General features: G+C 65.3%; 212 protein-coding genes and 4 pseudogenes (1 of these 216 running past the window's edge). 147 read left to right on the top strand and 69 right to left on the bottom strand.

The features are described from left to right. Positions 1-497: 497 nt before the first annotated feature. The 14 genes from KR541_RS29445 (at position 498) to KR541_RS29380 (ending at position 17,204) form a co-directional block, all read left to right on the top strand. A complete protein-coding gene (locus KR541_RS29445) occupies positions 498-1,496 on the top strand; it encodes an XdhC family protein (protein ID WP_089489186.1) in 999 nt (332 codons plus the stop codon). Between the two features lie 57 nt (positions 1,497-1,553). Further along, entirely contained in the window at positions 1,554-2,561 is a 1,008-nt protein-coding gene (locus KR541_RS37085) for a winged helix-turn-helix transcriptional regulator (protein ID WP_089489187.1), read from the top strand. 590 nt (positions 2,562-3,151) lie between these two features. Then, the gene (locus KR541_RS29435; protein ID WP_124638257.1) at positions 3,152-4,303 is read left to right on the top strand and encodes an iron-containing alcohol dehydrogenase; all 1,152 of its coding nucleotides are present in this window, start codon (positions 3,152-3,154) and stop codon (positions 4,301-4,303) included. A gap of 11 nt (positions 4,304-4,314) precedes the next feature. Further along, positions 4,315-4,737 carry an acyl-CoA thioesterase gene (locus KR541_RS29430; protein WP_050011242.1) on the top strand — a complete coding sequence of 141 codons (423 nt, stop codon included), beginning with the start codon at positions 4,315-4,317 and terminating at the stop codon, positions 4,735-4,737. 38 nt (positions 4,738-4,775) lie between these two features. After that, positions 4,776-6,317, top strand: coding sequence for an enoyl-CoA hydratase-related protein (locus tag KR541_RS29425; protein ID WP_080334129.1), 1,542 nt, complete (start codon positions 4,776-4,778; stop codon positions 6,315-6,317). Positions 6,318-6,328: 11 nt separating this feature from the next. Beyond that, entirely contained in the window at positions 6,329-7,207 is an 879-nt protein-coding gene (locus KR541_RS29420; RefSeq protein ID WP_050011241.1) for an FAD binding domain-containing protein, read from the top strand. Then, a complete protein-coding gene (locus KR541_RS29415) occupies positions 7,177-7,737 on the top strand; it encodes a (2Fe-2S)-binding protein (RefSeq protein ID WP_425542636.1) in 561 nt (186 codons plus the stop codon). Before KR541_RS29420 ends, KR541_RS29415 begins: the two co-directional genes overlap by 31 nt. Beyond that, positions 7,734-8,495 (top strand): N-acyl homoserine lactonase family protein, encoded by a 762-nt coding sequence (locus KR541_RS29410; protein WP_050011239.1) that lies wholly within the window; start codon positions 7,734-7,736, stop codon positions 8,493-8,495. The genes KR541_RS29415 and KR541_RS29410 overlap by 4 nt, the downstream gene beginning before the upstream one ends. After that, positions 8,488-10,932, top strand: coding sequence for a xanthine dehydrogenase family protein molybdopterin-binding subunit (locus KR541_RS29405; protein WP_216089979.1), 2,445 nt, complete (start codon positions 8,488-8,490; stop codon positions 10,930-10,932). The genes KR541_RS29410 and KR541_RS29405 overlap by 8 nt, the downstream gene beginning before the upstream one ends. After that, positions 10,916-11,668, top strand: a complete 753-nt coding sequence (locus KR541_RS29400) for an SDR family NAD(P)-dependent oxidoreductase (RefSeq protein WP_089489190.1) — start codon at positions 10,916-10,918, stop codon at positions 11,666-11,668. Before KR541_RS29405 ends, KR541_RS29400 begins: the two co-directional genes overlap by 17 nt. 83 nt (positions 11,669-11,751) lie before the next feature. Beyond that, positions 11,752-13,317: a class I adenylate-forming enzyme family protein gene (locus KR541_RS29395; RefSeq protein ID WP_216089978.1), complete on the top strand. Its 1,566-nt coding sequence runs from the start codon at positions 11,752-11,754 to the stop codon at positions 13,315-13,317. Positions 13,318-13,352: 35 nt separating this feature from the next. Next, positions 13,353-14,834, top strand: coding sequence for an NADP-dependent succinate-semialdehyde dehydrogenase (gene gabD, locus KR541_RS29390; protein ID WP_216089977.1), 1,482 nt, complete (start codon positions 13,353-13,355; stop codon positions 14,832-14,834). A gap of 140 nt (positions 14,835-14,974) precedes the next feature. Beyond that, the gene (locus KR541_RS29385) at positions 14,975-16,630 is read left to right on the top strand and encodes an MFS transporter (protein ID WP_216089976.1); all 1,656 of its coding nucleotides are present in this window, start codon (positions 14,975-14,977) and stop codon (positions 16,628-16,630) included. Between the two features lie 34 nt (positions 16,631-16,664). Beyond that, positions 16,665-17,204 carry a gamma carbonic anhydrase family protein gene (locus KR541_RS29380; protein ID WP_216089975.1) on the top strand — a complete coding sequence of 180 codons (540 nt, stop codon included), beginning with the start codon at positions 16,665-16,667 and terminating at the stop codon, positions 17,202-17,204. 178 nt (positions 17,205-17,382) lie between these two features. Here KR541_RS29380 and KR541_RS29375 read toward each other — a convergent pair whose 3' ends face one another. Together KR541_RS29375 and KR541_RS29370 are read right to left on the bottom strand one after the other, a co-directional pair. Continuing rightward, positions 17,383-17,970, bottom strand: coding sequence for a hypothetical protein (locus KR541_RS29375; RefSeq protein ID WP_216089974.1), 588 nt, complete (start codon positions 17,968-17,970; stop codon positions 17,383-17,385). A 23-nt stretch (positions 17,971-17,993) separates the two neighbouring features. Next, entirely contained in the window at positions 17,994-18,839 is an 846-nt protein-coding gene (locus KR541_RS29370; RefSeq protein WP_216089973.1) for a hypothetical protein, read from the bottom strand. A 185-nt stretch (positions 18,840-19,024) separates the two neighbouring features. Here KR541_RS29370 and KR541_RS29365 point away from each other — a divergent pair, with 185 nt between their 5' ends. The 21 genes from KR541_RS29365 (at position 19,025) to KR541_RS29265 (ending at position 42,120) form a co-directional block, all read left to right on the top strand. Continuing rightward, positions 19,025-19,906, top strand: a complete 882-nt coding sequence (locus tag KR541_RS29365; RefSeq protein ID WP_226238130.1) for a sugar-binding transcriptional regulator — start codon at positions 19,025-19,027, stop codon at positions 19,904-19,906. A gap of 388 nt (positions 19,907-20,294) precedes the next feature. After that, the gene (locus KR541_RS29360) at positions 20,295-21,623 is read left to right on the top strand and encodes an NAD(P)H-dependent oxidoreductase (RefSeq protein ID WP_050011230.1); all 1,329 of its coding nucleotides are present in this window, start codon (positions 20,295-20,297) and stop codon (positions 21,621-21,623) included. A 10-nt stretch (positions 21,624-21,633) separates the two neighbouring features. Beyond that, complete coding sequence (locus KR541_RS29355) at positions 21,634-22,662, top strand: thiamine pyrophosphate-dependent dehydrogenase E1 component subunit alpha (RefSeq protein ID WP_249746008.1); 1,029 nt, start codon at positions 21,634-21,636, stop codon at positions 22,660-22,662. Beyond that, positions 22,649-23,650 (top strand): alpha-ketoacid dehydrogenase subunit beta, encoded by a 1,002-nt coding sequence (locus tag KR541_RS29350; RefSeq protein WP_269465695.1) that lies wholly within the window; start codon positions 22,649-22,651, stop codon positions 23,648-23,650. Before KR541_RS29355 ends, KR541_RS29350 begins: the two co-directional genes overlap by 14 nt. Before the next feature lies 1 nt (position 23,651). Then, a complete protein-coding gene (locus KR541_RS29345; RefSeq protein ID WP_089489193.1) occupies positions 23,652-24,962 on the top strand; it encodes an acetoin dehydrogenase dihydrolipoyllysine-residue acetyltransferase subunit in 1,311 nt (436 codons plus the stop codon). A 12-nt stretch (positions 24,963-24,974) separates the two neighbouring features. Next, positions 24,975-25,718 carry an SDR family NAD(P)-dependent oxidoreductase gene (locus KR541_RS29340; RefSeq protein ID WP_062885853.1) on the top strand — a complete coding sequence of 248 codons (744 nt, stop codon included), beginning with the start codon at positions 24,975-24,977 and terminating at the stop codon, positions 25,716-25,718. Positions 25,719-25,878: 160 nt separating this feature from the next. Next, on the top strand, positions 25,879-26,295 hold the full coding sequence (locus KR541_RS29335) for a transcriptional regulator GutM (protein WP_050011227.1): 417 nt from the start codon (positions 25,879-25,881) through the stop codon (positions 26,293-26,295). An 83-nt stretch (positions 26,296-26,378) separates the two neighbouring features. Next, complete coding sequence (srlA, locus tag KR541_RS29330; RefSeq protein WP_062885851.1) at positions 26,379-26,933, top strand: PTS glucitol/sorbitol transporter subunit IIC; 555 nt, start codon at positions 26,379-26,381, stop codon at positions 26,931-26,933. A 44-nt stretch (positions 26,934-26,977) separates the two neighbouring features. Further along, entirely contained in the window at positions 26,978-27,994 is a 1,017-nt protein-coding gene (srlE, locus tag KR541_RS29325; protein ID WP_050011226.1) for a PTS glucitol/sorbitol transporter subunit IIB, read from the top strand. Positions 27,995-28,013: 19 nt separating this feature from the next. After that, on the top strand, positions 28,014-28,391 hold the full coding sequence (locus KR541_RS29320; protein ID WP_089489194.1) for a PTS glucitol/sorbitol transporter subunit IIA: 378 nt from the start codon (positions 28,014-28,016) through the stop codon (positions 28,389-28,391). A gap of 48 nt (positions 28,392-28,439) precedes the next feature. Further along, a complete protein-coding gene (ptsP, locus tag KR541_RS29315) occupies positions 28,440-30,416 on the top strand; it encodes a phosphoenolpyruvate--protein phosphotransferase (RefSeq protein WP_080334128.1) in 1,977 nt (658 codons plus the stop codon). Between the two features lie 841 nt (positions 30,417-31,257). Next, positions 31,258-32,688, top strand: a complete 1,431-nt coding sequence (locus KR541_RS29310) for an APC family permease (RefSeq protein WP_160300488.1) — start codon at positions 31,258-31,260, stop codon at positions 32,686-32,688. A 54-nt stretch (positions 32,689-32,742) separates the two neighbouring features. Further along, on the top strand, positions 32,743-34,032 hold the full coding sequence (locus tag KR541_RS29305; RefSeq protein ID WP_124638251.1) for an MFS transporter: 1,290 nt from the start codon (positions 32,743-32,745) through the stop codon (positions 34,030-34,032). Between the two features lie 160 nt (positions 34,033-34,192). After that, complete coding sequence (locus KR541_RS29300) at positions 34,193-35,179, top strand: threonine ammonia-lyase (RefSeq protein ID WP_050011222.1); 987 nt, start codon at positions 34,193-34,195, stop codon at positions 35,177-35,179. Between the two features lie 51 nt (positions 35,180-35,230). Then, positions 35,231-36,298, top strand: coding sequence for a DUF4392 domain-containing protein (locus KR541_RS29295; RefSeq protein ID WP_089489196.1), 1,068 nt, complete (start codon positions 35,231-35,233; stop codon positions 36,296-36,298). Continuing rightward, positions 36,295-36,768, top strand: a complete 474-nt coding sequence (locus tag KR541_RS29290) for a RidA family protein (RefSeq protein ID WP_050011221.1) — start codon at positions 36,295-36,297, stop codon at positions 36,766-36,768. The genes KR541_RS29295 and KR541_RS29290 overlap by 4 nt, the downstream gene beginning before the upstream one ends. 70 nt (positions 36,769-36,838) lie before the next feature. After that, positions 36,839-38,155 (top strand): MFS transporter, encoded by a 1,317-nt coding sequence (locus KR541_RS29285; protein WP_200891608.1) that lies wholly within the window; start codon positions 36,839-36,841, stop codon positions 38,153-38,155. Between the two features lie 79 nt (positions 38,156-38,234). Continuing rightward, positions 38,235-39,128, top strand: coding sequence for a LysR family transcriptional regulator (locus KR541_RS29280; protein ID WP_050011220.1), 894 nt, complete (start codon positions 38,235-38,237; stop codon positions 39,126-39,128). A gap of 130 nt (positions 39,129-39,258) precedes the next feature. Beyond that, complete coding sequence (locus tag KR541_RS29275; RefSeq protein WP_160300487.1) at positions 39,259-39,429, top strand: hypothetical protein; 171 nt, start codon at positions 39,259-39,261, stop codon at positions 39,427-39,429. Further along, positions 39,426-40,415: a lipoyl synthase gene (gene lipA / locus KR541_RS29270; protein WP_060733614.1), complete on the top strand. Its 990-nt coding sequence runs from the start codon at positions 39,426-39,428 to the stop codon at positions 40,413-40,415. Before KR541_RS29275 ends, lipA begins: the two co-directional genes overlap by 4 nt. A gap of 241 nt (positions 40,416-40,656) precedes the next feature. Then, positions 40,657-42,120, top strand: coding sequence for an APC family permease (locus KR541_RS29265; protein WP_160300486.1), 1,464 nt, complete (start codon positions 40,657-40,659; stop codon positions 42,118-42,120). Positions 42,121-42,193: 73 nt separating this feature from the next. Here the strand turns inward: KR541_RS29265 and KR541_RS29260 are convergent, their stop codons facing one another. Then, the gene (locus KR541_RS29260; protein WP_200891607.1) at positions 42,194-43,132 is read right to left on the bottom strand and encodes a LysR family transcriptional regulator; all 939 of its coding nucleotides are present in this window, start codon (positions 43,130-43,132) and stop codon (positions 42,194-42,196) included. Positions 43,133-43,636: 504 nt separating this feature from the next. On the opposite strand from KR541_RS29260, the gene KR541_RS29255 reads away from it, so the two are divergent. The 24 genes and pseudogenes from KR541_RS29255 to KR541_RS29140 form a co-directional block, all read left to right on the top strand. Beyond that, positions 43,637-44,614: a thiamine pyrophosphate-dependent dehydrogenase E1 component subunit alpha gene (locus KR541_RS29255; protein ID WP_050011217.1), complete on the top strand. Its 978-nt coding sequence runs from the start codon at positions 43,637-43,639 to the stop codon at positions 44,612-44,614. A 12-nt stretch (positions 44,615-44,626) separates the two neighbouring features. Continuing rightward, positions 44,627-45,634 carry an alpha-ketoacid dehydrogenase subunit beta gene (locus KR541_RS29250; RefSeq protein WP_048985726.1) on the top strand — a complete coding sequence of 336 codons (1,008 nt, stop codon included), beginning with the start codon at positions 44,627-44,629 and terminating at the stop codon, positions 45,632-45,634. Between the two features lie 6 nt (positions 45,635-45,640). Continuing rightward, positions 45,641-46,762 carry an acetoin dehydrogenase dihydrolipoyllysine-residue acetyltransferase subunit gene (locus KR541_RS29245; protein ID WP_050011216.1) on the top strand — a complete coding sequence of 374 codons (1,122 nt, stop codon included), beginning with the start codon at positions 45,641-45,643 and terminating at the stop codon, positions 46,760-46,762. A 77-nt stretch (positions 46,763-46,839) separates the two neighbouring features. Then, complete coding sequence (locus KR541_RS29240; RefSeq protein WP_050011215.1) at positions 46,840-47,595, top strand: SDR family NAD(P)-dependent oxidoreductase; 756 nt, start codon at positions 46,840-46,842, stop codon at positions 47,593-47,595. A gap of 27 nt (positions 47,596-47,622) precedes the next feature. Next, entirely contained in the window at positions 47,623-48,036 is a 414-nt protein-coding gene (locus tag KR541_RS29235) for a GlcG/HbpS family heme-binding protein (protein WP_050011214.1), read from the top strand. A 25-nt stretch (positions 48,037-48,061) separates the two neighbouring features. Beyond that, positions 48,062-48,856, top strand: coding sequence for a putative hydro-lyase (locus KR541_RS29230; protein WP_089489199.1), 795 nt, complete (start codon positions 48,062-48,064; stop codon positions 48,854-48,856). A gap of 16 nt (positions 48,857-48,872) precedes the next feature. Further along, positions 48,873-49,190 carry a hypothetical protein gene (locus KR541_RS29225; protein WP_216089972.1) on the top strand — a complete coding sequence of 106 codons (318 nt, stop codon included), beginning with the start codon at positions 48,873-48,875 and terminating at the stop codon, positions 49,188-49,190. Between the two features lie 72 nt (positions 49,191-49,262). Further along, on the top strand, positions 49,263-49,712 hold the full coding sequence (locus KR541_RS29220) for an OsmC family protein (protein ID WP_050011211.1): 450 nt from the start codon (positions 49,263-49,265) through the stop codon (positions 49,710-49,712). 54 nt (positions 49,713-49,766) lie between these two features. Next, positions 49,767-50,063: a putative quinol monooxygenase gene (locus tag KR541_RS29215; protein ID WP_050011210.1), complete on the top strand. Its 297-nt coding sequence runs from the start codon at positions 49,767-49,769 to the stop codon at positions 50,061-50,063. Positions 50,064-50,128: 65 nt separating this feature from the next. Continuing rightward, positions 50,129-50,914: a LamB/YcsF family protein gene (locus KR541_RS29210; protein WP_050011209.1), complete on the top strand. Its 786-nt coding sequence runs from the start codon at positions 50,129-50,131 to the stop codon at positions 50,912-50,914. Beyond that, entirely contained in the window at positions 50,907-52,505 is a 1,599-nt protein-coding gene (locus KR541_RS29205; protein ID WP_124660024.1) for a 5-oxoprolinase subunit B/C family protein, read from the top strand. Before KR541_RS29210 ends, KR541_RS29205 begins: the two co-directional genes overlap by 8 nt. Beyond that, a complete protein-coding gene (locus KR541_RS29200; protein WP_050011208.1) occupies positions 52,502-54,214 on the top strand; it encodes an acetyl/propionyl/methylcrotonyl-CoA carboxylase subunit alpha in 1,713 nt (570 codons plus the stop codon). Before KR541_RS29205 ends, KR541_RS29200 begins: the two co-directional genes overlap by 4 nt. 165 nt (positions 54,215-54,379) lie before the next feature. Beyond that, entirely contained in the window at positions 54,380-55,546 is a 1,167-nt protein-coding gene (locus KR541_RS29195) for a Gfo/Idh/MocA family protein (protein ID WP_216089971.1), read from the top strand. 216 nt (positions 55,547-55,762) lie between these two features. Beyond that, positions 55,763-56,743 (top strand): Gfo/Idh/MocA family protein, encoded by a 981-nt coding sequence (locus tag KR541_RS29190; RefSeq protein ID WP_050011207.1) that lies wholly within the window; start codon positions 55,763-55,765, stop codon positions 56,741-56,743. A 49-nt stretch (positions 56,744-56,792) separates the two neighbouring features. After that, a complete protein-coding gene (gene iolG, locus KR541_RS29185) occupies positions 56,793-57,785 on the top strand; it encodes an inositol 2-dehydrogenase (protein WP_050011206.1) in 993 nt (330 codons plus the stop codon). Between the two features lie 60 nt (positions 57,786-57,845). Next, positions 57,846-58,811 (top strand): Gfo/Idh/MocA family protein, encoded by a 966-nt coding sequence (locus KR541_RS29180; RefSeq protein WP_216089970.1) that lies wholly within the window; start codon positions 57,846-57,848, stop codon positions 58,809-58,811. Continuing rightward, entirely contained in the window at positions 58,732-59,904 is a 1,173-nt protein-coding gene (locus tag KR541_RS29175; protein ID WP_311767832.1) for a Gfo/Idh/MocA family protein, read from the top strand. Before KR541_RS29180 ends, KR541_RS29175 begins: the two co-directional genes overlap by 80 nt. A gap of 591 nt (positions 59,905-60,495) precedes the next feature. After that, positions 60,496-61,428 (top strand): LysR family transcriptional regulator, encoded by a 933-nt coding sequence (locus tag KR541_RS29170; RefSeq protein ID WP_050011390.1) that lies wholly within the window; start codon positions 60,496-60,498, stop codon positions 61,426-61,428. A gap of 267 nt (positions 61,429-61,695) precedes the next feature. Further along, positions 61,696-62,400 (top strand): response regulator transcription factor, encoded by a 705-nt coding sequence (locus KR541_RS29165; RefSeq protein WP_060067741.1) that lies wholly within the window; start codon positions 61,696-61,698, stop codon positions 62,398-62,400. A 510-nt stretch (positions 62,401-62,910) separates the two neighbouring features. Next, positions 62,911-63,684, top strand: coding sequence for an SDR family NAD(P)-dependent oxidoreductase (locus tag KR541_RS29160; protein WP_048985709.1), 774 nt, complete (start codon positions 62,911-62,913; stop codon positions 63,682-63,684). A gap of 78 nt (positions 63,685-63,762) precedes the next feature. After that, on the top strand, positions 63,763-64,647 hold the full coding sequence (locus KR541_RS29155; RefSeq protein WP_089489203.1) for an alpha/beta fold hydrolase: 885 nt from the start codon (positions 63,763-63,765) through the stop codon (positions 64,645-64,647). 178 nt (positions 64,648-64,825) lie between these two features. Continuing rightward, a complete protein-coding gene (locus tag KR541_RS29150) occupies positions 64,826-65,950 on the top strand; it encodes a porin (RefSeq protein WP_050011200.1) in 1,125 nt (374 codons plus the stop codon). 106 nt (positions 65,951-66,056) lie between these two features. Next, on the top strand, positions 66,057-67,385 hold the full coding sequence (locus KR541_RS29145; protein WP_124660028.1) for a purine-cytosine permease family protein: 1,329 nt from the start codon (positions 66,057-66,059) through the stop codon (positions 67,383-67,385). A gap of 85 nt (positions 67,386-67,470) precedes the next feature. After that, a pseudogene (locus KR541_RS29140) lies at positions 67,471-67,689 on the top strand (transposase); the annotation flags it as partial. Positions 67,690-68,447: 758 nt separating this feature from the next. On the opposite strand, the gene KR541_RS29135 reads toward KR541_RS29140, so the two are convergent. Next, a complete protein-coding gene (locus tag KR541_RS29135) occupies positions 68,448-69,146 on the bottom strand; it encodes a response regulator transcription factor (protein WP_050011198.1) in 699 nt (232 codons plus the stop codon). A gap of 422 nt (positions 69,147-69,568) precedes the next feature. On the opposite strand from KR541_RS29135, the gene KR541_RS29130 reads away from it, so the two are divergent. From KR541_RS29130 to KR541_RS29105, 6 genes are all read left to right on the top strand, one after another. Continuing rightward, positions 69,569-71,068: an APC family permease gene (locus tag KR541_RS29130; protein ID WP_050011197.1), complete on the top strand. Its 1,500-nt coding sequence runs from the start codon at positions 69,569-69,571 to the stop codon at positions 71,066-71,068. A gap of 104 nt (positions 71,069-71,172) precedes the next feature. Next, positions 71,173-72,426, top strand: coding sequence for a ferredoxin--NADP reductase domain-containing protein (locus tag KR541_RS29125; RefSeq protein WP_063772873.1), 1,254 nt, complete (start codon positions 71,173-71,175; stop codon positions 72,424-72,426). A 24-nt stretch (positions 72,427-72,450) separates the two neighbouring features. Next, positions 72,451-72,906, top strand: a complete 456-nt coding sequence (locus tag KR541_RS29120) for a flavodoxin domain-containing protein (RefSeq protein WP_050011195.1) — start codon at positions 72,451-72,453, stop codon at positions 72,904-72,906. Between the two features lie 10 nt (positions 72,907-72,916). Then, positions 72,917-74,113 (top strand): cytochrome P450, encoded by a 1,197-nt coding sequence (locus KR541_RS29115; RefSeq protein WP_185731861.1) that lies wholly within the window; start codon positions 72,917-72,919, stop codon positions 74,111-74,113. 25 nt (positions 74,114-74,138) lie between these two features. After that, positions 74,139-75,593, top strand: a complete 1,455-nt coding sequence (locus KR541_RS29110) for an MFS transporter (RefSeq protein WP_216089969.1) — start codon at positions 74,139-74,141, stop codon at positions 75,591-75,593. Positions 75,594-76,049: 456 nt separating this feature from the next. After that, entirely contained in the window at positions 76,050-77,180 is a 1,131-nt protein-coding gene (locus tag KR541_RS29105) for a porin (RefSeq protein ID WP_080334124.1), read from the top strand. Between the two features lie 80 nt (positions 77,181-77,260). Here the strand turns inward: KR541_RS29105 and KR541_RS29100 are convergent, their stop codons facing one another. The 5 genes from KR541_RS29100 to KR541_RS29080 form a co-directional block, all read right to left on the bottom strand. After that, positions 77,261-77,956, bottom strand: coding sequence for a GntR family transcriptional regulator (locus KR541_RS29100; RefSeq protein ID WP_050011193.1), 696 nt, complete (start codon positions 77,954-77,956; stop codon positions 77,261-77,263). A 146-nt stretch (positions 77,957-78,102) separates the two neighbouring features. After that, positions 78,103-79,716, bottom strand: a complete 1,614-nt coding sequence (locus tag KR541_RS29095; protein ID WP_050011192.1) for a bifunctional 3-(3-hydroxy-phenyl)propionate/3-hydroxycinnamic acid hydroxylase — start codon at positions 79,714-79,716, stop codon at positions 78,103-78,105. A 90-nt stretch (positions 79,717-79,806) separates the two neighbouring features. Further along, positions 79,807-81,240: an aldehyde dehydrogenase family protein gene (locus tag KR541_RS29090; protein ID WP_216090019.1), complete on the bottom strand. Its 1,434-nt coding sequence runs from the start codon at positions 81,238-81,240 to the stop codon at positions 79,807-79,809. Positions 81,241-81,317: 77 nt separating this feature from the next. Then, a complete protein-coding gene (locus KR541_RS29085; protein ID WP_050011190.1) occupies positions 81,318-81,881 on the bottom strand; it encodes a VOC family protein in 564 nt (187 codons plus the stop codon). Between the two features lie 28 nt (positions 81,882-81,909). Then, positions 81,910-82,764: a fumarylacetoacetate hydrolase family protein gene (locus KR541_RS29080; protein ID WP_050011189.1), complete on the bottom strand. Its 855-nt coding sequence runs from the start codon at positions 82,762-82,764 to the stop codon at positions 81,910-81,912. Positions 82,765-82,884: 120 nt separating this feature from the next. Here KR541_RS29080 and KR541_RS29075 point away from each other — a divergent pair, with 120 nt between their 5' ends. The 4 genes from KR541_RS29075 (at position 82,885) to KR541_RS29060 (ending at position 85,965) form a co-directional block, all read left to right on the top strand. Next, positions 82,885-83,466, top strand: coding sequence for an amino acid synthesis family protein (locus KR541_RS29075; RefSeq protein ID WP_050011188.1), 582 nt, complete (start codon positions 82,885-82,887; stop codon positions 83,464-83,466). 134 nt (positions 83,467-83,600) lie between these two features. Beyond that, complete coding sequence (locus KR541_RS29070) at positions 83,601-84,710, top strand: alcohol dehydrogenase catalytic domain-containing protein (RefSeq protein WP_216089968.1); 1,110 nt, start codon at positions 83,601-83,603, stop codon at positions 84,708-84,710. Between the two features lie 80 nt (positions 84,711-84,790). Continuing rightward, entirely contained in the window at positions 84,791-85,327 is a 537-nt protein-coding gene (locus tag KR541_RS29065) for a cupin domain-containing protein (RefSeq protein ID WP_124630493.1), read from the top strand. A 44-nt stretch (positions 85,328-85,371) separates the two neighbouring features. After that, positions 85,372-85,965, top strand: a complete 594-nt coding sequence (locus KR541_RS29060) for a malonic semialdehyde reductase (RefSeq protein WP_050011388.1) — start codon at positions 85,372-85,374, stop codon at positions 85,963-85,965. An 88-nt stretch (positions 85,966-86,053) separates the two neighbouring features. Here KR541_RS29060 and KR541_RS29055 read toward each other — a convergent pair whose 3' ends face one another. Then, complete coding sequence (locus KR541_RS29055) at positions 86,054-87,004, bottom strand: LysR substrate-binding domain-containing protein (protein WP_050011185.1); 951 nt, start codon at positions 87,002-87,004, stop codon at positions 86,054-86,056. Between the two features lie 129 nt (positions 87,005-87,133). Here KR541_RS29055 and KR541_RS29050 point away from each other — a divergent pair, with 129 nt between their 5' ends. The 6 genes from KR541_RS29050 to KR541_RS29030 all read left to right on the top strand — a co-directional run bounded on the left by KR541_RS29050 (position 87,134) and on the right by KR541_RS29030 (position 92,465). Then, entirely contained in the window at positions 87,134-88,321 is a 1,188-nt protein-coding gene (locus KR541_RS29050; RefSeq protein ID WP_216089967.1) for an acyl-CoA dehydrogenase, read from the top strand. Positions 88,322-88,327: 6 nt separating this feature from the next. Then, on the top strand, positions 88,328-89,566 hold the full coding sequence (locus KR541_RS29045) for a CaiB/BaiF CoA transferase family protein (RefSeq protein ID WP_050011183.1): 1,239 nt from the start codon (positions 88,328-88,330) through the stop codon (positions 89,564-89,566). Between the two features lie 4 nt (positions 89,567-89,570). Further along, on the top strand, positions 89,571-89,837 hold the full coding sequence (locus tag KR541_RS29040) for a hypothetical protein (protein ID WP_050011182.1): 267 nt from the start codon (positions 89,571-89,573) through the stop codon (positions 89,835-89,837). Then, positions 89,740-90,219 carry a phage integrase central domain-containing protein gene (locus tag KR541_RS37110; RefSeq protein ID WP_482830548.1) on the top strand — a complete coding sequence of 160 codons (480 nt, stop codon included), beginning with the start codon at positions 89,740-89,742 and terminating at the stop codon, positions 90,217-90,219. The genes KR541_RS29040 and KR541_RS37110 overlap by 98 nt, the downstream gene beginning before the upstream one ends. Before the next feature lie 475 nt (positions 90,220-90,694). Beyond that, positions 90,695-91,183 (top strand): HrpB1 family type III secretion system apparatus protein, encoded by a 489-nt coding sequence (locus KR541_RS29035; protein ID WP_050011181.1) that lies wholly within the window; start codon positions 90,695-90,697, stop codon positions 91,181-91,183. A 154-nt stretch (positions 91,184-91,337) separates the two neighbouring features. Next, positions 91,338-92,465: a hypothetical protein gene (locus KR541_RS29030; RefSeq protein WP_216089966.1), complete on the top strand. Its 1,128-nt coding sequence runs from the start codon at positions 91,338-91,340 to the stop codon at positions 92,463-92,465. Between the two features lie 156 nt (positions 92,466-92,621). Here the strand turns inward: KR541_RS29030 and KR541_RS29025 are convergent, their stop codons facing one another. Both KR541_RS29025 and KR541_RS29020 read right to left on the bottom strand, forming a co-directional pair. Next, positions 92,622-93,476, bottom strand: coding sequence for a methionyl-tRNA formyltransferase (locus KR541_RS29025; RefSeq protein WP_124630489.1), 855 nt, complete (start codon positions 93,474-93,476; stop codon positions 92,622-92,624). Positions 93,477-93,674: 198 nt separating this feature from the next. Further along, positions 93,675-95,393, bottom strand: coding sequence for a hypothetical protein (locus tag KR541_RS29020; protein WP_216089965.1), 1,719 nt, complete (start codon positions 95,391-95,393; stop codon positions 93,675-93,677). A 283-nt stretch (positions 95,394-95,676) separates the two neighbouring features. On the opposite strand from KR541_RS29020, the gene KR541_RS29015 reads away from it, so the two are divergent. Together KR541_RS29015 and KR541_RS29010 are read left to right on the top strand one after the other, a co-directional pair. Then, a complete protein-coding gene (locus tag KR541_RS29015) occupies positions 95,677-95,982 on the top strand; it encodes a hypothetical protein (protein ID WP_050011177.1) in 306 nt (101 codons plus the stop codon). Between the two features lie 22 nt (positions 95,983-96,004). Further along, positions 96,005-96,361 carry an HrpB1 family type III secretion system apparatus protein gene (locus KR541_RS29010; RefSeq protein ID WP_252996693.1) on the top strand — a complete coding sequence of 119 codons (357 nt, stop codon included), beginning with the start codon at positions 96,005-96,007 and terminating at the stop codon, positions 96,359-96,361. Between the two features lie 194 nt (positions 96,362-96,555). Here the strand turns inward: KR541_RS29010 and KR541_RS29005 are convergent, their stop codons facing one another. Both KR541_RS29005 and KR541_RS29000 read right to left on the bottom strand, forming a co-directional pair. Beyond that, positions 96,556-97,374, bottom strand: coding sequence for a phage tail tip lysozyme (locus KR541_RS29005; RefSeq protein ID WP_050011175.1), 819 nt, complete (start codon positions 97,372-97,374; stop codon positions 96,556-96,558). A gap of 260 nt (positions 97,375-97,634) precedes the next feature. Then, complete coding sequence (locus tag KR541_RS29000; protein ID WP_252996692.1) at positions 97,635-99,722, bottom strand: hypothetical protein; 2,088 nt, start codon at positions 99,720-99,722, stop codon at positions 97,635-97,637. Positions 99,723-99,918: 196 nt separating this feature from the next. Here KR541_RS29000 and KR541_RS28995 point away from each other — a divergent pair, with 196 nt between their 5' ends. Further along, positions 99,919-100,719, top strand: a complete 801-nt coding sequence (locus KR541_RS28995) for a hypothetical protein (protein WP_235356130.1) — start codon at positions 99,919-99,921, stop codon at positions 100,717-100,719. A gap of 206 nt (positions 100,720-100,925) precedes the next feature. Here the strand turns inward: KR541_RS28995 and KR541_RS28990 are convergent, their stop codons facing one another. Together KR541_RS28990 and KR541_RS28985 are read right to left on the bottom strand one after the other, a co-directional pair. After that, positions 100,926-101,393, bottom strand: coding sequence for a lytic transglycosylase domain-containing protein (locus KR541_RS28990; RefSeq protein WP_050011174.1), 468 nt, complete (start codon positions 101,391-101,393; stop codon positions 100,926-100,928). A 182-nt stretch (positions 101,394-101,575) separates the two neighbouring features. Further along, complete coding sequence (locus KR541_RS28985) at positions 101,576-103,009, bottom strand: helix-turn-helix transcriptional regulator (protein WP_050011173.1); 1,434 nt, start codon at positions 103,007-103,009, stop codon at positions 101,576-101,578. Between the two features lie 243 nt (positions 103,010-103,252). Between KR541_RS28985 and KR541_RS28980 the strand changes: the two are divergent. The 10 genes and pseudogenes from KR541_RS28980 to pilV all read left to right on the top strand — a co-directional run. Continuing rightward, positions 103,253-103,571 (top strand): annotated as a pseudogene (locus tag KR541_RS28980) (transposase); the annotation flags it as partial. Positions 103,572-104,100: 529 nt separating this feature from the next. Then, on the top strand, positions 104,101-105,198 hold the full coding sequence (locus tag KR541_RS28975) for a toxin co-regulated pilus biosynthesis Q family protein (protein ID WP_124630555.1): 1,098 nt from the start codon (positions 104,101-104,103) through the stop codon (positions 105,196-105,198). Beyond that, positions 105,198-106,937: a PilN family type IVB pilus formation outer membrane protein gene (gene pilN, locus KR541_RS28970; protein ID WP_176015400.1), complete on the top strand. Its 1,740-nt coding sequence runs from the start codon at positions 105,198-105,200 to the stop codon at positions 106,935-106,937. Before KR541_RS28975 ends, pilN begins: the two co-directional genes overlap by 1 nt. A gap of 25 nt (positions 106,938-106,962) precedes the next feature. Next, complete coding sequence (pilO2, locus tag KR541_RS28965; RefSeq protein WP_050011170.1) at positions 106,963-108,279, top strand: type 4b pilus protein PilO2; 1,317 nt, start codon at positions 106,963-106,965, stop codon at positions 108,277-108,279. Next, positions 108,269-108,856, top strand: a complete 588-nt coding sequence (gene pilP / locus KR541_RS28960) for a type IV pilus biogenesis protein PilP (RefSeq protein ID WP_124554036.1) — start codon at positions 108,269-108,271, stop codon at positions 108,854-108,856. The genes pilO2 and pilP overlap by 11 nt, the downstream gene beginning before the upstream one ends. A 4-nt stretch (positions 108,857-108,860) precedes the next feature. Continuing rightward, on the top strand, positions 108,861-110,645 hold the full coding sequence (locus tag KR541_RS28955; RefSeq protein ID WP_216089964.1) for a GspE/PulE family protein: 1,785 nt from the start codon (positions 108,861-108,863) through the stop codon (positions 110,643-110,645). Beyond that, entirely contained in the window at positions 110,635-111,711 is a 1,077-nt protein-coding gene (locus KR541_RS28950) for a type II secretion system F family protein (protein WP_176015396.1), read from the top strand. The genes KR541_RS28955 and KR541_RS28950 overlap by 11 nt, the downstream gene beginning before the upstream one ends. 102 nt (positions 111,712-111,813) lie before the next feature. Then, on the top strand, positions 111,814-112,368 hold the full coding sequence (locus KR541_RS28945) for a type 4 pilus major pilin (RefSeq protein WP_204384179.1): 555 nt from the start codon (positions 111,814-111,816) through the stop codon (positions 112,366-112,368). A gap of 52 nt (positions 112,369-112,420) precedes the next feature. Further along, positions 112,421-112,900: a type IV pilus biogenesis protein PilM gene (gene pilM, locus KR541_RS28940; protein WP_050011165.1), complete on the top strand. Its 480-nt coding sequence runs from the start codon at positions 112,421-112,423 to the stop codon at positions 112,898-112,900. Continuing rightward, positions 112,893-114,596 (top strand): shufflon system plasmid conjugative transfer pilus tip adhesin PilV, encoded by a 1,704-nt coding sequence (gene pilV / locus KR541_RS28935; protein ID WP_216089963.1) that lies wholly within the window; start codon positions 112,893-112,895, stop codon positions 114,594-114,596. The genes pilM and pilV overlap by 8 nt, the downstream gene beginning before the upstream one ends. 106 nt (positions 114,597-114,702) lie before the next feature. Here pilV and KR541_RS28930 read toward each other — a convergent pair whose 3' ends face one another. After that, positions 114,703-115,809 (bottom strand): type IV pilus twitching motility protein PilT, encoded by a 1,107-nt coding sequence (locus tag KR541_RS28930; RefSeq protein ID WP_425542635.1) that lies wholly within the window; start codon positions 115,807-115,809, stop codon positions 114,703-114,705. 103 nt (positions 115,810-115,912) lie between these two features. Here KR541_RS28930 and sctC point away from each other — a divergent pair, with 103 nt between their 5' ends. The 4 genes from sctC (at position 115,913) to KR541_RS28910 (ending at position 121,208) form a co-directional block, all read left to right on the top strand. Beyond that, on the top strand, positions 115,913-117,676 hold the full coding sequence (gene sctC / locus KR541_RS28925) for a type III secretion system outer membrane ring subunit SctC (RefSeq protein ID WP_124554039.1): 1,764 nt from the start codon (positions 115,913-115,915) through the stop codon (positions 117,674-117,676). Between the two features lie 40 nt (positions 117,677-117,716). Beyond that, positions 117,717-118,925, top strand: a complete 1,209-nt coding sequence (locus KR541_RS28920; protein ID WP_080334123.1) for a sensor histidine kinase — start codon at positions 117,717-117,719, stop codon at positions 118,923-118,925. Between the two features lie 88 nt (positions 118,926-119,013). Then, the gene (locus tag KR541_RS28915; RefSeq protein WP_050011163.1) at positions 119,014-119,784 is read left to right on the top strand and encodes a response regulator transcription factor; all 771 of its coding nucleotides are present in this window, start codon (positions 119,014-119,016) and stop codon (positions 119,782-119,784) included. Continuing rightward, a complete protein-coding gene (locus tag KR541_RS28910; protein WP_216089961.1) occupies positions 119,781-121,208 on the top strand; it encodes a secretin N-terminal domain-containing protein in 1,428 nt (475 codons plus the stop codon). The genes KR541_RS28915 and KR541_RS28910 overlap by 4 nt, the downstream gene beginning before the upstream one ends. 133 nt (positions 121,209-121,341) lie before the next feature. Here KR541_RS28910 and KR541_RS28905 read toward each other — a convergent pair whose 3' ends face one another. The 11 genes from KR541_RS28905 to sctU all read right to left on the bottom strand — a co-directional run bounded on the left by KR541_RS28905 (position 121,342) and on the right by sctU (position 130,986). Beyond that, positions 121,342-121,797, bottom strand: coding sequence for a type III secretion system chaperone family protein (locus KR541_RS28905; protein WP_089489224.1), 456 nt, complete (start codon positions 121,795-121,797; stop codon positions 121,342-121,344). 123 nt (positions 121,798-121,920) lie between these two features. Next, positions 121,921-122,130 carry a hypothetical protein gene (locus tag KR541_RS28900; RefSeq protein ID WP_006765597.1) on the bottom strand — a complete coding sequence of 70 codons (210 nt, stop codon included), beginning with the start codon at positions 122,128-122,130 and terminating at the stop codon, positions 121,921-121,923. A 173-nt stretch (positions 122,131-122,303) separates the two neighbouring features. Further along, complete coding sequence (locus tag KR541_RS28895) at positions 122,304-122,564, bottom strand: hypothetical protein (RefSeq protein ID WP_011660757.1); 261 nt, start codon at positions 122,562-122,564, stop codon at positions 122,304-122,306. Between the two features lie 23 nt (positions 122,565-122,587). Continuing rightward, positions 122,588-123,625, bottom strand: a complete 1,038-nt coding sequence (gene hrpD5, locus KR541_RS28890; protein ID WP_216089960.1) for an HrpD5 family protein — start codon at positions 123,623-123,625, stop codon at positions 122,588-122,590. Positions 123,626-123,739: 114 nt separating this feature from the next. Continuing rightward, positions 123,740-124,933: a hypothetical protein gene (locus KR541_RS28885; protein WP_050011160.1), complete on the bottom strand. Its 1,194-nt coding sequence runs from the start codon at positions 124,931-124,933 to the stop codon at positions 123,740-123,742. Beyond that, on the bottom strand, positions 124,930-125,193 hold the full coding sequence (sctS, locus tag KR541_RS28880) for a type III secretion system export apparatus subunit SctS (protein ID WP_050011159.1): 264 nt from the start codon (positions 125,191-125,193) through the stop codon (positions 124,930-124,932). The genes KR541_RS28885 and sctS overlap by 4 nt, the downstream gene beginning before the upstream one ends. A gap of 10 nt (positions 125,194-125,203) precedes the next feature. Beyond that, complete coding sequence (gene sctR, locus KR541_RS28875) at positions 125,204-125,860, bottom strand: type III secretion system export apparatus subunit SctR (protein ID WP_006750699.1); 657 nt, start codon at positions 125,858-125,860, stop codon at positions 125,204-125,206. Continuing rightward, positions 125,847-126,971 carry a type III secretion system cytoplasmic ring protein SctQ gene (sctQ, locus tag KR541_RS28870; protein ID WP_050011158.1) on the bottom strand — a complete coding sequence of 375 codons (1,125 nt, stop codon included), beginning with the start codon at positions 126,969-126,971 and terminating at the stop codon, positions 125,847-125,849. The genes sctR and sctQ overlap by 14 nt, the downstream gene beginning before the upstream one ends. Before the next feature lie 7 nt (positions 126,972-126,978). Further along, positions 126,979-127,983: a type III secretion system protein SctP gene (gene sctP / locus KR541_RS28865; RefSeq protein ID WP_252996690.1), complete on the bottom strand. Its 1,005-nt coding sequence runs from the start codon at positions 127,981-127,983 to the stop codon at positions 126,979-126,981. Further along, positions 127,946-129,922 (bottom strand): FHIPEP family type III secretion protein, encoded by a 1,977-nt coding sequence (locus KR541_RS28860; RefSeq protein WP_050011156.1) that lies wholly within the window; start codon positions 129,920-129,922, stop codon positions 127,946-127,948. The genes sctP and KR541_RS28860 overlap by 38 nt, the downstream gene beginning before the upstream one ends. A 5-nt stretch (positions 129,923-129,927) precedes the next feature. Beyond that, positions 129,928-130,986 carry a type III secretion system export apparatus subunit SctU gene (sctU, locus tag KR541_RS28855; RefSeq protein ID WP_050011155.1) on the bottom strand — a complete coding sequence of 353 codons (1,059 nt, stop codon included), beginning with the start codon at positions 130,984-130,986 and terminating at the stop codon, positions 129,928-129,930. Between the two features lie 378 nt (positions 130,987-131,364). On the opposite strand from sctU, the gene KR541_RS28850 reads away from it, so the two are divergent. The 9 genes from KR541_RS28850 to KR541_RS28810 all read left to right on the top strand — a co-directional run bounded on the left by KR541_RS28850 (position 131,365) and on the right by KR541_RS28810 (position 138,328). Continuing rightward, on the top strand, positions 131,365-131,934 hold the full coding sequence (locus tag KR541_RS28850; RefSeq protein ID WP_089489228.1) for an HrpB1 family type III secretion system apparatus protein: 570 nt from the start codon (positions 131,365-131,367) through the stop codon (positions 131,932-131,934). A gap of 28 nt (positions 131,935-131,962) precedes the next feature. Beyond that, positions 131,963-132,361, top strand: a complete 399-nt coding sequence (locus tag KR541_RS28845) for a serine kinase (protein ID WP_124554048.1) — start codon at positions 131,963-131,965, stop codon at positions 132,359-132,361. 43 nt (positions 132,362-132,404) lie between these two features. Continuing rightward, the gene (sctJ, locus tag KR541_RS28840; protein ID WP_204384185.1) at positions 132,405-133,199 is read left to right on the top strand and encodes a type III secretion system inner membrane ring lipoprotein SctJ; all 795 of its coding nucleotides are present in this window, start codon (positions 132,405-132,407) and stop codon (positions 133,197-133,199) included. After that, complete coding sequence (locus tag KR541_RS28835) at positions 133,196-134,008, top strand: type III secretion protein HrpB4 (protein WP_245170387.1); 813 nt, start codon at positions 133,196-133,198, stop codon at positions 134,006-134,008. Before sctJ ends, KR541_RS28835 begins: the two co-directional genes overlap by 4 nt. Beyond that, on the top strand, positions 134,002-135,060 hold the full coding sequence (gene sctL / locus KR541_RS28830) for a type III secretion system stator protein SctL (RefSeq protein WP_216089959.1): 1,059 nt from the start codon (positions 134,002-134,004) through the stop codon (positions 135,058-135,060). The genes KR541_RS28835 and sctL overlap by 7 nt, the downstream gene beginning before the upstream one ends. Positions 135,061-135,111: 51 nt before the next feature. Next, a complete protein-coding gene (sctN, locus tag KR541_RS28825; RefSeq protein WP_080334121.1) occupies positions 135,112-136,503 on the top strand; it encodes a type III secretion system ATPase SctN in 1,392 nt (463 codons plus the stop codon). Positions 136,504-136,518: 15 nt separating this feature from the next. Continuing rightward, entirely contained in the window at positions 136,519-137,004 is a 486-nt protein-coding gene (locus KR541_RS28820; protein ID WP_050011150.1) for a type III secretion system protein, read from the top strand. 52 nt (positions 137,005-137,056) lie between these two features. Next, complete coding sequence (gene sctT / locus KR541_RS28815) at positions 137,057-137,863, top strand: type III secretion system export apparatus subunit SctT (RefSeq protein ID WP_050011149.1); 807 nt, start codon at positions 137,057-137,059, stop codon at positions 137,861-137,863. A 75-nt stretch (positions 137,864-137,938) separates the two neighbouring features. Then, positions 137,939-138,328, top strand: coding sequence for an HrpB1 family type III secretion system apparatus protein (locus tag KR541_RS28810; protein WP_089489734.1), 390 nt, complete (start codon positions 137,939-137,941; stop codon positions 138,326-138,328). 82 nt (positions 138,329-138,410) lie between these two features. Here the strand turns inward: KR541_RS28810 and KR541_RS28805 are convergent, their stop codons facing one another. Beyond that, complete coding sequence (locus tag KR541_RS28805; RefSeq protein ID WP_050011148.1) at positions 138,411-139,229, bottom strand: response regulator transcription factor; 819 nt, start codon at positions 139,227-139,229, stop codon at positions 138,411-138,413. 176 nt (positions 139,230-139,405) lie between these two features. On the opposite strand from KR541_RS28805, the gene KR541_RS28800 reads away from it, so the two are divergent. From KR541_RS28800 to KR541_RS28790, 3 genes are all read left to right on the top strand, one after another. Then, positions 139,406-140,251 carry a carbon-nitrogen hydrolase family protein gene (locus KR541_RS28800; RefSeq protein WP_050011147.1) on the top strand — a complete coding sequence of 282 codons (846 nt, stop codon included), beginning with the start codon at positions 139,406-139,408 and terminating at the stop codon, positions 140,249-140,251. A 139-nt stretch (positions 140,252-140,390) separates the two neighbouring features. Beyond that, the gene (locus KR541_RS28795) at positions 140,391-141,731 is read left to right on the top strand and encodes an APC family permease (protein ID WP_050011146.1); all 1,341 of its coding nucleotides are present in this window, start codon (positions 140,391-140,393) and stop codon (positions 141,729-141,731) included. 224 nt (positions 141,732-141,955) lie between these two features. Then, positions 141,956-142,168: a hypothetical protein gene (locus tag KR541_RS28790; RefSeq protein ID WP_050011377.1), complete on the top strand. Its 213-nt coding sequence runs from the start codon at positions 141,956-141,958 to the stop codon at positions 142,166-142,168. A gap of 61 nt (positions 142,169-142,229) precedes the next feature. Here KR541_RS28790 and KR541_RS28785 read toward each other — a convergent pair whose 3' ends face one another. The 3 genes from KR541_RS28785 to KR541_RS28775 form a co-directional block, all read right to left on the bottom strand. Further along, positions 142,230-142,655 (bottom strand): NUDIX hydrolase, encoded by a 426-nt coding sequence (locus KR541_RS28785; protein WP_050011145.1) that lies wholly within the window; start codon positions 142,653-142,655, stop codon positions 142,230-142,232. Positions 142,656-142,723: 68 nt separating this feature from the next. Beyond that, complete coding sequence (locus tag KR541_RS28780; protein WP_089489232.1) at positions 142,724-144,112, bottom strand: nucleobase:cation symporter-2 family protein; 1,389 nt, start codon at positions 144,110-144,112, stop codon at positions 142,724-142,726. Between the two features lie 142 nt (positions 144,113-144,254). Beyond that, positions 144,255-145,232 (bottom strand): LysR family transcriptional regulator, encoded by a 978-nt coding sequence (locus KR541_RS28775; RefSeq protein WP_050011143.1) that lies wholly within the window; start codon positions 145,230-145,232, stop codon positions 144,255-144,257. Between the two features lie 134 nt (positions 145,233-145,366). Here KR541_RS28775 and KR541_RS28770 point away from each other — a divergent pair, with 134 nt between their 5' ends. The 3 genes from KR541_RS28770 (at position 145,367) to KR541_RS28760 (ending at position 147,818) form a co-directional block, all read left to right on the top strand. After that, positions 145,367-146,086, top strand: a complete 720-nt coding sequence (locus tag KR541_RS28770; RefSeq protein WP_050011142.1) for an SDR family oxidoreductase — start codon at positions 145,367-145,369, stop codon at positions 146,084-146,086. Between the two features lie 242 nt (positions 146,087-146,328). Then, positions 146,329-146,664, top strand: coding sequence for a putative quinol monooxygenase (locus tag KR541_RS28765; protein ID WP_050011141.1), 336 nt, complete (start codon positions 146,329-146,331; stop codon positions 146,662-146,664). Beyond that, positions 146,661-147,818: an iron-containing alcohol dehydrogenase gene (locus tag KR541_RS28760; protein WP_050011140.1), complete on the top strand. Its 1,158-nt coding sequence runs from the start codon at positions 146,661-146,663 to the stop codon at positions 147,816-147,818. Before KR541_RS28765 ends, KR541_RS28760 begins: the two co-directional genes overlap by 4 nt. Before the next feature lie 37 nt (positions 147,819-147,855). Here the strand turns inward: KR541_RS28760 and KR541_RS28755 are convergent, their stop codons facing one another. Beyond that, positions 147,856-148,377, bottom strand: coding sequence for a hypothetical protein (locus KR541_RS28755; RefSeq protein WP_050011376.1), 522 nt, complete (start codon positions 148,375-148,377; stop codon positions 147,856-147,858). 59 nt (positions 148,378-148,436) lie between these two features. Then, positions 148,437-150,617, bottom strand: coding sequence for an ornithine decarboxylase (locus KR541_RS28750; protein ID WP_216089958.1), 2,181 nt, complete (start codon positions 150,615-150,617; stop codon positions 148,437-148,439). A gap of 527 nt (positions 150,618-151,144) precedes the next feature. On the opposite strand from KR541_RS28750, the gene KR541_RS28745 reads away from it, so the two are divergent. Beyond that, a complete protein-coding gene (locus KR541_RS28745) occupies positions 151,145-153,424 on the top strand; it encodes an Orn/Lys/Arg family decarboxylase (RefSeq protein ID WP_050011138.1) in 2,280 nt (759 codons plus the stop codon). A gap of 110 nt (positions 153,425-153,534) precedes the next feature. Further along, a complete protein-coding gene (potE, locus tag KR541_RS28740; protein WP_216089957.1) occupies positions 153,535-154,920 on the top strand; it encodes a putrescine-ornithine antiporter in 1,386 nt (461 codons plus the stop codon). Positions 154,921-154,924: 4 nt separating this feature from the next. Here the strand turns inward: potE and KR541_RS28735 are convergent, their stop codons facing one another. Further along, the gene (locus KR541_RS28735; RefSeq protein WP_124630469.1) at positions 154,925-155,833 is read right to left on the bottom strand and encodes a LysR family transcriptional regulator; all 909 of its coding nucleotides are present in this window, start codon (positions 155,831-155,833) and stop codon (positions 154,925-154,927) included. Positions 155,834-156,040: 207 nt separating this feature from the next. Between KR541_RS28735 and KR541_RS28730 the strand changes: the two genes are divergently transcribed. Then, positions 156,041-156,625, top strand: a complete 585-nt coding sequence (locus KR541_RS28730) for a putative glycolipid-binding domain-containing protein (protein ID WP_124593796.1) — start codon at positions 156,041-156,043, stop codon at positions 156,623-156,625. A gap of 4 nt (positions 156,626-156,629) precedes the next feature. Here KR541_RS28730 and KR541_RS28725 read toward each other — a convergent pair whose 3' ends face one another. Both KR541_RS28725 and KR541_RS28720 read right to left on the bottom strand, forming a co-directional pair. After that, positions 156,630-157,625 carry a sulfonate ABC transporter substrate-binding protein gene (locus tag KR541_RS28725; RefSeq protein WP_050011135.1) on the bottom strand — a complete coding sequence of 332 codons (996 nt, stop codon included), beginning with the start codon at positions 157,623-157,625 and terminating at the stop codon, positions 156,630-156,632. 513 nt (positions 157,626-158,138) lie between these two features. After that, positions 158,139-158,546: a DUF427 domain-containing protein gene (locus KR541_RS28720; RefSeq protein ID WP_050017347.1), complete on the bottom strand. Its 408-nt coding sequence runs from the start codon at positions 158,544-158,546 to the stop codon at positions 158,139-158,141. A gap of 357 nt (positions 158,547-158,903) precedes the next feature. Here KR541_RS28720 and KR541_RS28715 point away from each other — a divergent pair, with 357 nt between their 5' ends. Continuing rightward, complete coding sequence (locus KR541_RS28715) at positions 158,904-160,565, top strand: ABC transporter substrate-binding protein (protein WP_216089956.1); 1,662 nt, start codon at positions 158,904-158,906, stop codon at positions 160,563-160,565. 45 nt (positions 160,566-160,610) lie between these two features. On the opposite strand, the gene KR541_RS28710 is transcribed toward KR541_RS28715, so the two are convergent. The 6 genes from KR541_RS28710 to KR541_RS28685 form a co-directional block, all read right to left on the bottom strand. Continuing rightward, positions 160,611-161,558, bottom strand: a complete 948-nt coding sequence (locus KR541_RS28710; protein WP_089489239.1) for a TauD/TfdA dioxygenase family protein — start codon at positions 161,556-161,558, stop codon at positions 160,611-160,613. A gap of 149 nt (positions 161,559-161,707) precedes the next feature. Beyond that, positions 161,708-162,661, bottom strand: a complete 954-nt coding sequence (locus tag KR541_RS28705; RefSeq protein ID WP_216089955.1) for a TauD/TfdA dioxygenase family protein — start codon at positions 162,659-162,661, stop codon at positions 161,708-161,710. 148 nt (positions 162,662-162,809) lie between these two features. Continuing rightward, the gene (locus KR541_RS28700) at positions 162,810-163,655 is read right to left on the bottom strand and encodes an ABC transporter ATP-binding protein (protein WP_050017351.1); all 846 of its coding nucleotides are present in this window, start codon (positions 163,653-163,655) and stop codon (positions 162,810-162,812) included. Positions 163,656-163,695: 40 nt separating this feature from the next. Then, the gene (locus KR541_RS28695) at positions 163,696-164,511 is read right to left on the bottom strand and encodes an ABC transporter permease (RefSeq protein ID WP_050017352.1); all 816 of its coding nucleotides are present in this window, start codon (positions 164,509-164,511) and stop codon (positions 163,696-163,698) included. Between the two features lie 24 nt (positions 164,512-164,535). Continuing rightward, positions 164,536-165,378: an ABC transporter permease gene (locus tag KR541_RS28690; RefSeq protein WP_050017353.1), complete on the bottom strand. Its 843-nt coding sequence runs from the start codon at positions 165,376-165,378 to the stop codon at positions 164,536-164,538. A gap of 13 nt (positions 165,379-165,391) precedes the next feature. Beyond that, positions 165,392-166,459, bottom strand: coding sequence for an ABC transporter substrate-binding protein (locus KR541_RS28685; protein ID WP_216089954.1), 1,068 nt, complete (start codon positions 166,457-166,459; stop codon positions 165,392-165,394). Between the two features lie 218 nt (positions 166,460-166,677). Here KR541_RS28685 and KR541_RS28680 point away from each other — a divergent pair, with 218 nt between their 5' ends. Further along, the gene (locus KR541_RS28680; RefSeq protein WP_089489243.1) at positions 166,678-167,052 is read left to right on the top strand and encodes a phage protein NinX family protein; all 375 of its coding nucleotides are present in this window, start codon (positions 166,678-166,680) and stop codon (positions 167,050-167,052) included. Positions 167,053-167,074: 22 nt separating this feature from the next. On the opposite strand, the gene KR541_RS28675 is transcribed toward KR541_RS28680, so the two are convergent. Both KR541_RS28675 and KR541_RS28670 read right to left on the bottom strand, forming a co-directional pair. After that, complete coding sequence (locus KR541_RS28675) at positions 167,075-168,061, bottom strand: ABC transporter substrate-binding protein (protein WP_089489736.1); 987 nt, start codon at positions 168,059-168,061, stop codon at positions 167,075-167,077. A 162-nt stretch (positions 168,062-168,223) separates the two neighbouring features. Beyond that, positions 168,224-169,102, bottom strand: coding sequence for a LysR family transcriptional regulator (locus tag KR541_RS28670; RefSeq protein WP_089489244.1), 879 nt, complete (start codon positions 169,100-169,102; stop codon positions 168,224-168,226). 100 nt (positions 169,103-169,202) lie between these two features. Here KR541_RS28670 and KR541_RS28665 point away from each other — a divergent pair, with 100 nt between their 5' ends. After that, positions 169,203-170,774, top strand: coding sequence for an MFS transporter (locus KR541_RS28665; RefSeq protein ID WP_176015383.1), 1,572 nt, complete (start codon positions 169,203-169,205; stop codon positions 170,772-170,774). Positions 170,775-170,810: 36 nt separating this feature from the next. Here KR541_RS28665 and KR541_RS28660 read toward each other — a convergent pair whose 3' ends face one another. Then, positions 170,811-171,995: a LysR family transcriptional regulator gene (locus KR541_RS28660; protein WP_124651047.1), complete on the bottom strand. Its 1,185-nt coding sequence runs from the start codon at positions 171,993-171,995 to the stop codon at positions 170,811-170,813. A gap of 61 nt (positions 171,996-172,056) precedes the next feature. After that, on the bottom strand, positions 172,057-172,785 hold the full coding sequence (locus KR541_RS28655; RefSeq protein WP_216089953.1) for an aspartate/glutamate racemase family protein: 729 nt from the start codon (positions 172,783-172,785) through the stop codon (positions 172,057-172,059). A gap of 119 nt (positions 172,786-172,904) precedes the next feature. On the opposite strand from KR541_RS28655, the gene KR541_RS28650 reads away from it, so the two are divergent. After that, complete coding sequence (locus tag KR541_RS28650; protein ID WP_060733736.1) at positions 172,905-173,957, top strand: RNA-guided endonuclease InsQ/TnpB family protein; 1,053 nt, start codon at positions 172,905-172,907, stop codon at positions 173,955-173,957. On the opposite strand, the gene KR541_RS36820 is transcribed toward KR541_RS28650, so the two are convergent. Continuing rightward, positions 173,954-174,085, bottom strand: coding sequence for a hypothetical protein (locus KR541_RS36820; protein WP_235356212.1), 132 nt, complete (start codon positions 174,083-174,085; stop codon positions 173,954-173,956). The two genes, KR541_RS28650 and KR541_RS36820, sit on opposite strands and share 4 nt — an antisense overlap. Before the next feature lie 457 nt (positions 174,086-174,542). Continuing rightward, a complete protein-coding gene (locus tag KR541_RS28640) occupies positions 174,543-174,884 on the bottom strand; it encodes a hypothetical protein (protein WP_080334247.1) in 342 nt (113 codons plus the stop codon). Positions 174,885-174,971: 87 nt separating this feature from the next. Here KR541_RS28640 and KR541_RS28635 point away from each other — a divergent pair, with 87 nt between their 5' ends. After that, on the top strand, positions 174,972-175,526 hold the full coding sequence (locus tag KR541_RS28635) for a DUF3005 domain-containing protein (RefSeq protein ID WP_050013744.1): 555 nt from the start codon (positions 174,972-174,974) through the stop codon (positions 175,524-175,526). 108 nt (positions 175,527-175,634) lie between these two features. Here the strand turns inward: KR541_RS28635 and KR541_RS28630 are convergent, their stop codons facing one another. After that, entirely contained in the window at positions 175,635-176,396 is a 762-nt protein-coding gene (locus KR541_RS28630; RefSeq protein ID WP_050013745.1) for a DUF4397 domain-containing protein, read from the bottom strand. Positions 176,397-176,904: 508 nt separating this feature from the next. On the opposite strand from KR541_RS28630, the gene KR541_RS28625 reads away from it, so the two are divergent. Then, complete coding sequence (locus KR541_RS28625; RefSeq protein ID WP_050013746.1) at positions 176,905-177,237, top strand: hypothetical protein; 333 nt, start codon at positions 176,905-176,907, stop codon at positions 177,235-177,237. 115 nt (positions 177,238-177,352) lie between these two features. Here KR541_RS28625 and mmsB read toward each other — a convergent pair whose 3' ends face one another. From mmsB to KR541_RS28610, 3 genes are all read right to left on the bottom strand, one after another. Beyond that, positions 177,353-178,243 (bottom strand): 3-hydroxyisobutyrate dehydrogenase, encoded by an 891-nt coding sequence (gene mmsB / locus KR541_RS28620; RefSeq protein WP_050013747.1) that lies wholly within the window; start codon positions 178,241-178,243, stop codon positions 177,353-177,355. Positions 178,244-178,260: 17 nt separating this feature from the next. Beyond that, positions 178,261-179,787: a CoA-acylating methylmalonate-semialdehyde dehydrogenase gene (locus KR541_RS28615; protein ID WP_204384208.1), complete on the bottom strand. Its 1,527-nt coding sequence runs from the start codon at positions 179,785-179,787 to the stop codon at positions 178,261-178,263. Positions 179,788-179,899: 112 nt separating this feature from the next. Continuing rightward, complete coding sequence (locus KR541_RS28610; RefSeq protein ID WP_089489248.1) at positions 179,900-181,219, bottom strand: MFS transporter; 1,320 nt, start codon at positions 181,217-181,219, stop codon at positions 179,900-179,902. A 155-nt stretch (positions 181,220-181,374) separates the two neighbouring features. Here KR541_RS28610 and KR541_RS28605 point away from each other — a divergent pair, with 155 nt between their 5' ends. Both KR541_RS28605 and KR541_RS28600 read left to right on the top strand, forming a co-directional pair. Further along, a complete protein-coding gene (locus KR541_RS28605; protein WP_050013750.1) occupies positions 181,375-182,334 on the top strand; it encodes a LysR family transcriptional regulator in 960 nt (319 codons plus the stop codon). Positions 182,335-182,428: 94 nt separating this feature from the next. Next, complete coding sequence (locus KR541_RS28600; protein WP_216089952.1) at positions 182,429-183,220, top strand: uracil permease; 792 nt, start codon at positions 182,429-182,431, stop codon at positions 183,218-183,220. 57 nt (positions 183,221-183,277) lie between these two features. Here the strand turns inward: KR541_RS28600 and KR541_RS28595 are convergent, their stop codons facing one another. After that, a complete protein-coding gene (locus KR541_RS28595; protein ID WP_050013752.1) occupies positions 183,278-184,000 on the bottom strand; it encodes a haloacid dehalogenase type II in 723 nt (240 codons plus the stop codon). Between the two features lie 490 nt (positions 184,001-184,490). Here KR541_RS28595 and KR541_RS28590 point away from each other — a divergent pair, with 490 nt between their 5' ends. After that, complete coding sequence (locus KR541_RS28590) at positions 184,491-186,740, top strand: putative bifunctional diguanylate cyclase/phosphodiesterase (RefSeq protein ID WP_124630461.1); 2,250 nt, start codon at positions 184,491-184,493, stop codon at positions 186,738-186,740. 40 nt (positions 186,741-186,780) lie between these two features. Here KR541_RS28590 and KR541_RS28585 read toward each other — a convergent pair whose 3' ends face one another. Both KR541_RS28585 and cheB read right to left on the bottom strand, forming a co-directional pair. Then, the gene (locus KR541_RS28585; RefSeq protein ID WP_050013754.1) at positions 186,781-187,842 is read right to left on the bottom strand and encodes a diguanylate cyclase; all 1,062 of its coding nucleotides are present in this window, start codon (positions 187,840-187,842) and stop codon (positions 186,781-186,783) included. A gap of 67 nt (positions 187,843-187,909) precedes the next feature. Further along, positions 187,910-188,914, bottom strand: a complete 1,005-nt coding sequence (cheB, locus tag KR541_RS28580) for a chemotaxis response regulator protein-glutamate methylesterase (protein WP_050013755.1) — start codon at positions 188,912-188,914, stop codon at positions 187,910-187,912. Between the two features lie 314 nt (positions 188,915-189,228). On the opposite strand from cheB, the gene KR541_RS28575 reads away from it, so the two are divergent. Beyond that, positions 189,229-189,657: a hypothetical protein gene (locus KR541_RS28575; RefSeq protein ID WP_050013756.1), complete on the top strand. Its 429-nt coding sequence runs from the start codon at positions 189,229-189,231 to the stop codon at positions 189,655-189,657. Between the two features lie 49 nt (positions 189,658-189,706). Here the strand turns inward: KR541_RS28575 and KR541_RS28570 are convergent, their stop codons facing one another. Continuing rightward, the gene (locus KR541_RS28570; protein WP_050013757.1) at positions 189,707-189,931 is read right to left on the bottom strand and encodes a hypothetical protein; all 225 of its coding nucleotides are present in this window, start codon (positions 189,929-189,931) and stop codon (positions 189,707-189,709) included. Positions 189,932-190,206: 275 nt separating this feature from the next. On the opposite strand from KR541_RS28570, the gene KR541_RS28565 reads away from it, so the two are divergent. From KR541_RS28565 to KR541_RS28540, 6 genes are all read left to right on the top strand, one after another. After that, complete coding sequence (locus tag KR541_RS28565; RefSeq protein ID WP_124638563.1) at positions 190,207-190,896, top strand: DUF969 domain-containing protein; 690 nt, start codon at positions 190,207-190,209, stop codon at positions 190,894-190,896. Further along, entirely contained in the window at positions 190,893-191,843 is a 951-nt protein-coding gene (locus KR541_RS28560; RefSeq protein WP_204384214.1) for a DUF979 domain-containing protein, read from the top strand. Before KR541_RS28565 ends, KR541_RS28560 begins: the two co-directional genes overlap by 4 nt. A 19-nt stretch (positions 191,844-191,862) precedes the next feature. Continuing rightward, a complete protein-coding gene (locus KR541_RS28555; protein WP_050013760.1) occupies positions 191,863-192,885 on the top strand; it encodes a DUF2891 domain-containing protein in 1,023 nt (340 codons plus the stop codon). Positions 192,886-193,001: 116 nt separating this feature from the next. Then, a complete protein-coding gene (locus KR541_RS28550) occupies positions 193,002-193,325 on the top strand; it encodes a hypothetical protein (RefSeq protein WP_050013761.1) in 324 nt (107 codons plus the stop codon). 387 nt (positions 193,326-193,712) lie between these two features. Then, positions 193,713-193,991, top strand: a complete 279-nt coding sequence (locus KR541_RS28545; RefSeq protein ID WP_235356213.1) for a hypothetical protein — start codon at positions 193,713-193,715, stop codon at positions 193,989-193,991. Between the two features lie 282 nt (positions 193,992-194,273). Then, positions 194,274-195,335, top strand: a complete 1,062-nt coding sequence (locus tag KR541_RS28540; RefSeq protein ID WP_050013762.1) for an asparaginase — start codon at positions 194,274-194,276, stop codon at positions 195,333-195,335. A 57-nt stretch (positions 195,336-195,392) separates the two neighbouring features. On the opposite strand, the gene KR541_RS28535 is transcribed toward KR541_RS28540, so the two are convergent. Beyond that, entirely contained in the window at positions 195,393-196,367 is a 975-nt protein-coding gene (locus KR541_RS28535; protein WP_050013763.1) for a LysR family transcriptional regulator, read from the bottom strand. A 142-nt stretch (positions 196,368-196,509) separates the two neighbouring features. Between KR541_RS28535 and aspA the strand changes: the two genes are divergently transcribed. Both aspA and KR541_RS28525 read left to right on the top strand, forming a co-directional pair. Continuing rightward, complete coding sequence (aspA, locus tag KR541_RS28530) at positions 196,510-197,916, top strand: aspartate ammonia-lyase (RefSeq protein WP_050013764.1); 1,407 nt, start codon at positions 196,510-196,512, stop codon at positions 197,914-197,916. Positions 197,917-197,993: 77 nt separating this feature from the next. Continuing rightward, entirely contained in the window at positions 197,994-199,499 is a 1,506-nt protein-coding gene (locus KR541_RS28525; RefSeq protein ID WP_050013765.1) for an amino acid permease, read from the top strand. 85 nt (positions 199,500-199,584) lie between these two features. Here KR541_RS28525 and KR541_RS28520 read toward each other — a convergent pair whose 3' ends face one another. Beyond that, positions 199,585-200,268, bottom strand: coding sequence for an alpha/beta hydrolase (locus tag KR541_RS28520; RefSeq protein WP_050013766.1), 684 nt, complete (start codon positions 200,266-200,268; stop codon positions 199,585-199,587). A 144-nt stretch (positions 200,269-200,412) separates the two neighbouring features. On the opposite strand from KR541_RS28520, the pseudogene KR541_RS28515 reads away from it, so the two are divergent. Next, positions 200,413-200,577, top strand: a pseudogene (locus KR541_RS28515) (PIN domain-containing protein); the annotation flags it as partial. A 56-nt stretch (positions 200,578-200,633) separates the two neighbouring features. On the opposite strand, the gene KR541_RS28510 reads toward KR541_RS28515, so the two are convergent. Further along, positions 200,634-200,975, bottom strand: a complete 342-nt coding sequence (locus KR541_RS28510; RefSeq protein WP_216089951.1) for a hypothetical protein — start codon at positions 200,973-200,975, stop codon at positions 200,634-200,636. On the opposite strand from KR541_RS28510, the gene KR541_RS28505 reads away from it, so the two are divergent. The 6 genes from KR541_RS28505 (at position 200,974) to KR541_RS28480 (ending at position 206,679) form a co-directional block, all read left to right on the top strand. After that, entirely contained in the window at positions 200,974-203,361 is a 2,388-nt protein-coding gene (locus KR541_RS28505) for an MCP four helix bundle domain-containing protein (protein WP_176015370.1), read from the top strand. The genes KR541_RS28510 and KR541_RS28505 overlap by 2 nt on opposite strands. 22 nt (positions 203,362-203,383) lie before the next feature. Next, entirely contained in the window at positions 203,384-204,112 is a 729-nt protein-coding gene (locus tag KR541_RS36980) for a methyl-accepting chemotaxis protein (RefSeq protein ID WP_050013790.1), read from the top strand. Beyond that, a complete protein-coding gene (locus tag KR541_RS28495) occupies positions 204,109-204,690 on the top strand; it encodes a hypothetical protein (protein ID WP_050013768.1) in 582 nt (193 codons plus the stop codon). Before KR541_RS36980 ends, KR541_RS28495 begins: the two co-directional genes overlap by 4 nt. Before the next feature lie 22 nt (positions 204,691-204,712). After that, entirely contained in the window at positions 204,713-205,672 is a 960-nt protein-coding gene (locus tag KR541_RS28490) for a chemotaxis protein CheX (RefSeq protein ID WP_216089950.1), read from the top strand. A 37-nt stretch (positions 205,673-205,709) separates the two neighbouring features. Beyond that, positions 205,710-206,075, top strand: coding sequence for a response regulator (locus tag KR541_RS28485; protein WP_050013770.1), 366 nt, complete (start codon positions 205,710-205,712; stop codon positions 206,073-206,075). 145 nt (positions 206,076-206,220) lie between these two features. Next, a complete protein-coding gene (locus tag KR541_RS28480) occupies positions 206,221-206,679 on the top strand; it encodes a DUF3592 domain-containing protein (protein WP_216089949.1) in 459 nt (152 codons plus the stop codon). 22 nt (positions 206,680-206,701) lie between these two features. Here KR541_RS28480 and KR541_RS28475 read toward each other — a convergent pair whose 3' ends face one another. Then, positions 206,702-207,580 (bottom strand): LysR family transcriptional regulator, encoded by an 879-nt coding sequence (locus tag KR541_RS28475; protein ID WP_050013772.1) that lies wholly within the window; start codon positions 207,578-207,580, stop codon positions 206,702-206,704. 137 nt (positions 207,581-207,717) lie between these two features. On the opposite strand from KR541_RS28475, the gene KR541_RS28470 reads away from it, so the two are divergent. Both KR541_RS28470 and KR541_RS28465 read left to right on the top strand, forming a co-directional pair. Continuing rightward, entirely contained in the window at positions 207,718-209,145 is a 1,428-nt protein-coding gene (locus KR541_RS28470) for an MFS transporter (RefSeq protein WP_124630453.1), read from the top strand. 188 nt (positions 209,146-209,333) lie between these two features. Continuing rightward, on the top strand, positions 209,334-210,128 hold the full coding sequence (locus KR541_RS28465; protein WP_050013774.1) for an enoyl-CoA hydratase: 795 nt from the start codon (positions 209,334-209,336) through the stop codon (positions 210,126-210,128). Positions 210,129-210,218: 90 nt separating this feature from the next. Here the strand turns inward: KR541_RS28465 and alr are convergent, their stop codons facing one another. Then, positions 210,219-211,340, bottom strand: a complete 1,122-nt coding sequence (gene alr, locus KR541_RS28460) for an alanine racemase (RefSeq protein WP_050013775.1) — start codon at positions 211,338-211,340, stop codon at positions 210,219-210,221. A 313-nt stretch (positions 211,341-211,653) separates the two neighbouring features. Between alr and KR541_RS28455 the strand changes: the two genes are divergently transcribed. Further along, a complete protein-coding gene (locus KR541_RS28455; protein WP_050013776.1) occupies positions 211,654-212,025 on the top strand; it encodes an MAPEG family protein in 372 nt (123 codons plus the stop codon). A 46-nt stretch (positions 212,026-212,071) separates the two neighbouring features. On the opposite strand, the gene KR541_RS28450 is transcribed toward KR541_RS28455, so the two are convergent. Beyond that, positions 212,072-213,019, bottom strand: coding sequence for a LysR family transcriptional regulator (locus tag KR541_RS28450; RefSeq protein WP_124630451.1), 948 nt, complete (start codon positions 213,017-213,019; stop codon positions 212,072-212,074). 119 nt (positions 213,020-213,138) lie between these two features. Between KR541_RS28450 and KR541_RS28445 the strand changes: the two genes are divergently transcribed. The 6 genes and pseudogenes from KR541_RS28445 (at position 213,139) to KR541_RS28425 (ending at position 221,058) form a co-directional block, all read left to right on the top strand. Beyond that, the gene (locus tag KR541_RS28445) at positions 213,139-216,678 is read left to right on the top strand and encodes an ABC transporter ATP-binding protein/permease (RefSeq protein WP_216089948.1); all 3,540 of its coding nucleotides are present in this window, start codon (positions 213,139-213,141) and stop codon (positions 216,676-216,678) included. A 155-nt stretch (positions 216,679-216,833) separates the two neighbouring features. Beyond that, positions 216,834-217,049, top strand: a pseudogene (locus KR541_RS36810) (hypothetical protein); the annotation flags it as partial. Between the two features lie 45 nt (positions 217,050-217,094). Beyond that, positions 217,095-218,429 carry an aspartate aminotransferase family protein gene (locus tag KR541_RS28440; protein WP_050013779.1) on the top strand — a complete coding sequence of 445 codons (1,335 nt, stop codon included), beginning with the start codon at positions 217,095-217,097 and terminating at the stop codon, positions 218,427-218,429. A 25-nt stretch (positions 218,430-218,454) separates the two neighbouring features. Further along, a complete protein-coding gene (locus KR541_RS28435) occupies positions 218,455-219,009 on the top strand; it encodes a carboxymuconolactone decarboxylase family protein (RefSeq protein WP_050013780.1) in 555 nt (184 codons plus the stop codon). 199 nt (positions 219,010-219,208) lie between these two features. Next, on the top strand, positions 219,209-220,108 hold the full coding sequence (gene lpxO, locus KR541_RS28430; RefSeq protein WP_050018011.1) for a lipid A hydroxylase LpxO: 900 nt from the start codon (positions 219,209-219,211) through the stop codon (positions 220,106-220,108). A 164-nt stretch (positions 220,109-220,272) separates the two neighbouring features. After that, entirely contained in the window at positions 220,273-221,058 is a 786-nt protein-coding gene (locus KR541_RS28425; RefSeq protein ID WP_216089947.1) for an extensin, read from the top strand. Between the two features lie 96 nt (positions 221,059-221,154). On the opposite strand, the gene ahpF is transcribed toward KR541_RS28425, so the two are convergent. The 4 genes from ahpF to KR541_RS28405 form a co-directional block, all read right to left on the bottom strand. Then, positions 221,155-222,756, bottom strand: coding sequence for an alkyl hydroperoxide reductase subunit F (gene ahpF / locus KR541_RS28420; RefSeq protein WP_216089946.1), 1,602 nt, complete (start codon positions 222,754-222,756; stop codon positions 221,155-221,157). Between the two features lie 123 nt (positions 222,757-222,879). Next, entirely contained in the window at positions 222,880-223,443 is a 564-nt protein-coding gene (ahpC, locus tag KR541_RS28415; protein WP_034179823.1) for an alkyl hydroperoxide reductase subunit C, read from the bottom strand. Positions 223,444-223,622: 179 nt separating this feature from the next. Next, positions 223,623-223,832 (bottom strand): CopG family ribbon-helix-helix protein, encoded by a 210-nt coding sequence (locus KR541_RS28410; protein WP_050018032.1) that lies wholly within the window; start codon positions 223,830-223,832, stop codon positions 223,623-223,625. 115 nt (positions 223,833-223,947) lie between these two features. Then, the gene (locus tag KR541_RS28405; protein WP_050018014.1) at positions 223,948-224,844 is read right to left on the bottom strand and encodes a LysR substrate-binding domain-containing protein; all 897 of its coding nucleotides are present in this window, start codon (positions 224,842-224,844) and stop codon (positions 223,948-223,950) included. 178 nt (positions 224,845-225,022) lie between these two features. Between KR541_RS28405 and KR541_RS28400 the strand changes: the two genes are divergently transcribed. Genes KR541_RS28400 through KR541_RS28390 form a run of 3 tightly spaced genes read left to right on the top strand, consistent with a single transcriptional unit; the run spans position 225,023 to position 227,994 of the window. Then, positions 225,023-226,189 carry a branched-chain amino acid ABC transporter substrate-binding protein gene (locus KR541_RS28400; protein WP_176015364.1) on the top strand — a complete coding sequence of 389 codons (1,167 nt, stop codon included), beginning with the start codon at positions 225,023-225,025 and terminating at the stop codon, positions 226,187-226,189. Positions 226,190-226,220: 31 nt separating this feature from the next. Next, complete coding sequence (locus KR541_RS28395; protein ID WP_124630448.1) at positions 226,221-226,745, top strand: L-2-amino-thiazoline-4-carboxylic acid hydrolase; 525 nt, start codon at positions 226,221-226,223, stop codon at positions 226,743-226,745. After that, complete coding sequence (locus tag KR541_RS28390; protein ID WP_216089945.1) at positions 226,738-227,994, top strand: Zn-dependent hydrolase; 1,257 nt, start codon at positions 226,738-226,740, stop codon at positions 227,992-227,994. Before KR541_RS28395 ends, KR541_RS28390 begins: the two co-directional genes overlap by 8 nt. Positions 227,995-228,030: 36 nt before the next feature. Here KR541_RS28390 and KR541_RS28385 read toward each other — a convergent pair whose 3' ends face one another. Then, a complete protein-coding gene (locus KR541_RS28385) occupies positions 228,031-228,867 on the bottom strand; it encodes a c-type cytochrome (RefSeq protein ID WP_050018018.1) in 837 nt (278 codons plus the stop codon). A gap of 278 nt (positions 228,868-229,145) precedes the next feature. Next, positions 229,146-230,173, bottom strand: the 3' portion of a protein-coding gene (locus KR541_RS28380) for a hypothetical protein (protein ID WP_050018019.1). The gene runs 238 nt beyond the window's last position; the window shows 1,028 of its 1,266 coding nt (coding positions 239-1,266); its start codon lies off the right edge, out of view; the stop codon is at positions 229,146-229,148.

The raw sequence follows: 230,173 nt of genomic DNA, 5'->3' as shown, positions 1-230,173 counted from the left end.
TTAATCATCATCGGTTGATGAAACCGCTCGGCTATACCCAGGCCGCCAAAACCGGGACAAACTGCCATCGCCAACTTGGAACAGCCACCGCTGAATCGGCATCAAGTTAAACCAACCAGCCTCCCCGGTTTCCCGGGGCGGTTCAGGCCGTGTGGAACATCCTGGAAAATAAAGACACCTACCAGAGCCGCACGACTTTATTCGAGCTGCAGGCGCGAACTTCATTGAGGCGGGGGGGGCGGTCCTTAAAACGACGCTGGATAGAGCAGGGCAAGCCAACATGGCATCAACCTTCAGGGGTTGTAAAACTGGGGCGGACCATAGATTTATTTTCGCTTACGGTTGCCCGAACTGTCGCAGCAACTCGAAGCCTGTCCCTCCGCCCCAAGGGCTATCAAGGTCGAATCCAGTGGCAAACTTTCTAACGTCTGTCGGTTCATAACTTGCATAAATGAACTGATTGGCGTACTGTGGAAGGGCCGTTGAGGGAAACTGCGTTGGACAGCACGGATCGAGACGTACAGGAAACTGCCATCATGTGGCATTGCGCTGGGCCCGCGGTGATGCTCGGCACGGTTCTGAAGACGTGGGGCTCGGCGCCTCGCCCGATCGGCGCGATGGTCGCGCTGCGTGACGACGGTGCAGTGAAGGGTTCCGTATCGGGCGGGTGTCTCGAGGACGATCTGATCGAGCGCGTGTGGCGCGTCGGATTTTCGGGCTCGACGCCGACTGTCGTAACCTACGGCCTCTCGGCGGACGACGCCCATCGCTTCGGCCTTCCGTGCGGCGGCACGCTGATGATTCTCGTGGAACCGGTCCGGGTATCGTCGCGCCTTGACGAGGCGCTGGAATGGGTCAGGCGTGGCCGGGTAGTGATCCGCAACGTGAATGCCAATACCGGCGAAGCCGACGTGAGGCCGACCGATTCGGCGGCCCCGACCTCGTTCGACGGCGTGTCGTTGCGCGCATGTTACGGACCGAGCCATCGCCTGCTGATCATCGGTGCAGGGCAACTGTCCGAATATGTTGCGCGGGTGGCGGTGGCGCTGGGCTATCGCGTCATCGTTTACGACCCGCGTGAAGAGTACCTCGGGGAATGGTCTGTGGCTCATACCGAAGTATTTCGCGAAATGCCCGACGACCTGATCGAGCGAGTCGGCCTGGATCCGAACACGGCCGTGGTTGCGCTGACGCATGATCCGAAGATCGACGACCTGGCGTTGATAGAGGCGCTCAAATCCCCGGCATTCTATGTGGGAGCGGTCGGCTCGCGTGCGAATAACGCGAAGCGTCGGGAACGGCTCAAGCTGTTTGACTTGACCGACACACAGGTTGCAGCGCTTCATGGTCCGATCGGGCTTCACGTCGGTGCCAGAACGCCGCCGGAGATCGCGGTGGCTATCATGGCGGAGATGACTTCGCACCGGGACGGTGTGCTGGTCGTGCAGGCGCACGCGCTGCGCGATGCGCCGTCGGTGCCGCAACGGAGCGAATAGGCACGCGCGTACCTGTGTGGCGTTGTGTGAATGGCAGATAAAATTTTCGATGAACTTATGGCTAAACCCACCATGCTCGAATCGTCGAGCCACAGTGCGTCGGATGCACGTTTTGCATCGATCGAGCGCTATTCATCAGTTGCGAGAACAGTCGAGATACTGTCGGATGCGTGGGGATTTCTGGTTCTGCGGGAGTGTTTTTTCGGCGTCAGGCGATTCGAGCAGTTCCAGAGCATCCTGCAGGTGCCGCGTACCACGCTGGTGGAGCGGCTCAAGAAATTCACGACCCTGGGCATCCTGAAGAAACAGCTTCCGTCGACCGGCGGTGCCCGCTACGAGTACCGTTTCACGGAGCAGGGCCGCGACTTGTACGCGACGATGATCGCGCTGCTCGCCTTCGGCGACCGTTGGCTTGCGGGCGGCGCGCAGCCGCCGTTGAAACTGATTCACAAGACCTGTCAATGCGATTGCGCACCGCGCGTCGTGTGCTCGCACTGCCGCGCCGGCATTGACCCGAGGTCCGTCCACTATCGCGACGGGCCGGGAGCGGGCGGCGAGGAGCGTAGCATCGAACGCAAGCGCTCGCGCCGGAGTTCGGACGTGCGTGTCCTCGAGCGTATTCGGCCATGCTCGGTCGCGCGAACGTTGCAGATCATCGGTGACCGCTGGAGCTTCCTCGTGATCCGGGAATTCTTTTACGGTGTTCGACGCTTCGACGAGTTTCAGTCGCGCCTGGGTATCGCCACCAACATCCTGTCGGACCGACTGCAGCGACTCGTGGAGCAGGGTATCGCGGAGAAGCGGCTGTATCAGGAGAAGCCGAAGCGTTACGAGTACCGGCTGACCGAAATGGGCCGCGACTTGTATGGGCCGCTGCTGGTGATGATGGCCTGGGGTGACAAGTGGCTTTCGGGTGGCAAAGCACCGTTGAAACTTCGGCACCGGGAGTGCGACCACGATTTTCATGCAATCGTCGCATGCGACAAATGCGGTGCCGAACTCGATCCGCGTGAAATGTCATATGTGCTGCGATATGCGTTGCCGGTAGAGCTCGACGTCGCCTGACTCGCGCTTCTCGATGCCGCGTGGCGCCGGGGCGCGCGTACCGCGGCAGATCGATTCAACAGCATCGCGGTGGCTGTCTTCTTAGCCGGCCGGCCTGGCAGCCGGCTATGCGTCTCGTTCAAATCGCGCCGGGGGACCGCGCGCGTGGCGATTTGCCTCGTCATCTCCTTTTTCCCTTCGTCATGGTTTGGTGCGACTGGTCGACCGCACGTGTCGCCGGACGCATCCGGTCGCGCGCGGACTTGCCGCGTCCCGATTCGACCTTGCAGCAGACGTTAACCGTGTAAGCGTGCCCGGTACACAACCAAGAAGGTATCGGAAATGCAAGCGATATCTGCGCTGATGAATCCCTATTGGCACGGCCGCTCCTCCATGCGAAAGAGACGGCTGCATCCGCGCGGAATGCTTCAATACATCAGCCAATAACGGCTGGATAGCCGCGCGGCGTCATACATGACAGGTTGTCGAACAAGGGACTTGCAAATCAGAATTTCGCTCACTATAGTCCACTTATGCAAGTTAGTTTGTCGTCACGACATCGTTGTCGATTTCGTGATTCCGTGATTCCGTGATCGGGTGGAGGAGCAAAATTGAACGCATTTGAGTTTCAGTCGAACAGGTCTACGATCGTCGAGGCCGGCGCTTCGGCCCGCCTTGGGGAAATCGTCGGCCGGCTGGGCTGTCGCGCGGTCTTTCTCGTGACCGACCGCGGCATCGTCGATAACGGTCTGCTGAAACCGGCGCTTGATAGCCTCGAGGCAGCCGGCACGGCCGTTACGGTGTATGCGGACGTGCAGGCCGATCCGCCGGCTCACGTTGTGAATAGTGCGGCCGATGCGGCGGTGTCCGCCCGGGCCGACTGCGTGGTCGGTATCGGCGGCGGTAGCTCGCTCGACGTCGCGAAACTGGTGGCGCTTCTCGCGCGACGGACGGAAAAGCTCGACGCCGTTTACGGCGTGGGCGTCGCGAAAGGGCCGCGGCTGCCGCTGGTGTTGCTCCCCACGACTGCGGGAACTGGATCCGAGGTCACGCCGATTTCGATCGTGACAACCGGAGACGGAGAAAAGAAGGGTGTTGTCTCGCCGATACTGCTGCCGGACATCGCGGTGCTCGACGCGGATCTGACGTTGAGCTTGCCGCCCGCGGTCACGGCGGCGACGGGCATCGACGCAATGGTTCATGCGATCGAGGCGTACACCAGCAAGCGCCTGAAGAATCCGGTCTCCGATTGCCTCGCGAAGGAAGCGCTTCGCTTGCTCGGCGCCAACATCGGCGAGGCTTGTGCCAACGGCACCAATCGCGACGCACGCCAGGCAATGCTGCTCGGCGCAATGCTGGCCGGCCTGGCGTTTGCTAATGCTCCCGTAGCAGGGGTGCACGCGCTGGCCTATCCGGTGGGTGCACGCTTTCATGTTCCGCACGGGCTGTCGAACTCGCTCGTTCTGCCGGCGGTCATGCGTTTCAACCTCGATGCCGCGGCCGACTGGTATGCGGAGCTTGCCGCCGTTCTGATGCCCGACGTCACGGGAAATACCGGTGCGCGTGCGAACGCACTGGTCGAGCGGCTGACTGCACTGCCGAAGGCGCTCGGCTTGCCGACGCGGCTGTCTGACGTCGGTATCAGCCGCGGCGATATCGCGACACTGGCGGAAGACGCGATGCGTCAAACCCGTCTGCTCGTGAACAACCCGCGCGAGATTTCCCTTCAGGATGCGGCTGCGCTCTACGAGGAGGTTCTGTGACCCAGAAAAAAATGCCGTCGCGTCGCGCCCAATATCCGCACTTCAGCGCCATTCAGACGCGCTGGTCCGACAACGATTCCTACGGGCACGTGAACAACGTCGTCTATTACGCGTACTTCGATACGGCGGTCAATCGGCATTTGATTGAACGTGGCGTGCTCGATATTGCAACCAGCCCGATCATCGGGCTCGTGGTCGACACGCGTTGCACGTACTTCTCGTCGATCGGCTTTCCCGACGTCGTCCATGTCGGCATGAAGGTCGTGCATCTCGGCAACAGTAGCGTGCGCTACGAGATCGCGCTGTTTCGCAACGATGCCGACATGGCTTCGGCGATCGGCGAGTTCGTACACGTCTATGTCGATCGGGCAACGAACGGTCCGGTGCCGATTCCGAACGATGTCCGGCAAGTCTTGCGGTCGTTGATGGCCTGACGCGCCGGTCACAACAGGTGTCCTGGAGGAGAGAACAAATGGAAATGGCAGGAGAGGCACGGTTGCAGGCATCCCGCGAGACCGTGTGGAACGCGCTCAACGATCCGGCGGTGCTGCAGGCCAGCATCCCGGGGTGCGAAGTGCTCGAGAAGAGTGCCGACAATGAATTTACCGCGACGGTGGTGTCGAAGGTCGGGCCGATCAAGGCGCGGTTCGCCGGCAAGGTGACTTTGTCTAATATCGCCGCCCCCGTCAGTTACACGCTGACGGGTGAAGGGTCCGGCGGCGCGGCAGGCTTCGCGCGTGCTGACATCGACGTGGCGCTCGAAGCGCTGGAGCAGGATGTCACGCTGCTTCGATACGGCGTCAAGGCGAACGTCGGCGGCAAGCTGGCGCAGTTGGGCTCGCGAATGATCGATGCGGCGGCGCGCAAGTCGGCCGATGATTTCTTCGATCTGTTCGCGAGGCAGGTCGGCACGAAAGTGGCCAATGGCGAACAGGAGGCGTCGTCATCGACGATGGGCGTCGATGCACTGATGGCGGCTGTGTCGATCGAGCGTCCGCTCGTTGCGCCGGCTCACGCGGAATTGGCCATCGCCGCCGAACCCGCGGCGCCGCGGCAACGCGTGGAATCCGTCGGCAGCGCTGCGCCGCAGGCTCGCTCCTCCGGGGCGGACGGCGCACCCGCGATCCCGTTGGCCGATCTTCAGTCGGAGGTGACGGATGCGTTGATGACCGAGAAGATCAAGGTGTGGATCTCCGATCAGATCGCGGTCGTCACCTTGAACCGACCGCGCAGCCGCAACGCGATGACATACGGGATGTGGCTCGCGATGCCATCGATTATGGCCGCGCTCGAACGAAATCCCGAGGTGCGGGCCGTGTTGCTGACAGGCGCGGGCGACGACTTCTGTGCAGGCGCCGACATCTCCGAGTTCGAGAAAGTGCGCGCCGACGCTGGCCAGGCGAACGCGTACGAGATTGCGGTGGATGCGTGCTGCGATGCGATCGCGAACATCTCGAAGCCGACCATTGCCGTATTGCGGGGCTACTGCCTGGGCGGAGGCGCGCATCTGGCGATGTCGTGCGACTTCCGCTTCGCGGCACCAGACGCCACGTTCGGCATTCCTGCGGCGCGCCTTTCCATCATCTACGGCGTGCGTGGGACGCGCAAGCTGTTGTCGCTGGTGGGGCTGTCGCAAGCGAAGAAGATTCTGTACGGCGCAGAGCGATTCGATGCGCGTGCGGCGCGCGACATCGGATTCGTGGACCGGATCGCCGGAGACGACGCGCAGGTCGCGCCGCTCTCATGGTGGCAGCGTGTGAGCGGCGCTAAGCCGCGCGCAAGGACGAGCGATCCGATGGCCGATGCGCGCGCGTTTGCGAGAACGATGGCGGCGAACGCGCCGCTGAGCCTGGCGGGTGCGAAATACCAGCTGAACGGGATGGCGATGGGCACCGGCGCGCTCGATCTCGATCGAGCCGAGGCGATGATCGCGGCGGCAGCCAGCAGCGACGACTATCGGGAAGGCCGGGCCGCGTTCGCGGAAAAGCGCTCGGCGAAATTCCAGGGACGTTGACGGAGGAACCGATGAAACCGGCACCGTTTGACTATTGTTGCCCGGACTCCGTCGACGAGGCGATCGCCGCGCTGGCGGCCTGCCGCGGCGATGCGAAATTGATGGCCGGCGGCCAAAGCCTGATGCCGATGCTGAATTTTCGGGTGGTGCGTCCCGCGCTGATCGTCGACATCCGCAAACTGGTCGAGCTCGACTACGTGCGCGAGCGTGAGGACGGCGGACTCGCGGTGGGTGCGCTGACGCGTCACCGCGTGCTCGAGACGTCGCGCCAGGTTGCCCGACATTTTCCGATCATTCCTGACACGATGCGCCATGTCGCCCACCTCGCGATCCGGAATCGCGGCACGATCGGCGGAAGCCTGTCGCATGCCGATCCGGCCGCGGAGTTGCCGATGCTGGCGCGATTGCTGGATGCGACGATCGTCACGCGTTCGCCCCGCGGCGAGCGCAGGATTGCGGCGGCCGATTTCTTCATCGCGCCACTCACGACGATGCTCGACGATGACGAGATGGTCGTTCGCGTCGATTTTCCGGGCGTGAAGCCCGGGACCGGCTGGTGTTTCGAGGAATTCTCGCGTCGCGCAGGCGACTTTGCGCTGGCCGCCGTGGGCGTACTGCTGGATGTCCGCGACGGCGTGATCCACGATGCGCGCGTCGCGATGATGGGAGTAGGCGACACGCCGTTGCGGCGCAGTGACTCGGAAGCGATCCTGCTCGGCAAGCCGTTGTGCGACGCGCTCGTGGATGAGGCGGCGGAAATCGCGTGTGACGGACTGTCTCCCGCCATGGATCTGCATGCTTCGCCGGCGTACCGCCGCCATCTCGCGGGGGTGCTCGCGCGGCGCGCGATACGCAGCGCATGGCGCCGTGCTTCAGGAGTCGCGCAATGAACGAACATCACATTGCCCGCAAGCCCGTCTGGATGATCGTCAATGGCACGGTCGTCGAGCGCAGCATCGAACCGCGCCTGCTTCTGTCCGATTTCTTGCGACACGACCTGTCGCTGACCGGCACGCACGTCGGTTGCGAGCACGGCGTATGCGGGGCTTGCACGGTGATCGTCGACGGCGATAGCGTGCGGTCCTGCCTGATGCTGGCGATCTCGGCCGACGGTTGCGACGTGCGTACCGTGGAGAGCATGGGCACGCCCGATTCGCTGAGCCCGCTGCAGGAGGCGTTCCGTGAACATCATGGCCTTCAGTGCGGGTTCTGTACGCCCGGCATGCTGGCGACCTGCACCGATGCGTTGCAGAAATACCCGCTCGACAGCGATGACGAGATTCGCGATGCGCTGTCCGGAAATCTTTGCCGCTGTACCGGCTACCAGGGCATCGTCGAAGCCGTCCGTGTTTGCGTAACGGCGCGCGACGCATTGCGGCAGGCCGCCGGATCCGAGCCAACCGAGGATAACCAACGATGAAGATGCATGTTCTGAATGGCGGCCGGCTCCGGATGCGCAAGAGTGTCTATCTGCCGGAAGCCGAGCGAAGCGAAACGATCGATCTGCCGGTGGCATGCATGCTGTTTCGGCATGGTCAGGGAAACGTATTGTTCGACACCGGATGCCACCCGCAGGTCGTCGACGATGCCGCCGCTCGCTGGGGGGCGATGGCGAAGGCCATGACGCCGATCGCCGGACCGGAAGACAACGTCATCTCGGAGTTGAAAACGCTCGGGCTCGGGCCGGACGATGTCGATGTAGTCGTCAACTCCCATCTGCACTCCGATCATTGCGGCTGCAATGCGTTCTTCAAGAGAGCGACGTTCTTCTGTCATGCGAAGGAGCTGGCGGCCGCCCAGGGAGAGGAGGCACTGCAACGCGGCTACATTCCCGCCGACTGGCAGCATCCGATGCCGACCGAACTCATCGACGGGGAGCGCGACGTCTTCGGCGATGGAAAGATGCTGCTGGTCCCGTTGCCGGGGCACACGCCAGGGAGCATGGGCATGCTCGCGACACTGGAGCGTGACGGCGCCTTCCTGCTTGCTGCCGACGCCGTTGCGCTGCGCGAGAATCTGACGCGCGAAGTGATGCCGCGCAACACGTGGGACTCGGATGCCGCGTTGTCAACTCTCAACGAGGTCCGGAGGCTCGAACGAGATGGCGCGAGCGTGATCTTCGGCCACGATCCGCAGCAGTGGGAGACGCTTCGCAAGGGGGCTCACGCGTATGAGTAAGCCGCGTCGTGATCCTGGCGCGCCGCCGGACGCCGATGTCGGCATCGACGAACAGCCGCGCGGCGGTTTTGTCGGGCAGCCGGTGCGCCGATTCGAGGACGCGAGACTGCTCACCGGACTCGGACGTTATGTCGATGATCGGCCGGCCGGAAATGCACTTCATCTCGCGATCGTGCGCAGCGACCAGGCGCATGCGCGCATCCGCGCCGTGCGTGCCGACGCTGCACGCGGCATGGAAGGTGTATTCGGCATCTATGCGTGGGCCGATCTGGCTGGCCTCGTCAAGCCGGCTGTCGCGGTATCGCGCATGGCGGATTATCAGCCCACGCCGATTCATGCGCTGGCGGACGGTGTCGTGCACTTCGTCGGCGAACCGGTCATCGCGGTGCTCGCTGATAGCCGCTATCTGGCCGAGGATGCGCGGGATGCGATCGAGATCGAATACGAACCGCTGCCGGTCGAGACCGATGCCGAGGCGGCGGCACAGCCCGGCGCGCCACTGCTGCACGAAGGATTGACGAGCAACGTGCTGGTCGAACGTCGGTTCGTGCGTGGCCAGATCGACGAAGCGTTCGCGAACGCGCCTGTCACCGTTGGCGGCCGGTTCCGGTTTCACCGGAAGATGCCGACCGCGATGGAGCCGCGCACCTATATCGCGGAAGTGGATCCGGGCCGGGACGCCCTGACGCTCTACACGTCGAGCCAGATACCGGGCATCGTGCGCGACGCGATGGCGGATCTGCTCGACATGCCGGGCAACCGGCTGACGGTCATCGCGCCCGATGTCGGGGGCGGATTCGGCGGCAAGACCTCGGTCTATCAGGAGGAGATGCTCGTATGCGTGCTCGCGCGAAAGGTCGGGCGCCCGGTGCGCTGGAGCGGTGATCGGCTCGAGGACATGCTGTCGACGAGCCAGGCCTTCGACGAACGGGTCGATGCCGAACTCGCACTGGATAGCGATGGCCGGATTCTGGGGCTGCGTGCCGAAGTGATCGGCGACGTGGGCGCGTATTCGATCTATCCGTGGACTGCCGGTATCGAGCCGGTTCAGGTCATCAGTTTTCTGCCCGGGCCGTACCGGGTCCCTGCCTATCACGGACACGTGCGTGGGGTGACGACACCCAAGGCGCCGACCGGGCCCTATCGCGGCGTCGGACGCCCGACGTCGACATTCGCGATGGAGCGCCTGATGGATCTGGCGGCAAAGCGGCTCGACATGGATCCGACGGAGTTGCGGTTACGCAACCTCGTGCGTCCGGAGGAGTTTCCGTATCGCACGCCGGTCGGCATCGTGTGGGATCAATCGGCGTTCATCGAAGGACTCGAGGCAGCGAAGGAACGGTTCGACTACACCGCCGCGAGGCAGGCCCAGGCGCACGCGCGTGCCGAAGGGCGCTGGGTCGGTATCGGCGTCGCCTGCTATGCGGAACTGTCCGGCATCGGCTCGCGCATTTCCGCGTCGCCAGGCATGCCGATCAACACCGGCACCGATACGTGCGTGATCCAACTCGATTCGACCGGAGCGGTCACGGCATCGTTCGGCTGCGCATCGCATGGTCAGGGGCACGAGACGACACTCGCTCAGGTGCTGGCCGACGAACTCGGCGCGCGCATCGAAGATCTGCGCGTGATCACCGGCAATAGTGCCGCCGTGCCGCACGGTACCGGCAGTTATGCCAGCCGCACGGCCGTCATCAGCAGTGGGGCTGGAATGCTGGCAGCGCGCGAACTGCGCGCACGGATGCTGCGCGTCGCCGGTCATCTGCTCGACGTGTCGCCGGGCGATCTCGACGCGGTCGAGAGCGTCATTCGCGTGCGCTGGAGCGACGCGTGTCTGTCATTCGCCGATCTGGCAAAGGCGCTCTATTCGCAGATGGGACGCGTGCCGCCGGAGTTCCGGGAGGATCTTTGCGTCAGTCGGGCTTACGACCCGGTGGTAGGCACGACAAGTTCGTCTACGCATCTCGTTCAGGTGGAAATCGATCCCGAAACGTATGGCGTTCACGTTCGGCAATACGTGATCGCGGAGGACTGCGGACGGGTGATCAATCCGTTGATCGTCGCGGGGCAGACGCGTGGCGCCGTGGCGCAGGGCATCGGCGCTGCACTGCTCGAGGAAGTTGTGTACGACGCCGAGGGGCAATTGCTGACCGCGAGCCTGGTCGATTACCTGCTGCCGTCGGCACCGGAAGTCCCGACGTTGGATCTCGTGCACCTCGAGAAACTGGCACCCAACACGCTGGGCGGCTTTCGCGGCATGGGCGAGGGCGGGACGATCGGCTCGCCCGCGGCCATTGCGAATGCGATCGCCGATGCGCTGTCGCCGCTGAACGTCGACATATCGGAATTGCCGGTGACGCCCGAGCGCCTGTATCGCCTCATTCATTCATCCCCCATTGAATCAATCAAGGAGCAACAAGATGGAATTCAGACTTGACGGAAAGGTCGCGCTCGTCACCGGCGGCGCCCGGGACGTGGGCCGTGAAATCGCACTGGGCCTGGCTGCCGAGGGTGCGAGTGTCGTCGTCAACTATCACGGATCGAAGGCCGCGGCGGAAGCGGTCGTGGACGAGATCCGCGCGCAAGGTGGGCGAGGGCGGGCGATCGGCTGCGACATCTCGGACCGTCGGGCCGTGGATCAGATGATCGACGAGACCGTCGAGGTCTTCGGCGGTCTCAACATCCTTGTCAACAATGCCGGGCTCGTCATCCGCAAGCGCTTTCTCGATTCCCACCCGGACGAATGGCGCAAGCAGATCGACGTCTGCCTGTACGGCACGCTGAACTGCACGCATGCGGCGTTGCCTCATCTGGAGCGTCAGAAAGGCAGCGGCCGAATCATCACGATCACGGGCGATTCGTCGCGGGTCGGCGAATCCGGCCTGGCGATCGGCGCGGCCGCGCGCGCGGCCAATATCGCACTGATGAAGTCGATCGCACGAGAAACGCGCTCGGGCACGACAGCCAATGCGCTGGCGCTCGGGTTGATCGAGACCGCACACGATCCGGAATTTCTCGAGGCGAATCTGGAACGGCTGGTCAAGCTCTATCCGCTTCGACGTCTCGGTCAGCCGAATGATGTTGCGCCCATGGCGGTCCTGCTTGCATCGGAAAAGGGAAGCTGGATTACCGGTCAGGTGATCAGCATCAGCGGCGGCTTCAGTATGGTCTGACGGCGCAACCCACGGCGTTCTTCCGACAACTGACACATCAGCGCCGCCGACCGAATCCGACGGCAGCGCTCCAGGAGACAAACGTGATTCATACCGAGCTTATTGTGCCTGTCCACGAATTGCTCAAGCGCCATAAGGAGCGCAATCCGGACAAGGCGGCATTCGAGGACGCACGGACGTCCGTCACTTATGCGGAACTGGACGCGATGACCGCACGCCTGGCGACGCACTTCCAGCGGGCGGGCGTGCAGGCCGGCGATCGTGTCGCCGTCGTGCTGCCGAACTCGGTCGAATGGGTGGTGAGCTGCCTCGCCTGCGTTCGTGCCGGTGCGATCGCCGTGCCAATCAACCACGAGGCCACTTCGCCGGAGATCGAGTATCGGCTGGATGATGCAAGCTGCACGGCACTCGTGACGAGCGACGTGCGCGAGCGGGAATTGCGCGCGGTCGGTGCTTCTGTCGGTACGGTCACGGAATACGTGACCGTGTCGTGGTCGTCGCAGCCCGTCGTCGGTACGCCATTTGCAGTCGCGACGGCGCGCGGCACCGCGAGTGAGCCGTTGGATCCGGACACGATCGACGATCCCGCATTCGTGATCTACACGTCGGGAACGACCGGCAAGCCCAAAGGCGTGCTACTGTCGACGCACGGCATGCTGTGGGTCGCCGCCGCATGCTGGGCCCCGATTGCCGGCCTGACGGGCAGCGATCGCGTGCTGAGCGCACTTCCGCTGTATCACTCGTATGCGCTGAACTTCTCCGTGCTGAGCGTGCTCGCAGTCGGTGCGACCGCGTATCTGATGGAGAAGTATTCGTCGAGCGAAATCCCGCGGCTGCTGTCGGACGGGCGCTTCACGGTCATGCCGGGCGTGCCGACGATGTTCCACTACCTGCTCGAATCCGCGCGGGCGAACGGGCGCGGCTCGCTGCCCGGGCTGCGATTATGCGTGTCGGCCGGCGCGATACTGCCGGGCACGACGAATCGCGAATTCGAAAACATGTTCGGCCTGAAGCTGCTCGATGGCTACGGCATTACCGAAACCTCGACGATGGTCACGATGAACTGGCCGACCGGTGCGCGCGTATTCGGCTCGTGCGGCCTGCCGCTGCCGGGCGTAGCGGCGCGCGTCGTCGATCCTGTTGCGCTGCGCGATGTTCGGGTCGGGGAAGAAGGCGAGTTACTCGTCCGCGGCCCCAATGTGATGAAGGGATACCTGAACAAGCCAACGGAAACCGATGCGGCATTGATCAACGGCTGGTATCGCACGGGCGACTTGGCACGCTTTGATGCGAACGGCTATATCACCATCACGGGGCGCCTCAAGGAAGTAATCATTCGGGGCGGCCAGAACATCTCACCGGCCGAAATCGAAGAGGTGGTCTGCGAGTACGACGGCGTTCACGATTGCGCAGTCGTCGGCATGCCGCATGCGCATCTCGGCGAGGTGCCGGTGGTGTTCGTCGTCGAGCGAGCCGAGGGCGCTGTGGATGTCGCGGCGCTGCTCGCGCACTGCAGTCTCCATCTGTCGGCTTACAAGGTACCGTTCGTGATTCATGTGACGACGGAAATTCCGCGGACCGGATCTGGGAAGGTCATGCGGTTCAAATTGCGCGAAGCCGTACAACCGGCCGAGCACGGTGACGTCTGACACGTTACGCCTATCCTCTGACTGGAGAAGTATTGATGTCGACAATTTCATTGAACGGGCAGGTAACGATTCGGAATCCTGAACTGCTAAGGCATGTGTGCCTCATCGCAGGTGAATGGATTCACGCTGACCAAGGGGGCACTATCGACGTGCGCAATCCGTCGACGGGGCAGTCGCTTGGGACCGTGCCGCGCATGGGGCGAGATGAAACATTGCGCGCGATCGACGGCGCCAATGCCGCGCTGACCGAATGGCGCTCGCGTACCGGGAAGGAACGTGCGGTGGTTTTGCGTCGCTGGTATGAATTGATGATCGAGAATCAGGATGATCTGGCGGCGATCATGACGGCTGAGCAGGGCAAGCCGCTTGCGGAAAGCCGCGCGGAGATCGGCTATGCCGCGTCGTTTCTGGAATGGTTCGGCGAGGAAGCCAAGCGCGTCTATGGCGATACGATTCCGGGGCATGCGCGCGACAAGCGCATCGTCGTGCTGAAGCAACCCATCGGCGTGTGCGCTGCGATCACGCCGTGGAATTTCCCGGCGGCGATGTTGACGCGCAAGATCGGGCCGGCGCTCGCCGCCGGCTGCACGATGGTATTGAAACCCGCGAGCCAGACGCCATTCTCCGCGCTTGCGCTCTGCGTGCTGGCCGAGCGTGCCGGCGTGCCCAAAGGGGTGATCTCGTGCGTAACTGGCGCGGCGGCGCAGATCGGCGAAACGTTGACGACCAGTCCGATCGTCCGCAAGGTCTCGTTCACCGGATCGACGGAAATCGGCAAGATTCTGCTGGCGCAATGCGCGTCGACCGTCAAGAAGGCATCGATGGAACTGGGCGGCAACGCGCCGTTCATCGTATTCGACGATGCCGATCTCGACGCGGCAGTGAAAGGTGCGATCGCATCGAAGTATCGCAATGCGGGGCAGACCTGCGTATGCGCGAACCGTCTGCTGGTTCAGGACGGTGTGTATGACGCGTTCATCGAAAAACTGTCGGTGGCCGTGCAATCCATGCGTGTCGGCGACGGATTCGAGGAAGGTGTCGCGATCGGTCCTCTGATCGATGAGCATGCCGTCGCGAAGGTTGTGGAGCACGTCGACGACGCGATATCGAAGGGCGCGCGTGTCGTAGTCGGCGGAAAGCGGCATCAGAAGGGCGGCAACTACTACGAGCCGACGATTCTTGCCGATGTGACTCCGTCGATGCGGATCTTTCGCGAGGAGACATTCGGTCCCGTTGCCCCCATTTTCCGGTTCAGTACCGATGACGAGGCAATCGCGCTCGCGAACGACACCGAATTTGGTCTCGCTTCTTATTTCTACAGCCGGGATATCGGCCGCGTGCTCAAAGTGGCCGAGGCGCTCGAGTACGGCATCGTAGGCATCAACGAAGGCCTGATCTCGACCGAAGTCGCACCGTTCGGCGGTGTCAAGGAGAGCGGGCTCGGACGCGAGGGATCGAAGTACGGCATCGAGGACTACCTCGAGCTCAAGTATCTGTGCGTGGGCGGAATCGCCTGACGCTCGGGGCGGCACCTGGGTGCATCGATGCTTCGGTGCCGGTTCATCGTGAATTCTTCGATGGAGGTATCTCGCGCAATAAAGTCCAGTAATGAAAGTTAGACAACAACGATGAATCCATTGGTTTGGAGGAGCTAGACATGTCAACAGTCAATGTGGCAGTGCCTGCGTCGCGGATGTCCCGTGACGAAAAACGGGTGGTTTTCGCATCTTCGTTAGGTACGGTGTTCGAGTGGTACGACTTCTTTCTCGCGGGCTCGCTGGCGACGTTCATTGGCAAGCACATTTTCTCCGGTGTCAACCCGACCGCGGGATTCATCTTTACGCTGCTGAGCTTTGCTGCGGGTTTCGCGGTGCGACCTCTCGGGGCGATCGTATTTGGACGTCTGGGCGACCTGGTAGGCCGCAAGTACACGTTTCTCGTGACGATCGTCCTGATGGGCGGCTCGACGTTTCTCATCGGGTTGCTGCCGGGCTTTGCCACTATCGGGATCGCTTCGCCGATCCTGTTTGTCGCGATGCGGATGATTCAAGGTCTCGCGCTTGGCGGCGAATACGGCGGCGCGGCGACTTATGTCGCGGAGCATGCGCCGAATGACCGGCGCGGTGCATGGACCGCCTGGATCCAGATGACGGCGACGCTCGGGCTGTTCCTATCGCTGGTGGTCATTCTGGGTGTTCGAACCACGACAGGAGAAGGCGTGTTCGCATCGTGGGGATGGCGAATGCCGTTCCTGATGTCGATCGTGCTGCTCGGGATATCGGTGTGGATCCGCCTTCAGTTGCACGAGTCGCCGGCATTCGAGCGCATGAAGGCCGAGGGCAGTCGCTCGAAGGCACCCGTAGCCGAGGCATTCGGGCAATGGAAGAACCTCAAGCTGGTGTTGGTCGTGTTGTTCGGGCTGACGGCGGGGCAGGCAGTCGTCTGGTATACGGGGCAGTTCTACACGCTGTTCTTTCTGACGCAGACGCTCAAGCTCGAGGGTTCGACGTCGAATGTGATCCTTGCCATCGCACTCGTGATCTCGGCGCCGTTCTATGTCGTGTTCGGTTCATTGTCCGACCGAATCGGACGCAAGCCGATCATCCTGATCGGTTTCGCGCTGGCGGCCGCCACGTATTTTCCGCTGTTCAAGGGGCTCACACACTTTATCAATCCCGCGCTGGAGACGGCACAACGGAATGCGCCGATTGTGGTGAAGGCATTTCCTCGCGAGTGTTCGTTCCAGTTTAATCCGGTCGGTACGGCGACCTTTACCAGTTCATGCGATATCGCCAAGAGTGCGCTCTCGAAAGCTGGGCTGAGCTACCGTAACGATCCGGCGGCGCCGGGCGAGAGGGCAGCGATCGTCGTCGGCGGCAGCGTCATTTCGTCATACGATGGAAAATCCGCCGACGCAGCCATGCAAGGGCGTGATTTCGATCGGGCGCTGCAGCGTGCGCTGCATGATAACGGCTATCCGGCGAAGGCCGATCCGGGCAAGATCAATTGGCCGATGGCGATCCTTCTGCTGGCGATCCTGATGATCTACGGCACGATGGTCTACGGGCCGATCGCGGCCATGCTCGTCGAGTATTTTCCGACACGGATCCGCTACACGTCGATGTCGTTGCCATATCACATCGGCAACGGATGGTTCGGTGGATTCCTGCCGGCTTCCGCATTCGCGATCGTCGCGGCAAACGGGAACATCTATTCCGGCCTCTGGTATCCGATCGTCATTGCGACCGCTTCGCTGATCGTCGGGATCTTGTGCGTGCGCGAGACGCGCGGCACCGATATCTGCGCAAACTGACCAGACAACATATCGATACGGAGTCGAGCGGATCATGGCGTTATACGAATATCGAGGCGTGGCCCCGCGCGTTCATGCGTCCGCTTACGTACACCCGAGTGCGAGCATCATCGGTGACGTGATCGTCGGCGCCGGTTGCTATATTGGGCCCGGAGCCTCGCTACGTGGGGATTTTGGCGCCATTCGTGTCGGCGAGGACAGCAACGTACAGGACAACTGTACGTTGCATGTCGGGCACGGAATGACATGTTTGCTTGGCGAACGGTCTCATGTCGGCCACGGCGCCGTGATACATGGCGCACGTCTGGAGCGCAACGCGCTGATCGGGATGACCGCCATCGTGATGGACGACGCGATAGTCGGAGATTCCGCCATTGTGGCGGCGTGCGCGTTCGTCAAGTCGGGAATGGAGGTGCCGGCGCGAACGCTGGTCATGGGCGTGCCGGCCCGTATCGTCCGCGTACTGACCGAAGCGGAACTGCGTGAGAAGGTCGAAGCGACGAACCGCTACTGCGAACTCGCGGCAGCGAGTTTGGCAACGATACGCCGGATCGATATGCCGATCGGTGGATGAGCCGAGTGATATTGCCGGAATTCGACAGACCCCCGACCGTCGCGAATGGAATACGGCGATCGACGATTGTCGCGATCGGCTTTTGCGGCGGAGCGCCGCAATCGTTCGTTGTCGGCACTACCGACGTAGCCGTGCAGTGCGCCGTCGACGTGCGCGCACTGCACGATTCACATACGAATCAATCGATCCCTCCCGTGCGGTGACCAGCATAGTACGGGGTGCGCCAGTTTGGCGTTATGCCCATGAAGTCGTCGAAATATGCAATGGCCAGCATCGGCTCTTCGAGCAAATTCTCGCGATACGATTGCCAGATCTTGAGCTGTCCGATTTTTTCGGACGATTCGACGACTTTTCCACATTCCTGCCGTGATACTTTTTTGACGAGCTCAACGCAAAAATGAGTCAGTGCGAATCCGGTCGGCCACCAGTCTGCAATTTCGCTGCTCGGTTTCTTATGTGGAATGACGGTCACCGATGTGTCTCGGACGGCTTTGAATTTCAATAGTTCGGCGAGCAGCGCGCCGATGCAGAACTGGAAATAGTCAGCCGCGTTCTTGTGTAGGTAAAACTCGCTATCTTCGAGGATTTGAGTCCACGCGACGAACGCTTGTGTGAACTGTCGATCATCGAGCTCGAGCAACACGCCGGAATTTTTTGAGTAGTCGTTGCAATACTGCTGAAGAAGCAGTCTGCAAGATGACAGTTTGGTGAGAGCCGGCCATACGCGATGTATGGACCTTGCGATCGGTTCGTGTTCGTCTACCAAGATGCTTCTCCGGCGCATTGACTTCACAGGTAGCTGACAATTCTGGAAAACTCGCGCTGCATCGCGTCGTCCGGATTTTTCGATCGCAATGCCGCTCGAATTCGCGACTCGGACGCGCCTACGAGATCGGCCGCGAAGCGAAGCAGCGTGTCGGGATTGGACGGAAGCGCTGCAGGCTGAACAATTCTTGCGCACCCGGTGATACCGAGTAATAGAAAAACATATACGTTCGGCTCGGATACCAGCCACCACGGCGCGACGACATCAGGCAATTCATCGAATCGTGCGCTTCGAATCGGATGGCGGTCGATGAGCGATAACGTGAGCCGGGAATACGCGCGACAGATATCGTCGGAAAATTCATCCAGCGACGCCTCGGCCTGGATTTCCGCTATGCCTTTTAACACGTTGTGCGCGCCTCGCAGGCTGCTGAATGCGTCATTGATGCGGTGTTCAAATATAAGGACGTCCGTCGCACCCGCGTGCAGGATGAATCGCTTCGCGGCTGCGTAATAAAGTGCCGAGCAGTGGCGGATCAGCTTTGTATCCGCGGATTCGCGAATGATGCGTTCCAGGCCGCCGTCGAAGCTGACAGGCGCTTTCCAATGATCCTGCAGTGGGGGAATCGCATGACCTGCATACGTTTCGGCCGTTTCGAGCAGTGTGTCCGCGATATGGCCGACGGAGCCAAGAAATTGCGGCAACGGCGGCAAGTTCGCGCGGCGGGCAGCGGTTCGCTGAGAATCGGACCCAGAGCCGGGGACGTTTCGCGCCGCGTATCGAAGTTGCCGCGCACAATCCATCAATGCAAGGCGAACCTGACTGAGATCCTGGACGATGTGCGATGGCGTCAATGACTTGGGTTCCATGGCTGCCTCGAGGCTGAAACATTTGAAGTTAAGATAGCACATTTGTTCAGTGTCATTGATCACGTTAATTTAGGGGAGGAAGCGTGCCGAGAGCCCGAACCAAGCACCGAGAAGAGGCCATCGACGAACAAAGCCCAGCGCGCAGACTGCGGCTGCGCGCGGCGTGGATGTACTTCGTGGAGGAGATGACGCAACACGAGATCGCACAGAAACTCGGCATCGGTCGGGTGACGGTCGTGCGCCTGCTGGCCGCTGCGCGCGAGAGAAACGAGGTAAAAATTTCGATTGGGGATCGCCTGGTCGAATGCGTGGATCTCGAACGGCAACTCGAGGAGCGATTCGGGATCGCGGAAGCGATCGTCGTACCGCTGTCAGCGCGAGACGCGGATGCCACCGCGCCAGTGAGCGCGGCTGCTGGCGAATATGTGTCGTCGATGGTGCGGTCGAACATGAAAATCGGCGTCGGTTGGGGGCGCACCCTTGTCAGTTCGCTGTCGTACATGGGTGAGCGTCCCGTCGAAAACGTCTCGGTGGTTTCACTGCTGGGCGGCATCATGAAAGCCCGACATTTCAACCCGGCGGAGTTCGCTTGGCGTTTCGCGACGTTGTATCAGGCGGACTGCTACCTGATGACCGCGCCGTTGGTGGTCGACAGCCCGGAGACCCGGCGCACGCTCATCGAGCGCTGCGGCCTCCGGGATATTTTCGATCTGGCGAGATCCCTGGATGCGGTCGTGCTCGGCGCTGCGGGCACTGGCCCGGAGGCAACGGCGCACCGATCGCGGTTCATCAGCGATGCTGATCGCGAATCAGTGATCAAGGCGGGTGCCGTGGGCGATCTGCTCTTCAACTTTTTCGACGCCAACGGACAACTGGTTGACCATCCCATCAACGAGCGTGTGATGTCCGTGCCGCTCGACATCGTCAAGCAAGTACCGGTGCGCGTGCTTGCAGCGGGCGGCGTCAGCAAGGTGCCGGCGCTCGGGGGGGCTCTGAGGTTATTGCGACCGTCCGTATTGATCACCGATCAATACGCCGCAGCGGACTTGCTGAAACTAGCGGACTGACCTTCGCGCGGAAAGGTCCCCGTCACCTTTCCGTACTCCGCGCTCGTCCCCACTGCCGAGAGAAGCGCGCTCTCGCACCTCCCCCCATTCGCAGCGACGGCAGTGATGCTGCGCCGCATCAATTTCTGTATCAGTGCCCGCCGCTGGGTTGTCGCTCGCGTCAACGAGCCCTTGGCGCGGCTCCTCCTTTTTCCGTCCCCAAATTTCCATGCGCTAGGAATAACCCTAGATGCGCTCTTTTTGCCGCTCGGTTGCTTGTACCTTTAGTGAACAAAGTGATATTGTAAAAAACAAATGTGCACTGAACGTCGCGGCGATCCAGGTTGCAGACGCGGGTTAAGGGCACATGCCTGCGCAAGCGCGCGTCACTACCCAGGAGACATCGTCGATGCTCAACATCATTCCCAGCGGCCTGGCGGCCGACCTCAAAGCCCGCGCCCAATCGGGCAGACCTATCCGAATCGGCTTGATCGGCTCCGGCGAAATGGGCACGGACATCGTGACCCAGGTCCGGCAAATGGAAGGTCTCGAGATCGGCGCGATCGCGGACCTCCGTGTCGACGCCGCATGCGAAGCGGTTCGAGTCGCCAATCAGGCGGACGACGGCTATCGCGTCGTCGAGACTGGCTCGGGGATTTCGCAGGCGATCGAGGCCGGATCGATCGCCATCACGCAAGACTCGAATGCGATCTGTACCAACGATCAAATCGACGTGGTTATCGATGCGACCGGCAAACCGGCGGTGGGCGCGCAGATCGGGCTGCTTGCCATGGAGCATGGCAAGCATCTCGTGATGATGAACGTCGAAGCCGATGTGACCATCGGCGCATACCTGCGTCGTGAAGCGGAGCGGCTGGGCGTGGTGTACACGCTCGGCGCCGGCGACGAGCCGAGCTCGACGATCGAGTTGATCGATTTCGTCAGCGCGCTCGGTTATCCGATCGTCGCCGCGGGTAAGGGCAAGAACAACCCGCTGAATATCGACGCGACACCGGACGACTACATGGCGGAAGCCAAGGCGCGCAACATGAATCCGCGCATGCTGGTGGAGTTTGTCGACGGTTCGAAGACCGCGGTCGAAATGGCGGCGATCGGAAATGCGACCGGGCTGATTCCGGATGTGGCAGGCATGCACGGTCCCGCGGCCACGCTCGACCAACTGCATGAGGTGCTTTGTCCGGTGGCGGACGGAGGGATCCTCACCCAAAAGGGCGTAGTCGATTACACCATCGGAAAGGGCGTCGCGCCCGGGGTGTTCGTCGTTGCCGAACTTGCACATCCTCGCCTGCGCGAGCGCATGGCAGACCTCAAGCTCGGCAAGGGGCCGTATTACACGTTCTATCGCCCGTATCACCTGACGAGCCTCGAAGTACCGCTCAGCTGCGCGCGCGCTGTCCTGTACGGCAAAGCCGACATGCGGCCGCTCCCCGTTCCGGTGGTCGAGGTTTGCGCGGTGGCGAAGCGAGACCTGAAAGTCGGTGACCGCCTCGACGCGATCGGCGAATTCACGTACCGCGCGTGGGCCATCGCGGCGGACGACGCGCTTGCGGAGCGCGCGGTTCCATGCGGCTTGCTGGAAGGCGGCATCGTCACCCAAGCAATCCGAAAGGGCGAATTGCTGACGTACCAGAACGCCGCGGTCGACGCGAACGCACCGATTGTCAAACTGCGCCAGCGTCAGGACGAGATGGTCCGTGGCGCGCGTGCCGCCGCTTGAGGAGAGGATGATGGGATTCGTTGCAGAGAAGATCGAAGGAATGCCCGAAGTCTATCGGCACGTCTCCGCGCAAGCGTTGCGTGACGCGCTGAAAAAGATGCAACTCGTGCGTCGATTCGAGGAGAGTGCGGAACAGGCGTACATGCGCGGCCTGATTCACGGCACGATGCACCTGTCCATCGGGCAGGAAGCCTCCGCGATCGCGATGACGATGCTTCTCACCGATGAGGACTACATCACGTCGACGCATCGGGGACACGGCCACTGTATCGGCAAAGGTGCGGATCCGAAACGCATGTTCGCCGAATTCTTCGGTAAGGAGACGGGGTATTGCCGGGGGCGGGGCGGTTCGATGCACATCGCGGATGTGAGCCGCGGAAATCTCGGCGCCAACGGTATCGTGGGCGGGGGCTTGCCTATCGCGGTCGGCGCGGCGCTTTCGATCAAGAAGCGGCGCAAGGACTCGGTTGTCGTGTGTTTTTTCGGCGATGGCGCGAACAATGAAGGTGCGTTCCATGAATCGCTGAATTTCGCCGCGATCTGGAAGCTGCCGGTGATTTTCGTCTGTGAAAATAACCGGTACGGCATGTCGATGTCGGTCGAACGTTCGACGGCCGTCAGTCGGATTTCGCAGCGCGCGGCTGCGTATGACATGCCCGGCGTAACTGTCGACGGCAACAGCTTCGGCGACGTGCTGACGGCGGCTGAAGGCGCGATCGAGCGTGCGCGAAAAGGCGAGGGGCCGACACTCATCGAGTGCGAGACATACCGCATTCGCGGCCACTCCAAGAGCGACCGGAACCGCTATCGCACCCGCGAAGAGATCGAGTCCTGGGGCGCAAGGGATCCCATTGCGAAATTCGAGCGGCAGTTGGTGGAGCTTGGACTGATCGACGCCGCAGCGGCGCAAGCAATCCACGCGGAAGTCGAGGAAGAAATCAAGGCGGGGCTGGACTACGCGCAGAACAGCCCGGCACCGGACATCGCCGAGTTGACGCGCTATGTATATACGGAGAACGGGGGGAATGACCATGAGTGACCAGCGCGAACTGACTTACGCTCAGGCGATTCATGAGGCAATGGGCATCGCAATGGAGCGAGACGAGCGCGTGTTCCTGATGGGCGAGGATATCGGAGTCTACGGCGGTGCGTTCCAGGTGACCGGTGACCTGTTTCAGCGCTTTGGTGCGGAACGTGTCATGGACACGCCCATCGCGGAGCTGGCAGGCGCCGGCATTGCGGTCGGCGCGGCGATGACCGGCTGCCGGCCGATCTACGAATTCCAGTTTTCGGACTTCGCAACGCTTGCGATGGAACAAATCGTGAACCAGGCCGCGAAGATGCGTTACATGCTGGGCGGTGAAGTCTCGGTGCCGGTCGTGATGCGCTTTCCCGCCGGCTCGGGGACAGGCGCCGCAGCGCAGCACAGCCAGAGCCTCGAGGCCTGGTTCGCGCACGTTCCTGGGTTGAAGGTAGTGCAACCCAGTACGCCCCATGACGCGAAGGGATTACTGCTTGCCGCGCTCGAGGATCCCGATCCGGTGATGATCTTCGAACACAAGCTCCTGTACAAGAGCAAGGGCATCGTGCCGGAGGGATACTATGTCGAGCCGATCGGCAAGGCCGTCGTTCGCCGCGAGGGGCGGGATGTCACGATCGTCGCGACTTCGATCATGACCGTGCGTTCGCTGGAAGCGGCAGACGCGCTGCAGCAGGAAGGCATCGACGTGGAAGTGATCGATCTGCGCAGCATCCGGCCAATCGACCGCGAGGCGATCATCGCCAGCGTACGCAAGACTTCGCGTCTGGTATGTGTGTACGAAGGTGTTCAGCAACTGGGCATAGGCGCCGAGATCGCGTCGATCGTATGCGAAAGCGACGCCTTCGATTATCTGGACGCACCGATCGTCCGGCTGGGCGGCTCGGATTGTCCGCTGCCTTACAACCCGCAGCTCGAGAAGGCTGCCGTGCCGCAGGTGCCCGACATCGTCGAGGCGGTTCGGCATATTGTCGGTCGGAGGGGCTGAGATGGCGACCGAAGTGATCCTTCCCCGCGTCGACATGGACATGACCGAGGGCACGATTACCGCCTGGTATGTCAAGGATGGCGACACGATCAGGCAGGGCGAGCCGATCTTCGACATCGAGACCAGCAAGGCCACGATGGAAGTGGAGGCCCCGGCGAGTGGCACGGTCCGGCAGATTACCGCCAGCGTCGGCGATACGGTCCCCGTCGGAACCGTGATCGCATGGATCTATGCCAATGGCGAGACCGTCATCGAGCAGGACGCCGGCACAACCGCATCAGGCGTTGCCGAGCTTGACGCCGAGGCTGCACCCTCGGTCCATCGTCGCGCGGACGTCGCAGCCGCGGCATCGTCGGGCCATATCGGCGATAGCCGGATTCGTGCAACGCCCGCCGCTCGTCGGGCTGCTCGCGAAAGCGAAATCGACCTGGGCAGCCTGCAAGGATCCGGTCCGCATGGCCGGATCGTCGAGAATGACGTGCGCGCCGTCGCCGTCGGCAACGGTGGTTCACGTGAAGTGCCGGCCGGCGCGAGCCGGCAAGGCGCGCTCAATCGGGTCTGGCTGCAGCGCGGCGGTCCGGCGACGCTGGTGCTTCTGCATGGATTCGGGGCCGAGGCGAACAGCTGGCGCCCGTTCTTCAATGCATTGCGCGACGCCGGCCTTGCCAAGAATCTCGGTGTCCTGTCGATCGATTTGCCCGGACATGGAAAATCGCCGGCTGACGCTGCCGCATCACTGGAGAAAATCGTCGACGCGATCGGCGCTACGCTGGCGGCCGAAGATGTCGCAAACTGCCATCTCGTCGGGCATTCTTTCGGCGCGGCTGTCGCGATCGCATTGAGCGCGTCGCGCCAGGTGCGTGTGTCGTCGTTGACGCTGGCCGCACCGGCCGGGCTGGGTACCGAATGCAACGGTGCGTTCTTGCGCGGGCTGACGCAAGCTGCTGATCGAACCAGTCTTACGCCATGGCTGCGGGAATTGGTCGCGCGTCCCGGTGTGATCGACGAAGCGTTCATCGCGACGGCGGAGCAGCAATTGTCGAGTGAGGCAAAACGTGTGACGCTTGCGTCAATCGCGGAGACGTTCTTTCCGGGCGGCCGGCAGAAGATCGATCTGCGAGAAGCCATCGCGTCGCTGACGATGCCTGTTCGCGTCGTCTGGGGGGCGTCGGATAAGATCATTCCGATTACGCACGCGAACGGCCTGCCTGGCCGGATTGCGCAGCACCGCTTCGCAGACGTCGGTCATTTGCCGCACGTCGAAGCGCTGGCTGATGTGGTCGGTATCGTCGGCGAGCAACTGTCACGGTAGGCGGAGCCATTCATGAACCTGGAGCTTGACGGCAAGATCGCGCTGGTTACGGGGCTATCGTCCCCCGTCGGCGACGAGGTGGTCCGTGCGTTGCGTACCGCCGGCGCAACGGTGCTTACGCAGCGGGCACGCGTTCTCGAACTGGTGGGTGAAACGGGAGACGGTCAAGCCAATGTCGACAGTACGCCGGCGGAAATCTTCACGGCGCGACGTGCGGTTGAACTGGTTGAACGGACCGTGCTTGAATTCGGGAGACTCGATATCGTCGTCCATAACGGCTGCGCGCGCCTGGATGCGGGAAACGATCTCGAGATTCACGAACGAGAGATCGATCACGCGTACGCCGAGTGCGTCAAGGCTGCGTTTTACATCGCCCATGCCGCAGCTTTGCAGTATCGGCGAGTCAAGCGAGGCGTGATCGTCAATATCGCGCCAACTGCCGAAGCGGATTCCTGGTGCGTGCCGTGGCAGAGCGCCTGTGCCGCGGCGCTCTGTCAGCTGTCCCAAGCAATGGGGCAACGATTGAAAGGTGACGGGATCCGTGTCAATGCCGTCTGTCCAACGGTACCCTCATATGACGAGTTTCGCCGCGCCTCACATGGTGTGACGCTGCAGCCGACCCCGCTGCCGTCGATCCCGAGGCGAGATGACGGCATGTCCGCCGCAGTGCGTGCCGCTCTATTCCTGGCTTCGGAGGCGTCACACTACATTTCGGGTCTCGTGTTCCCGATTGAGGTCAATTCGGGTTTTTGTTAGAAGAATCGTTGCTGCGGGCTTCGTGTCGCGTTTTCCCGTATTTACCTGAAAATGAACAATTGTATTATTGCGATAAACATTTGTTCAAAATGGCGGCGCGAAATAACCGCCGGATTCGTCTCGTTTGTTAAAGCAGTTCGTGCGAGGCAGGAGACATGCAATGGAACTCGTTCGGTTCGGTTTACTGGCATTGGCTGTTACGTGGGCGCTGCAGCTCATCGCCGGGTGGGCCCATATGCGCTACTACCGGGACACGCTCAGAAAGACTGCGCGAACGTGGGGCGACGGCTTTCTCGGCGTGGGGACGTTCAAGCCGCGGATCGGGCGCGGCGCAGTTGCGATCGTCGTCATCGGTGACGATTGCATTGTCAGACAAGTATTGGCCATGTCTGGACTGACTGTGTTCGCTCGTTTCGAGGCGCTTTCCGGATTCAATGGCGGGTCGATCGGCGAGTTTCAACACAATTTGGAGTCCTTGGCGCTTGCACCTCGTCTTAGGCACGCGCTTCGCAACGCACTCGACATGGCTTGCAGAACCGCGAACGCGAACCGTCCTATCGGTGCCGTGATTGAGTAGACGAACGCCGTACAGCACGCAGGTCGCGGCACTGTTTTGATTGACGCATCTGTCGCACATCACAACTTCATCAGGAGACAACCATGAATCCGCTGGATTTTCTTACTCATGCCGCCGAGGCATTTATCGGTGTATTCAACGCAGGCGGAAAGACGTTCGTCGGCTTTGTTACAGGTATTTTGCCGACACTGATTGTGCTGCTCACCGCGGTCTACACGATCATCGCGCTAGTGGGCGAGCAGCGGATTCAGGGATTGGCTCGTTTCCTTTCGAAGAACATCGTGACGCGATATTCGCTGTTGCCGTTGCTCGCGATGTTCTTTCTGACCAATCCGATGGCCTACACGTTCGGCGTCTTCCTTGAAGAGCGTCACAAACCAGCGTTCTACGATTCCGCAGTGTCCTTGTGTCACCCCATTACGGGCTTGTTTCCGCACTGCAATCCGGGCGAGCTTTTCGTCTGGCTTGGTGTGGCAGCAGGTATCACGAAGCTCGCTGAAACCCATGCCGCACCGTTCTCATTGCCGAAACTCGCGCTCTTCTACCTGGGCGTCGGCCTTTTCGTCAATCTCCTGAAAGGGGTGCTGACCGAAGCGATCACCCGCATGATCGCGAAGCGCGAAGGCCTCACGCTTTGAACTCGACACGATAAAACACGAGAAATCACCTGGAGGAGAACGAAATGGATGCGCGTACGTACAAGGCGGTTGAGGTACGAAAGGGGGCCAACGGCTGGGGCGGCCCACTCGTCATCGCACCGACGGTGGAGCGCAACAAGATCGTAGCCGTGACCGGAGGAGATATTCCGAAGGTGGCACAGCGGTTGGCTGATCTGACCGGAGCAACGGTCGTGGACGGTTTTCGCAATCCGCCGCTCGAATCGGAAATCGCGGCTGTCGTGATCGATTGTGGGGGAACCGCGCGGTGCGGCGTATATCCGCGAAAGCGCATCCCTACCATCAATCTGAGTCCGGTTGGACAGTCGGGCCCGCTTGCGCAGTTCATTACCGAAGATATCTACGTGTCCGGCGTCGAATTGAACAGCTTGCGGTCCGTTGACGACGACGCGTCGAACGCCGACGCGCATTGCGCCGCCGTGACGAACGGCGACACCTCATCCGCCGCAACGTCGTCGCCGGCGGAACCGCGAACCGGGGCAAGCCATGGCGGCTTCGTCGGGATGATCACTTCGGTTGGCCGCGGCATGGGTGGCGTCGTGAACGTGCTGTTCACGAGCGGGCGCAAGTCGATCGATACCGTTATTCGCAACGTGCTGCCATTCATGGCGTTCGTGACGATGCTGATCGGCGTGATCAATTCAACCGGGGTGGGGACCGGGCTCGCTCATCTGCTTTCGCCGCTGGCCGGTAATATCGTCGGGCTCGTGATCCTGTCGGCGATCTGCGGTCTTCCGTTCCTGTCGCCCGTACTCGGACCGGGTGCCGTGATCGCGCAGGTCATCGGCGCGGCAATCATCGGGCCGGCCATCGGCAATGGCACGATTCCGCCGCATATGGCGCTGCCGGCGCTGTTCGCGTATGACACCCAGGTCGGTTGTGATTTCGTGCCGGTCGGGATGGCACTCGGCGAAGCGAAACCGGAGACGATTCGCGTCGGCGTGCCGGCCGTACTGATCAGCCGCCAGATCATGGGGCCGGTCTCGGTGTTGATCGCCTGGGTGGTCAGCTTTGCTCTCTAAAAACATCTTGAGGTCACGCATGCATTACTACAAGACAATCATTTCCAGTATCGGCGAAGAGGTGGAGTCCCTTCTCGAAGGTGGCGTGCTGATTTTGTATTCGGATGGCGCGCCTTCCGAACTGGCAGAGGTGTCGGTTCTTCACCGCGTAGAGCAGGCGCACAGCCACGCGCCGCGTATCGGTTCCGTGCTGCGCATCGGTGAAATTTCCGCGGTCGTGACCGCAGTGGGGCCGACGGCCTGGAACAAGGTGAGCGAACTGGGCCATGTCGTCATCACATTCAATGGAGCCCATTCGGCAGAGCGCCCAGGCGAGATCTGTGCGTCGATGGTCGATTGTGAACGGCTCTTCAAGAGCATGCAGAAAGGGGCCGTCATCGAGATCGTTGACGCCTGAATCGCGCCGACGTCAATCGTCATCCACGGAATACGAAAAGGCATCGTCATGTTGGAAACTCAGGTTGTTGTCAAGGTACACGAGGGTCTGCACGCACGCCCCGCGACGCAATTCGCCAAGCTCGCGAAGGAGTTCAATAGCGCGCTGAAAATCGGGAGAGGCGATGCATGGGCGGACGCGAAGAGCGCTGTGAAGCTCATGTTGCTAGGTGTGAAGCAGGACGAGCAGATACTTCTCCGAGCGGACGGCGAAGACGAATGCGAGGCGCTCGACAGGTTGACGCAATTTCTGTCGAATGTCAGCGCAATCGTGCAGGGCGCCACCGTGCCAGACGGCCATCGCGGGTCGGACGGCTCAGCGACGGCTCCGCGAGCGTTCGAACACACGGCTGTGGTGCGATCCGCCGACGATGCTGAATCTCCGGGCGCACTGAGAGGTGTTCCGGCGAGTGAAGGCTTGGCATTTGGCAGTGCGCTCGCGTATGTTCGTGACGAGCTCATGGTCGATCGCCAGTTCGTGTCGGAACACGAGGTAGCAGACGAGGTCATGCGATTCACCGCGACGCTCGAGTCCACTTTGGCTGCGATGCTCGAGCCGGGCGACGGGACGATGGGAAACGAGATCATCGAGGCGATCGCCGATGTCGCAAGGAGCGACGACTATGCGGGCACGATCCGCGAGCTCATCGCAACGCGGTGGAGCGCGGCAGCGGCTACGCTGAAATGCGGGCAGGATCTGGCGTTCGCGTTCGAATCGATGACGGACGAGTATCTTCGCAGCCGCGCCGACGACATTCGCGGCCTGACGCGCGAGATCGTGGCCGTGCTTCTTGGCAAGCAGCAGAAGTCGCTGCGAGAACTCGACGTACCGAGCATCATCCTTGCCGAAGAACTGTCCGCGCCGGATCTTGCGCGCGCGAACCTCGCCAATATCCTCGGGATCGTCTGCACATCCGGCAGTGCGACGTCTCATGTCGCGATCATCGCGCGCTCGCACGGCATTCCGGCAGTTCTAGGTCTGCCGATCGACAAGGACAGGCTGCGATCCGTCAAACGTATATCGATTGACGGTACGACCGGGGAGGTCTGGCTCGACCATTCCGACGCGCATGAAAAGGAACTGTCGCGCCGTATCGACGCGCAGCGCGAACAGCAATCGGCGCTCCTTGCTTACCGGGACGTCGAGCCCTCCACGCGCGACGGACGCAAGATACTGATCGCCGCGAACATGGGTTCTCTGTCGGAACTTGACTCGGCCCTGCAAGCCGGCGCGATGGGCGTGGGACTATTCCGTACCGAGCTTTTGTTCATGGACCATCAGCGCGTGCCTACGGAGGACGAGCAATACGAAGTTTATGCCACGCTCGCACAGCGCTTTCACCCGTGGCCTGTCGTCATTCGGACGCTCGATGCTGGCGGCGACAAGCCGCTGCCGGGCATTCGCTTCCCGAAGGAGGAGAATCCATTTCTGGGGTGGCGAGGCATCCGGATGTGTCTTGACAGCCCCGAAGTGTTCGAGCCGCAACTGCGAGCGCTACTGCGTGCCACCGCGCACGGAAACATCTGCGTGATGTTGCCGATGGTCGACGATGTCGACGAGGTTCGCCGTACGAAGGCGATCATCGAGCGCATCGCTGCGGAACTCACCGACGCGGGGGTGCCGTTTGCAGTTCCAAAGCTCGGCATCATGATCGAGACGCCGGCTGCGGTTCTCACTGCCGATTTACTGGCGCAGGAGGTCGAGTTCTTCTCGATCGGTACCAACGACCTTACGCAATACATCATGGCCGTCGATCGCATGAATCCCAGCCTTGCCTCGCTCTACAAGACCGAGCACCCGGCTGTCATTCAGGCGATCAAGATGGTATGCGACGCGGCGAAGCGGGCGCACATCAGTGTCGGCGTGTGTGGGGAAGCTGCGTCTCGGCCAAACATGATTCCGGTGCTCGTGAACCTCGGAGTCGACGAACTCAGTATGAGTCCCAACTCGGTACTGCGCGCAAAGAAACTCGTGACGGAAATCTGATTTCCGATCGGGAAACGACAGGGGCGTGGCATCGACGATCCACAAGATTCGTATTTGCCACTGCTTCGCGGGGCCGGCTTGATACACGGAGGGGCGGGCGATCTGTCTCGCCGCGCAGGTATCCGGTCTTGTCGGGCAATTTCGCTATGCCTCCCGAGCTGCTTACCGGCCGACACGGCGCGATTCGAGGAGGCGATTTTACCGGATGGAACTGCCGTCCGGTCTTCTCGAACACGCGCAGCCTTCACACCCGAAAGCCGTCGAGCTTTCTCCAAAATTGCCTGGTTTCCTTCCACGGCTCGTCCAGTCGGGCGGTGTGTATCAAGAACGCGCGACGAGCCGCGAGGCTGCTCGTCGCGCTGAATCGGTTTTCCAGCGTCCGGCGCGTGCGGTCTCTCACCCCAGCTGCGTTTCAGTCAGGCATCCCGGGCGATGTCCGCGTGATCCCTGATCGTCATTTTGCCTTGTATTACCTCCCGGATGGTTGCCATCGCTACAGCCCTGTCTGACAGCGGGTGACGGCATGCGCAACAGATTCACGGCGATTGCGACGAACGGCGTGGCCAAGTATCGGACGCAGGGCCGGCCTACTGTCGCGTTGATAAATTTTGGCGATCAGCGCAAATCGCGAATCGCAATTGGACCGCTTCAATTTGGAGGTGGACGATCGTTTCACTTGCCGTGAACAAAGAGCTTCTTGAAGCGAAATCGTGAGACAAATGTAGCGAAATAAACCGACAAATACCAGTCGTTGCTGCATTTCCCAGTGTTTTCGTATGGCGAAGATTCACATAATGACGGAGGTGGGACGGAGATGGAGATGAACATGCAAGAGATTCGCATGAGCGAATCTGCACCCAAAAAGTTATCCGGAAACATGGGGCCGATCGGCCTGGCGCTGATGGTGCTCGCGTTCTCGGCACCTTTGACAACGGTGTCCGGTTACATCCCGTTCGCGCTGATGTTCGGAGGCGTCAGCAGTCCGATCCTGTTCGTCGTCGTTACGATCGTTCTGCTGTTCTTTTCCGTCGGCTACGTGACGCTCAACAACATCGTCAAGCGCCCGGGCGACTTCTACGCATTCGTCAGTTTCGGCATCGGGAAGTCGACAGGCCTCGGCTCGGGCATCCTCGCGGCGGTGTCGTATTTTCTGCTGCTCGCCGGGGTGACGTCGTTCTTCGGCGTGTCCTGTTCCGATCTCCTTCATGAAACGACCGGCGCCGTGCTCCCGTGGTACATCCCGACGATCGCATGCTGGATGGCGTGCGGGATCCTCAGCTACCTGCATGTCGAGTTGTCGGCGAAGGTGCTGACGTGGATCATGCTGCTCGAGATCGCGGTATGTCTCATCTTCTCGTTCTTCGTGCTGGCGAAGGGCGGGGCGGCAGACATCTCGGCAACCGCGCCGTTTGCGCCGAGCCAGTTGTCGAAGAGCGCGAGCGTGCCGTTCTCGGTACTGTTCATCGTCGGTTTCTTCATGGGATTCGAGGCGACCGCGCTGTTCCGGGATGAAGTCCGGATGCCCGACCGGACGATTCCGGTAGCCACGTATGGTGCGGTCATCTTCATCGGCGTCGTCTATACCATTTGTGCGTATGCGCTGATCATGGCCTATGGGTCGCATGTCCAGGACATCGCTACCAAGACCCCTGCCGCAATGTTTCCCGACGCATTCTCGAAGTTCGTCAGCGGCCGTCTCCATGTCGTGATCTCGCTGCTGGTGCTGACGTCGGCGTTCGCATCGGCGCTGTCCACGCAGAACGTGCTGGCCCGCTACATGCACAACCTCGGCACCGACGGCGCGCTGCCGCGATTCCTCGGCAAGGTTCATCCGAAGCACGAGTCGCCCTATCTCGCGTCGATCACGGTGTCGGTGATGGTGCTCTGTGTGCTGATCCCCTTCATCGCGATGGGCGCCAAGCCCGATCTGCTGTACGGGCAACTCTCCGGAGTTGGTACGTCGGGGATCGTCGTTCTGATGGCCATCGTCAGCATCTCGTCGCTGGTATGGTACGGCCGGAGCGGCAGACACCAGGGCGTCAGCTTCTTCAAGTCGGCGGTCGCGCCCGCCATTTCCTCGGTGTTCTTCATCGCGCTCGTCGTGCTGATCGCGCAGCACTTCGATGTTCTGGCAGGTGGCGATCCGGGGCAGTACGTGTGGATGTTCTACTGCCTGATTGGTGTGCTGCTCGTCGGCATCGCACTGGCACAATACTTCAAGTACCTGCGCCCGGAAATTTTCGAAAGACTCGGCCGCAGCCACAAGGACTGAATCGTTGAGCGACCGGGGCGGACACGTTCAGCCTCATCCCGGGTCGTTTCTCCTTTGATCCCGAGCACTTTCGGGATCTTTTTTTATTTTCCGGCTCGTTGCATCAGATGCGCCCGGCTGCCAGTCACGGCCGGTGCGGACACGTCACGACCGGATCATCCGTTCATCCAGAAGATGTCCGAGTTGTCGGACACATCCCAAACCATGGTCGTCGAGACTGCAAGCGAAAGCAACAAGCGGGCTGCAACACGCGCATCATTCTTTCTCGCCGGAATCAGCGTCGCGACGTGGGCGCCGCTGGTGCCGTATGCGAAGGCGCGGCTTGACGTCGACGAAGCGAAATTCGGCTTCCTGCTGCTGTTCCTGGGAATCGGCGCCGTCGGATGCATGCCGCTCTGTCAGCGCGCGGTTGAGCGATTCGGTTGCCGCAAGGTCATCGGCGCGGGCGCCGCGATGATCTGCGCATCGCTTCCGCTCCTGGCGACGCTGTCCGGCATGCCCGCGATGGCGATCACGCTGTTGATCTTCGGCGCCGGCCTGGGATTCGTCGACGTCGCGATGAACATCCAGGCCACGCTCATCGAGCGGCAAAGCGGCGAGCAACTCATGTCCGGCTTCCACGGCCTGTTCAGCGTCGGCGGAATCGCGGGCTCGCTGGTCGGCGGATCGCTGCTGTCGGCCGGCGCGAATCCGCTTGGGGTAGCGGGTGCGATGGTCGCCGTCATCGCCGTGCTCATGTTTCGTTACGCGCGATACCTGGAGTCGGCGGGGCCCGGCGAGCGCACGGCGTCGGCGTTGATCTTGCCGCAGGGGATCGTGGTCATGATGGGCGCCATTGCGATCGGATGCTTTCTCGTCGAAGGCGCGATGCTCGACTGGAGCGCGCTGTTCCTGACATCGGTGAAGAATTATGCGCAGGACCGCGCGGGCTTCGGATACACCGCGTTCGCGATGACGATGGCGATCGGTCGACTCTTCGGCGACATGTTGATTACCCGATTCGGTTCGCGCGCAATGATTGTATCGGGCGGGAGCCTCGGCGCGGTCGGGATGTGCATCGCGATCGTTTCGCCATCGGGCACGGGCGCGATCGTCGGGTTTGCTGTATGCGGGGCCGGGTGCGCGAACATCGTACCCATCCTGTTCGCCGCTGCCGGGCGGCAAACGGCAATGGATCCTTCTGCCGCAATTTCGTCGATCACGACATTAGGCTACGGCGGCAATCTGGTCGGACCGGCAATTGTCGGCTTCTTTGCGCATGCGATCGGTTTGCATCTTGCATTTGCGTTGCTCGCCGGGTTGCTGCTGCTCGCCGCGTTCGGCGGCCGAAAGATCGAGTCGTGACGCATGCGCGCCGCGAATGCGTCGAGGCGCGCGATTGAACGCCCGGCATGCGTTGTCAATCGATTACGAATTTCGATCAGTGATCATTTTTGTTCTTCATTGGATTGAATCGGTCGAGGTTGATGTAATGCGCTGACGTCTTTCACCGTGAGCGAATGCCATGACCGATCTCTCATCCGGCGATTTCTCGGTCGCCGACATCGAAGCCGCCTCTGTGCGCATCCTGCCGTTCGTCGTGCGAACGCCTCTGCTCGAGAGCGAGGTGCTCAACCGTGCGACAGGGGCCCGTGTGCTCGTCAAGGCGGAAAGCCTTCAGAAGACGGGGTCCTTCAAGTTCCGGGGCGCGTGCAATCGCGTGCTGCAAATTCCGGCAGCCCTGCGGCCGCGCGGCGTCGTCGCCTTCTCGTCGGGAAATCACGCGCTGGCGATCTCGGCGGTTTGCGCGCGGTTCGGCATGCCGGCCACCATCATCATGCCGGCGGACGCACCCAAGGCAAAAATCGAAGGCGCACGGGCCTACGGTGCGACCGTGCGTCTCTATGACCGACAAACGGACGACCGGGAAGCAATCGGCCGGGATATCGCGGAGCGCACCGGCGCGGTGACCGTTCCCCCCTACGACGATCGTCAGGTGATGGCCGGACAGGGCACCGTCGGTCTCGAGATCGTGCAGCAAACTCAGGCCCTGTCCGTGGTCCCTGATGTGGTTCTTGCGGCCGCCAGCGGTGGGGGACTGGTCGCTGGGGTCGCGACGGCGATCAACGCGTATTGCAGGCAAGCGCGCCTCTACGCTGTCGAGCCCAAGGGGTTCGACGATCACGCACGATCGCTTGCGAAGGGCGAGCAAGTTACCAATGCCGCGGGCGCCAGATCCATCTGCGACGCTCTGCAGGTCGCATCTCCCGGCAAGCTGACGTTCCCGATCAACAAGAGGCTGCTGGCCGGAAGTCTCGTCGTCGACGATGACGAGGTGCGTCGGGCGATGCGCGTGGCGTTCGAGACACTGAAGCTCGTCGTGGAGCCCGGTGGCGCAGTACCGCTCGCGGCGGTACTTGCCGGGAAGCTCGCCATAGCCGGAAAGACCGTCGTGCTGGTACTGAGCGGCGGTAACGTGGACCACGACATCTTCGTCAGTGCGTTGGCCTGATCATCCGGCATTCATCTACCCAGAGCGCATTTCTGCCAGGAGGTAATTGTCATGCTGCAGCAAGACAGCAAACAGTATCAACGCGTTGCGCGCACGATCGACGAATTCATGACGCTCGACTACACGGGTGTCGGGCTCATCGGCAACATCTACGAGGCGCTGCAGAAGCGACAACCCGGATTCGCATGCATGGGCGCGGCCGAACGAATTGTCGAGGTGGTAAGGCGACAAGGCGGCCCGGTGCTCATCGCCACGGGATTCCCTGAGGGCGGCGGTGCACCCGAAACCGATGGTCCGGTGGGCGCTGCGCTGATGGCGCGCGCATTTTTCCTCGGCCTGGGGGTGCCGACCGTCGTCGTGATCGACGAAGACTGGGAGGAGATGATGGTGCAGACCTGCCGCGGCGCAGGGCTGGCACCGATGCCGTTCCCGGATGATGGCGTGGTGAAACGGATCGAGTACTTGCGGCCCGTCTACATCCGGACAGTCCCCAAGGACAAGGACGGCAGTCGTCGTGTTTGTGATGATCTGCTCGAGCGCACCCGGCCCAGCGTGATGATTTCGATCGAGCGCCCCGGTTGCAACGCGCTAGGACTCTACCACGGGCTGGGCGGCCGTCCGCTCGACGGACTCGTCGCTGACCTTGATTACCTGTTTTATCAAGGCAAGGAGCGCGGCATCCTGCATATCGGCGTGGGCGATGGGGGTAACGAACTCGGCATGGGGGTAATCGCGGCAGATCTGCCCGCGTTTTCGCCGAAGGCCGCGTCAACCGGTGTTGCTGGGCGTGGAGGCGTTGCGGCGGTCAATGCAGCTGATCACCTCGTCGTCGCGAACGTGTCGAACTGGGGTGCAACGGGCATCATCGCGGCGCTTTCGGCGCTGCTGGAGAACCCTGTCGTGTTTCACGATCCCGAACTCGAGATTCGCTGCATCGAATGCTGCGTCAATTCGGGTGGTGTGGACGGCATGTTCATGGCCCCCGAGCCCGCCGTGGATGGCATCAGCGCGCTCGAATGGGAAGGCTTGCTTCGTACGCTTCGCGCGAGTGTTCGACGCACGCTGGGCGACTCGATCAACTGGCAGGGGGAACGTGGCGACTGGAGGCAATTGAAATGACGGACAAGACCACGATTGACGCGCGCCTCGCCGAACTGGGCCTCGAACTGCCGCCTGCGAGCGTGCCGCGCGGTAGTTATCTGCCTGCAGTGCGGTCGGGAAACTACCTTCAGATCGCCGGCCAGGGGCCGCGCCTGAACGGTAAGCTTCTCTACGCAGGAAGAGTGGGCGCCGACCTCAGTGTGGATGACGGGCAGCGCGCGGCCCAGCTCTGCGCCCTCAATATCCTGAGCCACATCGGACGCATGCTGGACGGGGATTTTTCGCGCGTCGTTCGCATCGTTCGCGTCGCTGGCGTCGTGCGGTGCGACGCGGACTTTACCGACCATGCGACCGTGCTGAATGGCGCTTCGGACCTGTTCTTCGCCGTCCTTGGCGAAGCAGGGCGGCACGCACGCATTGCGACCGGCGCCACCGCCTTGCCGTCCGGCATGGCGGTGGAAGTAGAAGCCACCGTAGAGGTCGTTTGAGGACAGCGTATGGGCGGCCTTGTCACGAGTCGACCAAGACGGCACGAAATCTTAAGGGGTAGAGGTGATCATGCAATACGATTCAGCTGTTGATCCGGTCCGCGGTGATATGCATTCCGAAGGTACGTACCGGACGGTCGCCCTCCGGATCATGCCTTTCCTGATGCTGTGCTATGTCACTGCATATCTCGATCGCATCAACATTGGCTTCGCGAAGCTGCGGATGCTGTCGGATCTCGGGTTGACGGACGCGGCGTACGGGCTGGGGGCCGGTCTGTTCTTCATCGGCTACTTCCTGTTCGAGGTGCCGAGCAACGTGCTGATGGCGAAGATCGGCGCGAAAAGAACCATCTCGCGCATCATGATCCTCTGGGCAATGATTTCCGCGGCCTTTGCGTTCGTATCGACGCCTGTTCAGTTCTACGTTCTTCGCTTTCTGCTTGGCGTGGCCGAGGCAGGCTTTTATCCCGGCATCATTCTGTACTTGACGTACTGGTTTCCATCCGCACGCCGCGCGAAGATGGTGGCGCTGTTCGTCGGCGCGGTGCCTTTGTCCGGCATGATCGGGGCGCCGGTATCGGGTGCGATCATGTCGGCGCTCGAGGGAGCACATGGATTGGCCGGCTGGCAATGGCTCTTTGTCATCGAGGCAGTTCCGTCGTTTGTGCTCGGTCTGCTGACGCTCGTGTTTCTCGACGATGGTCCCGAGTCTGCTCGCTGGTTGCGGGATCGTGACAGGCGTGTCATCGAGCGCGAACTGGAGGCGGATCGTCGAGCGATAGACGGACACTGCGCCGGGATGAACTTGAGGCAGACGGTGACGAACCGCAAGGTCTGGCACATGACACTCATCTGCTTCTGCTCGGCGATCTGTTCGTACGGCGTTTCGTTCTGGTTGCCGACGCTGGTCGCACAGCTTGCGCCAGGTGACGTCTTGCGTATCGGATTCTACACGTCGTTGCCGTTCAGTGCGGCGTTCGTCGGGATGTATCTGATTGGTCGAAGCTCCGATAAACTTCGCGAACGCCGCTGGCATCTCGTCGTGCCGTTCTTGTGCGTGATCGCGGGGCTCGTCGCCAGTGTATTCACCCGTGGCGCGCCGGCCGTTGCATTGGTGGCGTTGTGTGTCGCAGCCGTGGGTGCGTACAGTACGACGTCGATGCTGTTCTCGATTCCTGGACTGTTTCTGACTGGGATCGGCATGGCCGCCGGTGTTGCCTTCATCAACTGCGTCGGCGGATTGGGCGGGTTCGTCAGCCCCTATGTCGTGGGCGTCGTCAAGGACATGACCGGGAGCACCGATTACGGCGTTTTCTTTATTTCGTTGATGGCTGCAATCGGCGTGACGCTGACTTTGTGCCTTCCCAAGAAGCTCGTCAATCGCTGAGGTCGACGGCCACTGATCCTGTTGTGTCTGAACGATTGCGGGCCGGCAATATTCTTTATGTTCGACGTGAACAGAACAGATGATCAATCTGAAAAGCCTCGAAACCTTCTACTGGGTCGCAACGCTCAACAGCTTTCATAAGGCGGCGACCAAGCTGCACACGACGCAATCCGCGGTGTCGCACCGGATTTCCGGCCTGGAGGACGATCTGGGTGTGCTGCTGTTCGAACGCGCGGCACGTACAATCCGGTTGACACCCTGCGGCCGGACTCTACTGGAATATGCGGAGCGGTTCCTGGCGCTCGAGTCCGAACTGATTTCGGCGATCGCAAGCCCTCAGACGCTGTCCGGTGTGGTTCGTCTGGGCGTCGCCGAAACGATCGTTCATATGTGGCTCACCGAGTTCATTGAGCGTGTGCATCGCGAACATCCGGGTATCGTCATCGACATCGTGGTCGACATCACACCGGCGCTTCGAGACGGGCTTAGGTCCGGCGAGATCGACATGGCGTTTCTGTTGGCCGGGCCCGTGGTGGATCCCGATTTTGTCGAAGCACCCTTGTGCAGATATCCGGTCGACTTCCTCGTGTCCCCTGACCTCGATGTCGGCGACAGCCCTTTGACGCCAGAGACCCTGGCGCGCTTCCCGATCATCACGCTGCCGAAGCGGACGCATCCGTACATCACGCTGAGGGACGCCATTGCGACGCGGGACAAGCCTTCTCCGCGCATTTTCGCGAACGGGTCCCTGTCGACGATCGTGAAGATGGCGGTCGACAGGATCGGCATTGCCGTGATGCCAGGCGCAGTCGCGCGGCACGAAATCGAGGTGGGCTCACTCGTCGTAAAGGAATCAACGCTCACGCTCGACGATTTCGTATTCAGTGCGGCATACGCCCGCGGACTCGACGTTCGCATCTACGAAATCCTGACCGGATTGGCGCTCGTCGCAGCCAAGCCGACGTCCGGGTAAACGCGTATCCCGATGCGCGGCGGTGGTCGCGATTAATGGGTTCGCATCGTGGTGAGCCCTCCTGCCTGACGAAGTTTGGCGATTTTTATCATCCTTTGGGTGGACGAGGGATACACGCGTCATTTCTAGAATGAAATCGATTGCCGGCACATGCGATATCACCGTCCGGCTTGACGCGATGCGCACGTTGCGCGCTTTCGACAGGGCTTCAGGGAAGAGCGGCATGGCGATCATTTCGACCGACAAACAGGCTGTTGACCACCGGTTTTCGCAAGAGCGCCGGATAGGAGGGCGCAAATGACCGATGTGAGCGAGAAGCGGACGACCTCGACAAACCCGACGGTGCGCTACGACGCATCGGAAAAACAGAAGGCGCACGCGAAAACGGCGCGCATTCCGATCAAAATCGTCCCGATCGAGCCGCTTAGCAAGCCACGATGGATCCGCGCCAAAGTCGCGACGCCCAACACGCGCTTTTTCGAGATCAAGACGATCCTGCGCGAGCACAACCTGCACACCGTGTGCGAGGAAGCGAGCTGCCCGAACATCGGCGAATGCTTCGGCAAGGGCACCGCGACGTTCATGATCATGGGCGACAAGTGCACGCGCCGCTGCCCGTTCTGCGACGTCGGCCACGGCCGTCCCGATCCGCTCGACGCGGACGAGCCGAAGAACCTCGCGCGCACGATCGCGGCGCTTAAGCTCAAGTACGTGGTGATCACGAGCGTCGACCGCGACGACCTGCGCGACGGTGGCGCCGCTCACTTCGTCGAGTGCATCCGCGAAGTGCGCGAGCAGTCGCCGGAAACGCGCATCGAGATCCTGACGCCGGACTTCCGCGGCCGTCTCGATCGCGCGATCTCGATCCTGAACGCGGCGCCGCCCGACGTGATGAACCACAACCTCGAAACGGTGCCGCGCCTGTACAAGGAAGCGCGTCCGGGTTCGGACTACGCGCACTCGCTGAAGCTGCTGAAGGACTTCAAGGCGCAGCATCCGGACGTCGCGACGAAGTCGGGCCTGATGGTCGGCCTCGGCGAGACCGAAGAGGAAATCCTGCGGGTGATGCGCGACCTGCGCGCTCACGACGTCGACATGCTGACGATCGGCCAGTACCTGCAACCGTCCGAGCACCACCTGCCGGTGCGTGCTTACGTGCATCCGGATACGTTCAAGATGTACGAGGAAGAGGCGTACAAGATGGGCTTTACGCACGCGGCCGTTGGCGCGATGGTGCGCTCGAGCTATCACGCCGATCTGCAGGCGCATGGGGCCGGCGTTGCGTGAGGGGCAAAGCCGGTGCGCGTGATAAAACGCGATTATCAAAAAACATCGCCAACAGCAATTGGACCCGATCAATTTGGCGGCCGACGATGGCGGCGATACGGACCGAACTGAACCGAACTGAGTACCGTACAGGCTCGAAACCGATGAATGGTGCTCAGACACATGAACGATCGCGGCGCGATGCGGCGAAAGTTCGATCATGCTGACGATATGTTGGAGGCGTAAGGAGATGGAGGCGAAGATGGATATGAAACTGAGTGTGGAAGACGCGCAAATAGAAACGCCTCCACATAAGAAGCTGTCGGGCAGCATGGGCGCCGTCGGTCTGGCGCTCACCGTGCTGGCATTCTCGGCGCCGTTGACGACCGTGTCGGGTTACATCCCGTTCGCGCTGATGTTCGGCGGAGTCGGCAGCCCCGTGATATTCGTACTGACGACGTTGGTATTGCTGCTGTTTTCCGTCGGCTATGTGACGCTCAACAATATCGTGAAGCGCCCGGGCGACTTCTATGCGTTCATCAGCTATGGCATCGGAAAGTCGACCGGCCTCGGCTCCGGCATACTCGCGGCGGTTTCGTACTTCCTGCTCCTCGCCGGCGTCACGTCGTTCTTCGGCGTCTCGTGCTCGGATCTCGTGCACGACATGACCGGCATGGCGATTCCGTGGTACTGGCCGACGCTCGCGTGCTGGCTGGTGGTCTCGATGCTGGGATATCTTCATGTCGAGCTGTCCGCGAGGGTGCTGACGTGGGTGATGATTCTCGAGATCGTCGTCTGTCTGGTATTTTCGTTCGGTGTGCTGGCAAAAGGCGGCGTGCCGGGTGTTTCCGCATCCGCTCCGTTCATGCCGAGCCAACTGGCGAACAGTACCAACGTACCGTTCTGCATGCTGTTCACCGTGTCGTTCTTCATGGGGTTCGAGGCGACCGCCTTGTTTCGCGACGAGGTGAAGATGCCGGACCGGACGATTCCGCGTGCAACCTATGGTGCGGTCATCTTCATCGGTGTGATCTACACGCTGTGTGCGTATGCGATGATCATGGCTTACGGGCCGCAGGTTCAGTCGATCGCGGCCAAGACGCCCGCGGCGATGTTCCCTGACGCCTTCGCGAAATTCGTGAGCCCTGGCCTGCACCTGATCGTTTCGGTGCTGGTGATGACGTCAGCGTTCGCGGCGAGCCTGTCCACGCAGAACGTGCTTTCGCGCTATATGCACAACCTGGGAACGGACGGCGCGCTGCCCCGCTTCCTCGGAAAGGTGCACGCGAAGCACGAGTCTCCGTATCTTGCCTCGATGACTGTCTCGGTCATGGTGCTGTGCGTGCTGTTGCCGTTCATTCTGATGGGCGCCAAGCCCGATCTGCTTTACGGGCAGCTCTCCGGAGTCGGAACGTCGGGCATCATCATTCTGATGACCATCGTCAACATCTCGTCGCTGCTCTGGTACGTTCGCCGAGGCAGGCAACAGGGCGTGAGTTTCGCCAAGTCGTTTCTGGCACCGGCGATTTCGTCAGTATTCTTCATCGCGCTGGTTTATCTCGTGGCCGCACACTTCGACGTGCTTGCGGGCGGTGACCCCGGGCAGTACGTGTGGATGTTCTACTGCCTGATCGGCGTGCAGGTCGCGGGCATGGCACTTGCCCAATACTTCAAGCACCGGCGCCCCGAGGTCTTCGAATGCCTGGGACGCAGCCAGAACGGTTGACGATGACGACAAGCCAGGACTCGCCGAGTCCTGGCTTTTTTTGCGCTTGCGCCAAGCAAGCGCGGCGTGGCGCCTAGCGCCCTTCGTAATGCGCGGCGACGTTTTGCGCGAGCCCGGCAACGATCGCACTCAGCGGCATGTCGACGCGGCGGACAAAACTGGCGGTGAACGGCATCACCGGCATCTCGTGGCCGGTGTCGATTCGGCGCAGCCGGCCGCTCGCCAGATGTTCGGCCACGACGTGGTGTGGAATCGCCGCGATGCCGATGCCGTCGAGCGTCATCCGGACGATCGACGACAGCGACGAGTTGCCGAAGATTCTCACGTGATGCAGATGCGACCGATCGAACATCTCCTTTAGCTGCATGTACGGACGTGTCGATCTCGAGAACGTGATGATCGGATGCCGCGCAAGATCGCTCAGCGTGAGGTGAGCCGTGTCGCATTCAAAATCCGACGAGACGATCCAGCTGATCGGATAGCTGCACAACGGCAGATTCTCCGCGTTGCTCGCGTTCACGGGGCCCATCAGGAGCGCGACGTCGATCGTGCCGTCGGCGAGCCCCGCGGTCAGGTTCGGCGTGGCGTCGACATTGACCTCGAGCGTGATCTCCGGGTATTCGATGCTGAGCCGCTTGAGCAGCGCGGACAGCCATGTGTGCACGATCGTGTCGGACGCGCCGAGCTGAACCGTCCCTCCCAGGGCCGTCCGGCCAGCAACTGCCTCGACCATTTCGGCGCTCAGCGAAATCATTTGTTCCGCGTAGACGAGCAGTTGCCTGCCCTTGATGGTCAGGAAGCAACCCCGCTTGTCTCGCTCGAACAGGCGTCCCTTCAGTTGCTGTTCGAGTTGCGCGATGCGCGCGGATACAGCGGGCTGTGTCGTGTGCAACCTTTCCGCGGCACGGTGAAATCCCCCTAGTTGGGCGACGGCGTAAAAGGTCTCCAGGTTTCGAAGATCGATCATGTGGCGAACTCCACCCGCGTGGGGAAAAGCGATTCGATCGCGCATATCCGAATGTCGACCGGCGATCGGACGAGGCGACGCATATCCCCGGTGCGGGGAAGGTTCGATCGATCATAGCGACGAAGGGTGGGGTGCTCAACATAGAACACCCGATTCCCGGGGAGAGCGGACGCGCTGCGATTTCTTTCTCCACCTTTAGGTGGACGAACCTCATCAGGCGCATCACTAGAATTTCAACAACGCTGAAACGAAAAGTGCAATCGTGGCGGTTGAAGCGAGCAGTCGATGATCGATCGCGATCGCACGGTTCGAGTGTCGACGTGAATTCATGATCGGGGTGCGGACTGGCGCTCACGCACTGATAAGAATCGGTGATCGCGCGAAATCGCCAATCACAATTGGACCGGACGAAATTGAACGGTGACGATTGAAATGGCATGTCGGCACTGCTGTCGCGATATTCGTGGGGCGAGCCGGATTTGCAACACGGTCGAGTGTGTCGCGTCGAAGCGCACAGCCACGCACACCATTTAAATTAAGGAGATTGGAATGTCCGCCTTGAAGTTTCCCAGTGAGCGGCTCGTGGACGCTTATCGCGCCATGCGAACGATTCGCCGCTTCGAGGAGCGCGTGATGGACGAGATGGCGACCGGCGACATTCCGGGCAACACCCATCTTTGTGCCGGGCAGGAGGCGAGCGCCGTCGGCGTGTGCCTGCACCTGACGGACAAGGACTACATTTCGTCGACCCATCGCGGGCATGGTCACAGCATTGCCAAGGGATGCGATATCGGCGCAATGATGGCCGAGCTGTTTGGGCGTGCGACGGGAACGTGCGGCGGCAAAGGCGGCTCGCAGCACATCGCCGATCTGCGCAAGGGGATGCTGGGCGCGAACGGCATCGTGGCCGGCGGCGCGCCGATCACGTGCGGCGCCGCGCTCACGGCGAAGTTGCTCGGCACCGGTGGCGTGGCGGTTGCGTTCGCGGGTGACGGTGCGATGAACGAAGGCGTGATGTCGGAGAGCTTCAACCTCGCGAAGATCTGGATGCTTCCGATCGTCTTCGTGATCGAGGACAACGGCTTCGGCGAAGCGACGGCAAATTCGTTCGTCTCGGCCGGCAGCTTCACCCGGCGCGCGCAGAGCTACGACATTCCCGCTGCGGAAGTCGACGGCACCGACTTGTTCGCGGTCTACGAGGCCGCCGGCCAGGCGATCGATCGTGCCCGCAATGGCGGCGGCCCGAGCCTGCTGCAGATTCACGTGCCGCGCTACTACGGTCACTACAGCGGAGACCCCGACAACTATCGCACGCCGGAAGAAAAGAAGGCTATGCGCCAGGAGCGCGATTGCGTCGCCAATTTCCGCAGGCAGGTGCAGGAAGGATCGCAAGTGGCCAGCGGCGAGCTGGACGCGGTCGATGCGCAGATCGAGACCGAGATCGACGCCGCCGTGAGTGCTGCGCGCGCAGCCCCGTTCCCGCCGCTTTCGGCACTGACCGCCGACGTTTACGTGAAGTATCTGTAAGGACCCACAGCAATGGCAAAGAAATCGTTCCGTCAAGCGCTGAATGACGCGCTGCACTCGGAGATGGCGCGTGATCCGCGCGTGATCATGATGGGTGAGGATCTGACCGGCGGCGCGGGCGCCAACGGCGTCAAGGATGCGTGGGGCGGTGCTTTCGGCGTGACGCGCGGGCTGCTCGACGCCTACGGCCCCGAGCGCATTCGCGATACGCCGATCAGCGAGGCCGCATTCGTTGGCGCGGCCGCCGGGGCGGCCCTCACGGGTTTGCGTCCGATCGCCGAACTGATGTTCGTCGACTTCGCCGGCGTATGTCTCGACCAGATCATGAATCAGATCGCGAAGTTCCGGTACATGTTCGGCGGCCGTGCCAAGACGCCGCTCGTGATTCGCGCGACGTACGGGGCCGGCACGCGCTCGGCCGCGCAGCACACGCAGGCGTTCTATCCGATCTTCACGCACATTCCCGGCCTCAAGGTCGTGATCCCGTCGAATCCGTACGACGCGAAAGGCCTGCTGCTCCAGGCGATCCGCGACGACGATCCGGTGATCTTCCTCGAAAACAAGATGCTGTACGACACCGTGGGCGAAGTGCCCGACGGCGCATACACGATTCCGTTCGGCGAGGCGCGGGTGGTGCGGGACGGGAAAGACGTGCTGATCGTTGCGCTCGGCCGCATGGTCGGCGTGGCGGAGACGGCCGCTCGCCTTCTCGCGGCGGACGGCGTGTCGGCGTGCATCATCGATCCGCGCACGACGTCGCCGCTCGACGAGGACACGCTGCTCGAATACACCGAGGACATCGGACGGGTCGTGATCGTCGATGAGGCGAATCCGCGCTGCAGCGTCGCGACGGATATCTCCGCGCTGCTGGCCGACAAGTGCTTCGACTCGCTGAAGGGGCCGATCCGGCTCGTGACGGCGCCGCACACGCCGGTGCCGTATGCACCGAACCTGGAAGACGCGTACGTGCCGTCGCCGGAAGCCGTCGTGAATGCCGTCAAGTCGATTCTGAAGGGGTAATCAATCATGTCGTTCATTGAAGCCGTCACCATCCCCAAGTGGGGGATGACGATGACCGAAGGCACCGTGCTCGAATGGCACGCGAAGGAGGGAGACAAGGTCGAACGCGGCCAGGAACTCCTCGAGGTCGAATCCACGAAGGTCAACAACGTGGTGGAGGCGACCGTGTCCGGGATCCTGCGGCGCATCGTCATCGACGAGGGCGAAATCGCGCCGGTCGGCGCGCTGATCGGCGTCATCGCCGATGAAGCGGCGACCGAGGAGGAAATCGACGCGCTCGTCGCAAGCTACGCGCATCGCCTGAATGCGGACGACGGCGAGGCGGGTGGTGTGGTCGCACCGAAGGCGGTCGCCGTGTCCGGCGGCAGCGTGAACGTGCTGGAGCTCGGCCCCGAAAGCAACGAAACCGTGTTGTTCATTCACGGCTTCGGCGGTGACCTGTCGACCTGGCTGTTCAACCAGGGCGCGCTCGCCGAGCAGTTCCGGACGATCGCGGTGGACCTTCCCGGGCACGGCGCGTCGACGCCGATTACCGGTGGTGGCGTGATCAAAAAGATCACTATGGCGGTCGAGGAAGCGGCGAGCGCGATCACGTCCGGGAAACTGCACCTGGTCGGTCACTCGTTCGGCGGCGCGATCGCCGCGGCCTTCGCGGCCGCCAACCCGTCGCGTGTCGCATCGGTGACGCTCATCGCGCCAATCGGTCTGGGCAAGGAGATCAACCGCTCGTTCGTGACCGAATTCGTCGCCGCGGAGCGCCGCCGTCCGCTTCAGGCCGCGCTGGAGAAGCTGTTTGCCGATCCGTCGAAGATCACGAGCGAAATGGTCGAGGGCACGCTTCAGTTCAAGCGGCTGGAAGGCGTCCAGGAGGCGCTGTCCGCGATCGCCGACACCATTGCCGACGAAAACGGTCAGGTTCAGACGATCGGTGCGATGCTGGCTGGACTCACCTGCCCCGTGATGCTGCTCTGGGGCGAGCGCGACGCCATCATTCCGGTCGCGCAGGCCAACGACCTGCCGTCCACGGTGCAGTTGCGCGTGATTCCGGACGTCGGCCATATGCCGCAAATGGAGGCAGCGTCTGTTGTGAACGATGCGCTGCTGGAGAACATCCGTCGCGCCCGATAACCGCTCGTGCCGGGCGGCGGGACGCCGATTCGGCGATGTGAAGCGGTTATCGGCGCAGTGATCTTGAGGAAACAGTCATGTCAGGACGTTTGACAGGCAAGCGGGTACTTCTGACCGGCGGCGTTGCCAATATCGGTCTCGCCATTCTGGAGTCGTTCGTTGCCGAAGGTGCGACCGTATCGGTCGTCGATATCGATGAGGTCAAGGGCCGCGCGCTCGAATCCCGGTTCGGCGATAAGGTGCGTTTTTTTCGAACCGACATCTCGAGCGAAGACGAGATCAAGGCCGTCATCGAGAAGTCGTCGGAATGGATGCGCGGCATCGACACGTTGTGTCTGAATGCCGGCGTCCAGCTCTCCGGGCGGATCGAGCAGTTCAGCACCGAGAGCTGGGACAAGGTCTTCGGGATCAACGTGCGGGCCAACTTCATTTTCGCGCGCGAGTCGCTCCGTCACCTGAGAGCCGCGCAGAAGTCGTCGATCGTGATGATGTCGTCGCTCGCGGGCAAGCGCGGCGGCACCGGCCTCGCATGCTACTCGGCGTCCAAGGCGGCCATCATCGGTCTGACGACCACGCTTGCAATCGAGCTCGCGCCGGACGGCGTGCGTGTCAATGCCGTGTGTCCCGGCTGGATCGATACGCCGTTCAATCAACCGGTGATCGATTTCATGGGTGGCCGCGACAAGCAGGAGTCGGCGGTTCGGACGGCTATCCCCCTTGGCCGACAGGCGACGCCGGACGAGGTCGCGCCGCTGTTTGTCTACCTCGCATCGGACGAGTCGTCTTACGTCACCGCGCAGGCAATCAATGTCGATGGCGGCGCGTACAACTGACTGCCGTGCAGAATCGGGAAGAAACCAATGAGCAAGCAGATCACAAATGAAGCCGCACGGCGGGCGATCGAAGCGGGCGTCGCGAAGGCGAACGAACTGGCGCAGCGCTCGTCGTTGTCGATCGTGGATGCGGGCGGCCACCTTGTTGCGTTCACACGCGTGAACGACGCGGCGTTCGGCACGATCGAAATTGCGCACAACAAGGCGTATACCGCCGCAGCACTGCGGTTCCCTACCGATTACTGGATGAATTTCGTCCAGCCCGGAGCCGAGCTCTACGGGCTCGAGCGCGCGGCGTCCCGCCCGCTGGTCGTGTTCGGCGGCGGCCTGCCGGTGAAGCACGGCGACGAGGTCATCGGTGGGGTAGGCGTGTCGGGTGGTCCGGAGGAAGCGGACGTGGCGATTGCGCGTGCGATGGTTGCTGCGCTCGGCGAGAACTGAACATCTTCCTGCAAGGGTACTTTCAATGGAATCGACTGCAGGTACGCGGACGATGTCGGCCGACCAGGTTCGGCTGCTGATTCGCGACGGCAAGCTGCGTGCGCCGACGACGGGATACGCCGATGGCTTCATGCAGGCAAATCTGGCAATTCTGCCGAAGATGTACGCAGATGATTTTCGCGAGTTTTGCCGAATCAACCCCAAGAGCTGTCCGCTGGTGGGAGTCGGGCAGCCCGGCAACCCGGGGCTGGATGGACTGGGCGCGATCGACATTCGCACCGACGTGCCCCGCTACCGCGTGTACCGGAACGGGGTTCACACCGATACGGTCGACGATCTGGTCGATCTGTGGCGTGACGATCTCGTGACGTTTGCGCTCGGTTGCTCGTTCTCGTTCGAGAGCGCGATTCTGCAGGCGGGGATCGACATTCGCCACATCAGTGCGAACCGGAACGTACCGATGTACGTGACGAACATCCAGACGGCGGCCGCGGGGCCGTTTCATGGCCCGATGGTCGTGTCGATGCGCGCGTTCAAGCCCGCAGATGCAATCCAGGCAATCGTGCTGTCGGAACGGTTTCCGCTCGCGCACGGTGCACCGGTTCATATCGGTGACCCGGCGGTCATCGGGATTCGCGACGTAACCCGGCCGGAGTTCGGCGATCCGCCGGTGATCGAGGACGGTGACATCCTCGGTTTCTGGGCTTGTGGGGTCACGCCGCAGATGGCTCTTCAGGCGGCGAAGCCGGATTTTGCGATCACGCATGAACCGGGATACATGCTCGTCACCGATTTGCCGGCGCACACCGCGGCCGTATGAGCCAGGAGTCGTTGCAATGTTCGATGCAGAAATCGCCGCGAAGCTGCTCAATCGCGGAACGTCGCAGGCGTCGGACGAATGTGGCATGCAACACCTTGACGTGTTGCGCGAAGGGTTGCTCGATTTTTCTCACCGGATCGAGCGTCTGGCCGTGCAGGACGCCGGTTCCGAGGTTCCTCGCGAGATCGAATGGCTGATATTCCGCGACGGCTCCCGTGCGTTGCGCATTCGTGCCGATGATGCACATACGTGCTGGAGCGAATGGGTTTCGATTGCGAAATCCGGTACCGTCAAATCGATAGAGAGTGCGAACAAATATATTGTGACGGAATGAAGCGGCAAGGCCGTCGAAGCTTGTCCGCAATGGAAATGACTGATTGGCGAGGAAGCTCGCCGGGAGAAGCCGATGTCCGAGCATGGAGTCCGACTGGAATGGACTGTCGATAAGCACCACGAGCGAGAAGGGACCTATAGCCGGGACCACCGCGCGATCATCAGCCCGACGGTGACGATCCCCGTCTCTGCGGCTCCCGATTATCTCGGGAACGAAAGCCTGGCCGACCCGGAGCAGTTGCTCGTCAACGCGCTCGCGAGCTGCCACATGCTGTACTTCCTTGCGCTCTGCGAGGGAAGCGGGTATGCGGTCGAATCGTACTCCGACAACGCAGTGGGGAAAGTCGAGAAAAGTGCTGACGGATTTCACTGGGTATCCGAGATCGTGCTTCGACCGCGCGTGACGTTCCGGTCCGAAAAGCAGCCGAACCTTGCGCAACTCGAGCGACTGCATCACCGCGCCCACAAGGGGTGCTTCATCGCCAATTCGATCAAGTCGAAAGTGGACATTGAACTCGGCTGAGTTCTGACAGGGAAGTGCCAGCAGCAAATCAACAACCGCAAACAGGAGAGTGAGATGAAGAAGGATGGTCTGGTCGTGGTCGCAACCGTCGTGGCTCGAGCCGGTAACGAAGACGTGCTGCGCGAAGCATTGAAGGAGCTGGTGCCGTATGCGAAGACGGAGCCGGGGTTCATTCAATACGATCTCCACGAATCGACCGAGACGCCGGGGCAGTTCGTTTTCTATGAAGTCTGGGAAGACGAAGCCGCCCTCGAAACCCATTCGAATACCGAGTTCGCGAAGGCGTTCGGCGCACGGGCGGGACAATGGATCGAATCCGTCTCGCTCAGCAAGTTCCGGAAAATCGCGTGAATCCCGCGCGAACACCCGAGCAGCATCGCGTGTTCGCGCACTGAAGGAATCCTGTAGGCAGCGTCATGTTAAGCATTGATTTGAACTGCGATCTCGGTGAGAGCTTCGGCGCGTGGAGCATGGGCGACGATGCGGCGATGCTCGACATCGTGACGAGCGCAAATGTTGCCTGCGGTTTTCACGCCGGCGATCCGGTGGGCATCTATACCGTGCTGCGTGAAGCGGCGCGGCGTGGTGTTGCCGTCGGTGCACACGTCGGCTATCGCGACCTGGTGGGCTTCGGGCGTCGCAACATGCAGCCGTCACGCGAAGAGTTGATGGGCGACGTGATCTACCAGATCGGCGCGCTTCAAGGGCTCGCGAAGGCGGCGGGCACGTCAATTCGCTACGTGAAGCCACACGGCGCGCTGTACAACACGATCGCGCGCGACACCTACCAGGCGGCGGCCGTCATCGACGCGATTCTCGCGATCGATTCCACGCTCGTGTTGATGACGCTGGCCGGTGCGCCGATTGCGGATCAGGCGCGCGAAGCAGGCATCACCGTAGTCAGCGAGGCGTTTGCGGACCGTGCGTACAACGGGGATGGAAGTCTTGTGAGTCGCCGCTTGGAAGGTGCGGTCATTCACGATCCGACTGCCGTTGCGCGTCGCATGTTGCGGTTCGTGCAAGAGGGTGTCTTGACTGCAATCGACGGAACGGACATTACGGTTGATGCGCAGTCGATCTGCATTCACGGAGACAACCCGTCGGCCGTTGCGACCGCTCGTGTGCTGCAGACGCAACTCACCGCGCGCGGCGTTGCGCTTCGGCCATTTGCCAGTGCGTGCGGGGGAGGGAACCGTGCCTGAGCAGATGCGCATCCTTTCGGCTGGTTCTACCGGCGTCCTGGTCGAGCTTGGAAGTCTCGAGACGACGCTGGCGCTCCTCGACAGGCTTCTCGCAAGCGAAGTGGACGGTGTCGACGAGGTCGTCCCGGGCGCGCGTACCGTACTGGTTCGCCTCGATCCGGCTGTCGTCGATCGCGCGGCGCTGATCGAGCGGCTCGGGCGGCTGGACGTGTCCGTTCGCCGGGAGCGCGGCGGGAGCATGTTCGATATCCCGGTTTCCTACGGCGGAGAAGATCTGGGCGAGGTCGCCGAACTGTTGGGATGGTCCGTGGCGGAGCTTGTCCAGCGACATCTGGATGCAGTCCACTCGGTCGCGTTCACCGGATTCGCACCGGGGTTTGCGTATATGACCACCGACGATCCGGGATTCGATGTCCCCAGACGTAGAACCCCCCGTGTGCGTATCCCGGCGGGTTCGGTCGCGATCGCGGGGAAATTCAGCGGGATTTATCCGTCCGACAGCCCTGGAGGCTGGCAGCTTCTCGGCACGACGCAAGTGCCCATGTGGGACGCGACGCGCCCGCGTGCGGCATTGCTCGCGCCCGGTGATCGGGTCCGCTTCCGCGATGCGAGTAAAGGTGCGGTCGTTCCGGTATCGGCACGACTGGAGCCGACGCGGGTGCGCCGGGTTTCGGGCAGCGGCATCGCGGTGACGCGTGCGGATCGCCCAGTGCTGTATCAAGATCTCGGCCGACCCCGTCAGGCTGACCAGGGTGTCTCCGTGTGTGGTGCCGTCGACCGCGCCGCGCTACGACTCGCGAACGCCTGTGTTGGCAATCCCGAGCGTAGCACCGTGCTCGAAGTGACGTTCGGCGGTCTTTCGCTGGTGCCTGATCGTCCGGTGACCCTGGCTGTAACGGGGGCGCCGTGTCCGATTTCGATTCGCGACGCAAATGGCCGCGTGACGGTTGTCCCCCATTCGCGTCCGTTTGCCGTCGATGCGGGCGAGGAAGTCTCGCTCGACATTCCCGGCCGCGGCATGCGGAGCTACGTCGCACTGCGTGGCGGGTTTGTCGTGGAGCGCACGTTGGGGTCCGCGTCGACCGATACGCTTTCGAGGATCGGCCCGTTGCCGATCGCCCGCGGCGATGTTTTGGTTCCGGCCAACGAGGCGGCGACGTTCGTCGAGCCGGAACCTCTGGTCGGACGGATGCTCCCGCGTGCTGGCGACGTCATCGATGTCGACGTCGTCCCGGGGCCTCGCACCGACTGGTTTACCGACGATAGCGTCGCACGTTTTTTCTCGCAGGAATGGCGCGTCACACCCGAGTCGAGCCGGGTCGGCATGCGACTGTCGGGCGACCTGGCGCTGGCGCGGCGCGACGACGCGGAGCTACCGTCGGAAGGCACGTTGTTCGGATCGATTCAGGTGCCGCACAGCGGCCAGCCGGTGGTGTTCCTGACCGATCACCCCGTCACCGGCGGGTACCCGGTGATTGCCGTCGTCGCGGCCCATCATCTCGGCATGCTCGGGCAGATTCCGATCGGCGCCCGTATCCGCTTCAACCCGATATCCGCATTCGATCCGCAAGTGAAGGAACTCGTTCGATGAAGAAGCTGCTCATCGCCAATCGCGGCGAAATCGCCATTCGCGTCATTCGCGCCGCGCGCGACTACAACGTGACATCGGTCGCAATCTACTCGGACGCGGATGCCGGTTCGCTGCATGCCGAATTGGCCGACGAAGCATACGGGCTGGGTGCGGGCCGCCCGGCGGAGACCTATCTCGACATCTCGAAGATTCTGGCGATCGCCCGTCGCGCCGGTGCCGATGCGGTCCACCCGGGCTACGGCTTCCTGTCCGAACGCGCGGAGTTCGCCCAAGCGGTAATCGATGCCGGACTGATCTGGGTCGGCCCGTCGCCGGCGGTCATCACCGCGCTCGGCGACAAGGTGCAGGCCCGGCGTATCGCATCGAAGGTCGGCGCGCCGCTGGTCAGGGGATCCGACGGGCCGTTGAACAGTGCGTCCGACGCGGTCGCCTTTGCGCGGGAAGTTGGCCTGCCGCTGGCGATCAAGGCGGCGTTCGGGGGCGGCGGCCGCGGCATGAAGATCGTCCGACGCATCGAAGACGTCGCGGAGATGTTCGATTCGGCCGTCCGCGAGGCGACGGAGGCGTTCGGCCGGGGCGACTGCTACGCCGAACAGTTTCTCGACCGTCCGCGCCATATCGAGGCGCAGATCATGGCCGACCATCACGGCAACACCGTCGTGCTCGGCACGCGCGACTGTTCGCTGCAGCGCCGAAACCAGAAGCTCGTGGAAGAGGCTCCCGCGCCTTTCATCACCGTCGAGCAGCGCGCGCGCATTCATGACGCGGCGCGAAGGATATGTGCCGAGGCCGGCTATACGGGGGCGGGCACGGTCGAGTTTCTGCTTTCTCAAGACGGGGTCATCTCGTTTCTCGAGGTGAACACGCGGTTGCAGGTCGAGCATCCGGTGACGGAGGAAACCACCGGTGTCGACATCGTGATCGAACAACTGCGCATCGCGGATGGCCTTCCTGTGTCGATTACGGCGACGCCGGAGCCCCGCGGTCATGCGATCGAATTCCGTATTAATGCGGAAGATCCGGGTCGTGGTTTCTTGCCGACACCTGGCGCGATCACGCGCTTTCGTCCGCCCGCAGGTCCCGGTGTGCGGCTCGACTCCGGTGTCGAATCCGGCTCGCAGATTCCGGGACTGTACGACTCGCTGATGGCCAAGCTGATCATTACCGGCGATACGCGCCAACAAGCGCTCGCTCGCGCCCGTCGTGCGCTTGCCGAATTCGATATCGAGGGAGTGGGTTCGGTGCTGCCATTCCATCGGGCGGTACTCGAGGAAAAGAGCTTCAGCGGCGAAGATGGATTCAAGGTTCATACCAACTGGATCGAAACGGAGTTTGGCGGGGTCGAACCTTCCGGACGCGTCACGCCGGCTGAGGGCGGGCTGCTGAAAAGCTTCATCGAGATCGATGGAAAGCGTCACACGATCGGTCTGCCTGCGTCGCTGTTTGCGAATGTCGGCGTCCCGCGAGCATTCGACGATTCGGCGAAGGCGGAAGCGGGCGCCGACATCGTGACGGCGCCGGTTCCTGGAACGCTGCAGAAGTGGCTGGTGGGGGAGGGTGCGACGGTGGCCGAGGGCGATGCCGTCGCCATCATGGAAGCGATGAAGATGGAAATGCGTGTCGTCGCACCGAAAGGTGGTCGAATCCGCATCCATGGGGAAGCCGGACGTCCGGTCACGGCGGGCGAAAAGATCGCGGTTATCGAGTAAGGAGCGAAGGGGACATTGAATCGAATTTGAGTTGTCGAGATGTAGAAGGTGTACGTCATGTGATTCGGGATCCTGAGTGACTGGCGAACAATCAAATTGATGTCGGAAGAGTCAAGGAATCGGCTGAGTGCGTCACGAGTACGACAGCCTTATTGGAGGAAAACCGTGAAAAAACTGAATGTCGCTCTGGTGGGCACTGGCTTCATGGGCAAGGCCCACTCCATCGCTACTGCCGTGGTGCCGATCCTGTTCGGCTCGCCGGTGGAAATCGAACGCAAGGTCGTGGTCGACATCGACGACGAACTCGCACGCAATGCAGCTGCGCAATATGGGTTCGCCGAGCACGCGACGGACTGGCGCGAAGTGGTGTCGCGCCCGGATATCGACATCGTCGACATCTGCACGCCGAACGACACGCACGCGGCGATCGCGATCGCCGCCGCGAAGGCGGGCAAGCACGTGATGTGCGAGAAGCCGATGGCCATGACGGTAGCCGATGCGGAAGCCATGCATGCGGCCGCGAAGGAAACGGGCGTGGTCACGATGATTTCGTACAACTATCGCCACACGCCGGCGCTGCAGATGGCCAAGCGGTTGATCGACGAAGGGCGTATTGGCGAGATCCTGACGTTCCGCGGCTACTACCTGCAGGACTGGGGCGCGGATCCCAGCACGCCGCTGTCGTGGCGCTTCAACAAGGAGAAGGCCGGCTCGGGCACGCTTGGCGATATCGGCACGCACGTCATCGATGCGGCGCGCCTGCTCGTCGGCGAGTTCGAATCGGTGAACTCGATCGTCAAGACCTTCATCGTCGAGCGGCCGCTGCCGGCGGGCCGTTTCTTCGGCCCGGCAGGTCAGGCATCGTCGGAGAAGGGCAAGGTCGACGTCGACGACATGGCCATGACGATGATCAAGTTCAGCAATGGCGTGTGCGGAACGATCGAAGTGACGCGCAATGCGTGGGGCCACCACAACCAGCTCGGCTTCGAAATCCACGGTACCCGTGGCTCGATTGCGTTCGACTATCAGCGCCTGAACGAACTGCGTGTGGCGTTCGCGGACGATCCGTCGGACGCGTTCGGCTTCCGCACGATCTACTCGGGCCCGCATCAACCGTTCGGCGACAAGCTGTGGCCGGTTGCCGGGATGGGCCAGGGCTACATCGATATCAAGTCGATCGAGTGGTACAACTTCCTGCAGGCCATCGCCGGGAACCAGCCTGCCGCGCCGAACTTCGAGGACGGCGTCCAGATCGAGCGCATCGCCGACGCGATCCTCGTGTCGGGGCAAAGCGGCGTGTGGGAACACATCCAGCAGCCGGCTCGCGGATAACACGGCCGCCGCCTGAAGTCGTGCGGAGGCGGTGAGCTCCTCGGTGAGTGGCGAATCGGTAACGCGGCTCGTCGGTAATGGATCCGGCGAGCGCCTCCTCATCTGCGGCCAACGTCGAAGCATCACCGTCCCGGCGGCGAACTGCGATAGATCCGGATGCGGCCTCCACTACGGCCGCGTTCGAACGATAGCGTGTCAATAGATCGGAGGCAGGGGATGACCTTGGCAATTGGGGTGATCGGTGTCGGCGTAATGGGATCGGAGCACGCGCGCATTCTGCGTGAGGAGACGTCGGGTGCGGAGTTGGTCGCGGTCTGCGATGCCGATGAAGGGCGCGCGCGGACCGTGGCGGGCGGCGCGAGAGTCTATACGGACCCGCGGCAGCTGATTCGCTCCGAGCATGTCGACGCCGTTCTCGTTGCCGCACCGGACACGCTGCACGGCGACCTCGTACTGCAGTGCATCGAGGCCGACAAGCCGGTTCTGTGCGAGAAGCCGCTGGCCGGTACGGCGGCCGAGGCACTCAAGGTCGTCGACGCGGAAATTGCGAAGAGCCGACGGCTGGTCCAGGTCGGTTATATGCGTCGTTTCGACCAACCGTACATCGAGATGAAGCGTGCTGTCCGGGAGGGCGACATTGGCGCACCGGTTGTCGTGCACAACGTCCACCGAAATCCCATCGCGCCGGACTGGTTCAACGGCCCGATGTCCATCACCAATGCGTTCGTTCACGAAATCGATGCAAGCCGCTGGTTGCTCGATTCCGAACCTGTTGGCGCACGTGTCTACAGTGCTGGAAACGGCGATCCGCTGGTCGTCGTGATGGAAATGGCCGGCGGCGTAATCGTGTCGTCGGAGGTGTTCATGAATTGCCAGTATGGCTATCACGTGCACGTACAGGTCGTCGGGCGAAACGGAACGATCGAGACTGCTCCGCCCGGATGTGTCGGCAGGAATGCCGGCGGCTACGGCATGACGGCCCATGCCGGAAACTGGATCGACCGATTCAGGTCGGCCTATGTGAAGCAGCTCAACGAGTGGGTCCGATCGATCGGCGCCGGCACGTCAAGCGGTGGTGCAAATGCCTGGGATGGCTATGTCACGACGGCAGTCGCAGAGCAGATCGTCGCTGCGATGGGGCGCGGAACATCATTGACGTTCGCGGCCGGGCGTTACCGTCCGACGATGTACGCGTAGTCATGCCAATCCGCGGAAATGCAGAGGTTTGCGCCACTCAGGAGGAAAAATGATCAGAATTGGAATTCTCGGATGTGGGCGCATTGGTCAAGTTCATGCACTCGGTATCAAGCAGATTCCATCGGCAACGCTAGTCGCGGTAGCTGACGTCAACGAGAGCGCCGCAGCGGCCTGTGCTGACCGATTTGGGGTTGACGCACGCGATGCATCGGACATTCTCGAAGGGAATGACATCGATGCGGTGGTGATTGCGACACCGTCATCGACGCATTTCGATCTCGTTCACGCGGCGGTGGTTGCGCGAAAGGCCATCTTTTGCGAGAAGCCCATCGATCTGTCGTCGGAGCGGGTAAGGGCATGCATGGATGCCGTCGAGAATGTGGGCGTGCCCTTCATGACGGCGTTCAACCAGCGGTTCGACCCGCACTTTGGTGAGTTGGCGCGTCGCGTGCACGAGGGTGAGATCGGAAATGTCGAGACCATCACGATCACATCTCGTGATCCGGCGCCGCCGCCGCTGTCGTATCTGAAGACGTCCGGTGGTCTCTTTCGCGACATGATGATTCACGATTTCGACCTCGCGCGATTCCTGTTGCAGGAAGATCCAGTGCGAGTGTTCGCCACCGGATCGGTGCTGGTTGAGCTGTCCATTGCGGAGGTCGGCGACGTGGATACGGCGGCAGTCATCCTGACGACGAAGTCGGGGCAGATCTGCCAGATCTCGAATTCGCGCCGCTCGACCTACGGCTATGACCAGCGACTCGAGGTTCACGGATCGCGCGGCATGCTACGTGTCAAGAACGTTCTCGAGTCTCAGGTGGAGCATGCCACGGAAGTCGGGTTCGCCATGCCGGTCGCGCAACCGTTCTTTCTCGAGCGCTTCGGCGCCTCCTATCTGGCCGAAATGCGCTACTTCGTCGACACCGTGTCGGCAGGAAAAATGCCGCAACCGGATGCCGGCGATGGCCTGAAGGCCCAGTTGATCGCCGATGCGGCCACGCTTTCGTGGCAGCGCGGGCAGCCGGTGGACATCGCTGGCTGATCGACATGACCGGCATGGGCAGGCCAGCCGGTGGGCATTTCACACATATCGGGTGCTCTCATGAAGATCGGTATCATCGGCCTCGGCAACGTAGCAGAGTTGCACGGAACGGCTCTCGCCGAAATGGATCCGCAGTTGTTTTGTGGCGGCTGGAGTCGCACTTACAGGAAGGCGCGGGAATTCGTCGACAGGTTCGGGGGGCGCGCATACGAAACCGTTGACGAACTGCTGGGCGACAACGCGGTCGATGCGGTTGTCGTGTGCACGAATACCGCGTCGCACTTCGACATGGCCAGGCGTGCGCTACTGGCAGGCAAACACGTATTGCTTGAGAAGCCGTTGTGCGCGCACGCGACGCAGATTCGCGAGCTTGCGGAGATTGCACGTTCGCAATCGAGGATCTGCATGCCTTCCCACAATTACGTCTATGCAGAGAGCATGCGGCGACTGCGTGCGCATGTTGCTTCCGGGAAACTGGGAAGGATCGTCAGTTTCTGGGCGATCTACAACAAGCAACATGACGCTTCGATCGGCGCGCCGGATCTGACGATGCGCGAGCTGATGGTGCATCACGCGTACTGCATGCTGTATTTCGTCGGTCGCCCGTCGTCGGTATTCGCGACCGGTTCCAATGTGCACTTTGACGATCCGAACGCCGACGATCAACTGGTGATCACCGCGGAATATCCTAATGGAACGATTGCGAATCTGTGGGGAAGCTTTTCAGCCGACGATCGCAGTCGGGAGCCCTGGTCCGTCTATTTCAAGATCATCGGCTCCGACGGAAGCGGCGTGATCCCGTGGGATGTCACGAAGTTTGGCGACGCGAGACTTCCGTTCTGGGATGACGCGACCTACTGGGACAGCTTTCTTCAGGTCGAAAGCTTCTTCGTGAACGAATGCGTCGCGAAAGGTACGACCCCGTTGTCGACGCTCGACGACGCATATGACGCAGCCGTCGTGCTGGATGCGGCGCGTCGGTCTCTGCGCGAGCGGAGCGCCGTGCCGGTCGTCTACGGTTCCTGAGCAACGCATAGAGGCAAACATGATCAGATACGCTGTTGTAGGTGCTGGATGGATATCGCAGGAGGCGTTCATGCCGGCTGTTGCCCAGACAGGAAATTCGGTGATCGGCGCGTTGGTTTCCGGAAATCCTGACGGCGCGCGGAAGCTCGCGAGATTCCACGGCGTCGATACGATCGTCGGGTACGACGACTACGACCGGATGTTGAACAGCAATGTCGTCGACGCGGTCTATATCGCCGTCCCCAACCCGCTCCACGCCGACTATGCGATTCGCGCAGCGCGAGCCGGAAAGCACGTATTGGTCGAGAAACCGATGGCGACCAACGTCGCGGATGCCGAGGCGATGATTGGGGCGGCAGCCGAGGCCGGCGTGTTGTTGAGCACCTGTTACCGCTTGCATCACGAGGCAGGGACGATCGCGGCACTGGAAGCGATCCGGGAAGGCCGCATCGGTGATCCGAAGTACTTCTGCGGGATGTTCGGATTTCAGTCCGCGACGGGCAACCACCGGCTGGACAGCAAGAACTGGGGCGGCCCGCTTCAAGACATCGGGATTTACTGCGTCAACGCGGCGCGGCATGTCTTCTCCGACGAACCCGTCGATGCGTCGGCGATCACGACGCGCCGGCCCGGAGATTCCCGCTTCTCGGACATCGACGACGCCATTGCTGTCACGTTGCGTTTCCCTCGCGATCGAATCGCGCAGTTCTATTGCAGTTTTGGCACGGCGTCGATCGATATGTACAGGGTGCTGGGAACCGAAGGGGACCTGACCATGGAGCCCGGTTTCAGGTTCGAAACGCCGACGCGAATGGTACTGAACGCGAAGGATGCTTCGGAGACGATGCATTTCCGGCACTGCGATCACTTCGGCGGGTTGATTCAGCAGTTTTCCGAATGCATTCAGAAACGCAGCAAGCCTGCGTCGAGTGTCGAAGAGGGCCTGGCTGACCTGAGGGCCTTGCTGGCGATCGAGGCGTCTGCTCGCACGGGAACGGTGGTGTCCATCGAACCGACGCGTTTCGTCCGCCGAAACCTGACGCTCGATGATGTGCGCGCCGTACCGAGAACGGAAAAGCGGCTGCTGTTGTAGGCGTTCAAGTCGAGAGAACTTGCGCGACACACTATCCGAGGCTCGCTCGGCGTGCCTCGAATTCCTGTCGCGGATGCAGATCCGTGGCGCGAGACTTAGTTGTAGCCGAGGATCGATACCGACCGGAGATCGGGCCGATCGGGAACATTCGCCGCGATGGAAGACATCGGTTCACGCAGAAGGGCGGTGTACGGAGAGACGTTTCGCTGGTCCGTGGCGGGTACGTTTCGATGGTTCGTGCGGGTGACCGAGGCAGCGTTGAGAAGGGCGGTGCCGAGAACTTTCCGTAGCGTCATGGGGCGAGGGTCCAGATATATCCGTCGTTTCGAGATTCGCGGTTTGCCGAATGGCTTTCGCACTCTACGTCATAAAGAAGGAATGCGAATAAATAATAGGATCGGAAATGATCTTGAGCCAACGAGAAATTCTGCACACGGCTGTCAACATTTTCCTGACAAGCAGAGACGAACGTAGCGATGTTCGACGCCAATGTGCTGTCTTCGCCGTGTTGACTCGAGAAGATCGACGGACGCAGGCAGGTGTTCTGTGGCGTATGACGGGACGGAAACCTGCATCCTCGATGGTGAGGCAATGAATACACGCTTTCTGGAGACGTTCGTGACGCTCGCGCAACAAGGCAGCTTCCGGGCTACGGCGCGTCTTCTTCATACTTCGCCCGCGACGATATCGACACGTATCAAGGCGTTGGAAGACGAGTTGAGGACCGAGCTCGTCGATCGAACGGCGGCGGATTTTCGTCTCACCCTGTCTGGGCAGAGCTTGTTGACGCTGGCGATGAACGTGGTAGACGCGACTCGTGCGCTCAAGAAGGCAGCCGGTCTCGATCTCGCGTTACGCGGACCGATACGTTTCGGCGTGATAGACACGATTGTTCACAGCTGGCTTTCCTTGTATGTGACGCAGTTGAGGGAGCGCGTCCCGGGCTTGGTGGTCGAGCTGACCGTAGATTCGAGCCCGGCACTGAACAAGAAAATCTTGCAGGGCGAGCTCGACATGGCTGTCTGCGCAGAGGTTGTTGGGAGCGACAAGGTCACGTCGAGCAGGATTGCAAGCTATCCGGTTCGATGGATTGTCAGCCGGGAGCTGCTTTCCGGTTCGGACATGGATCCGGTTCGCCTCGCCCTGGCGCGGCCGATACTGACATTCGGAAGGGGCACCACGTCGCACCTGGCGGTGGAACGCATCGTCCGAACACTGGCCGGTGGAGCCGGCATCCCGGACGAGGCGATACGCATAACCTGTGCCTCTTCGGTCGCTGCGATCGTGCAATTGGTGCGTGATGGATACGGTGTCGGGGCAGTCCCGCACCTGTTCGTGCACGACGAACTGGAGAACGGGCGAATCGCCGAGCTCGCGCTGGAGCCGCAGCCGCCGTCGATCGACGTGTCGTTGTGCATGCCGGTCAATGCATCACCGGCCGTCGTAGCGGCAGCCGACGCGGCCCGGGATGTGTGCGCTACATACTGCCGAGGAAAACCGGAGACGCTGATTCGGGCCGCGTGACCGATCATCCCGATTGAGGTCGTTCGGGCAGTGGGGGTGTACCGATTGACTTTCGGATTATGGTCGCCGGCGGGTATATGACTTCCCTAGTATGATTCGGCGGCGCGTTGCGGTAGCCTGTCCCATTAGGTATCAGATGTTAGTCTGGTGCGAATTTCATGCTCTCCGCTCGTGAGGCTTTCGGTTTCGGTGCTGGCGCACTTGTCGGGCCGCTGATTTCGGGCGATCGGCGCTCGCGCTCATCCCTACCGGCAAAGAGAATTGGCGATGTTAGTCGAAGTCAGCAAATTCAGGGAATCGCAGGAGTTCGCTCTTCAGACCGTTAACTTTGCACGGTCGATGCTCAATTGTTCGGCCGCCGTGTTCACATGGCTCGATTCGCACGACCAGCTATTGCCGCACACCCAGATGGGATGGCCCGAAGAGACCATCAAGGACTATTACACGGTATTCGCCTCGGCCGATCCGCTGAACGTCTATCGTCTGATCAAACAGCGTGCGACCGTAGTGACCCTCAAAGGGGCAAAGCGCGACGACCAGCACTCCAGTTGGTCGGATTACCAGCGGAAGTACGGGCTCGTGGACGAAGTCGGGTTCCTGTTTTGGGCGGGAGATACGCCACTAGCATGCCTCTCCGTCATCAAGAAGCAAGGCGATAGCCCGTTCTCGACTCCCGAACCCTTCGGACAGATGTACGACTATATGCAGCACAGCTTCTCGATGCTTGCGTCCGTCAAGAAGGTCCAGGCAGACCACGCGCTGCGAAACGAGTATTTCCTGACGGAGCGGGAGCTCGCAGTCGCGTCTCTGATGACCGCCGGCCTGTCCAACAAGGATATCGCCGAGACGCTGGGCATCGAGCTTGCCACCGTCAAGTCGCATGTCATTCGAATCCTGGGCAAGCTGGGCATCGAGAGCCGAACCCAGCTTGCGGCATTCTCCGCCGACCTGGGCACACCGACCACGAAATAGCCTGGGTGCACCGGGGCGGTGCGTTCGTCCTCGTCACCGGTTGCATCAATGGAAATTTTTCTCATCCTTTGGATGGACGAGCGGCGTCTTGGCCATACATACAATGGTTTCAAGGCCGCCGGACATCATTCAGACGGTCGTAACGCTCGCATTGGTTCATGCCTGTTGCGTGGCCTGACAGCTCACTTCATCGATCACGATCTACAACCTTGAGGATGGTGCGCGTTACACATGGCTTGAGCGGCGTCCGGCTGTCAATTCGCATAACGAATTAACTTCCGATGCGTGACGGGTGTTTGCCGAGTGCCGGTTGATGGTGGACCGTCTTCGGTCCAGCTCGCCGAACTGATAGAAATTCGTGATCTGCATGCATCGAGAATCACAATTGGACCTCGTCTAATTGGCGCAAGACGATGCATGCACGCGAATCCTGGAAACAGAAAGCGCACGATTCGCCGGCTCAGTGAGCAGCGCACGTGCTGGTCAAAGTGAAGTCAAGGAGACGTTTCAGTGAATGATTATTCCGGGCGCGTGGTTGTCGTAACCGGTGCTGGTTCCGGCATGGGGCGAGCAATGGTTCGCGAGTTCGTTTCGAGAGGGGCGAACGTAGCCGCACTCGACATCAATCTCAAGAATGCCGTTGCCACCGTCGAAGCGTTGGCGAATCCGTCGATGGCGTACGCACATCAAGTGGACGTCAGCGACCCGCGTAGCGTCGAGGCCGCTGTCAAGGCGGTGATCGAGCGTTGGGGGCACATCGATCTTCTGTGCAATAACGCCGGCATTCTGGATGGACACGCGACGGCTCACGAGGTGAGCGTCGAAGAGTGGGACCGCGTCATTGCCGTTAACCTCACGGGACCGTTCCTGATGGCCCGAGCGGTCATTCCGCAGATGCTGAAGCAAGGCAAAGGGGCGATCGTGAACACGTCGTCCACCTCGGGCTTCAGTGCTGCGGGTGGCGGGACCGCCTACACGGCGTCCAAACACGGTGTGATCGGTCTGACTCGACAACTCACGTTCGAATACGGCGCGCGCGGCATTCGCGTCAATACGATTTGCCCGGGCGCAACCGCAACCCCGCTGGCGATGTCGGAGCACACGACGGCGAATTCGCCCGATATGGAGGCGGCCCTTCAGAAATTCCCGGCCCGCCGCTGGTGTCAGCCGGAAGAAATTGCCAAGCTCGCTGCGTATCTGGGCGGCGACGATGCCGACTTCGTGCATGGCAGCGAGTACGTGATGGACGGCGGCTGGCTTGCTGCTGCCCGGGATCCCTTCTGAGCGGGCGTTTGGCTACACGCGTGGCGCGGCGCAGGTGCCCGCGCCTGCACATGTCGGTGGAACAACAGGAGCTTGTGAATGTTTTCGAATCGTGAATGGCCGGAGACCGGCATCGAAGGTTTCAAGCGGGGCTTTCAGACGGTTGATGGCGTGCGGATGCATTATGTGAGCGGCGGCAAGGCGGACGGCGACGTGCTGGTTCTGATTTGCGGTTTCCCCCAAAGCTGGTATGCGTGGCGCAAGGTTTTGCCGCTGCTTGGGGATCGGTACCGTGTTATTGCTCCGGATCTTCCCGGGCAAGGTGACTCGGACCGTCCCGCGGGTACGCTCGACACGGTCAAGGCCGCCAGGCTCCTTCGTGGCCTGGTCGAGAAACTCGGTGTCGATCGACATGCACTTGTCGTACACGACATCGGTGGATGGGTCGGTTATCCCTATGCGGCGATGAATGGCGACAAGGTCACGGCCCTCGCGATCCTCGACACGGGTATCCCGGGCATCAGTCTTCCGGATACGCTGCCGTGGGCTTCCGACGTTGCGTGGCGGACGTGGCACGTCGCATTCCACAACATCCCGGATCTTCCCGAAGCGCTCTTGGCCGGCCGCGAGCACATCTATCTCGAGTGGTATTTGCAACGGAAGGCGGCAAACCCGCAGGTGTTCTCCCAAGCGGACTTCGAGGAATACCATCGCGTGTTCCTGACGAATGGCCTGAAAGGTGGCCTCGCTTACTACCGTGCTATCTCGGTGTCGGCCGAGCAGAATCGCGAATTGAGCGCGAAGGGCAAGCTCAAGATGCCGGTTCTTGCGGTCCGTGCAGATCAGGGATCAATGCCCGACCTGGTTCCGCAGCTGCAGCAGGTCGCGGCGGACGTTCGCGGCACGATGGTCGCTTCCGGACACTATATCCCGGAAGAGGCGCCCGAGGCGCTTGCAAAGGAACTCGAGAGTTTCTTCGGCTAGTACGAGCGGATAAGCAGGCGCCGCATGCTGCCGAGCGATGTCAGTGCGTCGTGGGCGCTGCACTCCGTTCGACGAGAGATTGTTGATCTTGAGACGGAAACGGCTGGTATCGAAGCAATTCGATAGTTTGTTTGATCAGTATTCCTAGTGAAATTAACTTTGGTGATTTGGGGGGGGAATGAACAAAAAAGTCATTGCAGTCGCCGCACTGAGCATCGTAGCTTACTCGCAAGCAAAGGCTCAAAGTTCCGTGACGCTCTATGGGATCGTCGACACGGGTGTGGGCTATGTGCACAACAGCGGCGGACAGAGTTCGCAAGTAAGGATGTTGCCCAGCAATCTTTCGGCTTCCCTGTGGGGATTGAAGGGAACGGAGGATCTGGGTGGCGGGCTCTCGGCCATCTTTACAGTAGAGAGCGGCTTTGACGGCACGAACGGCGCGCTTGCGACACCGGGCAAGTTGTTCAGCCGACAAGCGTTCGTGGGCATTTCGAGCCAGTACGGCACCCTGACGTTCGGTCGTCAGTACGATCCGCTGACCGACCTCGAACAGCAGTTGACCGCCGATGTCTACAGCGGCTGGTTCGCTACGCCGGGTGACGTCGACAATTACGACTCGAGTGCTCGATTCAATAACGCCGTGAAATGGGTGAGTCCGTCGTGGGGCGGCGTTTCGGCCGAGGTCATGTATGCGCTCGGCGGCGTCGCTGGATCCACGGGGTCGGGGCAGACGTGGAGCGCAGCAGTTGGCTATCAAAGCACGTCGTTCAGCGTCGGCGGCGGCGTTCTCCACATCGACAACGGCAACGCGACGTTGGGCAATCGCGGCACTTCCTCGTCCGACTCGCTGTTTAATTCGCCGGTGAATGCGGCTTATGCGTCAGCCCGGTCGATCAATATCGCCCGGATCGGTGCCAATTACGTTGCGGGCCCGTTCACGGTGGGCGCGGCGTATGGCTATGCCCAGTATTCGGCCGATTCGGCATCGACGTTCACGGGGTCGGAGAAGTATCACAACGGTTCGGTCTTTGCCCAGTATCAGGTGACGCCTGCGTTCCTGCTCATCGCCGGCTACAACTACACGCGCGCACTGGGGGATTCGTCTGCCAAGTACCACCAGGTGAATATCGGGGCCGACTACAGCTTGAGCAAGCGCACCGACGTCTATGCGCTCGCAGGGTATCAGCATGCAAGCGGGCAGAACGGGCAAGGCGCCGCCGAGGCTTCCATCGGGTCGTACGGAATTGCGGCGGGCAAAGGTACTCAGGAAGTTGTAGCCGTCGGCCTGCGGCACAAGTTCTGAAGCAATCTGTATGAGGTGCCGCGGACCGATACGAGGGTGATTCCTTCGTGAGTTCCGCGGCGCCGTGTTGCTCATTTTCCTGACACGAAGGTATTGGGATTTCTGTATGCCGGCATCAACTCACTCCGATGATGATTACGCGTCCAGTCCGGTTCCTGAAGATGCAAGGACCGGTTGGCAGGGCATATTCTTCGCTACGTTAGGTATTGCGACCGCGCTTTTCTTTGCTCAGATTGCGTCGATCATTACCGTGAGGTTTGGCGTAGCAGCCGCGCTGATCGGACTGGCCTACGGATACTGCGTTTCGACATTCGTCGGTGTGCTGCTCGTTCGTCGATCCATTCAGACAGGGTTTGGCATCAATATCTGGGCCAGAACCGTGCTCGGATATCGTGGAGCGGGATTATTCAGCCTGGCCTACGGAGTGGCCTGCCTCACTTACTTCGTCGCAGAAGCCAACATCATGGGGGCTTCGCTGCAGGCTCTCTTTCCGCAAGCTCCTCATGCGTTGATATACATCTGCCTTGTCTTCGTCATGTTGCCGCTCGTGTGGTCGGGCATGAAGGTTCTTGCAAGATTCCAGACGATGAGTCTGGTGCTGTTCGTTGTGTTTGTTGTGTGGGCGATAAGAAACGCGCTTGATGTTCCCGTGGCTGGCGCTCCGCTCCCGGAGATTCGGCTTGCGGCAGCCCCCTTCACCAGCCTGCTTGAAGTATTGGGCATCGTTAACGGTCTCGCCTTCATCATTGGTCTTGTGACGGCCGACTATGCAAGATTTGTGCGCAAACGGGAACTCCGAGCAGGGACGGTGTTTGTTGGCGCGTTGTTTCCAGCGTTCTGTTACGGGATCACCGGGATCTTGGGGATCTGGTTCGCTGTCCAGATGCGGGAAAGCAATCCTGGCGTCTATTTCGTTTCGTTGCTGGGTGCGGGGGGGATCATTTTCGCGTGTACGACGCAGCTCAGAATCAATCTCGGGAACATCTACTCAGGCACCGTTGCTTTCGTCAACGCACTCGAGCATCTATTTGGCGTTTCCGTCAGCAGAAGAGTCGTCATCGTTGCTTTCTGCGCGGTTGCGGCCGCTGTGCTGATTTCAGATGGTACGCACTTGCTCGCGAGTGCCCTGAACTATATCGGTATGTCCATGGCTTGCTTCGTCACGTTGCTTCTCGTCGATCAGTTCTGGGTTGGACGATCCCGAGATGTGCCCGATGTCATGCCTCAAGTGATCAAGAACTGGCGATGGACGGGATTGAGCTCATGCCTGATCGCAACCCTATGTGGAGTGTGCATCGGTAACGCATCGCTCTTCCCATCGTTGTACCAGTGGGCGACACCGGTGTCGGTGCTTGTCCAGGCGATCCTCTTTGTTGGTATCGAATCGTACTGCAATCGACGAAGGGAACTGTCGTCACATGCTGCCTCGAGTTAGAGGGACCACTTGAGAAACGGACCTGTTTTCTGGAGCGCGAGGCTACCTGACGCCAGCAAAGGTCACTTTCGAGGAAGGTTTGAGAATGCGGAAGCGCTTTACGGACGAGCAAATCATCGGCTTCTTGAGAGAGGCCGAAGCTGGCGAGGCGGTCCAGTATCTGTGCAGGACGTACGGTTTCAGCGATACCTCCTTCTACTCCTGGCGGGCGAAGTTTGGTGGCAACGACGGCGTTGAATCGCAAAGGTTGAAGTACCTTGAGGGCGAGAATGATCGACTAAGGGAGCTATTGGCGGAGGCCTTGGCCAAGCAAGGGGCATCGGGTATCGCTAGAGACGATGTATAGATCGTCCACGTCGCCTGGGTCGTCGTCGTTCCGATGTCGTTGTGATTGGCGTCGAGCGATCCGGCGTGGACTTGAACAGATCATGATGCTTCACGCTTTGTCGATTGTAACCACCTCTGCGCTTCAATGTCGGGTTGGCGCGCAGACCTCAGTAGTGGACCCAACAGGGAACCGAGGCATGCGAAAGATATTCCTGCGATCGCTGCATAGCCGTCATCCGATTGACTTAGCAGAGGTCTCTGCTTGTCAGACGGATTCCGATGCTGGAATCCGTAACATTGAGTCAGACCGAAGCAGCTTCGTTACGTACTACAGCCTCGGACAAGTGGTTGCGCACCTGCGTTTCGACGCGCGGCATGGAGAGCAGAGTCCGGCCGAGCGTAGCCGAAAGTAAAAAAACCGGTCCAACGTCAGATCACGGCATGGAAGCGGCCACCGCGAGAGTACGCGGTGGAAACGCCACTGAACGTGCCAATTCGGCCCCGATCTTTCCTCTGTACCTTTGACGAAGCTGTCGAAACCATGGCGTGTCAAGCTGATGGTATTGCGAAAGCTTGCAGGCTCAGCGGGCCGCGTGCGTTCGTATGGTGCCTGGAGCGGGGCGCACGTCGTTTCGACGGCCTGGTTGAGGGCGGCGTCGGTTCGCCCCGCCTGCAACTGAACTGCAATGGACCGCACGCATCACACTTCGCTTCCACGAGGCGGGACTGCAACGGTCAATCCGCGGTTATCGAGTGCAGAAATGACGCGACTTGTGACCGCGTATTCAATCCGAGCTTTGCCAGAACCCTTCCCACGTGCGTTTTGACCGTCACCAGCTCGATCTGGCATTCGTGGCAAATTTCCTTGTTGGAAAGTCCACTCGCAATCAAATTGGCGATCGCTAGCTCGCGGGCTGTCAATAGATGTTGCTCGGTGAGTTTCCGATTGCGTCGATGGGTTTTTATTGAATCCAATCCGAGAAGGTTGTACTGGATATAGCTATGCATTTCCTGGAGTACGGATTCATTGTCGAGCGTTTTGTCGTGTCTGCCTTTTAGAACATTGAGAAAAGCGATGGCTCGGTTGTCCTGCCAAAAGACAAAGGCGGCCTCGTCCACGAACCCGTACCGCGCCATAAACTGTGCGTATGGGATGTGGCAATCTCTAAATCTATTGTCTGCGATCTTTCTTAGAGTAACGACCGAAGATCTGTTTGATAAAAGGAAGTCGGGGGAGATCGGATCGAACTCTCTGAAGTCTCGGTAATAGTCGCGAATCATCACGTCGCCGAGGCCGTGTTCCGTGCACGGTGGAATCTTCTGGGTAGCGTCAAACCAGGTAAAGATTGCGGCAGACGATTCCAGAAGGGTTTGGGAAAACGCAATGGTCCGCTTGGCGAAGTCCTTGCAATCGTCGTTCAGATGATATCGCATGGTTTATCCAAGTGGAATAGACAAAGGATCCTTTTCCGAACCTGTCTGACGGAGGCTGGAACGCTGGCGGCCTACGCGAAAAGGCTGCTAGCGCGATGTTCGACGATTGGATGCAAGAACCGAGCCAAGGCGACTGGCGGGTCACACGCTCCCGTATATGGCGACGGTGGCGACGAATCCGGCCAAGTGCCAGGGTGCCGTAGAGGTAGAAGCACGATCTGGAAGCGCGTCATTGCACGTTGGTCGTGCATGGCGCACCACGCGCGATCGGCGCTCCATCTTGAAGCGACGCATAGATACTTTCGGAGGATGTTGGCCAGAAATTCGCTGAATATAGTTCGACTACCAAGTCAACGGGTTCTGCGGTACACGCATCACAGTGCGATACCGAGAGAACCGCGTACAGAAAAGAGGTGGCTCGAATGAAGACAAGCGGTTACATGGCGATTGCAGAGAAGGGAAATAAACTTACCGGGAACATGGGCGCCTTTGGGCTTGCGCTGAGCGTTCTGGCTTTTTCGGCCCCTCTCACGACCGTATCGGGATATGTGCCGGTCGCGTTGATGTATGGCGGTGCAGCCAGCCCTACCATCTTCATCGCGACGATGGTTCTGCTGATGCTGTTCTCGCTGGGGTATCTGACACTCAACCATGCTGCGAAGCGACCAGGCGACTTCTACGCATTCATCACGCATGGATTGGGCAGGAGTGCCGGGCTTGGAGCCGGAATGCTCGCCACGATTACGTACTTCATCATCCTTGCCGGTGTTCCGGCGTATTTTGGCGTTGCGTCCGCTGATCTGCAGCGGACGCTCACGGGATGGGCATTCCCCTGGTACTACTTTACGCTCGCATGCTGGCTTGCCATCGCGATTTTCGGATATCTGCACATCGAAGTATCCGCGAAGTTCCTGACTTGGGTAATGGTCGCCGAAGTCATCGTTTGCATCGCGTTCTGCACTGGAGTTATTGGCAGCAATCCCCCGAGCGACTTGCCGCCGAACGCCATTTTTTCCCCATCCGGATTGTTCAACGCGAACAGCCCGTTTGCCATGCTGTTTGCCGTCTCTTTCTTTATGGGGTTCGAGGCGACAGCATTGTTCCGTGATGAGGTGCGCGACCCGGATAGAACCATTCCGCGAGCAACTTATGGTGCGGTTATCTTCATCGGTCTGTTGTATACGTTCTGCGCATATGCACTGATTCGCGTGTATGGACACGACGTGATCTCCGTCGCAACGCAATCGCCCGCCACCATGTTTCAGAATGCCTTCGACAAGTTCGTCAGTGCGCGGATGCGCACGCCGGTCGCGATCCTGGTTTTGACCTCGGCGTTTGCGTCCAGCTTGTCCATTCATAACGTGCTGACGCGTTATCTTCACAACCTCGGCATCGACGGCGCATTTCCGCAGTACCTGAGTGCGATCCATCCGAAGCATTTGTCACCGCACCGCTCGTCCGTTACGGTTTCGACGCTGACGCTGCTTGTTCTTCTGCCGTTCATCGTGACCGGGGCCCAACCGGAATTGCTTTACGGTCGACTGTCTGGCGTCGGTACCGCAGGAGGACTGATCCTTATGACCGTCGTGAATGTTTCATGTCTCGTCTGGTATTTCCGCGAGGGGCGGTTCATCGGTGCAGGCGTTTTCAAAGCGTGTGTTGCGCCCGGCATCTCCGCAGTCCTGTTTGTTGCGCTCGTCGTCCTCGTTGGCAAGCACTTCGAGCTTCTCGTTGGCGGCGAACCGGGCCAAAGCACGTGGATGCTCTATAGCCTGTGCGCAGTGCAGATTTTCGGGATGGCATTGGCCGTTTATTTCAGGAAGGCCAAGCCGGAAGTGTTCCGGCGGTTGGGGCGCAATCGTGACGTCGAGCCGCGAGATGGTGGCACGGACGACGAGGCCGTTCTCGCCGTCACGCAATGACATATCCATGCTTCGGATGTGAATCTCGATAGCTTCGGCTTCAGTCGCGAAGCAACTCGGCATCCGATTCATCTCCGTTTCAAGAGACCAGTCCAGGTACGTTCATGCGCATCATTAATCCATCCATTGCCGTTGTGGGAAGCGGACCGTCCGGGTGCTACCTGGCTCAATCGTTGATAAAGGTTTGGCCGGATTCTGCAGTGTCGGTGTTTGAATCGGAGCCGGTACCATTCGGTCTGTTGCGTTACGGCATCGCGGCCGATCATCAGGGTTCGAAATCCGTGGCGATGCAGTTCGATCGTCTGTTTAGACGCGATGGGGTCAATTTTTTCGGGAATGTAACTATCGGAAAAGACCTGTCGTTTGAGCGATTGACAGAGAGTTTCGACATTGTGGCGCTCGCGACTGGTTTGGCAACGGATTCGGTACTTCCGGTTCCACAACACCCGAAAGCAAACGTCGTTGGGGCAGGCGAAATACTGCGGGCGCTGAACGGCTATCCCGAGCCTCGGTTGCCCCATGACAGAGGGCGATTTTGCTCCTTGGGTGAATCGTTGGCGATTGTCGGGCACGGGAACGTCGCCATAGACGTTGCCCGGTTGCTGGCCAAACGCATCGAGCAATTCGATAACTCCGATATCGACGACGAGCGGCTATCGATGCTTCGCTCGAATCATCTCGAGCGGATTCATCTTGTCGGAAGATCCAGCGCAGGCGACGCGAAATTTGACCTTGCCATGCTGCGTGAACTTTGTGATCTGGGACATGTAAAGGTATCTGCATCGGGTCTTTCGGACGACGATCAGAGCGAAAAGGCACAAGTGCTGCGGAATGCCGCGAGGCGCATCGTATATGCCAAACCGCTGGTGGAAATTGTTTTCCACTTCGAATGTACGCCGGTGCAGGTCGACGCACTGCTGACGAAAAGCGTTTTGCGCGGACACTCGAAAGCGGAAGGTATCGTGAGTTTTCACGTCGACACGATCGTTACTGCGATTGGTTTTACGAACGAGGTCGGCGATATCGGCGCGCGATGCGGGCCGTGGCGTTCGTTCAATGTATTCGAGGTCGGTTGGGCGAAGAACGGCGGAAAGGGCGGGGTTGCCGCGAATCGCAGAGACGCACAAGCCGTGGCCGCGCAGATCGTTGCGATGGTGCAAGACGGAGCGCTGCCGATCGGCCGGCCTGGACTGGCCGCGCTCGGAGACCAGTTTCCAGCCGATTTCGTGAATTACGCCGGCTGGCTGGAGGTGGACCGGTATGAACGGGATGCGGCGGGGCCGAACAGGCTCCGCAAGAAAATTGCAGATCGCAGGCGCCTGCTGGAAGTGGCAAGGCAGATCGTGAGCGTGGGGTAATCGTCTAAATATGAGCAAAAAGAAATGAATGCATCGATTCTGATTCTGTTTGGCACGGAGAGCGGTAACGCAGAGATGGTTGCCGATGATATTGCGATGTGCTTCGCCGAGAAAGATATGCCGAGCGTCGTCAAATCGATGGCGGATCAAGCCGTGGACGAACTGGAGGCTGTCAGTTTCGCGATCGTTGTTACTTCTACGTACGGCGAGGGCGATATGCCGGAGACGACCGAGCCGTTCTATCGCGCGCTCATCGCGAAGCGTCCCGATCTGGCTTCGATGAGATTTGCCGCGTTTGGGCTCGGGGATTCCAGCTACGAGAATTACAACCGTGCAATCGATCTATTGACTGAGATGCTCGCTTCGTGCGGCGCCACGCAAATTGGCGAAACGGGACGACACAATGCATCGAAAGGCATGCCTGCAAACCAGATGGCGGTGGCATGGTCCCAGGGCATCCTTTCGATTTTGGGCAAATAAGGGGGTTTCGATGAAAAATCAAACGGGCGATTTCATGAACGATCCTTACCTTCCGTGGGCGGACCTCGCGTTTCGCGACAACCCGTATCCGTGGTATGAGCGATTGCAACGCGAGGCACCGGTGTATCGGATTAGCGAACGTGAGTTCGTCGTCTCGAAGTATTCCGACTATGTGGAGTTTGCCAAGCATCCAGCGATGAGCATGGAGGAGCCGAACTGGGTGAAACCCCATCCGTGGCACGTGTTCAAGGAAAGTGTGCTGTTCTACGACCCGCCACGGCAGACGCTATTGCGGCGGCACTTCAACAAGTGGTTCACGCCGAAGATGGTCGCGGAGTGGGCGAAGCATACAAAGGCGCTTGTGAGCGACGCACTGGACAATATCCCGCAAGATGGCATTGTCGAGGCTCATCACACTATTTGTGTCGTACCCACCCACGTCACGATGTGCCGCATCTTCGACATACCGGAAGACGACATCGAAGGTGTGATGGAGAACGGGTTGCGTATTGTCATGGCTCAGTCTCCGGCTTCAACGAAGGCGCAGCTGGACGATGCGGTAGAGGGGTTCAAGTATCTGTTCGACCGGTGCAACGCGTTTGTTGCCGAGAAGCGCCGAAATCCTGGAAACGGTCTTGCGGACGCACTAATCGAGGCACAAGCGCGAGGCGAACTATCCGAGGCTGAAGTCGTCCAGGCCATGGTCAATTTTTTCTTCTCCGGTGCACCTAATCCGGCTTACGTGCTCGCGTCGACGTTGGAGCATTTCACGCGCGAGCCTGAACTCTTCGACCTCTACAAAGCCGATCGCGAAAACCGCCAGGCGATGATCAACGAATTCTTGCGTCTGTATCCGCCAGAGATGTCCTTCACTCGGTACAACAAAGCCGCGGTTACGATCAGAGGCACGGTGATCCCGGAAAATAGCGTCATTCGCTTCATGACTGCGGCAGTCAATCGGGATCCTGATGTGTTCGAGGATCCGAACACATTCGACCATACTCGTTCGATGCGTGAAAGCCAGATGCTGTCGTTCGGCATCGGAACACACAGCTGCGCGGGGCAATTGATCAGCCGTGTCGAGATCGAGGTGATCTTGTCAGCCATAGCGGAACGCTATTCACGCGTGGAGCTCGCCGGCTCTCCCGCGGTTCAGCACGACGATCGCATTCGCAACTATTTGACTTTGCCGTTGCGCTTTTCCTGAAGCGACCGAGGACGGGAAACGGGGGATGCGCGCTGATCGGGGGTATTCCGGATTAGCGCTCAAGGAGCGTCTCGCGAGCAACAACTGCTCGGGGCGCTCCCTTCATTCCGCTATCGGCGACCCGCCCGGTGTCGTCATGCGTACGCTGTCGACCGTATCGTCCGTTGCTTCCATCATTCCACATCCGCGCTCCGATAGCATGCCTTCCAAAAGCCGCTCGTCCGGGAAGTTTCCCGGCGATGTCCCAACCTCACGACATCAATGGTTCGCCGTATTTGCCGTCGCGGTCAGCGCATTTGCGTTCGTCACTTGCGAATTTCTACCGGTCGGCCTTCTGGCGCACATCGCTCTGGATCTGCATGTCACGTCCGGGACGGCAGGCTTGATGATGACTTTGCCCGGTGTGATGGCTGCCTTGGCCGCGCCGACCTCGGTGGTTGTTGCTGGAAAATGGGATCGCAGGTACATACTTTTGATATTAACCGGATTGCTGACGTGCTCAAGCTTCGTCAGTGCGTACTCGACGAACTTCACGACGATGCTTGCCGGCAGGGCACTGTTGGGGATCGCATTGGGAGGGTTCTGGACGCTCGCGACCGCGGCGGCGGGGCGCATGGTGCAAGCCCGGGATACGGCGCGTGCGATCGCATGCATCCTGGGCGGGGTTGCATCGGCTACTGTCATTGGTGTGCCGCTCGGGACCCTGATCGCTACGCTCGCGTCCTGGCGGGAATCGTTCGTTGCGACCGGTGTCCTCGCAACGGTAGCGCTTTTTGCGCAGGTCGCCTTCGTGCCGAAGCTGACAGCTGAAACCACCGTGGGCGTTCAGGACTTCATTTCGCTGCTGCGCCGGCCGCACGTGCGTCTGAGCCTGATGATGGTGGCGTTCGTATTCGGCGCGCATTTTTCCACCTATACGTACCTGGAACCTCGTCTCGGAGAGGACTTTTCGGTATCGGAGATTTCAAGCCTGCTGATGGTGTTTGGTATTGTCGGCTTCATGTCGAACGTGACGCTTTCGGCGGTGATGGATGGCCACGTGAAAGTCGCCACCGCGATCGCGACGGCTCTGCTGTTCTTCGCATTGTTGCTGATGGCGGTACTGGATCATGCGCGAATCGGCGAGGCCGCAGCATTGTCGCTCTGGGGCGTAGCGTTCGGTGCAATCCCGTTGTGCTTCAGCATCTGGACTCAGCACGATGCCGCTGACTGCCCCGAAGTCGGTTCGGCGCTCTTCATTTGCGTTGTTCAAGTCGCCATCGCGATTGGGTCCGCCGTGGGAGGGCTGATCGTCGATCATATGGGCATACGAGCAGATTATTCTATCGGGTGTATTTCCTCCGTGCTCGGGTTGGTGACCCTATGCACACTGAAGGCCCCATCGTGCGGGCAGCGGGCGTTTTTGCCTGCTACGGGTAGAACCGCAGTCGGCCAATATCCTGGCTCGTCACGCCGAGATAGCCCGCCAGTCTCTGAATAATCGCCATCCAATCCAACGATTCGCCTAACCATTTCCCGCTTCAGATCGCGGTCTGGAGTTGATGGGGTCGTGCGACATGGTGTCCCCACCGCAACCGCGAGGACGTACTTGCCGCGATCGGGGAATACGAACTCGCCGCCATCGTGACCGTTATGAAAGTGCAGCGTTGAAAGACCATCACGGTTCGAAGCGAAGCCTCGCTTCTCGGCCTTCGTCCCCCGGATGCTGATCGCTGACCCTTTGCAACTTCATTTACGTGCCACGTAGCGACCGCCGCAGCGTGTGGAGTAGCTGCAGCTTCGACATCGGCGTGCGTCTTCATGCTGCAGCGCACTCACGCGTAAACACGGAGTTTTGCGTCTTGCAAAGCCGTGTAGAGTGTGCGCAAAGAATATAAATATGCACAAAAAATCATCTTAGGCATTTCTTGTGCACATTGGCGACTTCGTAAACGGTATGGAGGAGACGACGGTGAAAAGGTGGGTCATTACGTCAATTGCCTGCGCGACCGCGGGTCTGGGCCCGGTATCGTGTGCCTATGGGCAAAGCAGCGTGACGCTCTGGGGCTTGCTCGATGCAGGTGTGTCATACATCAGCAATACCTCGGGCCACCCTGCATGGCGGCTCGACGACGGCATCGCGTTGCCCAACCTGCTGGGATTTCGCGGGACCGAGGATCTCGGTGGCGGCACCCGCGCGGTGTTCCAACTGGTGACGCAGTTCACGCTGCAGGGCAATCTCGTCGCTCAGAAGAGCAACGGGAGCGGTACCGGAACCGGGCTTTTCGCGCGCAATGCATGGGTCGGCCTCGATAACGCGCGCTTCGGCAAGCTCACGCTCGGACGCCAGTACGACTTCATGGTCGACACGCTGTTCGCCGATGTCGGGGCCGATATGGCGATGTACGGCGGCGGATTCTACGGCTTCCGGGATGGTCCGTTTGCGAAGCTCGGCATTCCCGATTCTCCACCGAACGAGGCGTTCGACTTCGACCGCATGAACGGCGACACGCCTCTTGGCAACGCGGTCAAGTACACGAGTCCTTTGCTGGGAGGATTCCGGTTCGGCGGAATGTACGCATTCGGCGGCGTGGCCGGGGATTTCCGCCAAAACAGCGCGGAAAGCTTCGGTGCCAGCTACAGTGCCGGCGCGTTTGCATTCGGCGCGGCCTATACGGACGTGCGTTATGCGTCATTGCTCGGTGACAGCATCAGGAACTACGGGCTCGGCGCGAAATATCGCGGCGACAAACTGCTGCTGACGGCGCTGTTCACTGACACGCGCAATACGCACAACGGCGCGGTTGTCAACGCGGCGGAGGTCGGCGCACTGTATCAGTTCACGCCGGTGTTCTCGACGAGCCTCGCCTATACCTACATGTGGGGGAATGAGGTTGTCGACCGCAATCACGCCCATCAATGGGGGGCCGTTGCGAAGTACCATCTGTCGAAGCGGACGGCCGTCTATCTGCAATCGATGTATCAGCTGACGAACGGGGGGGCGAATGCGTCGATCAACGGGACGTTCGGCCCGTCGAGCAATCGCTCGCAGTTCATCGGCCGGATCGGCATGCAAACGATGTTCTGATTGGTTCTTGCGACGGCGGCGCGCGTCGTCGTCGCAATGGAATTCATCCGCGCGCGGCAGTATCGGATACTGCGCTCGACTTACTGTACCGATGCCAATTGCCGTTCCAGTGCGGCGGCAACACGCGTCAACGTCCCTTCGATATGCTTGCGCAGCAATTTCGCTGCCTTGTCCTTTTCCCGCCCGATCGCCGCTTTCATCAGCGCCTCGTGTTCCGCGCCCTTGTGGCGTTCCTCCGTCCGATGGAGCGCCGAGTAGCGCCGATAGCGTTCGGCGCGGTCGAACAGCGATCCGACCATGTTCAGCAGCAGCGGGCTCGGCGTCGCGGACAGCAGCGCCATATGGTAGGCGCGATGGCGCTCCGACCAGTCGTCGTCGAGGGCCACCGGGCCGGTACCCATCCGCTTTTCGGCGAGGCTCAGCCGATGGAACGCCGTCAGCACGGCAACTTCCCAGTCGTCGTCGCCATGCTCGATGGAATCCATTAGCGCTTCGTGTTCAAGCAGGATGCGCAGGCGCGTGATGTCCTTGAAGTCGTCGATACTGATCGGTGCAACCCAAAAGCCGCGATTCTCGGTCGCCTGCACGATTCCGTCCTGCGCGAGGCGGTTCAGTGCTTCGCGAATCGGTGAACTGCTGAGACCGTAGATCTTCGACAGACTTTCGACTTTCAGGCGCGTGCCTGGCTCCAGTTCACACCGGATGATCGAGGTTTTCATCCGTGCGAAAGCAACATCGATGAGCGGGGCACCATTGGAGGCAGGTGTCGAATCCATGGCGTGGCATTCCGGATTGTCAATGCGGTAATTTTATGCGCAAAGCGCGCTTCTATGCAAGATTGACTCGAAAGGCTCGTCGAACAAAAAAAGCGCTCGGGCAAAGCACCGAGCGCTGAAGGCTGTTACATGATGCGCGTTCCGGATCAAGGGCTCGTTGCCGGCGCCTCAAGTGCTTGCGAGCCGTTGGTCGCTAGCGCGGCCACGAGCTCGTCGAGCAGCGCAAGCGCTTCCTGCAGCTCACGGCAACCACCGTACACATAGTGATCGGGGCGGGCGAGAACCACACGGCAATCGTGTTGAGCCATCCAGCCGGTCAGCACGCCACTGACGTCCTGATACGTATCCGGCGAGGCATCGGGCGCGAGCGCGTCGGGCCCGATCGAGACGAACCGGATCGCCGGATACTGCAGGCGATCGCATGCCTGCCGAAGTTGCGCGACGGTCGCGACATCAGTACGTGCGTCCACCGCGAGCCGGAAGGTCGCGCCGGTCACGTCGTCGAGCAGGCGCTCGTCGCCGGTGGACGTCCGCACGCGTGGTTGCGGAAACAGCAGCCCGCGTGGCCCGTCGCTCGAAGCGGACAGAAAGCCGTCGCTCAATCCCGGGATCAACGATTGCCGGACCATTCCCTGCGGATTGGCGGCCATCTCCGCATGCAAGCGCTCGTCGCGCGCGCTGGCCGCGACCGGATCGCGTTCACAGATCAGCTTGCCCAGTTCCTTCGTCACGAGTGTCGTGCGCTTGACGTGCGGCAACCGTTCAGCCTGGTAACTGTCGAGCAGTGCCGTACCGGCCTTGCCACGCGTAACCATCGCGAGCTTCCAGACGAGATTGGACGCATCCCGGATGCCTTGACACATTCCCTGCGCGAGGAATGGCGGTGTCATGTGCGCCGCGTCGCCGAGGAAGAATATCCGCCCGGCCCGCCAGCGGCGCAGCACGAGCGCGTGAAACCGGTAGGCGGATGCACGCCAGATCTCGTATTCGTCGTCGGCGAGCCAGCGCGAGATCAGCTTCTTCACGAACTCGGGCCGGCAGGCGTCGGCAGGCGTCTCGTCCGCGTTGATCATGAACTCCCAGCGGCGGCAGCGGCCGGGGCCGACGACGAACGTCGACGGGCGCGCGATCTCGCAATACTGCACGTTGGTTGCCGGCAGGCTCTCGCCGGCACCGTCTTTGATCATCACGTCGACGACGAGCCACGGCTCGTCGAAGTCGAGATCCTCCATGTCCAGGCCGAGCCGCGTACGGATCGGGCTCGTTCCTCCATCGCAGGCCAGCACATGGCCCGCGGTGAACGTGCGTTGCTCGCCCGACGCCAGCGAGATCGTCACGGATGCGGCATCGTCGTGCGATTCGACCGCGGTCGCTTCCGCACCGAGCTCGACTCTGACCGACGGGTAGCCGGCGAGATTGTCGCGCAGGATCCCTTCGATTTGCGGCTGCATGAACACGTAGTTCGGTGCCCAGCCGAGCTGGTATGGCGGGGCTGCCGCGTCGATGCGGCGAATCACGCGCGTATCGGTCGTCCGGTATTCGGACGGGCGGTACGGCATCACGTATTGCGCGATCCTGTCTGCAATCCCGAGGTTGGCCAGGATCCGCATGATTTCCTGGTCGAATCCCATTGCCCGCGGCTTGTCGTAGACAGTGGGCGACTTGTCCACGACCAACGTGCGCAGGCCGGCCTGACCGGCCAGGTTGGCGGCGACTGCACCGACCGGGCCGAGACCGACAATGATCAAATCGAAGTCCACATCTCCTCCATGTTCATATTCGTTCCGCCAGAACCGACCACGTTCGCCCGGCGGTGCGGGCGGGTCCACCGGACCGTCGCCCGACTGATCTCAGTATGCCTTCGTGTAGGCGGTCTTGACGGTCGTGAAGAATTCGGCGGCGTATCGGCCTTGCTCGCGCGAGCCGTAGCTCGACGACTTCGTGCCACCGAACGGCACGTGATAGTCGACCCCCGCGGTGGGCACGTTGACCATCACCATCCCGCTGCGCATGTGTTGCCTGAAATGCGTCGCATGTTTCAGAGACGTCGTACAGATGCCGGCTGACAATCCGAACTCGCTGGCGTTCGCGATCTCCAGCGCCTCGTCGTAATCCTTCGCCGGGATAGCACACGCGATCGGGCCGAAGATCTCCTCGCGCGCGATGCGCATCGTCGGTGCCGCATCGGAGAACAGCGCCGGCGTCAGAAAATGGCCTCGTGTGCTGCGGACGACGGTCGTACCGCCGCAGATCAGCGTCGCCCCTTCATTCCGGCCGATTTCCACGTACGCTTCATCCAGTCGCAGTTGCTCGCTGTCGACAACGGGTCCGATTTGCGTGTCGGCGTCGAGCGCATGCCCGACGCGGAGTTGCCCGAGCGCCTCCGCAACACGGTTGATGAAGCGCGTGTAAATGCCTTTCTGCACGATGAAACGGGATGATGCGGTGCAGCGCTGCCCGGTCGAGTAATAGGCGCCCTGTATCGCACAGTCGACGGCGACGTCGAGGTCCGCGTCGTCCAGGATGACGAGCGGATTCTTGCCACCCATCTCGAGCTGCATCCGCTTGAACTGGCGCGCGCCCTGCAGCAGCAGGTTCCGCCCGGTATCGACCGATCCGGTGAACGAGATCGCGTGGATGTTCGGCGAGGCGACCATCGCGTTGCCGACGACACTGCCGCGCCCCATCACGAGATTGAATGTGCCGGGCGGAATGCCGCTGCGGTGGATGATGTCCGCGAGCGCCCACGCGGATCCCGGGACGAGGTCCGCCGGCTTGAAGACGACGCTGTTGCCGTGCGCCAGTGCCGGCGCGATCTTCCAGGCCGGAATGGCCATCGGGAAGTTCCACGGCGTGATGATGCCGACGACACCGACCGGCTCGCGCGTGATATTGACGTCGACGAGCGGTCTGACCGACGGCAGGGACTCGCCGCCCGAGCGCACCGCTTCGGCGGCGTGGAACTTGAATATCTGCCCGGCACGCGCGACTTCGGCAATGCCCTCGGCAAGCGTCTTGCCTTCTTCACGCGATAGCAGCGTACCGAGTTCCGTCTGCCGCGAGAGCAATTCGCTGCCGATCGCGTCGAGTGCATTCGCTCTGGCCTGGATGCCGTTGTTCCGCCAGCCGCGTTGAGCGTCGCAAGCGGCGTCGATTGCCTCGTGTGCCTGCTCGACATCCGCGTACGCATAGTCGCCGATTGCGTCGTCGAGATCGGACGGATTGATGTTGCGGCGTGAAGTGGTGCCGGTGCGCCACGACCCGCCAATGAGATTGCACTTCATGACCAGTGATCTCCCCCATTTTTTCAGGGTGGCGTCCGCCTGCCGTCGAACGCGGCGGACGCTACGGATTGGTATGTCTATTCGTCGAATGCGGTGCGTTGGGCGGCGATGCGGTCGCGCATTGCCGCGATCCATGCGTCGCGCGTCAGGAAGCCCGGGCGGCGCTGGCACATCGCTTCCGTCCGTCTCAGAACTTCAGCGCTCGGGAGATCGAGATCGAGCGGCTCGCGACAAGGCTGCGCGGTGAAGAACGGGCTGTCGACGTAGAGTTCGATCGGATTGCCTTCAGGATCCTTGAAATAGATCGACCACGCGTTGCCGTGATCGACTTGCTCGATACCGGCGACGCCCGCACGTTTCGCGCGTTGGTAATACGTGCGCAGATCGTCCAGCGAATCGAGCAGGAAGGAAAGCTGGTTGACCGGGTTGAAGGGGAGGTCGGTGGGCTTTCCATCGAACAACACGAGCTGATGATGGATTTCCGGATCCTGCGTCATGAAGTACAGATTGTGTCCGGTCGACGCGACACCCTTGTCGCTGATCACGAACCCGAGTGCCTTGCGGTAATAGTCGACCATCCGGTCGAGGTCGCTGCAGAAGATGCCGCAGTGAGTGAACTGAATTTTCGGCAGTGCCGCCATGATCGTCTCCTGATTGTTCGAGTATCGCTCACGCTTCGTCGGCCACCGGGTTCGACAGCGTGCCGATTCCCGGAATCACCACGTCGAAGGTGTCACCGGGCTTCAGGAATACCGGCGGCTGACGCTTGAAGCCGATCCCGCTCGGGGTGCCGGTCGCGAGGATGTCGCCCGGCTGCCAGTCGAGCGCCTGCGATACGTATGCGATCAGGGCCGGAATGTCGAAGGCGAGTTCGGACAGCTTGCCGATCTGCATCTGTTCGCCATTCAACAGACCGTGTACCGAGAGTTCACGGTAGTCCGGAATTTCGTCGGCCGTGACGAGCCACGGGCCGAGCGCGCCGGTGCCGCGGAAATTCTTGCCCATCCCGTACTGGTGCGTATGGAATTGCCAATCACGGACGCTGGCGTCGTTGAAGCACGTATAGCCGGCAACGTGGCTCATCGCGTCTTCCGGTGCGATATGCGAACCGCCGCGGCCGATGACGACCGCGAGTTCGGCCTCGAAATCGAAATTGTCTGAAATGGTCGGACGAATCAGCGGCGCACCGTGCGGCAACAGGGTTTCCGCGTAACGATGGAAGATGACAGGGTACTTGCCGACCGTGCGCCCGGCTTCCGCTGCGTGCGCGACATAGTTGATGCCGACGCAGATGATCTTGTTCGGGCGTGGAATGACCGGCTCGAGCTCGACATCGGCCGACGGGAAATCCGCGGCCGCGGCCGCGGCGACGAGCCGGCGTGCTTCGTCCAGCGCCGTGTCATCCGCGAGCAGTGAAGCGAGATCGGCCAGCGCCGGCATGCGCGACGCGAGATCGACGATCCCTTGTTCCTTGATTGCACCGAAAGCGGCCTTGCCGGCCCGGCGATACGACACGAGTTTCATTGCTCCTCCGTTTGGGCATAAAACATGTTTTTATGCATATTACATCGGAATGGATATAATGCAAGCACGGGAGCACAAACTGGCTCCCGGCGATCCGAACAATTTCCGTGGAGCAGAAAGATGCCGCTGGTCAATGTCAGAAAGATCAAGCTCGACCTGGAGGAGGTCTGGCACGAAGGGGGAGAGCGCGTGAGCGAGCCGCTGCGGGTTGCGGTCGCGACCGCCGTCGTCGCGAATCCGTATGCGGGGCGGTACGAGCCCGACCTGCTGCCGTTCATGCAGGCGCTGCGCGAACTCGGGCATGACCTCTCGTCACGCCTCGTGGCGCTGCTCGGCGGCGCGGAGAACGTCCAGGCGTACGGAAAGGGCGCGATCGTCGGCGAGGATGGCGAACTCGAGCATGGCGCCGTATGGCATGAAGCCGGCGGCTGGGCGATGCGGGAATCGCTGGGCCAGCCGAAAGCAATGGTGCCGTCGGCCAAGACGATCGGCGGCGTTGGTACGCGCCTGATGGTTCCGCTGGGCCATATTCAGGCGTCTTATGTCCGCAGTCACTATGGCACGTGCGAGCTAACCGTCTGGGATGGCCCGCGCCGCAACGAGATCGCGTTCGCACTCGCGATGGCGACGGGCGGGCGCGTGCACGCGCGACTGGGCGGCCTCGCGGCGTCGGACGTCAAGGGTCTCGACGGCCTGCGATGAAGTTCAGGCGGAATCTGTGTTTTTGTGCATAAAAATTGATATCATGCATTGAGCGTGGTCCGTGTCGCGGGTAGATGGCCGGGCCAGTGACTGTGTGTGGCGAATACACGAAGAGTGATAGACCGGAGACAGACATGACGAAGATGATGCGAGCAGCACGTATGCACGATGTCGGCGCACCGATGGTGGTGGAGGACATCCCGGTGCCGTCGCCGCGGCCGACCGACGTGCTGGTGAGAGTCAAGGCTTGCGGGATCGTGCCCAACCTCGGCAACGTGCTGAGCAACTGGCAGAAATGGTTTCCCCACCTGCCGCTGCCCCGGCTGCCGGCGATTTTCGGTCTCGACGCGACGGGCGTGATCGAGGAGGTTGGCAGTCAGGTCCATGCGTTCAACGTGGGGGACCGCGTCTATGTGAATCCGGCGCGCTATTGCGGCGGTTGCCGCGCGTGCCGCTCGGGTGATACCACGGCCTGTCCGTACTACACATTCAACGGCTATTTCGGGTTCAGCCAGCGATCGCAGGCCATCTTCGACGACTATCCGTACGGCGGGCTGTGCGAGTTCATGACCGCGCCGCAATACAGCCTGGTCAAGATACCCGACAACCTGAGCCATGAGACCGCAGCGCGGTTCGGCTATCTCGGCACCGCCTATCGTGCGCTGAAGAAGGCGGAAGTCGGGCCGAGCAGCACGATCCTGGTCAACGGCATCAGCGGGACGCTCGGCATCGGGGTTGCACTGTTCGGGCTCGCAATGGGGGCGCGGAAGATTCTCGGCACCGCACGCAACAAGGAATTGCTTCAGCGCGTGAAGGCGATTGCGCCGGATCGCATCGAGATTCTGGCGCTCGATGACGAGCCGGTCGACGCATGGGCGGCGCGCATCACGCGCGGGGAAGGTGTCGATGCGGTGATCGATGCGCTCGGGCCGGGCGCACCGCATACGACGCTGCAGGAGTCGCTGAAGACGCTGCGACGTGGCGGTCATCTCGTCAATGTCGGCGCGGTCGCCGGCGACGTGCCGGTCAATCTTCACTACATGATGGACAACGACCAGCGCCTGAGCGGCTCCGCGTGGTTTACGGCCGGGCAAGGACAGGAAATGGCGGACATGGTCGAATCCGGCGTCGTCGACCTGTCGGTCTTCGAACACTGCACGTTCAAGCTGGAGGACATCAATGTCGCGCTGGGCGGGATCGAGAATCGCAATGGCGGCTTCAGCAACTACGTGATCTGTCCGTAAAGCACATCGACGACACTTCCGCGTCACATCGGCGCCGGGGTGTCGTCGGCCGAAAGCGTTTCCTTACAGCGAGGCAACTCATGCACATTCGACGCGTGGTGACCGGCCGTGATCCGCACGGCCGGTCCGTTGTGGTTTCCGATGGTCCGACACCCCGAACTGTCCTGTTCGACTCCATTCCCGGGCATGCATTCGCACAGGTGTGGACAACTGCGGCATCTCCGTCGCTGGCGACGACGGTCGATCCGACGATCGGAAAAGACACCCTGATTCCGCCGGCCGGCGCGACCAGTCTCCTGGTCGTCACCTTTCCGCCGGATCAGGTCATGGCGGCTCCGCAGTTCGATCCGGCAGCAGCGGCAAACGAATGTGTCGCGCGCATGCCGGATCTTGCAGCGACGTTCGAGCCTGACCATCCAGGCATGCATGCGACCGAAACGGTCGACTATGCGATCGTGCTGTCGGGAGAGATCTGGCTGGAGCTCGATGACGGGGAGGCGACCCGGCTCGGGCCAATGGATGTCGTCGTGCAGAACGGCACGCGCCACGCATGGCGCAACAAGGGGAACAGCCCGGCGATCGTGGCGTTCTTCATGGTCGGTGCGACGCGCACGTGATGCGCGCGCATGGCCTTTCGATGGTCGATCTGGAGGAAAACGGAATGAGCGAGCCGCTCGATACCCGCGCGCGCCAGCAGCTATTTACCGACGCACGCAGCCAGAACGCGTGGTTGGACCGAGCGGTGCCCGATGCGGTGCTGCGTGACCTGTACGAACTGACCCGATGGGGCCCGACGAGCATGAACTGCTCGCCGATGCGCGTCGTGTTCGTGCGGTCGCTGCTGGCGCGCGAAAAGTTGTTGTCGGCTGTTTTTACGGGGAACGTCGAGAAAGTGCGTACCGCGCCGGTCGTTGCGATCATTGCGCAGGATGTGGCGTTCTACACGCAGCTCGACAAGCTGTTTCCGCATCGGCCGGGTGCAGGGAAGATGTTCATCGAGCAACCGGAGCTGGCGCGAGATACATGCTTTCGCAACAGCTCGCTGCAGGGTGGCTATTTCATCATGGCGGCGCGCACGCTCGGTCTCGACTGCGGGCCGCTCTCGGGGTTCGACGCGGCCAGGGTCGATCAGTTGTTCTTCGACGGGACGGCACTGCGCGTGAACTTTCTTTGCTGCCTCGGGTATGGCGATCCGGACGGCCTGTTTCCCCGCAGCCCGCGGCTCGATTTCGACGACGCTTGCGAGGTTCTGTAGGTTATAGGCGCGGCGACGAAGCCGGTTCGCCGCCCATACGCTTCAGCTGAGGCGCACACTTGCGAAACGCTGTTTCGATCAGATGCAGTCACTGTGCGCGCCGGTGATGCCGAGCACCGCGTGATTGAGCCATGTGCGCAATGTTCTCGTTGTATCGTCGCGCTTCGCCGCTCAGCCATTCCCGAAACGCCGCCAGCGTCGAGCTTTCCGCCTTGGCTTCCGGGTAGATCAGGAAGTACGCATTCCCGGTCGGATGTTCGTAGCGACCGACCTGAACCAGCGTCCCTCTCGATAGTTCGTCCTCGACGAGCAGGCGAGGAATCAGTGCGATTCCGATTCCGCTCGACGCCGCTTCCGCAAGCATCGAGAACAGTTCATAACGCGGTCCGGACAGGTCGCCTTCCATTTCGAGTCCTTGCGCCGCGAACCACTCGCGCCATGCGTACGGCCGCGTACTTTGCTGCAGCAACCGATAGCGCCGCCAGTCCGCCTGGGTCGGCTGGGTGCGCGACGCGACCAGCTTCGGGCTGGCGACCGCGATCACGCTTTCCTGCATCAGCAAATCGCCGGCCGTACCGGGCCACGGCGCGGGGCCTGCGTGGAGCGACGCGTCGAACCCTGTCGCATCGAACATGAACGGACGCGGCATGGCGGTCAGATTGACGGCGATGTCCGGATGCGTATCGATGAACGCCGGCATGCGCGGCAGCAGCCAACGGGTTGCGAAGGTCGGCACGGCCGCGAGCTCCAGGGTACCGCCTTTGCCGCCCGTCGCCATCATCTCCAGCGCGTCGTATTCGATCTGATCGAGTCTCGATGCCACACGGCGGCTGTACGCCGCACCGGCTTCGGTCAGTGTCACGCCGCGTCGGGTGCGCCGAAACAGCTTCACGCCGAGAAATTCCTCGAGCACACCGATCTGACGACAGATCGCACTTTGCGTGACGGCGAGCTCGTCCGCCGCTTTTGTGAAGCTCTGGTGGCGAGCGGCGGACTCGAATGCGGACAAGGCCGTTGTGGAGGGGATCGTGCGGCGCATGATGCGTGTCCAGGTAGTAATGAAATTAACGAGTGATATTTTTGCACATGTCGGTGCAAACAAATCGTTTGTTTTGGCGCTACGTGGCGAATAAAGTTGGCGTAACACCTTCACGCGGGCGATCAACAAATGACCAATGCACACAAATCGAATTCGTTTCAATGGGACGACCCGCTGCTGATCGACCAGCAGCTCGACGAAGAGGAGCGCATGGTGCGCGATTCCGCGAACGCATACTGTCAGGAGCGGCTCGCACTGCGCGTGCTGGATGCTTTTCGTCGCGAGGAGACCGATCGGGCGATCTTCCGCGAGCTGGGCGAACTCGGCCTGCTCGGCATCACGATTCCGGACACCTATGGCGGCGCGGGGAGCAACTACGTCAGCTATGGCCTCGTCGCGCGCGAGGTCGAACGTGTGGATTCCGGCTATCGCTCGATGATGAGCGTGCAATCGTCGCTCGTGATGGTGCCGATTCATGCATTCGGTAATGAAGCGATCCGCCAGAAATACCTGCCCAAGCTGGCATCGGGGGAACTGGTCGGCTGCTTCGGGCTCACCGAGCCGAATCACGGTTCCGATCCCGGCGGCATGGCGGCGCGCGCGCGAAAGGTCGACGGCGGCTATCGCCTGACAGGCAGCAAGATGTGGATCACGAACAGCCCGATCGCCGACGTCTTCGTCGTCTGGGCGAAGGACGACGAAGGCGCGATTCGCGGCTTCGTGCTGGAGAAGGGCTGGAAGGGTTTGTCGGCGCCGGCGATTCACGGCAAGGTCGGGCTGCGTGCGTCGATCACCGGCGAGATCGTGATGGACGACGTGTTCTGCCCGGAAGAGAACGCGTTTCCGGAAGTCCGCGGTCTCAAGGGGCCGTTCACCTGCCTGAACAGCGCGCGCTACGGTATCGCGTGGGGCGCGCTCGGCGCTGCCGAGGATTGCTGGCATCGCGCTCGGCAGTACGTGCTCGATCGCAAACAGTTCGGCCGGCCGCTTGCCGCGAATCAACTGATCCAGAAGAAGCTTGCCGACATGCAGACCGAGATCGCGCTCGGTCTGCAAGGTTGCCTGAGGCTCGGCCGGATGAAGGACGAAGGCACGGCGGCCGTCGAGATCACGTCGATCATGAAGCGCAATTCATGCGGCAAGGCGCTCGACATTGCGCGGGTCGCGCGGGACATGCTGGGCGGAAACGGGATCAGCGACGAATTCGGCATCGCACGGCACCTCGTGAATCTTGAAGTCGTGAACACGTATGAGGGTACGCACGACATCCACGCGCTGATCCTCGGCCGGGCGATCACCGGCATTGCCGCATTCTGAGCCGCCATGGAAACGATCGCACAGCAAGGCGCATTGGCCGGCCTCCGCGTACTCGATCTGTCGCGGGTGCTGGCCGGGCCGTGGGCAGGCCAGCTTCTCGCCGATCTCGGCGCCGATGTCGTCAAGGTCGAGCGGCCCCGGACGGGCGACGACACGCGGGCGTGGGGCCCGCCGTGGCTCCTCGACGAAGACGGACAGTCGACGGGCGAATCGGCGTACTACCTGAGCGCCAATCGCAACAAACGCTCGATCGCGGTCGATCTGAGCCGGCCGGACGGTCAGTCGCTGGTTCGGCAACTCGCGCAGCAGGCCGATATCGTGCTCGAGAATTTCAAGGCCGGTGGCCTTGCGCAGTACGGGCTGGATTACGCGACGCTCGGCGCCGAGAACCCGCGCCTGATCTACTGCTCGATTACCGGGTTCGGGCAGACGGGCCCGTATGCGTCACGTGCCGGTTACGACTTCCTGATACAAGGGATGGGCGGCCTGATGAGCGTGACGGGGCGCGCCGACGGCACGGAAGGTGCCGGCCCGGTGAAGGTCGGCGTCGCGCTGACCGACGTGATGACGGGGCTGTATGCGACCGTTGCCGTGCTGGCCGCCGTTGCCCATCGTGAGCGCACGGGGCGCGGACAACACATCGATCTGGCGCTGCTCGACGTGCAGATCGCCGCGCTCGCGAACCAGGCCGCCAATTACCTGGTCGGCGGCATCGTGCCGCGGCGGATGGGAAACGCACATCCGAACATCGTGCCATACCAGGACTTTCCGACGGCCGATGGCCACATGATCATCGCGGTCGGCAATGACAGCCAGTTCACCAGTCTCTGTGCGGTGCTCGGTCAGCCGCAATGGGCGAGCGATGCACGTTTCTCGACGAATCCTTTACGCGTACAGCATCGCGACGAACTGGTCGCGCTGATTGGCGCAGTGACCACGTGCCGGTCGACCGACGAGTGGGTCATCGCGATGGAGGAGGCGGGCGTGCCGTGCGGGCCGATCAATGGGCTCGACCGGGTATTCGCGGACGAACAGGTCAAGGCGCGCGGCATTCGTATCGAGATGCCGCATGCATCGGCCGGCAGCGTGCCGCTCGTGGCGAATCCGATCCGAATGTCCGATTCGCCGGTCCAGTATCTTCGTCCGCCGCCGCGGCTCGGCGAACAGACCGATGAGATCCTGGGCGCATGGCTGGGACTGAGAGAAGAAGAGATCGACGCATTGCACGAGCGAAAAATCATCTGACATCATGATTTCGATATGCGATCCTTCACTGGGCTGGGAGGCAATCTGCGAGGCACGAATGGTTGCCGCGGCTACCGCGAACGCGGACGATGCTTCGGTATGGAGATGGTTTGCGGCGATGCTCGAAGAGCGGCGCATCCGCTGGCGCTTCATGTTCAACGCGTGGGTCGTTCATGTCGACCGGAAGGAAGTCGCGATCGAATCGAGCTTCTATGAGGCGATCCGATCCGCCAAGTATGAATCGGAAGAGCTTGGCCTTGGCGCACTTTAGTATGAGTTGGATTGCCGCCGCGCCGAATATGGGTAGGATCGTGGGCAGGAAGCCATTTGCGATCGCGGGAGTCTTACCTGCCGGCCCTGTCCAAGCGGTGGTTGGAATCGGCTGCCTTCCGCCAGTCATGGCTTTGCGCGCATTCCGGCGGCTTCTGCGGCTCCAAGCGATATGGACGAAGAAGCCAGAAACCGCCCGTCGCGTACGCGGCCGTATCAACGCAATACTCGACGCCGAAATGGTCTTGGGCCATCGCACCGGCGCGAATCCGGCGCGGTACGTCGATCATCTACAGCTTGTGTTGCCACGCTCGAAGCAGCGTTCGCACGTCAAGCAATCATCCAGCGCTTCCTTGGGAAGAACCGCCAGCGTTCATCCGTGAACTGAAGCAACGGCCCCGGCGGGCTGCGAGCGTTCTGCACTTGCTCATCCTGACATCATGGACTGCGCCTCCTGTCCGTGGTGATCGCTCCATTTCAGGAGCCGACTGCCTGCGGACGCTGCATCGGTCGCCGGTGGCGATTCGACGGGCACAGCCTGGCCGATGGCCGGGGTGTATCGACCGATGGCGGACCTTCTTCGACGCCGAGCATCGAGCAAATCCTCCGCGTTTCGATACACGGCGAACGATCCGGCCTATCGCACCGATCGATCCCATCGCCGCGGTCGGTTTTCTTCTCCGTGCTCGCTTCGCATCCCGATCGTTCCGTTCGCATCGCGTCGGCGAAAGCCGACCCGATACAAGAGACTAACCGCCAGGGGACGTCCACCGCACGAGCCGGCAGCAAGCGCGGCACGGCTGTGCGCGGCGCCGCCGTGCGCTTTTTGATTGCAGCACTCCAGCAGACGAGGACATCGTGACTTACACAGGATGCAGGGACGAGATTGCCGGCGGCCTAACCAAGGTGCTGTGGACGGCTTCGCAGCTCGACGACGAAGCCGACTTCGAGGATCTCCTCGAAGCGATCCGCGTGCTTTGGCCCAGGTGGCCCGGGGCGGGGACGGTCGCCGCGTGGCGCTACGTCCGGCGCCAGGCATGGGGCGACGCGCGCCGCGTGCTCGAAGACGACGACACCGAAGCGAAGCGCTCGGGGCTTCATACCGCACTGATGGCGGTGTGTCTGTTCGGCCTCGAAGACCCGCTGTGGCACAGCTATGCGCTCAGCGCGGCCGACCAGCGCGAAAGCATCGAGGGCGCGAAGATCGGCGCGCGTCTGCTCGAGCGTGCCGCCAAGCTCGACGTCGGCGTTCAAGCGCCTGCGTCCACCGACGCACCGGCGAGCACGCACGGCGTGCCGGCCGACAACGGCGGATTCTCCGCGTCGATGACGTGGGTCCGCGCATGAGCATCCGTTTTCACGTTTTCCGCGCGCCGGGCGATTCGCATTTCGATTGCAGCCTTCGCATCGGTGCGCTTGTAGCAGCGACAGCAACCTAGACTGACTTTGCTTCGTAGTACCCACGGTCACGCAAACACTTACCCGACAGGAAGAAAACATCATGAATCTGAACGTTCCGAATATGACCACCTACCCCACCGATCCGGCGAGCTACCTGCAACGGCTGACCAACGGTGCCTCGACGGGCTCGACGCAGGACGTGCTCAAGGATCTCATCGGCCTCATCAGCCAGTTGCTCAAGCAGATGCAGAGCGGGCAGAACGGGCAGGCCGGCGGCATGCCGGGCGGTGCGGGCGGCGCCGGCGGCATGCCCGGTGGCGGCGCGGGCGCAATGCCCGGCGGTATGGGGGCAACGCCCGGTGGTGTGGGAGCGGCGCCCGGCGGCATGGGGGGCGCAGGCGCCATGCCGGGCGGCACCGGGGGGATGACGGTGCAAAACGCGGCGGGCGTGCTGGCCTCGTACATGGGGCAGCATGGCATCAACGCGTCGGACCCGAACACGATGTACAAACTCGCGACGAACGCCGACGGCGGCACGCCGCCCACGGTGCAGCAAGCGGCGCAGACCATGCTCGCGAACCCGAGTGCCTACCAGCAGATCGACACGCACGACGTGGCGGGCACCGACGGCAAGTCCGCGGTCGGCAATTTCCAATGGGCGGCTCAAGGCGGACTCGGCGCGGCGGGCAACGCAACGGGTGGCGCGGGCGGCGCGGCGGCGCAGCCGGGGACGACCGGCGGCTTGCCCGGCACGGGCGGTTTTCCGGCGAACACCAATATGCTGCCGACGACGGGTGGCTTGCCGACGACGGGCGCGACGGCAGGCTTCACGCCCGGTACGGGCGACCTCTTGAAGGACGGCAAGCCGCTGCAGATGGCCGATGAAGGCAAGGCGCTGGCCAACTTCAACGCGCAGGATGGCGCCGACTTCCAGGCCATGGAAAGCGCGTTGTCGCACGGCGACGGCAATGCCGCGGCGAAGACGCTCGCCAACGCGGTGAAGTCGGGCAAGCTGAGCCAGTCGGATGCGGCGGCGATCGGCGCACAACTGCAGCAGACGGCGAACGCGCATGGCGGCGGCAAGATCAGCCACGACGCGAGCAAGGCGCTGTCGGATGCGCTGGGCGGCGCGAACGTGCTGACGCCGGGCAAGACGCGCGCCGCGGTCGCCTTCGAGAACATCACCGGCATTCACACGGGTACGATCGCCGGCGTCAGCACGAAGTAACGTCGCCGGCCGTTCCGGCGATCATCCCGATCGGCGACCCGAGCGGCCACCGATCGGGGGCTGCAGGAAGCGACAATCGACGACAATCGGCGGCCGCGCTGCGAAACACCGCAGCGCGGCCGCTTCGTTTTTTACCGGCGCAACCGATGTCCGGATTCAGCCCCCCATCTGCTGACGAAGGGACGCGTTCAGCGGGCTCCATTCGAGCAACGCGACGAAGCCGTCCTGCGCGGCGACCACGACCCAGCGCCGGTACTGATGCACGATCTGCCCGGGCTCGTACGTGTGTGCTTCCTGCCACGCGGTGGCGCGCCGCACGTGGACGGTCGTGCCGAAGAGCGGCGCGATCGATTCGACGTTCCCGCAGGCCCGCACGACGCGCATCACCTCGGCCACGGGCCGCGCGAAATCGATCGTGCGCTCGGCATCGGCAAGGCGCGGCCAGTAGCTGCCCGCGCCTTGCGGACGCCGTTCGTTCCAGAGCCGATCGAAGTCGCGGGCCACGCGCGTGGCCAGCCGACGGGCGGCCATCAGCAGCTTCAGTTGCAGCGTCTCGTGCCATTCGTCGGCATCGAGCGGAAAGCATTCGGAATCGATGATGTCCCCGGTATCGAAATCGGCATCGATTCGATGGCAACTGATGCCCCACTCGCGCCGCCCCTCGAGGATGGCGCGCATGGCCGGGTACGGGCCGCGCCCGTCGGGCAGCGGTGACGGATGAAAGTTCGCCGCATGGCGCAGATAGGGTTGCCACGCCGGAATCTTCCAGTTGTAGCCGGCCACGATCAGCGCCTCGCATTGCCGTTCGGCGAGCCAGCGCAGATCGTCTTCGTCGATGCGTGACAGTTGCACCGGAATGCGCAGCTTGTCCGCGCACTCGACGAGTTCGCTATTGAAGTCGAGCCGGTTGTCGACCGGAATCGAGTAGAGCGCCACGGGCTCCCAGCCGGCGGCCACGAACGCGTCGAAGACGACGCGCCAGCGATCGAAGCCGGCGAACGCGAATCGCATGATCGGTTCTCCCTTTCGCAGTGAAGGTCATGGCGGCATGGGCGGCGATGACGGCCACCCCGCTTCACGGTAAGCGCGCACGGTGGAGGACAGCCCGCGCATTCCGAAGTTTCGTCGAGTGCCGCGAACCGGCAAATCAATCGCCGACTGCGTGCCGCGGCGACGGCGTCGCTATTGCGCCTGACGCCGCGCCGCGCGTCAAGACCTCAGCCCGAGGTTTTTCTTGATGGCGTCCTCCGCCGTCTTGGCGGCGGTTGCCGTGAGGCCGGGCTGCCCGATGATGTTGGCGATCTGTTTGAGCCGCTCGCTTTCGGTCAGCGGGGCGGCGCTCCGGCTGGAAGCCGATGTATCGCGCGGCGCCGGCGCTTCTTGCGGTTTTTCGCGCCGCGCGCGGGCAAGCTGCGAAAGCAGCAGCGCCGCTTCGCCCTTCGGAATGCCGCTGTCCGTCAGTAGCGTGTGCGCGGCGATCAGATCCCGATTGCGGCTCGCGCGCGGATGGTTGGCCACGATCGCGAGCGCTTGCCTGGCGCGTTGCGAGCCTGATGCATCGACTGCCATGTCGGCACCCGCGAGCGCTGCAAGCGAGGCTGGATCGAGGCGCCCGATGCTCTGGGTGACCATCGACAGAATGTGCTTGACCACGATGTCGCGCTCGGCATCCTTGTGTACTTTCGCCTTGTCTTCAGCGTGCATGCCCGAGATCAAGCGCTTGCCGAACGACGTCGTGCCGTTGGCATAGCGGCGTGCATCGTCGTAGAGCGACGCATAGATACCCGCCTGCGCCTGCGGGCTGCGCAAGTCCGCAGGCAAGCCTTCGTCCTCCGGCCGCGCCTCCATCGCGCGCAGATCGTCGATCTTCGCACGGCTCGTTTGCAGCGCCGCGCGCAGGCGCTCGTCCCGCGTCTGGCCCGTGTAGTCGTGCGGGGCCAATACCGTGTCGACGTAGCGTTGAATCGTGGCGGCCTTCGCATTGCGCAGGTTTTGCCGTCCTTCGACAAACGGCTTCTTCAAATCGAGCGCTTCCTTGACCGCGTTGGTCAGGTGCCCGGATGCCGCGAGCGGCGCCAGCGCGCCGTGCGAGCCGCCTATGAGCAGCCCGCTTGCCGTCAGGCCGATGGCGGACGTGACCGACTGGTAGAGCGCGCCGTTACGTTGTTTGCCCTTGTTCTCCGCGATGCTCATGGCGGTCAATACGTCGCGGGCATGCTGCGTGAGCGGATGCGCGTCGTCTCGCGCAATGCGCGAGAGCTTGCCTTTGTCGTATTGCCATTCTCCGTTGCTGTTTTTCGTCAGCAGCAGGTTGTCGACCTGGTTGGGGATCGGCGCGCCCGGCGGGCATTTTTCGGGGTGCTCGAAGCGTTCGACGTCGGCGGCGAGCATCGCCTTGACCTTGTTTTCGTAACGGCTATGAATCGAATGCGCGGCGGCGGCGTTCGAGCCCGAGGCCAGCGCGTTCACGAGGTCGGTGGCGGGCGCCGCGTCGTAGCCGAACTGTCCGTGCGCGGCCGTCGATGCGCCGTTCAGGCCGTCTTTCGCGGGCCGCTTGGCGGCGAAGGCCGTCAACGTCATGCCTTTGCGGTTGACGCCCATCGCGTGCGCGAAATCGGCGAAGCGCCGGCCCTTGCCGCCGGCACCCGGCACGAATGCGCCGATGTCGTCCACCCCGGGCTTCTGCGCCGCGATAGCCGCCGCGGGCCGGGGAGCAGCGGGCGCAGCGGGCGCGGCGGGCGGGCCTTCCGCGCACGGGCGCTTGCCGAGGCTGCCGAGTTCGTCGATGAGCGCGCCGGCACTTGCGCGCCGGGTCGGCGCCGGCGCGGGTTTCGCTCCCGTGGAGGGGCCGGGGTCGCTCGGCGTGCGGGTGAGGGCGGCGGATTCGATCGCATGCGACCGGAACTCGAGCTTGGGTGGGGGCGCCATGATGTTCTCGACCAGGAGACAAGATGGACTGGACTGTGCGGGCCGGTCATGACACTCCCGTGAACCGCGCGAAGCATCGTCCGGATTGGCGAAGCGGGTTCGCGGCGGCATGCCGCCGAGCCGGCTCGCGGGTGTCGCTCATTCGGTTTTCGCGGTGCGGCTTCGCGCGCGCGAACGCTTTCGCATCCGCATTCATTAGATTGGAACGAGGGCCGCCTTCACGCGGTTCGGTGTCGCGCGTTTCATCGAACGCGCGTTTCGTTCACGATCAAGGAGAAAACGAATGAGCTTCATCGGCAATATTGTGAAGAGCGTAGTCGGGGATGTCACCAAGGCTGCCGGGGGTGTCCTCAATGGTGTAGGCAACGCGCTGCACGGCGCGGCGACGTTCGGCAAGGGGCTGCTGAGCGGCAACCCGAAGGAAGCCCTTGCGGGGGCGGGGGCCATTGCGAAGGGCGGGCTCGAGGCGCTCGAGGGCGGCACGGCGCTCGCGGAAAACCTGACGCCGGAGGGCGCCGCCACCGCGCTCGCGCTGGCGGGCGGCAAGGAGGCGGTGCGAACGCTGACCTCAGGCACGGGCGCAGCCTGATGCACGGACGGTGACGAGCATGATGGAGCTTCTTACCGAACTGCCGGCTGATGCGCCGGCCATCGCGCAGGCGATCATCGAGCATATCGAGGCCAACGAGCTGGACGAGGCCGAGGCGCTGCTGGCGCGCATGCACGATGTCTACCCCGAAACGCGCGAGGTGCACGTGTTCGCCGTGACGATCGCGTTGGTGCGCGGGCGTCCGCACGAAGCGTGGCAGATCGTGAACGGATTGCCCGACGATCGCGCGCCCGAACTGAAGGCAATCTGTCTGAAAGTCCTCGATGATCCGTCGTGGCATGGCTATGCGACGGCGCACGAGGACAGTAGCGATCCCTACGTGCGCCTTGCCATGCGGCGCCTGCTCGAAAGAGACTGATGGCCGCTGCCGGGGCCTTCGGCCCCGCTCGGCGAATCCCATCGCGTCGTTTCCCTCGAATCCGTGTCGTCCATGTATTGCCGATGAGCGGCGTTGTCGCGCGGCGGGAAATGCCGGGCAAAAAAAGCCCGCCCGGACATCGGGCGGGATCGTGCGCGCTTCAAACGCCCCGGGGGGGGCGGACGCGTTCGCGTTCACAGACCTTGCGCGAGGAATTGCTCGGCGTACTTGTTGCGGTTTTCCATTTGCGGATCGGTCGCCTGTTCGTAGTCCTTGTCCCAGACCAGTGCCGCTTGGTCCGCCGTCGTCGTCTGCTTGATGTCCGTGATCGTCTTGCTGTACGTCGTGTCGAGTTCCTGATTCATGAAGCCGATGTTGGCTTCGAGGCTGCCCGGGTCGAGTCCGTGCTCCTTCGCATAGTTGATTTCGCCTTGTTTGCGCGTGCCGCCCCATTGCGCAAGACCCCAACCGTTGGCGTTGTCGTCCGCGAAGTTGCCGGAGGGCGCGCCTGTCGCTCCGCCTTGATTGACGTTGCCTTTCAGCCCGCTTTCCTGCTGCAGGTTGCCGAGCACGCCGGCGACCTGCGCGTCGGTCAGGCCGTAGCGCGATTTGAGGTCCTGTGCGATGGCGTGCGCGGCGTCGCCACCCGATACATTGGGCAGCGTGTTGCCGCCGCCGTGGCCGCCGCCACCGCTTCCACCGCCGCCTATTCCCGGCGACGCGCCGCCACCGCCCTGGCCGCCACCGCCGCCGCTCACGCCAGCGGGTGCGGCGCCGCCACCGCCGGCATAGGCGGGCGGCGCGGAGTACGAAGGCGTACCGCCGCCGACGCCGCCCACACCACCCGCATCGCCTGAATTCTGGCTGGAGGGATCGAGAATCTGCTTGATTTCTTCGATGAGCAACTCGAGCAGTTGTGCGAGCTGCGATTCGTTCGTGCCGCCGCTGCCGCCGACATCGTCGATGCCGTTCAGATAACCGGCGTTATAGCCTTGCACTGCCGTGGTAGACATGATTTTCTCCGCGTGAGAATGACGTTGTTCATCAGCTGCCGATGGAGGGCCGATAGCGGCCGCCTGCGAAACCTAATTTATTGCCCGGCGCTTACAGCGCGTTGACGGATGCGAAGCCGTCGCCGGATTGCCGAACCGCCGAACCGGGTGGCGGCCGCGATGCCGATGCAAGCGGCTTGCGGCAGGCGAGCCGCCGCGCCACCGATGCGGCCACCTGCACGAACCTTCGTCGTTTCGCTAGCTCGGCGCGGCCCGTGTGTTCAGGCGGTCGTGCGATGCATCACGCCGAGTTCCATCGCGTTGTCGGCGTCGACCGTTCGCCGCTCGTTCGACCGGTTCGACGGGCTCGACGTGCTCGCGGCAAACGGCAGGCATCCCGCGATGATGAGCAGTGCACCCAACGCGTTCTCCGTGAAGTTCTTATCGCCGGCGGACCAATCGCTTCTCCCCCCCACGGCGTGATTGACCACGGCGGTGGCCGCATAAAGGGAGAGGAACAGGCTGAGACGCGCGATTCCCGCGCCGGCCGCCTTGTCCCCGAGCTGCCTGGCCGTGCTGGTTTCGGAGGTGTCGATCTTGCCCCAGCTCAGGCGCAGCGACTTCAGTTCATCGAGCGCCTTGCCCGTGAAGCCGTGCGTCGAGATTTCCGAGGCCACGCGTCCCCCGATCGCATCCAGCCCCTCGCCGGCGGCATTCGCTGCCGAATAGCCGAACAGGCCTTTGATCGCTGCGTTGGTCTTCGTGTGGTGAATGAGGCTGTCGACGTAGGACGTGGCCGACCATTGCGAGCTGGCCTGCGCGGTGTTCACGGCGAGCTGGTTTCCGAAATACGGAACGCCGTTGAGCGCCTGACCTCTGACGGGGTGCTCGTAGCCGGCGTCGTGATTGCCTTCGAGCGGGCGGAACACGTTGATCACGTCGCGCGCCAGGTATGCGTACGATTTGATCGCGCTAGGCAGCATGCCGGCGAGCTGCCCAAGATGCCCGTTGCCTTCGTCGTTCTTGCCGGCATGGGCGGCGAGGCCCACCGTCGTGATCAGCGCGATGAGCTGCGCACCGTGGCCCGCGTAGGTTTTCGTGTCCGCGGTGCCGGTGTGATACTTGTGCAACATCGCGACCAGATTGCCCATCGCCGCCGCCGTGAACAGCGAGGCCGTGATGACGCCGCGTGTTTCGGGCCCGGCGCCGGTCTTGTCGAGGACGGCTTCGGTCGCCATCGAGCACAACTCCCGGAACAGCGTGGCGCCGCCGGTTGCGACGAATTCATGACTGAACGCGTTGACGAGGTTGGCCGTCCACCCTTTGAGCGGTTGCGCGGCGCCGTAGGGGTTCCGAGTCAGCATGTCGCCGACGTTCGAGATGAACGACCGGATTTGTCCCGGCCGGGACAGCGCGGCCGACAGGTGGTCGCTGATCGCGGCGGCCGATGCCGGACGTGTGTCTTCGGGTTCCGCGACCGCCGAGATATCCTCGGCCACCGATGTCCCGGCGGCCAGCGTGCGGGTTTCCAGTGCTATCCGGGACGACGAGCTCGGAACGGTCGCTTCGGGCCGGATTTCGGCATCCTGAATGTCGATGTCGTGCGCGACGCGGTGAGGCGCCGCGAAGCTGGCCGGATTCGGGGAGAGCGGGCTTCGGGGCGTCGTGTCGTGTCCCTCGGGTTTATGTTGATCGAAGACGGGGCTGGACGGAGCGGATGAGGAAGCGTTCGATGCGGCGCGGTGGAGCAACGCCGGGTTCGCCCCCTTGTCGAGCGGCAGCGGGCTGCTCGAGCGGGACGTGGCCGGTTGCTTGCCGGCAGCTTTCGTTTCCACCAGCTCCTGATGTTGACCGGGCGCCGCACTGTCGTGCTCCGATGCAGGCGTGTGTGGCTGCGGTTCGTCGTGTACGGGCAATTCTTCGCTCGACTGCCCGCCCCCCGACAAGTCGAGCACCGGCACCGTCTCGTCTCCCAGGGCTGCACGTTGAGCGCTCAGCTTGCCCGAACCGGGCAGCGACCGTGAGCCGCCACCTTCGCGACCGATCGCGGCGCCTGACGACGATGACGCGCGCGGAGGCAGCGATTTGCGCCTGACCGGCAACGGTGCCGGTAGCGCCGGCGAAGGGGGCTGCGCCGTCCCGGCCGGTTGCGATGTCGTCGAAAGCGGGCCCGCCGGCGCCGGTGCATCGGTGCCGGTGTGCGCCGGAAAGGCCGGCGCATTGCTCAGCGCGCCGAGCAATGCGCCGCCGGAGGGGCGCGGGCCGGTCATCGATGCGCTTCGTTGGCGCGGGGCAGGCGCGGGCTGCGTGTCGTTGCGCGGGAGGTCGAGCGATGATGACCGTACTTGCGTGCTGTTGCTGATCGTCATGACGTTTCCTTTCGGTTGATTTCGATCGTTCGACGTCGCCTCGCGACAAAGGCCTCGATGGACTTGCGCGCTGCCTCATCGCGTCCAGGCGGTCGACGTGCGTTCGCCCGTCGATTCCGTCTTCGCGCTTTGCGAACGTGGGTTCTCGTGTTGGAAAGGTAAAACGACATGACGGTGGCAGCCTGCCGATTCCGAAGTGGCGTGCAAAAACACGCACGTCGATGCCGGCGCCGGTGCGACGACCGCGGATCTCTTTGCGCACTTCATCGCATGTGTCGCATGCGTGCTTCGCAATTTCGCTCGCCGCGTCGCGTCGCGTGCGCTGCGCAATGCCGTCGAGCATAAGCTTGCGCTTGCATTCCTCGATATCGCTCCGCGTGAGTGGGATGCGGGGACCGTGCCGCGCCGACATCGAGCGATGTTGCAGGCGACGGAAATCGTCATGTCACTCAAGGAGTTCGCCATGAACAACTTAGGAATTCGGCCGGGGCTCGTCCAGTCCACTGTCGCGAAGTTCGAGAATGGGACGAAGAACGGTGCGGCCGACGGCGCACAAAAGCAATCGCCCGCGCGCAGCAAAGGCCAACTGGACGGGCTGTCCAGCTTCAAGGGGGCCGACGGCGCGCCGCCGCCTCCGCCTGCGCCGCCGCGCAACTTCGCCAGCCTGCCGGGGCGCGCGGGGAACGTCGGTGCACAGGTGCTGAGTTCGGCGCTTCATGCCGGAAGTCAGTTCATGCCGCCGGGCATCGCGTCCACCGCAATGCATGCGGCGGGTGACATCGTGCGTCCATCGGCCCTCGGCGCAGGGGACCCCGTGACGCAAATGGCTGCGATGCAAAACGACTTCATGAAGCAGCAAAACGAGATGACGCGGCTCAACAACGCGAACACGATGGCGGCCGCGGTCAACCAGCAGTCGCAGGAGCTCACGTCGGCACTGGCGTCGGTGGGTAACAAGGGCGCCAGCAACATTTCGAACGCCGCGAAGGGGCAGTAACGGCGACGGCGGGCCGCGGCGTTGTCGCGCGCGGCTCGCGAACGCCGCGGTTCGTCCACGCGTCCTGCCTGCCTCGTTCCTGCTTCGTCCCCGCGCTTCGCGCTTGCCTTGGCGCTCGCCATACGGGACGACTTCCTCATGCAACGTCGCTTTCCCTGTTGATGACGTTCGCGGGCAGCCGGGTCTCCCGGCTGCTCCTGCTCATCCTACTGCCCGTCATCCGCCAGCTTCATGCGCTCGACGATGCGTTCCACCGAACGCGCGTAGCGATCGCGCTCGGCAGGTGTCTCCGAATGGTACGCACCGATCGCCGCCCAGGTGTTCCCGTACTTGACCATCATCTTGTGCAGGTGCCACGCGGCCACGTAGACGCTCGAGCAGGGGTTCATGAGGTCGTCCGCCGAGACGCCGTAGCGCGACAGCAGCGGAAGGTGAATCGAGTTGATCTGCATCATGCCGTAATCGGTCGAACCGTTCCGGTTGCGATGGCGCGCGTTCGCGTTGCCATGCGATTCCTGCCACGCGATCGCGCGCAGCACGACGGGGCTCACATGTTGATAGGCCGCGGCCGCCGCAAAGCAGTCGAGGGTCTGCGCGCGCACTTCGGCGGGCCGCGCGGACAGAACGGCAAGCGCCAGCACGAGCGCCGGCCTGGGTATGAATAGTCGCATCATGGATCATCCGGTATCCGGTAAGAGCAGCGGTGCGGGAATCGCTTCGCACCGACATGCGAATGAAAACGCCGTCCGACCCACGCGTGTGCGTTTCGTCGGACGGCGTTGGCGGAAAAAAAGCCGCGGGCCGGCCGTGTTACCGATCGGGAGTGCAGGCGCTTTGGCGCCGCACACCGCTGCCCTCAGCGGCCCATCGTCTCCGAGGGCGCTTCCTGGAACACGCGCCGGTAGCCGTTGACCAGCGTCGAACGATGGCGCACGCCCCACTTGTTCGCGACGTCGAGCACGCGCGTGGCCGGTGCGCCGTCGTCGAGCAGATCGTCGCGAATGCGCTCCATCCGCTGGCGCCGGATCAGCTCGCTCGGCGACAGCCCGAGGTGGTTCTTGAACGCGGCCTGCATCGCGCGCTCGGTCACGCCCACATGCGACGCCACTTCGCGCACCGAAAGATCCTTTTGGTCGAGGTTGTCCATCAGGTAGCGATAGGCGCGGCGGTATTTCGCCGGCAGGCGGGCGCTCACGTCGTCGGAGCGCTGTGCCGCGCGCGATGCCTGCATGTGATCGGCCGCGGCGGGCATCGACATGCTGTCCGCGCGCACGTGCTGAATCGAGGCGAGCGCGTAGCGGCCGTAGAACTGCGCGAATTCCTGCGTGCGCATCTGCTGCTGCATGATCTTCGCGCGGCAGTAGAGGTAGTCGAGGTACCAGCGCGCATGCTGGCTGCCTTGCGAATTCGCCGCGCCGGACGCATCGAGCATCGCTTCGGCCAACGGCGTCGCGTGGCCGGCGATCGCGGCCAGCGTGATTTCGAGGCACAGGCTGCGGTGATAATCGTTGAGGCCGGCCTGGCGGCTCCAGCTCACGTATTGCTTGAGCGTTTCGCCCGCGCTCGTCCGGCCGTCGGCCAGCGACACGAGCCGGTTCAGGTGCGAGAGTCGTTCGGCCAACAGCGGCAGCACGGTCCCGGCGGGCTGCGTGCCGGGTACCGGCGCCTCGCCCGGCTCGAACTCCGCGATGGCCGAGCGCCAGTAGATGTGGTCGGCGAGTCGCTCGGCGCCGTGCAGTTCGTGCTGCGCGAAGAGGTCCCGCCGCAACGCCTCCACGAGGTAGCGCCAGCGACGATCGTCATGCGTTGCCGCCAGCGCGGCCAGTTCGCCGAGGCGATGGCACGCCGCCTGGATCAAGCCCAGATGAAACGAAACGAGTGTCGCACCGACGAGGCTGTCGAGACGTTGGCGTGGCGTGGCCGCCTTTTCCTCGCCGACGCGCTTGAAGCAACTGAGCGCGACGTTGAACTGGTTGCGGAACAACGCTTGCCAGCCGGTATTGCGGCACGACGCGATACGCAGATCGTCGCGATGGGCGCGAATGGCTTTTTGCGCGCGGCGATACGTTTCCTCCGCTTCTTCATGGCGGCCGAGCATCAGCTCGAGGTCGGCGCAGACTTGCAGCTGTGCGTAGCCGGGCTGGGCTTGCGCCGTGTCGGTATCGGCGTGGCGTGCGGCGTGGCGGACAGCGTCGAGAAACTGGCCCTGGAGCATTTTCGAGGCGACGTCCGCAGGGGTGTCGTCGAAAGCGAGGGCCGAGGCGGCGGCGAAGTAGATCGTTGAGAACATGTCGTGCTCCTGACTCGATGAGCGATGCGTTAAGCGGCGTGAAACGATTCGTGAAGCCGTGAGCGCATGTTTTCATCGCGGGCCGATTTAAGCGCGTGTTTGTGATGGTTTGTTACCTTCGGTTCGGCATCGGCGGTGGCCGGAGAGGGCGGCGCCGCGGCGGACTTTCACGCACGAGCGGCAGGCCTGCGTCGCGATTGTTTGGTGATTTGTTACGTTTGTTGCCGCGGTGCGGTAGTTGGCGCGGTGCACGGCGATGGCACGCGGGACGTGTTCGGTCTATGGATCCGGCAGGCCGAAGGCGCGCGTTCTGGCTGCGCGCGGTCGACGACGTGAAACTGCGCGGCGTGCAGGACATCCTGATCGCGGTGGTCGACGGCCTGAAGGGCTTCCCGGAAACGACGGTCGAGACCGCTTCCCGGCGGATGAGGCAGCGCTCGAACGGATCTGGATGGCGCTGCGCAACGTCCTGACCAGGTGAACCGGTTCCCGGCACGATTGGAAGCGCGCCATGAATCGGTTCGCGCTTGTTTATCCAGAACGATTAAACATTGGAGTTTGAATCTCAATCCGCGTCACACGCGGAATTCCGGATACCTCGCGCACGGCACCCAATTGGCGACTCGCCCGCGAACGGCGCCATAGCACATCATTGTATCTGGCATATTTCCACGGGCGGCCATTCCGTGATTCGCGTCAAAACGTCCAAAAAATACGTGGAAGCGGCCGCAGCGCCTTGCTGGGCGGGGATTGTGCCGCGAGGACGACGCGTTCGCGCCAGTGCCTGTATCATCCATGCCGGCCGAGAAAGAACGATTTTCCGAGAGTATTTTTTTACTTAAAGGCGCGGTGTGCTTTGCCGTAAACACCCATTGATCTGTAGTGATATCCTTACGCGTCGTTACTGTTTTCTTACACAATTTCTTTCGAATTCCTGACGCCTTTCGGTACTGCTTTTAGGGCGGCTATTGGCATGGTTCAAGCAGATTGAAAAGAACGTGGCAACAAAAAAAATAGAGCTTCCGGCGCATCCGAGGTGCGTGAGCGACAAGAGGTGGAGCCGGGCGAGGGCGAATGTCTGGATAGCGGCGATGCCGCCGGCAATTCGGGCGCTGCTGGGCGGCGTCTGGTTCGCCTGCACGGTCGCGCACGCTTCCGATCAGCAAGTCATCGTCGACGGCGGGCAGCGCCTGGGCGGCGTCGTGCGCACGGGCGGCCATGACGTTCCGTTGCTGCGCGCGCTCGAACAGATCATGCCGACGAGTTACAGCATCAATGTGCCGAACGCGGGCGCATGGGCCGACGCGCCCGTGAGCTGGCGCGCCGGCTCGTCGGTCGTGCACGCGCTCGGCGAGGTGCTGTCGGTCGATCCCGCGCTGCAGGCGCGCATCGATACGGATATGCGCTTGCTCTCGGTGACTGCGCACGCGCGGCGCGCAAACGTTGACGCGCCGCAGCCTTTCCCGGCGGCGGCCGGCGCGGCGTCGCGCATGAACGGTGCCGCCACGAATGCGTCTTCCACCTTGCCCACGGGCGCGGCGGCGATGGCTCCCGCGGCGGGGCCTGCCATTGGACAGGCGCAGACCGTGGCGCAGGCGCGCGTTTCGACGTCGATGCCCGCAACACCGGTATCGGCTCGCACACACGCGGCAGCATTGGCGGTCCCGCTCGTGCCGGCACCCGCACCCGCACCCGCACCCGCACCCGCTCTGGTGATGTCGCCCGCACCGGCAGCCGGGCCGGCCATGCCGGCATCGGCACCGGCACGTGTTTCAGCACCGCCGCGAGCGCAGGTACCCACGCCGGCAAAGCGTGACGCCATTGAGCCCCCGCTGCTCGCCGCTACGCAATGGGCGTCCGGCCCGGGCTCGCCGGCGCCGTCGTCGGCGCCCACCGCCACGCCGGCGTTCGCACCCGCGGCGCCGCCCGAGCGCACGGAGTGGCAGATGCGCCTGTCGGACGGCTCCGTGCGCAACGCGCTCGCGCGCTGGGCGAGCGAAGCCGGCTGGCAATTCATTTGGGACGTGCCGACCGATTTTCAGGTCGACGCGACGGCCACGATACACGGCACGCTCGCCGAAGCGCTGCGTCAGGTGACCAATGCGCTCGCCGGCTCGCAGGTGCCGATCCAGGTGGTCTTGTACCAGCGCAACCGCGTCATGCGCGTCGTTCCCAAAGGAGCAAGTTGATGAGCGTCCTCCGTCGTCCTTTCGTTATCCTTGCCGCATGCCTGTCGCTGCTCGCGGGGTGCACCGGTCTCCTGGACAAGATCGAGCGCAGCTCGCAGGTCGATACCGCGCGTGCGGGGCAATTGCTCGGCAAGCTCTCGAACGGCGACAACCGCGCGGTGCCGGGCAGTGACGACGTCATCGTCAAGGACGAACTCTGGCTTTCGGGCAAGACGATCAAGCTCGCGACGAAATCGACGCTGCCGAAGCTCTTCGACGAGCCGGCGAGCTTCGACGGCACGGTCGATTCGCTGCGCATGTTCGCCGATCGCATTTCGCGCCTCGCGCACCTGCCGGCCAAGGTTGCGCCGGGCACGAGCGAAGCGGCCGCGCGCGCGACGCAGACCGCGGTCGATACGGGTGGCGCCGGCGCCTATCCCGGCGTGCCGCCGCTGCCCCCCGGCCTGCTGCAGGGGCCTGCACCGAGCACGAGCGCCGCGACGGTGGTTGCGCGCGTGCCGAGCGTATCCTCGCCCGTGCGCATCGCGTATTCCGGCGGCACGCTGCGCGGGCTGCTCGACACGGCATCGGCTCGCTTCGGCGTCTACTGGAAGTACGAGGACGGCGCGATCGTCTTCTTCTACACAGCCACGCGCGTCTATCAGGTCGTCGCCATTCCGGGCGACTCGAAGCTGGATACGAACGTCGTGAGCGGGGCGAGCAACAGCGGCGGCGCGTCGAGCAACAGCGCGGGGGCGGGCGGATCGGGCGCCGGCGGCGCGGGCATCGGCGGCGGAGGCGGTGGCGGTGGCGGGACGTCCGGTTCGCCCTCCGTGTCGTCGGACAACACCGCGAATATCACGATGAACGCGCAGCTTTCGGTGTACAACGGCTTGCAGACGGCGATCAAGGCGATGCTCTCCCCGGTAGGCTCGGTCATCACCTCGCCCGCCACGGGCTCGATCTCGGTCACCGATACGCCCGACGTGCTCGAGCGCGTGGGCGAGTTCATGGAGCAGCAAAACCGCGTGCTCGCGCGGCAGGTGCTCGTCAACGTGACGGTGCTCTCGGTCACGCTTTCCGCGCAGGACAGCTACGGCATCAACTGGCACGCGGTCTATCAGGCGCTCGGCACGCAGTTCGGTATCACCACCGCGTTCACGAGCATGATCCAGAACCCGAGCGAGCTCTCGGCCACGGTGATCACACCGTCGAGCCGCGCCTCGAGCACGACGGCCATCATCGATGCGCTTTCGACCCAGGGCACGGTGCACCGCAAGACCTCGGCGTCGATCACGACGCTCAACGATCAGCCCGTTCCGGTGCAGGTGGCCGAGCAGCAAGGCTATCTCGCGCAGATCTCGACGACCAACACCGTCAACGTCGGCAGCCAGACGTCGCTCACGCCGGGCACGATCACGACCGGCTTCAACCTCACGGTGCTGCCGCACATCCTCGACGACGGCACGATCATGATGCAGTTCTACAGCAACATTTCGTCGCTCGTGAACCTTGCCCCGTTCGGCCCGGCGAACCAGCAGATCCAGTTGCCGACCGTCGATACGCGCAACTTCCTGCAGCGCATCGCGGTGAAGTCGGGGCAGACGCTCGTCATCAGCGGCTACGAGGGCATCACCGATCTGGATAACCGGCAAGGCGTCGGCCATCCGTCGAACTACGCGATGGGCGGATTCAACGCCTCCGGCACGCGCGAGGTGATCGTCATCCTGCTGTCGCCGATCGCGATCAACGGCGCTTGACGCGCGCTCGGGCACAGGAACCGTCATGGCGACGCAAGTCATCCAGATCGGCCGCCAGCGTTTCATATGCGGCCTTTTCTGGCAATCGCTCTCGCGCCGGCACGCGCTGCGCGCGGAGGCCGTGGAACTCGCCGCGCGCCTGAATTTCGATGCGATGGTGCTGCGTATCGACCGCACGTTCGCGGGCGCGGGTTTCGCGAGCACGCGCGAGGGCGCGCAACTGGGCTTGCCGTCGCTCGGCGCGCTCGTGTCGAAGACGATCGCGGCCGAAGGCGCGTTCTACGACGGACGCCAGCAGCCGGCGCCCAACTGGCTCGGCGCGTTTCATCTGCCCGACGGGCGCTGGGCCTACTTCGCCGTGCGCGACGGCGCGTTCCTGCCGAACGGCGACTGGATCGGTTCCAGCGAGGAAGTGTTCGAGCGGCTGCACGGCGATTACAGCCTCGGTGGCTGGAACGTCGTCATCGGCGATCCGCAGCTGGAAGTGCAGGGGTTCCACAACTTCTACGCGCGGCGCATCGAGGACATGATCCCGCGGCGGGGCGGCAAGCCGCATTTGCCGCGCTGGCTCAATCTGTCGCGTGTCTCGCGGCGCGCACCGCGGCGCGAGGTGCTGATCGCCGCCGCTGCGATCGTGGTGGCAGCCGCGGTGGCGGCCGGCATCGTCGCGTACCGGCGCCACCGCATGGAACTCGAGCGGCAGCAGGCGTTCGAGCGGATGCGCGCGGAGCTCGCGCTGCATCCGCCCAAGCCCGCGGCCCCCCCCGAAGCGCCGCACCCGTGGGCCAGCGAGCCACGGCCCGATGCGTTCGTTCGCGCGTGCCTCGATCACTTCACGCACCTCGCGCCGGGCGGCTGGGAACTCGACGACTACGTTTGCCGCGCGTCGAACGTCAGCTACAGCTGGTCGCGGGGTGGATCGAACGTGGCGATGTTGATGGCGGCGGAGCCGCGCGCGACGATCGACGGCAACGGCGAGCATGCGAGCTACGTGGAGCCGCTGGCATTGCCCGTGGGGGGAGACGAAGTGCTCGAGGGCGTGCGCGGCGTGCGCTTGCGCATGCTTTCCGCCTTCCAGTTGCTGGGCATCGGCCTGACGTTCACGCTGCAGCCGGCAAGCGCGCCGCAGCGCAGCCTCGCTTCGCAAACGCTGGACCGCCTGCACCCGGGCGGCGAGCCGCCCCCGGCGCCGCGCTGGCAGACCTGGCGCATGTCGGCGCAACTGGACGACGTGCGGCCCGACAGCCTCATCAGGTACCTCGACGAGCCGGGTGTGCGCGTCGAGACGCTTTCATACAAATCCGGGCAGTGGACGCTCGACGGAGTGCTCTATGAGAAATGACGCTGCATTGACTGTACTGGTGCTCGCCTGCTGCTGGGCGTGGCCGTTGGCCGCGTTCGGCGAGGCCGGCGCCGCAGCTGCCACGGCCGCCGCGCCCGCTGAAGCGGCGCCGCGCATGAACGTCGTTCCGACGCCGGCCGCCGTGCAGGCAGCCAACGAACTGATGCGGCTACAGGAGGAAACGATGATCCTCAAGGCCCAGCTGAAAAAGCTCGACGCGCAGGCGCAGGTGGCGGAGCGGCAGGAAGCGCTGCACCGGATGGGCAGTACCGTCTCGTCGTATTCGGACGTGTCGCTCGTGGCGACACAAGGGCTCGGCAAGAAGCTCGGCGCAACGGTGGCGACGAGCGACGGCGCGGAGTTCGACGTCGGGCCCGGCGATACGCTGCCCAACGGCATGCGCGTGGCGGCCATTCGCCCGGGTGCGATCGTCCTCGCATCGCAAGACGGACGGCGCACGACGCTGACCGTCTCCGCGAGCGCGCGGCAGCAGCCCGCGCGCAACGTGGCGTCGACAGGCTCGCCCGGCGTGCCGCCGGTGCCGACGCTGCCTGCTTTGCCGATGTCTGCGAGGTGACGCGATGAGTTCGTCTCCGACACCGCCGGGCAAGACGCCCAAAAGCGTGACGCCGCTGATTCTCTCGCGCGCCGTGAAGCCGATCGAAACCGATCCGCCCGTGACGCAGGTTCAGCCCGCGGCCCCGGCCGCGCCGGCGCTCGCGCCCGTTGCGCGGTCGCGCGAGCCGGTGCTGAGCGCCGTGGCCGCTGCCGCCGCCGCTTCGGTGCAGCCCGCGCAAACGGCGTCGCAAAGCCAGCCGCCGGGGCAGGCGCTGCCGCTCGCCGCCGTGGCGCGCCCGCTTTCCGACAGCGGCGAGTTCGCCGCGAGCGACGAGGAGCGCAAGTTTCTCTGCCTGCTCGACGACGGCACGCTGCTCGTGGCCGAAGGGCACGAAATGAATCCGTTCGTGCTGTCGTACTGCGCGAGGCTCGAACGGCTCAATTGCCGCTATACGACGCGGCTCGTGGCGCTCGATGCGATCAGGCGCAGCTATCAGGGCCCGCGCCGCGACGGCAGCGCCGAGCGCATCGATCACACGCAGATGCAGGTCGTCGCGAAGAACCTGATCGCGCGGGCGTGCGATGCGCGTGCGTCGGATATCCATATCCGTGTGAACCGCTTCAGCACGGAGATTCTGTTTCGCATCCACAACGAACTCGTGCGCATGTCGGAGCAGACGCGCGAGTACGGCGAGCGGCTGCTCGCCACGCTTTATGCGGCGATGTCGAGCGTATCGGACAACACCTACAAGCCGAACGAGCGCCAGGACGCGGCCATCGGCGATCGGGACAAGCTGCCGGACCGGCTTTTCGGCGTGCGGATCGCGACGGCGCCCACGAGCGTCGGCAGTGTCATGGTGCTGCGGCTGCTCTACAACGATGCAGGCGAGGCGACGGCCCTGACCGAGCTCGGCTTCACGGTGGCGCAGGCGAACGCGTTCGAGCTGCTCGCGCAGCAGCCGCACGGCATGAACATCATCAGCGGCCCGACCGGCTCGGGCAAATCCACGACGTTGCAGCGCGTGCTGACGAAGCAATTGCGCGAGATGGCCGGCTCGATCCACGTCATCACCGTGGAAGATCCGGTGGAGTACCCGATCGAGGGCGCGGTGCAGACGCCCGTCGTCAACGCGCCGACGGAAGAGGCGCGCTCGCTCGCGTTCGCCGCCGCGATCGCGAATGCGATGCGGCTCGATCCCGATACGATCATGATCGGCGAGGTGCGCGACCGCGCATCGGCGCAAAGCGCGTTGCGCGCCGCGATGACGGGCCATCAGGTCTGGACGACGGTGCACGCGAACGGCGCGCTCGCGATCGTGGACCGTCTCGTCGATCTCGGCTTGCCGATCGCGATGGTGACGGACGAATCGCTCGTCACTGGACTCATCAGCCAGCGGCTCGTCAAGCTGCTGTGTCCGCACTGCTCGCGCCCGCTGGCCGAGTCGATGGCGCAGCTCGACATGGGGCTCGTCGCGCGCGTGAAGCGGGCCGTCGGCGCGCGGTTCGACGCGGTGCGCGTGGCCGGGCCCGGTTGCCCGCATTGCAAGAACGGCACGGTCGGCCGGACCGTGGTGGCCGAGGTCGTGCGCACCGACGCGACGTTTTGCGAATTGCTGCGCGCCGGGCGCAAGCCCGATGCGAACGCGTACTGGCTCGGCGAGCTCGCGGGGCAGACGGTCGCGCAGCACGCGCTCGAAAAAGTGGCGGCGGGCCTCGTCGATCCGCGCATGGCGGAGCGCGTGGTCGGCCCGTTCATGCCGGGCAGCGGGGGGCGGCCGCAGCCGCTCGGAAGCGGCTATGGCACTTGAGCTCAACCGGCGCTGGGCGCGCCTGCAACTCACGACGCAGGCGCGCCTGCGGCTCTATCGCAAGATCGCGAAAATGCTCGCGAACGGTTTGCCGTTGCTCAAGATTCTCGAGGAGCTCGAGTTGCGTGCGTCGCACGAGGGCCGCAAGCCGAACGAGCCGCTGGCATTGACGCTCGCGGACTGGCGCAGCGTCGTGCAAAACGGCGGCATGCTGGCCGAGGCAATGGCGTGGTGGGTGCCGCATACCGAGCAGATGATCGTCATGGCCGGCGAGCAGTCGGGGCGCCTCGAGGCCGCGCTGCTGAACGTGTGCAACGTCGTGCAGTACAGCCGCCGGATCCGCACGGCCATCGTCGGCGGGTTGACCTACCCGTGCGTGATCGTGGCGATGACGATCGGGTACGTGTACCTCTTCGGCCAGCTCGTGATTCCGCGCTTCGCGTCGATCGTGAACCCGGAGCACTGGCACGGCGTGGCGAAGTCGCTCTACGAGCTGTCCCGGTTCGTGCAGGGCGGCATGATCTACTGCCTCGTGGTGCTCGCGATCCTCGTCGCGGCGCTCTTTTACTCGATGCCGCGCTGGTCCGGCAACGTGCGGATCTGGCTCGACCGCTACCCGCCTTACTCGATCTATCGACTCATCACGGGCTGCGGTTTTCTCGTCGCGTTTTCGTCGCTGCAGGCGGCGGGCTTCACGGTCGAACGCTCGCTCGCGCGGCTCGCCACCGATGCGAAGCCGTGGCTCAGGCGGCGAATCGACGACATGCTCTTCGGCGTGAAATCGGGGCTCAACGTCGGCGAGGCGATGAAGAACGCCGGCTACCGGTTTCCTTCGGAGGAGATCGTCGACGATCTGTGCGTGTATGCCGAATACAAGGGCTTCGCCGAGGCGCTGCACGCGATCGCCAACGAATGGATGACCGACGGCGTGGAGACGATCGAGGCGCAGATGCGCGTGGTCAACGGCGCGGCGATCGTCGTGCTCGCGCTCGTGCTGTCGTGGCTGATCAGCGGCTTCTTCGGAATTCAGCAGGAAATTGCGGCTTTGGCCCGGAGTCTGCATTGAGCCTGCCGTGTAATGACGTGTAAGCGCAGTGCAAACGAACGGGTGTCGAAAGGAGCGGCACGTCTTTCTCGAGTGCCGATTGAGGAAACCAAGGAGAGCAACATGAATGTCAAGACCATCGCATCGATTCGCGCCAAGGTGGGTAGCCGCGGGTCGCGGCGCATGCAGCGTGGCGCCACGCTGCTCGAAGCGATCGCCTATCTCGGGATCGCCGCCATCGTCGTCATCGGCGCCATTGCGCTGCTGCGCGGCGCATTCGGCAGTGCTTCGTCGAATCAGACGGCCGAGCAGGTGACGGCCATCCAGACCGGCGTCAAGAAGCTGTATATGGGGCAGACCAACGGCTACAACGGGCTGGCGACGACCGTCGCCATTGCCGCCGGCATCATCCCGACGACGCTCGTCATCGACACAGCGGCAAATACCGTCACCGATGCCTGGGGTGGCGCGGTAACCGTGACGGGCACCGGCAGCGGTACCTTCACGATCGAATTCGATTCCGTGCCGACGGACGTCTGCATCAACGCAGCATCGGCTGGCGGAACCTGGACGGCCGTCTCGATCGGCGGTGCGGCGCAAACCGTGCCGGTCACGCCCGCCGCCGCTCAGGCGGCTTGTGCCGGCGGTGCGAAGAACATCATCTGGACCTCGGCCTGATCGCGGCCCGAGTACCGGCCTTCGCCCCGATTGACGCCACGAGCCGCCCGCCATGTTCCTGATCTGGATCGTCGCCGCCTTCGCGATGCTGACCGGTGCCTACGCGCTGCTCGGCGCCGAGGCGGCGCCGGCACCGCTCGCGCCGTCGGCGATGGCGCTCGCGGCGAACATGAGCGCCTACCGGCAGGCCGTGGTGGCGTTCGCGCGCGCCAACCCGTCGTTCGCCGGCAGCGTGCCGGCGGCCAGCCTCGCGCCCTCCCTCGGGGCGACCGTTCCCGATCCGATGTGGCGGAACTACGTCCAGCCCAATGCCGGCTATGCGGGCAGCCTGGTCGTGGTCTATGCGGCATCCGCGTCGGCCGCGGCGGCGGTCGACGGCATCGAGCAGATTGCGCAGGGCTCGGCGCTGGCCGGCGTGGCGCTCGGCGCCAACCTCGTGTCTCCGGGCAACCCGGCGGTGCCGCTGCCGGCCGCACTGGCGAACGCGATCCCGAACGGCATGCCGGTATGGATGGCGCAAGCGTATGACTGAGCGCACCCGCACCCGCACCCTTGCCCGCACCGGCATGCGGCGCCGCGGCCCCCGCGCGCGGCCGGCTCGCCGCATGTCCGGCTTCACGATGGTGGAGATGCTGGCCGTGCTTGCGCTCGCCGCATTGATGATGGCGGGCCTCGTCACGCTCACGAACTCGTCGCTCGACGATACGCGCGCGCAGCAGGCCGCGCTTTATCAATCGCAGCTGACGGCGGCCGCCACGCGGCTCATTCGGCAAAACTACACGGCGCTCGCGGCCCAGGCCACGACCACCTCGCCGGTGATCGCGAAAATGACCGGCTCGACGTATCAGCTGTCGACCTACCTTCCGAATGCGTTGGGCGGCACGAACCCCTATGGTCAGGCGCCGTGCCTGCTCGTCTACGCGGCGCCGGGCGGCGCGAACCCGGTGGCGTTGCAGGCGCTGCTCGTCACGGAGGGCGGCCGGACCATTCCCGATCCCGAACTCGGCTACATCGCGGCGAACGCCGGCCCGGGCGGCGGTTCGATCCAGGCGACGAACAATGCGAACGGCGCGGCCACCGGCGCCTTCGGCACCTGGAAAATCGATACGCCGAACCCGGCGAATACATCGTGCACAGGCAAGAAAACGGGCACGGGCCATCTCGCGAGCCTCATTTTCTACGACGGCACGCAGGCGCAGAACGTCGACTATCTGTACCGCGTGGCCGTGCCGGGCAATCCGCAGGCGAACACGATGCAAGTGCCGATCGTGCTCGCGCGGCAGATCGACTATGCCGCCTGCACGCAGCCCGGCGCCATCGCGGCCGACGCGTCGGGCAACGTCCTGAATTGCGACGGCACGCAGAACCTCTGGGTGCCGCAGGCGGCCTATCACTGGCGCGAGCCGGTGGCCGACGAAGCGGCGCTCGCGGGCGTGGCCGCGCATCAGGGCGACGTGCGGCTCACCACCGCGACGAATCGGGCCTATGCGTACAACGGCGCCACATGGCAGGCGCTGGCGGTGGACGAAGCGGGCAATCTCGCACTCGGCAACGCGCACAACGTCGGCGACCCATGCCCGCCCGCGCCGCAGAATTCGGCCATCGCCCCCGCGTCGGCGAGCACGACGCTCGTCTCCACCGATGCGAACGGACGCGTGCTGTCGTGCCGCGGCGGCAGGTGGCAAACGCAAAGCGAAATCGAGCCGGCGTCGTCGCTCACGGGCTGTCAGCTCGTGATGGCCAACCCGAACGGCGCGGGCGATTACTCGGCCTGCACGGGCCAGCCGGCGACGAACTTCCAGTCGGGCGCCTATTCGTACAACGGCAGCAACGGTACGTACTCGTATACGTTCAGGACGACCGTCAACCTCACCAAGCCGGGGATCATCGTCGCGTCCACCTGGGCGCACCTGAACGACGGCATGTGCAACGGCCCCACCGGCAACCGGGGGCAGCTCTCGCAGAGCATCGACATCACCGACGGCGGCAACCACAACCTCGGGCATACGGAGAGCCAGACGCCGACGCTTCAGGACGATTCGGGCGGGATCAACAACGCGCTGTCCCAGGCGGGCACGCCCGGCACCTACACGATCATCGTGACGACGAACTGGGCGACGTACGCCGGTATCACGACGCCGTGGATCAGCAGCTTTTGCGGGGAGTCCGGCCAGACGGTCTGGAACACGCCCGTCGCGGCGGGCTGGACGATCAACTCCTACTACTGAGCGCCCGACCGTGAGCCTGTCCATACCGCACACCTTCGCAGCACGGCCACGCACGGCGCGACCGGCGAAAGCGGCGCCATCGCGCCGGCACCGCCTTCGCGCGGGCTCAGTGCGGCGCGAGCGTCTGCAGCATTTCGTGCAGCTCGAGCCGGTTGTAGGTCGCGCGCAGCACGTCGCGTGGCAGGCATTGCTGCTTCGATACGAGGCTGAAGAGGTGATCGTTGAGCATGCGCGACATGTTGTCTTCCTTGCGCTTCATGAACTCGGCAAGGTACGGCAGCTTGCCCGGATCGGTCAGCAGGCCGCTGATCTGCTGATTGTTGTTGAAGAGCAGTTCGCTCGCGAGCACGAAGTTCTCGCCATCCTCGGTCGGCACGAGGCATTGGCAGATCACGCCGATGAGACAGTTCGCGAGCGCGGCCGCATAGCGCTCGCGCTGCTCGGCCGGAAAGAACGACAGCAGCCGCGTGAGCGTGCCGATCGCGCTGCCCGTGTGCATCGTCGCGAGCACGAGGTGGCCCGATTCGCCGCCCTGCAGCGCCGTCTCCGCGGTCTCGGGGTCGCGCACCTCGCCGACCATGATGACGTCGGGTTTCTGCCGCAGCGCCTCGCGCAGGCCGGCCGAGAAGCTCGGCGTGTCGGTGGGCACTTGCCGCTGCGAGACGATCGACGTGCGGCCCTCGAGTTCGTATTCGATCGGCTCCTCGATCGTGACGATGTGGCTGTTGCGCGTGCGGTTGATGTGCTCGAGCAGCGACGCGATCGTCGTCGTCTTTCCCGAGCCGGTCGGGCCCGTCACGAGGATCAGCCCCTTCGCGCTGTCGATCATCGAGCGCACGTAGGCGGGCAGGCCCAGCTTGTCGAGCGCGAGCGGCTGCAGCGGCAGGCGCCGGATCGAAATGACGAGCTTGCGGCCGCCATTGGTGCGGTAGATGTTGCAGCGAAGGCGGCAGCGCGTGAGCACGAACGGGCGATCGATCGCGCCGTGCTGAAGCTGCGCCTCCCAGTCCGGTTCGATCGACGCCAGCGTGGGCAGCATTTCGTCGTGGAGCACGGGCTCCTCGCCGACGGCGAGCCACCCGCGCGGCGCCTTGATCATGATCGGCCGGTCCTGCTCGATATGGATGTCGGTGAAAGTCTGCCGCAGGTCGATCAATTCGAGAATCTCGCGCGTCAGGTCGCGACGTTCGTGACTCGGAGCGTTCATCGTCAATGCCCTTCCTATGAAAGATAGTCGGAACTTACATGAAAACTTTGTCGATGTGTCGGAGAAGCACCGCGTGGCGGTGCGTACGCTTCATCGCGGGCGGCGTGTCATGAACTGGGCTCGCCGACTGGGCACCGTGGCCCTCGCCGCCGCGCTCGCATTCGGGGCGACCGCCCCCGTCGCCGAGGCGGCGGCCGTGCGCTGGAAGTCGTCGAGCGTCGACTACGAAGCGCAGGGCAAGGACATCAAGGACGTGCTGCGCGACTTCGGCGCGAGCCAGGGCGTCCCCACGCGCATCGCCGCCGACGTGAGCGGCACCGTGAGCGGCAAGTTCCATCTGCCGCCGCGGCGTTTTCTCGATACGCTCGCGGCGTCGTTCGGCTTCGTGTGGTACTACGACGGCGAAGTACTCGACATCACGACGGCCGCCGAACTGCAGAGCACGCTCGTGAAGCTCGATTCGGCCGATACGGGCGCGCTGCGCGATGCGCTCGACCGCCTGCGCATCGCCGACGAGCGCTTTCCGATCGTCTACGACAGCGCGCAGGGCACGGCGCTCGTGAGCGGGCCGCCTCGCTACGTGCAGATGGTGACGAACGTGGCCTCGCGGCTCGACAACAACGCGGCGCATCGAAGCGGCACGCAGGTACGCGTCTTTCCGCTCTATCATGCGTGGGCGCACGACCGCACGGTGCCCATCGACGGCCAGCAGGTCACGCTGCAGGGCGTGGTGGCCGTGCTCAACGGCATCTACCACCCGGGCGCGGCCAAGGCCGCCGACAAACGCGGCGAGGGCGGCCGCGCGGCGAGCGGCGTGAAGCGCACCACGCCGATCAACGACGTGAACGGCAATGCGTACAACGGCCCGTACGTACCGCCGCCGGTGCCGTCGGGCGCGGCCGGCAAGGGCATGTTCGCCGGGCTCACCGGGCAGCCGTCGCCGGCCGTGGCGGCGGCGGTGGGCGAGCCGCCGCCGCCGCAGAACACGAGCACGGCGCCGGCGAGCGACGATCAACTGCCCGTCATCGTCGCGGACCAGCGCACGAACTCCGTCGTGATTCGCGATACGGCCGACCGGATGGATCAGTACGGCAAACTGATCGATCGCCTCGACGTCAAACCGCAACTGATCGAGATCGAGGCGCACATCATCGAGATCGACGACGACGCGCTGCATCAGCTTGGCGTCGACTGGACCGCGCACAACAGCCACGTCGACGTGCAGACCGGTACCGGCACGCTCGCACAGAGCACCTACAACGGCACGCTCTCCCAGAACTTCGGCCAGACGGCGCTGGCGGGCAACATGCTCGCGGCGGCGACGCCCGTGGGCGCATCGGTGGCCGCCGTGCTCGGCGACGCCGGCCGCTATCTGATGGCGCGCATCTCGGCACTGCAGCAGACGAAGGCCGCCAAGATCGACGCGAGCCCGAAGGTCGTCACGCTCAACAACATCGAGGCCGTGATGGACAACCAGACGCAGTTTTTCGTGCCGGTGTCGGGATACACGTCGGGCGATCTCTACAGCGTGTCGACCGGCATCTCGCTGCGTGTGCTGCCGATGGTCGTGGAGGAGGACGGGCGCACGCGCATCAAGCTCGACGTGGCGATTCAGGACGGCCAGCTCACCGATCAGACGGTCAGCAACCTGCCGGTGATCCAGAACAGCACGATCAACACGCAGGCGTTCATCGAGGAGGGGCAGGCGCTGCTCATCGCCGGCTATCGCGCGGACAGCGCGACGATGGGCGTGACCGGGGTGCCCGGGCTCTCGAAGATTCCGTTGATCGGCGCGCTCTTCAGGACCGACAACCGCCAGAAGAGCCACATGGAGCGGCTCTTCCTGCTGTCGCCGCGCGTCATCTCGCCGTGATGCACCGCAACCGCCCGCCCCGGGTAATGCAGGAGGCCATGTGAACGAATCCCGTACTCAGCCGCATTCGCTGCCCGACGTGCAGCCCGGGAAGCAGTCCGAGCCGCGGGCCGCCCAATCGGGCTTGCCCGCCGACGCATGCGGCGAGGGCGCCGCCGATCGCCGCCTGTCCGACGACGACGCGCGCCGCCTGCGAGGCACGCTGCGCGGGCTGCCGTGCGGGGTGATCGTGCTCGATCGCGCGGGCGCGGTCGTCCACGCGAACGCGCGCGCGCTCGAGATGCTGGCGATGACGCTGCCCGCGGGCGTCGATTTCAGCGTGGCGCTGAGCGAGCGCTTCGAGATGACGGATGTGCCGCGGTTGCGCGATCTCGAAGCGGGCCGCGAGGTACGCGTGGACGATTCGACCTTCTGGATTCAGGCGGGCCCCGCCGGTGCGTGCGCCGGTGCGGGGGCGGGCGAATCCGTCATCGCCGTGACGGACGTGACGCCGTTCGCTCGCTCGCTCGACGAGCGAGCGATGTCGCTGCGCTTTTTGCTGCACGATCTGCGCTCGCCGCTCAATTCGATCAGCGCGCTCACGCAGCTCGATGCGAGCGACCCCGACGCGTTCGAGCGCTGCGGCGGCATGCAGCAGATCACCGCGCTCGCGCAGTACGTGCTCTCGCTCGGCGAGCAGTTCATCTTCTCGTCGGTGACCGAGCATTTGCAGGCGCGCGACTTCAAACGGTTCGATCTGCGCGCGACGCTGCGCCAGATCATCTCGCAGCTGGAGGTCACCGCCGTCTATTGCGGCGTCGCGCTACACTTGTGGCTGCCCGACAGCGCGCCGCTCTGGGTGAGCGGCATGCGCAACTTCGTGGCGCGCGCGGTCCAGAACGTCATCGACAATGCCGTTCGCGCGTCGCCGCGCGGCGAGGCGGTGACGGTGTCGATCCGGCAGGCCGACGGTTTCGCCGAGGTGGTCGTCGACGATCGCGCGGGCGGGCTGCCGGGTCTCGTCGCGGGAGATCGGCTGACCGACTTCGAGAAGCTCGGCAAGCGGACGGCAACGGGCTTCGGTCTCGGGCTCAAGCTCGCCGTGCAGATCGTCGGCATGCACGGCGGCGCGCTTTACGCCGAGCTCAACGGACAGGGCGGTACCGTGTTCGTGCTGCGTCTGCCGTGCCTGAATCCCGTCGCCGCGAAGCCGCACGCGACGTCGCTCGTCGATGCCGACCGCGCGTTGCGCGCGGCGCGCGGCGAGTGAGGCGCCAGCGCGCGGCCCGTATTCGTTTGACACGCGTTGCGCGGACCGGCCGCCGGCTCCCGCGCGGCCGTCAGAACCAAGGGGTCTCATGAAATCGCTTGCAGGCAAACCCGTACGCATTCTGTTCGTCGAGGACGACGTCGCGCACCACGCGCTCATTCATTCCTGGCTCAAGAGCGAGGGCTACCACATCGACGCTTTTCACAGCGGGCTCGACGCGCAGCAATTTCTGTCGGAGCAGTGGGCCGATCTCGCGATTCTCGACTGGGATCTGCCGGGCGTTTCCGGCGACAAGCTGCTGCAAAAGATCCGCAGCCGCTCGCAATCGATCATGCCCGTGATTTTTCAGACCGTGCACTCGGCGGAGTCCGACATCGTGCGCATACTCGATGCGGGTGCCGACGACTATCTCGTGAAGCCCTACGACAGGCAGGTGCTGCTCGCGCGCATGCGCGCGCTGCTGCGGCGCTTCGCGCCGATGAACGTGCAGGGCCGCAAGATGTTCGTCGACGACGAATGCGCGCTCGATCAGCAGGCGCGCTCGCTCGTGGTGGCGGGCGTGGCGCACAAGCTCGGCACCAAGGAGTTCGACATTCTCTGGCATCTCGCCCGGCACACGGGCGCCGTCGTGCTGAGGCAGGATCTGATGAGCGTGGTCTGGGGCTGGGATGCGGCCGTGCAAAGCCGCTCCGTCGACATGTACGTGAGCCGCCTGCGTGCGAGCCTGAAGGCGGCCGGCGTCGGCTGGACCGTGCAATCGGTCTATGCGACCGGTTACCGCCTGACCCTCAAGCCGGATATGGATCAGTCGGGCGCCGGTGCGTCGGGCGCCGGTGCGTCGCCGGAAGGCGCCGCATGAGCGCGGCACGCACGCGAGCGCTCGCGCGCGGCGCCGTCGCTGCCTTCGTCTGCGCGGCCACCGTGCATGCGCAGGCGGCGAGCATGGCGTGGGCCGGCGGCCCCGGCGCCCGCTTCGTCTACGTGACGAATGGCGCGGGCCTCGCGGAGGTCCTGAATGCGTTCGCGGCGGGGCAGCACGTTGCGCTGCGCATCGACGGTCAGGTGGAGGGCGTCGTGAGCGGCCGTTTCGCGATGCCTCCGCAGCGCTTTCTCGACGTCATGAGCCGTTCGTACGGATTCGTCTGGTACTACGACGGTGCGGTCCTGCATGTGTCGCCCGCGAACGAGCAGGCGCATATCGCCATCCGGCCTCACTTCCTTTCGGCGAATGCGCTGCGTACGTCGCTCGAGCAGGCAGGTCTTGCCGATACGCACTTCCCGTTGGCGGTGGATGCCGTCGCGCAAACGGTGAACGTGCGCGGGCCGGCGACCTACGTGGAGCGTATTCGTGCCGCGGCCGAGCGCTTCGAGCGCGACGCGCGGGAGCGCGTGCGCTTGTCCGTGCGGGTGTTTCGCCTGAGTGCCGCGAATGCCGCCGACGAAACGCGCGTGGTCGATGGCCGCACGCTCGTCGTGCCCGGTGTGGCCACGCTCTTGCGGCGCCGTTTCGAGCGCCCGGCCGTGGCGAACGGGACCGCCATTGCCGATGCACCGCGGATCGTCGAGTTCGATGCGGCGTTGCCGGCGATCGAAGCGGATGCGACGACGAATTCCATCCTGATACGCGATCGGGCCGAGCGTATCGACGCCGACGGCGCGCTCGTCGCCAGCCTGGACGTGCGTGCGCAGCTCGTATCGGTCCAGACGTGGGTGGTGGATGTCGATGGCGACGCGCTCGACGCGTTGCGGCCCGCGTTGCCGCCGGCCATGGCCGACGGGGCAGCCGCCGAGCAGGCGACGGCGGACGCGCGCGCGCACCGCGATGCCGGTATCGCGCCCGACGGCGGCCGCGCGCTGCTCGCGCAGCTCAAGGCATTGGCCAGCCGTGGCCGCGCTGAAATCGAGGTGTCGCAAACGGCGCTCACGCACGACCGCTCGCCGGCCGTCATCGACCGCCACGAGGCACGTCTCGCACGCCGCGATGAGGATGACCTGCCCGATGACGGCGCCCGCGATCTCTGGCTCTCGATTGCACCGACGGTCGAAGGCGCCGCGTCGATGCCGCGTATCGGCTTGCGCGTGGAACTGGGGCGTCGCCGTGATGCGCGCCGCTATCGGGCCGTCGACGAAAGCCTGGCGCCGGGCGAGTGCCTCGTCATCGAGGGGCCGGCGCGGCACAGGGGCGATGTCGAGCGTCGCGCGGACGATACCGGTTCCGGCAGTGCGGGAGAGGGCGGCACGCGTCGCCGCCTCGTCTTGCTGATACCGCGCGTGGCGGCATAGCGCCGAGCGGGCGAGCGCCCGCGATCGCGTGAGCGTGAAGCGACGTGCCGTGTACGAACGGTTGCGATGGCCGGCCAGGCATCGATGCCCGCGGATGCGCCCCTTGCCTGCGGTGCGCCCGCGCTCGCCGGGCTTACGCCCGCAGCCACATGAAATTGCCCGACGCAATGCCCTCGAACATTTCGTCGGGCGATTCGAGGATGTTGTTTTGCCAGTAGCGGCCGTGTTCGGCGTAGTGCGAGAAGAGATCGGCGAGATAATCGCCGGTGATCGTCGGGCCCATCGGCAGATGGACGAGCAGCACGACGTTGCCCGTATCGGATTCGAGGCACAGTTGCGCCTGGTCCTGCGCGTAGACGAGCAGGTTGGCCTCGAGCATGAGCCGGAAAACGACGAGCGACCGGCCGGGCGTGACGGCGCCGTAATGAAAGCTGACATAGACCGAATCGGGGTCGGCCTCGTGGTGGTCGAGATGGACGTCGAACCCTTCGATCTCGAGCGTTTGCGTGTCGACGACATACTCGGCGTCGGGCAGCCCGACCACCGCGCAAACCTCGTGAATCAACTCGACGAAACGTTCCCTGCTCATGGGCGGCAATCTCCGGCGAAAATAGGGCGGCCCGGTTGCAAAAAAGCGGGGGCACGGAGCCGGAAAGCCGGGCTTTCCGCTTTCGTGCCCCTCGCGCCAACGGACCGCGGCAACGCGAGTCGCTTACTGGCCCTTCGCGGCGTCGGCGATGTTCTTCGCGCCGTTGTTGCCGACGGAGGCGAGCGCCGACGTTTCCTGCTGCTGCATGTTGATCTGCATGGCGGCCATCGTCATGGCGTTGTTCTGGTTGGCCATGGCCTGCATCTGGCCGACCATGTCGGCGTTTTGCGAACCGGCTTGCGAGACGCCCGAGCTTCCGATCGATGAAGACATGATGTATTCCCCTTATCAAGAAAGTGATGAAAAAAGCACTGCTGTGGGTTGACGCCTGATGCTTCGGTAAAAGGCCCGTGGCCGTGGTGGCCGCCGGTCCGGACCGGCTGACGCGCAGCCGGATGCTGCAACTGCAAACTGTCTAACCTTCTTCCGTATCGCCGCGGATGCCGTCAAAGCGCCGCGCCACGCGCGCTGTGGCGCTCCTGCAGCGTGAGCACGATGCGGCGCGCCGCGATCATCCCGCGATAGAGCTTTTGCAGATCGAGCCGCTCGCGCTCGTCGGCCGCGGACTGCGTGGCCGTACTGATCCGGCGCGCGGTTTCGTCGAAGGCCGCCGCGATGCGCGCGACCCGCTGCGCGCCGTCGGGCGCCGAGAGCGTGGCATCGAGCGCGTTCAGATCCTGCGCGATGGGAAGCAATGCGTCGTACATGTCGGTTCCTTTGGTGGTCGAGGTCAATTGTTTGCTTCGTCCCTGCTGCTCGCGAACAGATGCTTCGTGCCGTCGGGCGTCTCGATGTAGCGCAGCCCGCCCGTGGCGATCACCGACGTGTACTCGACATCGGGCGTGAGCGCCTGCGCCTCCTTGACGTCGACGTCGACGCGCTTGACGTTGTCGCCGAGGTCGGCCCTGATACCTGCTATCAGCGTGCGGAAGGTCGTCATCGACTGCACGCTGCCGCTCACGCGGAAGATGCCGTGGCCTTGGTAACTCACTGCCGCGCCCGTGCCGGCGAGCGATTGCTGGATGTTGTCCACATCTTGCTGCGCGACGTCGTATTCGCGCCGCACCTTGCCGCGCGCGAGACTGTCCATGATCCGCTGCGCCTTCGCGCTTTCGTCGCTGCTCGTCACGATGCCGCGCACCGCCACACTGTCCTTGCGTGCCATTGCCTGCAGATCGCCGAGGCCTTCGCGGTGCAGGGCCTCCTGCAACTGCCGTGCGATCGCGTCGGCGTCGAACTTCACGCTCGCCGCTTCGCTCGACTGCGTGCCCGCGAACATCACGCCGGCCACGGCGATGCCGCCGATCGCAGCGGTGCAGGCGAGCGCCAGCACGGCCGTGCGCCAGCGCACCTGGGGCGACGCGGTCGGCGCGCGGCCGGCGCCGGGTTCGTCCGCATGGGCCGGGTCCCGATCCGGCGCGCCGCTATCCGCGTCAGCCGCCGTCGCGGTGTCGGCAGGCGGCTCGGCTGTCTTCCAGAGGCCCGCCAGCAAATCGAGATCGCGCGGCCAGGCTTCGCCATCGGGGCCCACGCAAAACACGACATCGCCGAACGGCACGGCCACGAAGTCCGCCACGAGCACCTCGTCGCCGTTCGCCGAGCGGATCCGCGCCACACCGTCCTCGCCCACGCCAAGCTCGATGTCCTCGACCGTCCAGTCGCTGATGCAGACATCCGCGTGCTCGGCGGCGCCGATCCGGTAGGTGCCGCTCGTGAGCCGGACCTGGGCTCCGGCGTGGGTGCCGGTCAGTACTCGAAGCGCTTTCATGATCGTGGTATCCGTGTATCCGACGTGGGTCATGCGGTTGCTCTTGCGGGTCGCCGCTCCGGCGTGTCGCTGCTTCGCGCATCGGGCCGCCGGGCCTTGACCGTCAAAATCAGTTTAGGGTTTTGCCGTTGGCGCGGCCGGCGCCATGCGAACTTCGAACGTCTTATCCGAAGCGCCGGCCGTTGCCTTGGCCGCCCCTTGCCGCGCGGCGCCGGTTTGACCGCCGATCGCGCCGCCCGTCGCGCCGCCCGTGACGGCGGCACCGGCTGGCGCCTTGCCGGCCGGCAGCGCGGCTTGCGTGTCGAGAATGCATTGCTTCACTGCCGCGATCGATTGATCGTCGTACGAGTATTCGATGCCCGCGCGCTGGCGCGCGAGCGTGTTGTCGAGCGATACGCCGAGCAGCCCGGCCACTGCGGCGGCCTTGCCCGGGGTCGCGGCGCTTTGCATCAGCGCCGCATGGCGGTGCGCGTGAAGCCGGGCAGCATTGCGCCGGAGCGCCATCGGCGAGCGCATGGCGAGCAGCATCGGCACCGCCAGCAAGGGCCCCAGTTCGACCTGCGCGGCAAGCCGCAGCACCTCCTTCGCGCAGGCCGCCGCGAGTTCGGCCGGCAAGTCCGGTGCACCGAGCTTTTGCGTCGCGAGCAGTTGCATCGTCGCCGCGAGCGGCTGGCTGCGCGCGGCGGCCTTGGCCCGGCCCGCCTTGCCGATCGCGAACTTGCGCGGTGTGTCGCGGCCTTCGCCGGACTGACGGCCGTCGCGCCGAGGCTGTCCGTCGCGCGGCGAACGCTGCTGCGGCTGCCCCTGTTCTTCGCCCTGTTGATTCGAGCCGCGATCGTGCCCATGGCCATTGCGATGCTGTTGCCCCTCGCCGTGTTGCTGATCGCGCTCGCGCTTTTGCTGCTGACCCTGCTCGTGCTTGCGTTCGCGCTCGTGCGGGTGTTCGTGCTCGTGCCTGGGCTCGAGCGCGTGCGGGTCGTCCGGCCGTTCGTGAGCCGATGCCTCTTTGCCCTGCGCCTTCGCCGAGCCCCCTGGCCGCGGCCGTTGGCCGAGCTGGCGCATCAGCTTTTGCGCGGAAGGGGGCGGCGGCTTGTGCATGCCTTCGGCAAAACGCTTGCCGCGGTAGAAAGCGGCGGCGAGCATCTTGTTGTGCTGCAGGCGCGCGCGCTGCATCTTCGTGTGCTGCACCTTCACGCCCGTGAAGCCGCGCGCCTGGGTCATCTGCCCCGTGTGCTCGGCGCCGGCCTGCGCCTGCTGCGCGAGATCGGCGGCGTGGTGGCCGTGGTTGTTGCGGATCGGCGCATTCACGACGGCACCGCGAGCGTGACGATCTGATTGGCGAAGCGCAGGATCGCGGCGGCGCCCCAGGCGCCGATCATCAGCACGGTGGCCACGACGGCCACCAGCTTCACCGCGTACGAGATGCTTTGGTCCTGCATCGACGTGATGGCCTGCACGAACGAAATCGCGAGGCCGGAGAGCGCGGCGACGACCACCACCGGCATCGAGACGGACAGGCAGAGCAGCAGGCCCTGCGAAGTGATGCGAACGAGCGTATCGGTTTCCATGGTGTGCGCCTCAGCGATAGGTCATGACAAGACCGTGAATCAATGTGGACCAGCCGCTCATGACGACGAACAAGAGCAGCTTGAACGGAATCGCGACGTTCGTCGGCTGGACCTGGTTCAGGCCCATCGCCATCAGCACGTTGGCGATGACGAGATCGACGACGATGAACGCGATGTACAGCAGAAAGCCGATCTTGAAGGCGTCGGCCATCTCGGTCAGCGTGAAGGCCGGGGCGAGGACGATGAGGTCGTCCTCGCGGATCTTCGCCGCCATGTCCTTCGGCCAGACCACGGTTGCCGAGCGCACGAAGAACCGCTTTTCGCGTTCGTGCGCGTGCTTCTTCAGAAAGGCGCGAAACGGCTCCTTTGCCGCATCGAAGGCATCGAGCACGACGAGCGACGTGTCGCTGCCGGGGGTGCGGTGCATCGTCTGCATGGTTTGCATGGCCTGCATGCCGATCGGCGCCATCACGTAAGCGGAGACGAGGACCGCGATGCCGTTGAGCACCATGTTCGGCGGCACCTGCTGCACGCCGAGCGCGTTGCGCAACAGCCCGAGCACGACCACGATCTTCGCGTACGAGGTCGCGACCATCGCGACGAACGGGATCAGGCTGATCGCGACGACGGTGATCAGCAGCCCGGTGAGATCGCTAAACTGAACCATGGCCGCGCGACAGCTGAACGAGACGCACGCCGAGATGATCGCCGACGCTCACGAGTTCGCCGAAGCCGATCGTCTGCCCGTAGGTGACGAGCCGCACGCGCGCATCGGGCAGCGCGGTCGGAAGCTCGAGCACGTAGCCCGCGCGCAGCGCCGAGAGCTGGGCGACCGGCATCGAAACCGTGTCGATCTCGAGCTTCAGCGGCAGGTCCAGCTGGCTGATTTCGACGGGCGTGTCGATCGAATCGGAAAGCGGCGCGTTGAACTGCGTCTCATGGCTCATGGTGGGGTCCTCGTTCAAGGTCATCAGATGGTGGGTGACGTCTGCCACGGCGCGCAGTTGCCGCGTCCCGTAGCGGCCCCAGACGACGTGCATCGGGGCGGACGAGCGCTCGCTCGCGAAGAGCGCGCGGGTGGCTTCGGGTACGGCACGCAAGATGACGTCGCCCGCGCGCAGCGAATCGAGCGTCGTCACGTTCATCGTTTTCTCGCCGATCTGCAGCCGGCCCGGTACGGCGATCTCGCTGACGTGGGTGGCGAACGGCGTGCATTGCCGGGCCACGAGCGTTTCGAGTGCGTCGAGCCAGCCGCTGTCGACGTGCTCGACAACCGCATCGAAGCGGGTATCGCCCACGCGCAGCGAGAGCGCGCAGCAAGGCGCGCTCAACGGCTGACGCGCGGCAGGTTCGAGCGAGACGACTTCCACGCCGTCGAAGCCGAGCGTTTGCAGCGCGCGCCGCAGCGGATCAAGCAGGATCGCGCACACGGCATGGCGCAAGCGCGCGTTGACGGGCTCGTCCGACGCGACGATGCTCGCGAGCCCCGTGTGCTGTCCGACGTCGATGCGCACCGCGGCCGTCTCCATGCCCCAGCGCAAGCGCACGACGGCGGCGCGCTCCGGCTCCACGAAATCGTGCGTACCGACGCTGAAGGCCGAGACGCCGAGCGCGTGAGCGAGCAGTGCGCTCAGGCGCTCGTCGACGGCGAGCCGATGCTGGCGCGCGGTGGCGGCCGCAAGCGCGGGCAGCCGCGCGGGATCGAGCAAGACGGCCACCGCCGGCGCTTGCGCGGCCGCCGCAACGTGGTCTGTCAGTAGCGTTCGTGTGGTGTCCATATTCGTTTTACGTGACGATGATCTCGACGCTGCGCGCGCCGTCGAAGCGGCTTTGCATCACTGCCTCGAGGCTGGTGCGCAACGTCGCCGCATGCTGTGAGATTAGTTCGCGCGAGCGTGCGTCCGTGGTGTCGAAGCGAAGCGTCAATTGGAAATGCGAAAGCGCGAGGTTCAACGTGCAGCCTGGCAGCAGCGCCGGATCGATGGGAATCGTGATCTGCCAGTCGCCGCTTGCGAACACGATCGGATTGGCGCAGAAGTCCGACACTTCGGCGACGATCGAATCGACGAACCGGTTCATGTCCTGGCCCGTGCGCGCCGGTGCCCGCACGGCGACCACGGCGTGCGGGCCGGCTGCTTCGGAGCGCTGCGGCTCGCGCGTGGCTTGAACGCGCGGCGTGGCCGGCGCAGCCGTCGATGGCCGGGCGTTGGGCGGCCTCCGCGGTGAAAGTGGCGCCGCGCCGTGCACCGGCATCGGCGTCGGCGTGGGCATCGTCGAATATGCCGGTACATGCATGGGCGCATGCATGGCCGACTGCACCGGCAGGTGCATCGTCGAATGCACAGGCGGATGAATCGTCGCAGGCACCGGAGCCGGCACCGGCACCGGCGCTGCCGATCGAGCGTGCGCGGGAGCGTGATCGCGTTCGTCGCCGGAGCCAGCCTGGGCGTCGTCGTCGCGCTCGCCGCTGCCGGCATCGTCGCGATGGTCGTCCGCGGCGAACCCGGGGACCGGGTAGAACGGTTCGGCTTGCTCGCCGAATGGAGGCTCGGCCGGTGCGGCGCATGGCGGCTCGTCGCCGGGCGTTTCCGATGCGCCGGCGCGCGCGCCTTCGCGCAGGCGCTGAAAAAGCGCGGCCTGGCGGCTCAACTGCGCGACCGGCATCTCGGGTGCGGGGTCGGTGTGCGCGGCCGGCGCTGCGATGACGCGGGCGCGATGAGGGAGGCAGGTGTGCATGGCGCGGCTCGCTCGATCACATCGCCAGGCGGCCGACGGGCTGGAGATCGACATGCGCGCCGAGCTCCTGGTACGAATACACGGGCAGCCACGGCAGCCGCGCCTCGATCATCCGCTTGATGTAGCGCCGGATGTCCATCGACGCGACGAGCGCCAGCGGCTGCCGCGGCGTATCGCCGACGATGTCGGCGATCTTGCCGACGAGCTGGGCGATTTCGTCGGGCGGCAGCGCGAGGAAGTTGCCCGTGGGCGTCTGTTTGATCGACTGCCGGATGTGCTGCTCGACCTGAATGTCGACGAGTACGACGGGCAAATCCCGCACGCCACCCGTCGCGCGATAGGCGATGAGCCGGCCGAGCTCCATGCGGATGTATTCCGTCAACATCAGCATGTCCTTCTCCTTCGGTCCCCAGACGATCAGGCTTTCGGTGATGCTGCGGATATTGCGCACGGGCACGTCTTCCTCCAGCAGCCGGCGCAGCACGTCCGCCATCTTCTGCAGCGGCAGCGCCTTTTGTACTTCCGCGACGAGGCCCGGGTAGTCCTCGTTGAGCTGATCGAGCATCCACTGTGCTTCCTGGATGCCGAGAAAGAGATGAGCATTGCGCCGCAGCAGGTCGATCGTGTGGCGTGCAATCAATGCTTCCGGGGTCGCCGCGGCGGCAGGCGCGTCCGCGGCGCCGCCGTCGGCCGCCGCGTGTACCGCGCGCGTTTCGGCGAGCGTGGTGCGCCCTTGCGGCACGTCGAAGATGAGCACTTCGTAACTGTCTTCGGGCAGCGTGCCGTCGGTCCACATCATGATGCCGGGGAACGGCAGGCCGACTCCCGATTGCAGCGCGTGGCGCTGGGCGTCGAACGCGCGGTCGAGCGCATCGGCCGCGAGACGCGCGCTGACGTCGGCGGCGAGGCGCACGCCGAGCGGGCAGGTGAACTGCGGCGGGCGTGGCAGGATCGACGGCGCGTCGCCCTTGGCGCCGGCGCGCTGCAGTGCGCCTACGGGCTTGCCGGCGCCTTTGGCCGGACCATCCTGCTTCTTCTGCAGACGGTAGCCGACGAAGCCGAGCAGCCCGGCGAGCAGCGCGAAGAGCGCCGCCGGAAAACCGGGCACGGCGGCGAAGCCGAGCAGCAGCAGCGCGGCGAAGTACAGCGCGCGCGAGCTGCTCGTGAACTGGCGCCTGATGTCTTCGCCGAGGGAGGAATTTCCATGGTCGCCGCCTTCGTCCACGCGCGTGATCATGACGCCCGCGGCCACCGAGATCAGCAGCGACGGAATCTGCGAGACCATGGCGTCGCCGATCGAGAGGACCGAGAAGCGGTTGGCCGCGTCGCCGGCCGACATGCCGTGATAGGCGACGCCCACGGCGATGCCCGCGACGATGTTGATCATCGTGATCATGAGGCCGGCGATCGCATCGCCTTTCACGAATTTCATCGCGCCGTCCATGCCGCCATGCAATTGGCTTTCGATGGCGAGCCTCGCGCGTTTCCTGCGGGCTTCGTCCGGCGTCAGGATGTTCGCGCGCAGGTCGGCGTCGATGCTCATCTGTTTGCCGGGCAGCGCATCGAGCGTGAAACGGGCCCCCACTTCGGCGACGCGCTCCGAGCCCTTGGCGATCACGATGAACTGCACGACGGAGATGATGACGAACACGACGAGGCCGACGACGAGATTGCCGCCGACGACGAGCTGGCCGAAGCTTTCGATGATTTCGCCGGCATCGGCGTGCAGCAGGATCGACTTCGTCGACGCGATATTCAGCGAGAGCCGGAACAGCGTCGTGAAGAGCAGCACGGACGGGAACGCCGACAGCGTGGCGATATGGCCCACATACATCGTCACCATGAGCAGCGTGATGCTGATCATGATGTTGATCGCGAGCAGCCCGTCGATGATGGCGGGGGGCAGCGGCAGGATCATTAGCGAGACGATCGCGATCAGCAGGACGGCGATGCCGGCCTCGCCGATGCCGGGCAGTTTCATGGTCTTGAACATGTCCACTACTCCGTGGTGGCGGTTTGAGGCGCGAGGCCGTCCACCCAGCGAAGAATCGCGGCGACGACTTCGAACAGTTCCTCGGGAATCGGCTGATTGAGCGGCACCTTGTGCAGCATGCGCGCGACGGGCGGGTTCGCGACGATGGGCACGCGCGCGTGCATCGCCTGCTGGCGCAGCCGCAGCGCCTGCTCGTCGAGGCCCTTGGCGAGGACGACGGGCAGCGGAAACTCCGCCGGGTCGTAGCGCAGCGCGACCGCGTAGTGAACCGGGTTGACCACGACGACGTTCGCGCGCGCGACGCCGCCTTTCGGACCTTCCTGCGATATCTCCCTGGCCATGCGCTTGCGCTCGCCCTTGAGTTCGGGGTTGCCTTCGCTCTCCTTGTGCTCGCGCTTCACCTCGTCTTTCGACATCCGGTTCTTGCGGATGAAGAGCCACTTCTGCAGCTTGTAGTCGAACGCGCCGATGACGACGAACACGCCGAGCGCGACCACGACCACATGCATGAGCACGGACCACAGCACGCCGATCAACTGCGGTAGCGACTGATCGAGCGCGCTCGCCACCACGGGCATCGCGCTTTTGATCGTCTGCCACATGACGGCGACGAGAATCGCGGCCTTGCCGACCATCTTCGCGAGGTCGATCGCCGAGTTCATCGAGAAGATGCGCTGAAAGCCGGACCCGGGGCTGACCGACGCAAGCTTCGGCATGACGGCTTTCAGCGAAATCTTGAGTCCCGTCTGGGGGGCGAGCGCGATGATGGCGGCGACGAGCGCAACGGCCGCGATCCCGCACAGCAGGCCGAGCGTCTGCAGGCCGATATGAACGAGGATGGTCCAGAGGTCCTGCAACTCGCGCTCGCCGTGGGTGAAATCGACCGCCTCCTTGACGATCGCGCGCAGCGTATCGGCCAGATAGTGCTGGCCCGCCGTCAGCACGAGCACGATCGAGCCGAGCGACGCGACTTCGACCAGGTCGGAACTCTTCGCGACCTGGCCTTCCTCGCGGACTTTGTCCAGCTTCTTGTCTGTGGGCTCTTCGGTTTTCTCGTCGCTCATGACCGCTGTCCTTCGCTTGTCGCAGGCGCGCACCCGGGATGGGGCTGCCCCGATGCAACGTTAGCGGCGCCGCGCTATCCGGCGCGACGGCGATGCGAAGCAAGGGCAGGGGCTGCGAAGCGAGGCGGCGCGACGGCGCGTCGCCCGGGCGCAGGCCACGTGAGCAAGGCGACCCGCGCGGCGGCGGGCACGCGCTAAGACGTCCGCGAAAAGCGGCACGGACCGCCGCCCGTCGCACGCGGCGCTTCGCAATTCGTTGTGCGACTTCGTGCGCGGCACGTGGCGCGCCGATCGTGTTGCGTAACTTAGCGTCAACGGAAGGCCACGCCTCATCGGGTGCGGCCCATCGGATCGAATCTGATTTCGTTGGGGGAAAGGATGGACGTTCTGAAGGATCGGCCGCAGTGCCCATCGGGAGTCGTCGGCGCGATCGTCGACCTGGTCAGGGTGGCATTGGCCCGCGCAGGCACGCCGGCGCAAGTCGACATCGACGATCTCGAGCACCTCGTCGACGTGCTGCATCTGCTGCGCCCGGATTCCGCCGAATTCGCGTTTTTCGACGGCTGGCTGCATATGGTGCGCGAGGAATGGAGCGACGCCGAACGGCTCTTTCGCGATCTGGTCGAGCGCTCGGTCTGCCTGCCGGCCAGCAAGGGAATGTTGCTGCAGTGCCTGAAGGCCCGCCAGGAGTTCGGCTGGCAGGAGGAGGCTCGGCACCTGCTGGAGGAGGGCGGCAACGAAGAGGTTGAACGGCTCGCGAAGGTTCTGCTTGCGAGCGAGGAGCTGAAGCAGGCGGTCGCGACCGCGAAGCGCACGGGCCGCTTCGTTGCGCCGGATTCCGCGCTCGCGTTCGAGAACGGAGCGCACGCCGAAGACGGCGAAGCGGTCGCGACGCCGTCGTCCTCATCCAGCGACATGCTGCTGACGATGCAGTACATGCGCGTCTGAGCCTGTTGCCCCTACCAGGAGAAACGAAATGAGCATCACGACTGCATCGCAACTCCAGTACGAACTGGCCCGCGTCACCGGCACGACGCCCGCGGCGCCGAATGCGGACGCGGTATCGCAGCCGCTCGTCGACAAATTCCAGGCGATGATGGCTTCGGCGCCCCAGCATGCGGCAGCCGTCCACCCGACCGAGCGCGCGGACCTCGTGACGAAAGCAGTCGAGGAGCAGGCGGACTATTACCGGCAAGTGCCGAACGACGTGCTCTACATGACTCAGCACATGAGCGCGCTGTCGATGGAGCGCCTTGCCGCCGCCGACATGACCATCCAGCTCGAGATCGCCAGCCTGAACGCCGATCTGCAGGTGAAGATGGCGACCGTGCAGTCGTCGAAGGACGCCGTGCAGACGCTCATGAAGAACCAATGACTTGACTCCCCGTCCTGAAGGACAGGGCTTCTCGGAGCAACTGATGAAACCGAACCTCATGCCTTCGAGGCTGCACTCCGCATGGCGGCTCGTCGCGGTGGCGGCGCTCGTGCTGTCGCTTGCGGCCTGCAAGCAGGAACTCTACGGGCAATTGACCGAAAGCGACTGCAACGAAATGGCGGCCGCGCTGCTGATGTCCGGCGTCGACGCGCAAAAGAGCACGCCCGATGGCGGCAAGACCTGGTCGGTCAGCGTCGACGAAAAGCAGATCGTGCATGCGGTGGAAGTGCTGCGCGCACGCGGCCTGCCGCGCAAGAAATTCGACGACCTCGGCTCGCTGTTCAAGAAGGACGGGCTCGTTTCCACGCCGACCGAGGAGCGCGTGCGCTTCATTTACGGTTTGTCGCAGGAACTCGACGACACGTTGTCGAAGATCGACGGCGTGGTCGTGGCGCGCGTGCAGATCGTGCTGCCGAACAACGACCCGCTCGCACAGTCGGTCAAGCCGTCGTCCGCATCGGTTTTCATCAAGTACCGGCCCGACGCGAATCTCGAGCGGATGACGCCGGCGATCAAGAACCTGGTCGTGCACAGCATAGAGGGGCTGACCTACGATCAGGTCAGCGTGACCAGCGTACCGGCCGATGCGCTCGATCCGCCCGCCCACCCGCACCGCCAGGACGGCTGGGTCGTCTATGCGGGCGGCGCGCTCGGCTTGCTGCTGTTGACGATCGCCGGTGGCTTCGCGCTGTTGCGCGGCAACCTGCTCAAGGGCGGCGGCGGACTTGCGGGCCTGCTCGCGCGCCGGACGGGGCGTGCAGCGAAAGCGCCGGCATGACCGTCGATCCGAACGATCGCGTGGCCGGCATGGCAAGCATGGGTGAGCCCATGATGAGCGCATACGACGCAGCCGATGCATACGATGCAGCTGCCGACAGCGTTGCCGCCCCGCACGGCGAGACGCCGGCGGCCGTGGCGGCGAGACTGGCCGCCTACCATCGGCGCCGGCGTACGCTGTTCGACTGGATGCATCCGGCGTGGCTTGCACGCGTGCCCGGTGCGGACCGAATCGGCGCATGCAGCCCCGCGCAGGCCGAGGCGCTTGCCGATGCGCTGCTCGACGAATGGGGCATGCCGGTGCCGCCGCTTGCCGCGTTCAACGCGCCGGAAACGGCGCTTGCGTTGCTGCCGGCGCACGATTGTCTGACCGTATTTCGCTTGCGCGCGCTCGTGGAGCAGGCGGAGCCGTTGCGCGCGTGGATCGACCGGCCGCGTCGCGAGAAGTTGACGGGCTGGATCGGGGCGCGCGGCGTCAATCTGCTCTTCGCGCGCGGGCGCGAGCTTGCCGGCGATGCGGTCTCGCTCGCCGCGCGCGCGCACCACGCGGCAGCGGTCATGCAAGTGCCGCTCGACGCCGCCGATGGCGATGACCTCGCGTGGCTCGGCTTTCGGCTGTTCGCGCGCGACCGCCGATGGGCGCCGGGCGGCCCGCTCGCGATCATGCGGTTGGCCATGCCGGCGCGCGACGACGGGGGGCCGTTGCCGTTCCCTTCGTTGCCGCCGTCGCTACCGTCTCCGGAAGGCTCGAGCCCGAGCCTTTCGATCGTCTCGCAACTGCCCGACTTGTTTCCGGAGGGGTCATGGTGATCTGGTTACGCAATCCGCAGGCCGAAGGCACGGACCTCGGGGTGGGCGTCGAAGGCGACGTCCTGCGTCATGAACGCGTCGCGGCGATCGTCGAGATCGATGCGGCGTACGCCGAGATGCGCCGGCAATGCGACGAGGCGCTGGACGCGGCGCGCGCCCAGGCCCGCATGCTGCTCGACGAAGCCCGCACCCGCGCGGACGAGCTCGTCGAGCGCGCCATGCGCGAGTTCGCGCAAGCGGCCGAGCGCGGCTACGACGACGGTTTGCGGCGGGGGCTGACCGATTGGCACGAACGCGCGGCGGCCGCGCATGCCGAAGCCTGCCGGCTCGCGCCCGGGCAGCATGACCGGCTGGCCGGGCTGGTGACGCTGGCGGTCGAGCAGATCGTCGCGTCAGTGGAGCCCGAAGCGCTTTTCGCCCGCGCGGCCGCAACGGTCGAGCGGATCGTCGCCGACGGCAGCCCCGTTCATCTGCGTGTTCATCCGTCGGATCTGGCCGCGGCGAGCGCGGCCTTCGACGAAGCGGCCGCGGCGTGGCGCGAGGCCGGGCGTTCCGTGCGGCTGTGCGTGGCGGCCGACGCGACGCTTGCGCCCGGCGCATGCGTCGCCGAAACCGACCTGGGCGCGATCGACGCGAGCTTGTCGTTGCACTTGGCGGCGATGCGCGATGCCTTGGCGCGCGCGGTGCGAAGCGTGACGGAGGGCCCATCGCGCGACGCGCCGGATGCGCGGCCCGGGGATGACGCGCAAGCCGTCGACGTGCAGACCGGTTTCGCGGGCAACGACGAGGTGCCGATCGGCGAGTACGCCGTCGGAGCCGGCGAGGGCCTGGCGGACCCGGATGCGCGCGCGGACGACGGCGACATCAGCGACATCAGCAACATCGGCGACATCGGCGACATCGGCGACATCGGCGACATCGGCGACATCGGCGACATCGGCGACGAAGAAGGTTGGCAAGACGAGGCCGCGGCCGTGCAAACGGCGGGCGACCTGCGCGACGAGGGGTGGACCGATGCCGCGTATGCCGACGCCGACGCGATGTCCATCTGAACCGATCTTCGAGCGGCACGTGGAAGAAGACACGACAACGAAAGGAGCGCCATGATCGACAGCGCGGACGGTTTCGAAACCGACGAAGCGAGCGGGGTGCCCATCGCGCAGCTACGGGACGTACGCGGCTTCTCGGCGCTGATGGATGCGATGGAGCGCGAACTGCGCGCCCGCCCACAACCCGCCGCATGCGGCAAGGTCCAGGAAGTGATCGGCACGCTCGTACGCGTATCGGGGCTCGATGCGACGCTCGGCGAGCTATGCGAGCTGCGCTCGCCCGAAGGCGCGTTGCTGCAGCGTGCCGAGGTGGTCGGCTTCTCGCGCGACGTCGCGCTGCTCTCGCCGTTCGGCCGGCTCGGCAGCGTGTCGCGGGCGACACGCGTGGTGGGACTCCGGCGTCCGCTTTCGCTGCGCATCGGCCCCCGCCTGCTCGGCCGCGTGATCGACAGCCTGGGCGAGCCGATCGACGGCAAGGGGCCGCTCGAATGCGACGAGTGGCAGCCCGTCATCGCCGATCCACCCGATCCGATGTCGCGGCCCGTCGTCGATACCCCGATGCCGACGGGCGTGCGCGTCGTCGACGGCATGATGACGCTGGCCGAGGGCCAGCGCATGGGCATCTTCGCGCCGGCCGGCGTCGGCAAGAGTACGTTGATGGGCATGTTCGCACGCGGGGCGCGCTGCGACGTCAACGTGATCGCGTTGATCGGGGAGCGCGGCCGCGAAGTGCGCGAATTCTGCGAGCACATTCTCGGGCCCGAGGGAATGGCCCGCTCGGTCGTCGTCTGCGCGACATCGGACCGCTCGTCGATCGAGCGCGCGAAGGCCGCTTATGCGGCAACGGCGGTGGCCGAATACTTCCGCGACCGCGGCATGCGTGTGCTGCTGATGATGGATTCGCTGACGCGCTTTGCGCGTGCGCAGCGCGAAATCGGCCTGGCGATGGGCGAGCCGCCGACGCGGCGCGGCTTTCCACCGTCGATCTTCGCGGAGCTGCCGCGGCTGCTGGAGCGCGCGGGCCGCTCGGAGCATGGTTCGATCACCGCCCTTTATACCGTGCTGGCCGAGGACGAATCGGGCGGCGACCCGATCGCCGAGGAAGTACGGGGCATTCTCGACGGCCACATGATTCTTTCGCGCGAGATTGCGGCACAGAACCGCTATCCGGCGATCGACGTGCTCGGCAGTCTTTCTCGCGTGATGACGCAGGTGGTGCCGCGCGAGCACGTGGCGGCGGCGGGGCACGTGCGCCGGTTGATGGCCAAGCACAAGGAGGTCGAATTGCTGCTGCAGGTGGGCGAGTATCAGAGCGGCACCGATGCGCTTGCCGACGAAGCCATCGCGAAGATCGACGCGATTCGGGATTTCCTCGGCCAACCGACCGATCTGCTCGTCGACCCGAACGACACGCTCGCGGCCCTCGGCGAGATCGTGCAGTCCTGATGCCGGAGGCAAGCGATGAAAGACCGCCGCGTTGCCGCGTTCGAGCGCGTGCTCTCGCGCCGCCGCCAGCTCGATCGCAAGCTCAATGCGGCGCTCGGCGGCTTGCGCGGCGAGCTGCAGGCGCTCATCGACGCGTTGGAGGAAAGCCGCGCGGCGGTGCGCGCGCATGCGGCCGGGCTCGCCGCGCACGACGGCAAGATCGACGCGATGCTGGGCAGCGTTTCCTTCCGGGCGGACGCGTATCTGAAGCTGCGCGAATTCCGCTCGCACGCGGCCGAGCAGCACGCGATGCTCGAGGCCCGGGCGGCGCAGGCCGGGCAGGCGCTGGCGGCGAAGGAGGCGCAGATCGGTGCGCTGCGCACGGAGATCCTGCGCAACCGTGCCCGCATCGACATCTACGAGAAGCGGCGCGACACGCTCGTCAAGGCGATCGAGCTCGCGATCGAGGACGCGCAGGACGAGGAAACATCGGAGAGCCGCCGGCCCAGCCCGGCGTTTTGAAGCGGCGAGCGCGCCCGCAAGCCGCGCATCCATTGAACGACAGGCGACTGAAATGAGCGAGATTACCTTCGCATCGATCGAATCGAGCCATCAACTGGTCAGGTTTCTGATCGTGCTGGGCCTTTGCAGCGAACGATTGATGGTCCTGATGATGATTTTTCCGCCGACGTCCGACAACGTCGTGCAAGGCCGCGTGCGCACCGCGCTGGCGCTGCTGTGGGGCAGCTTCATCGCCTACGGGCAACGCGGCCTGCTCGAGCAAGGGGATGCGACGATGCTCGTGGGCATCGGGTTGAAGGAGGCGCTGATCGGCGTCGGCCTGGGCTTCGCGGCGTCGACGGTGTTCTGGGCCGCCGAGAGCGTCGGCACGTACGTCGACGATCTGACCGGTTTCAATCAACTGCAGATGCAGAACCCGAGCCAGGGGCAGCAGACGTCGCTGACTTCCACGCTCCTGAGCCAGTTCGCGATCGCGGCGTTCTGGTGTCTGGGCGGCATGACGTTCCTCCTCGGCGCGATCTACGAATCGTATACCTGGTGGCCGCTGGCGAACCTCATGCCGGCCGGGGGATCGGTACTCGAATCGTTCGTGCTGCTGAAGACCGACTCGCTGATGGAAACGGTGGCGAAGCTGGCCACGCCGATGATGCTGATGCTGCTGCTGATCGATATCGGCTTCGGCTTTACCGGGAAGGTGTCGCAAAAGCTCGATCTGCCGTCGCTGGCGCAGCCCGTGAAAGGCGCGCTCACGATCCTGATGCTCGCGCTGATGGCGGCGATTTTCATCGATCAGGTACGCGATCAGCTGTCGCTCGTGGGCATCGCGGCCGAGGCGAGGGCGCTCGCGGGCGGCAAGTGAAACGCGCCGAATGCGCGAGCGAGCGCAAGTATGCGTTCGACGATGGCGATTGACGGAAAAAGCCGGGAGAAGAACATGATCGAGACGTTGAGCGACAACGCGATCGTTACGGGGATGATGGACGTGCTGTGGGCCGGTGCGGCGCTGGATACGTTTTCGGACGTTCAGGACCTGCTCGATGCGATGGCGGTGCTGCGTCCCGGGAACGGCGAAATGCGCGAGGTGCTGGCCTGGTGGCATGTGCGGGCACGCGCGTGGGGCGAGGCGCTGAGCGAATTGCGCCGGGTCGAGCGCGATGGCGCGCTGTCGTCGCGCGGCATCGCGCTCGCGGCCGTATGTCTTTACGCGCTTGGCGATGCATCGTGGCGTACCTATGCCTACGCGGCGGCGTACCGATCCGACGACCCGATGGCGACGCGCACCGCCCAGGCGCTGCTATCCGCGCCCGCGATCGGGCGCGGATAGCCGCCCGCAAGCTCCCATCGCCGTGTTCGGCCGCCTTCCCGCCGAAAGAACGGGAGAACGCGCAACATCGCCGCCGCTCATATCACGCGGATTCACCCGCCCCCGCTGGATCGTAGAACAGCGCAAACAATTCCGACTGCGACCCGACACCGAGCTTTGCATAGATGTGCTTCTTGTGTGCGCGCACGGTCTCGAACGAGATCGACAGTTTCTCCCCGATCGCCCGCGTGGAGAAGCCGCTCAACGACAGCATCGCCACTTCGGTTTCACGCGTCGTCAATGCGCCGCGTCCGCTCTTTCCGGTCAGCATGCCGAAGCGCGCGTGCGGATCGGGCGCTTCTGGTTGCCTCGCGCGCGGCGTTTCGTTCACGACGAACGTTTCGAAGCGCAGGCGCTGCTGCATCAACGACAGCACCCAGGGTGTGTAAAGCGTAAGCAATGCGATCTCGCGCTCGTCGTATTTGCTCGTCTTGCCGAGCGAGAAGCCCAGCGTGTGATCGCGATCGATCACGACGTTGAAATGCACTTCGTCGCCGACGATGTTCTTCTTGAAGTACCGCTGGTAATACTCGGTCATCCGGAAGTTGTCCGGCGCGACGTCGGCGAGCGTGTAGAAGCCCGACGCCTGCGTTTCGAACGCGGCGAGATAGAACGGATCGAGCTGGTAGAGCGCGGCCAGATAGTCCTGGAACATCAGGTCGATCTTGCCGTCCGGCATCGCCTGTTCGGCAAGCACCAGCGGCGCCGCATCGCGCGCGAAGCGCAGCGCGACCCAGTTGTCGAAATCGAGATGCCGCTCGAGTACGCGCGTGAGACGCGCCCAGAAATGCGGGCCGTCGAGGGCGTCGATGGCCGAGCCAATCTCCCGATGAAAAGCGAGATCTCGCCATTCGAGGTCCATCGTGTGCTCCGGTGAGGGTAACCCTGGCGGGGAATTTCAGGTCAAAAATAATAACCCGATAATCGGCCTCGATTCGACGGGCGGCGGGCCGTTCGCCGCTTCGCTCGACGCGCGTCGCATGACTCGTGCAACGCATACGACATGCCACTGAAAGGCAATTGGAAGGAGAGGGCTTCATGCAGGTAGAACTCGCGCAACTGTCGCTCGTCGACGGAGACGTCGTGCACAACACGCGCAAGGTGATCGACACGATCGAGCGCGCCGACGTGGTCGGCGGCACGAAACTGATCGTGTTCCCCGAAACGACGCTGTCGGGTTTCCCGACGCGGGAGAACGTCGCCGACGTCGCCGAGACGCTCGACGGCCCGCGGCTGGTGGCGGTACGCGATGCGGCACGTCGCAAGGGCGTTGCCGTCGCGGTGGGCCTCGCGGAGCGCGACGGCGAACGGTTCTACAACACGACGGTACTCGTCGACGAGCGGGGCGACATCGTCCTGCGCTATCGCAAGACCCATCTGTGGGCGTCGGATGTCGGCGTATTCACGCCGGGCGACCGCTTCGCGACCTGCGTCTGGAACGACCTGACGGTCGGCCTGCTGATCTGCTACGACATCGAATTCCCCGAGACGGCGCGCGCGGTCGCCGCGCTCGACGCCGATCTGCTGATCGTCACCAACGGCAACATGGACCCGTTCGGGCCCGTCCATCACCGCGCGATCGCGGCACGTGCGATGGAGAACCAGATGTTCGCGGTGATGGTGAATCGCTGCGGGCCCGGCGACGACGATCTGACGTTCGCCGGCCTGTCCACGCTGGTCGATCCGTTTGGCGAGAGCACGATCGAACTCGGCCGGGACGAAGCCGTCGCACCGGCGAGCCTCGATCCGACTCGCCTCGAAGCAAGTCGCGAGCATTACAGCTATCTGCACGACGCACGCGTGGCGCTCGGTCTGTCGCCTGTCGAACAGGTTGACGGGAGTCGCGTGCTCACGATCGACGCGGGCCGTCACCGCACCGAGTAGCCCGAATCCCCGGTCCATCCGATGCATGGAGCAGGGCGCGATGCCCGCACATGCCCGGTCGTCCCATTGACATGCCGGAAATGCCTGCCGCACGGCACCCAGGCACTCGCATCGGCCCCAGAGGGGCCCAGGAGATCACATGCAAGCGTCGTCATCCAGTGAACCCGTCCGCCTGAAGCGCACGCTCGGCCTGCCGTCCGTGCTGCTGTTCGGTCTCGCCTATATGGCGCCGCTGATCGTCTACGGTACCTACGGCGTGCTCGCCAAGGCCAGCGACGATACGGCCGCGCTCGCCTATCTGCTCGCGCTGATCGCCATCGCATTCACCGCGCTCAGCTACGGCAAGCTCGCGCGGCTCTATCCGGCCGCCGGCTCGGCCTACACGTACACGCGCAGGACGTTCAACCCGCACCTGGGCTTCATGATCGGCTGGGCGACGCTGCTCGATTATTTCTTCCTGCCGATGGTGATCTGGCTGATCGGTGCGGCGTACCTGAACGCGGCATTTCCGCACGTGCCGACCTGGATCTGGATCGTCGCGTTCATCGTGCTGACGAGCGGATTGAACATCGTCGGCATCGAACTGGCCGCGCGCTTCAATATCGTGCTGATGGTCGTGCAACTGGCGATCGTCGCGATGTTCGTCGTGCTGTGCTGGCACTATGCGTCGGCTGCGGCGGGCCCGGGCGGCATCGCGATGGCGGAGCCGTTCTTCAGGCCGCACGTGCCGTTCGGCGCGACGATGGCAGGCGCCGCGATCGCCGCGTATTCGTATCTCGGCTTCGACGCCGTCTCGACGTTGACCGAGGAAACGATCGATCCGAAAAAGAACATGCCGCGTGCGATCCTGCTGATTGCGCTGATCGGCGGCGCGATTTTCGTGATCGCGGCGTATACGATGCAGCTCGCGCATCCCGGCGTCGAATTCAAGGATACGGATTCGGCCGCGTTCGAAGTCGCGAAGATGATCGGCGGCGACCTGTTCGTCACCGTGTTCCTCGCGGGCCTGATCCTCGCGCAGTTCGCATCGGGCATCTCCGCGCAAGCGAGCGTCGGGCGGCTGCTGTATGCGATGGGCCGCGACGAAATCCTGCCGAAGCGCATCTTCGGGTTCATTCATCCGCGCTTCAGGACGCCCGCGATCAATATCGCCCTCGCCGGCGTCGTCGGATTGATCGCGCTGAAGCTGGATGTCGCCACGTCGACGTCGTTCATCAACTTCGGCGCGTTCCTCGCCTTTACTGCCGTCAATCTTTGCGTGATCCGGCTGTATCTGTCGGACCATCACGGTGAGCGCAGGATCGGGGTATTCGGCGGCCTCGTGTTTCCGTTGATCGGCGCGGTGTCCGATATCTGGCTGCTCGTGAGCCTCGAGAAGACGGCGCTCGTGCTCGGCGTCGCATGGTTCGTGCTCGGGCTCGTGTATCTGTGCTGGATGACGCGGCTGTTTCGCCAGGCGCCGCCGGAAGTGGCGATTTGAACGACCGATCAGTGACGACGTGATCCGGAAGCTGGACGGGCGCACCCAATAACCTGCGGCAGGTTGCGCGACCCGGCCGCACGTGGCGGCCGCGGCCGCCGAAACTTGATCGGGAAAAGCACCAGAAGCTTGCGGAATTTCTTCCGGTTATAGTGGAATCGCTGAAGGTAGACGCGGCGCTGATTGCCGATACCGTTCAGGTAACGACCGTAGACGGGTGCTGTATGAAAAACATAATCGACAAGACCGCCGGACCGATCTGGGGCGTGGCAGCAGGATTGCTTCTTGCTGGTGCGGGATTGAGCTTGGGTATTTTCCCGGCGGCGCTGCGCAGCTCGGGCAGCGCAAACGACTTCATGGCGTCCGGCGTCGCGATGCTGGGCATCTTCCTCGTCGTCTATTCCACGCACGAACTGCGAAGAAAGCGCTCGCACTGAGCGTTCGCGCCCCGCTGATCGCGACACGCGACTCGAGCCGGCCGACGGCGCCGGGCGGGCGCTACGCGTTGCGGATTTCGTGGTTGTAGACGAGTTCGACGATTCGCTTCGTCGGAATACTCGCGCGCAGACGGTCGACGCTGTCGATCGGAAACCACTTGCATTTCTCGATCTCGTTGCTCGCTTGCGGCGTCTGGTCCGGCCCGACTTCCGCGAAGAACACGTGATGGATCTTCGCGAGTCCGGTGAACTGCATCGAGTACACCAGATCCTGGCCGGTCATGCCGGTTTCCTCGCCCAATTCGCGATGCGCGGCTTCGAGCGGGGTTTCCCCGCGCTTGATCGTGCCGCCGGGAAGGGCCCAGCGCGACGCCGCGCGCGTGACGAGCAACACGCGCGCATCGCGATAGCAGACGACGGTCGCGCGTTCCTTGATCGGAACGGCAGTCGTTTCGGGGGTTTGGTCGGGCGCGAGGGTTTGGGGCATGCGGTGATTCTAACCAGCCGAAATCGATCGGCCAAGGCGCCCTGACCGGGTTTGACGATTGATTGCCGTTACTGCCTTTCCGGCAGGAACCAGTTCATCACGAGCGCGCAGATGCCGCCCGTCGCCACGCCCGATTCCAGCACGTTCTTCAGCGCATGCGGCAGGTTGTTCAGAATGTCCGGCACCTGCGACACGCCGAGGCCGAGCGCGAGCGACACCGCGATGATCAGCAGCGCGCGGCGATCGAGGTGCACGCCCGCGAGGATGTTGATGCCCGACGCGGCCACGGCGCCGAACATCACCATCGCCGCACCGCCGAGCACGGGCTCGGGCACGGCCTGCAGCACGCCGGCGACGACCGGGAACAGGCCGAGCACGACGAGCATCGCCGCGATCCAGATGCCGACGTGACGGCTCGCGACGCCGGTGATCTGGATCACGCCGTTGTTCTGCGCGAATACCGAGCTCGGGAACGTGTTGAACACGCCGGCCAGCAGCGAGTTCGCACCGTTGACGAGCACGCCGCCCTTGATCCGCTGCATCCACACCGGCCCTTCGACCGGCTCGTTCGAGATCTTGCTGGTGGCCGTCACGTCGCCGATCGCCTCGAGCGACGTGACGAGGTAGATGATCAGCATCGGCACGAACAGCGCCCACGAGAAGCCGATGCCGAAATGCAGCGGCGTCGGCACCTGGAACAGCGCGGCCTGGTGCATGCCGGTGAAGTCGAGGCGGCCGAGGAACGCGGCCGCGAGGTAGCCGATCGCGAGCGCGATGACGAGCGCGGTGCTGCGCACCCAGACGACCGGCACGCGGTTCAGCAGGATGATCGTGCCGAGCACGAGGCCCGACAGCGTCAGGTTCTCGGCGCTCGCAAAGGTGCCCTTGGCCATCGCGCCGTAGCCGCCGCCCATGCTGATCAGGCCGACCTTGATCAGCGTGAGGCCGATCAGCAGCACGACGATACCGGTGACGAGCGGCGTGATCAGGCGCTTCACGAACGGCAGGATGCGCGACACGCCCATCTCGATGAACGACCCGGCGATCACGACGCCGAAGATCGCGGCCATCACGGTCTCGACCGGCGTGCCCTGCTTGACCATCAGGCTGCCGCCGGCGATCAGCGGGCCGACGAAGTTGAAGCTGGTGCCCTGGACGATCAGCAGGCCGGCGCCGAGCGGGCCGAAGCGCTTGCACTGGACGAAGGTCGCGATGCCGGAAATCACCAGCGACATCGACACGATCAGGGTCGTATCGCGGCTGGACACGCCGAGCGCCTGGCAGATCAGCAGGCCGGGCGTGACGATCGGCACGATGATCGCCAGCAGGTGCTGCAGCGCGGCGACGAACGCGACCATCGGCGCCGGCCGGTCGTTCGGGCCGTAGACGAGGTCGCGGGCCGCGTCTGCGGCGTCGGCGCCGTGGGAGGCGGATGGGGCGGAGGAGGCGGGTTGCATGGCGAGCGGGCGGGCAAGGTGGAAAGTGCGGCATTTTAGCCGAAGGGGCTGGCGGCGCCGCCCGGCCGGGCCGCGGTAGTGGGGCGTCGGCGGTGCGTTGCCGGCCGCGCGGCTGGCCGGCAAGCACGCCCGCAAACCGACGTCAGCCGGCCGCGCGGGCTCCCTTGCCGCGCGCCGTCGTGCGTGGCGGACGGGAATCCGGATACGCGCGCTGGCACACGGCGATGACCGTGTCGCGCAGACGGCGATGGACGGGGTCGCCGTGCATGCGCGGATGCCACAGCGCCGACACGAGGATCGCCGGCAGGCGGACCGGGACCTCGAAGCTGCGCAACCCGAGCGCTTCGATGAGCCCGGGCGAGCACGCGTTGCCGAGGCTCGAGCGCGGCACCAGCGCGATCAGGTCGGTGCTGGCCGCGACACGCATCGCGTCGGGGTAGCCCGGCACGACGACGTGCACCGCAGGGTCCGGGCCGGCATGGCTGGTCGAGTCGTCGGCCGGCCCGCCGAAATCGCCGAGTTGGGCCGCCATCACGTGGCGGCAGGCGGCATAGCGCGCGGCCGTGATCCGGGCTGACGCGAACAGCGGATGCCCGGCGCGCGCCACCGCGACGTGCCAGTCGTGAAAGAGCATGCGCGTATGCAGCTCGGGCGCGTCGTCGCCGCGCTTGCCGATCTCGAGGTCGACGGTGCCGTCGCGCAGCGCCTGCGGATCGCGGTCGCGCTTCGGGACGAAGCGGATCCGTACGTGCGGTGCGACGTCGGCCAGTGCGGCGACGACCGGGCCGGCCAGCATTTCCATGAACGATGCGGCCGCGCGAACGGTGAACGTAGCCGTGAGCGTTGCAAGATCGACGTCGGCCGTCGCCGGCCGGAGCACGGCGCGCGCGTCGCGCGCGACCGCATGGACACGGTCGCGCAGCGCGGCGGCATGAGGCGTCGGCACGAGCTTGCGCCCGGCGCGCACGAGCAATTGATCGCCGGTGGCGAGGCGCAGCCGCGTGAGCGTGCGGCTCATCGCGGACGTGCTCAGGCCCAGCCGGCGTGCGGCGCCGGTCACGCTGCTCTCCGACAGCAGCACGTCGAGCGCGGTGACGAGGTTCAGGTCGATGTCTTCCATGCGGACAGGATACGCCACTGGGAGGTTTGACATGGCGTTCGATGCAATGATGGGTTGCATCCGGTGCGTCTGGCGCCTGGTGTGGTGCGCGCCTATAGTGGGCGCATGACGAAACACGGCAAAGGCGAAAAACCATGCAATCGACTGAATCGAATCGACGAAATACCTCCGCGATCCTCCTCGTCGCGGCGTCGCGCGGCCTCGGACTGGCAATGGCGGAGGCATTCCTGAACAAGGGCTGGAACGTGACGGGCACCGTGCGCGAAGGATCGGGGCGCACCAAGCTGCACGACCTGGCCGACCGGTTCGACGGCCGGCTCGAGATCGGCACGCTCGACATCTGCGAGCCCGCGCAACTGGCCGCGCTGCGCGAGCGTCTGTCGGGCCGGCGCTTCGACATGCTGTTCGTGAATGCGGGCACGACCAACGATCCGAACGAAACGATCGGCGAAGTGACGACCGACGAATTCGTGCGCGTGATGATCACGAATGCACTGGCGCCGATGCGCGCGATCGAGACGCTGCAGGATCTCGTGACCGACGACGGGCTGATCGGCGCGATGTCGTCGGGGCAGGGCAGCGTCGCGAACAACGTCAGCGGGATGCGCGAGGTGTATCGCGGCAGCAAGGCCGCGCTGAACCAGTTCATGCGCAGCTTCGCGGCGCGTCAGGCCGATACGCGCCGCGCGCTGGCGCTGATGGCGCCCGGCTGGGTCCGTACCGAACTCGGCGGGCCCGACGCGCGCCTGACCATCGACGAGAGCGTGCCGAGCCTCGTCGACGTGCTGCTGGCGAAGCGGGCGCGGCCCGGGCTCGAGTATCTCGACTATCTGGGGCGGACGGTGCCGTGGTAGCCGGGGCGGCGGCGCAAGCGCGCGGCGGCCGGCCAGGTTCCGGCTCGCCGTGAACGTGCGGCGCGATTCGGCCTGCCGTTGGCGGCCCGGTCGCGGCACAGCGCAGGCCGTGCCGATTCAATACAATGCGACGACGCGTCAGCGATACGGTGCCGCCTCATCGCGTTTGAATTCATCCGGTTCGTGGCGGATGGGGGGGGCGCTCCCGTCGCGACGGGCTTGTGTCCAACATGGAGCGCAGCATGAACGAACCCTATCTGCAGGTCATCGCGCATTTCTTCGCGAAACCCGGCAACGGCGACCGCGTGGTCGAGCTGCTGGCCGAACTCGCGCCGGCCACGCGCACCGAGCCGAAAAACCTCGACTACGCGTACTTCCGGTCCCCGGAGAACCCCGACCACATCGTGATCCTCGAGCGTTACAGCGAGGCCGACGGCCTCGACGTGCATCGGGAAACGCCGCATTTCCAGCGGATCGGTGTCGGCGCGATCATGCCGTTGCTCGAGCGTCGCGACGTGATCCGCTACATGGTGCAGCCGGACACCGGCACGGCGACGCCCCCGGGAGGCGCCCGATGAACCCGTTTCAATTCCGCACCGTTCCGACGCAGATCGTCGAATTCGGCGCCGCGCGCCGGCTCGGCGCGCTGTTGCGCGAACGCTTTCCGGCGCTCGCGCGCCTGTGCGTCGTCACCGATGCGTTCCTGCACCGCAGCGGCGTGCTCGCGCCCGCGCTGGAAAGCCTCGCCGCGCACGGCTGGCAGGTCGCCGTGATCGACGACGTGATCGCCGATCCGCCCGAGCACGTGGTGCTCGAAGCAGCCGCGCGAGCCGTCGCGGCCGATGCCGAGATCGTGCTCGGTCTCGGCGGCGGCTCGTCGATGGACGTCGCGAAGCTGATCGCGGTGCTCGCGCCGGGCCAGCAGGCGCTGGCCGACATGTACGGCGTCGACAAGGTCGCGAGCGCGCGGCTGCCGCTCGTGCAGATGCCGACCACGGCCGGCACCGGCTCCGAGGTCACGGCCGTGTCGATCGTCACGGTCGGGGAGGCGCGCAAGATGGGCGTCGTGTCGCCGCACCTGTTCGCGGACGTCGCGATCCTCGACGCGGAACTCACGCTCGGCCTGCCGCGCGCGGCGACGGCCGCCACCGGCATCGACGCGATGGTGCATGCGATCGAGGCGTACACGTCCGCGCGGCTGAAGAATCCGGTATCCGACATGCTGGCGACGCACGCGCTGACGCTGCTGTCGCGCAACCTGCTGGCCGCATGCGACGACGGGCAGAACCGGCACGCGCGCGAAGCGATGCTGGTCGGCGCGATGTTCGCGGGGCAGGCGTTCGCGAATGCGCCGGTCGCGGCCGTGCACGCGCTGGCTTATCCGGTCGGCGGGATCTTCCACGTGCCGCACGGGTTGTCGAATGCGTTGGTGCTGCCGCACGTGCTGCGCTTCAATGCGCCGGCGGCCGCGCCGCTTTACGCGGAACTGGCGGCCATCGTCGCGCCGTCGGCCACGGGCAGCGACGAAGCGAAAACGCATGCGTTGATCGCCGAGATCGACCGGCTGATCGTCGCGACGGGCATACCGCGCACGCTGCGCGACGTCGGTATCGGCGAGGACGACTTGCCGAGGATGGCGTCGGACGCGATGTTGCAGACGCGTCTGCTCGTGAACAATCCGCGCGAGGTGACCGAGGCCGACGCGCTGGCGATCTACCGGCAGGCGTGGTGACGCGGCGGGCGCGATGCCGTCCGCCGGCCGGGTTCCGTTATTTCAGGTCGCGATCCTTGCAGGTCGGCTCGAATTCGCCGTCGAAGTACTGATACAGGTGCACGAGCAACGTGTTGGCGCCGACCTTGCGCCCGAGGTAATGCGTGCCTTCGACCGACGTGCAGGTCGAGAACGCGAGTTGCAAGCCGCCGTCGAGCACGGCTTCCGGGTGTGCGCCCTGACGCACGAAATGCGCGGTGCCGACGACGCCGAAGCCGCGCGTGTCCGCCGGCACCGACTTCGGCAGCGACAGGGCGTACGCGGCGATCGTGCGGTCGTCGTGCAGGCTGTCGAGAATCTGGTTGCCGGGCTTGCCGGCGCGGCCGGTGACCGTCGCGCAGCAGCGCGCGACGCCCTTGTCGTCGTCGGGCAGCACTTGCAGCGACGTACCTGCCGCGAGATGCGTATTCGGCGTGTAGTAGACGCCGTCGGCCACCACGCCGACCTGCTGCGCATGCGCGGCGATGGAGACGGCGAGCGCCGGGGCGATCAGGATAGAACGAAGCGGTCGGATGGGCATGATGGCGGCGATGATACACGCGGCGCGCAAGCGCCGCGCGGGCCGGGCACCGATCGCGATCAGGCCCGCGACGCGTCGGCGCCGGCCGCGACCACGTACGCCGACGCCTGTTTCGTGCCGTCCAACTTCGTCTGCAGGTACACGCCCTGGATTTCCGGCTCGAAGCCCGGCAACGCATTGATCCCGGCTTCGAGCGCGCGGAAGTAGTCGAGCGCCGGGCCGCCCCATGCTTCGCCGGGCACCACGCAGAAGATGCCGGGCGGATAGGGCAGCGCGCCTTCGGTCGCGATCCGGCCTTCGATGCGCTCGAGCGTGACGAGTTCGACGTTGTTGCGGATCAGCTCGGTATTCGCGGCCTGCGGCAGCATCGCCTGCTTCGGGAACTGCGCGCGCCGGAACATCTGTTTCTGCAGATGCTTCATGTCGTGGCTGCGGTAGAAATCGTGCATGCGCTGGCACAGCTGCCGCAGGCGCATCGTGCCGTACAGCTCCGGATACGCTTCGCACAGCGACGGAATCGCTTCGCGCAGCGGCGTGTCCTGGTCGAGATGGCGCTCGAACTGCGCGAGGTGCGCGACCAGATGCTGCAGCTTGCCGGCACTCTCCGACGGCGTGAGCAGGAACAGGATCGTATACAAGTCGGCTTTCTCGGGCACGACGCCGTGCTCGCGCAGGTAGCGCGCGAGGATCGGCGCCGGCGCGCCGAACGGCGCGTATTCGTGCGTGTCGCGATCGATGCCGGGCGTCGTCAGCAGCAGCTTGCACGGATCGACGAAATACTGGTCGTCCGCATAGCCTTCGAAGCCGTGCCACCTGTCGGCCGGATGGAAGCGGAAGAAGCGCAGGTCGTCGACGATCTGCTCGGTCGGGTAGTCGGCCCACGGGCGGCCGTCGATCTGCTGCGGAACGAACGGGCGAATCTGGCGGCAGGTTTTCAGCAGCAGCTTGCGCGCATCGACGCCGTGTGCGACGCAGTCGCGCCACAGGCGCCGGCCGGCCGGGCCCGCATGCATCTGCGCGTTGACGTCGAGCGCCGCGAACATCGGATAGAACGGGCTCGTCGACGCGTGGATCATGTACGCGTTGTTGAAGCGCCGGTGATCGCAGAAGCGCTTCTGCCCTTCGATGTGGCTGTCATTCTTGTGGATCTGCGAGGTCTGCGAGAAGCCGGCCTGCTGCTTGTGCACCGACTGCGTGACGAAGATGCCGGGATCGTCGGGCCCGAGCGTCAGCATCAGCGGCGAGCAGTCCTGCATCATCGGAATGAACTGCTCGTAGCCGACCCATGCCGAATCGAACAGGATGTAGTCGCACAGATGCCCGATCCGGTCGACGATTTCGCGCGCGTTGTAGATCGTGCCGTCGTAGGTGCCGAGCTGGATCACCGCGAGCCGGAACGGGCGCGGCAGGTCGGCGCGCTCGGGCGCGACGTCGCGGATCGCGTCGCGAATGCGCGCTTCGCCGAGCGCCGCGCTGTCGACGCCGCCGATGAGGCCCCACGCGTTGCGCGCGGTCTCGAGGTAGACCGGCCGCGCGCCGGACAGGACGAGCGCGCCGAGGTGCACCGACTTGTGGTTGTTGCGGTCGAACAGCACGAGATCGCCGGGCGCGAGCAGCGCGCTCGTGACGACCTTGTTCGACGTCGACGTGCCGTTCAGCACAAAATAAGTTTTATCCGCGTTGTAGATGCGCGCGGCGTTGCGCTGGGCTTCCAGCGCGGGCCCTTCGTGAATCAGCAGATCGCCGAGCCGGACGTCCGCGTTGCAGAGATCCGAGCGAAACAGCGTCTCGCCGAAGAAATCGAAGAACATCCGGCCGAGCGGATGGTTCGAGAAGAACTGGCCGCCCTGGTGGCCCGGGCAGTCGAATTCGACGTAGCCGCGCTGCACGTAGTCGCGCATGACCTTGAAGAACGGCGGCAGCAGGTTCTCGCTGTAGATGTCGGCGGCGGCGGAAATCTGCCGGCCGTGGTAGTGGCGGCCGCCGTGCCGGAGCGGGATCACGCCGCTCGCGCGCGGCAAGACCGATGGCGGCACTTCCTGGTCGGGCTCGACCGCGACGAAGAACGGAATCGCGAAACCGGTTCGCTCGACGGTTTTCAGCACCTTTTCCGCGGCCTCGATGCCGACGACGATGGCCGCGATGTTCGTGAAATCGGTCTGGAATACGTCGACCTGTTCGTGCGTGGTGAGAAAGGCGCCGATCAGCGCCGGCTCGACTGCGATTTTCAACAGGCTCACGCGAACTCTCCGGTAAATGACCTGAAACGGGAGCCGCATTCGCGCTGGTGCGTGATGTCGATACGACACGCGCTGCAGCCGATTGAAACGTTCCCGCGAATGCCGAACGCCGAATGCGGACTGCACCGAGAAGCATTGAGCAGCGCGGCACGGCCGTGATCGGACAGTGTCCGGCGCCGCCGATCGTAACAACAAAGGCACGTGAATTCAATCGACCGGAGTCGTCAATGTCATTGACGGCTGAGCCTGATCAATTGATCGGGAATTGGCGTGCTGCGGCGCATATAAAAATGATCCAATGATGAAATCCGATTGGAAAGGCGCCGATGATTTCGCCGAACCGTCGGCTTTTCATCGTAAGGCGTTCATGGCATAGTCGGCTCCGAACTGGATGGCGAATCAAGCCGGAATGGCGAGCGTCTCATGCCGCTGCCCGTGACCTGCCGTCCGCGTGCTCGTGAGACGAACGATACCAATCGAAGCAACGCAACAGCGAGGGCAACAACGTGAACACTTCCACTGGCGGCATGCGTCGTCTCGGCATGCGTGCGTTACTCGTCGACGACGAGATCGCGCAGGAAACGGCAACCGGGCGTGCGGTGCGCACGCTGAGCGCGGAGCTCGCGCAACGCGGTATCGACGTGTTGACGGCGACGTCCTCCGACGATGCCATCGTGCTGATCCGCTCCGATCCGTCGATCCAGTGCGTGCTGCTCGACTGGGATCTCGGCGTGGACGGCCACGGGCCGTCCGAGGCCGTGGTCGATGCGATCCGGCATCGCAATGCCAACGTGCCGATCTTCCTGCTGGCCGACCGCAGCGTCGCGTCGACGGTGCCGGCCGCGGTGATGGGCAAGGTCGACGATTTCGTGTGGCTGCTCGAGGATACGGCAGACTTCATCGGCGGGCGCATCCACGCGGCGATCGAACGCTATCGCTCGACCGTGCTGCCGCCGATGTTCGGCGCGCTCGCGAAGTTCTCGCGCGTCTACGAATACTCGTGGCATACGCCGGGCCACACGGGCGGCACCGGCTTCCTGAAATCGCCGGTCGGCCGCGCGTTCTTCGAATACTTCGGCGAATCGCTGTTCCGCTCGGACCTGTCGATCTCGGTGGGCGAACTCGGCTCGCTGCTCGATCACTCGGGCCCGATCGGCGAAAGCGAACGCTATGCGGCGCGCGTGTTCGGCGCGCATCGCACGTATCACGTGACGAACGGCTCGTCGACGTCGAACCGCATCATCCTGATGGCGAGCGTGAGCCGCGACCAGATCGCGCTGTGCGACCGCAACTGCCACAAGTCGGCCGAGCATGCGATGACGATGTCGGGCGCGATTCCGACCTACCTCGTGCCGACGCGCAACCGCTACGGGATCATCGGGCCGATCGCATCGGAGCGCCTCACGCAAGCGGCGATCCGCGAGGCGATCGCGTCGAACCCGCTCGCGGCGGGGCTCGCCGACCGCCAGCCGAAGCATGCGATCGTCACGAACTCGACGTACGACGGCCTCTGCTACAACGTGACGCGCGTCGAGGAACTGCTCGGCGCGAGCGTCGACCGGCTGCACTTCGACGAAGCGTGGTACGGCTACGCGCGTTTCAATCCGATCTACCGCGACCGCCATGCGATGCACGGCGACCCGCGCGACCACCACAAGGACCGGCCGACGGTATTCGCGACGCAGTCGACGCACAAGCTGCTGACCGCGTTGTCGCAGGCGTCGTACATCCACGTGCGCGACGGCCGCAGCCCGATTCCGCATGGTCAGTTTAACGAAACGTTCATGATGCACGCGTCGACGTCGCCGAACTACGCGATCATCGCGTCGAACGACGTCGCGGCCGCGATGATGGACGGCCCCGGCGGCGCCGCGCTGACGCGCGAATCGATCGAGGAGGCCGTCGCGTTCCGGCAGATGATCGCGCGGATGAACGGCGAATTCGGCGCGAAGGGCGACTGGTTCTTCGAATGCTGGCAGCCCGACACCGTGCTCGAGGCGCGCACGGGCCGCACGCTGCCGTTCCACGAAGCGCCGCCCGAGCTGCTCGCGACCGACCCGGCGTGCTGGGTGCTGCGCCCCGGCGCGCAATGGCACGGCTTCGGCAATATCGAGGACGGCTACTGCATGCTCGACCCGATCAAGGTGTCGATCGTCACGCCGGGCGTGGCGCCGGCCGGCGGCCTGATGCCGGTCGGCATCCCGGCGAGCGTCGTCACCGCGTATCTCGATGCGCGCGGGATCGTCGTCGAGAAGACGACCGATTTCACGATCCTGTTCCTGTTCTCGATCGGCATCACGAAGGGCAAGTGGGGCTCGCTCGTCAGCGCGCTGTGCGATTTCAAGCGCGACTACGACGCGAACCTGCCCCTCGACATGGCGATTCCGTCGCTCGCTCAGGAGCATGGTTCGCGCTATGCGGGCATGGGGCTGAAGGATCTGGCCGACACGATGTTCGCGGCGATGGAGCAGCTCGGCACGACGCGCCTGATGTCGGAGGCGTTCTCGATCCTGCCGAAGCCGGAGATGAGCCCGGTGCGCGCGTACGAGCATCTCGTGCAGGGCCGCGTCGAGCAGGTCACGCTCGACGAACTGGCCGGGCGCACGGTGGCGACCGGCGTCGTGCCGTATCCGCCGGGCATTCCGCTGTTGATGCCGGGCGAGAACGCGGGGCCGGCCGGCGGCCCGGTGCTCGGCTACCTGAAGGCGCTCGAAGCATACGACCGGCGTTTTCCCGGCTTCGCGCACGACACGCACGGCGTGGAAGTCGAGGACGGCACGTATCGCGTGTACTGCCTGACGGCCTGAAGCCCCGAAGCCCCGAAGCCCCGAAGCCCCGAAGCCCCGAAGCCCCGAAGCCTGACCGGGCGAACGGGCGACCGGCCGCGCGGCGGCCTCACATCGAAGGATCGAACACCATGGACAACGCAGCGCACCTGGCCGACGCGGCCCCGGCGGCCGCGCCGAAGAACCGGATGAACGTCTGGCAGCTCACCATCCTCACCGCGGTCAACATGATGGGCTCCGGCATCATCCTGCTGCCGGCGAAGCTCGCGCAGGTCGGCACGATCTCGCTGCTGTCGTGGATCGTCACGGCCGGCGGCTCGCTCGCGCTGGCCTACGCGTTCGCGCGCTGCGGGATGCTGAGCCGCAAGCCGGGCGGGATGGGCGGCTACGCGGAATACGCGTTCGGCAAGGCCGGCAACTACATGGCGAACTACACGTACGGGCTGTCGCTCGTGATCGCCAACGTCGCGATCGGCGTCACGGCGGTCGGCTACGGCACCGTGCTGTTCGACGCGACGCTGTCGCCGCTGCAGACGGGCCTGTGGACGATCTTCCTGCTCGTGCTGACGACGGTCGCGAACTTCGGCGGCTCGCGCATCACTGGCCGGATCGGCGCGGTGACGGTGTGGGGCGTGATCATTCCGGTCGTCGTCGTATCGCTGATCGGCTGGTTCTGGTTCAGCGGCGCGACCTGGGGCGCCGCGTGGAATCCGCACAACCTGCCGTTCGGGCCGGCCGTCGGCGGCTCGATCGCGGTGACGCTGTGGGCGTTCCTCGGGCTCGAATCGGCGTGCGCGAACGCGGACGCCGTCGAGAATCCGGAGCGCAACGTGCCGATCGCCGTGCTCGGCGGCACGATCGCGTCGGCGATCTTCTATATCGTGTCGACCAACGTGATCGCCGGGATCGTGCCCAACGCGATCCTCGCGGCGTCGAACGCGCCGTTCGGCCTCGCGTTCGCGACGATGTTCACGCCGACCGTCGGCACGATCGTCACCGCGCTGATGGTGATCGCGTGCATCGGTTCGCTGCTCGGCTGGCAGTTCACGGTCGCGCAGGTGTTCAAGAGCTCGGCGGACGTCGGCTATTTCCTGCCGGTGTTCGCCCGCGCGACGCGCACGGGCACGCCGATCGTCGGCATGGTGATCCTGCTGGTCGCGCAGGTCGCGCTGGCGCTGATGACGATCAGCCCGGAGCTGAGCAGCCAGTTCCAGAAGATCGTCGATCTCGCGGTCGTCACGAACCTCGTGCCCTACGTGATGTCGATGGCCGCGCTGATCACGATCCAGAAGGTCGCGAAGGTGCCGCCGGGCAAGGCGCTGGTGACGAACGCGGTCGCGATGGTCGCAACCGCGTACAGCTTCTACGCGCTCTACAGTTCGGGCGAGCAGGCGCTGATGCTCGGCGGCCTGTGCGTGTTCCTCGGCTGGACGCTGTTCGGCTTCGTCAGCGCGCGCTTCTACCAGATGGAAGTCGACGCGGACGTGAAGGAGCCGGGGAAGTCGCTGCAGGCGTGAAGCCCTAGCGGTCGGGCGTCGTCAGCAGCGGCGGCAGGGTGCGTTTCAGCAGATCGACGACGGCCCGCACGCGCGGTGGCAGCGGCCGCTGCGCGTGCACTAGCACATTGAGCGCGAAGTCGGGCACGTCGTAGTGCGGCAAGAGGCGAACGAGCCGGCCGCGCGCGAGCGCGTCGGCGCAAGCCGGGTGCTGGACTACGCCGATACCGCCGCCCGCCGCGATCGTGTCGAACATCGGGCGCCAGTGGCTCGCGGTCATGACCGTGCGGATGCGCGCGTATTCGACCGCACCGCCGTCGCGCCGCAGCGGTACCTGCTCGTTCGCGAACACGCCTTTCACCCGGATGAACGGATGGTTCGCGAGATCGGCCTTCGTGTCGAGCGGGCCGTGCCGCTCGAGATACGACGACGCGGCGACGAGCACGCGGCCGACCGCGCCAAGCGCGTAGGCGACGAAGCCGCCGTCGCGGAGCTGGCCGGCCCGGATCGAAATGTCGACCCCCTCGGTGACGGGATCGACGATCTCGTCGTTCAGCACCAGGTCGATGTGCAGCTTCGGATACGCGGTGCGGATCTGCATCAGCACGGCCGGTAGCACGACCTCGCCGAAACACTGCGGCGCCGCGAGCCGGATCGTGCCGTCGAGCGCGTTCTCCGTCTTCGACACCGACGCCACGGCCAGTTCGGCCGCTTCGAGCAGCGCCTTGCTGCGTTCGTAGAAGAGGCGGCCTTCCTCCGTGCACGCGAGCGTGCGCGCACTGCGCATCAGCAGCCGCGTGCCGAGATGCTTTTCGAGTTTCTCGATGCGTTCGCTGACGGCCGGTTGGCCCATGTCGAGATCCCGCGCCGCGCCGGACATCGTGCCGCGCTCCACGACTCTCACGTAGATGCGCATCGTCGCCAACAGATCCATGAAGTCGCGCCTCGTGTTTTCCGATGTCTTCCGGTTCGATTTTTACCGATCGACGGATGGTACCAAAGCGGCGTCGACGCGATGGTGTGCGTCGGGCCGATACTGACTATCGGCCGGTGCGCTTACGGTGCCGCCAAAGCCGCGTGCGTTCGTCCGCGCCGTGCGCGAAAATCGGCGTGCTTTCACACGGCCGACAGGAGACGCGACATGACGCAACGGAACGAAGCGCGACGGACGCATTGCGTCGCATGGCAGATCGTGCAGACGTGGCAGGCGGCCGAATGGTGCCGGCTCGACGAGTCGCCAACGGGCAACGCGCTGGCGGGTGCGGTGGCGGGCGCGATCGACGGCACGCCGTTTCGTATCGACTACGCGGTCGCATGCGGCGCCGACTGGCTCACGCGCTCGGCGCGCGTGACGCATTGGACCGGCACCGCGCCGCCCCGGCAATGGGACATCGCGTGCGACGCGGGGCAGTGGACGATCGACGGTATCGCTGCGCCGGCGCTCGCGGGCGCGACCGATATCGATCTCGGCTTCAGTCCGTCGACCAATACGCTGCCGATTCGCCGGCTGGCGCTCGCCGTCGGCGAGTCGGCGGAGATTCGCACCGCGTGGCTGCGTTTCCCGGATCTCGCCATCGTGCGCGGCGAACAGCGCTATACGCGCACGGCGCCGTACGTGTACCGCTACGAGAGCGGCACGTACGCGGCCGATATCGGCATCGACGATGCGGGCCTCGTCACCGACTACGACGAATGGCGGCGCATCGGCGCGGCACGGGCGTCGTGACGCGTCACCGCGCGCTGGCGACCGACAGCTTGCCCGGAATCAGCTTCAGCGTGCTGAACGCGTCGGCAATGCTCTGCTGGTACGCGACCGTCGCGTCGGTGATCGGCTGCACGCCGTAGCCGGCACGCTTGAGCGCGACTTCGAGCGTCGGCGCGTCGAGGCCGACGAGCGGCGACAGTTGCGCGGCGACCTCCGGCACGTGATCGCGCGCCCAGCGATCGACCGCGTCGACTTCGTCGAGCAGCGCGCGCAGCACCTGCGGATGCGCGGCCGCGTACTTGCGCGCCGCGAGGTAGTACTGCGTGTTGCGCACGAGCCCTTCGCCGTTCGCGACCACGCGCGCGCCGAGCTGTCGTTCGGCGGCGGCCAGGTACGGATCCCAGATCACCCACGCATCGACGCTGCGCTGCACGAACGCGGCGCGCGCGTCGGCGGGCGTCAGGTAGATCGGCTGGATGTCGGCATAGGTGAGGCCCGCATGTTCGAGCGCCTTCACCAGCAGGTAGTGGACGTTCGAACCCTTGTTGAACGCGACCTTCTTGCCGCGCAGTTGCGCGACGGTGCGGATCGGCGAATCGGGCAGCACGACGATCGCCTCGCCCTGCGGCGCGGGCGGCTCGTTGCCGATGTAGACGAACTCGACGCCGCCGGCCTGCGCGAAAATCGGCGGGGTTTCGCCGACCGTGCCGACGTCGATCGCGCCGGCGTTCAGCCCTTCGAGCAGTTGCGGGCCGGCCGGGAATTCGAGCCATTGCACGGTGACGCCCTGGCTCGCGAGACGCTTCTCGAGCGTGCCGCGCGCCTTGAGCACGACGAAGTTGCCGTATTTCTGGAAGCCGACGCGCAGCCGCGTGCCGCTGTCGGCGGCCGCGCGGGCGGGCACGGCCGCGAGCGGGCCGAGCGCGAGCCCGGCCAGTCCGGCGGCCGCGCCATGCAGCCACTGGCGGCGGCGCGGGTTCGCCGGGGTCGTTTCAAGGTCTGCGTGCGGTGTGTCGTTCATTAGGGCGTGTTCACGCTAATAACGGGTTTGCGCTGGCCCCCAGAAGGGCCGAGCGCGAGGATTGCGACGAAGCGAATACTCGACGTATTCGCGAGGAGCATGACGCGGCGATCGGCCCTTCTGGGGGCCAGCCCCGCGAATGAATTTTTCCAAACAGGGGAACGTGCCTTTCCGCCCACATTGCGGCGTCGTGCGTCGCTTGTTTGGCACGGCCAAACGGCGCTCCTTACTCCTTGCACTGCGGGCGGAAAGGCACGTTCGCAAACCCGTTATTAGCGTGAACACGCCCTAAGGCGTCCTGCTGGCGGGTTCACGGGGCGCGCGCGAAGGCGGCGCGGCCGGCGCGGGACCGGGCCGGATGCGGGCGACGCGCGCAACGGGCCGGCCCGCGCCGGAGTCGAGACGAGTCGAGACGATACGGCCCGGCGGGACGGCGGCCAACCAATGAATCCGCATATGCAAATCAGCGGCCGGACGATGCGTGAACGGTGACGCGGCGGGGCGCCGCCGCGCTCACGCGGTGACGAGCAGGCTTTCCTCGATCGAATCGACGCGGTCCGGATAGAACGCGAGGTGCCCGCGAATCGATTCGACGGCCGGATTCGGATGCTCGTACGTCCACACCGCGTTGGTCGAGCGTTCGCCGCCGGCCGGAATCGAGTAGTACGCGCAATCGCCCTTGTACGGGCAGTAAGTCGCGTGGTCGGTGCGTTCGAGCAGCGACATGTCGGCATCCTCGCGCGGAATGTACAGCACCGCCGGATAGCTGGCCTCGCGCAGCACCAGCGCATGGCGCGTATCGGCGACGACCTTGCCGGCGACCTTCACGATCACGCGCGACGAATGCGGTTCGATCAGGATCGGGTGATCGGGGCCCGGCGACTTCACGGGACGAGAGGGCGTATCGGGGTTGATCGACATCTGGGTCCTCCAGGAAGAGCGGCGCGCACGGACGCGCCGTGCCGACATGTGCACGCCGGGCGGATTCCCGCGCGCCGATGCCGGCGTCGGCCAACCGATACGATGCACCCATTCCGGAGAACCTGCAGAGGGCCGGAAGACCGGCGGTGCGAATGGTTTCGATGCGCACGCCCGGGGCGGCCGGCCGCAACGGTATTCGGCATGTCCACGGCGCTCGCATGGCCATTCCGACGCAGCGGCAGCGGGATGCATCCGCGACGATAAGCAACGCGGAATTAATTGGTAAGCGATCGGCGGGCGGCGCGCGAAGATCGACGGTCGTCATTCGCATGACACCTCTTTCTTCCCTTTGCCACCATGAAGAATCCTTTCGTTTCGTCAGCCGCGCGCCGTTCGCGCGGCGTATCGCCTGCCGCTGTCGCGCTCCGCTGCATCGCCGCGTCGCTGCTGCTGGCCGGCGCCGCGACGCACGCACTCGCCGCGCCGGCAGGCAAGACACTCGTGTACTGCACCGAAGGCAGCCCCGCCGGCTTCGATCCCGGCCAGCACACGACGAGCACCGATTTCGATGCGAGCACGTACCCGGTCTACAACGGGCTCGTGCAGTTCAAGCGCGGCACGCTCGATCTCGAACCGGCGCTCGCGACGAGCTGGGACGTGTCGCCCGACCAGCGCACGATCACGTTCCATCTGCGGCGCGGCGTGAAATTCCAGACGACCGCGTGGTTCACGCCGACGCGGCCGTTCCAGGCCGACGACGTCGTGTTCACGTTCCGCCGGATGCTCGATCCGGACGACCCGTTCCGCAGGGCTTATCCGGTCAGCTTCCCGTATTTCAGCGATCTCGGCTTCGACCACAACGTCGAGCGTATCGAGAAGGTCGACGACTACACGGTGCGCTTCGTGCTGAAGTCGCCCGACGTCGTGTTCGTGCGCAATCTCGCGATGGCGTTCGCGTCGGTGCTGTCGGCCGACTATGCGGGACAGCTCGCCGCGCGCCATCGCGAGTCGGACATCAACCAGTTCCCGGTCGGCACGGGGCCGTTCGTGCTGCGTACGTACCAGAAGGACGCGTTGATCCGCTACGACGCGAATCCCGACTACTGGAAGCCGGACGACGTGAAGCTCGCGCGCCTCGTGTTCGCGATCACGCCCGATCCGGCCGCGCGATTGCAGAAGCTCGTGGCCGGCGAGTGCCAGGTGTCGGCGTTTCCGCGGCCGGCCGACCTCGAGACCGTGCGGCGCGATCCGAAACTGACGCTGTTTTCGGGGACGGGCTTCAACGTCGGCTTCGTCGCGTACAACACGCAGCATCCGCCGCTCGATCGCGTCGACGTGCGGCGCGCGCTCGACATCGCGATCGACAAGACGGCGATCGTCAAGACCGTGTTCAACGGCGACGCGACGATCGCGACGAACCCGATGCCGCCCGCGCAATGGTCGTACAACCCGCGTCTGAAGGATGCGCCGCGCGATCCGGCCGCCGCGAAGGCGCTGCTCGCGCAGGCCGGCTTCCCGAACGGCTTCGACCTGACGTTATGGGTGATGCCCGTGCAGCGCCCGTACAACCCGAACGCGCAGCTGATGGCGCAACTGATCCAGCAGGACTGGGCGAAGATCGGCGTGCGCGCGAAGATCGTCAGTTACGAATGGGGCGAATACAACCGCCGTGCGAAGCACGACGGCCAGCACGACGCGATCCTGTACGGCTGGTCGGGCGACAACGGCGACCCCGACAACTGGCTCGGCACGCTGCTCGGCTGCGACGCGGTGCACGGCAGCAATCTCGCGAAGTGGTGCAACAAGGACTTCGAGCAACTCGTGACCGCCGCGCGTTCGAACGGGGACGTCGCGAAGCGCACGGCGCTGTACGAGCAGGCGCAGGTGGTGTTCAAGGACCAGGTGCCATTCACGCCGATCGCGACGTCGATCGTGTCGCTGCCGATCTCGAAACGCGTACACGGGCTGACGTTCTCGCCGCTCGGCGGGCACCGGTTCGACGGCGTATGGCTCGATTGATCGAAGCGGGGCCGGCGCGCCGCGGGCGCACCGGAGTTTGCCGCATCAGTTGAGTGCGACGGCGGCCGCGGTTTCGACCGGCGCGCCTTCGAGCGCGACCGATGGCCTGCCGTCGGGGCCGACCGGCACGTCGCCGATGAGCGTCGTGCGATACAGCTGGCGGTCGAAGTCGAGATCGAAGATGTCGACCGGTGCGAGATGCGCGGTCGCACGGTTGTCCCAGAACGCGATGCTGCGCGGCTCCCACTTGAAGCGGATCGTGAATTCCGGCCGCGTCACGTGCTCCCACAGCAGTTCGAGCAGCGCCTGGCTCTCGCGCGGCGTCAGCCCGACGATCGATTTCAGGAAACTCGGGCTCACGTACAGCGCGCGTTCGCCGGTCTCCGGATGCACGCGCACGAGCGGATGTTCGGTCACGAGCGGGCGGCGCTCGACCGCGTCGTCCAAGGTGCCGGTCGCGCGCGCGCCGGGCGGCGGCGTAAAGCGATGGATGCCGCGCAGCGTGTCGACGAAGCCGCGCAGCGGCGCGGACAGCGTTTCGTACGCGCGCACGAGGTTGGTCCAGTGCGTGTCGCCGCCGTACGGCGGGATCGTCACGCCGCGCAGGATCGACGCCCACGGCGGATTCACGGCGGCGGTCACGTCGGTATGCCAGCCGGTCCAGGGCCGGCGCACCGGCTCGCCTTCGAAGCGCGTCGCCTTGCGATGCTTCGCGATCGAATAGACGGCCGGATGGCCGTCGACGTGCCCGAACACCGGGTGGCCGACGGTCGGCTCGCCGAACTGCGCGGAGAACGCGACATGCTGCTCGTGCGTGAGGAATTGTTCGCGGAAGAAGATCACGCGCCATTTCAGCAGCGCGGCGCGGATCGCCGCGATCTGCGGCGTGGTCAACGGTTGCGTGAGGTCGACGCCGCGGATTTCCGCGCCGATATGGGCGGACAGCGGAATCACGTCGACCGGTTGGGCGGCGGGTTCGAGTAGGGCGCTCATGCGACGCTCCGGGCGGAAGTGAACGGGACGGAGGAACGACATCGTTGCGCGTGCAAGTGTCGGTCCGGTGGTGCGAGCTTCATGGCGGTTGTCCTCCAGCAAGGAGCGCGACGGCGCGCGGGAGACGGCGCCGTCGCGGGACGCCGACGTTATTGCAGCGTGGCGCCCGGCCCCTTGAGCAGGACGCTCTGGCGGCCGTCGATGCCGATCGGCACGTCGCCGTGAACGGTCGCGCGGCGCACGACGCGGCGCGCATCGCCGTAGTCGTTGATCGCGTAGTGCTGGGTCGCGCGGTTGTCCCAGATCGCGACGTCGCCTTCCTGCCAGTTCCAGCGCACGGTGTTCTCGAGGCGCGTCACGTGCTCGTGGAACACCTGCAGCAGATGCGCGGAATCCTGCGCCGACAGCCCCTTGAGCCGCTGCACGAAATGCCCGAGCACGAGCGTGCGCTCGCCGGTTTCCGGATGCACGCGCACGACCGGATGCTCGGTTTCGTAGACGGTCGACGTGAACACTTCGCGGTAGCGCTTCAGTTGCGTATCGTCGGCGTGCACGTGCGTCGACGCATAGTCGTACGCGTTCGTATGCAGCGCCCACAGCGTGTCGGCGAGCGCGCGCAGCGAATCGGGCAGATGCGCATACGCGGCGGCCGTGTTGGCCCATACGGTGTCGCCGCCGAACGGCGGGATCACGACCGCGCGCAGAATCGAGATCTTCGGGTACGCGTCGACGAAGGTCACGTCGGTGTGCCACGAATTGGCGCGTGCGCCGTGCGCGGAATCGAGTTCGAGCAGCGCCGCGCTGCCGTCGACGGACGGCACGGTCGGGTGCGCGACGGTGTCGCCGAAGCGGCGGGCGAACGCTTCCTGCGCGGTGTCGTCGAGATGGTGCTGGCCGCGGAAGAACAGCACCTTGTGGCGTAGCAGCGCGGCGTTGATCGCGTCGAACGTCGCGTCGTCGAGCGTGGCCGACAGCCGCACGCCGGCAATCTCGGCGCCGATCCGGCCGGCGACCTGGCGAAGCTGAAGCGGGACGGCGGCCGTGCGCGGCGCGGCGTGCGAAGCAGGCGAAGACGAGTGGGCGGCGTGCTGGACATCGGACATCGGGAGTCTCCTGGGAGTCGGGTCGGTCGAGTCTCCATTCAAGCAGGCGCGGCGCGGAACCGGAACCGATGAATCGTCACAACCTTAGCGTACGCGCTGCGATGATCGATATGTGTGGTAGTGCTGAGCGAATCGGCGCGTCATGCGATCACCACGCGAGCCGCCATTCGCCGATCCGGTGCGGGCGCGCCGTGTCGATGCGCTTGCCGCCCGAACCGTCGTCATCCGGCGGTTCGCTGTCGTCGAAATCGGCGAGCACCGTGTCGCGCAAGCGCGCGAATGCCGGCGAATCGCGCCGGCGCGGCCGCGGCAGCGCGACGTCGACGATGCGCGCGATGCGGCCCGGACGCGGCGCCATCGTGACGACGCGGTCGCCGAGATAGACGGCTTCGTCGACGTCGTGCGTGACGAGGAGCATCGTGATGCGCTCCTGTTCCCAGATGCGCAGCAGTTCGTTCTGCATCTTCGCGCGGGTCTGCGCGTCGAGCGCGCCGAACGGTTCGTCGAGCAGCAGCACGCGCGGGCGGTTCACGAGACCGCGCGCGATCGCGACGCGCTGCGCCATCCCGCCCGACAACTGGTTCGGAAACGCGTGCTCGAAGCCGTTCAGCCCGACGAGCGCAATGTGCTCCGCGATCGCGCGCCGTTTCGCGGCGGCGTCCAGCGGCGCGTTGCGCAGCGCGGCGCCGATGTTCTGTTCGACGGTCAGCCACGGGAACAGCCGGTGATCCTGGAACACGATACCGCGCTGCAGCGACGTGTCGCGCACGCGTTCGCCGCCGGCGCGGATTTCGCCGGTGTAATCGGTGTCCAGCCCGGCGACGAGCCGCAGCAGCGTCGACTTGCCGCAGCCGCTGGCGCCGACGATCGTGACGAATTCGCCGGCGCGCACGTGCAGCGATACGTCGTCGAGCACGGCGAGCGCCGCGCCGCGTTGCGCGTAGTGCTTGCTGACATGGAGGATGTCGAGCGAATCGGAGGCGAGAGTCGTCATGGCGGTACGGAAAAGGATGCGAAACGGAAGGAAAGGGCGCTCAGCGCGCGAGGTCGCCGCGCCGGGCCAGCACCTTGCGTTCGATCGCCCGCGCGGTCGCGTTCAGTGCCCAGCCGGTCACGCCGACGACGATGATTCCGAACAGCACGAGATCCATCCGGAACTGCTCGCTGCCGTCGATCAGCGTGTTGCCGATCCCGCTGCCGGCGACGAGCAGGTATTCGGCGCCGAGCGTCGCGAGCCACGAATAGATCAGGCCGAGATACAGGCCGGTGAAGATCGACGGCAACGCGGCCGGCAGTATCACGTAGCCGATCAGCTGAAGCCGCGAGTAGCGCAGCGCGCGGGCGACGTCGACATACGTGCGCGGCACAGCGTGAATGCCGTCGCAGGTATGGGCGGCGACGGGCAGCAGCGCGGCGAGCGACAGGAACACGACCTTCGCGACGTCGCCGAGGCCGAACCACACGGAAATCAGCGGAATCCACGCGAACAGCGAGATCTGCTTGAACGTGTCGAAGCTCGGGCCGACCATCCGCGCGGCGACGCGCGACAGCCCGAGCACGGCGCCGAGCAACAGCCCGCCCGTCGCGCCGATCGCGAACCCGCACGCTTCGCGCGCGAGCGACGCCGACAGCGCGCGGCCGAGCGCGCCGCTCGTGGCCTGCGCCCACGCGGTGTGCAGCACGTCGGCCGGGCCGACGAACAGCCCGCTTTTCACGAGGTGTGCGGAAGCGAGGGCCCACCAGCACGCAAACGCGGCGAGCGGCAGCACGACGCCGCGCCAGTCGGGCGCATGCAGGCGGCGGGCGGTCGTGGTAGGCGCTGTGAGCGACGGTGTAGCGGCATGCGGCACGGGCGATTCTCCTTCGAGGGCGGTTCAGCCGCGAAACGCGGACGGCACGCCGCGGCGCAGGCGCGCTTCGAGCGCGTCGAGCGCCCGGTTGATCAGCAGGCCGACCGCGCCGACCACGACGACGGCCGCCATCACGAGATCGAGCTGGAACAGTTGCCGCCCGTACACGATCAGGTAGCCGAGCCCTTCGGACGACGCGACGAGTTCGACCACGACGAGCGCGAGCCACGACTTCGTGAACGCGAGCCGCACGCCGGTCGCGAGCGTCGGGATCGCGGCTGGCAGCACGACGTGGACGATCCGTTGCCGGCGCGTGTAGCCGAACCCGCGCGCGACTTCGTCGAGGGCGGGCGGCGCCTGGCGAAACCCCTGCAAGGTACTCAGCGTGACCGGGACGAGCGCCGCATGCGCGATCAGCAGGTACTTCAGCGGCTCGCCGACGCCGACGAGCAGCAGCAGGAACGGCAGCCAGCCGAGCACCGGAATCTGCACGAGCGCGTTGAAGCTCGGCAGCACGTAGGCTTCCAGCGTGCGCGACAGCCCGAGCGCGACGCCGATCGCTACACCGAGCAGCGTGCCGGCCGCGAAGCCGACAAGCACGCGCTGCAGGCTGATCAGCGTGTGGCGCACGAGATCGCCGCTCGACGCGAGCTCGGCCAGCGTGTCGACCACCCGTTCGGGCGGCGGCAGGATTTGCGGCGCGATCCAGCCGCGCGCGCTGCCGACGCTCCACAGCGCGAACAGCAGCGCGGGCAGCACCCACGGGGCGAGCTGCCACGCGAGCCGTTTCAGCACGACCGCGCGGCGCGGCGGCACGGCGAGCGTGTGCGGTTCGGTCGTCGTGACGGAAAACGCGGTGTCGCTCATCGGGATGGTCCGGTCAGGAGAGGGGCTTGCCGGCGGCGTCGTAGCGCGGCCAGTAGTGTTCGAGCTTCAACGTGCGCAACGCATTGTCGAGATACTTCGGTTCGAACCAGCCGTCGACGTCGACCGGCTGGCGGATCAGCTTCAGGTTCAGCGCATCTTGAGCCACGGCCTTGTAGCGCGCGACGACGAACGGATCGATCAGCGGGGACAGGCGGTCCTTCAGGCGCTGGTTCGCATAGTCGGCCTGCCACGACGAATACGGCACGCCGCTTTTCGCCCACAGCTTGAACAGCGCATCGCGGTTCGCCTCGTCCGACGACCATTGCGCGCCCTTCACGAACGCGGTGACGACGCGCTGCACGATGTCCGGGTGCGCGCGGTCGAAATCGTCGAGCACCAGCAGGTGGGTCTGGCGCGTCAGTTGCGGGCCGTCGTTCTGCGACTCGTAGATGATCTTCGCGAGGCCCGCGTCGCGCAGCTTGTAGAGCGCGTAGTCGCCGACCGACGCATCGATGCCGTTCGACGCGAGCGCGGCGAGCGAGCTGGCGGCGTCGAGGTTGATCACGCGCAGGTCGCGTTCGCCGAGGCCGTTCTTCGCGAGCGCGTTGTCGGCGACGAGCTGCAGGTTGGTGCCGCGGAAGATCGACACGCGGCGGTCCTTCAGGTCCTTGATCGAGCGGATCGCGGAGCCGGGCGGCACCGCGATCTTGATGCCCGAGCGTACGCTCGCGGCGAGCAGCAGGCGCGTCTTGATCCCGTTCGAGCGTGCGAGTACGGCCGGCAGGTCGCCCTGGTACGCGAAGTCGAGCGCCTTGTTCGCGATCGCCTCGTTGACGGCCGGGCCCGCACCCTTGAAGAACAGCCATTCCACCTTGATGCCGTCGGCGGCGAATTCCTTTTCGACGAGCTGCTGCAACTGCACGGTGGCGGCGCTCGATCCGCCGAACGTCGGCGGATCGCCGGCGCCTTGCTGGGCGACGCCGATGCGGATGGTGGCGGGTTTGTCCGCGTGCGCGGCGGCGGCCGGCAACGCAATAAGGGACGCGATCAGCAGCGATCGCAGCAGGCGCAGTGGGAGCATGAATCGATCGGTCAGGAGTACGTTTGGGGCGGCGGTGCCGGGTGTCGGTCCGTCGAATCATTCTCGATGACGTGTCCGGGGCGGACAAGAAACGATTTGAACTATGCTTATCGCAGCGCGACAGGGGACGAAACCCTGTCACGTAGGCGAGCCGTCCTTGCGGCTGCATGGACAACGGCTAGGACGTCGTTCAAGACAACGGTCATACGGAGACGGTCATGCAAGTGCAGGACCTGGCAGGCGCGACGCTCGATTACTGGGTGGCGATGGCGGAAGACCTCGTCGCCCCGCGCATCGACACGTCGCGATGCACGGTGATCCGCGAACCGGGCGGCGTCCCGACGTCGTTCGCGCCGTCGTCGTCGTGGGCGGACGGCGGCCCGATCGTCGAGCGGCTGCCGTTCGCCGCGTTCGAGCGCGACGGCGGGCGGGGCGCGTGGCGTGCCGTGCTGCACCGCGCCGTGCCGGCCGCGGGCGAGCGCTGCACGTTTAACCAGTCGGGGCCGACGCTGCTGATCGCCGCGATGCGCACGCTCGTCGCGTCGACGTTCGGCGACGACGTGCCGGATCTCGATATGGCGCGGCCGCGCTGAGCACGTCCTCGCGCCGCGTCGCTCAGGCGGACACCTGCCGGACGGCGATCGACGCGACGTCGACGCGGCGCGGCAGGATCGCGTCCGCCGCCGCGCGATCGGCGACGCGCTGCAGCACGGCGATGTCGGCGTCGCTGAGGCTGCGTTGCGCGAGCGCGGCCCGGCGCGCGATATCGGTGGCCGCGTCGGGCGGCAGGCGCGTGAGCGACGCATAGACGCTCGCGTAGTCGGCCGGGTGCGCGAGCGCCCATTGGCCCGCCCGGGCGAGCCGTGCGAGCACGTCCGCCAGCGCCGCGCGCTTGCCGCGATCGTCGAGCGTGTCGACCGGCGACGTGAGGAACGCGAGCCCCGAATTGATGCCGCTGCCGTCGCGGACGATGCGCGCGCCGCGTCGCACCGCATGCCCGTAGTACGGATCGAACGTGGCCCAGATGCCGATCCGCTTCGCCTCGAACGCGGCGAACGCGTCGACCGGCAGCACGAAGCGCACGTCGACGTCGCGCGGCGCAAGCCCGTGTTCGCGCAGCGCGCCGTACAACTGGTATTGCGAGATGCTGCCGCGCGCCGACGACACGACGACGGTGTGCCCTTTCAGGTCGGCCACCGTGCGAACCGGCGAGTCGGGCTGCACGACGATGCCGAGCGACGTCGGCGAGCCGACGCGCGTCGCGACGATCCGCAACGACGGATCGCCGAGCGCGGCCGTCAGGACCGGCAGGTCGCCGGCCGGTGCGAGGTCGATCGCGCCCGCACGCTGCGCTTCGAACAGCGGCGCGGCGCCCTGGAAGTTGGCCCAGCGGAACCGGTACGGCGCGCCGTCGAGCACGCGTGCGGCTTCGGCCAGCGCCCGCAGGCCGCCGGCCTGGTCGCCGAGGACGAGCGTGACGCCCGACAGGTCGTCGCCGGCCGCGCGGGCGGGCAGCGCGAGGCCGCCCGCGAGCGGCGCGGCGGCGAGGGCGGCAAGGCGCTGTAGCGTGCGGCGGCGCGCGGTGGCGAAGGAGTGGGTCATCGGCGGCGTGTCCTCGGTGATCCGCGCGCGGGCGGCGCGGCTGCCGGGCAGGTTACGGAATCGGTTTCCGGCCGACAAACATCGAATCGTGGAATGCATATTCGCGCGGCGACGGTCGCTTCGCCAACGCGGACCCGACGCGCTGGCGCGTGCGCGCAAGCGTTACGCGGCCGGCCGGATCGTCCGCAGGAATGCCCGCACCGCAGGCGCCTTTTCGAACTGCCGGTGCGCAAGTGCGAGCGCCGACATGATCGGCTTGCCGGCGATCGGCCGGTACACGACGCCCGGCAGCGACACGCAAGCGGCGAGCGCATCGGGAATCACCGCGACGCAGCCGTTCACCGACACGCACGCGAGCACCGCCAGCAGGCCGCCCGGCCGCGCGGCCACGACCGGCGCGAAGCGGCCGCGGCGCGCGACTTCGAGCGTGCCGAGCTCCTGTTCGGGCACCGCGAAGCGCGCGTCGGCGAGGTCCGCCGCGCGCACGGCCGCCATCGCCGCATGGCGCGAATCGGCCGGCACGGCGGCGACGAACACGTCGCGCTGCAGCGTGACGATCCGCAAGCCGCCGGGCAGCGGCAACGGCGGGCGCACGTACGCGAGGTCGAGGCGGCCCGCGTCGAGCTGGTTCGCGACGTCGTCCATCGGCACTTCGCGCAGGTTCAGCTCGATGCGCGGGTGCGCGGTGCGGAACGCGCCGACCGTGCGCTGCAGCGTGCCCGAATAAACGGCCGACGACACATAGCCGATCTCGATCCGGCCCAGTTCGCCGCGTTCGGCCAGCGCGGCGAGTTCGCTGCCGCGCTGCAGATGGTCGAACGCGGCGCGCGCTTCCGCGAGATAGGCTTCGCCGGCCGCGCTCAGCGTGACCGCGCGGCGCGACCGGTGAAACAGCCGCACGCCGAGCACGCGCTCCGCTTCCTGGATCTGCCGCGTGAGCGCGGGCGGCGCCATGTCGAGCGCGTCGGCCGCGCGCGCGAAGTGCAGATGTTGCGCGACGCTCAGGAAGGCGCGCACGTGACGGAATTCGAGCTGGCTCATGGTTGCAATTTTCGTCAATGAAACGGCATTGAAATGTCAATGACAGGCAATAGCGGGCAAGCCTAGCATACGGCTCGTTCATCCTGTTCCGGAGTGGCCGATGTCCCAGTCTTCACCGGCGTCGCGCGCGAGCGCGGCGGCTGCTTCGCGCGCCGGCGGCAACTTGCCTGCCGCCGCGACGCTCGCCGTCGCGTCCGCGACCTGCGCGCTGATCGTGCTCGACACGAACGTCGTGGCCGTCTCGCTGCCGAGCATCGCGCGCGGCTTTCACGCGAGCTTCGCCGATATCGAATGGGTCGTGAGCGCGTACATGACCGCATTCGCCGCGTGCCTGCTGCCGGCCGGCGGGCTCGCCGACCGCTTCGGGCGCCGGCGGATGCTTTTCGCGGGGCTCGCGCTCTTCTTCGTCGCGTCGCTCGGCTGCGGCATCGCGCCGTCGGCCGGCTGGCTGATCGCCGCGCGCGCGGTGAAGGGCGGCGGCGCCGCGTTGCTGCTGACCGCCGCGCTCGCGGTGATCGCGAACCGTTTCCCGGACGGACGCGAACGGGCGCGTGCGTGGGCGATCTGGGGCATGTGCATGGGGATCGCGACGGCGATCGCGCCGCTCGTCGGCGGGGCGATCACGCAATGGATCGGCTGGCGCTGGGTGTTCCTGCTGAACCTGCCGGTCTGCCTGCTGCTGGCGGCCGGCGCGCGCGTCGCGATCGACGAATCGAACGATCCGCAGGCGAAACGCGTGGACGCGGCCGGCAGCCTGCTGTTCGGCGCGGCGCTCGCCTGCGCGATCGCGGCGCTGATCGGCGCGCCGTCGCACGGCTGGCTGTCGGCCGCGACGCTGGGCCGGCTCGCGCTCGCGGCCGCGCTGCTGGCGGCATTCGTCGGCGCGGAGCGCTGGCAGGCGCGGCCGATGATCGATCTCGCGCTGTTTCGTCAGCCGCGCTTCGTCGGCGCGGTGCTCGCGATGTTCGGTTACGCGGCGTGCGCGCAGGTGATGATGACGTTCCTGCCGCTGTACCTGCAAAACGCGTTCGGGATGTCGGCGATCGATGCCGGGCTCGGGATGCTGCCGTTCGCGTTCGCGATGATCGCCGGTCCGTCGCTCGGCGCGGCGCTGGCCGCGCGCGTGTCTTCCGCCGGCGTGCTGGCGGGCGGGCTCGCGCTGATCGGCGCGGGCAATCTCGCGACCGCGGCGCTGACGGCCAGCGGCGACTACCGGCTCGTCGCGCTCGGCATGTTCGTGACGGGATGCGGCGCGGGCATCATGAACGGCGACACGCAGAAGGCGATCATGGCGTGCGTGCCGCCGGATCGCACGGGCATGGCGTCGGGCATCAGCACGACGACGCGCTTCTCGGCGATCGTGACGGCCGTCGGCGTGCTCGGCGCGGTGCTGGCGGCGAGTACGCATGCGCGGCTCGACGGCCTGCTGTCCGCGACGCCCGGCCTGCGCGCGTTCGCCGATGCATCGTTCATGTCGAGCCTGCTGGCCGGCGATCTCGCGCAGGCGCTCGGCCGCGTGCCGCCGTCGGCTGCCGGCGCGCTCGCGCAGGCCGCGCCCGTCGCGTTCGCGAGCGGATTCGCCGATGCGTTGACGGTGAGCGGCGTGCTCGCGCTCGGTTCGGCCGTCGTTGCGTACAAGTTGCTTGCGCAACCGATGCGCGGACGCGCATGACGTTGTGCGCGATCCTGCCGTGGACGCTCGGGCCGATCAGTGCGACTTCGTCGCGATGCGATGAATGCGTGCGGCCTGTGCGACGCGCGCCGGAGGCGACGCATGACAATGCGTGCCCGGTCTGCGGCGCGCGCGCTGGGCGAGCCCGGGCGGATCGGTGACGGCCGGCGCGGGTTTCGGCGCGTGTGCATCGACCCCGGAAGCGGCAACGGCGGCGACCGCGGCGACCGCCGGCAGCATCGCGTCGGCGTCGAGCCATGCACGCGTCGCTTCCGCGATCAGCCCGCGCAGCCATCGACCGCCTTCCGCGCACGCGCCCGATTCGTTCCACGTCATCCGGTACGCGATGTCCGGCGGCTCGGCCGGCAGCGCGACCGCGGCGAGCGGCAGCAGCTTCGCGTAGTGCCGCGCGAGCCGGTACGTGGTGGTGAGGATCAGGTCGCTGCGCACCAGCGCATGCGCGGCGAGTTCGAAATGCGGCAGCGTGACGACGATGCGCCGCTGCAGGCCCACGCGTTCGAGCTGCCGGTCGATCGCGCCGGACGCTTCGAGCCACGACGGCGTCGGGCACAGCTGCGGCGCCGCCGCGAACCCGGCGGCCGTCATCGCGCCGTGCCGCGCGAGCGGATGCGTCGCGCGCATCAGGCACACGACGCGGTCGTCGAACAGGTCGTCCTGCCGGAAGCGCGACCGGCGTGCGGGCCGGTTGTCGATCACGACGTCGAGTTCGCCGTCGGCCAGCGCGCGCTCGTCGTCGAACCCGTCGCCGAGCGGATGAAACACCAGTTGCGCGTTCGGCGCGCGCTCGCGGAACAGCGCGACGAGCTTCGGCACGAACAGCACGTTCAGATAGTCGGGGCAGCCGATCCGGTAGGTGCGCACCGACGTGCGCGCGTCGAACCTCGGCTGCTGGACGCGGATGAAGTCGATCACGCGCAGCGCGTTGCGCAGCGGCTCGATCAGTCGCGCGCCGAACTCGGTCGGCACCATCCCGTAGCGGCTGCGCACCAGCAGCGGATCGCCGAGCAGCGTGCGCAGCCGCTTGAGCGCGGCGCTCGTCGCCGGCTGCGACATGTTCAGGCGCACGGCCGCGCGCGACACGGTACGCTCGGTCAGCAGCACGAGCAGGATGCGCATCAGCCGCGCATCGAGCACGTCGAGCGCGCCCGCGGCGTCGCCCGCGTCGCGGGGCGGGGCGGTTGAGTCTAGCGGGCGCCGCATGCCGATACGCGTGCCGGCGAGACAGGCTGAGCGCGCCGCACGGCGGCCGGCCGGCGGCCCGTCATTTCGCGAAGGTGCCCGGCCAGCCGACGATCCGCTTCGGGCGCGGCGGCGCGTACGTGCGGACCTTCGACGTCTTCAGCTTCAGGCGCACCAGCGACTCGGCGAGCGCGACCGCGGCCGACACGCCGTCGACGACCGGCACGCCCGTGCATTCCTCGATCTGCCGGTCGAGGCCGGCCATCCCGCCGCAGCCGAGGCAGATCACTTCCGCGCGATCGTCCTTCACCGCGCGCTGCGCTTCGACGACGATCGATTCGATCGCGCGGGCCGGGTTCTCGTCGAGCTCCAGCACCGCGAGGCCGCTCGCGCGCACCGACGCGCAGCGCGCATCGAGCCCGGCGAGCTTCAGGCGATCCTCGATCAGCGGCACCGTGCGGTCGAGCGTCGTGACGACCGAGTAGCGATGGCCGAGCAGCATCGCGATGCTCGCGGCCGCTTCGGTGATGTCGACGACGGGCACCGTCAGCAGTTCCTGCAGCCCTTCGCGGCCATGTTCGCCGTAGCCGGCCTGGATCACCGCGTCGTACGGTTCGTCGTAGCTCAGCACGCGATCCATCACGGCGATCGCCGCGAGGTAGCTCTCGAAGTTGCCTTCGATCGACTCCGCGCCGAAGCGCGGCGTGAGCCCGACGATCTCCGTGCCCGGCGACGCGGCGGCTTGTGTCTGCGCGGCGATCGCGTCGGTGATCGACTCGGTCGTGTTGACGTTGACTACCAGGATTCTCATCAGAATTTGCTCCGATAAACCCCGCCATTTCCCCCAAGGGGACTTCCTTCGGGGCGGATGGCGGGACGGGACGGCGTGCTGTTGACAGGCAGCTTCTTCCACGGGTTAGGATCACCTGCATGATTCTTGTCTACCGCTACCGCGTGAAGTCGCTCAACGGACTGCTCAACAAGCAGAGCCGTGCGGTGAACTACGTCTGGAACTACTGCAACGACACACAGAAGCACGCGCTCAAGTGGGGCAAGAAGTGGCCGACGGATTTCGACCTGAACGTGCTGACGACCGGTAGCAGTAAGGAACTCGGCATCCACTCCGGCACGGTCAACGCGACGTGCGAGCAATATGCGAAGTCGCGCAGTCAGTACCGTCGGCCCTACCTGCGCTATCGCGGCAGGAAATCGCTGGGCTGGGTGCCGCTGAAGGGCCGCGACCTGAAGCGCGAAGGCGACGCGTTTCGCTTTGCCGGCAACACCTTCCGCGTGTTCAACAGCCGACCGCTTCCCGAAGGCAAGATCAAGGATGGAACCAACTTTGCGCAGGATGCACGCGGCAACTGGTTTCTCAACATTGTGATCGAGATGCCGGATGTTCCGGCCCGACCTATCCGTTCCGGTGTGGGCATCGATCTCGGCCTGAAAGACTTCGCCGCACTTTCGACCGGCGAGAAGCTGCCCAATGACCCGTTCGGTCGACGCGCGGCGGAAAAGCTCGCGAAAGCGCAACGAGCGCGAAAGCACAAGCGGCATATCGCGAAGCTGCACGCGAAGATCGCCAATGCCCGTGCCGACTTCCAGCACAAGCTCGCGCTCGATCTGGTGCGGCGTTTCGATTACATCGCGGTCGGCAACGTGTCGGCCGCGAAGCTCGCCAGGACCAGGATGGCGAAGAGCGTCTACGATGCATCCTGGTCGTCCTTCCGGGACAAGCTTCGTTACAAAGCGATCGCGCACGGGGCCACGCTCGAGGAAGTCGACGAAAGCGGTTCTACCCAGTCCTGTTCGGCGTGCGGGTCGCAAGCCAGCACGACGCGGCCGAAAGGTATCGCGGGACTGAGAATAAGAGAATGGGCCTGCAGTGACTGTGGTGTCGAGCATGATCGAGATATCAACGCTGCGCTGAACATTCTCCGATGCGGACGTGCATCGCCAGGTGTGGGAATCCTTCGCTTTTAGGCGGACGAGGACGTCAAGAAGCAGTACACGAGCACCGCGCCGATCGCGAGCGACGCAAGCATCTGCCACCCCGACAGGCCGAGCGCGAACAGCCCGATCGCGAACGAGTAGTTCGCGATGTTGTGCACGTCGTTGGTCCATAGCGCGAAGATGCTGTAGCGGCCCCACGTGCGGCCTTCGGCCTGGGTGGCGCGAGGTCGGCGTTGTGCAGTCGCGGGCTCGGCGCGGGATCGCGCGCGGCCGTGTCGGTTCGATGCGATGCGTCGTCCGCGCCGGGCCCGATGCCCGCGCGGTGGGTGGCTTCCAGTTGCACGCCGTTGTCTCCTTCCATGTGCGGGGCGCGACACCGGCCGCATGTCGTACGCAGCGCGGGCCGGGCCCCGGTGGACGTTATGTCTCGGATTTGTTCGCGAGTATGGGCGGCGGCTACCGCGATGGGAAATTAAATATTCGGCTGGGCGTCATTTGAAAAATGAATGCAATGGCGCGCGGCCGCGGAGACGGGCGACGGCACGCATATTGCGAGTCAGCGGGTTCCATCCACATCGACATCAGCGGAGGTGTCATGCAGCGATATTCCATTCGTCACGTATCGCGAGCCGTCTTCGCCGGCATCCTGATCGCGGGCCTGGCGGCAGGCGCGGGTTGCCAGAAGAAGGGCGACAACGGCGCAGCCAGTTCGGATTCGAGCGCAGCGAGCGGCATGTCGGCCGCGCCTTCCACCGCACCGTCGGGCATGCCGAGCAGCGGCGCGGCCGGCACGACCCTGCCGGGCGCGGCTTCCGCCCCGGCCGGCGCGAGCGGCGGCGGTTGACCGGCATTGGGGGGATCGGGCGGGCGGCGCGCCAGCGTGCCGTCGGTTCGCCCACCGAGCGCCGTGTCCGTCGGCGCGTTCGCCGAACGGCGTACGCGCGGAGCGGTGCGCATGAAAGATTTGCAAGGACCGTTGTAGCGAATTCCGGCGCGGCGACGACGGCGTGACGCCGACGTCCGCCGGCCGGGCAAGGAGGTGCGATGCAGAACGCGGAATCGAACCCTACCCCGGAAAAGCAGCGGGAACAGATCGCGAAGAGCCCGGTGAAGACGCCGGCGGCCGGCGACATGCCGGACGCGGCGACCCAGGCCGCCCAGACGGCGCAGCGTCCGCTGACGCCGGAGGCCGTTGCCGGGAAAATGCCGACCGGCCTGCCGGAGATCGACGTCGACGCGCACGCGGTCGACAGCGGCGATCCGGTGCGCCGGGCCGCCGGCCGGATCGTCACGCTCGACAACGCGAACATGGCGATGACCGACAACACGGTCGACGTCGACGGCAAAGGCATGGAGGCGCGCACCGGCGCGTCGGAACTGCAGGACAACGTGATCTATTCGAACGCGTCGCTCGACGAAGCGGTCGATACGCCCGACGAAGGGCTCGGCGGAATCGAGAGCCGGCCGTCCGGCAACATGCCGCAGATCGCGACGCGCCCGGGCTGGCGCGTGCGCCATGTCGGCGACGTCGATGTCGAGCACGGCGACGGGACGCGCGCCGAGCACGTGATCTGCCTCGAACGGACCGACGACCGATAGCGGGCAGCGATATCGACGCTCGATACCGGTATGCGACACACGGCGGCCGATGCAATCGCACCGGCCGCCGTGTGTCGTTTTCGGCCCGTTGCCGCGTGAGTGGCTGCGTTATTGCGGCCCCAGTTCCTGCGCGGACGTATCGGCGTCGTTGCCCTGCGCGACGAGCACGTGAATGTCGTTAGGCGTCACGTCGCCGATGCCGCCGGACGGAATCGTCAGGAGCAGCCAGTCCGCGTTGTTGGCGATGCTGACCGGCGCGGTCTTGAGGATCGGCGACTTGCTGCCGGCCGTCGTGACGATCACCTGGTAGGTGCCGCCGTTCAGGTAGACCGAATCCTGCGTCGAGGCCGGCACGGCATTCTGGTAGGCCGCGCCTGCCAGCGTCGGGCTCTGCGTCGTGATGTCGGTGCCGGGCGGCACGACGTACACGTCCACGTTCTGCGCGTTCGGCGATGCGTTGAAGCCGCGCACGCGCGCCTTGTCCGACAGCAGGCCCTTCGCGTATGGATCGTCGATGACGGAGATCAGCGACGTCGTGCTCGGCAGCGCGATCGTCGTGTAGTGGTGCCCGTTCGCGGCGCTGAACGATTGGGATGCGACGGTCGCGGTCGTGCCCGACACGTCGTAGCTCGCGGTCTGCGTGCCCGAGTCGATGTCGTGATAGCGCGTCACGCCCTTGTATGCGACGCCCGACTGGTCGACCTTCGCGTTCAGGTAGTAGTCGAGGTTCGGGCCGGCCGGCACCGCGTTGATGAAGCGCGCCTGCGGCTTCGAGATGCCGAGTACGGTCCCGGCGTCGTCGCCGCCGCCGCACGCTGTGAGCACGGAAATGACCGAGCACAGGGCCACTATCGTTCGTATTGATTTCATGTCGTCCTCTCGTTCAGGAAACCTGCCTTGCGATGCGGGACCGCCGCGCAAAGGATCGCGCGGGGCGCAGCGCCGGTTGAAGGAAGATGGCTGTCCGCCGGATGGCGGGCGCGGAGATGACGCAAGCGACGTGCCTATGCGGAGAAAAAGCCGGCGAACGACGGCGGGGTGCCCGGCGCGGGGCGTGGGGGGAGCGGGCTGCGCGATCGACGCGGTTGTAAAAAGCACATCCGCGCGCCACGCGCCGGGGCCAGCCGGCGTGCCGCACGCTCGCGGGAGCGTGCGCGAGAATCCGGCAGGCGGGCGTGCGTCGACCGTCGCGCCGGACGAAATGACCTGTCGGACGAAAATGATGGCCGGCGACGGCTGTAAATCTTGCCAGGTTCGACCATCGTTTAACCATTCGAAACAATGTGTTCACCGAAAGGGGCATGATCTCCGGCGATCGAGCAGGCATACTGTCGCCTATGTTGCTTAATGCACGCCGACCGGCGTGCGCTTGCCCTCCATGTCCATTCCAGTCTCTTTTCGAACCCTGCGATGGTTGACCATTGCGGCGACTGCATGCTTGCTCGCCGCGTGTTCGACTGCTTCCGACGTGACCGCGACGTCGAACCCGAACGTATTCACCGTGACGACGCGCACGGTCGGCGTGTCGACGACGTGGGCCGACGCCCATCAGAAGGCCGTCAGCGAAGCCACCAACTACTGCTCGCAGCGCGGGATGCGCGCGAGCATGAAGCAGGAATCCCTGACCGCCGGCCGCCGTGTCGACGCGCGCTCGGAACTCGCGTTCGAGTGCCATCCGACCTTCGAGACGGCGTCGAACCCGCGCGGTTGACCGATCGGCGGCATGATCGCGCCGCCCGCGTTTTCCTTCCCCCGCATGCAAACCGACCCGCGATGCCCAACGGGCACATCGCGGGTCGGCGCACGTCCGGCGTCGGCCGGGCGGGTCAGGCCGGCTGCGCCTCGTACAGCTTCACGCACGCGGAGAAGTCGAGCGTGCCGAGCCCCTGCTGGCTCATCGACTGATACAGCTGCTGCGCGAGCGCGCCCATCCAGACCGGCTGATGGGCGCCGCGCGCGGCTTCGGTCGCGAGGCCGAGATCCTTCAGCATCAGGTTCGCCGCGAAGCCGCCCGCATAGCCGCGCGCGGCCGGCGCCGTGTCGCTCACGCCCGGATACGGGTTGTACGCGTCCGAACTCCAGCAGCGGCCCGTCGACGTGTTGATGATGCCCGCCAGCACCGGAGGCTCGATGCCGAGCGCCGCGCCCAGCGCCATCGCTTCCGCGACGCCCATCATCGAGATGCCGAGCAGCAGGTTGTTGCAGATCTTCGCGATCTGCCCGGTGCCGGTGCCGCCGCAGTGCACGACGTTCTTGCCCATGTCGAGCAGCACGGGGCGGATGCGCTCGAACAGCGCGGCGTCCGCGCCGACCATGAAGGTCAGCGTGCCGGCCTGCGCGCCGCCGGTGCCGCCCGACACGGGCGCGTCGGCGAGCGGAAAGTCGCGCTGCGCGGCGGCGTCGGCCACCGCGCGCACGGTGCCGGGATCGATCGTGCTGCAGTCGATCAGCGTCGCGCCGGCGCGTGCGCCGGCCAGCACGCCGTCGTCGCCGAGGTAGACGGCGCGCACGTGCTGCGCGGCCGGCAGCATCGTGATGATCAACGAGCCGCGCGCGGCGGCGTCACGCGGCGACGCCGCCGCGGTCGCGCCGGCGCGCACCGCGGCGTCGACCGCATGCGCGTCGAGGTCGAACACCGTCAGCGCGTGGCCGGCCTTGAGCAGGTTGGCGGCCATCGGGCCGCCCATGTTGCCGAGTCCGATGAAGGCGATTTCCATGTGCGGGCTCCGTCGGATCAGCGCAACGCGATCGTCGTGTTCACGCCGCCGGCCGTCGCGTCGTCGTCGAACCAGCGCGCGGTGACCGTCTTCGTCTGCGTGTAGAACTGCACGACCTGCTTGCCGTACGGGCCGAGATCGCCGAGCTTCGAGCCGCGCGAACCGGTGAAGCTGAAGTACGGCACCGGCACCGGAATCGGAATGTTGATGCCGACCTGCCCGACGTCGATCTCGCTCTGGAACTTGCGCGCGGCCGCGCCGCTCTGCGTGAACAGGCCCACGCCGTTGCCCATCGGATTGCGGTTGACGAGCGCGATCGCGTCGTCGAGCGTGTCGGCTTCCATCACGACCACCACCGGCCCGAAGATTTCTTCCGTGTAGATCGACATGTCGGTCGTCACGCCCGAGAAGATCGTCGGGCCGACGAAGTTGCCGTGCTCGTAGCCGGGCACCTTCACGTCGCGGCCGTCGAGCAGCAGCGTCGCGCCTTCCTTCACGCCGGCGTCGATCAGCGACAGGATGCGTTCCTTCGCCGCCTTCGACACGACCGGGCCGACGTCGGTGCCGGCTTCGGCTCCGGCGTTGACCTTCAGCGCCTTCGCCTTTTCGACGAGATCGGGCAGCCAGTCGCGTGCCTTGCCGACCAGCACGACGACGGAGGTCGCCATGCAGCGTTGGCCGGCCGCGCCGAAGCCCGCGCCGACGAGCGCGTTGATCGACTGCTCGCGGTGCGCATCGGGCAGCACGACCGCGTGGTTCTTCGCGCCCATCATCGACTGCACGCGCTTGCCGTGCTGGCTGCCGAGGTTGTACACGTGCGTGCCGACGCGCGTCGAACCGACGAACGAGATCGCCTTGATGTCCGGGTGCGTGCACAGGCGGTCGACCACCGTCTTGCCGCCGTGCACGACGTTCAGCACGCCTTGCGGCACGCCGGCCTCGATCGCGAGTTCGACGAGCTGCATCGTCGACAGCGGGTCCTGCTCGGACGGCTTCAGCACGAACGTGTTGCCGCAGACGATCGCCATCGGGAACATCCACAGCGGAATCATCCCGGGGAAGTTGAACGGCGTGATGCCCGCGCACACGCCGATCGGCTGGCGCAGCGTGTAGGTGTCGACGCCGCCCGCGACGTTCTCCGCGAATTCGCCTTGTTGCAGCGTGCCGATCGAGCACGCGTGCTCGACCACTTCGAGGCCGCGGAAGATGTCGCCCTGCGCATCGGGCAGCGTCTTGCCTTGCTCGGCCGTCAGCGTGTGCGCGATCCGTTCGAGATTGCGGCGCACGAGGTCCTGGAACTTCAGCATGATGCGCAGCCGCGCGCCGATCGGCGTCGTCTTCCAGGTCTGGAACGCGTGCTGCGCGGACGCGATCGCGGCATCGACCTCGTCGAGCGTCGCGTACGGCACGCGGCCGATCACTTGCTGCGTCGCGGGGTTGACGATGTCGCCCCATTCGGCGCTTTGCGAATCGACGAACGCGCCGTCGATCAGCAGCTTGGCGGTGGGCAGGGCGAGGGTGGTCTGGGGAACTGCGGCGTTCATGGAACTCTCCGGGAAACGGTGGTGCGAAGCAAAAGGGTGGCCTGCGTCCGCCGCGCGTGCGGCCACGGCGGACGGCAGGTCGAACTGAAATCGATGGAATGCGGGTGCGGCGCTACGCGCGCGCCGGCCGCATCAACGCGGTACACACGAGCGCGAACACGCCGAAGCCGACGAGGTACGCGATCACGTAGTGCGGCTGGCCGCCGCCGGCCTTCAGCAGCGACGTCGCGATCATCGGTGCGAAGCCGCCGCCGATCACGCCGGCCAGCTGCACCGACAGCGAGATGCCGCTGTAGCGGATTTCCGCCGGGAATTGCTGCGCGAACAGCAGCGATTCCGGCGCATAGAGGATCGGGAACACGACGCCGAGGCCGAGCACGATCGCCCACCATGCATACGACGTCTGCTGCGTGCCGAGCATCATGAAGAACGGCGCGGCGAACGCGCACATCAGCACGAGGCCGATCGCGAACATCCGGCGCTGGCCGATGCGGTCGCTCAGATGCCCGCACAGCGGCATCGTGACGAGCGACAGCGCCGCGCCGGCCGTGATCGCGTGCAGCATCTCGGCCTTCGGCAGATGCAGCTGCTGCGTCGCGTAAGCGAGCGCGAACGTGACGACCATGTAGAACCAGGTGTTCTCGGCGGCGCGTGCGCCGACGATCGTCAGCACTTCGCGCGGATGGCGGCGCAGCGCGGCCGTCACCGGCGATTTCTCGGCCTTGCCCTGCTTGCGGACCTTCTCGAAGTCGGGCGATTCGGGCACCTTCGCGCGGATGAACCAGCCGAGGCCGACGAGCGCGATGCTCGCGAGGAACGGCACGCGCCAGCCCCACGACAGCATGTCGGCTTCCGGCAGCGCGGCCACCGCGGCCATCGCGACCGACGACAGGATCAGGCCGAGCCCGACACCCGTCTGCGGCAGGCTGCCGAACAGCCCCTTGCGGCCTTTCGGCGCGTGCTCGACGGCCATCAGCACCGCGCCGCCCCATTCGCCGCCCACCGCCATCCCCTGCAGGAAGCGCATCGCGATCAACAGCGCGGCCGCCCAGTAGCCGATGCTGTCGTACGACGGGATCAGCCCGATGATCATGCTCGGCACGCCCATCAGCAGCAGCGTGATCATCAGCATCGACTTGCGGCCGATGCGATCGCCGAAGTGGCCGAACACGATGCCGCCCATCGGCCGCCCGATGAAGCCGACCGCGAACGTGCCGAACGCGGCGAGCGTGCCGACGACCGGGTCCAGCGACGGGAAGAAGATGCGGTTGAACACGAGCGCGGCGGCCGTGCCGTACAGGAAGAAGTCGTACCACTCGATCGTGGTGCCGGCCATGCTGGCCCAGCCGGCCAGCAGGTAATGCTTCGCGGTGCGCTCGGGCGCCGGCGTCGCGATGGTCGCATGCTCATCGAGGGTGGATCGGGTCTGCATGGTGTCTCCGGTTTTATTGCCCGCGGCTCATGGTCCGCAGGTCACGGTCGAGTATAGTTATGCGCAGATTCACGATGTACCGATAAAGAAACCGGTTGGATGTGCATTTATGCATATCGACGGCCGGCCCGGAGACCCCTCCTTTTTCCTCGCCGATGCGACATGCCACCGAGCCGGTTTCCGGCAACCTGAACTGGGACGACCTGCGCTTTTTCCTCGAAGTCGCGCGCACGCAGCGCGCGAGCGGCGCGGCGAAGCGGCTCGGCGTCGACTACACGACCGTCGCGCGGCGCATCCGCGCGCTCGAAGCCGCGATGGGCACGCTGCTGTTCGACAAGTCGCGCTCCGGCGGCTTCACGCTGACGGCCGAAGGGCAGCGGCTCGTCGCGTATGCGGATGCGATGGAGACGACCGTGCAATCCGCGTGCGACCAGGTCGCGAACACGGGGGAGGCGCTGTCGGGTCACGTGCGGATCGGGTCGACCGAAGGGTTCGGCTGTTTTTTCCTCGCGCCGCAGCTCGCGCAGTTTCGCGCCGCGCATCCGCACGTGACGGTTGACCTGCTGCCGGTGCCGCATTTCGTCAACCTGCCGAAGCGCGAGGCCGATCTCGCGATCACGCTCGAGCGGCCCGAGCGCGGGCCCTACGTGGTCACGAAGCTGTGCGACTACCAGTTGCGGCTCTATGCGACGCGCGACTATCTGGGGAATCACGCGCCGATTACCTGCACGGACGATCTCGCGCAGCACGCATTCATCAGCTACGTCGACGATCTCGCGTTCAGCAACGAACTGCTGTACCTGGACCGCGCGGTGCCTGGTGCTACGGCCGGGTTGCGCACGACGAGCGTGATCGCGCAGGTTTTCGCGGCGCTACAGGGCGGCGGCCTCGCGATTCTGCCGTGCTTCATCGCGGCCACGCAGCCGGCGCTGGTGCCCGTGCTGCCGAACGACGTGGTCGTCACGCGGTGTTTCTGGCTGACGTGCCGCGAGGATCTGCGCAAGCTGCGGCGCGTGACCGCGCTGTGGGATTACCTGCGCGCGGCGGCGGACGCGAACCGCGCGCTGCTGTCGGGGGAGTCGGGCACGCTGAGGTTCGTCGGCGAGCCGGCGTAGCGGTCGACGGGCGGGGCGCGACGGCGATGCGATGATCGATCTGGATGACAACACGGCCGGCGGCGATTCGACCGGGCTAGCGGGGAGAGGGCAAATGGCTTTGACGCATGCGGGCAAGGTGTTCGTGGTATGCGTGGTGGTATTCGGCGTGACCGCCTACTGGCTCGCGTCGCGCATGGTGCGCCGACAGACGGGCGGCAAGCGCGGCTCCGGCGGCGCGGTCGCGTTCTGGTGGCTCGTGTGTTTTTGCCTCGTGTCGCTGTTGTTCCCGTTCGCGTACTGGATCGGCGACGAGCTTTACGCACTGGCGGTATCGCCGAAATACGAAGCGACCGTCGTGTCCTACCAGTCCGAGTGGGATACCTGCGAGCGCCGCGACAGTTCGGGGCGAACCTCGTCGTACCGGTGCATCAAGTACACGTCGATCCTGGAAGCCGTGATGCCGGATGGCGAACGTATCACGCTACCCGGCAACATTCGCTCGGGCGCCGTGCCCGAAATCGGCGAGAAGATCGAGGTCGTGTTGCCGCAAGGGGCGCATCAGTGGCACGAACGCAGCGTGCGGAGTATCGGGTTGCTGGCCGGCGGCACGGTGATGGTCGCGATCGTCGGGTATTTCGTGTACCTGATCGCGGCGTACGGGGCCGGGAAGAAGATCGACGGCGCGGCGCGCTTCGGCGTGGCGGCGGTGCTGAACGGACTCGTGCCGCTTGGGGCGCTGTTGATGGAACTTGCCTTCCTGAGCGTGCCGTACCGTTACTGGGCGCACGGGAATCCGCAGCAATGGCCGGTGTGGGTGCTCGCGCTATGCCTGCTGTTCGCGCTGGCGCTGCTGCCGTTGCTGCTCATCTACGCGCGAACCGCATGGCGGGCGGTGGTGAAGTAGCGGAGGTGCGCCGCCTCGCGATCGCGGCGCGGGGGCGGGCCGCGCCGCCCGGCACACTCAGCCCGGGCAACCCAGCCGATCCGCGAGTTCGTTCAGATCCCTGACGTCGAAATCCCACGCATCGTCGGCTTGCAGGTCGGTCGTCTGGCCGGGCCCGTGCTCGGTCGGCCGCAGCACGAACGCGGTCGACAGCCCGAGCCGGCGCGCGGCCGCCAGATCGCCGTTGTGCGCGGCCACCAGGCACAGCTCGGCCGGCGCGAGGCCGAGAATCTCGACCGCTTCGGTATAGACGGCCGGCGACGGCTTGTACGCGCGGGCGACCTCGGCGCCGAGAATCGCGTCCCACGGCAGCCCGCCGTGCTTCGCGACGTCGACCATCAGCCGGATGTTGCCGTTCGACAGCGGCGCGATGATGTAACGGCGCTTCAGCCGGTGCAGCCCGGCGACGGCGTCGGGCCACGGATCGAGCCGGTGCCACGCGAGATTGAGTGCGTCGATGTCGGCATCGGGCACGTCGACGATCCCGAAACGGTCGAGCGTACGGACGAGGTTCTCGCGATGCAGCACGTCGAGCCGCACGTAACGGCGGCGTCCGCTGCGGATTTCTTCCATCGACGGCGAATATTCGTCGCGCCACGCATCGGCGAACGCGAACGGGTCGAGCGTCGGCGCGTGGCGGTCCAGGAATGCGGCGGCGCCGCGTGCGACACCGCTTCTCCAGTCGACGATCGTTCCGAAGACATCGAAAACGAGCGCCTTGATTTCGGCAGGGTTCGTCATGGGGATCCAGTGAAGGTCGATCGATGAGGGTACGAATCGCCGTGCCGCCCGCTTGCACGGCGCCGGTTCGATCGACATTGAATCACGGATACGGAAACGCGGCGGGGGAGGCCGCGATGCGGGCCCCCGCCGGAGCCGGAAGCAGGACAAGCGCGCGGTGCCGGCCGGACAGCGCCTGCCGTCGCGCGCGCCCGGCCGGTCAGCAGATCCGGAAGGATTGACGGGCGGCGCGCCCGCGCCGTCGTGCGGCGCAGCAACCTTTCATCGCACCGGCCGCCGCCGCCCGCCGCGCGGCAACCGAGCGTATCCCCTGATGGAAGCAGGTATGTCGATCGTCACGGATTGGTGTTAAATACATTTCGGCGCGCCCTCGCTCGGCGCGCAAACGGGGCGCACCGGGGATCGGCGTAAACCCGGAGCGGAACAGGGCACGAAATATCGATAACGAACCGGGCGCACCAGACCCGGTCGGACAGACGGCAGGATTCACTTGAATACCGAACCGCAAAGTTCTCGCTACAGCCTCGGGCTCGCCGCGGAAGTGCTCGCATCCGAGCAGAGCGTGCTGAGGCTGATCACACGCAACACGCCGCTGCCGGAACTGTTGGTCGAAGTTTGCCGGCGTGCCGAGGCTTTGCTCGGCGACGGTGCGTCGTGCACGATCCTGCTGCTCGATACGGACGGCGTGCACGTGCGCGTCGGCGCGGCGCCGTCGCTGCCCGCGCAGTACAGCGCGGCGATCGACGGCGCGACGATCGGCCCCGCGGCCGGCTCGTGCGGCACCGCGATGTACGAGCGCCGGATGGTCACCGTCGAGGACATCGAAACCGATCCGCTGTGGGCCGACTATCGCGCCATCGCGTTGCCGCTCGGCTTGCGCGCGTGCTGGTCGGTGCCGTTCCTCGACGACGCGGGCGTCGTGCTCGGCGCGTTCGCCGTCTATCATCATCGGCCGTGCCGCCCGAGCGACGAGGAAACGGGGCTGTTGCGCGATATCGGCAACAGCGTCGGCCTCGCGGTGCACCAGGACCGGATCGCACGGCAGCTCGCGCGCAGCGAGGAACATCACCGGCTCGTCGTCAACAGCCTGAGCGAGGGCATCCTCGTCGTGTCGCGCGAGGGCGTCGTGATCGCGAGCAATCCGAGCGCGAACCGGATGATCCGCGCGAAGGGCGAACTCGTCGGCCGTCGGCTGTCCACGGTGATCCTGCGCAAGCTGTACGAGGACGGCACGCCGATCGACCCGCACGACTGGCCGAGCCGGCGCGCGCTCGAGACGGCCACGCCGATGCTCGACTACACGGTCGGCTTCGGTCTCGCGGACGGCGACATCATCTGGGTGCGCGGCAACGCGGTGCCGATCGTGCGGCCGGGCGAGACGCAGGCCGACTCGGTGCTCGTGTCGTTCAACGACATCGGCCCCGTGCGCGAAGCGCAGCAGCAGTTGCGCTACATGGCGACCCGCGACGCGCTGACGGGCCTCTACAATCGCCGCTGGCTCGGCGACCGCATGCGCGAGCTGTTCGGCGTGCGCGATGCGGCGGCCGGGTCTGCGCGCGTCGCGATCCTGTTCATCGATCTGGTCGGCTTCAAGAAGGTCAACGACACGGCCGGCCACGACGCGGGCGACGCGCTGCTGCGCAGCGTCGCGGCGCGGCTCGCGGGCTGCGCGGACGGCCGCTACGCGCTCACGCGCGTCGGCGGCGACGAGTTCGTGATCCTCGTCGACGACTGCGACGATCCCGAGCGTCTCGCGGGGCTCGCGCGCGAGGTCATCGACGCGATCGCGAAGCCGTTCGCGATCGCGAACAACGAATACTGGCTCGGCGTATCGATCGGCATCAGCGTCGCGCCGCGCGACGGCGACGACGCCGTGACGCTGATGCGCAACGCCGATTCGGCGATGTACGACGCGAAGCAGCACGGCCGCAACCATTTCACGTTCTTCACCGCGCAGCTCAACCTGCGGCTGCAGCGCCGCTTCGCGATCGAACAGTCGCTGCGGCGCGCGCTGGCGTCGGACATGCTGCGGCTCGCGTATCAGCCCGTGGTCGACGCGCGCACCGGCCGCACGGTCGGCGCCGAAGCGCTGCTGCGCTGGACGAGCCCCGAGCTCGGACCGATGTCGCCGGCGGAATTCATTCCGGTCGCGGAAGACACGGGGCTGATCGTCGCGATCGGCCAATGGGTGCTCGAAACCGCGTGCCGGCAGGCGGCCGAGTGGCGCCGCACGATCGCGCCGGACCTGATGCTGGCCGTCAACCTGTCGCCGCGGCAGTTTCACGAAGGGCTCGTCGAATCGGTCGCCCGCTGTCTCGCGCAAACGCGGCTCGACCCGTCCGCGCTCGAACTCGAGATCACCGAAGGCGTGCTGATGAACGACACGGACACCGTGCTGCCGATGCTCGAAGCGCTCACGGACATGAACGTGCGGATCTCGGTCGACGATTTCGGCACCGGCTATTCGTCGCTCGCGTACCTGAAGCGCTTTCCGCTGCACAACCTGAAGGTCGACCGTTCGTTCGTGTCGGGCGTGCCCGATCATCACGACTCGGTCGCGATCACGCAGGCGGTCGTCGCGATGGCGCATTCGCTCGGCATGAAGGTCACGGCCGAAGGCGTCGAGACGCAGGCGCAGTCGTGGTTTCTGCAGCAGATCGGCTGCGACATGCAGCAGGGCTATCTGTTCAGCCGCCCGCTGGATGCGCACGACTACGCGCGCCGGCTCGGCGCCGCGTGAGCGCGGCGCGCTCGCCGGACCTGGCGCGTGAGTGCGCTAGCTAGCGCGCGCCGAACCCGCCGGCGCCCGGCGGCGTCGGCGACGGATCGATCTCGACCCGGTTCTTGCCTTCGTGCTTCGCGCGATAGAGCGCGCGGTCGGCCGCCTCGATCAGCACGGTCGTCGGCAGGCCGGGTGCGGGCACGATGCTCGCGCCGCCGATGCTGATCGTCACGATCTGGTTGCCCGTCGACGCATGCGCGTGCCGCACGCGCAACGCCTCGACCGCGAGCCGGATCTTCTCGCCGAGCAGCCGCGCGGCGCCCGGCGACGTGGCCGGCATCACGACCGCGAATTCCTCGCCGCCGAAGCGCGCGGCGAGATCGCCCGACTGCCCGAGGCAGCGCTCGATCGTCGACGCGATCTGCTTGAGCACGCTGTCGCCGGACACGTGTCCGTACGTGTCGTTGTACAGCTTGAAGTTGTCGACGTCGATCATCAGCAGCGACAGCTCGCTGCGCTCGCGCGTGCCGCGCCGCCACTCGGCGGCCAGGTATTCGTCGAGATAGCGCCGGTTCGACAAGCCGGTCAGGCCGTCGGAGTGCGTGAGGCGCCGCAGCTCGAGATTGGCCTCGAGCAGTTGCTGTTGCGACTGCCGCAGCGCGCGATAGGCTTCGTCGCGCTGCAGCAGGTTCATATATGAGCGCGAGTGGTAGCGGATGCGCGCGACGAGCTCGATGCGATCGGGCAGCTTGACCAGATAGTCGTTCGCGCCGCACGCGAACGCGGCGCTCTTGATCACCGGTTCTTCCTGCGTCGACAACACGATGATCGGCACGTCGCGCGTCGCCGGATTCGCGCGGTACGCGCGCACGAGACTCAGCCCGTCGGTGCCGGGCATCACGAGATCCTGCAGGATCACGGTCGGGCGCGTCTCGATCGCGGCGGCCATCGCGTCGTCCGAGCGCGGGCAGTAGTGGAAGTCGATGCCGTCCTCGTCGACGAGCGCGCGGCGCACGGCTTCCGCGACGATCGTCTGGTCGTCGACCAGCAGCACCATCGCCGGCGCGTCGGCGGGCGACCCGGTCGGGCCGCCCGGCGGGCGAGTCAGGTCAATCGTCATGGTCGATGCGGGTTGTTGCGGTTGTTGCAAGGGCAGGCATGGGCGTTGCGCGCGGTCATCGTCGGGCTCAGATCCGCGCGAGCGCCGCCAGCTCGCCCGCGATGCGCCCGAGCGGCAGGATCGCGCGCGCCGCGCCGAGCGTCGCGGCTGCCTTCGGCATCCCGTACACGGCGCTGGTTGCCTCGTCCTGCGCGATCGTATGGTAGCCCTTCATTCGCAGCGCCTTCAGGCCGATCGCGCCGTCGCGCCCCATCCCGGTGAGCAGTACGCCGATCACGCGGCCGGGCCAGTGCTCGGTCAGGCTGTTGAAGAATACGTCGACCGACGGACGATACGGCGTGGCGGCGGGTTCCCGCGTGTATTCGAGCGTGCCGGCGCGCGTGATGCGCAGGTGATCGTCGGTCGCGGCGAGCAGCGCGACGCCCGGCTGCGGGCGGTCGCCTTCGTGCGCGACGCGCACGGCGAGCCGGGTCTGACCGTCGAGCCATTGCGCCATGCCTTCGGCGAACGCGCGATCGACGTGCTGCACGATCACGATCGGCGCATTGAAATCGGCCGGCAGGCTGCCGAGGATCGACGCGAGCGCGCCGGGGCCGCCGGCCGATGCGCCGATCGCGACCAGCGGGCCGGCGCCGCCGCGCGCGGCCGCGCCCGTGACGCGCGTGCCGCCCGGCGCGTCGAGCAGACGGCCGATCTGGTCGATCTTCGCGAGCAGCAGTTTCGTCGTGTCGCCGGCCGAGCCGTCGCCGAGCCGCGGCGTATCGACCGCGTCGAGCGCACCGGCGCCCATCGCCTCGAACACGCGCCACGCGTTCGCGCCGATGCAGCTCGTCACGATCAGGATCGCGCACGGTCGTTCGGAGCGCATGATCCGCCGCGTCGCTTCGATCCCGTCGAATTTCGGCATGATCAGATCCATCAGCACGATGTCGGGCGGCTGCGCGGCGCACAGTTCGACGGCCTGCGCGCCGTCGGTCGCGACCCACAGCACGCGGTGCTCGGGCCGTCGCGCGATCGCGCGGCGCATCGCCTCGACGGCAAGCGGGAGGTCGTTGACGATGCCGATGTTCACAAGCGGAATTCTCCGGTCGGTTCGTAGTGTTGTTGGAGGTGGGCCGGGTTCATGGAAGGTGCAGCCGGTTCGGCGCGTCCGGGCGGCATCGGCGGCCGGACGGCGCGGCATTCTTTTGGGTTGACGACGCCCGAATGCTGTCATGCGGCGCGGGCGGCGGCAATCGAAAAATTTGCGCATGGTGCCGTTTCAGTGCGTTTCCTCTATGGCGATGCCGCATTGCCTGCAAGCGGGCCAGTCGATCCCGTCCGGACACGCCGCAAAAGTCCGCATGTTACCGTGCCGGCATCGACAAAAAGAAAGGAGAGAACCGGATGACCGTGCCCGATACCGTCCTCGTCAGCCGCGACCCGCATGCGCCGATCGTGATCGAGCAGGACGGCCGTTTGCTGTACCGAATCCACATCGAGAGCGGACACGCGTCGTTCTACCGCGATTTTCCGGTCGAACCCGATGCGGTGCGCGTGCTGCGCGACGACGCCGAACGCTATTACTTCCTGTTCGCGGCGCTTCACCATCCGTACCAGTTGAGCGAGACGAACCTCTGCGACGCGGAGCGCGAGCGGTATTTCAGCACGATCCTGTTCGCCGGCCGCGACGCGGTCGAAGCCTTCATGACGGAACGCGATCGTGCCAGCAACGGCGCGGTGGCGAATTTGCTGGGGATCTTCACGCAGGCCGATTACCGACAACTGCGCGACGGCCGGTGGTTCGGCGTGGGCGCGGGCACGCCGGCTGCATAGCGGCCCGTACCGCGGCATCGGGCCGCGCAGCGGCCCCGCCGCCGCGCCGTCAGTGGCTGCGCGCGTAGCCCTGGATCAGCGCGCGCATCATCCCTTCGACCGTCGCATCGCGCAGGTCGTCTTCCTGCTCGGCTTCCTCGACGAGCGCGGCATAGGCGGTCGCGAGCGTCACGCGGTCGACTTCATGGCGTTGCTCCATCAGCGTCACCATCCCGTCCTTCGCCAGATGGGCGGAGAACGCGCGGCTGCCGATGGTCTGGAATACGTCAATCATGGCGGCTCTCCCGTACGTTGCCGATGCTTTTCAGTTTAGTCGGCGTCCCGGGCCCGCGCCACGCGTGCGGGCCGGCCGGCCCGATTCGTCCGATGAAATGTGGCCGACACACGGCGCGGGCACGGTGTCCGTCGGCTTCAACGTTTACCCGAACCGCCAAATTGTCGACTTTTTATCGATAAAGTCTCGTGTTAGATTTCGCCGTCCGAGCCCGATGCAAACCGGGCCGGCCGCGCGCGGCCGACGTGCCGCGCGTCCAGACACAAGGAGGGGAAATGCTGGTGCTGATTGGGGTGCCGATCGTCGTGATCGGCTTCGCGCTGCGCTTCAATGCGCTGCTGGTGGTCACGATCGCGGGGCTCGCGACGGGGCTGGCGGGCGGGCTGAATTTCGTCGACATCGTCAGCGCGTTCGGCAAGGCGTTCACCGAGAACCGCTACATGGGGCTGATCTGGCTCACGCTGCCGGTGATCGCGCTGCTCGAGCGCAACGGGCTCAAGGAGCAGGCGAAGCGGATGATCTCGCGGGTCCAGGCGGCCACCACGGGCCGCGTGCTGATGCTGTACTTCGTGCTGCGCCAGGCGACGGCCGCACTCGGCCTCACGTCGCTCGGCGGCCACGCGCAGATGGTGCGGCCGCTGATCGCGCCGATGGCCGAGGCCGCCGCGGTCGGCCGGCACGGCGAACTGCCCGAGTCGGTGCGCCAGCAGATCCGCGCGCATGCGTCGGGCGCGGACAACGTCGCCGTGTTCTTCGGCGAGGACATCTTCATCGCGATCCAGTCGATCCTGCTGATCAAGGGCTTTCTCGAACAAAACGGCATCGCCATCGAGCCGCTGCACCTGTCGGTGTGGGCGATCCCGACCGCGATCGCCGCGCTGCTGATTCACTGCACGCGCCTCGCGCTGCTCGACCGCCGGCTCGCGCGCGGCTTCGGCCTGGTGAAGCAGGAGGGCGCGCGATGATCGGCCTCGAATCGCTGTACACGCTCGCCGGGCTGATGTTCGCCGCGTTCGCGTACTTCAACCTGACGGACCGCACGAACCCGCGGCGCGTCGTCAATTTCGCGTTCTGGGCCATCTACGCGGTCACGTTCCTGTTCGGCGCGCTGCTGCCGCATTTCGTCACAGGGTGCCTGGCGATCGCGCTCGCGCTGATCGCCGGCTCCGGCAAGCTCGGCCGCGGCCAGTCGGACGAGGCAGGCGTTGCGGCGGCCGTGCGGCGCGAGACGCTCGCGCAGCGCTTCGGCAACCGGCTGTTCCTGCCCGCGCTGCTGATTCCGCTCGTCACGCTGATCGGCACGTTCGCGCTGAAGCTCGTGCCGTTCGTCGAGCCGAAGAGCGTGACGCTGATCTCGCTCGTGCTCGGTACGATCGTCGCGTTCGTCGTCGCGCTCGCGATGCTGCGCGATTCGCCCGTGCATGCGCTGAAGGAAGCGCGCCACACGATGGACGCGGTCGGCTGGGCCGCGATCCTGCCGCAGATGCTCGCGGCGCTCGGCGCGCTGTTCGCGGTCGCGGGCGTCGGCGGCGTGGTGTCGGGGCTCGTGAAGGAGTGGGTGCCGATCGATTCGCCGTTCGCGGTGGTCGCGGCCTACACGGTCGGCATGGCGCTGTTCACGATGATCATGGGCAACGGCTTCGCCGCGTTCCCGGTGATGACGGCCGGCATCGGCCTGCCGCTGATCGTCCACCAGTTCCACGGCAATCCGGCGATCATGGGCGCGATCGGAATGCTGAGCGGCTTCTGCGGTACGCTGATGACGCCGATGGCCGCGAACTTCAACATCGTGCCCGCGGCGCTGCTCGAACTGAAGGACAAGAACGGCGTGATCAAGGCGCAGTGGCCGACGGCCGTGCTGCTGCTGGCCGTGAACACGCTGCTGATGTACGCGTTCGTATTCCGCTTCTGATTCGATGGACGAGATCCTCATGACCGACCGACTGACCCCCGAACTCGCGTCGAAATTCGCGTCGCTCGCGCTCGCACACCTGACCCGCGAATATCCGAACAAGCTCACGCATGCGCTCGAAGGTCCGCACGACGTGCAGGGGCCGCGCGCGCTGCACCCGATCTTCTACGGCAGCTACGACTGGCACTCGTGCGTGCACGGCTACTGGCTCGTGCTGCGCGTGCTCGAACGCTACCCGGCATTGCCGGAGGCCGAGCGCATCGTCGCGATCGTCGACGCGCACTTTACCGACGCGAACGTTGCCGGCGAACGCGCGTATCTCGCGCTGCCGCACAACAGCGGCTTCGAGCGGCCGTACGGCTGGGCATGGCTGCTCGCGCTCGTCGCGCAGCTCGAGCGGCTCGCGCTGAAGGGCGTGTTGCCGCAGGCCGCGCGCTGGGCGAAGACGATGGCGCCGCTGGCCGACCTGTTCGTGTCGCGCTTCGAGACTTTCCTGCCGAAGGCGACCTATCCGCTGCGCGTCGGCACGCACTTCAACACCGCGTTCGCGCTGGCGCTCACGCTCGATTTCGCGCGCGATACGCAGCGCGACGGGCTCGCCGCGCTGATCGTCGATACCGCGAAGCGCTGGCACCTGAACGACGTCGCATGCCAGGCGTGGGAGCCGTCGGGCGACGAATTCCTGTCGCCCGCGCTGATGGAAGCCGAACTGATGCGGCGCGTGCTGCCGGCCGCCGAATTCGACGGCTGGTTCGCGCGCTTCCTGCCCGACCTCGCGCGCGGCGAGCCGGCGACGCTGTTCGAGCCGGCGACGGTCAGCGACCGCAGCGACGGCAAGATCGCGCACCTCGACGGGCTGAACCTGAGCCGTGCGTGGTGCCAGCGTTCGCTGGCCGGCGCGCTGCCGGAAGGCGATGCGCGGCGCGCGAAGCTGCTCGATGCGGCCGACCGGCATCTCGCGAGCGCGCTCGCGCACGTGGCGGGCGACTACATGGGCGAGCACTGGCTCGCGACGTTCGCGCTGCTCGCGCTGGACGCGTAGCGCGCGAAACCCCGCCAGCGGCAAGGTCTTCGGCGCGCGGCTATACTCGCCGCTCGGGCCGCTTCGCGCTGCATGCGTGGCGCGAAGCGCGCCATCCGCCAGTTCGCCGTCTCGCCATGGACAAGCTTATTTCCTACGTCGCCGCGATCCACGGGCTCGCCGGGTCCGTGTCGGTCGTGTCGCACGCGACATCGCATGATCGCTGGACCGACGACGACGTCGAGGTCACCCGCGACGAAACCGAATACCGGTTCGACAACGGCGCGATCGTGCGCCGCTCGGTCGAGCAGGACCGTGCGCCGTCCGACCTGCTGTGCGCCGAATGCTGGATCGACTACGACGTGCTGCGCCATCCCGATGCGCAGCCGATCAACCCGTCGCGGTTGACGTTCGACAACGCGTGCCGCGAAACCTTCTGGCTGCGGTACCACCTCGCGTGAACGTGCGCGCCATGCATGAGTGCTTGAGGCTGCATCAGGCCGGCGGCCGACGAAGCGCGTGCCGGGGATGTCGGCGCCGCCGGTCTCGTCGAACACGCGAGTTTGCTGGTGTTATTCGAGCAAGATTGTCAACAGAGAGCGATGAATAAAAAGGCTAGCCGCCTGATGTATGCCCGGTTCCGGCGAATGGTAGTGGCCCTCGAGGAAGCGGCAAGTACCTTGGCCGCACGCGCTTGCCGATTGCCGCTGCTTCGCAGGCGGCGAGCTATCCATTGACCAGTGCGCATGTGGTCCAGGTGCACAACGGATTGCCGCAAGTAAATACCACGAAACCATCGGATGCCGGGGAGGGCAGTCAATAGCTCTATTGTGTTATCCCGCTTTGCAATGCAGATTGATATAAAAAGCGGAGCACACGGGACGACCTCGATAACTCTCGATTTAGGTTCAGGAAAACGCGCGACATTGACTCGCGCCACAGGTTCTATCGATGCAAGCCGATCGATGAGGCAACGCAGCGCCGTTTCGGAATTGATGCTGCACTGGTCGAAATATGCGGGCCTCACTGCCAACGCGTTGGCGTACATGCGGCAACTGGGTCTGGATGTGCTTCAGGGCACGCCGCTTGACGCGCTCAAATCCGCCCGGCTGCTGGCGTTTCCGTGACGCCTGACGCGACGCGCATACCTCGGTCCGCCTCCGCCCCGGCACAGGCGCGAGCGTGCGGGCAGTTCCCGCTGCAGCGCGCCGCTGAGCGGTAAATAGGCAACCGATGGAAGGGTTTTTGTACTAATTCAGTCAATCTTTCATGGAAGGCGACCGCCTTTGCGTCGCATGCAACACCGCTTTCCATATCAGGGCCGGCGCGCGGCGGCGGCGACTCGCTACACTGCCGTACCGGTTGGACGGGCCCCGGCATCAGGCCCGCGAGCAAGGAGACAAAAGAGGATGGACACCCCACGCGCAGCGGTCGTCACGTACCGCGGGAAGGCGATCGAGAACACGCACATCGCCCATGTGGCGGTCGTCGATGCACGCGGCCGGCTGCTGGCCCGGTTCGGCGATCCGTTCCGGATGACGCTCGCGCGGTCGGCGGCCAAGCCGGCCCAGGCGCTATCGGTGATCGAGACGGGCGCGCCGGAGCGCTTCGGCTTCGACGACGCGGACATCGCGCTGATGTGCGCGTCGCACAGCAGCGAGGATCGTCACATCGAACGCACGCGCGCGATGCTCGCGAAGGTCGCCGCGCACGAATCGGATCTGCGCTGCGGCGGCCATCCGCCGTTGTCCGACGCGGTGTACCGGGCGTGGATCAAGCGCGACTACACGCCGACCGGCGTATGCAGCAACTGTTCGGGCAAGCACGTCGGGATGCTGGCCGGCGCGCAGGCGATCGGCGCCGCGATCGCCGATTACCATCTGCCCGACCATCCGATGCAGGTGCGCGTGAAGCAGGTGGTGGCCGATGCATGCGGGCTGCGCGACGACGAGGTCGACTGGGGCATCGACGGCTGCAACCTGCCGACCCCGGCGTTCTCGCTGGATCGGCTGGCGCGCCTGTACGCGTCGCTGGCCGACGGCGCGGACGCGGTGGAAGCGGGCGGCGCGCTCACGGACCGCATTCGCGCACTGGCGCGCATTCACCGTGCGATGACCGCTCATCCGGAGCTGGTGGCCGGCGAAGGGCGCTATTGCACGGTGCTGATGAACGCGTTCGGCGGGCAGGTGGTCGGCAAGCTCGGCGCGGATGCGTGCTACGGAATCGGCGTGCGCGCGTCGGAACGCACGCGGCAACTCGGCGCGGACGGCGCGCTCGGCATCTCGGTGAAGATCGAGGACGGCAATCTCGACGTGCTCTATATGGTCGTCAGCGAAATCCTCGAGCGGTTGCAGATCGGTACGGCCGAGCAGCGTGCGCAACTGTCCGCGTTCCACCGGCCGCGGATGCTCAACACGCAGGGCGTCGAGTTCGGGCACGCGACGTTCCCGTTCGAATTGCAGGCGGCCTGAACGCGGTCGCCGCGCCGATGCCGTCGGCCCGCAATCCGGGCCGTACCGCGGCGCGCGCTACGCGCGTGCGTCGCGAATCTTCGCCAGCTCCCGCTCCGACAGCTCGCCGATCTGCGCGAGGTGTTCCGCGAGAAAATCCTTCAGCACGCGCAGCTTCGCCGAGCTGCGTCGGTTCGCCAGATACGCGATGTAGATGAATTCGCCGGTCAGCCGGTTCTGCAGCCGGTAGCGCGGCAGCACGGCTTCGAGCTGGCCGCTCGCGAGCAGGTCGCGCACCAGCCAGATCTCGAATTCCGCGATGCCGAGCCCCGCGCAGGTCGCCTCCAGCAACAGCTCCGAATGGTCGGTGACGAGATTGCCGGCCGGCAGCACGCTGTGCCGCGTGTCGCCGCGCACGAGCTCCCAGCGCGGATCGCCTTCCGGGTGCACGTAGCGCAGGCAGTTGTGATGCTTCAGGTCGTCCGGCGTCGCCGGGCGTCCGCAGCGGTCGAGGTAGCCGGGCGTCGCGCACAGGATGCTGTCGTTGCGCGACAGCCGGTGGACGACCAGGTTGTCCAGGTAGTTCTCGCCTTCGTGGATGTCGAGATCGAAGCCGCCGGCCACGAGGTCGTTGTGGTTGTCGGTGAGCCGCACGTCGAGCTGGATCGTCGGGTAGCGCGCGAGAAACGGCGCGATCAGCGGCGCGAGATGGCGGCGGCCGAACGCGACCGGCGCGGTGAGCTTCAGCGGGCCGCTCGGCTGCGCATTCAGCTCGGCGACGACACGCAGCGTGTCGTCGAGATCGGCGATCAGTGTGACCGCGCGCTCCAGATAGATATGGCCGGCCTCGGTGAGCGTCACGCTGTGCGTCGAACGGTGCAGCAGCGCGACGCCGAGCGCCTCCTCGATCGCGGTCACCTTGCGCGCGACCGTCGACGTCGACACGTGCATCTCCTTCGCGACCGCCGAAAAACTCCCCGTTTCGACCACCCGCACGAACGCGCGCATCGCGCCCAGGTGATCGATGCCGGTTTCTCTCGCGCCTTTTTTCATTCGATTCTCGCTGTTGCGTCCCGCGCAAAACCGCTTTCGATAATACAGAAGGGAGCATGTTTTTGCAAAGGCATAGAATGCGAACCCGTCGCGTCGGCAAGCGGCGGCCGGCGAGCGGCACGAGACATTTCAGGAGGGCACGATGGCAGAACACGGCTTCCGCGTCGAAGCGGATCTTTTAGGGAAACGAAGCATTCCGGATACCGCCTATTACGGCGTCCACACGCTGCGCGCGAAAGAGAATTTCGACATTTCGGGCCGCACCATCGCGTCGCTGCCGTACCTCGTGATGGCGCTCGCGTCCGTGAAGGAAGCGGCGGCCGACGCCAATTGCGAACTCGGGCTGCTGCCGCGGCCGTTTCGCGATGCGATCGCCGCCGCGTGCGTCGAGATCCGCGAAGGGCGGCTGCACGACCAGTTCGTCGTGGACGTCATCCAGGGCGGCGCCGGCACGTCGACCAACATGAACGCGAACGAGGTGATCTGCAACCGCGCGCTCGAAATCATGGGCCACGCGCGCGGGCAGTACGAATACCTGCACCCGAACGAGCACGTCAATCTCGCGCAGAGCACCAACGACGTCTATCCGACCGCGATCCGGATCGCGACGTGCTTCGCGGTCGAACATCTGCTGGAGGCGATGGCGCGGCTGCGCGATGCATTCGCGGAGCGGGCCGACGCGTTCGCCGGCTTGCTGAAGCTCGGCCGCACGCAGTTGCAGGACGCGGTGCCGATGACGCTCGGCCAGGAATTCTCGACCTACGCGGTGATGCTGACGGAAGACATCGCGCGGCTGCAGGAAGCCGGCTGGCTGATTCGCGAGATCAACCTCGGCGCGACCGCGATCGGCACGGGCATCACCGCGCATCCGCAATACGCGGAGAAGGCGCTGGCCGCGCTGCGCCGCATCACCGGGCTCGACCTGAGCACCGCGCCGAACCTGATCGAGGCGACGCAGGATTGCGGCGCGTTCGTCCAGGTGTCGGGCGTGCTCAAGCGGATCGCCGTCAAGCTGTCGAAGATCTGCAACGACCTGCGGCTGCTGTCGAGCGGACCGCGCGCAGGCTTCGGCGAAATCAACCTGCCGCCCGTGCAGGCCGGCTCGTCGATCATGCCCGGCAAGGTCAATCCGGTGATTCCGGAAGTCGTGAACCAGGTCGCGTTCGAGGTGTTCGGCAACGACGTGACCATCACCTTCGCGGCCGAGGCCGGCCAGCTTCAGCTCAACGCGTTCGAACCGGTGATCGCGAGCGCGCTGTTCCGCAGCTTCAGCCACCTGACGGCCGCGTGCACGACGCTCGCACAGCGATGCGTGAGCGGCATCACCGCGAATCCGGAACGGCTGCGCGAAACGATGGAGCGCTCGGTCGCGCTCGCGACCGCGCTGAATCCGTATATCGGCTACAAGCGCGCGACCGCCGTCGCCGCCGAAGCGCATGCGACCGGCAAGTCGATCCGCGAGGTCGTGCTGGCGCGCGAACTGATGACCGAGGCGCAACTCGACGAAGCGCTGCAGCCCGAAGCGCTGATCCGGCCGCGCGCGTTCTGACGCGAGCCGGTTCGCGGTCGTACCGAAAGCGCCTCCGGAGCGGGGCGCGACACATCTACAAACAACGGAGACTCACGATGACACACCCCAGCGAGCGCCCGGCCGGTCCGGCCGGCGGCGCGGATGCCGCGCATGCCGATCCCGATGCGATGTTCGCGTCGCACGAAGCCGGCTATGCGAAGCAGTTGAAGCCGCGGCACGTGCAGATGATCGCGATGGGCGGTGCGATCGGCACCGGCCTCTTTCTCGGCGCGGGCGGCCGCCTGCAAAGCGCGGGGCCCGCGCTCGCGCTCGTGTATCTCGTGTGCGGCGTGTTCGCGTTCCTGATCATGCGCGCGCTCGGCGAACTCGTGATGCACCGGCCGACCAGCGGCAGCTTCGTGTCGTATGCACGGGAGTTCATGGGCGAACGCGCGTCGTTCGTCGCGGGCTGGATGTACTACCTGAACTGGGCGACGACCGGCATCGTCGACATTACCGCGGTCGCGATCTACATGAAGTACTGGGCCGTGTTCACCGACGTGCCGCAATGGGTGTTCGCGCTCGGCGCGCTCGGGATCGTGTCGGTGATGAACATGATCGGCGTGAAGGTGTTCGGCGAGATGGAGTTCTGGTTTTCGCTCGTCAAGGTCGGCACGCTGGCGGTGTTTCTCGCGGTCGGCGCGGTGTTTCTCGCGAGCGGCCATCCGGTGGCGGGGCAGATGACGGGGCTGCATCTCGTCGCGGATCACGGCGGGATCTTCCCGCACGGGATTCTGCCGGCCGTGCTGATCGTGCAGGGCGTCGTGTTCGCGTATGCGAGCATCGAACTCGTCGGCGTCGCGGCGGGCGAGACGGCCGACGCGCGCAAGGTGCTGCCGAAGGCGATCAACAGCGTGATGTGGCGCATCGCGCTGTTCTACGTCGGCTCGGTCGTGCTGTTGACGCTGTTGCTGCCGTGGACCGCGTACAGCTCGCATGAAAGCCCGTTCGTCACGTTCTTCAGCAAGCTCGGCGTGCCGTACGTCGGGACCGTGATGAACGTCGTGGTGCTGACCGCCGCGCTGTCGAGCCTGAATTCCGGTCTCTATTCGACCGGCCGCGTGCTGCGCTCGCTTGCGATGGGCGGCTCGGCGCCGCGCTTCGTGTCGCGGATGAACGCGCGCGGCGTGCCGTACGGCGGGATCCTGATCACGGTCGCGATCAACGCGATCGGCGTGCCGCTGAACTACATCGTGCCGGCGCAGGCGTTCGAGATCGTGCTGAACATGGCGTCGCTCGGGATCATCACGACGTGGGGCTTCATCGTGATGTGCCAGATCCTGTTCCGCCGCGCGGTCGATCGTGGCGAGATGAAGGCCGTGTCGTTCCGGATGCCCGGCGCGCCGTTCACGTCGTGGCTCACGCTCGCGTTCCTCGTCGGCGTGCTGGTGCTGATGGCGTTCGACTACCCCGGCGGCACGTGGACCATCGCGATGATTCCGGTCGTCGTGCTCGCGCTGGTGATCGGCTGGAAGCTGGCGAAACGCGGTGCCGAGCGCGAACGGGCGGCGGCGATGCCGGCATCCGTGCGCGCCGTTGCGGATCCCGCGCAGAACGCGTGATGAACGCTTGACGTCATGCACCGGGGGCGTCGGTCCGTTCGCGGGCCGGCGCCCCCGGTGCGTTCAGTTCCGGTTCAATTCACATTCAGTTCAGCCCGGCGCGCTCGCCGACCCATCGGCCGAAATCGCCGGCCATCTCCGCGGTCAGCTCGTGGCCGGCCGCATACAGCCGCGTGTCGTGCGCGACGCCGAGCGCCGTCAGCTTCGCGTCGGCCGTGTCGGCCCACGCGATGGGCAGCTTGTCGTCGAAGCGGCCGTGCATCACCAGCGCGTGCAGCGTGCTCAATGCATCGCGCGGCGCGATCAGCGGATCGATTTCCGGCAGGACGCGCCCGCACAACACGGCGAACGCGCTCACGTCGCCCGGCGACGTGAGGCCGACGCTCGCGCTCATGATGCCGCCCTGGCTGAAGCCGGCGATCACGGTCGGCAACGCGGGCGCCGCGCCATCTCGCGCGCGGAACGCATGCAGCAGCGTGATCAGTTGCATGCGGCTCTCGTCCGCACGCGCCGCATCGATTTCAGGGCCGTTCGGGCCGAAACGCACCGGAAACCACGCATGCTGATTGGGCCCGAACGTGAGCGGGCCGCGCAGGAACGCGATTTCGATGCGCGGATCGATCGTGTCGGCCACGTTCAGCAGGTTGGTTTCGTTACCGCCGACGCCATGCAGCAGCAACAGGCGGGCTGCCGGGCGGCCGGTGGCCGGACGCAGCCGGTATTGAAGGCCGGATTCGGGTTCGGTGGTCAGCGGCAGGACGTCGGTCATTGCGTGGGTCCGGAAGAGGATCGATGCGACAGTCTAGAGCGAGCGGATCGGCAGGGGAATCGCCGGGACGGGATTGATTGTTTCCTGTTGGGAATGAATCGGGGCACGGGTCGTTTCGAGAGCCGGTCACGATGTCACGCGGCCACGCATCTGATCGCGGCCGGCACGCCGATCGGCCCCCACGGCTCATTGATCGCAGGGCAGGCGCGTGCTCGGCACCTGGTGCTCGTCACGCACAACGTCCGCGAGTACGAGCGCGTTCCGCGGCTGCAGTTCGAAGACTGGCTCGCCGAGCCGGACGAAGGCTGAACGGTCGATCATGCAGAGTCGACATTAACGAACCAGCCGGGCGAATACTGAGACGATTATAAAAAACACCAAAACAAACCGCCCGTCGATAATGCGCAAACGTTTTGCCGGAATTCAATAAGACGGATGTTGCGCGAATGAATAAAACAATGAATTTCCGCTATTCCGGCAATTCGTCGAGCGCCGCGGCCGTACGGGGCATGGTGGCGGAAAGTTAACGGCAAATCCGCAAAAAACTTTAGGCATTTCCGTGCGCAATTAATCATTGCGATTTCCTCGATGATCGATTGGTTTTCGGTCATCGGACAGTCATACACCATCCCCGATAATGCGGCGCTCATTCTTTCAATAGACAAATGGGCGATCGAACCCGGATCGCCGCGGGGAGCTGTACTCATGACCATCCGTCATCGCATTACGCTGCTAGTCGTCCTGACGTTCTTCGCGCTGTCCGCGATCGGCGTCTACGCCGTGTACCAGACGCGCAAGAGCGCGTCCGAGGTGCGTCAGGTCACCCAGGGAATCGTGCCGAGCGCGCTTGCGTCGGCGGATCTCGTCGCCGACGTGAAGAACATCCAGATCGCGACGATGACGCTCGTCTACGCGCCCGACGCGAACACCGCCGCGCAGGCGCGCGACGAGCTGAAGGCGAAGCAGGCTGCACTGCGCGCCGCGCTCGACGGGCAGGCGAAATCGGCGGTCGGCCGCGCGCAGGAAGGGCTCGTCGCGCAGGCGAAGGACAGCGCCGCGAACTATTTCGCGGCGATCGACGACACCGTGAAGATGAAGACGGACGGCAAGGTCGAGATGGCGCAGGCGTACCTGTTCGCGAACGTCGCGCAGTATCGCGACGAACTCGAAAGCATCGTCGACACGCTGCGCGTCGAGAAGAACCGCCAGAAGGACGACGCGATCGGCGCGTTGAACGGGATGCTCGCGACCACGGCGACCGCGATCGCGGGCGTCGCCGGCACGGTGATCGTGCTGCTGACCGCACTCGGCTTCGTGCTGTATCGCCAGATCACGCGCCCGCTGATCGGGATGCAGACGGCGATGAGCGAGATCGCGACGAGCCAGGATTTCACGCGCCGCGTGCCGGTGGGCCGGATGGACGAAATCGGCCATTCGATCGTCGCGTTCAACGGGATGATCGAGAAGATCCAGGAGAACGCCGCGCAACTGAAGCAGAAGACAGCCGACATCCAGGCGATGCTGCAAAACATGCAGCAGGGCATCCTGACCGTCGTCGAAGGCGGCGTCGTGCATGCGGAGTATTCGGCGTACCTCGAAACCATCTTCGAGACGAACGACATCGCCGGGCGCGACCTGATGGCGCTCGTGTTCGACGATTCGGCGATCGGCGCCGACGCGCGCTCGCAGGTCGACGCGGCCGTGCATGCGTGCCTCGGCGAGGACAGCATGAACTTCGAGTTCAACGAGCATCTGCTCGTCAACGAAGTCGCGAAGCGGATGCCGGACGGCCGAGAGAAGTGGCTCGACCTGAGCTGGTCGGCGATCACCGACGAGACCGACACCGTGGTGCGCCTGATGTTGTGCGTGCGCGACGTGACCGAGATCCGCGAGCTGACCGCGCAGGCCGGCGAACAGCAGCGGCGCCTCGAGATGATCGGCGAGATTCTGTCGATCAGCCAGGACAAGTTCCACGACTTCGTGCACAGCGCGAAGGGCTTCCTCAGCGAGAACGAACGGATGATCCGCCAGCACGAGCGCGTCGATCACTCGATCGTCGCGGCGCTGTTCCGCAACATGCACACGATCAAGGGCAATGCACGCACGTACAGCCTGCAGCACCTGACGAACATCGTCCACGAAGCGGAGCAGGCGTACGAATCGCTGCGCCGCGCGGACGGCGGCCCCGAGTGGAACCGCGACGCGCTGATGGACGACCTGGCGCGCGTGCGCGAGGCCGTCGACCACTACGCGACGATCAACGCGGTCACGCTCGGCCGCAGCGGCGAGCCGGCACCGAATGGCGCCGATTTCCTGATGGTCGAGCGCGCGCACATCAGCGAGAGCCTGCGCGTGCTCGACGGCGCGGATCCGGCGAACGCGTCCGACTGGCACGCGGCGCGCGATGCGGTGCGCCGCATGCTGAGCCAGCTCGGCACGCAAGGGATCGGCGACGCGCTCGGCGGCGTGATCGAATCGCTGCCGTCGCTCGCGGCCGAGCTCGGCAAGCCGGCGCCCGTCGTGCATATCGACAGCCACGGCCAGCGCGTGCGCAGCGAGATCGTCGCGACGCTGAAGAACGTGTTCATGCACCTGCTGCGCAATGCGATCGACCACGGCATCGAATCGTCCGACGCGCGGCGCGCGGCCGGCAAGCCGGCGTCCGGCACGATCGACATCGCGGTCGGCGTGGGCGGCGGCGAACTGTGGTTCGTGCTCGCCGACGACGGCCGCGGCCTCGCGCTCGACCGGATTCGCGGCATCGCGCGCGAGCGCGGCTGGATCGATGCCGCGAGCGAAGCGGCGCTGTCCGACGAGGACGTCGCCGAGCTGATCTTCCGGCCGGGCTTCTCGACCGCTCAGATGGTGACCGAAGTATCGGGGCGCGGCGTCGGCATGGACGCGGTGCGCAACTTCCTGAAGCGCGACGGCGGCGATATCGCGCTGCGCTTCACCGACGATCGCGTCGGCGCGCCGTATCGCGCGTTCGAGACGATCGTGTCGCTGCCGGCGCGCTTCGCGGCGGACGGTGCCGCGCACGGCGCGGGGCACGCGCAGCGCGCGCGCAGCGCGGATATCGGCGCGGCGGAGTGACGGCGTGATCGTGCAGGCATGGATGATCCAGATGGCCGCCGCGCTGGCGGGCGGCGGGGTCGTCGCGGTCGCGGCGGCGGTCGTGTTTCGCGTGATGCGCCAACGGCTCGTCGCGTCGATGGAACGCGACACGCACGCGTTACGCGGTGCGCTCGACGCAGCCGCCGCACGCGCCGATGAAGCGGCGTCGGCGCATGCGCAAGCAGCCGACGCATGGGCGCAACGCGAGGCGCAGCTGGAGGAGGCGCTGACGCGCGAGGCATCCGCGAACGGCGCGCAGCGCGACGCGGTGCAGGCGCTGTCGGCCGAGCGCGCCGCGCTCGCGCAACATGCGCTGAAGATCGCCGACGAAGCCGCGCGTTTGCGCGGGCTCGCCGGCACGTTCGAGCGCTGGCACGAGCAGATGATCTCGCTGACCACGCAGAACCAGGACATGCGCGCGAAGAACCAGGAGCTGTCGGCGATCGTCGCGCACGTGTCGATCGTGTCGCTGAACGCGTCGATCGAGGCCGCGCGTGCAGGCACGGCCGGGCGCGGCTTCTCGATCGTCGCGAGCGAGGTGCGCGGGCTGGCCGCGCGCTCGCAGGAGCTGTCGAACAGCTATCGCGACAGCCTGAACCGCAACGATCTCGTGACGGCCGCGACGTTCCAGGACATCCAGGCCGGCGGCAAGATGATCACGGCCGCGCTCGCGACCGTCGAGACGCTGGCCGGGCAACTGCATGCACGGATCGAAGGAGAAGCCGCGTGATCAGCGCGCAGGCGAGGGCCGGGTTCGAGCGGATCTTCTTCGATGCCGCGCGCACGCGGCTCGCGGCCGGCGGCGTGTGCGACATCCGGCCGGCCGCCGGGCATGAACACGATGCGCCGGATCGCGTGCAAGCGAAGTCGCGATCGAAGCCGAAAGTGACCGGACATGTCGTCGTGCTGACGATCTCGGCGCTGCATTTCCGGCTGCTGCTCGCGCTGCGCTTCAGCGACGACGACGCGACGCGTCGCCATTTCGCCGGTGCGACGGCGGGCGCGAACAGCCAGCGGCCGCTGACCGACGCGTTCATGGAAGTCGCGAACCTGTGTTGCGGCGCGATCAACCAGGCGCTGACCGCGCCGTTTCCCGATCTCGGGATGTCGACGCCTTACCTGCTGAGCGGCGCGAGCCTCGACTTCATGCACGCGCTCTCGCCCGATTACGTCGCCGCATACGACCTGACGCTCGACGGCGACGTGCGGGTCGGCGCGACGCTGTGCGTGTGCGCGAACGCGCCGGTCGATTTCCACGTGCCGGAAACGGCCACGGTCGATACCGGCGGCGAGCTCGAACTGTTCTGACCGACCATCAGGAATCCATCAGATGACCGAAGACCAACCCGTCAGCAAGGTGCTCGTACTCGACGACAGCCGCGTGCACGCCGACGCGATCAAGCGTTTCTGCGACGCGCACAACCTGGTCGGCCTGACCGTGCGGCGCAGCCGGCTGCTGAAGGTGCTGCGCTCGAACATCGATCTCGGCGCGATCCTGCTCGCCGAGGATTACGGCGGCTCGCCGGCCGAAAGCGCGATCATCGCGACGCAGATCGACGCGCTGCGGCCCGAGCTGCCGATCATCCTGCGCCGCGAATCGCTCGCGTCGCGCGACGGGCTGCCCGATGCGCTGGCACGCGTCGCCTGCGCGGCCTACGTCGCCGACGACATGACGCCGCTCGCGCGCGCGATCGACGAATATCTGTTCGGCCGCGACTACCCGAACGCGCTGGTGCGCGGCATCTCGGAGATCACCGAGGCGCGCCTCGACAGCCTGTTTCCGGGCATGACGATCGAGCACGACACGCCGTGCATCGTGCGCGACCAGATCATCTTCGGCGAAGTGTTCAGCCTGATCGCGCTCGAAAGCGCATGGTGCCGCGGCTACATGCTGCTGCAGACGAGCGAGCAGCCGCTGCTCGACATGATCGGCGGCACGCGCGACGGCGGCCGCGCGCCGGATTTCCGCGACGTGAACAGCGTGCTCGGCGAGTTGACCAACCTCGTGTGGGGCGCGTTCAAGAACCGCTATCTCGGCGACGCGGAGGCGCTGGCGCGCCATCCGGTGCAGGTGCCGCTCGTCGTCAATCACAAGCAGAAGTTCATCTCGTTCGGCGGCGACTGTCCGCAGCTCTGTTTCAAGTACCGGATGACCGATCCGGCATCGGGGCGCTCGGTCCGTCTCGACCAGCGTTTCGTGTTCAGCCTCAGCTGGTCGCCGGAGGATTTCCGCGAATCGGTGCAGGACGTCGGGCCGATGGTCGAGTCCGGCGAACTCGAACTGTTTTGAATGTTGAAGTCAGCAACAACGAAAAGGGGAATACGACATGGCAAAGATTCTGGTGGTCGACGATTCGGGCACGGTGCGCGACGAAGTGGCCGGCTTCCTGCGCAATCACGGGCTCGACGTCGCGACGGCCGTCGACGGCAAGGACGGGCTCGCGAAGCTCAAGGCGACGCCCGGCGTGCGCCTCGTGATCAGCGATGTGAACATGCCGAACATGGACGGGCTGACGATGGTCGAGAAGATTCGCGGCGAACTGGCGAACACGGCGGTGAACGTCGTGATGCTGACGACCGAGAGCAGCCCGGCGATGAAGGAGCGCGGCAAGGCCGCCGGCGTGAAGGGCTGGATCGTGAAGCCGTTCAAGGGCGACGCGGTGCTCGACGCGCTGAAGAAGCTCTCGGGCTGACGCGCCCGCGGGCCGTCGAACGGTTGCGCGCGCAATTTACAGCGCGCCGGGATGTCCGTATCCTGCCGGATGCCGAGGGCGGCGTGGCGGCGCATCGTGCGCCGCACGCCCGGCATTGACGAACATCAGGAACGGAACGAAACCGATGGCATCCGAATACGGGCGACCCGCTGCGCGGCACACGGGAATGCAGATCGCGAAGGGCGTCGTTTTTGCCATCGTGGGCACGTGCATCCTGATCGGCGTCGCGCTGTACGCGCAGTCGACGCGCGAATTCCTGCGAACGTCGGTCGTCGTGCCGGGGCGTGTCGTCAAGCTGAACGCGGGCACGCATCATCCGGAGATCGCGTTTACGACGCTCACGGGCGAGCGGGTCGAATATGCGCAGGGCGGCGACGTCAGCGTGCAGGACGGCGCGACGGTCGAAGTGCGCTATGCGCCGGACGCGCCGAAGATGACCGCGCGGATGAATACGTTCGGCGCGATCTGGGGCGGCGTGCTGGCGATCGGCGCGATGGGGGCGGTGTTTTTCGCCGTCGGCGTCGGTCAGTTGTGGTCGGGTGTGCGTGCATGGCGCAGCGGGCGGAACGCGACCGCGCGCTGACGCCCTGAAGCGTGGAGGCTGGCTATCGGCTCGCCGCCGCCGTCGCGAACTCCTCGACGACGGCTTCGATCACCGCCTGCACGCGCGCGGTCTTGTAGAGATCGGCATGGGCGACGAGCCACACGTCGAAATGATTGCACCGCTGCGGCATGAGTCGCACGAGTTCCGGCTCGGTGTCGGCGCGGAAGCACGGCAGCTCCGAAATTCCGAGCCCCGCCAGCGTCGCCTCCACCAGCATCATCGTCGACGAGGTCTGGAACATCACGCGGCCGCGCGACGTCGGCTCGCCGCACAGCGCGTCCCACATCGTCGGCACCACCGGCTGTTGATACATCACCAGATCGTGCCCGTCGAACGCGCTGCTCGCGACCGGTTCGCCCCGTTCGGCCAGGTAGGCGCGCGATGCGTAGATGCCCGTTTCGAGATGCCCGAGCCGCCTGGCGATCAGGTCCGGCGATTCCGGCCGCAACGTGCGGATCGCGAGATCCGCCTCGCGGCGCGTGAGGTTGGTGATTTGCGCCGACGTCACGCACACGACGTCGATGCCGGCATGCCGGCGCCGCACGCGGGCGATCGCGGGCACGACGAAGCGCTTGCCGAGCGTGTCGGTCGTCGCGATCCGCACGGACCCGGCCAGTTGCTCGTCGAGCCCCATTACCCGGCGTTCGATCGTGAGCGACGCGCGCTCCATCGTTTCGGCCGGTTCAAGCAGCGCTTCGCCCGCGGTCGTCAGTACATAGAGGGACGGCGTGCGCAGAAACAGCCGGGCCGACAGTTCGTCCTCGAGCGCGGCGATCCGGCGCCCGACCGTCGCCTGGTCGACGTTCAGCTGCGTCGCGGCGCCGCGCAGCGTGCCGGTGCGCGCCAGCGCAAGGAAGAAGCGGGCGTTGTCCCAGTTCATACGGACTGATTGTGTCATCGGACAGGCGGCGACGGACGGGAAACGGTGATGCAAATCTGCATCGGGGAAATGCGAAATTATCACTTTTCCGCATCGCGCGCCCGGTCCTAGACTTCCGGCATCCGCATGGAGGTGTCATGTCCGATTGCCGTTCCGTTTCCGTCCCCGTTCCCCTCGCTGTGGCGGCCCCGAGCCGCGCGACGAAGCGCGAGCAGCGCCTGACGCTCGCGCTCGTCGCGGTCGGCATGTTCATGGCGGTGCTCGATTCGACCATCGTCAACGTCGCGCTGCCGGCGATGCGCACGAGCCTCGGCGCGACGGTCGCGGAACTCGCGTGGATCGTCGACGCCTATACGCTCAGCTTCGCCGCGCTGATCCTCGCGGGCGGTGCGCTGTCCGACCGGTTCGGCGCGAAGCGCGTGTACCTTGCCGGATTGGCGCTGTTCGTCGGCGCATCGGCGGCGTGCGGCGTCGCGTCGTCGGTGGCGATCCTCGTGGCCGCGCGCTTCGTGCAGGGCATGGGTGCCGCGCTCTTTTTGCCCGCATCGCTCGCGATCGTGCGCAGCACGTTCGACGTGCCGGCCGAGCGCGCGCGGGCAATCGCGGTGTGGGCCGGCATCGCGTCGGTCGCGGTCGCGGTGGGGCCGGTGCTGGGCGGCATCCTCGTCGACGATTTGGGCTGGCGCAGCGCGTTCCTGATCAACGTGCCGACCGGCGCGGTCGCGTTTGCCGGCGCGGCGGCGCTCGTTCGCGCATCGGTCGCGCGGGATGTGCGCCACTTCGACTGGGCCGGCCAGTGCGTCGGTGCGGCGGCGCTCGGCGCGCTATGTTTCGCGGTGATCGAATTGCCGACCCGCGGCGCCGGCGCCACGGAGGTCCGCGCCGCATTGCTGATCGCCGCGCTCGCCGCCGGGGTACTGGTCGTCGTCGAGCGGCGTGCGCGCCATCCGATGGTGCCGCTCGCGTGGTTTCGCAATCGCGTGTTCGTCGCGATGAACCTGATGGGCAGTCTCGTCTATGTCGGCTACTTCGGGTTGCTGTTCGTGTTGAGCCTGTACCTGCACGGGCGCTTCGGCATGAGCGCGCGGCAAATCGGGCTGACGCTGCTGCCGTTCGCGCTGAGTCTGTCGCTCGGCAATCTGCTGTCGGGAAAACTGCATGGCCGCGTTCGTCCGGTCACGCTGATGGCGAACGGTCTTGCGATGGCCGCGCTGGCCATTCCGGCGATCGCGCTTGCGCTCGCGCTGCGTGCGCGGTGGCCGGTGGTCTGGATCGCCATGGCCGCCTTCGGCACCGGGACCGCGTTGTCGGTCGCGCCGATGATCGCGACGGTGCTCGAACAGGTGCCTGCCGACGCGGCGGGCGTGGCATCCGGGTTCCTCAACGCGGCACGTCAGGCCGGCAGCCTGCTCGGCGTGGCCGTGGCAGGCGCCGCGACGATACTGTTGCCGGATCTGACCGATGCGCTGTGGGCGGTCGCGGCGCTCGGCTGCGTCGCCTATGCGATCGCCGCGCTGGCCGCGAGGACGGCAGGCCGCGCGGACGCCGCGCAACGACGCCGTTGACGCGAGACGGGCACGGGCGTTGCGCATGGCCGGCTGACCGCCACGCATGCGCGTGCGCGTGCGGCACCGCGGCTGGACGCCGTGCGGAATGTGGAGGACCATTTCGTGACGATGCCGCGAACGGACGGATAAGCGTTTCGCCCGGTCGCGCTGCATCGAAACCTGCCGAACCCGTCAAGCGGAACACCATGGAACCCATTCACGAGACAGCCGAGCCGATCCTGCTGCGCGACGCGCACGACGGCGTCGTCACGCTGCGCCTGAATCGCCCGCAGCAGTTCAACGCGTTGTCCGAAGCGATGCTCTCGGCTTTGCACGATGCCTTCGATACGCTGGCCGCCGATCCGCACGTGCGCTGCGTCGTGCTGGCGGCCGAAGGCAAGGCGTTCTGCGCCGGCCACGACTTGCGGCAGATGCGCGGCAAGCCCGAACTCGACTACTACCGCACGCTGTTCGCGCAGTGCAGCCGCGTGATGCTCGCGATGCGCGCGTTGCCGGTGCCGGTGATCGCGCGCGTGCATGGCATCGCGACGGCGGCCGGCTGCCAGCTCGTCGCGGCATGCGACCTCGCGATCGCGGCCGATACCGCGCGCTTCGCGGTGTCGGGCATCAATGTCGGGCTGTTCTGCTCGACGCCGGCCGTCGCGTTGAGCCGCAACGTCGCGGCCAAGCGCGCGTTCGACATGCTGGTGACCGGCCGTTTCGTCGATGCGGCGACGGCCGCCGCGTGGGGGCTCGTCAACGAAGCCGTGCCCGAGGACGCGCTCGATGCGGCCGTCGCGCGCAAGGTCGCGGAGATCGTCGCGAAGAGTCCGGCCGCGGTGCGGGTCGGCAAGCAGATGTTCTATCGTCAGCGCGAGTTGCCGCTCGACGAAGCGTATGCGTACGCGGGCGACGCGATGGCGCGCAACATGATGGAAGAGGATGCGGGCGAGGGGATCGACGCATTCCTCGAGAAGCGCAAGCCGACGTGGCGTTCGTGATGCGGTGACGGAGGTGGGCAGGGACCGCGTTGTCTCCCCGACGGTGGGTGCAACGCGCTACGACGTGGCGCGTCGCCGCAGCGCCTCCGGTCAGCGTCCGTAGCTCCCCGTGCGCAGCGCCGGCTGCACGGTCGACGCGCCGGGCGGCACGATCACGACCGGCACGCGGCGCGCGAGCGCGCACATCAGCTCGTAGCCGATCGTGCCGCTGGCTTCCGCGACGTCGTCCACCTTCACCTGGTCGCCCCACAGCTCGACGCTCGAGCCGATGCCCGCGTTCGGGCACGGCGTCAGGTCGACCGTCAGCATGTCCATCGACACGCGGCCGACGACGCGCGTCATCACGCCGTCCACCGCGATCGGCGTGCCGGTCGGCGCGTGGCGCGGATAGCCGTCCGCGTAGCCGCACGCGACGACGCCGATCCGCATCGGCCGGTCGGCCGTGAAGCGGCGGCCGTAGCCGACCGTTTCGTCGGGCGCGAGCGTCTGCACGCCGATGATCTTGCTGGTCAGCGTCATCGCGGCCGTCAGCGGCGTGTCGGCGATATCCCGCGCCGCGCCGGTCGGCGACGCACCGTACAGGATCGTGCCGGGCCGCACCCAGTCGCGGTGCGCGCGCGGATGCCACAGCACGGCCGCCGAATTCGACACTGAGCGCTCGCCCGGAATCCCGGCCGTGGTCGCGTCGAACTGGTCGAGCTGCCAATCGACTTCGCCTTCGTCGGCGTTCGCGAAATGCATCATCAGCGTGATCTTGCCGATCGACGGCGCGCTCGCCGCGCGTTCCCACGCGGCGCGGAACACGGCCGGCCGGTAGCCGAGCCGGTTCATGCCGGAATTCATCTTCAACTGGATGTCGATCGGCTGCCGCGGCTTCGCGGCGATCAGCAGGTCGAGCTGTTCGTCGCAGTGCACGGCGACCGTCAGCCGATGGCGATCGGCCAGCTCGACGTCGGCCGGTTCGAAGACGCCTTCGAGCAGCAGCACGGGCTTGTCCCAGCCGAGCTCGCGCACGCGCACGGCTTCGTCGAGATCGAGCAGCGCGATGCCGTCGGCGGCCGCGAGGCCCGGGTAGATCCGTTCGATGCCGTGGCCGTACGCGTTGGCCTTGATCACGGCCCACACGCGCGATGGCGCGACGGTGCGGCGGATGAAATCGAGGTTGTGGCGAACGGCGTCGGGGCGGATATGGGCGACGATGGGACGGGGCATGGCAAGGGCTCGGGTCGGATGTCGTTCGGCGCAGGGTAGCGCGGGGGGAAAAGGGCTGGCCGGGGCTGGCCGCGCGCGGGGCGCGTCAAGCCAGTGTTGAGCGCTATGTTATGGGTGTTCGACCAGTTTTAATTAACGTATTTGTCGATGATTTGGTGGAAATTTTGGCGGCGGCGCGGGCCGGGCGCCGTCATCCGCGGCGTGTGCGGCCGAGTCTCCCGTCTAGAAAACCCGTGCGCGAACGGCACGGCGCAATGCTAAGCTCTCGGCGATCTTGTCATTGATCAATGTAATCATAACGGAGGAGACTTTGATGACGACGTCCCAGCTGTGCCTGTTCATCGTGGCGCTGTTGCCGTTCCCGATGACGTTTCTCGCCAAGGCCCGCAAGGGTTACGACAACCGTACGCCGCGCGACTACCTGGCGAAGCTCGAAGGCTGGCGCGCCCGCGCGCAGGCCGCGCATCAGAATTCATGGGAAGCGCTCGCGCTGTTCGCGGTCGCGCTGCTGGTGGCGTGGCACAACGGCGCGAACGTGCATCGCGTCGACCAGCTCGCGATCGCGTTCGTCGCGATCCGCGTCGTCTATGCGCTGATGTACCTGCTGAACTGGGCGTCGCTGCGTTCGCTCGTATGGTTCGGCGGGATGGCGTGCGTCGTCGGGCTGTTCTTCGCGACGCCGTAAGCGGCCGCCCACCGGCAACGCGCCGCCGGCCTTGCAGGCCGGCTCCTCAGGCGCGGCCCGCGTCCCGTGCGTGACGGTCATTGGATGCGGGCGCAACGATCTTCGACACGAACGGCGGCGCGGCCGCTTCGCTGCGCAGGAACGCGATCAACGGATCGAGCAGCCGGTGCCGCGTCGACGGATGGCGGCGCAGCACGAAGCGCCATGACGCATCGCGTGCGAGACCCGGCACCAGCGGCACCAGGCGCCCGCTGCGCAGTTCGGGCTCGATCAGCGGCACGCGGCCGAGCGCGATGCCCGCGCCGCCGACGGCCGCGCCGATCACCTGGCTGAAGCTGCTGTAGCGGACGATCTTCGTGTCGAAGTCGTCCGGCAAGCCGAAGTGCACGGCCCAGTTGCGCCAGTCGATCTCGGGGCTGTCCTCGTGCATCTCCTGCAGCAGCCGCGAGCGGCAGACGTGCTCCGATGCGTACGGAAACAGTTCGGGGCTGCAGACCGGAAACACGGTTTCCCGGATCAGCACGTCGTCGTCTGCGCGCAGCCGATGCACGGGCACGTGCACGATCGCCAGATCGACGCTGCTGCGCGCGAAATCCGGCTCGTCGTCGAGCACGACCGCATGCAGCGGGGTGTCGGGATGCAGCGACGAGAATTCCGCGAGACGGCGCGCGAGCCACATCGACGAAAACGGCGCGTTGGCGGACACGGTGAGCCGTTGTGCGGTGCCGCGAATCTCGGCGCACGCGTCGGTCAGACGCGACAGCGCATCGTCGACCGCCGGCAGCAGCCGCGCGCCGGCCGGCGTGAGGCCGATGCCGCCGAGCCCCGTGCTGCGTTCGAGCAGCCGCGCGCCGAGCGATTCCTCCAGCGAACGGATCTGGTGGCTGACCGCGCTGGTCGACACGTTCAGCTCGGCCGCCGCGCGCGCGAACCCGCCGAGGCGGACGGCCGCCTCGAAAGCACGCAGCGCGCTGAGGGGAGGAAGGTGCGACATGCGGGGTATTGTAGTTGACTCAACACCCGTTGAAAAATCATCTTTTGCCGCGCGCGAGCGGCGCGGGTAGCCTCGATCCGGTCCATAAAAACGCAACGAAACACCGACCGGAGGGCTGCATGTATTTCGACCGACGACTATGGGCAATGATGGCGGGACTGCGCTGGCGCGTGGCGGCTGCCGTCGCGCTCGGGCTGCTCGCGATGGGTGTCGGCATCCTGCGCTTCGTGTTTCTCGGCCGCGTGCTGGCGCTGGTGTTTTCCGGCGCGCCGGCGCGCGGCATCGGTGAGGCCGTCGCCGCAACGGCGGCTTGCGTGCTGCTGCGCGCATGGCTCGACCATCGCCGCACGGTGCTCGCGCAGCAGACGGCGGGCCGCGTGCAGGCGACGCTGCGCGCGCGGCTGTTCGACCGGATCGCCGCGCTCGGCCCCGCGTGGTTCAGCGGCGAACGCACGGGCGGCGTGATGCTGGCCGTCGTCGACGGCGTCGAGCAGTTGCAGACCTTCTTCGGCGTCTACCTGCCGCAGCTCGTGATCGCCGCGTGCGCGCCGGTCATGATCTTCGCGGTGCTCGCGTGGTGGGATGTGCCGACGGCCGCGATCCTGCTGGTCGCGGCGCTCGTCACGCTCGCGCTGCCGCAACTCGTGCATCGCGCCGACAAGCGCGCGGCGCTCGCGCGTTCGACCGCGTTCAAGGCGTTCGGCGAGGAGTTTCTCGACGCGGTGCAGGGCCTGCCGACGCTGAAGGCGTTCGGGCAGAGCACCGCGTTCGGCGCGAAGCTGGCCGCGAAGGCGCGCGCGCTGTCGGACAGCACGTTCTGGGTGCTCGCGCTCGGGCTGCTGACGCGGCTCTTCACGGATCTCGGCACCGGCCTCGGCGCGGCCGCGGCGATCGCGGTGGGCGCGTGGCGCGTGCAGCACGGCGACATGAGCCTCGAAGCGCTGCTGATCGTGCTGATGGCCGGCAGCGAGATCTTCCGGCCGCTGCGCGACCTGCGCGCGGTGCTGCATCAGGGGATGATCGGCCAGTCGGCGGCGAATGCGGTCCATGCGCTGCTCGACGCGGGCGATCATGCGCGTTCCGTCGACGCGCCGCGCGTAGCGGGCCTGCGGCCGGAGATCGTGTTCGACGACGTCAGCTTCGCGTATCCGGGGCGCCGCGCGGACGCGCATGCGGCGCTGAGCTTCACGGTGCGCGAGGGCGAGACGGTCGCGATCGTCGGGCCGAGCGGGGCCGGCAAGTCGACCATCGTGCGGCTGCTGCTGCGCCAGCACGACGCGCAGGGCGGTGCGGTCCGGATCGGCGGCCACGACGTGCGCACGCTCGATGCCGACCAGGTGCGCGAGATGATCGCGGTCGTCGCGCAGGATGCGACGCTGTTCGACGGCAGCGTCGCCGACAACCTGCGGCTCGGCCGCCCGGACGCGAGCGACGCGGACATGATCGCCGCCGCGCGCGCGGCCAACGCGCACGATTTCATTTCGTCGCTGCCCGACGGCTATGCGACGCGCATCGGCGAACGCGGGCTGATGCTGTCGGGCGGCCAGCGCCAGCGGATCGCGATTGCCCGCGCGCTGCTGCGCGACGCGCCGATCCTGTTGCTCGACGAGGCGCTGTCGTCGGTCGATGCGGAGAACGAAGCACTGATCCAGCAGGCGCTCGACCGGCTCACGCGCGGGCGGACGACGCTCGTGCTCGCGCACCGGCTGTCCAGCGTGATCGGCGCCGATCGCATCCTGGTGCTCGACCAGGGGCAGGTCGTCGACGAAGGGACGCATGCGGCGCTGATCGCGCGCGACGGCCCGTATCGACGGCTGATGGGGCCGCAGCTGGAAGCGGTCGCCGAAACCGTCGGCGCGGCGGCGGCGGCCGGCGCGACCGCGCGCGCGTCGTCGGGCCCGCAGGTGCGGCCGCTGAACGACGACGCGGCGACCATCGGCTGGCCGGAGACGTTGCAGACGCTGCTGCGCTTCGTGCGTCCGTGGAAGGGCAAGGTCGTGCTCACCGTGCTGTTCGGGATCGGCCGCGTGCTCGCGTTCATCGGTGTGGGTGTGATCGGCGCATGGGTGGTCGGCGCGGTGCCGACCGGCCATGTCGGCACCGGGCTGGTGGCCGCGCTGCTCGTGATCGCGCCGGTCGCGGCCGTGCTGCACTGGCTCGAATCGTGGCTCGCACACGACATGGCGTACCGGCTGCTCGCGGAAATGCGCATCGCGCTGTTCGCGACGCTCGAACGGCTCGCGCCGGCCGGGCTGCTGCGCCGCCGCTCCGGCGATCTCGTGGCGCTCGCGACGCAGGACGTCGAGACCGTCGAGTATTTCTACGCGCATACGCTCGCACCCGCGTTCGTCGCGGTGCTCGTGCCGGCCGGGGTGCTGGTGTTGCTCGCGTCGGTCGCGTGGCCGCTCGCGCTGGTGCTGCTGCCGTTCCTGCTGTGGGCCGGGCTCGCGCCCGTGCTGGCCCGGCGCGACGTCGACCGGCTCGGCACCGGCGCGCGCGACGCGCTCGGCCAGCTCGGCGCGCATCTGACCGAAACGATCCAGGGGCTCGCGGAACTCACCGCGTTCCAGGCGATCGCGCGCCGGCGCGCGGCGTTCGTGGTCGAAGTCGATGCGTACCGCCGGCAGCGCGCGAAGCTGCTCGACGATCTGTCGATGCAAAGCGCCGCGCTGGAAGTCGCGAGCGGGCTCGGCGGGCTGGCCGTCGCGGCGCTCGGTGCGTGGTGGTGCGCACGCGGCGGGTTTCCGCGCGAGTCGCTGCCGCTGCTGGTGCTGGTCGCGGTGGCCGCGTTCATGCCGGTGGCCGAGATCGGCCAGGTCGCGCGTCAGCTTGCCGACACGATCGCGTCGACGCGCCGCTTGCGCGCGCTGGAGAAGGAACCCGTGACGGTGACGGACGGCGCGCACGCGATGCCGGGCAATTCGGCGGTGCGGTTCGACGCGGCGTCGTTCACGTATCCGGGGCGCAGCGTGCCCGCGATCGACCGCGTGAGCTTCGAGGTGCCGGCCGGCAGCACGGTCGCGCTGGTCGGCGCATCGGGCGCCGGCAAGTCGACGATCGCGAGTCTGCTGCTGCGCTTCTGGGATCCGCAGCAGGGCCGCGTGACGCTCGGCGGCGTCGACCTGCGCGACCTGCGGCTCGACGATCTGCGGCAGCACATCGCGCTCGTTGCGCAGGATACCTACCTGTTCAACGACACGCTCGAAGCGAACATCCGGCTCGCGGCGAGCGACGCGTCCGACGCGGACGTGCGGCGCGCGATCGACCACGCGGCGCTCGGCGACTTCGTCGCGCGGCTGCCGGACGGGCTCGCGACGCGCGTCGGCGAGCGCGGCGTGCAGTTGTCGGGCGGCCAGCGTCAGCGCGTGGCGATCGCGCGCGCGTTCCTGAAGGATGCGCCGGTGCTGATCCTCGACGAGGCGACGTCGCACCTCGACACGATCAGCGAACAGCAGATCCGCGCGGCGCTGGAGGGCCTGATGACGCAACGCACGTCGATCATCATCGCGCACCGCCTGTCGACCGTGCGCCATGCCGACCTGATCCTCGTGATCGAGCAGGGCGCGGTGATCGAGGCCGGCCGCCACGGGGAGCTGATGGCGCGGCAGGGCGTGTATGCGCGGCTCGTGTCGCATCAGGCGAGCGGGGTCGCGGCGTGACCGCGCGGTGTGCCGGCCGCATCCGGTGTTGTCGATCGCGGGCTATTGACAACATATGTTGCGTCATTGTCTAATTCGTCATCGTGCGTTGCGAACGTCTGGCCGCGTGCGTCCCGACATCGTTTGACGGGGCCGGCCAATCGGGCGCACGCTGCATGGCGGCCGAATTGATCCTATTGCACGACATCCGCGTGCGCCTGGGCGAGCTCGCCCGCCCGGTATGCGACGCGTACATGCAGTAGAGCGACGCATGGCAGGCCGTGCGCCGCCGGCGCGGCCGTCCGTTCGTCGATGCGCTGCGGCAGGCTGCGCTCGCCGCATACCGCGGTCTCGTCGCGGAACTGGACGGGATCGCGGCTGGCGTCGGGTGGCCGTCCGCGCACGCGCCGCACACATCCTGATCCATGAGGCCACGCATGACGACCGTTTTCCATCGCGCCCCGCGCGCCACCTTGCCCGTTGCCGTCGCAGGCGACGGCATCGAGATCATCGATTCGACCGGCAAACGCTATATCGACGCGTGCGGCGGCGCGGCCGTATCGTGTCTCGGTCACAGCAACCAGCGCGTGATCGACGCGATCAAGCGGCAGGTGCAGCAATTGCCCTACGCGCATACGTCGTTCTTCACGACGGAAGTGGCCGAGGAACTGGCCGACCGGCTCGTCGACGCCGCGCCGGCCGGGCTCGACCACGTGTATTTCGTGTCGGGCGGCTCCGAGGCGATCGAGGCCGCGCTGAAGCTCGCGCGCCAGTATTTCGTCGAGAAGGGCGAGCCGCAGCGCCGTCATTTCATCGCCCGGCGCCAGAGCTATCACGGCAATACGCTCGGTGCGCTCGCGATCGGCGGCAACGCATGGCGGCGCGAGCCGTTCCTGCCGCTGCTGATCGAAGCGCACCACGTGAGCCCGTGCTATGCGTACCGCGACCAGCAGGCTGGTGAAACCGACGAAGCGTACGCGCAGCGCCTCGCCGACGAGCTCGAACGGAAGATCGTCGAACTCGGCGCGGAAAACGTCGCGGCGTTCGTCGCGGAAACGGTGGTCGGCGCGACGGCCGGCGCGGTGCCGCCGGTGCGCACGTACCTGAAGAAGATTCGCGCGGTGTGCGACAAGTACGGCGTGCTGCTGATCCTCGACGAGATCATGTCGGGGATGGGGCGCACGGGTTACCTGTATGCGTGCGACGAAGACGGTGTCGCGCCCGATCTGCTGACGATTGCAAAAGGGCTCGGCGCGGGCTACCAGCCGATCGGGGCGACGCTCGTCAGCGACCGCATCTATCGCACGATCGTCGACGGCTCCGGCTTCTTCCAGCATGGTCACACGTACCTCGGCCACGCGACCGCGTGCGCGGCCGCGCTCGAAGTGCAGCGCGTGATTGCGGAAGAGAAGTTGCTCGACAACGTGAAGGCGCGCGGCGAGCAGTTGCGTGCGTCGTTGCGCGAGCACTACGGCGCGCATCCGCATGTCGGCGACGTGCGTGGTCGCGGGTTGTTCGTCGGCGTCGAACTCGTGCGCGATCGCGACACCAAGGCGACGTTCGACCCCGCGCTGAAGCTGCATGCGGCGGTCAAGCGCGAAGCGATGCAGCGCGGGTTGATGGTGTATCCGATGGGTGGCACGATCGACGGCGTGCACGGCGATCACATCCTGATCGCGCCGCCGTTCGTCTGTACCGCGCAGCAGATCGACACGATCGTCGAGCGGCTGTCCGGCGCGATCGGCGCGGCGCTCGCGTCGGCCGGCGCGTAAACCCCGACCTCAATGATTCCTCACCATGACAGACAGACTGCCTCCTTTCGATCCGGCGTCGGCCACCGACGAACAGAAGGCCGTGCTCGCCGACATTCTCAGCGGCCCGCGCGGCAATCTGAACGGGCCGTTCCTCGGCTGGATCGCGAGCCCCGAACTGGCCCAGCACGCGCAGAAGCTCGGCGCGTTCTGCCGCTATCGCACCGGGCTGCCGCTGCGCCTGTCGGAACTCGCGATTCTAGTGACGGCCGCGCGCTGGCGCTCGCAGGCCGAGTGGCACATCCATCATCCGATCGCGCTCGAGGCCGGCGTGCCGGCCGCGACGGCCGACGCGATCCGGCTGGGCGTCGCGCCCGCATTCGAATCGGACGACGACGCGCTGATCCATGCGTTTGCCACCGAGCTGTACGACACGAAGCGCGTGAGCGATGCGACGTTCGCGCGTGCGCAGGCGCGCTTCGGCCACGAGACCGTGGTGAATCTCGTCGCGCTGCTCGGCTATTACGCGCTCGTCGCGATGACGCTCAACACGTTCGGTATGCGCGCAGACGGACAAACTGATTTGCCGTTTCCGGAATAATCGCCGCGGGTGCGTGCGTCGGTAGCCTGCCGCGCATGCATGCAGATTGCCGGAAAAGCCCGTATACGCGGGCGTTTCGGCACGGATCGGTCGGCTATCTCGCCGCGTTGTAAGACGTACACCGCACGACTGCACCGTCAGAGCAGGAAATTTTCCCCGTCTCTAGAATTTCTTCGAAAGAGCTACGGGGGAAATATCGATGCGCTGGGTCCTGTTGATCGTGTTCATTGTGTGCGTCGCGTACACGCATCGGCGCGGCAAGGTTCGGCACCGGTTGTTCAGGCAACTATCCGACCACTCGACCTTTACCGCACCGCTGAACTGCTTTTCGTACGCGTTCTCGTCGGTGCCGACCACGCCGTTTCTCGACACCGATCATTTTCCGGAGCTCGCGGTGCTGCAGCGCGAATGGCGCACGTTTCGCCGCGAAGCGCTCGCGTTGCGCGACGCGAGCCGGATCAAGGCGTCGGGCGAGTACAACGACATCGGCTTCAATTCGTTTTTTCGCCGCGGCTGGAAGCGGTTCTACCTGAAGTGGTACGACGCGCCGCATCCGTCCGCGCAGGCGTTGTGTCCGCGCTCGGTCGAGATCCTGTCGCGGATGCCGTCGATCAAGGCGGCGATGTTCGCGCAGTTGCCGCCGGGCGGGAAGCTCGGCCTGCATCGCGATCCGTATGCGGGCTCGCTGCGCTATCACCTCGGGCTCGATACGCCGAACGACGATGCGTGCCGGATCGTCGTCGACGGCGAAGCGTACGCGTGGCGCGACGGCGACGCCGTGATGTTCGACGAGACGTACCTGCACTGGGCCGAAAACCGCACCGCGCACGATCGCGTGATCCTGTTCTGCGACGTCGCGCGCCCGATGAAATATCGCTGGGCGCAGCGCGTCAACGATGCGGTCGGGCAACTGCTGATGCGCGCGGCCGCATCGCCGAACGAAACCGGCGATCGCACGGGCGGGCTCAATCGCGCGTTCCGGTACCTGTATGCGATTCGCCGCGCCGGCAAGCGGCTGAAGGCGTGGAATCGCACCGTGTACTACATCGTCAAGTGGCTGCTGTTCGGCGGGATCGCGGTCGCGATTTTCTGGATCTGACGACGGGCGAGAGTGGGCGGTTGCTTTCCGTCTGACGATAGCGCGGCCTCGCACGGGCCGACGGCCTTGCGCCGCCGTCAATGCAACCAAATGTATTCGTGCGAGATCAACGTGCATTGGCCGCGTATGATGGCTTGTTCACATCGATAGGTCGGTGAGCAAGCATGACGAGTACCCGTAAAACCATGATGATCGCCGGCGGGCTCCTGGTCGCCGCGGCCGGCACCGCGTACGTGATGCTCCTGCGCGCGGACCACCGTGCGATCGAAGACGCCGGCATCGCCGATTCGGCCGCACCCGTTGCCGCGGCGTCCGCGGGCAGCGATCACGCGGTGCAGGGCGCGATCGCGCCGCCGGCGCCGGCTGCTGCGACAGTACCGAAACAGGCGGCTGTCGCGGCACCCACAGCACCCGCCGCACCAACACCCGCGCCGGCCCCGACCGCGCGCGTCGCCGCCGCGCCTGCGCCGGCCCCCGCGGTCCCGGTCGTCAGCGACAAGCCGCAACTCGTGACGAAGCCCGCTGCGCCGCCGCCGAAGGTCAATGTCGTAACGGTGGATGCGCAGGATTCGACCCCATCGGCACCGGCCCCGGCCGCGAAATCCGCTCAGTCCATGCCACCTGCGCAGGTCACGCAGCGCGCGCCGCGCAAGCGCGACGGCCTCGAACGCCACGCCACCGCCGCGCCGCCGGCCGCGACGAAATCCGAAACGCCGGAGACCGCCGCGCTCGTCAGGGAATCGGCGAAGCTCGATCCGTCGTTGCCGCCGCCGTCGATGTCGTCGATCTCTTCGATGCCGGCGAGCACCGGTTCGTACCGGCAGGGCGGTTCGTCGTCCGGCGCGAATCCGGTGGCGGCCGCGATGACCGAGCAACTGGTCAGGCAGTCGAGCAGTTTCAAGTCGACGGCGCCTGCGCCGGCGGACGGCGGCCCGAGCGCGACCAAGTAACCGCGAACGCCTTCGGCATAAAAAGCGCCCCGCACGCCGACCAAAGCATGCGGGGCCAAGAGAGACAAACCTTAATGTCGTCGGGGCTGACGTCCGTCAGGCGGCGACCGCTTCCTCGGCTTGCGGCTGAGCGGTCGTCACGGGCCCGGCCACGTCCTGCCGGATCAGGTGGTCGAACGCGCCGAGCGACGCCTTTGCGCCTTCGCCGACCGCGATCACGATCTGCTTGAACGGCACCGTCGTCACGTCGCCGGCCGCGAACACGCCCGGCACCGACGTCGCGCCGCGCGCATCGACGACGATCTCGCCGTGCTTCGACAGTTCGACCGTGCCTTTCAGCCATTCGGTGTTCGGCACGAGGCCGATCTGCACGAACACGCCTTCGAGCTCGATGCGCTGCGTGTCGCCCGAGCGCAGATCCTTGTACACGAGCCCGTTCAGCTTGCTGCCGTCGCCGGTCAGCTCGGTCGTCTGCGCCTGCGTGACGATCGTCACGTTCGGCAGGCTGCGCAGCTTGCGCTGCAGCACCTCGTCCGCGCGCAGTTGCGTGCCGAATTCGATCAGCGTGACTGCCTTCACGATGCCGGCGAGGTCGATCGCGGCCTCGACGCCCGAGTTGCCGCCGCCGACCACCGCGACGCGCTTGCCCTTGAACAGCGGGCCGTCGCAGTGCGGGCAGTACGCGACCCCGCGGTTGCGGTATTCACGCTCGCCCGGCACGTTGATTTCGCGCCAGCGTGCGCCGGTCGCGAGGACGATCGTCTTCGCTTTCAGCACCGCGCCGTTCGCGAGGCGGATCTGGTGCACGTCGCCGGGAATCAGCGCGTCGGCGCGCTGCACGTCCATGATGTCGACGTCGTATTGCTTCACGTGCTGTTCGAGTGCGGTCGCGAACTTCGGCCCTTCGGTTTCCTGCACCGACACGAAATTCTCGATCGCCATCGTGTCCAGCACCTGGCCGCCGAAACGCTCGGCCACGACACCCGTCGCGATGCCCTTGCGTGCCGAGTAGATCGCCGCGGCCGCGCCTGCCGGGCCGCCGCCGACGATCAGCGTGTCGAACACCGGCTTGTTTTCGAGCGACTTCGCCGCGCGTTCGCTGGCGCCCGTGTCGAGCTTCGCGAGGATTTCCTTCACGCTGCTGCGGCCCTGGCCGAACGATGCACCGTTCAGGAACATCGTCGGCACGGCCATGATCTGGCGCGATTCGACTTCATCCTGGAACAGCGCGCCGTCGATCGCGACGTGGCGGATGCGCGGGTTGATCAGCGACATCACGTTCAGCGCCTGCACGACTTCGGGGCAGTTCTGGCACGACAGCGAGAAATACGTTTCGAATGCGTAGTCGCCGTCGAGCGCGCGAATCTGTTCGATCACGTCGTCGTCGAGCTTGATCGGATGACCGCCCGTCTGCAGCAGCGCGAGCACGAGCGACGTGAATTCATGGCCCATCGGAATGCCGGCGAAGCGGATGCCGGCCGGCTTGCCGGGTTCGCCGATCGAGAACGACGGCTTGCGCTCGGCGTCGTCGCGGCGTTCGGCCACGGTCACGCGATCCGTCAGCGACGCAATCTCGTTCAGCAGCGCCAGCAGTTCCTGCGATTTCGCGCTGTCGTCGAGCGAGGCGACGAGTTCGATCGGGCGCGTGATCTTTTCGAGGTACGCTTTGAGTTGGTTCTTGAGATTGGCGTCGAGCATGGCGTTTCGGATTCCGTATTGATGATGCTGGTCGGGCACGTCGTGCCGGAGGAGGGCGCGGGCCGCGCGAGGCCGCCCGTGGTGACGCGTGTCGCGCGCCTCGTGCGAGGCGCGCTGCGCCCCTTAGATCTTGCCGATCAGGTCGAGCGACGGGGTCAGCGTTTCCGCGCCCGGCGTCCACTTGGCCGGGCACACTTCACCCGGGTGAGCGGCGATGTATTGCGCGGCCTGGACCTTGCGCAGCAGTTCGCCTGCGTCGCGGCCAATGCCGTTGTCATGGATTTCGCACAGCTTGATCTCGCCTTCCGGGTTGATCACGAACGTGCCGCGCAGCGCCATCCCTTCTTCCTCGATCAGCACGTCGAAGTTGCGCGACAGCGTGAGCGTCGGGTCGCCGATCATCGGGTACTTGATCTTGCCGATCGTGTCCGACGTGTCGTGCCAGGCCTTGTGCGTGAAGTGCGTGTCGGTCGACACGCCGTAGATTTCGACACCCAGCTTCTGGAATTCCGCATAACGGTCGGCGAGGTCGCCCAGTTCGGTCGGGCAGACGAACGTGAAGTCGGCCGGGTAGAACACGACGACGGACCACTTGCCCTTGAAGTTCTCTTCCGAGACGGGCACGAATTCGCCGTTGTGGTAAGCGGTTGCCTTGAACGGCTTGATTTGGGTGTTGATGATCGGCATCTGGACAATTCCTTTTCGTCAGGGGTGAGTGGAGTGTTGCCAGTATCCGGGTTCACCCTGAACTTGTGAAATTGCTTGTTTCAATCCGGGGCATCGGGATTTTCTATCTGCTTCCGGCCCTTGATTGGCGGGGGCGGGCGGGGGATGCATTGGGTGGGCAGGGGCGGCTGTACATGTCGTCACCATTCCGAGCGCAGGTCCTCCTGGCTGGCGATCTCGCGCCCCTTCCATAGACCGAACACATTGTTGACAAGTGTGTGTTCGAGTCGCGCGATATAGGCGTCGATGGCGTCGCCGATGATCTCGGCGCGGGAGCGGTTCCTGGTCGCTGCGATGAGGCTCAACGCGGCATGCTGGTCATCCGACAGATCGATCGGGATCGTGCGCATTGCAATCTCCATGACTTGATGCATCCATCATCGATATGCGGTTGCGCAAATGCAAGGTCGCCGCCGATCCGAAGCGAATACCGCTTCGCGGTTCGGTCGGCGGGACACGCGCCGCTCAAATCCCCGCCATCTTCCGCAACCACGCCGCCAGCCGCCGCGCCCCGTCCGGCATGTCCGCGTCCTCGCGCGTGCACAGGTAGTAGTCGCGCCCGTCGTCGAGCGCGTGATCGAACAGCTGCACGAGTTCGCCGTTCGCCAGTTCGCGCTGGACCAGCGGCGCGCGCAGCAACGCCGCGCCGAGATCCGCGCGGGCGGCGCTCAGCGTGAGCTGCCCATCCTCGAACATCGGCCCCACCGCGTGCGACACGTGCCGCACGCCGGCGCCCTGCAGCCAGTTGACCCACGTGCTGCGATCCTCGTCGTGCACGAGCGGCGCGCGCGCGAGATCGGCCGGCGTGCGGAACGGCCCGTGACGCTTCAGGAACGACGGGCTGCACATCGGCACCATCGCGCCCGGCAGCAGCCGCTCGCAGCGATAGCCGGGCCAGTCGCCGGTGCCGAAACGGATCGACAGGTCCGACGCATCGCTTCGGTAATTGCGGTGATGCGCGTACAGCACCGTGACGTCGACATCGGTGTTGTCGGCCAGGAACGCGTGCAGCCGCGGGATGAACCAGCCGATGCCGAGCAGCGGAATCAGGCTGACGGTGATCTGGCGCAGCGACGAACGGTCGCGCACGAAGCGCGTCGCGCTGCGCAGCACCGAGAACGCTGCGCTGATCGACCGGTAGTAGTCGCGTCCCTCGTCGGTGAGCGCGAGCAGCCGGCCTTCGCGTACCGTCAGCGGCGTCTGGATGAACGCGTCGAGCAGTTGCAGCTGATGGCTGACCGCCGACGGCGTGATGTCGAGCTCGCTGGCCGCCGCGGTGACCGACCCGAGACGCGCAAACGCTTCGAACGCACGCACCGCACGCAGCGGTGGATCGTGCGGCAATTGTTCGATATTTTTCATGTGTCGAATTTTATCGAAAAGTCAGGGTAAGCGACAACACAAAAATATCCAGTATTTACAGGGTGATACGTTAATGTGTCGGGAACGGCATAAGCATCCAACAATTGGGTATTTGGGGTTTGGATGTCGAATATTTAATATTTTTCATGTTTCAGATCCAACCGACCGATCCCCGCACATGAAAATCGCTTTCCTCTCCGTCAGCCTCGCCTTCTCGGCGGCCGCCCTGGTCGCTACCGTTCCCGCGTCCGCGCAGTCCGCGCCGCAGACGGTCCTGATCGGTCTCGCCGCGCCGCTTACCGGCCCGTCCGCGCGGATCGGCAAGGATCTGCAGAACGGCGCGCAACTCGCGATCGACGACGCGAACGCGAAGCATCCGACCATCGGCGGCAAGCCGGTCGTCTACAAACTCGTCGCGGCCGACGACCAGTCCGACCCGCGCACGGCCGTCGCGGTCGCGCAGCAACTCGTCGACCAGCACGTGATCGGCGTCGTCGGTCACTGGAACACGGGCTGCAGCGTGCCGGCGTCGCGCGTGTACCGCGATGCGGGCATCCCACAGATCGCGCCGGCGTCCACCGGCCATCAATACACGCAGCAGGGCTACGCGACGGCGTTCCGCATCATGGGTCACGACGACGCCGGCGGCCATTTCACCGGTGCGTACGCGGTGAAGACGCTGAAGGCGAAGCGCATCGCGGTGATCGACGATCGCACGTCGTTCGGCGCGGGGCTGGCCGATCAGTTCATCAAGGGCGTGCAGGCGAACGGCGGCACGATCGTCGATCGCCAGTACGTGAACGACAAGACGACCGACTTCAGCGGCGTGCTGACCGCGATCAAGGGCAAGCGCGCGGATCTCGTGTTCTTCGGCGGCCTCGACGCGCAGGCCGCGCCGATCGCGCGCCGGATGCGCCAGCTCGGCGTGAACGCGCCGCTGCTCGGCGCGGGTGGTTTCGTGAGTCAGACCTTCCTGTCGCTCGCGGGCAAGGACGGCGACGGCGTGACGGCGCTCGAACCGGGCCTGCCACTCGACCGGATGCCGGGCGGCAAGGCGTTCGACACGCAATACCAGGCACGCTTTCATGCGCCGATCGAATTGCATGCGCCGTTCGCGTACGACGCGGCCGCCACGCTGATCGCGGCCGCGCAGAAGGCCGGTACGACGCAGCCGGCGAAGCTGGTCGCGGCCGTTCGTGCGGCCGATCGACCGGGCGTGACCGGGCGCATCGCGTTCGACGCCGAAGGCAACCTGAAGGACCCGGCTTTCACGATCTACCAGGTGCGAGGCGGCAAGTGGGCCGTCGTCGACGTGCTCGGCGGTTCGCGCACCGCGGCCAGGTAACGACAAAACGACAATAACCAGGACGATTCCCATGACAGAAGCGAACCCGACATCCGCCGCCGCTCCCGAGGACACGCGCCTCGGGATCCTCGCGCGGCGCCGCATCGAAGCGGAAATCATCAAGCCGATCTACGAGATCATGAAGCGCGAATTCGGCGCCGAGCGCGCGCAGGCCGTAATCGCCGAAGCCGTGCGCGGCGCGGCCATCGACGCGGGCCGTACGTTCGCCGCGCAGGAGCCGGACGGCACGAGCGTGAAGTCGTTCATCGCGCTGCAGGTGCTGTGGGAGAAGGACGATGCGCTCGACGTCGAGGTGCGGCGCGCGGACGACGCGCACTACGACTACGACGTGCATCGCTGCAGCTACGCTCAGATGTATCACGCGATGGGGCTCGGCGAGATCGGGCACCTGCTGAGCTGCGCGCGCGACAGCTATTTCATCCAGGGCTATGCGCCGGACATTGCGCTCACGCGTACGAGCACGATCATGCAGGGCGGCAAGCGCTGCGATTTCCGCTATGCGCTGCAACGCGCGCCGGAGAACGGCGATGCGTGACGATACCGATATGGCGAGCGTGCCGCGCGTCGACGGCGAACGCCTGTGGGCGTCGCTCGAACGGATGGCGCAGATCGGCGCGACGCCGAAGGGCGGCGTGTGCCGTCTCGCGCTGACCGATCTCGACCGCGAGTCGCGCGACCTGTTCGTGCAGTGGGCGCGCGACGCCGGCTGCACGGTGCGCGTCGATCGGATGGGCAACGTGTTCGCGCGCCGCGCGGGCCGTCATCCCGACGCCGCGCCGGTGATGACGGGTTCGCACGCCGATTCGCAGCCGACCGGCGGCCGCTACGACGGCATCTACGGCGTGCTCGGCGGGCTCGAAGTCGTGCGCGCGCTGAACGACGCGGGCATCGAGACCGGACGCCCGATCGACGTCGTGATCTGGACCAACGAGGAAGGCTCGCGCTTCGCGCCGGCGATGGTGTCGGCCGGCGTGTTCTCGGGCGTCTATACGCTCGACTACGGGCTGTCGCGCACCGACGGCGCGGGCCGGACGATCGGCGAGGAGCTCGAACGGATCGGCTACGCGGGCGCGGAGCCGGTCGGCGGCTATCCGGTGCACGCGGCGTACGAACTGCACATCGAGCAGGGCGCGATTCTCGAGCGGGCCGGCAAGACGATCGGCGTCGTGACGGCCGGGCAGGGACAGCGCTGGTACGAGGTGACGCTCACCGGGGTCGACGCGCACGCCGGTACGACGCCGATGGCGTTCCGTCGCGACGCGCTGGTCGGCGCGGCGCGGATGATCTCGTTCATCGACGTGCTCGGCCGCCGTTACGCACCGGATGCGCGCGCAACGGTCGGGATGATCGAGGCCCGGCCGAATTCGCGCAACACGGTGCCGGGCGGCTGCTTCTTCACGGTGGAATTCCGTCACCCCGACGATGCGGTACTCGACGAACTGGACGCGGCGCTGCGCGCGGAACTCGCGCGCGTGGCCGACGAAACCGGTCTCGGCGCGCAGGTCGAGCAGATCTTCACGTATGCGCCGGTGCCGTTCGCGCTGCGCTGCATCGATGCGGTGCGTGACGCGGCGCGCTCGCTCGGGCTGTCGCACATGGACATCGTGTCCGGTGCCGGCCATGACGCATGCTATGTCGCGCGTGTCGCGCCGACCGGGATGATCTTCGTGCCGTGCGTCGACGGGCTGAGCCACAACGAGGCCGAAGCGATTACGCCGGAATGGGCGACGGCCGGCGCCGACGTGCTGTTGCGCGCGGTGTTGCAGAGCGCGCAGGAAGCATAAGCGCGACGCGCGCGGCCGGGCAGCGGCGCGCCCGCGTTACTTCGCTGCCTTGCGCCGCGCCCTATACGCGAGATACGCGACGATCTGGTCGAGTTCGCGGTCGCTCAGCTGATCGGGCGGAAACGCCGGCATGCTGCGGCCCGGCCAGTCGCGCACCGACGCCGGATTGCGGATGTAGCGGCGCAGCGCGGCGGGCTGAAAGTAGTCGACCGGGTTCATCGGCGTGTTCAGATCGGGGCCGGCGTGGCTGCTGCCCGCGCCGTCGATGCGGTGGCACGCGAGACATTGCGTGACGAACAGCCGCTGGCCCGCACGGGCCGGATCGTTCGCGGGCAATGCGGTGTCGACCGCGAGCGACGGCCAGCGCGCGAGCGGCGACGATTCGATCGTGATGCGCACGATCTGGTACGGCCACTGCTCGCCGCGCACCGACGACGCGTCCGGGCCGAGCCAGACGAGATAGAACGGCCCCGCGCTGACCTGCTTGCCGGGTAGTTTCGGCCACGGACGGGCCGGATCCTCGATCGCGAGCCACGGGGTCGCGCCGGCCGGCGCGCGGCGGCGCACGAGATCGAGCGGCAGTTGCGCGGCGAAGCCGTCGGCCGCGCGCGTTTCGAGCACACCGTCGTCCGGCAGCGGCGTGTCGCCGAGCAGCGCGGCGAACGGCACCGCGCGGAACGTCATCGGGCGGCCGTATGCGATGTCGCGCGGCACGTGGATGTCGGCCGCGTCGGCGCGTGCGAGCAGCGTCTGGCGGGAGACGGCGCGGGCCGTGCCGTCGGTGTCGAGTTCGAGCGTGGACTGGGCCGACGCATGTTGCCCGAGCAGGCAAACCGTCAGCAGCACGAGCGAAAACCACTGGCGCTTCAGCATTCGTTCTCCGGGAAGGGGCGTTCCGGCGGCGGCAGGAGGCGGGACGCCGCGGCCGATGGATGGAATCGGGCGACAGTCTATCCGGTACGGGCGGCGCTGGCGAATTCGGCAGAGGAAAGGCGCGGCGGTCGCGGTCGGACAGGCCCGCGACAGCGCGCCCGACTACCGGGTTGGCGGGGTGGTGTCATAGCGCGGTCCGGACGGAGGGAAGACGAAGGGCTCGCTGGCGACACGCGGCCTGCCCGCGTTCACGACGACATTGCGTTACCGGGCCGCCATCAATGATTCGAACACGTCGCTTCGTTTTTCGGCATCGGCGTGTCTTGCTTCGGTTCGAAATCGGCTTCGCGCATTCCCGACGGCGTCAGCGACACGAAATGCATCACCGTGCCGCGCGCCGGGAAGCCGGCGACGCCGGTCGAGCCCCACGGAATCGGTGAGCGCTGCACGCCGCTCACCGCGATGTCTGCCGGCGCGAGCGCGAGCGTCAGCAGCCGGCCGTCGCGGGTCGGCACGTACGCGTGCGTGCCGGAAACGCCGATGTCCGATTCGCGCACCGACGCGGGCAGGCAATCGAGCGTCGCCGTGCGGCGGCCGTCCGGGGCGATCAGCATCGCGACGCCGCGATCGTCCGCCGCCGTCGTGACGACGATGAAACGGTCGATGTCCGGCACATAGGCGGCCGAATACACGTAGTACTGGATCGCGCCGTTCAGCGATCCGAACGTTTCCAGCTTCGCGGCGACCGGGTCGAACATCGCGTATTCGAGCGTCGCGTCCGTGCTGCCTTCGATGAACTTCTGCCACACCAGCAGCGCGTTGCGCGGCGAGCCCGCGATCACGGGCCACCACTCGCGGCGGTGCGGCGCGACCGCGACATGGTTCAGCACGCGCCCGGCCGCGTCGTAGGTTTTCAGGTAGACGCCGTTGCCGCTGCCGAGGTTGTCGACCCCGCCGCCGTTGACCCAGTCGGCCGAATAGAACACGACGAAGCGGTCGCCGACCGTCGCGACGTGCCCCGAATGGCCGCCCGATTCGACGTCGTTCGGATAGGGCTTGATCGGCTTCAGGTCGCGGCGGTAGACGCCGTAGCGCTGGCTGACTTCCTGCGACGTGTTCCAGCCGTCCTCGAACGTGACGAAGATGTCGCCGCGCGCGTTCTGCGCGATCGACACGGGTTCCTGCGCCTCGGGGCGGCTGATGAACGTGCGGACGCGCAGCGCGCGCCGCTTGTCGGGCAGCCATTCGCCGACGTACACGTCATGCGGCCAGTTGCCGCTGCGCAGCGCACCGCGCGGCACGATGC

The sequence above is a fragment of the Burkholderia sola genome (genome assembly GCF_905400185.1).
Classification (GTDB): domain Bacteria; phylum Pseudomonadota; class Gammaproteobacteria; order Burkholderiales; family Burkholderiaceae; genus Burkholderia; species Burkholderia sola.
This window is presented reverse-complemented; position numbering and strand designations above follow the sequence as displayed.

Coding starts and splice junctions, on each gene's coding strand:
- KR541_RS37085 (WP_089489187.1), top strand. CDS start 1,554: ATGGCTAAACCCACCATGCTCGAATCGTCGAGCCACAGTGCGTCGGAT.
- KR541_RS29430 (WP_050011242.1), top strand. CDS start 4,315: ATGCCGTCGCGTCGCGCCCAATATCCGCACTTCAGCGCCATTCAGACG.
- KR541_RS29425 (WP_080334129.1), top strand. CDS start 4,776: ATGGAAATGGCAGGAGAGGCACGGTTGCAGGCATCCCGCGAGACCGTG.
- KR541_RS29420 (WP_050011241.1), top strand. CDS start 6,329: ATGAAACCGGCACCGTTTGACTATTGTTGCCCGGACTCCGTCGACGAG.
- KR541_RS29415 (WP_425542636.1), top strand. CDS start 7,177: ATGGCGCCGTGCTTCAGGAGTCGCGCAATGAACGAACATCACATTGCC.
- KR541_RS29410 (WP_050011239.1), top strand. CDS start 7,734: ATGAAGATGCATGTTCTGAATGGCGGCCGGCTCCGGATGCGCAAGAGT.
- KR541_RS29405 (WP_216089979.1), top strand. CDS start 8,488: ATGAGTAAGCCGCGTCGTGATCCTGGCGCGCCGCCGGACGCCGATGTC.
- KR541_RS29400 (WP_089489190.1), top strand. CDS start 10,916: ATGGAATTCAGACTTGACGGAAAGGTCGCGCTCGTCACCGGCGGCGCC.
- gabD (WP_216089977.1), top strand. CDS start 13,353: ATGTCGACAATTTCATTGAACGGGCAGGTAACGATTCGGAATCCTGAA.
- KR541_RS29385 (WP_216089976.1), top strand. CDS start 14,975: ATGTCAACAGTCAATGTGGCAGTGCCTGCGTCGCGGATGTCCCGTGAC.
- KR541_RS29380 (WP_216089975.1), top strand. CDS start 16,665: ATGGCGTTATACGAATATCGAGGCGTGGCCCCGCGCGTTCATGCGTCC.
- KR541_RS29370 (WP_216089973.1), bottom strand. CDS start 18,839: ATGGAACCCAAGTCATTGACGCCATCGCACATCGTCCAGGATCTCAGT.
- KR541_RS29365 (WP_226238130.1), top strand. CDS start 19,025: ATGACGCAACACGAGATCGCACAGAAACTCGGCATCGGTCGGGTGACG.
- KR541_RS29360 (WP_050011230.1), top strand. CDS start 20,295: ATGCTCAACATCATTCCCAGCGGCCTGGCGGCCGACCTCAAAGCCCGC.
- KR541_RS29355 (WP_249746008.1), top strand. CDS start 21,634: ATGGGATTCGTTGCAGAGAAGATCGAAGGAATGCCCGAAGTCTATCGG.
- KR541_RS29350 (WP_269465695.1), top strand. CDS start 22,649: ATGACCATGAGTGACCAGCGCGAACTGACTTACGCTCAGGCGATTCAT.
- KR541_RS29345 (WP_089489193.1), top strand. CDS start 23,652: ATGGCGACCGAAGTGATCCTTCCCCGCGTCGACATGGACATGACCGAG.
- KR541_RS29340 (WP_062885853.1), top strand. CDS start 24,975: ATGAACCTGGAGCTTGACGGCAAGATCGCGCTGGTTACGGGGCTATCG.
- KR541_RS29335 (WP_050011227.1), top strand. CDS start 25,879: ATGGAACTCGTTCGGTTCGGTTTACTGGCATTGGCTGTTACGTGGGCG.
- srlA (WP_062885851.1), top strand. CDS start 26,379: ATGAATCCGCTGGATTTTCTTACTCATGCCGCCGAGGCATTTATCGGT.
- srlE (WP_050011226.1), top strand. CDS start 26,978: ATGGATGCGCGTACGTACAAGGCGGTTGAGGTACGAAAGGGGGCCAAC.
- KR541_RS29320 (WP_089489194.1), top strand. CDS start 28,014: ATGCATTACTACAAGACAATCATTTCCAGTATCGGCGAAGAGGTGGAG.
- ptsP (WP_080334128.1), top strand. CDS start 28,440: ATGTTGGAAACTCAGGTTGTTGTCAAGGTACACGAGGGTCTGCACGCA.
- KR541_RS29310 (WP_160300488.1), top strand. CDS start 31,258: ATGAGCGAATCTGCACCCAAAAAGTTATCCGGAAACATGGGGCCGATC.
- KR541_RS29300 (WP_050011222.1), top strand. CDS start 34,193: ATGACCGATCTCTCATCCGGCGATTTCTCGGTCGCCGACATCGAAGCC.
- KR541_RS29295 (WP_089489196.1), top strand. CDS start 35,231: ATGCTGCAGCAAGACAGCAAACAGTATCAACGCGTTGCGCGCACGATC.
- KR541_RS29290 (WP_050011221.1), top strand. CDS start 36,295: ATGACGGACAAGACCACGATTGACGCGCGCCTCGCCGAACTGGGCCTC.
- KR541_RS29285 (WP_200891608.1), top strand. CDS start 36,839: ATGCAATACGATTCAGCTGTTGATCCGGTCCGCGGTGATATGCATTCC.
- KR541_RS29280 (WP_050011220.1), top strand. CDS start 38,235: ATGATCAATCTGAAAAGCCTCGAAACCTTCTACTGGGTCGCAACGCTC.
- KR541_RS29275 (WP_160300487.1), top strand. CDS start 39,259: ATGAAATCGATTGCCGGCACATGCGATATCACCGTCCGGCTTGACGCG.
- lipA (WP_060733614.1), top strand. CDS start 39,426: ATGACCGATGTGAGCGAGAAGCGGACGACCTCGACAAACCCGACGGTG.
- KR541_RS29265 (WP_160300486.1), top strand. CDS start 40,657: ATGGATATGAAACTGAGTGTGGAAGACGCGCAAATAGAAACGCCTCCA.
- KR541_RS29260 (WP_200891607.1), bottom strand. CDS start 43,132: ATGCGCGATCGAATCGCTTTTCCCCACGCGGGTGGAGTTCGCCACATG.
- KR541_RS29255 (WP_050011217.1), top strand. CDS start 43,637: ATGTCCGCCTTGAAGTTTCCCAGTGAGCGGCTCGTGGACGCTTATCGC.
- KR541_RS29250 (WP_048985726.1), top strand. CDS start 44,627: ATGGCAAAGAAATCGTTCCGTCAAGCGCTGAATGACGCGCTGCACTCG.
- KR541_RS29245 (WP_050011216.1), top strand. CDS start 45,641: ATGTCGTTCATTGAAGCCGTCACCATCCCCAAGTGGGGGATGACGATG.
- KR541_RS29240 (WP_050011215.1), top strand. CDS start 46,840: ATGTCAGGACGTTTGACAGGCAAGCGGGTACTTCTGACCGGCGGCGTT.
- KR541_RS29235 (WP_050011214.1), top strand. CDS start 47,623: ATGAGCAAGCAGATCACAAATGAAGCCGCACGGCGGGCGATCGAAGCG.
- KR541_RS29230 (WP_089489199.1), top strand. CDS start 48,062: ATGGAATCGACTGCAGGTACGCGGACGATGTCGGCCGACCAGGTTCGG.
- KR541_RS29225 (WP_216089972.1), top strand. CDS start 48,873: ATGTTCGATGCAGAAATCGCCGCGAAGCTGCTCAATCGCGGAACGTCG.
- KR541_RS29220 (WP_050011211.1), top strand. CDS start 49,263: ATGTCCGAGCATGGAGTCCGACTGGAATGGACTGTCGATAAGCACCAC.
- KR541_RS29215 (WP_050011210.1), top strand. CDS start 49,767: ATGAAGAAGGATGGTCTGGTCGTGGTCGCAACCGTCGTGGCTCGAGCC.
- KR541_RS29210 (WP_050011209.1), top strand. CDS start 50,129: ATGTTAAGCATTGATTTGAACTGCGATCTCGGTGAGAGCTTCGGCGCG.
- KR541_RS29200 (WP_050011208.1), top strand. CDS start 52,502: ATGAAGAAGCTGCTCATCGCCAATCGCGGCGAAATCGCCATTCGCGTC.
- KR541_RS29190 (WP_050011207.1), top strand. CDS start 55,763: ATGACCTTGGCAATTGGGGTGATCGGTGTCGGCGTAATGGGATCGGAG.
- iolG (WP_050011206.1), top strand. CDS start 56,793: ATGATCAGAATTGGAATTCTCGGATGTGGGCGCATTGGTCAAGTTCAT.
- KR541_RS29180 (WP_216089970.1), top strand. CDS start 57,846: ATGAAGATCGGTATCATCGGCCTCGGCAACGTAGCAGAGTTGCACGGA.
- KR541_RS29175 (WP_311767832.1), top strand. CDS start 58,732: ATGACGCAGCCGTCGTGCTGGATGCGGCGCGTCGGTCTCTGCGCGAGC.
- KR541_RS29170 (WP_050011390.1), top strand. CDS start 60,496: ATGAATACACGCTTTCTGGAGACGTTCGTGACGCTCGCGCAACAAGGC.
- KR541_RS29165 (WP_060067741.1), top strand. CDS start 61,696: ATGTTAGTCGAAGTCAGCAAATTCAGGGAATCGCAGGAGTTCGCTCTT.
- KR541_RS29155 (WP_089489203.1), top strand. CDS start 63,763: ATGTTTTCGAATCGTGAATGGCCGGAGACCGGCATCGAAGGTTTCAAG.
- KR541_RS29150 (WP_050011200.1), top strand. CDS start 64,826: ATGAACAAAAAAGTCATTGCAGTCGCCGCACTGAGCATCGTAGCTTAC.
- KR541_RS29145 (WP_124660028.1), top strand. CDS start 66,057: ATGCCGGCATCAACTCACTCCGATGATGATTACGCGTCCAGTCCGGTT.
- KR541_RS29135 (WP_050011198.1), bottom strand. CDS start 69,146: ATGCGATATCATCTGAACGACGATTGCAAGGACTTCGCCAAGCGGACC.
- KR541_RS29130 (WP_050011197.1), top strand. CDS start 69,569: ATGAAGACAAGCGGTTACATGGCGATTGCAGAGAAGGGAAATAAACTT.
- KR541_RS29125 (WP_063772873.1), top strand. CDS start 71,173: ATGCGCATCATTAATCCATCCATTGCCGTTGTGGGAAGCGGACCGTCC.
- KR541_RS29120 (WP_050011195.1), top strand. CDS start 72,451: ATGAATGCATCGATTCTGATTCTGTTTGGCACGGAGAGCGGTAACGCA.
- KR541_RS29115 (WP_185731861.1), top strand. CDS start 72,917: ATGAAAAATCAAACGGGCGATTTCATGAACGATCCTTACCTTCCGTGG.
- KR541_RS29110 (WP_216089969.1), top strand. CDS start 74,139: ATGCGCGCTGATCGGGGGTATTCCGGATTAGCGCTCAAGGAGCGTCTC.
- KR541_RS29105 (WP_080334124.1), top strand. CDS start 76,050: ATGGAGGAGACGACGGTGAAAAGGTGGGTCATTACGTCAATTGCCTGC.
- KR541_RS29100 (WP_050011193.1), bottom strand. CDS start 77,956: ATGGATTCGACACCTGCCTCCAATGGTGCCCCGCTCATCGATGTTGCT.
- KR541_RS29090 (WP_216090019.1), bottom strand. CDS start 81,240: ATGAAGTGCAATCTCATTGGCGGGTCGTGGCGCACCGGCACCACTTCA.
- KR541_RS29085 (WP_050011190.1), bottom strand. CDS start 81,881: ATGGCGGCACTGCCGAAAATTCAGTTCACTCACTGCGGCATCTTCTGC.
- KR541_RS29080 (WP_050011189.1), bottom strand. CDS start 82,764: ATGAAACTCGTGTCGTATCGCCGGGCCGGCAAGGCCGCTTTCGGTGCA.
- KR541_RS29075 (WP_050011188.1), top strand. CDS start 82,885: ATGCCGCTGGTCAATGTCAGAAAGATCAAGCTCGACCTGGAGGAGGTC.
- KR541_RS29070 (WP_216089968.1), top strand. CDS start 83,601: ATGACGAAGATGATGCGAGCAGCACGTATGCACGATGTCGGCGCACCG.
- KR541_RS29065 (WP_124630493.1), top strand. CDS start 84,791: ATGCACATTCGACGCGTGGTGACCGGCCGTGATCCGCACGGCCGGTCC.
- KR541_RS29060 (WP_050011388.1), top strand. CDS start 85,372: ATGAGCGAGCCGCTCGATACCCGCGCGCGCCAGCAGCTATTTACCGAC.
- KR541_RS29055 (WP_050011185.1), bottom strand. CDS start 87,004: ATGCGCCGCACGATCCCCTCCACAACGGCCTTGTCCGCATTCGAGTCC.
- KR541_RS29050 (WP_216089967.1), top strand. CDS start 87,134: ATGACCAATGCACACAAATCGAATTCGTTTCAATGGGACGACCCGCTG.
- KR541_RS29045 (WP_050011183.1), top strand. CDS start 88,328: ATGGAAACGATCGCACAGCAAGGCGCATTGGCCGGCCTCCGCGTACTC.
- KR541_RS29040 (WP_050011182.1), top strand. CDS start 89,571: ATGATTTCGATATGCGATCCTTCACTGGGCTGGGAGGCAATCTGCGAG.
- KR541_RS37110 (WP_482830548.1), top strand. CDS start 89,740: ATGTCGACCGGAAGGAAGTCGCGATCGAATCGAGCTTCTATGAGGCGA.
- KR541_RS29030 (WP_216089966.1), top strand. CDS start 91,338: ATGAATCTGAACGTTCCGAATATGACCACCTACCCCACCGATCCGGCG.
- KR541_RS29025 (WP_124630489.1), bottom strand. CDS start 93,476: ATGCGATTCGCGTTCGCCGGCTTCGATCGCTGGCGCGTCGTCTTCGAC.
- KR541_RS29020 (WP_216089965.1), bottom strand. CDS start 95,393: ATGGCGCCCCCACCCAAGCTCGAGTTCCGGTCGCATGCGATCGAATCC.
- KR541_RS29015 (WP_050011177.1), top strand. CDS start 95,677: ATGAGCTTCATCGGCAATATTGTGAAGAGCGTAGTCGGGGATGTCACC.
- KR541_RS29010 (WP_252996693.1), top strand. CDS start 96,005: ATGGAGCTTCTTACCGAACTGCCGGCTGATGCGCCGGCCATCGCGCAG.
- KR541_RS29005 (WP_050011175.1), bottom strand. CDS start 97,374: ATGTCTACCACGGCAGTGCAAGGCTATAACGCCGGTTATCTGAACGGC.
- KR541_RS29000 (WP_252996692.1), bottom strand. CDS start 99,722: ATGACGATCAGCAACAGCACGCAAGTACGGTCATCATCGCTCGACCTC.
- KR541_RS28990 (WP_050011174.1), bottom strand. CDS start 101,393: ATGATGCGACTATTCATACCCAGGCCGGCGCTCGTGCTGGCGCTTGCC.
- KR541_RS28985 (WP_050011173.1), bottom strand. CDS start 103,009: ATGTTCTCAACGATCTACTTCGCCGCCGCCTCGGCCCTCGCTTTCGAC.
- KR541_RS28975 (WP_124630555.1), top strand. CDS start 104,101: ATGCCGCCGGCAATTCGGGCGCTGCTGGGCGGCGTCTGGTTCGCCTGC.
- pilN (WP_176015400.1), top strand. CDS start 105,198: ATGAGCGTCCTCCGTCGTCCTTTCGTTATCCTTGCCGCATGCCTGTCG.
- pilO2 (WP_050011170.1), top strand. CDS start 106,963: ATGGCGACGCAAGTCATCCAGATCGGCCGCCAGCGTTTCATATGCGGC.
- pilP (WP_124554036.1), top strand. CDS start 108,269: ATGAGAAATGACGCTGCATTGACTGTACTGGTGCTCGCCTGCTGCTGG.
- KR541_RS28955 (WP_216089964.1), top strand. CDS start 108,861: ATGAGTTCGTCTCCGACACCGCCGGGCAAGACGCCCAAAAGCGTGACG.
- KR541_RS28950 (WP_176015396.1), top strand. CDS start 110,635: ATGGCACTTGAGCTCAACCGGCGCTGGGCGCGCCTGCAACTCACGACG.
- KR541_RS28945 (WP_204384179.1), top strand. CDS start 111,814: ATGAATGTCAAGACCATCGCATCGATTCGCGCCAAGGTGGGTAGCCGC.
- pilM (WP_050011165.1), top strand. CDS start 112,421: ATGTTCCTGATCTGGATCGTCGCCGCCTTCGCGATGCTGACCGGTGCC.
- pilV (WP_216089963.1), top strand. CDS start 112,893: ATGACTGAGCGCACCCGCACCCGCACCCTTGCCCGCACCGGCATGCGG.
- sctC (WP_124554039.1), top strand. CDS start 115,913: ATGAACTGGGCTCGCCGACTGGGCACCGTGGCCCTCGCCGCCGCGCTC.
- KR541_RS28915 (WP_050011163.1), top strand. CDS start 119,014: ATGAAATCGCTTGCAGGCAAACCCGTACGCATTCTGTTCGTCGAGGAC.
- KR541_RS28910 (WP_216089961.1), top strand. CDS start 119,781: ATGAGCGCGGCACGCACGCGAGCGCTCGCGCGCGGCGCCGTCGCTGCC.
- KR541_RS28905 (WP_089489224.1), bottom strand. CDS start 121,797: ATGAGCAGGGAACGTTTCGTCGAGTTGATTCACGAGGTTTGCGCGGTG.
- KR541_RS28900 (WP_006765597.1), bottom strand. CDS start 122,130: ATGTCTTCATCGATCGGAAGCTCGGGCGTCTCGCAAGCCGGTTCGCAA.
- KR541_RS28895 (WP_011660757.1), bottom strand. CDS start 122,564: ATGTACGACGCATTGCTTCCCATCGCGCAGGATCTGAACGCGCTCGAT.
- hrpD5 (WP_216089960.1), bottom strand. CDS start 123,625: ATGAAAGCGCTTCGAGTACTGACCGGCACCCACGCCGGAGCCCAGGTC.
- sctS (WP_050011159.1), bottom strand. CDS start 125,193: ATGGAAACCGATACGCTCGTTCGCATCACTTCGCAGGGCCTGCTGCTC.
- sctR (WP_006750699.1), bottom strand. CDS start 125,860: ATGGTTCAGTTTAGCGATCTCACCGGGCTGCTGATCACCGTCGTCGCG.
- sctQ (WP_050011158.1), bottom strand. CDS start 126,971: ATGGACACCACACGAACGCTACTGACAGACCACGTTGCGGCGGCCGCG.
- sctP (WP_252996690.1), bottom strand. CDS start 127,983: ATGTCGATCTCCAGCCCGTCGGCCGCCTGGCGATGTGATCGAGCGAGC.
- KR541_RS28860 (WP_050011156.1), bottom strand. CDS start 129,922: ATGTTCAAGACCATGAAACTGCCCGGCATCGGCGAGGCCGGCATCGCC.
- sctU (WP_050011155.1), bottom strand. CDS start 130,986: ATGAGCGACGAGAAAACCGAAGAGCCCACAGACAAGAAGCTGGACAAA.
- KR541_RS28850 (WP_089489228.1), top strand. CDS start 131,365: ATGGACGTTCTGAAGGATCGGCCGCAGTGCCCATCGGGAGTCGTCGGC.
- KR541_RS28845 (WP_124554048.1), top strand. CDS start 131,963: ATGAGCATCACGACTGCATCGCAACTCCAGTACGAACTGGCCCGCGTC.
- sctJ (WP_204384185.1), top strand. CDS start 132,405: ATGAAACCGAACCTCATGCCTTCGAGGCTGCACTCCGCATGGCGGCTC.
- KR541_RS28835 (WP_245170387.1), top strand. CDS start 133,196: ATGACCGTCGATCCGAACGATCGCGTGGCCGGCATGGCAAGCATGGGT.
- sctL (WP_216089959.1), top strand. CDS start 134,002: ATGGTGATCTGGTTACGCAATCCGCAGGCCGAAGGCACGGACCTCGGG.
- sctN (WP_080334121.1), top strand. CDS start 135,112: ATGATCGACAGCGCGGACGGTTTCGAAACCGACGAAGCGAGCGGGGTG.
- KR541_RS28820 (WP_050011150.1), top strand. CDS start 136,519: ATGAAAGACCGCCGCGTTGCCGCGTTCGAGCGCGTGCTCTCGCGCCGC.
- sctT (WP_050011149.1), top strand. CDS start 137,057: ATGAGCGAGATTACCTTCGCATCGATCGAATCGAGCCATCAACTGGTC.
- KR541_RS28810 (WP_089489734.1), top strand. CDS start 137,939: ATGATCGAGACGTTGAGCGACAACGCGATCGTTACGGGGATGATGGAC.
- KR541_RS28805 (WP_050011148.1), bottom strand. CDS start 139,229: ATGGACCTCGAATGGCGAGATCTCGCTTTTCATCGGGAGATTGGCTCG.
- KR541_RS28800 (WP_050011147.1), top strand. CDS start 139,406: ATGCAGGTAGAACTCGCGCAACTGTCGCTCGTCGACGGAGACGTCGTG.
- KR541_RS28795 (WP_050011146.1), top strand. CDS start 140,391: ATGCAAGCGTCGTCATCCAGTGAACCCGTCCGCCTGAAGCGCACGCTC.
- KR541_RS28790 (WP_050011377.1), top strand. CDS start 141,956: ATGAAAAACATAATCGACAAGACCGCCGGACCGATCTGGGGCGTGGCA.
- KR541_RS28785 (WP_050011145.1), bottom strand. CDS start 142,655: ATGCCCCAAACCCTCGCGCCCGACCAAACCCCCGAAACGACTGCCGTT.
- KR541_RS28780 (WP_089489232.1), bottom strand. CDS start 144,112: ATGCAACCCGCCTCCTCCGCCCCATCCGCCTCCCACGGCGCCGACGCC.
- KR541_RS28775 (WP_050011143.1), bottom strand. CDS start 145,232: ATGGAAGACATCGACCTGAACCTCGTCACCGCGCTCGACGTGCTGCTG.
- KR541_RS28770 (WP_050011142.1), top strand. CDS start 145,367: ATGCAATCGACTGAATCGAATCGACGAAATACCTCCGCGATCCTCCTC.
- KR541_RS28765 (WP_050011141.1), top strand. CDS start 146,329: ATGAACGAACCCTATCTGCAGGTCATCGCGCATTTCTTCGCGAAACCC.
- KR541_RS28760 (WP_050011140.1), top strand. CDS start 146,661: ATGAACCCGTTTCAATTCCGCACCGTTCCGACGCAGATCGTCGAATTC.
- KR541_RS28755 (WP_050011376.1), bottom strand. CDS start 148,377: ATGCCCATCCGACCGCTTCGTTCTATCCTGATCGCCCCGGCGCTCGCC.
- KR541_RS28745 (WP_050011138.1), top strand. CDS start 151,145: ATGCGTCGTCTCGGCATGCGTGCGTTACTCGTCGACGACGAGATCGCG.
- potE (WP_216089957.1), top strand. CDS start 153,535: ATGGACAACGCAGCGCACCTGGCCGACGCGGCCCCGGCGGCCGCGCCG.
- KR541_RS28735 (WP_124630469.1), bottom strand. CDS start 155,833: ATGGATCTGTTGGCGACGATGCGCATCTACGTGAGAGTCGTGGAGCGC.
- KR541_RS28730 (WP_124593796.1), top strand. CDS start 156,041: ATGACGCAACGGAACGAAGCGCGACGGACGCATTGCGTCGCATGGCAG.
- KR541_RS28725 (WP_050011135.1), bottom strand. CDS start 157,625: ATGAACGACACACCGCACGCAGACCTTGAAACGACCCCGGCGAACCCG.
- KR541_RS28720 (WP_050017347.1), bottom strand. CDS start 158,546: ATGTCGATCAACCCCGATACGCCCTCTCGTCCCGTGAAGTCGCCGGGC.
- KR541_RS28715 (WP_216089956.1), top strand. CDS start 158,904: ATGAAGAATCCTTTCGTTTCGTCAGCCGCGCGCCGTTCGCGCGGCGTA.
- KR541_RS28710 (WP_089489239.1), bottom strand. CDS start 161,558: ATGAGCGCCCTACTCGAACCCGCCGCCCAACCGGTCGACGTGATTCCG.
- KR541_RS28705 (WP_216089955.1), bottom strand. CDS start 162,661: ATGTCCGATGTCCAGCACGCCGCCCACTCGTCTTCGCCTGCTTCGCAC.
- KR541_RS28700 (WP_050017351.1), bottom strand. CDS start 163,655: ATGACGACTCTCGCCTCCGATTCGCTCGACATCCTCCATGTCAGCAAG.
- KR541_RS28690 (WP_050017353.1), bottom strand. CDS start 165,378: ATGAGCGACACCGCGTTTTCCGTCACGACGACCGAACCGCACACGCTC.
- KR541_RS28685 (WP_216089954.1), bottom strand. CDS start 166,459: ATGCTCCCACTGCGCCTGCTGCGATCGCTGCTGATCGCGTCCCTTATT.
- KR541_RS28680 (WP_089489243.1), top strand. CDS start 166,678: ATGCAAGTGCAGGACCTGGCAGGCGCGACGCTCGATTACTGGGTGGCG.
- KR541_RS28675 (WP_089489736.1), bottom strand. CDS start 168,061: ATGACCCACTCCTTCGCCACCGCGCGCCGCCGCACGCTACAGCGCCTT.
- KR541_RS28670 (WP_089489244.1), bottom strand. CDS start 169,102: ATGAGCCAGCTCGAATTCCGTCACGTGCGCGCCTTCCTGAGCGTCGCG.
- KR541_RS28665 (WP_176015383.1), top strand. CDS start 169,203: ATGTCCCAGTCTTCACCGGCGTCGCGCGCGAGCGCGGCGGCTGCTTCG.
- KR541_RS28660 (WP_124651047.1), bottom strand. CDS start 171,995: ATGCGGCGCCCGCTAGACTCAACCGCCCCGCCCCGCGACGCGGGCGAC.
- KR541_RS28655 (WP_216089953.1), bottom strand. CDS start 172,785: ATGAGAATCCTGGTAGTCAACGTCAACACGACCGAGTCGATCACCGAC.
- KR541_RS28650 (WP_060733736.1), top strand. CDS start 172,905: ATGATTCTTGTCTACCGCTACCGCGTGAAGTCGCTCAACGGACTGCTC.
- KR541_RS28640 (WP_080334247.1), bottom strand. CDS start 174,884: ATGCGCACCGCTCCGCGCGTACGCCGTTCGGCGAACGCGCCGACGGAC.
- KR541_RS28635 (WP_050013744.1), top strand. CDS start 174,972: ATGCAGAACGCGGAATCGAACCCTACCCCGGAAAAGCAGCGGGAACAG.
- KR541_RS28630 (WP_050013745.1), bottom strand. CDS start 176,396: ATGAAATCAATACGAACGATAGTGGCCCTGTGCTCGGTCATTTCCGTG.
- KR541_RS28625 (WP_050013746.1), top strand. CDS start 176,905: ATGTCCATTCCAGTCTCTTTTCGAACCCTGCGATGGTTGACCATTGCG.
- mmsB (WP_050013747.1), bottom strand. CDS start 178,243: ATGGAAATCGCCTTCATCGGACTCGGCAACATGGGCGGCCCGATGGCC.
- KR541_RS28615 (WP_204384208.1), bottom strand. CDS start 179,787: ATGAACGCCGCAGTTCCCCAGACCACCCTCGCCCTGCCCACCGCCAAG.
- KR541_RS28610 (WP_089489248.1), bottom strand. CDS start 181,219: ATGCAGACCCGATCCACCCTCGATGAGCATGCGACCATCGCGACGCCG.
- KR541_RS28605 (WP_050013750.1), top strand. CDS start 181,375: ATGCGACATGCCACCGAGCCGGTTTCCGGCAACCTGAACTGGGACGAC.
- KR541_RS28600 (WP_216089952.1), top strand. CDS start 182,429: ATGGCTTTGACGCATGCGGGCAAGGTGTTCGTGGTATGCGTGGTGGTA.
- KR541_RS28595 (WP_050013752.1), bottom strand. CDS start 184,000: ATGACGAACCCTGCCGAAATCAAGGCGCTCGTTTTCGATGTCTTCGGA.
- KR541_RS28585 (WP_050013754.1), bottom strand. CDS start 187,842: ATGACGATTGACCTGACTCGCCCGCCGGGCGGCCCGACCGGGTCGCCC.
- KR541_RS28575 (WP_050013756.1), top strand. CDS start 189,229: ATGACCGTGCCCGATACCGTCCTCGTCAGCCGCGACCCGCATGCGCCG.
- KR541_RS28570 (WP_050013757.1), bottom strand. CDS start 189,931: ATGATTGACGTATTCCAGACCATCGGCAGCCGCGCGTTCTCCGCCCAT.
- KR541_RS28565 (WP_124638563.1), top strand. CDS start 190,207: ATGCTGGTGCTGATTGGGGTGCCGATCGTCGTGATCGGCTTCGCGCTG.
- KR541_RS28560 (WP_204384214.1), top strand. CDS start 190,893: ATGATCGGCCTCGAATCGCTGTACACGCTCGCCGGGCTGATGTTCGCC.
- KR541_RS28555 (WP_050013760.1), top strand. CDS start 191,863: ATGACCGACCGACTGACCCCCGAACTCGCGTCGAAATTCGCGTCGCTC.
- KR541_RS28550 (WP_050013761.1), top strand. CDS start 193,002: ATGGACAAGCTTATTTCCTACGTCGCCGCGATCCACGGGCTCGCCGGG.
- KR541_RS28545 (WP_235356213.1), top strand. CDS start 193,713: ATGCAGATTGATATAAAAAGCGGAGCACACGGGACGACCTCGATAACT.
- KR541_RS28540 (WP_050013762.1), top strand. CDS start 194,274: ATGGACACCCCACGCGCAGCGGTCGTCACGTACCGCGGGAAGGCGATC.
- KR541_RS28535 (WP_050013763.1), bottom strand. CDS start 196,367: ATGAAAAAAGGCGCGAGAGAAACCGGCATCGATCACCTGGGCGCGATG.
- aspA (WP_050013764.1), top strand. CDS start 196,510: ATGGCAGAACACGGCTTCCGCGTCGAAGCGGATCTTTTAGGGAAACGA.
- KR541_RS28525 (WP_050013765.1), top strand. CDS start 197,994: ATGACACACCCCAGCGAGCGCCCGGCCGGTCCGGCCGGCGGCGCGGAT.
- KR541_RS28520 (WP_050013766.1), bottom strand. CDS start 200,268: ATGACCGACGTCCTGCCGCTGACCACCGAACCCGAATCCGGCCTTCAA.
- KR541_RS28505 (WP_176015370.1), top strand. CDS start 200,974: ATGACCATCCGTCATCGCATTACGCTGCTAGTCGTCCTGACGTTCTTC.
- KR541_RS28510 (WP_216089951.1), bottom strand. CDS start 200,975: ATGAGTACAGCTCCCCGCGGCGATCCGGGTTCGATCGCCCATTTGTCT.
- KR541_RS36980 (WP_050013790.1), top strand. CDS start 203,384: ATGATCCAGATGGCCGCCGCGCTGGCGGGCGGCGGGGTCGTCGCGGTC.
- KR541_RS28490 (WP_216089950.1), top strand. CDS start 204,713: ATGACCGAAGACCAACCCGTCAGCAAGGTGCTCGTACTCGACGACAGC.
- KR541_RS28485 (WP_050013770.1), top strand. CDS start 205,710: ATGGCAAAGATTCTGGTGGTCGACGATTCGGGCACGGTGCGCGACGAA.
- KR541_RS28480 (WP_216089949.1), top strand. CDS start 206,221: ATGGCATCCGAATACGGGCGACCCGCTGCGCGGCACACGGGAATGCAG.
- KR541_RS28475 (WP_050013772.1), bottom strand. CDS start 207,580: ATGAACTGGGACAACGCCCGCTTCTTCCTTGCGCTGGCGCGCACCGGC.
- KR541_RS28470 (WP_124630453.1), top strand. CDS start 207,718: ATGTCCGATTGCCGTTCCGTTTCCGTCCCCGTTCCCCTCGCTGTGGCG.
- KR541_RS28465 (WP_050013774.1), top strand. CDS start 209,334: ATGGAACCCATTCACGAGACAGCCGAGCCGATCCTGCTGCGCGACGCG.
- alr (WP_050013775.1), bottom strand. CDS start 211,340: ATGCCCCGTCCCATCGTCGCCCATATCCGCCCCGACGCCGTTCGCCAC.
- KR541_RS28455 (WP_050013776.1), top strand. CDS start 211,654: ATGACGACGTCCCAGCTGTGCCTGTTCATCGTGGCGCTGTTGCCGTTC.
- KR541_RS28450 (WP_124630451.1), bottom strand. CDS start 213,019: ATGTCGCACCTTCCTCCCCTCAGCGCGCTGCGTGCTTTCGAGGCGGCC.
- KR541_RS28445 (WP_216089948.1), top strand. CDS start 213,139: ATGTATTTCGACCGACGACTATGGGCAATGATGGCGGGACTGCGCTGG.
- KR541_RS28440 (WP_050013779.1), top strand. CDS start 217,095: ATGACGACCGTTTTCCATCGCGCCCCGCGCGCCACCTTGCCCGTTGCC.
- KR541_RS28435 (WP_050013780.1), top strand. CDS start 218,455: ATGACAGACAGACTGCCTCCTTTCGATCCGGCGTCGGCCACCGACGAA.
- lpxO (WP_050018011.1), top strand. CDS start 219,209: ATGCGCTGGGTCCTGTTGATCGTGTTCATTGTGTGCGTCGCGTACACG.
- KR541_RS28425 (WP_216089947.1), top strand. CDS start 220,273: ATGACGAGTACCCGTAAAACCATGATGATCGCCGGCGGGCTCCTGGTC.
- ahpF (WP_216089946.1), bottom strand. CDS start 222,756: ATGCTCGACGCCAATCTCAAGAACCAACTCAAAGCGTACCTCGAAAAG.
- ahpC (WP_034179823.1), bottom strand. CDS start 223,443: ATGCCGATCATCAACACCCAAATCAAGCCGTTCAAGGCAACCGCTTAC.
- KR541_RS28410 (WP_050018032.1), bottom strand. CDS start 223,832: ATGCGCACGATCCCGATCGATCTGTCGGATGACCAGCATGCCGCGTTG.
- KR541_RS28405 (WP_050018014.1), bottom strand. CDS start 224,844: ATGAAAAATATCGAACAATTGCCGCACGATCCACCGCTGCGTGCGGTG.
- KR541_RS28400 (WP_176015364.1), top strand. CDS start 225,023: ATGAAAATCGCTTTCCTCTCCGTCAGCCTCGCCTTCTCGGCGGCCGCC.
- KR541_RS28395 (WP_124630448.1), top strand. CDS start 226,221: ATGACAGAAGCGAACCCGACATCCGCCGCCGCTCCCGAGGACACGCGC.
- KR541_RS28390 (WP_216089945.1), top strand. CDS start 226,738: ATGCGTGACGATACCGATATGGCGAGCGTGCCGCGCGTCGACGGCGAA.
- KR541_RS28385 (WP_050018018.1), bottom strand. CDS start 228,867: ATGCTGAAGCGCCAGTGGTTTTCGCTCGTGCTGCTGACGGTTTGCCTG.